The sequence below is a fragment of the Bradyrhizobium sp. SZCCT0148 genome (assembly GCF_018129985.1).
GTDB classification, from domain to species: Bacteria; Pseudomonadota; Alphaproteobacteria; order Rhizobiales; family Xanthobacteraceae; genus Bradyrhizobium; species Bradyrhizobium japonicum_H.
The window spans coordinates 1,569,965-1,735,246 of the sequence record NZ_JAFCKT010000001.1 but is presented as its reverse complement, the minus strand read 5'-3'; the positions used below and the strand labels follow the sequence as shown (position 1 = coordinate 1,735,246).

Annotated in this window: 147 protein-coding genes, 1 tRNA gene and 8 pseudogenes (1 of these 156 running past the window's edge); 99 read left to right on the top strand and 57 right to left on the bottom strand. The window is 64.3% G+C overall.

Features of this window, described 5'->3' with window-relative positions:
* Window positions 1–330: 330 nt before the first annotated feature.
* Window positions 331–621, top strand: a complete 291-nt coding sequence (locus tag JQ580_RS08405; protein ID WP_212279158.1) for a hypothetical protein — start codon at window positions 331–333, stop codon at window positions 619–621.
* A gap of 708 nt (window positions 622–1,329) precedes the next feature.
* Here JQ580_RS08405 and JQ580_RS08400 read toward each other — a convergent pair.
* Together JQ580_RS08400 and JQ580_RS08395 are read right to left on the bottom strand one after the other, a co-directional pair.
* The gene (locus JQ580_RS08400) at window positions 1,330–1,926 is read right to left on the bottom strand and encodes a redoxin domain-containing protein (protein WP_212279157.1); all 597 of its coding nucleotides are present in this window, start codon (window positions 1,924–1,926) and stop codon (window positions 1,330–1,332) included.
* 31 nt (window positions 1,927–1,957) lie between these two features.
* Window positions 1,958–3,703, bottom strand: coding sequence for an MOSC and FAD-binding oxidoreductase domain-containing protein (locus JQ580_RS08395; protein ID WP_212279156.1), 1,746 nt, complete (start codon window positions 3,701–3,703; stop codon window positions 1,958–1,960).
* Window positions 3,704–4,145: 442 nt separating this feature from the next.
* On the opposite strand from JQ580_RS08395, the gene JQ580_RS08390 reads away from it, so the two are divergent.
* From JQ580_RS08390 to JQ580_RS08375, 4 genes are read left to right on the top strand one after another with little or no spacing between them, the layout of a single operon-like run.
* On the top strand, window positions 4,146–4,619 hold the full coding sequence (locus tag JQ580_RS08390; protein WP_212279155.1) for a tellurite resistance TerB family protein: 474 nt from the start codon (window positions 4,146–4,148) through the stop codon (window positions 4,617–4,619).
* A 2-nt stretch (window positions 4,620–4,621) separates the two neighbouring features.
* Entirely contained in the window at window positions 4,622–4,975 is a 354-nt protein-coding gene (locus JQ580_RS08385) for a hypothetical protein (RefSeq protein WP_212279154.1), read from the top strand.
* A 6-nt stretch (window positions 4,976–4,981) separates the two neighbouring features.
* Window positions 4,982–5,620: a TerC family protein gene (locus JQ580_RS08380; protein WP_212279153.1), complete on the top strand. Its 639-nt coding sequence runs from the start codon at window positions 4,982–4,984 to the stop codon at window positions 5,618–5,620.
* Between the two features lie 29 nt (window positions 5,621–5,649).
* On the top strand, window positions 5,650–6,231 hold the full coding sequence (locus JQ580_RS08375) for a TIGR00645 family protein (RefSeq protein WP_106950412.1): 582 nt from the start codon (window positions 5,650–5,652) through the stop codon (window positions 6,229–6,231).
* An 82-nt stretch (window positions 6,232–6,313) separates the two neighbouring features.
* Here the strand turns inward: JQ580_RS08375 and JQ580_RS08370 are convergent, their stop codons facing one another.
* The gene (locus JQ580_RS08370) at window positions 6,314–7,690 is read right to left on the bottom strand and encodes an HD-GYP domain-containing protein (RefSeq protein WP_212279152.1); all 1,377 of its coding nucleotides are present in this window, start codon (window positions 7,688–7,690) and stop codon (window positions 6,314–6,316) included.
* Window positions 7,691–8,042: 352 nt separating this feature from the next.
* Between JQ580_RS08370 and JQ580_RS08365 the strand changes: the two genes are divergently transcribed.
* Window positions 8,043–8,306 (top strand): hypothetical protein, encoded by a 264-nt coding sequence (locus tag JQ580_RS08365; protein ID WP_212279151.1) that lies wholly within the window; start codon window positions 8,043–8,045, stop codon window positions 8,304–8,306.
* A gap of 39 nt (window positions 8,307–8,345) precedes the next feature.
* On the opposite strand, the gene JQ580_RS08360 is transcribed toward JQ580_RS08365, so the two are convergent.
* On the bottom strand, window positions 8,346–8,927 hold the full coding sequence (locus tag JQ580_RS08360) for a DUF1349 domain-containing protein (protein ID WP_409363198.1): 582 nt from the start codon (window positions 8,925–8,927) through the stop codon (window positions 8,346–8,348).
* Window positions 8,928–9,169: 242 nt separating this feature from the next.
* Between JQ580_RS08360 and JQ580_RS08355 the strand changes: the two genes are divergently transcribed.
* Window positions 9,170–9,595 (top strand): alpha/beta fold hydrolase, encoded by a 426-nt coding sequence (locus JQ580_RS08355; RefSeq protein ID WP_249133968.1) that lies wholly within the window; start codon window positions 9,170–9,172, stop codon window positions 9,593–9,595.
* Between the two features lie 824 nt (window positions 9,596–10,419).
* Here JQ580_RS08355 and JQ580_RS08350 read toward each other — a convergent pair.
* A pseudogene (locus JQ580_RS08350) lies at window positions 10,420–11,315 on the bottom strand (alpha/beta hydrolase family protein).
* A 179-nt stretch (window positions 11,316–11,494) separates the two neighbouring features.
* Between JQ580_RS08350 and JQ580_RS08345 the strand changes: the two are divergent.
* Genes JQ580_RS08345 through JQ580_RS08335 form a run of 3 tightly spaced genes read left to right on the top strand, consistent with a single transcriptional unit; the run spans window position 11,495 to window position 15,015 of the window.
* Window positions 11,495–12,883, top strand: a complete 1,389-nt coding sequence (locus JQ580_RS08345; RefSeq protein ID WP_212279150.1) for a class II 3-deoxy-7-phosphoheptulonate synthase — start codon at window positions 11,495–11,497, stop codon at window positions 12,881–12,883.
* A 4-nt stretch (window positions 12,884–12,887) separates the two neighbouring features.
* Entirely contained in the window at window positions 12,888–13,241 is a 354-nt protein-coding gene (locus tag JQ580_RS08340; RefSeq protein ID WP_094974787.1) for a diacylglycerol kinase, read from the top strand.
* Between the two features lie 16 nt (window positions 13,242–13,257).
* Window positions 13,258–15,015, top strand: coding sequence for an NAD+ synthase (locus tag JQ580_RS08335; RefSeq protein ID WP_212279149.1), 1,758 nt, complete (start codon window positions 13,258–13,260; stop codon window positions 15,013–15,015).
* Between the two features lie 179 nt (window positions 15,016–15,194).
* On the opposite strand, the gene JQ580_RS08330 is transcribed toward JQ580_RS08335, so the two are convergent.
* Both JQ580_RS08330 and JQ580_RS08325 read right to left on the bottom strand, forming a co-directional pair.
* A complete protein-coding gene (locus tag JQ580_RS08330; RefSeq protein WP_212279148.1) occupies window positions 15,195–16,373 on the bottom strand; it encodes a DUF2865 domain-containing protein in 1,179 nt (392 codons plus the stop codon).
* A gap of 141 nt (window positions 16,374–16,514) precedes the next feature.
* Window positions 16,515–16,808, bottom strand: coding sequence for a hypothetical protein (locus tag JQ580_RS08325; RefSeq protein ID WP_212279147.1), 294 nt, complete (start codon window positions 16,806–16,808; stop codon window positions 16,515–16,517).
* A 289-nt stretch (window positions 16,809–17,097) separates the two neighbouring features.
* Between JQ580_RS08325 and cysS the strand changes: the two genes are divergently transcribed.
* The 4 genes from cysS (at window position 17,098) to JQ580_RS08305 (ending at window position 21,091) form a co-directional block, all read left to right on the top strand.
* Window positions 17,098–18,480, top strand: coding sequence for a cysteine--tRNA ligase (cysS, locus tag JQ580_RS08320; RefSeq protein WP_212279146.1), 1,383 nt, complete (start codon window positions 17,098–17,100; stop codon window positions 18,478–18,480).
* Between the two features lie 115 nt (window positions 18,481–18,595).
* Window positions 18,596–19,087, top strand: a complete 492-nt coding sequence (locus JQ580_RS08315; RefSeq protein WP_212279145.1) for a GNAT family N-acetyltransferase — start codon at window positions 18,596–18,598, stop codon at window positions 19,085–19,087.
* Window positions 19,084–20,682, top strand: coding sequence for a citramalate synthase (gene cimA, locus JQ580_RS08310; protein WP_212279144.1), 1,599 nt, complete (start codon window positions 19,084–19,086; stop codon window positions 20,680–20,682). The genes JQ580_RS08315 and cimA overlap by 4 nt, the downstream gene beginning before the upstream one ends.
* A 31-nt stretch (window positions 20,683–20,713) precedes the next feature.
* Window positions 20,714–21,091 carry a VOC family protein gene (locus JQ580_RS08305; protein WP_212279143.1) on the top strand — a complete coding sequence of 126 codons (378 nt, stop codon included), beginning with the start codon at window positions 20,714–20,716 and terminating at the stop codon, window positions 21,089–21,091.
* A gap of 4 nt (window positions 21,092–21,095) precedes the next feature.
* Here the strand turns inward: JQ580_RS08305 and JQ580_RS08300 are convergent, their stop codons facing one another.
* Entirely contained in the window at window positions 21,096–21,701 is a 606-nt protein-coding gene (locus tag JQ580_RS08300; RefSeq protein WP_212279142.1) for an LOG family protein, read from the bottom strand.
* Window positions 21,702–21,903: 202 nt separating this feature from the next.
* Between JQ580_RS08300 and JQ580_RS08295 the strand changes: the two genes are divergently transcribed.
* The 4 genes from JQ580_RS08295 (at window position 21,904) to JQ580_RS08280 (ending at window position 26,444) form a co-directional block, all read left to right on the top strand.
* The gene (locus tag JQ580_RS08295) at window positions 21,904–23,859 is read left to right on the top strand and encodes an ABCB family ABC transporter ATP-binding protein/permease (RefSeq protein WP_212279141.1); all 1,956 of its coding nucleotides are present in this window, start codon (window positions 21,904–21,906) and stop codon (window positions 23,857–23,859) included.
* 54 nt (window positions 23,860–23,913) lie between these two features.
* Window positions 23,914–24,636, top strand: a complete 723-nt coding sequence (locus JQ580_RS08290; protein ID WP_311982302.1) for a phosphatidylserine decarboxylase — start codon at window positions 23,914–23,916, stop codon at window positions 24,634–24,636.
* Window positions 24,637–24,716: 80 nt separating this feature from the next.
* The gene (gene pssA, locus JQ580_RS08285; protein WP_212279139.1) at window positions 24,717–25,601 is read left to right on the top strand and encodes a CDP-diacylglycerol--serine O-phosphatidyltransferase; all 885 of its coding nucleotides are present in this window, start codon (window positions 24,717–24,719) and stop codon (window positions 25,599–25,601) included.
* 123 nt (window positions 25,602–25,724) lie between these two features.
* Window positions 25,725–26,444 (top strand): RraA family protein, encoded by a 720-nt coding sequence (locus JQ580_RS08280; RefSeq protein ID WP_212279138.1) that lies wholly within the window; start codon window positions 25,725–25,727, stop codon window positions 26,442–26,444.
* 2 nt (window positions 26,445–26,446) lie between these two features.
* Here the strand turns inward: JQ580_RS08280 and JQ580_RS08275 are convergent, their stop codons facing one another.
* On the bottom strand, window positions 26,447–26,740 hold the full coding sequence (locus tag JQ580_RS08275; protein ID WP_212279137.1) for a hypothetical protein: 294 nt from the start codon (window positions 26,738–26,740) through the stop codon (window positions 26,447–26,449).
* A 340-nt stretch (window positions 26,741–27,080) separates the two neighbouring features.
* Between JQ580_RS08275 and JQ580_RS08270 the strand changes: the two genes are divergently transcribed.
* The 7 genes from JQ580_RS08270 (at window position 27,081) to JQ580_RS08240 (ending at window position 35,714) form a co-directional block, all read left to right on the top strand.
* Window positions 27,081–27,854, top strand: coding sequence for a motility protein A (locus JQ580_RS08270; protein ID WP_212279136.1), 774 nt, complete (start codon window positions 27,081–27,083; stop codon window positions 27,852–27,854).
* Window positions 27,855–27,877: 23 nt separating this feature from the next.
* On the top strand, window positions 27,878–28,705 hold the full coding sequence (locus tag JQ580_RS08265) for an OmpA/MotB family protein (RefSeq protein WP_212279135.1): 828 nt from the start codon (window positions 27,878–27,880) through the stop codon (window positions 28,703–28,705).
* A 250-nt stretch (window positions 28,706–28,955) separates the two neighbouring features.
* Window positions 28,956–30,854, top strand: a complete 1,899-nt coding sequence (locus JQ580_RS08260) for a potassium transporter Kup (protein WP_212279134.1) — start codon at window positions 28,956–28,958, stop codon at window positions 30,852–30,854.
* A gap of 140 nt (window positions 30,855–30,994) precedes the next feature.
* Complete coding sequence (locus JQ580_RS08255) at window positions 30,995–32,923, top strand: potassium transporter Kup (RefSeq protein ID WP_212279133.1); 1,929 nt, start codon at window positions 30,995–30,997, stop codon at window positions 32,921–32,923.
* Between the two features lie 157 nt (window positions 32,924–33,080).
* Entirely contained in the window at window positions 33,081–33,407 is a 327-nt protein-coding gene (locus tag JQ580_RS08250; RefSeq protein WP_026202463.1) for a rhodanese-like domain-containing protein, read from the top strand.
* A gap of 7 nt (window positions 33,408–33,414) precedes the next feature.
* Window positions 33,415–34,596 carry an aminotransferase gene (locus tag JQ580_RS08245; RefSeq protein WP_212279132.1) on the top strand — a complete coding sequence of 394 codons (1,182 nt, stop codon included), beginning with the start codon at window positions 33,415–33,417 and terminating at the stop codon, window positions 34,594–34,596.
* Window positions 34,597–34,601: 5 nt separating this feature from the next.
* Window positions 34,602–35,714 carry a polyamine ABC transporter substrate-binding protein gene (locus JQ580_RS08240; RefSeq protein WP_212279131.1) on the top strand — a complete coding sequence of 371 codons (1,113 nt, stop codon included), beginning with the start codon at window positions 34,602–34,604 and terminating at the stop codon, window positions 35,712–35,714.
* Between the two features lie 100 nt (window positions 35,715–35,814).
* On the opposite strand, the gene JQ580_RS08235 is transcribed toward JQ580_RS08240, so the two are convergent.
* The 6 genes from JQ580_RS08235 to JQ580_RS08210 form a co-directional block, all read right to left on the bottom strand.
* Window positions 35,815–36,747, bottom strand: a complete 933-nt coding sequence (locus JQ580_RS08235; protein WP_212279130.1) for a lipid A biosynthesis lauroyl acyltransferase — start codon at window positions 36,745–36,747, stop codon at window positions 35,815–35,817.
* A gap of 11 nt (window positions 36,748–36,758) precedes the next feature.
* Complete coding sequence (locus JQ580_RS08230; protein WP_212279129.1) at window positions 36,759–38,036, bottom strand: beta-ketoacyl-ACP synthase; 1,278 nt, start codon at window positions 38,034–38,036, stop codon at window positions 36,759–36,761.
* A gap of 18 nt (window positions 38,037–38,054) precedes the next feature.
* Window positions 38,055–39,260, bottom strand: coding sequence for a beta-ketoacyl-ACP synthase (locus JQ580_RS08225; protein WP_212279128.1), 1,206 nt, complete (start codon window positions 39,258–39,260; stop codon window positions 38,055–38,057).
* Window positions 39,257–39,727, bottom strand: coding sequence for a 3-hydroxyacyl-ACP dehydratase FabZ family protein (locus JQ580_RS08220; protein ID WP_212279127.1), 471 nt, complete (start codon window positions 39,725–39,727; stop codon window positions 39,257–39,259). Before JQ580_RS08220 ends, JQ580_RS08225 begins: the two co-directional genes overlap by 4 nt.
* Window positions 39,728–39,737: 10 nt before the next feature.
* Complete coding sequence (locus JQ580_RS08215; RefSeq protein ID WP_007592476.1) at window positions 39,738–40,025, bottom strand: acyl carrier protein; 288 nt, start codon at window positions 40,023–40,025, stop codon at window positions 39,738–39,740.
* Window positions 40,026–40,249: 224 nt separating this feature from the next.
* Complete coding sequence (locus JQ580_RS08210) at window positions 40,250–40,591, bottom strand: hypothetical protein (RefSeq protein WP_212279126.1); 342 nt, start codon at window positions 40,589–40,591, stop codon at window positions 40,250–40,252.
* Window positions 40,592–40,904: 313 nt separating this feature from the next.
* On the opposite strand from JQ580_RS08210, the gene JQ580_RS08205 reads away from it, so the two are divergent.
* Window positions 40,905–41,534, top strand: a complete 630-nt coding sequence (locus tag JQ580_RS08205) for a ParB-like protein (RefSeq protein WP_212279125.1) — start codon at window positions 40,905–40,907, stop codon at window positions 41,532–41,534.
* 30 nt (window positions 41,535–41,564) lie between these two features.
* On the opposite strand, the gene JQ580_RS08200 is transcribed toward JQ580_RS08205, so the two are convergent.
* Entirely contained in the window at window positions 41,565–41,720 is a 156-nt protein-coding gene (locus JQ580_RS08200) for a hypothetical protein (RefSeq protein WP_212279124.1), read from the bottom strand.
* Window positions 41,721–41,989: 269 nt separating this feature from the next.
* Here JQ580_RS08200 and JQ580_RS08195 point away from each other — a divergent pair, with 269 nt between their 5' ends.
* From JQ580_RS08195 to JQ580_RS08185, 3 genes and pseudogenes are all read left to right on the top strand, one after another.
* Window positions 41,990–42,133 (top strand): hypothetical protein, encoded by a 144-nt coding sequence (locus JQ580_RS08195; RefSeq protein WP_212279123.1) that lies wholly within the window; start codon window positions 41,990–41,992, stop codon window positions 42,131–42,133.
* A 217-nt stretch (window positions 42,134–42,350) separates the two neighbouring features.
* On the top strand, window positions 42,351–42,518 hold the full coding sequence (locus JQ580_RS08190) for a hypothetical protein (protein ID WP_212279122.1): 168 nt from the start codon (window positions 42,351–42,353) through the stop codon (window positions 42,516–42,518).
* Window positions 42,515–45,090: pseudogene (locus JQ580_RS08185) on the top strand (HAD-IC family P-type ATPase). The gene JQ580_RS08190 and the pseudogene JQ580_RS08185 overlap by 4 nt, the downstream one beginning before the upstream one ends.
* Here JQ580_RS08185 and JQ580_RS08180 read toward each other — a convergent pair.
* The 3 genes from JQ580_RS08180 to JQ580_RS08170 form a co-directional block, all read right to left on the bottom strand.
* A complete protein-coding gene (locus tag JQ580_RS08180; RefSeq protein ID WP_212279121.1) occupies window positions 45,087–45,590 on the bottom strand; it encodes an MgtC/SapB family protein in 504 nt (167 codons plus the stop codon). The pseudogene JQ580_RS08185 and the gene JQ580_RS08180 sit on opposite strands and share 4 nt — an antisense overlap.
* A 10-nt stretch (window positions 45,591–45,600) precedes the next feature.
* Window positions 45,601–46,179, bottom strand: coding sequence for a peroxidase-related enzyme (locus tag JQ580_RS08175; protein ID WP_212279120.1), 579 nt, complete (start codon window positions 46,177–46,179; stop codon window positions 45,601–45,603).
* A gap of 215 nt (window positions 46,180–46,394) precedes the next feature.
* Window positions 46,395–48,152, bottom strand: coding sequence for an ATP-binding protein (locus JQ580_RS08170; protein WP_212279119.1), 1,758 nt, complete (start codon window positions 48,150–48,152; stop codon window positions 46,395–46,397).
* Window positions 48,153–48,573: 421 nt separating this feature from the next.
* Here JQ580_RS08170 and JQ580_RS08165 point away from each other — a divergent pair, with 421 nt between their 5' ends.
* Window positions 48,574–49,542 carry a catechol 2,3-dioxygenase gene (locus JQ580_RS08165; RefSeq protein WP_212279118.1) on the top strand — a complete coding sequence of 323 codons (969 nt, stop codon included), beginning with the start codon at window positions 48,574–48,576 and terminating at the stop codon, window positions 49,540–49,542.
* A gap of 118 nt (window positions 49,543–49,660) precedes the next feature.
* Here the strand turns inward: JQ580_RS08165 and JQ580_RS08160 are convergent, their stop codons facing one another.
* Together JQ580_RS08160 and JQ580_RS08155 are read right to left on the bottom strand one after the other, a co-directional pair.
* Window positions 49,661–53,179, bottom strand: coding sequence for a molybdopterin cofactor-binding domain-containing protein (locus JQ580_RS08160; RefSeq protein WP_212279117.1), 3,519 nt, complete (start codon window positions 53,177–53,179; stop codon window positions 49,661–49,663).
* Entirely contained in the window at window positions 53,179–53,661 is a 483-nt protein-coding gene (locus JQ580_RS08155) for a (2Fe-2S)-binding protein (RefSeq protein WP_212279116.1), read from the bottom strand. Before JQ580_RS08155 ends, JQ580_RS08160 begins: the two co-directional genes overlap by 1 nt.
* Before the next feature lie 255 nt (window positions 53,662–53,916).
* On the opposite strand from JQ580_RS08155, the gene JQ580_RS08150 reads away from it, so the two are divergent.
* From JQ580_RS08150 to JQ580_RS08115, 8 genes are all read left to right on the top strand, one after another.
* Window positions 53,917–55,371 carry a 6-hydroxynicotinate reductase gene (locus tag JQ580_RS08150; protein WP_212279115.1) on the top strand — a complete coding sequence of 485 codons (1,455 nt, stop codon included), beginning with the start codon at window positions 53,917–53,919 and terminating at the stop codon, window positions 55,369–55,371.
* Window positions 55,368–56,264: a UPF0280 family protein gene (locus JQ580_RS08145; RefSeq protein WP_212279267.1), complete on the top strand. Its 897-nt coding sequence runs from the start codon at window positions 55,368–55,370 to the stop codon at window positions 56,262–56,264. Before JQ580_RS08150 ends, JQ580_RS08145 begins: the two co-directional genes overlap by 4 nt.
* A 15-nt stretch (window positions 56,265–56,279) precedes the next feature.
* Window positions 56,280–56,864 (top strand): amino acid synthesis family protein, encoded by a 585-nt coding sequence (locus JQ580_RS08140; RefSeq protein WP_212279114.1) that lies wholly within the window; start codon window positions 56,280–56,282, stop codon window positions 56,862–56,864.
* A gap of 80 nt (window positions 56,865–56,944) precedes the next feature.
* The gene (locus JQ580_RS08135; RefSeq protein ID WP_212279113.1) at window positions 56,945–58,147 is read left to right on the top strand and encodes an ABC transporter substrate-binding protein; all 1,203 of its coding nucleotides are present in this window, start codon (window positions 56,945–56,947) and stop codon (window positions 58,145–58,147) included.
* Between the two features lie 151 nt (window positions 58,148–58,298).
* Window positions 58,299–60,188, top strand: a complete 1,890-nt coding sequence (locus JQ580_RS08130; RefSeq protein WP_212279112.1) for an ABC transporter permease — start codon at window positions 58,299–58,301, stop codon at window positions 60,186–60,188.
* Window positions 60,185–60,976, top strand: coding sequence for an ABC transporter ATP-binding protein (locus JQ580_RS08125; protein ID WP_212279111.1), 792 nt, complete (start codon window positions 60,185–60,187; stop codon window positions 60,974–60,976). Before JQ580_RS08130 ends, JQ580_RS08125 begins: the two co-directional genes overlap by 4 nt.
* Complete coding sequence (locus JQ580_RS08120; RefSeq protein WP_094896470.1) at window positions 60,973–61,677, top strand: ABC transporter ATP-binding protein; 705 nt, start codon at window positions 60,973–60,975, stop codon at window positions 61,675–61,677. Before JQ580_RS08125 ends, JQ580_RS08120 begins: the two co-directional genes overlap by 4 nt.
* Before the next feature lie 23 nt (window positions 61,678–61,700).
* Window positions 61,701–62,156, top strand: a complete 456-nt coding sequence (locus JQ580_RS08115) for a MarR family winged helix-turn-helix transcriptional regulator (RefSeq protein ID WP_212279110.1) — start codon at window positions 61,701–61,703, stop codon at window positions 62,154–62,156.
* 93 nt (window positions 62,157–62,249) lie between these two features.
* On the opposite strand, the gene JQ580_RS08110 is transcribed toward JQ580_RS08115, so the two are convergent.
* Entirely contained in the window at window positions 62,250–62,939 is a 690-nt protein-coding gene (locus JQ580_RS08110) for a hypothetical protein (RefSeq protein WP_212279109.1), read from the bottom strand.
* Between the two features lie 124 nt (window positions 62,940–63,063).
* Window positions 63,064–64,260 (bottom strand): amidohydrolase family protein, encoded by a 1,197-nt coding sequence (locus tag JQ580_RS08105; RefSeq protein WP_212279108.1) that lies wholly within the window; start codon window positions 64,258–64,260, stop codon window positions 63,064–63,066.
* Between the two features lie 158 nt (window positions 64,261–64,418).
* Between JQ580_RS08105 and JQ580_RS08100 the strand changes: the two genes are divergently transcribed.
* Together JQ580_RS08100 and JQ580_RS08095 are read left to right on the top strand one after the other, a co-directional pair.
* The gene (locus JQ580_RS08100) at window positions 64,419–65,192 is read left to right on the top strand and encodes a ferredoxin--NADP reductase (protein ID WP_212279107.1); all 774 of its coding nucleotides are present in this window, start codon (window positions 64,419–64,421) and stop codon (window positions 65,190–65,192) included.
* A 104-nt stretch (window positions 65,193–65,296) separates the two neighbouring features.
* Entirely contained in the window at window positions 65,297–65,614 is a 318-nt protein-coding gene (locus JQ580_RS08095) for a hypothetical protein (RefSeq protein WP_212279106.1), read from the top strand.
* 47 nt (window positions 65,615–65,661) lie between these two features.
* On the opposite strand, the gene JQ580_RS08090 is transcribed toward JQ580_RS08095, so the two are convergent.
* The gene (locus tag JQ580_RS08090; protein WP_212279105.1) at window positions 65,662–66,912 is read right to left on the bottom strand and encodes a DUF763 domain-containing protein; all 1,251 of its coding nucleotides are present in this window, start codon (window positions 66,910–66,912) and stop codon (window positions 65,662–65,664) included.
* Between the two features lie 127 nt (window positions 66,913–67,039).
* Here JQ580_RS08090 and JQ580_RS08085 point away from each other — a divergent pair, with 127 nt between their 5' ends.
* Window positions 67,040–68,182, top strand: coding sequence for a mechanosensitive ion channel family protein (locus JQ580_RS08085; protein ID WP_212279104.1), 1,143 nt, complete (start codon window positions 67,040–67,042; stop codon window positions 68,180–68,182).
* Between the two features lie 8 nt (window positions 68,183–68,190).
* Here JQ580_RS08085 and JQ580_RS08080 read toward each other — a convergent pair.
* Together JQ580_RS08080 and JQ580_RS08075 are read right to left on the bottom strand one after the other, a co-directional pair.
* Window positions 68,191–69,110: pseudogene (locus JQ580_RS08080) on the bottom strand (PepSY domain-containing protein).
* Between the two features lie 333 nt (window positions 69,111–69,443).
* Window positions 69,444–70,424, bottom strand: coding sequence for a tripartite tricarboxylate transporter substrate binding protein (locus JQ580_RS08075; RefSeq protein ID WP_249133966.1), 981 nt, complete (start codon window positions 70,422–70,424; stop codon window positions 69,444–69,446).
* 111 nt (window positions 70,425–70,535) lie between these two features.
* On the opposite strand from JQ580_RS08075, the gene JQ580_RS08070 reads away from it, so the two are divergent.
* Genes JQ580_RS08070 through JQ580_RS08045 form a run of 6 tightly spaced genes read left to right on the top strand, consistent with a single transcriptional unit; the run spans window position 70,536 to window position 75,404 of the window.
* The gene (locus JQ580_RS08070; RefSeq protein ID WP_212279103.1) at window positions 70,536–71,246 is read left to right on the top strand and encodes a TetR/AcrR family transcriptional regulator; all 711 of its coding nucleotides are present in this window, start codon (window positions 70,536–70,538) and stop codon (window positions 71,244–71,246) included.
* A 26-nt stretch (window positions 71,247–71,272) separates the two neighbouring features.
* Window positions 71,273–72,211 carry an amidohydrolase family protein gene (locus tag JQ580_RS08065; protein ID WP_212279102.1) on the top strand — a complete coding sequence of 313 codons (939 nt, stop codon included), beginning with the start codon at window positions 71,273–71,275 and terminating at the stop codon, window positions 72,209–72,211.
* Window positions 72,208–72,921 carry a PIG-L deacetylase family protein gene (locus JQ580_RS08060; RefSeq protein ID WP_106952091.1) on the top strand — a complete coding sequence of 238 codons (714 nt, stop codon included), beginning with the start codon at window positions 72,208–72,210 and terminating at the stop codon, window positions 72,919–72,921. The genes JQ580_RS08065 and JQ580_RS08060 overlap by 4 nt, the downstream gene beginning before the upstream one ends.
* Window positions 72,918–73,601: a 4-carboxy-4-hydroxy-2-oxoadipate aldolase/oxaloacetate decarboxylase gene (locus tag JQ580_RS08055; protein ID WP_212279101.1), complete on the top strand. Its 684-nt coding sequence runs from the start codon at window positions 72,918–72,920 to the stop codon at window positions 73,599–73,601. Before JQ580_RS08060 ends, JQ580_RS08055 begins: the two co-directional genes overlap by 4 nt.
* A 19-nt stretch (window positions 73,602–73,620) precedes the next feature.
* Window positions 73,621–74,490, top strand: coding sequence for a substrate-binding domain-containing protein (locus tag JQ580_RS08050; RefSeq protein WP_212279100.1), 870 nt, complete (start codon window positions 73,621–73,623; stop codon window positions 74,488–74,490).
* Window positions 74,487–75,404: a DUF1932 domain-containing protein gene (locus JQ580_RS08045; protein WP_212279099.1), complete on the top strand. Its 918-nt coding sequence runs from the start codon at window positions 74,487–74,489 to the stop codon at window positions 75,402–75,404. The genes JQ580_RS08050 and JQ580_RS08045 overlap by 4 nt, the downstream gene beginning before the upstream one ends.
* A 16-nt stretch (window positions 75,405–75,420) precedes the next feature.
* Here JQ580_RS08045 and JQ580_RS08040 read toward each other — a convergent pair whose 3' ends face one another.
* Window positions 75,421–75,741, bottom strand: a complete 321-nt coding sequence (locus JQ580_RS08040) for a hypothetical protein (RefSeq protein WP_212279098.1) — start codon at window positions 75,739–75,741, stop codon at window positions 75,421–75,423.
* Between the two features lie 166 nt (window positions 75,742–75,907).
* On the bottom strand, window positions 75,908–77,179 hold the full coding sequence (locus tag JQ580_RS08035; protein WP_212279097.1) for an amidohydrolase family protein: 1,272 nt from the start codon (window positions 77,177–77,179) through the stop codon (window positions 75,908–75,910).
* A 145-nt stretch (window positions 77,180–77,324) separates the two neighbouring features.
* Between JQ580_RS08035 and JQ580_RS08030 the strand changes: the two genes are divergently transcribed.
* Window positions 77,325–77,741, top strand: a complete 417-nt coding sequence (locus tag JQ580_RS08030; RefSeq protein WP_212279096.1) for a nuclear transport factor 2-like protein — start codon at window positions 77,325–77,327, stop codon at window positions 77,739–77,741.
* Window positions 77,742–77,824: 83 nt separating this feature from the next.
* Here the strand turns inward: JQ580_RS08030 and JQ580_RS08025 are convergent, their stop codons facing one another.
* Entirely contained in the window at window positions 77,825–78,580 is a 756-nt protein-coding gene (locus JQ580_RS08025) for a GntR family transcriptional regulator (protein ID WP_212279095.1), read from the bottom strand.
* 199 nt (window positions 78,581–78,779) lie between these two features.
* Between JQ580_RS08025 and JQ580_RS08020 the strand changes: the two genes are divergently transcribed.
* From JQ580_RS08020 to JQ580_RS08000, 5 genes are all read left to right on the top strand, one after another.
* A complete protein-coding gene (locus JQ580_RS08020; RefSeq protein ID WP_249133965.1) occupies window positions 78,780–79,637 on the top strand; it encodes an ABC transporter ATP-binding protein in 858 nt (285 codons plus the stop codon).
* Window positions 79,637–80,413 (top strand): ABC transporter permease, encoded by a 777-nt coding sequence (locus tag JQ580_RS08015; protein WP_212279093.1) that lies wholly within the window; start codon window positions 79,637–79,639, stop codon window positions 80,411–80,413. The genes JQ580_RS08020 and JQ580_RS08015 overlap by 1 nt, the downstream gene beginning before the upstream one ends.
* 40 nt (window positions 80,414–80,453) lie before the next feature.
* Window positions 80,454–81,479, top strand: a complete 1,026-nt coding sequence (locus tag JQ580_RS08010) for an ABC transporter substrate-binding protein (RefSeq protein WP_212279092.1) — start codon at window positions 80,454–80,456, stop codon at window positions 81,477–81,479.
* 16 nt (window positions 81,480–81,495) lie between these two features.
* Window positions 81,496–82,935, top strand: coding sequence for an amidohydrolase family protein (locus tag JQ580_RS08005; RefSeq protein ID WP_212279091.1), 1,440 nt, complete (start codon window positions 81,496–81,498; stop codon window positions 82,933–82,935).
* 146 nt (window positions 82,936–83,081) lie between these two features.
* Entirely contained in the window at window positions 83,082–83,990 is a 909-nt protein-coding gene (locus JQ580_RS08000) for an amino acid ABC transporter substrate-binding protein (protein ID WP_212279090.1), read from the top strand.
* A gap of 90 nt (window positions 83,991–84,080) precedes the next feature.
* Here JQ580_RS08000 and JQ580_RS07995 read toward each other — a convergent pair whose 3' ends face one another.
* Entirely contained in the window at window positions 84,081–85,292 is a 1,212-nt protein-coding gene (locus JQ580_RS07995; RefSeq protein ID WP_212279089.1) for an acyl-CoA dehydrogenase family protein, read from the bottom strand.
* 54 nt (window positions 85,293–85,346) lie between these two features.
* Window positions 85,347–86,972, bottom strand: a complete 1,626-nt coding sequence (locus JQ580_RS07990; protein WP_212279088.1) for a long-chain fatty acid--CoA ligase — start codon at window positions 86,970–86,972, stop codon at window positions 85,347–85,349.
* Window positions 86,973–87,149: 177 nt separating this feature from the next.
* Here JQ580_RS07990 and JQ580_RS07985 point away from each other — a divergent pair, with 177 nt between their 5' ends.
* From JQ580_RS07985 to JQ580_RS07915, 14 genes are all read left to right on the top strand, one after another.
* Window positions 87,150–89,003: a flavin-containing monooxygenase gene (locus JQ580_RS07985; RefSeq protein ID WP_212279087.1), complete on the top strand. Its 1,854-nt coding sequence runs from the start codon at window positions 87,150–87,152 to the stop codon at window positions 89,001–89,003.
* A 58-nt stretch (window positions 89,004–89,061) separates the two neighbouring features.
* Window positions 89,062–89,877, top strand: a complete 816-nt coding sequence (locus JQ580_RS07980) for a lytic murein transglycosylase (protein WP_212279086.1) — start codon at window positions 89,062–89,064, stop codon at window positions 89,875–89,877.
* A gap of 141 nt (window positions 89,878–90,018) precedes the next feature.
* Entirely contained in the window at window positions 90,019–90,240 is a 222-nt protein-coding gene (locus JQ580_RS07975) for a hypothetical protein (protein WP_094974689.1), read from the top strand.
* A 12-nt stretch (window positions 90,241–90,252) separates the two neighbouring features.
* The gene (locus JQ580_RS07970) at window positions 90,253–90,675 is read left to right on the top strand and encodes a hypothetical protein (RefSeq protein WP_212279085.1); all 423 of its coding nucleotides are present in this window, start codon (window positions 90,253–90,255) and stop codon (window positions 90,673–90,675) included.
* Between the two features lie 394 nt (window positions 90,676–91,069).
* Window positions 91,070–91,516, top strand: a complete 447-nt coding sequence (locus JQ580_RS07965) for a MaoC family dehydratase (RefSeq protein ID WP_212279084.1) — start codon at window positions 91,070–91,072, stop codon at window positions 91,514–91,516.
* A 111-nt stretch (window positions 91,517–91,627) separates the two neighbouring features.
* Window positions 91,628–92,125 (top strand): hypothetical protein, encoded by a 498-nt coding sequence (locus tag JQ580_RS07960; RefSeq protein WP_212279083.1) that lies wholly within the window; start codon window positions 91,628–91,630, stop codon window positions 92,123–92,125.
* Between the two features lie 304 nt (window positions 92,126–92,429).
* A complete protein-coding gene (locus JQ580_RS07955; protein WP_212279082.1) occupies window positions 92,430–93,581 on the top strand; it encodes a helix-turn-helix transcriptional regulator in 1,152 nt (383 codons plus the stop codon).
* A 235-nt stretch (window positions 93,582–93,816) separates the two neighbouring features.
* Window positions 93,817–94,782, top strand: coding sequence for a helix-turn-helix transcriptional regulator (locus tag JQ580_RS07950; protein ID WP_212279081.1), 966 nt, complete (start codon window positions 93,817–93,819; stop codon window positions 94,780–94,782).
* Window positions 94,783–94,904: 122 nt separating this feature from the next.
* Complete coding sequence (locus tag JQ580_RS07945; protein WP_212279080.1) at window positions 94,905–95,153, top strand: DUF6894 family protein; 249 nt, start codon at window positions 94,905–94,907, stop codon at window positions 95,151–95,153.
* A gap of 357 nt (window positions 95,154–95,510) precedes the next feature.
* Window positions 95,511–97,883 (top strand): autotransporter family protein, encoded by a 2,373-nt coding sequence (locus JQ580_RS34210; RefSeq protein WP_212279079.1) that lies wholly within the window; start codon window positions 95,511–95,513, stop codon window positions 97,881–97,883.
* Between the two features lie 146 nt (window positions 97,884–98,029).
* Complete coding sequence (locus JQ580_RS07935) at window positions 98,030–99,148, top strand: helix-turn-helix transcriptional regulator (protein ID WP_212279078.1); 1,119 nt, start codon at window positions 98,030–98,032, stop codon at window positions 99,146–99,148.
* A gap of 106 nt (window positions 99,149–99,254) precedes the next feature.
* Window positions 99,255–100,373, top strand: coding sequence for a helix-turn-helix transcriptional regulator (locus JQ580_RS07930; protein WP_212279077.1), 1,119 nt, complete (start codon window positions 99,255–99,257; stop codon window positions 100,371–100,373).
* A 252-nt stretch (window positions 100,374–100,625) separates the two neighbouring features.
* Window positions 100,626–101,027, top strand: coding sequence for a hypothetical protein (locus tag JQ580_RS33765; protein WP_249133964.1), 402 nt, complete (start codon window positions 100,626–100,628; stop codon window positions 101,025–101,027).
* Between the two features lie 35 nt (window positions 101,028–101,062).
* The gene (locus JQ580_RS07915) at window positions 101,063–101,770 is read left to right on the top strand and encodes a sulfite exporter TauE/SafE family protein (RefSeq protein WP_249134058.1); all 708 of its coding nucleotides are present in this window, start codon (window positions 101,063–101,065) and stop codon (window positions 101,768–101,770) included.
* On the opposite strand, the gene JQ580_RS07910 is transcribed toward JQ580_RS07915, so the two are convergent.
* Entirely contained in the window at window positions 101,767–104,967 is a 3,201-nt protein-coding gene (locus JQ580_RS07910) for an efflux RND transporter permease subunit (protein WP_212279074.1), read from the bottom strand. The two genes, JQ580_RS07915 and JQ580_RS07910, sit on opposite strands and share 4 nt — an antisense overlap.
* A 143-nt stretch (window positions 104,968–105,110) precedes the next feature.
* Entirely contained in the window at window positions 105,111–106,355 is a 1,245-nt protein-coding gene (locus JQ580_RS07905; RefSeq protein WP_212279073.1) for an efflux RND transporter periplasmic adaptor subunit, read from the bottom strand.
* Between the two features lie 199 nt (window positions 106,356–106,554).
* On the opposite strand from JQ580_RS07905, the gene JQ580_RS07900 reads away from it, so the two are divergent.
* Window positions 106,555–107,160 (top strand): TetR/AcrR family transcriptional regulator, encoded by a 606-nt coding sequence (locus JQ580_RS07900; RefSeq protein WP_212279072.1) that lies wholly within the window; start codon window positions 106,555–106,557, stop codon window positions 107,158–107,160.
* Window positions 107,161–107,185: 25 nt separating this feature from the next.
* On the opposite strand, the gene JQ580_RS07895 is transcribed toward JQ580_RS07900, so the two are convergent.
* The 3 genes and pseudogenes from JQ580_RS07895 to JQ580_RS07885 all read right to left on the bottom strand — a co-directional run bounded on the left by JQ580_RS07895 (window position 107,186) and on the right by JQ580_RS07885 (window position 109,637).
* Window positions 107,186–108,673, bottom strand: a complete 1,488-nt coding sequence (locus JQ580_RS07895; protein WP_212279071.1) for an amidase — start codon at window positions 108,671–108,673, stop codon at window positions 107,186–107,188.
* Between the two features lie 223 nt (window positions 108,674–108,896).
* A pseudogene (locus JQ580_RS07890) lies at window positions 108,897–109,107 on the bottom strand (MFS transporter); the annotation flags it as partial.
* A 182-nt stretch (window positions 109,108–109,289) separates the two neighbouring features.
* A complete protein-coding gene (locus tag JQ580_RS07885) occupies window positions 109,290–109,637 on the bottom strand; it encodes a MerR family transcriptional regulator (protein ID WP_212279070.1) in 348 nt (115 codons plus the stop codon).
* An 83-nt stretch (window positions 109,638–109,720) separates the two neighbouring features.
* Here JQ580_RS07885 and JQ580_RS07880 point away from each other — a divergent pair, with 83 nt between their 5' ends.
* A complete protein-coding gene (locus JQ580_RS07880; RefSeq protein ID WP_212279069.1) occupies window positions 109,721–110,731 on the top strand; it encodes a zinc-dependent alcohol dehydrogenase family protein in 1,011 nt (336 codons plus the stop codon).
* A 54-nt stretch (window positions 110,732–110,785) separates the two neighbouring features.
* Window positions 110,786–111,688 (top strand): ribonuclease Z, encoded by a 903-nt coding sequence (gene rnz, locus JQ580_RS07875; protein WP_212279068.1) that lies wholly within the window; start codon window positions 110,786–110,788, stop codon window positions 111,686–111,688.
* A gap of 41 nt (window positions 111,689–111,729) precedes the next feature.
* On the opposite strand, the gene JQ580_RS07870 is transcribed toward rnz, so the two are convergent.
* Window positions 111,730–112,461 (bottom strand): DUF3750 domain-containing protein, encoded by a 732-nt coding sequence (locus JQ580_RS07870; protein WP_212279067.1) that lies wholly within the window; start codon window positions 112,459–112,461, stop codon window positions 111,730–111,732.
* 82 nt (window positions 112,462–112,543) lie between these two features.
* On the opposite strand from JQ580_RS07870, the gene JQ580_RS07865 reads away from it, so the two are divergent.
* The 3 genes from JQ580_RS07865 (at window position 112,544) to JQ580_RS07855 (ending at window position 113,605) form a co-directional block, all read left to right on the top strand.
* Window positions 112,544–112,756, top strand: coding sequence for a hypothetical protein (locus JQ580_RS07865; protein ID WP_212279066.1), 213 nt, complete (start codon window positions 112,544–112,546; stop codon window positions 112,754–112,756).
* A 248-nt stretch (window positions 112,757–113,004) separates the two neighbouring features.
* Window positions 113,005–113,078: transfer RNA gene (locus tag JQ580_RS07860), tRNA-Gln, on the top strand.
* Between the two features lie 164 nt (window positions 113,079–113,242).
* Window positions 113,243–113,605, top strand: a complete 363-nt coding sequence (locus tag JQ580_RS07855; RefSeq protein ID WP_212279065.1) for a DUF1428 domain-containing protein — start codon at window positions 113,243–113,245, stop codon at window positions 113,603–113,605.
* 17 nt (window positions 113,606–113,622) lie between these two features.
* Here JQ580_RS07855 and JQ580_RS07850 read toward each other — a convergent pair whose 3' ends face one another.
* Window positions 113,623–114,285: a TetR/AcrR family transcriptional regulator gene (locus JQ580_RS07850; RefSeq protein ID WP_212279064.1), complete on the bottom strand. Its 663-nt coding sequence runs from the start codon at window positions 114,283–114,285 to the stop codon at window positions 113,623–113,625.
* A gap of 122 nt (window positions 114,286–114,407) precedes the next feature.
* Here JQ580_RS07850 and JQ580_RS07845 point away from each other — a divergent pair.
* Window positions 114,408–116,746, top strand: a pseudogene (locus JQ580_RS07845) (arylsulfatase).
* Window positions 116,747–116,888: 142 nt separating this feature from the next.
* Here the strand turns inward: JQ580_RS07845 and JQ580_RS07840 are convergent.
* The 3 genes from JQ580_RS07840 to JQ580_RS07830 form a co-directional block, all read right to left on the bottom strand.
* Complete coding sequence (locus tag JQ580_RS07840) at window positions 116,889–117,449, bottom strand: invasion associated locus B family protein (RefSeq protein ID WP_212279063.1); 561 nt, start codon at window positions 117,447–117,449, stop codon at window positions 116,889–116,891.
* Window positions 117,450–117,514: 65 nt separating this feature from the next.
* Entirely contained in the window at window positions 117,515–120,661 is a 3,147-nt protein-coding gene (locus JQ580_RS07835; protein ID WP_212279062.1) for a multidrug efflux RND transporter permease subunit, read from the bottom strand.
* Window positions 120,658–121,833, bottom strand: a complete 1,176-nt coding sequence (locus JQ580_RS07830; RefSeq protein ID WP_212279061.1) for an efflux RND transporter periplasmic adaptor subunit — start codon at window positions 121,831–121,833, stop codon at window positions 120,658–120,660. Before JQ580_RS07830 ends, JQ580_RS07835 begins: the two co-directional genes overlap by 4 nt.
* 378 nt (window positions 121,834–122,211) lie before the next feature.
* On the opposite strand from JQ580_RS07830, the gene JQ580_RS07825 reads away from it, so the two are divergent.
* The 6 genes from JQ580_RS07825 (at window position 122,212) to JQ580_RS07800 (ending at window position 127,989) form a co-directional block, all read left to right on the top strand.
* On the top strand, window positions 122,212–122,451 hold the full coding sequence (locus tag JQ580_RS07825) for a hypothetical protein (RefSeq protein ID WP_018319817.1): 240 nt from the start codon (window positions 122,212–122,214) through the stop codon (window positions 122,449–122,451).
* 224 nt (window positions 122,452–122,675) lie between these two features.
* Window positions 122,676–125,078, top strand: a complete 2,403-nt coding sequence (locus tag JQ580_RS07820) for a TonB-dependent receptor (RefSeq protein ID WP_212279264.1) — start codon at window positions 122,676–122,678, stop codon at window positions 125,076–125,078.
* 2 nt (window positions 125,079–125,080) lie between these two features.
* Window positions 125,081–125,770, top strand: a complete 690-nt coding sequence (locus tag JQ580_RS07815) for a Fe2+-dependent dioxygenase (protein ID WP_212279060.1) — start codon at window positions 125,081–125,083, stop codon at window positions 125,768–125,770.
* Window positions 125,767–126,705: a tonB-system energizer ExbB gene (gene exbB / locus JQ580_RS07810; protein ID WP_212279059.1), complete on the top strand. Its 939-nt coding sequence runs from the start codon at window positions 125,767–125,769 to the stop codon at window positions 126,703–126,705. The genes JQ580_RS07815 and exbB overlap by 4 nt, the downstream gene beginning before the upstream one ends.
* A 3-nt stretch (window positions 126,706–126,708) precedes the next feature.
* A complete protein-coding gene (gene exbD / locus JQ580_RS07805; protein WP_212279058.1) occupies window positions 126,709–127,167 on the top strand; it encodes a TonB system transport protein ExbD in 459 nt (152 codons plus the stop codon).
* A gap of 9 nt (window positions 127,168–127,176) precedes the next feature.
* Window positions 127,177–127,989 (top strand): energy transducer TonB, encoded by an 813-nt coding sequence (locus JQ580_RS07800; RefSeq protein WP_212279057.1) that lies wholly within the window; start codon window positions 127,177–127,179, stop codon window positions 127,987–127,989.
* Here JQ580_RS07800 and JQ580_RS07795 read toward each other — a convergent pair.
* From JQ580_RS07795 to JQ580_RS07785, 3 genes are all read right to left on the bottom strand, one after another.
* Window positions 127,977–128,399: a hypothetical protein gene (locus JQ580_RS07795; RefSeq protein WP_212279262.1), complete on the bottom strand. Its 423-nt coding sequence runs from the start codon at window positions 128,397–128,399 to the stop codon at window positions 127,977–127,979. The genes JQ580_RS07800 and JQ580_RS07795 overlap by 13 nt on opposite strands.
* A gap of 65 nt (window positions 128,400–128,464) precedes the next feature.
* Window positions 128,465–129,145 carry a site-2 protease family protein gene (locus JQ580_RS07790; protein ID WP_212279056.1) on the bottom strand — a complete coding sequence of 227 codons (681 nt, stop codon included), beginning with the start codon at window positions 129,143–129,145 and terminating at the stop codon, window positions 128,465–128,467.
* Between the two features lie 73 nt (window positions 129,146–129,218).
* A complete protein-coding gene (locus tag JQ580_RS07785) occupies window positions 129,219–130,085 on the bottom strand; it encodes a LysR family transcriptional regulator (protein WP_212279055.1) in 867 nt (288 codons plus the stop codon).
* 92 nt (window positions 130,086–130,177) lie between these two features.
* Here JQ580_RS07785 and JQ580_RS07780 point away from each other — a divergent pair, with 92 nt between their 5' ends.
* The gene (locus JQ580_RS07780) at window positions 130,178–131,089 is read left to right on the top strand and encodes a DMT family transporter (protein ID WP_212279054.1); all 912 of its coding nucleotides are present in this window, start codon (window positions 130,178–130,180) and stop codon (window positions 131,087–131,089) included.
* Window positions 131,090–131,091: 2 nt separating this feature from the next.
* Here the strand turns inward: JQ580_RS07780 and JQ580_RS07775 are convergent, their stop codons facing one another.
* From JQ580_RS07775 to gntR, 5 genes are all read right to left on the bottom strand, one after another.
* Window positions 131,092–131,484, bottom strand: a complete 393-nt coding sequence (locus tag JQ580_RS07775) for a GFA family protein (RefSeq protein WP_212279053.1) — start codon at window positions 131,482–131,484, stop codon at window positions 131,092–131,094.
* Window positions 131,485–131,491: 7 nt separating this feature from the next.
* Window positions 131,492–132,238 carry an SDR family NAD(P)-dependent oxidoreductase gene (locus JQ580_RS07770; protein ID WP_212279052.1) on the bottom strand — a complete coding sequence of 249 codons (747 nt, stop codon included), beginning with the start codon at window positions 132,236–132,238 and terminating at the stop codon, window positions 131,492–131,494.
* A 19-nt stretch (window positions 132,239–132,257) separates the two neighbouring features.
* On the bottom strand, window positions 132,258–132,989 hold the full coding sequence (locus JQ580_RS07765; RefSeq protein WP_212279051.1) for an SDR family oxidoreductase: 732 nt from the start codon (window positions 132,987–132,989) through the stop codon (window positions 132,258–132,260).
* A gap of 158 nt (window positions 132,990–133,147) precedes the next feature.
* The gene (locus JQ580_RS07760; RefSeq protein WP_212279050.1) at window positions 133,148–134,977 is read right to left on the bottom strand and encodes an IlvD/Edd family dehydratase; all 1,830 of its coding nucleotides are present in this window, start codon (window positions 134,975–134,977) and stop codon (window positions 133,148–133,150) included.
* A 138-nt stretch (window positions 134,978–135,115) separates the two neighbouring features.
* Entirely contained in the window at window positions 135,116–136,216 is a 1,101-nt protein-coding gene (gntR, locus tag JQ580_RS07755) for an HTH-type transcriptional regulator GntR (protein ID WP_212279049.1), read from the bottom strand.
* Window positions 136,217–136,417: 201 nt separating this feature from the next.
* On the opposite strand from gntR, the gene JQ580_RS07750 reads away from it, so the two are divergent.
* The 14 genes and pseudogenes from JQ580_RS07750 to JQ580_RS07685 all read left to right on the top strand — a co-directional run bounded on the left by JQ580_RS07750 (window position 136,418) and on the right by JQ580_RS07685 (window position 149,411).
* Complete coding sequence (locus JQ580_RS07750; RefSeq protein ID WP_212279048.1) at window positions 136,418–137,485, top strand: ABC transporter ATP-binding protein; 1,068 nt, start codon at window positions 136,418–136,420, stop codon at window positions 137,483–137,485.
* A gap of 47 nt (window positions 137,486–137,532) precedes the next feature.
* Window positions 137,533–138,852, top strand: coding sequence for an ABC transporter substrate-binding protein (locus JQ580_RS07745; RefSeq protein WP_212279047.1), 1,320 nt, complete (start codon window positions 137,533–137,535; stop codon window positions 138,850–138,852).
* Between the two features lie 64 nt (window positions 138,853–138,916).
* Complete coding sequence (locus JQ580_RS07740; protein WP_249133959.1) at window positions 138,917–139,870, top strand: carbohydrate ABC transporter permease; 954 nt, start codon at window positions 138,917–138,919, stop codon at window positions 139,868–139,870.
* Entirely contained in the window at window positions 139,863–140,798 is a 936-nt protein-coding gene (locus tag JQ580_RS07735; protein WP_212279046.1) for a carbohydrate ABC transporter permease, read from the top strand. The genes JQ580_RS07740 and JQ580_RS07735 overlap by 8 nt, the downstream gene beginning before the upstream one ends.
* An 80-nt stretch (window positions 140,799–140,878) precedes the next feature.
* Window positions 140,879–141,865, top strand: coding sequence for a D-erythronate dehydrogenase (gene denD / locus JQ580_RS07730; protein WP_212279045.1), 987 nt, complete (start codon window positions 140,879–140,881; stop codon window positions 141,863–141,865).
* 24 nt (window positions 141,866–141,889) lie between these two features.
* The gene (locus JQ580_RS07725; protein ID WP_212279044.1) at window positions 141,890–142,858 is read left to right on the top strand and encodes a sugar kinase; all 969 of its coding nucleotides are present in this window, start codon (window positions 141,890–141,892) and stop codon (window positions 142,856–142,858) included.
* Between the two features lie 12 nt (window positions 142,859–142,870).
* Window positions 142,871–143,521: a bifunctional 4-hydroxy-2-oxoglutarate aldolase/2-dehydro-3-deoxy-phosphogluconate aldolase gene (gene eda, locus JQ580_RS07720; protein WP_212279043.1), complete on the top strand. Its 651-nt coding sequence runs from the start codon at window positions 142,871–142,873 to the stop codon at window positions 143,519–143,521.
* Between the two features lie 60 nt (window positions 143,522–143,581).
* The gene (locus tag JQ580_RS07715; RefSeq protein WP_212279042.1) at window positions 143,582–144,751 is read left to right on the top strand and encodes an acetyl-CoA acetyltransferase; all 1,170 of its coding nucleotides are present in this window, start codon (window positions 143,582–143,584) and stop codon (window positions 144,749–144,751) included.
* A 123-nt stretch (window positions 144,752–144,874) separates the two neighbouring features.
* Window positions 144,875–145,081, top strand: coding sequence for a hypothetical protein (locus tag JQ580_RS07710; RefSeq protein ID WP_035674530.1), 207 nt, complete (start codon window positions 144,875–144,877; stop codon window positions 145,079–145,081).
* A gap of 129 nt (window positions 145,082–145,210) precedes the next feature.
* On the top strand, window positions 145,211–146,410 hold the full coding sequence (locus tag JQ580_RS07705) for a CaiB/BaiF CoA transferase family protein (protein WP_212279041.1): 1,200 nt from the start codon (window positions 145,211–145,213) through the stop codon (window positions 146,408–146,410).
* Between the two features lie 146 nt (window positions 146,411–146,556).
* The gene (locus JQ580_RS07700; protein ID WP_212279040.1) at window positions 146,557–147,693 is read left to right on the top strand and encodes a thiolase family protein; all 1,137 of its coding nucleotides are present in this window, start codon (window positions 146,557–146,559) and stop codon (window positions 147,691–147,693) included.
* Window positions 147,690–148,049, top strand: a complete 360-nt coding sequence (locus tag JQ580_RS07695; protein WP_212279039.1) for a Zn-ribbon domain-containing OB-fold protein — start codon at window positions 147,690–147,692, stop codon at window positions 148,047–148,049. Before JQ580_RS07700 ends, JQ580_RS07695 begins: the two co-directional genes overlap by 4 nt.
* Window positions 148,050–148,554: 505 nt before the next feature.
* Window positions 148,555–149,082, top strand: coding sequence for a carboxymuconolactone decarboxylase family protein (locus JQ580_RS07690; protein ID WP_212279038.1), 528 nt, complete (start codon window positions 148,555–148,557; stop codon window positions 149,080–149,082).
* Window positions 149,083–149,108: 26 nt separating this feature from the next.
* Window positions 149,109–149,411, top strand: a pseudogene (locus tag JQ580_RS07685) (nucleoside triphosphate pyrophosphohydrolase family protein).
* A 151-nt stretch (window positions 149,412–149,562) separates the two neighbouring features.
* On the opposite strand, the gene glsA reads toward JQ580_RS07685, so the two are convergent.
* From glsA to JQ580_RS33755, 4 genes and pseudogenes are all read right to left on the bottom strand, one after another.
* A complete protein-coding gene (glsA, locus tag JQ580_RS07680) occupies window positions 149,563–151,410 on the bottom strand; it encodes a glutaminase A (RefSeq protein ID WP_212279037.1) in 1,848 nt (615 codons plus the stop codon).
* Between the two features lie 21 nt (window positions 151,411–151,431).
* Window positions 151,432–153,507 carry a TRAP transporter permease gene (locus tag JQ580_RS07675; RefSeq protein ID WP_212279258.1) on the bottom strand — a complete coding sequence of 692 codons (2,076 nt, stop codon included), beginning with the start codon at window positions 153,505–153,507 and terminating at the stop codon, window positions 151,432–151,434.
* A 36-nt stretch (window positions 153,508–153,543) separates the two neighbouring features.
* Window positions 153,544–154,710: a TAXI family TRAP transporter solute-binding subunit gene (locus JQ580_RS07670; RefSeq protein WP_212279036.1), complete on the bottom strand. Its 1,167-nt coding sequence runs from the start codon at window positions 154,708–154,710 to the stop codon at window positions 153,544–153,546.
* A gap of 170 nt (window positions 154,711–154,880) precedes the next feature.
* Window positions 154,881–155,101 (bottom strand): annotated as a pseudogene (locus tag JQ580_RS33755) (acetyl-CoA carboxylase biotin carboxyl carrier protein subunit); the annotation flags it as partial.
* A 94-nt stretch (window positions 155,102–155,195) separates the two neighbouring features.
* Here JQ580_RS33755 and JQ580_RS07665 point away from each other — a divergent pair.
* The 4 genes and pseudogenes from JQ580_RS07665 to JQ580_RS07650 all read left to right on the top strand — a co-directional run bounded on the left by JQ580_RS07665 (window position 155,196) and on the right by JQ580_RS07650 (window position 160,135).
* A complete protein-coding gene (locus tag JQ580_RS07665) occupies window positions 155,196–156,170 on the top strand; it encodes an IclR family transcriptional regulator (RefSeq protein WP_212279035.1) in 975 nt (324 codons plus the stop codon).
* Window positions 156,100–157,659: an acyl-CoA carboxylase subunit beta gene (locus tag JQ580_RS07660; protein ID WP_212279034.1), complete on the top strand. Its 1,560-nt coding sequence runs from the start codon at window positions 156,100–156,102 to the stop codon at window positions 157,657–157,659. Before JQ580_RS07665 ends, JQ580_RS07660 begins: the two co-directional genes overlap by 71 nt.
* 81 nt (window positions 157,660–157,740) lie before the next feature.
* Window positions 157,741–159,443 (top strand): annotated as a pseudogene (locus JQ580_RS07655) (GMC family oxidoreductase).
* Window positions 159,444–159,598: 155 nt separating this feature from the next.
* Window positions 159,599–160,135 (top strand): hypothetical protein, encoded by a 537-nt coding sequence (locus tag JQ580_RS07650; protein WP_212279033.1) that lies wholly within the window; start codon window positions 159,599–159,601, stop codon window positions 160,133–160,135.
* A gap of 27 nt (window positions 160,136–160,162) precedes the next feature.
* Here the strand turns inward: JQ580_RS07650 and JQ580_RS07645 are convergent, their stop codons facing one another.
* The 4 genes from JQ580_RS07645 to JQ580_RS07630 form a co-directional block, all read right to left on the bottom strand.
* Window positions 160,163–161,638, bottom strand: a complete 1,476-nt coding sequence (locus JQ580_RS07645; RefSeq protein WP_212279032.1) for an FAD-binding oxidoreductase — start codon at window positions 161,636–161,638, stop codon at window positions 160,163–160,165.
* A gap of 852 nt (window positions 161,639–162,490) precedes the next feature.
* Window positions 162,491–163,786 (bottom strand): MFS transporter, encoded by a 1,296-nt coding sequence (locus JQ580_RS07640; RefSeq protein ID WP_212279031.1) that lies wholly within the window; start codon window positions 163,784–163,786, stop codon window positions 162,491–162,493.
* Window positions 163,787–163,897: 111 nt separating this feature from the next.
* Window positions 163,898–165,094, bottom strand: a complete 1,197-nt coding sequence (locus JQ580_RS07635) for an acetyl-CoA C-acyltransferase (RefSeq protein WP_212279030.1) — start codon at window positions 165,092–165,094, stop codon at window positions 163,898–163,900.
* 133 nt (window positions 165,095–165,227) lie between these two features.
* On the bottom strand, window positions 165,228–165,282 hold the 3' portion of the coding sequence (locus JQ580_RS07630; protein ID WP_212279029.1) for an enoyl-CoA hydratase. It continues 716 nt past the right edge of the window; only the last 55 of its 771 coding nucleotides appear in the window; the start codon falls outside the window, past its right edge — the gene reads right to left on this strand; its stop codon occupies window positions 165,228–165,230.

Sequence of the window (165,282 nt, the reverse complement as noted above, 5' to 3'; positions counted from 1 at the left end):
ACGACAAGACCGCTCGCAATTTCCTGGCCGCCGTATTGTTAGCCGCAACCCGCCTATGGGTGCGGTTTGAGTCCACGTCCTAGGCGGGCGACTGAAAGGGCTACAGAACTTGCGTCAACCGGACTCTTGCGCTCGCCCTTTTATTGGTTGTCGAACGCGCTGGTGCTCGTTCTGTTGGCACTTGTGATGTACATAGCCCACATCCACCATCAATCACCGGTGCCGCTCTTCGTGTGGTTCACTGTTGGTGCAGTCATCGTGGCCTTGCTTGTCCTGCGGCGCGCTCTGAAGTGGCGTTATCCTGTCTAAATTGCGCGCGGAGACTCTCTTATGGGCACGTTCTTTACCGACGAGCAGATGCAGGAAGCGATTGTGGCGTTGGAGGACCACACCGCCGGTATCTGGGAGAGAATGAAGAAGATGGCTCTCACCCCGGACGATCCTAACGATGAGGGACAATCATTGGAGCAAGGCGCTATTTTGCGGGTGCTTACCATTGTTCTGCCGAAGGTGCCGTTCGTCGCGCAGGCTCAAGATCCATCGGAGGCAAGGGCACGCCTGAGTATAGATTTGGGGAACGCTGTGCGCCGTGAAATTGCATCGACGAAGGGCGGCTCCTAGATCAAGGCGACGTGCGCCTTGGGTCAAACGCCTAGGCGACTTTGTGTTACCATGGTGAGCATGTTTGGCATCAAAATCCCACCCACCGTTCTGCTCTTCCTTATCGTCGGGGGCGCGTCCTACATTTTCGTGTTTTACGGCCTCTATCTACTGATCGCGCTGATTGCTTTGAACCTGGTCTGCCTCCTGTTGGCCCCCATCGCGAGGCGGCGCGGATGGGGCGCTGAAGGGCGACTCACGAGACATCTCAGTCGCCCCCGGATAGAAGACGAAAGCCGCAGGGCCATTAGGCGAGAAAGCGTACGTACCCTGCAGGAAGAGCGATGACTGCTTCAAAGGAAGTCCGAATTTGGCGGCTTCGAGTGCGCGGCTTTACGGTTGCTGGAGTTGCATGTCTCGCCTTGATTTTCTTGCTGAAGATTCTCGATCCAATCGAGCTTGTGAAAAGCTTCCTTACCGCCCTTGTTCTGTTTTTCGCCTTCCTTTGGCTGTGCGGGCTATATTGCACCTACCGGTATTGGAGAGGTTTCAGAGAGGATGAAATACGGCGCGGCGGATCAGCGGACACCGCTCGCGCAAAATGGCATGAACTGCACCCGCCCCCTGATTAGACGGTGGTGGGCCGCTTTGGGTCACAATCCGCCGAACACGTTCAGGGTCGGAGACTTCCGCTTTACGTTGCTGAGCTGAACTTTGCGAGTACACTCCCTAGTCCCGGCCACTGAGCGTGTCGCGATAAGCCTTGCCGTAGGGATAAAAATGCTCCTTGCGGCCCTGGTCCCAGAGCGCCTTGAAGCCGGGCGCTGTGATGTCCCAATCCGGGCGGCACTTCATGCTGACGGCCCTGAGGTCCTGGCGCAGCTCCTCCATGGTCGGTCGCCCGAAGAACCAGTAGCCGTTGTAGATCTTGTGAATGACGAGGCGGGGCTCGAGCACGACGACATGCGGGATCATCGGATTGTGGAGGGGATCGGTGTATTCGGCGATGTCGAGGTCCTTCTGGACGATCCGCCTGGGGTCCGAGAGGAAGGTCCAGTGCGCGCCGGCGCCGCTGCGATATTCGTTGGTCTCGGTGATGGTGTCGGTGGTGATCGTGACCAGCCGGCAATAGCCGACCTCCATCTCGCGATGGAGCTGAACCAGCCCTTCGGTCTGGCGACGATCCTTCGGGCAGAATCCGCCGCGGCCGAGCACGACGATCATGGGATCGTCGCCCTGCAGCTCGGAGAGCTTGCGGTGCTTTGCGGAGTGGTCGCTGAGTTCGTAATCCGGGAAGGCCACTCCCGGCATGATGTCGGTTCGCATCGGACACCCCATGTCTATTGCTGGTTCATCTCTAGAGATCGATCACGACGTCGCCTTCTGGTCGTGCGCAGCAGATCAGCAGGTTTCCCTGCGCCGGCGGGTCGAGCGGATCCGGCGCGTAGCGGACCTCTCCGGCCACGAGCCCGCTCTCGCAGTTGTGGCACACCCCCGTCCGGCACGACCAGCGCACCGGGACATCGCATGCCTCGGCGAGTTCGAGCAGGCTGGCGTAGGAGGGTCCCCAGCAGACATTGAGGCCGCTGCGGGTGAACGACACCATCGGACCCGGGCCGCGCGCTCCGGCCGGCTGATGTGGAGGCGTCTTCGGCGCGGCCGCGATACCCGGTGTCAGCGAGGGCCTGCTGCCGAACAGCTCGGTGTGAATGCGATCGGGCGCGATGCCCAGCGCGGCGAGGCCGGTGGTGAGATCGCTCATGAAGGCCGCCGGTCCGCAGAGATAGAAATCGCCGTCCCTGGGAATGTCCAGCATCTGGAGCCGCTGCCGATCCAGACGACCTGCACTGTCGTAGTCGGCTCCGGGACGGTCGGCCGGATCGGGTGCGCTGAAGCAGACATGGCTGTGATGATGGGCCAACCCTGCAAGAAGTCCGCGCGCTTCGGCTGCGAACGGATGCTCGCGGCCGTTGCGCGTGCCATGCAGCCACCAGACGTCGCGCGTCGTGTGTTCCGCGGCCAGCGCCTGCAGCATGGCGAGCACCGGCGTCACGCCGATGCCCGCGCTCAGCAGCACCACGGGCCGCGCACCGGATTTGAGCGTGAAGCTGCCGCGCGGCGCACCGAGCGGCACGATATCGCCGGCCTGGATCGTGTCGGCGACGTAGAAGCTGGCCGCGCCGTGCGCCTCCCGCTTGATGCTGATGCGATAGGATGTGGCGTCGGCGCGGCTCGACAGCGAATAGCTGCGCGTCATCGCGGATGGCCCCAGCCGCACGACCACGAATTGACCGGGCAGGGCGGCCGCCAACGGCTGTCCATCCGCGGGCTCGAGGATCAGCGAGGTCACGCTGGCGCTTTCGGCGACCTTGCGCGTCACCCGGAACGGGCGGAAGCCGCGCCAGGCCGGCGCCGTGCCGGCGGTTGGGCCGAGCCCGGTGTTGCCCGCGGCGGTGCTGCCTGACTGCGCGAGCAGCGCCGCAAAGGAGTGATTCCAGCCGGGGCTCAGCGCCGGAATTTTCAGCGCGCGCGCGAGCCGGTCGCGCGGATGAGGCGGCAGGTAAAGCAGCGCATCGATCTCGGCGACGCTCATGCCTTCCGGACCGCGTTCGACCTGCACGATCTCGTCGCCGGCCTCGACGTCGCCTTCCTCGATGACACGGAAGTAGAAGCCCGGCCGGCCGTGCTTGACGAGCAGCGCGGGCATATCGGGCTCGTCCATGCGAATGCCGAGCCGGTAGCAGGTGACGCGCGGCTGCGTGACCTCGAACAGGGCCGATCCGATCCTGTAGCGATCACCGATGCAGACCTCGGTGTCGGCCAGGCCTTCGACGGTGAAATTCTCGCCGAATTGACCATGAACGAGGTCGGAACGGCCGAGATGTTTCTGCCAGTATCGATACGACTCGTCCTGGTAGACGAAGACGGCGCGCTGCTCGCCGCCGTGACCCGCCGTATCGCCCTGGCCGTCGCCGTCGATGTTGAGCCGGCGTGCCCGGCGCGGGCCCGCGACGGGAGTCTTCCAGATTCCGGTATGGACGGTCCTGCCTTTCCAGGCGACATCGCGCGGCAGGCCGACATTGAGGGAGAGCAGACGAGCCATCGGTTTCCTCGATCGCGGATGCGTATTCCCCGACCCGGCGGGGCGCCTGCACGGTAATCTGCACCCTAATCGGATCGTTGGCCCGTTAGTGATTGTTAGACGTTGCGAGCCGACCGTCGGCAAAGTCGGTGGTCCTGAGCGGGCAATGCAGAGGGGCAAACACGTGGCTGGATCCGTCAGGCTGCCCGCTATGGAACCGATGCGGCGGCTGGTCGCAGCCGCGCCGCCTTGATTCCGCCAGACCCACCTCTATCTCTGGTACGAACAAGAATCCGGGCCCCTCTGGCGAGGACGCCGACCAAGTCGGCAAACCTCGCGATGTCGGATGACCTGTCCCGCGCGAATGCGATGGATTGGCCGATTGTCGGGCCTCGTACGTTCTCTCCGACCATTTGTCCCCATCGCAGCTCCGCGCGGTCATTTCGCGAATTGAGGAGCAACGATGACTGACGCCAAGAGTTTAAATCCCCTCGAACTTGAGATCACGGAACCGTCCAGCCTGAACGAGCAGGCTGCCGCCGCGCTGGTGATCGTGGGCGCGCTGGTCGCGGTTGCCGACCGGCGCGTTTCGCCGGTCGAGCGCGACGAGGTGATCCGTTTCGTCCGGGACCGCAAGCTGGCGCCGCACATTCCGGAGGAACGGCTCTATGCCATGTTCGACGAACTCGCCGAGCGGCTCGAAGAGCCGGATTTCGCCAATGTCGTGATCGACACGCTGCGGCCGGTTTCGAACCTGCCGCTGTCGGCCCATCTGATCGAACTGTCGGAGCGCGTTGCTGCGGCGGACGAGGACGTCCATCCCCATGAAGTGCAGGCGATCAAATTGTTGCGCCTGTTGACGCTGGTGCTGCCTCGCGCAAAGCCGGTCAACCCGCCTAAGGAGCGCCTCGAACAGCCCCTGGCGACAGAGGAATAAGCATGAGCGCAGCATCCGACGAGCGTCGCAACGAGGCCGCAGGTTCCGCCGGCGAACTGGCCGGCGGTGACCCGCGCCTCGACAAGCTCGTCGATCGGCTGCCGCCACGCATGGGTGACACCGTCACCTACCTGCTCAAGCCATCGAACCGTTGGGTCAGAATTCCCTCGGGTGCGCTGCTCATTGCCGGCGGCGTGCTTTCCTTCCTGCCGATTCTCGGCGTCTGGATGCTGCCGCTCGGCCTCGCGCTGCTCGCCGAGGACGTGCCTGCGCTGCGTTCGTCGCGTTCGAAAGTCCTGGATTGGGTCGAGCGAAAGAAGCCGCATTGGCTCGATCCGACCGCGCCCAAAAAATGATCGAACATGTTTGAATTCATCACACCCGAAGCGCTCACCGCACTGCTTCAAGTCGTCCTGATCGACCTCGTACTCGCCGGCGACAATGCCGTCGTCATCGGCCTTGCCGCGGCGGGATTGCCGGCCGAGCAGCGCCGCCGCGCCATCATCGTCGGCATCGCCGCCGCCACCGTGCTGCGCATCGTCTTCGCGGGCGTGGCGACCCAGCTCCTGCAGGTCATCGGCCTGTTGCTCGCCGGCGGCGTGCTGCTGCTCTGGGTGTGCTGGAAGATGTGGCGCGAGCTGCGCGAGCAGGCCGCGCATTCGAAAGAACTCGCATTCAGCCATGGCGGCGGCGCGGGGGCTGCGCCGGCGCAGCGCAAGACCTTCGGCCAGGCTGCGGTGCAGATCATCGCGGCCGACGTCTCGATGTCGCTCGACAACGTCCTTGCGGTCGCCGGCGCCGCGCGCGAACATCCCTACATTCTCGCCTTCGGCCTGTTGCTGTCGGTCGCCTTGATGGGCGTCGCCGCCGACCTGCTCGGCCGCGTGTTGCAGAAGCAGCGCTGGATCGCCTATGTCGGCCTCGCCATCATCATTTACGTCGCCTTCGAGATGATTTATCGGGGCTCGCTCGAGCTCGCACCCGTCATCGCGAGTCTCTGAGGCGATACTTTTACAATCCGGAGTAGTCCATGACGTCCGACCCCAAAGCACCTTCGGCGCAGCCCGTGCCGCCGCGCCTCGGCGTATTTGCCCAGCTCATCTTCGGCTCGCGCTGGCTGCAGTTTCCGCTCTACATCGGCCTGATCGTCGCGCAGGCCGTCTACGTGCTGCTGTTCCTGAAGGAGCTCTGGCACCTCGTCGCGCACTCCTTCGACGCGAGCGAGCAGCAGATCATGCTGGTCGTGCTCGGGCTGATCGACGTCGTCATGATCTCCAACCTCCTGATCATGGTGATCGTCGGCGGTTACGAGACCTTCGTGTCCCGGCTGAACCTGACCGGCCACCCCGACGAGCCGGAATGGCTCAGCCACGTCAATGCCAGCGTGCTCAAGATCAAGCTCGCGATGGCGATCATCGGCATCTCATCGATTTCGCTGCTCAGGACCTTCATCGAGGCCGGCAATCTCGGCACCACGCGCAGCAATTTCACCGAGACCGGCGTGATGTGGCAGGTGCTGATCCATCTCACCTTCATCATCTCGGCGGTGGGCATCGCCTGGGTCGACCGCCTCAGCGAGAGCGGTCATCGCAAGGAAGCCGGCCACGGCTGAACTCGCGCGGAAAACCTTTCAGACGTGATGATGGACAGACAGGTGACGATGCGGCCGGATGAGGGAAGGGCCCTTCCGGCCGTCACGCCGCCAGGGTTCCGTGGATCCGCCCCAGCGCGCGCTGAAGCGCTGCAAAACAGCTTGCATCGATCTGGGTGCCGACCATTCCGGACATGATCCCCAGAGCTTTCGTGATGGACATGGCGGCACGATAGGGGCGGTCGGCCGTCAGCGCGTCGAATATGTCAGCGGTCGTGATCAGGCGGGTTTCCAGGCTGATCTGGTCTGCTTGGAGGCCGCGCGGATATCCCTTGCCGTCCAGCCGCTCATGATGCGCGGCCGCGATCGGAGCGAGGTCGCGGAAAGCGCCGACGCGTGACAGGATGGCCTCGGAATACGCCGAATGCATCCTCATGATCTCCCATTCGGCGTCGTCCAGCTTGCCCGGCTTGTCCAGGATGGCGTTGCTCACGCCGAGCTTGCCGATGTCGTGCAGCAGCGCGGCACGCTTGAGCTTGCGCCGCTGCTCGGCGCTGAACATCAGCTCCTCGGCGATCATGTCCGTGAACAGCGTCACGCGCTCGCTGTGACCGCTGGTGTAAGGGCTCTTGGAATCCACCACCTGGGCGAAGGCGGCTGCAATGTCGTCGAGATAGTCCTCGTCGATCGGCAGGCTCGCTTGGGCCGGCGCGTGGGAATTCGCGCACTCCCGACCGCCATCGGTGCCGCGCATGTCCAGCAAAGCGGGGCTTGCCGCCACGCGCTCGAAAGCCGCAACCAGATCGGGATCGAACCATATCCCCGACCGGTTCTTCGCTTCGCGAAGCGCGGCCTCGGGTCCGTTCGCGACGTGGAAGACATCGACGACCTGCGCCAGCAGGGCGATCCGCGAATAGATCGGAATGGCAGCGCCGGACAAGCCAAGGGGTTTGCCGCTTCCATCCCAGTGCTCATCCAGATTCTTGATGCCTTCGGCGACCGGCTCGGAGAAACGCATCTTGCGGGCGATGTCCGCGCCGCGGTGGCAGCGGGTCTCGATCAGCTCGCGCGCGATCTCGCCGCCGTTCTGAAAGATGTTGACGATGGCGCGGAACCGTTCGGCCAATCCGGCCTTCAGGCCGGTATGGCTGAGCACGAAGCGCAGCGCCTGAGACAGGCTGCCGTCGATCAGCTTGAAGTCCTGCTTGAAGGTGAGATCGTCGGTCAGATACAGCTCGCAGATGCGCGCGGCATTGCTGCTGCAGCCGAGATCCTTTAGCAGCAGCACGTAATACAGCTCTGTGATCTCGTGCTCGCCAAGACCGATGTGCCTGCCGATTTCGACGCCGATGCGGCTGCAACGCACACAATGTCCCGCCGGCTGTCCCTCGGTCAGGTCGAGCGCGTAGCTCAGGGCGCTCAGGAGTTCGGAGAGCGTGACATTGTCGTGCTGGCCGCGGTCGGAAGGCCGTGATTGCATGGTCGAGGCTCCGGGGTGGCTCGCGCGGCCGGGTCCGGGCCGATCCTGATGTCCGATACCGCACCTGATCACGAGAGAATTAACAGGCGGTATTTTCGAGAGGAGAGCACGGCACCGCTGGAAATCCGGAGCAAGCGAGCCGATCCAGCGGTGCGGACGAACCCGGCCGTCTGTTGACCGATCTCAAGATCCCGGCCCGCCCTGACCCGGTCAGGCAGGATCGATTCGAGATCGCTAAAATTGTCAGCAATCCGATCAGCCGCCGCAAACCCCGCAATTAACAACCGCGCGGCCTTAAACCTCGGCTTTGGAACCGGCGTGCATTCATCCCGCAAAAGGGTGGGGCATCAACATGTCAGTTCTCAAGGAGGTCGTCGCTGCGCTCGCGGGAGTCTACGCGCTCCTGTTCGTCTGCGACGCATTGTTCGGGGTCGGCGAGGCACGCTTCGACGACACCTATTTCCGCGCCAGTTTCTACGCGCCGCGACCGCAGGAATTCCGCTTCGCAGCAAGCACCACGCCGGCCGCCCGCGTCAGCGATGCCTTCGCGCAGTTCTCGGCGGGCGAGGTCAAGCCGAACAGGCGTTACTCGTCGCTGACGACGATCATCCGGTAGGGCCGCGACTCATTAATCGGCTGTCGGCCTGACTTGCGCCTATTGCAGATCGTGAAGATCCTTGCCGAGTGGCGGCGTCAGCCGAAAATCTGAAAATGCGACCGCGAGCCCGGACCGCTCCGGCGTGCAAGCCATAGGTCCAACGAGATAGGAAGAGCTCTCTGCGAATGGCGCAAGCCGCATGAGAGGCCATGTCTTGCCATCGTTCGAAGACTGCAAACGAAGGACGCCGCGCGCAACCGTAATACGCAAGCGGAAGTCACCGGCATCGTGCTGATAGGGCGCCGTCGCCCAGTCCGATCGCCCGTCGGTCAGCACGCTCGATAACATCGCGTGCCCATCCGCAAACTCGATCCCGGCCTTGAGCCAGCAGCGTTCGTCCACACGCACCATGAGGCCTGCTTGATCGTAGAGCGTTTCGAAAACACCTCGGACGCGGAGTTCGGCCGTGAACGCAGCGCCGGCCGGAAAACCAAGAAAATGCCCGCTGTCGCGGATGAAGCCGTAATGAGTTTCGCGCCAAAAGTCAGTGGCATGGTCCGTGACCATTTCGAGGACGTTGTCCTTTTCAGACCATTGCTTCGGCTCGTTCAACCAAATGCCGTCAGACCTGCCAAGCATCCTATGTTCCATCTGAAAGGTGACGCACGCGGTCCAACGGCCCACTGCGCGGAAAGTTTTTGTGCCGAGCACAAAAAGGCAGGTTCTGGGCAGGATGCGACCCCGCGCACGTCTGATCGGCGTCGGCAAAATCGTGTGGTCCTGGTCGTGCATGACACAGCACGACCAAGAGGATAATGCAACGAGGCGCCCTGACTTAAGATGAGGGGGCAGGCGTCCTCCGGCGCGACGATCCCGGCGCGGTGAACAAGCCGTCCCCTAATGCGAGCGTAACGCGCAAGGGTGGACGCTTCGGCGCTGCCCACCGCGCTCCGCCGACCAAGCCCGACCCGGCCTTATGGCCGCAGGCAGACTTCGATGTTCTCGTGCGCACGTTCTCAGCACATGGTTTTCGCGCACCCTGCGCGTGGTATCTCAACGATGAAGCCAATATCGCTTACGCGCGCCGGGCACCGGATGGTGGAAGGCTGACGTCGCCGGTGCTGTTCGTCAACGGCGAATACGATGCGATCAATACCATCAATGGCAACGCGATGGGCGATCCGATGCGCGCTGCCTGTCCGGACCTGACCATCATCAATCTGGCCGGAGCGCATTGGCTTCCGGTCGAACGCAAAACCGAGCTGGTTGCAGGGATCCGGGGCTGGCTTCAGACGAAGCAGCTTTGAAGCAGCTTTAAAGGGAGCAGAATTAGGAACTCGTCGCGATATCTACAATCCCTTGTGCTGCCCGGCAGGCAAAACACGCGAGCCCTGGGTCAACGCGCGCCGCCGAAAATATTCCACTTTACCGAAATTCGGATATAACGTAGTGTTGCTGCATCCCGGCCCAACGAAGAGGGGCGTATCGCGATCGTCACGAAACGCGGGCCGGGTGGCGGTGGACGTCAGTCACATCGGCGCCAAGGATTTCGCAGGGCGGGCAACCGTGAGCGAAGCACCTGGCGCACACGACCGGTGTGATCGGCGTACGGCAAAATCGTGTGGTCCTGGCGCCCGGGGTCTGTGCGCCAAGCCTTGTGGTGATGTGTCTTGCTCAACCGGGCAAGCGCATCAGCCATCCGCAAGGCGACGGGGGCAATAGTGCAACGCTCCCCGGGGAGATCACGACATAAGCCGTAAAACCACTGCGCAGGGAAGGCCGGATGTTCGGCTCCACCTGTATGCCGCTGTGCAGCTTTTTGTGACGCAGGATTCGCACAGTGGACCGTGGGTGTCCGGCCGGCACCCGGTCTTCCCTGCGCCCTCTCCATTCAGGAGGGTGAAGAGATCAGGCAAAGCTCGGGCGAAATCCGCCGCGAGGCTACAAATCTGTGTCTGCGGAGCGAGATGCGGATTGAAGGAGCGTGCCCATCAACAGCACGTGCTGTGGGTTGCTGGGTCTTGGCTCAGCGCAGCAGCGTAAGGACGCTGCAGCGCGTCCGGGACACGAGAGAGGCGCACTCGCCATGCTCCGCTCAGCGAGAGCACTTGCACAAGCAACCCAGTCTGTCTCACTCGCCCTGAACCCATTCCGCCACCCCGCGCCACAGCGTGTCGCGATGTTCGGGGCGGAAGAAGCCGAAATGGCCGATCGCCCTGGCGCCGACGTCGGAGGGCTTGACGTCGAGCACCTCCGGCTTGATCGCGGTGAACCCGCTCACGAGCAGTTCGACCGCCGGCCGCGTCGCCCAGGGGTCGTCTGAGAAGCACAGCGCCCGTAGCTCGCCCTTGAACTTTGCAAAATTTGCCAGCGCCGGCAGTTTTGAATCGAAGAGATAGCGCGGGCTTGAGACCCACTCGGCCCATTGCAGGAAGACGCCCTTGGGCAGATCCTCGCCGACGCCGGCCCAGCCCGGGGCGTAGCCGAGCGTGTGAACCAGCGGACGCCGATCAGGTTCATGAAGGCGAAGACGCGGTATTTCTCCGGCGAGGTCATCAGCCGCCAGGTCGCGGCCTGCGAGGCCACGAAGGCGGCGCGCGAGATTTCGCTGTTGTTGGCGATCAGCCCCAGCGCCTGGCCGCCGAAGGAATGGCCGACATAGGCCAGCGGCAGCGTGTTGTACCGCTCGCGCATCCAGCTGACCGCGGCGGTGACGTCGAGTGCTGCCCAATCCGACATCGACGCCTTGAAGCCGACCAGCGATTTCGGCTGGTTATAGCCGACCATCGCCGGACGCCGGGAATCGCCGATGCCGCGATAGTCGTAGGTGAGCACCGCGCAGCCGCGATGGGCGAGATAGGAGGCAAAGCCGCGATAGATTTTTCGTTGGACGGCGGTCGCGGAATTGATCAGGACGGCATGGCGTTTGGTGCCGCGCGGCAGGAACAGGGTGCCGGTCAGGGCATACCCGTCGGTCGCCGGGAAATTGATCTCGTCGATGAAAACGTCGTCCGGTGCCGCGTTCATGGGCGCAAGGTATCCTGCCAGTTGCCTCGCCCGCCCAGCAAATGCGAATTTGGCTTTCCCCGCAAGGGTTTGCCGTTCGCGGTGGATTTACGTCTGGCGATGTCGTGCCAGCCTGTGTATAAGGCGGCCCTCGCAACCCCTAGATCAGGTTGTGCTTTTTGCTTCACGGAGAGATTGCGATGTCCGAGCGGTGGACGCCCGAGTCCTGGCGCAGCAAGCCGGTGCTACAGGTGCCCGATTATCCCGACGCCAAGGCCCTGGCCGACGTCGAGGCGCAGCTTGCGACCTTTCCGCCGCTGGTGTTTGCGGGCGAGGCACGCAACCTGAAGAAGGCGCTGGGGCGCGTTGCGGCCGGCGAGGCGTTCCTGCTGCAGGGCGGCGACTGCGCCGAGAGCTTCGCCGAGCACGGCGCCAACAACATCCGCGATTTCTTCCGCGTGCTGCTGCAGATGGCGGTGGTGCTGACCTATGCCGGCGCCGTGCCGGTGGTGAAGGTCGGGCGCGTCGCCGGCCAGTTCGCCAAGCCGCGGTCCTCGCCGACCGAGAAGCTCAACGGCATCGAGCTTCCGAGCTATCGCGGCGACATCGTCAACGACATTGCCTTCACCAAGGAAGCGCGCATCCCCGATCCGCAGCGCCAGCTGATGGCCTATCGCCAGTCGGCCGCGACGCTGAACCTGCTGCGCGCCTTCGCCACCGGCGGCTACGCCAATCTCGGCAGCGTGCATCAGTGGATGCTCGGCTTCCTCAAGGATAGTCCGCAGTCCCGGCGCTACAAGGAACTGGCCGACCGAATTTCCGACGCACTGAATTTCATGCGCGCCTGCGGTCTCGATCTCGAGGCTCACCCCGAGCTGCGCGCCACCGATTTCTACACCAGTCACGAGGCGCTGCTGCTCGGCTACGAGCAGGCCCTGACCCGCGTCGATTCCACCACCGGCGACTGGTACGCGACCTCGGGCCACATGATCTGGATCGGTGACCGCACCCGCCAGCTCGATCACGGCCATATCGAATATTTCCGCGGCATCAAGAACCCGATCGGGCTGAAATGCGGCCCGTCGCTCAAGCCTGACGAGCTCCTGAAGCTGATCGACGTGCTCAACCCCGACAACGAGCCGGGCCGGCTGACGCTGATCGGCCGCTTCGGCTCCGACAAGGTCGGCGAGCATCTGCCGAACATGATCCGCGCCGTGAAGCGCGAGGGCAAGGTGGTGGTCTGGTCCTGCGACCCCATGCACGGCAACACCATCACCTCGACCTCGGGCTACAAGACGCGGCCGTTCGACCGCATCCTGTCGGAGGTGAAGTCGTTCTTCACGATCCATGCCGCCGAAGGCACCCATGCCGGCGGCGTGCATCTGGAGATGACCGGGCAGGACGTCACCGAGTGCATCGGCGGCGCCCGCGCGATCACGGACGAGCACCTCAACGACCGCTATCACACGGTCTGCGATCCCCGGCTCAATGCCGAGCAGTCCATCGACATGGCTTTCCTGATTGCCGAGCTGCTCAAGCAGGAACGCGCGGGCAAGGCCACGCCGATGCCGGCCGCAGCGGGGCTCTAGGGTCTTGCTGCGGATCTGGAAGGCCACGATCAATTCCCGTAACGGTCTGGCCTTTGCGTTCCGATCGGAGCAGGCCGTCCGCGAGGAGATCTTTGCGCTCCTGCTGTCGCTGCCGCTGGCCTGGCTGGTCGGCGCGACCGCGATGCGTGCGGTCGAGCTGGTCTGCTCGGTCGCTTTCGTGCTGACCGTCGAGCTGCTCAACACCGCGATCGAGAAGCTCGCCGACCGGCTGACCATGGACCACGACAAGCAGATCGGCCGAGTCAAGGACATGGGTTCGGCAGCGGTCGGCGTCGCGCTGCTGATGGCCGGCGCGTTCTGGATCATCGCCATCATCGAGCGGCTGGGATTTATCTGATCGGAGCGCGGCGGCCATGACCGAACGTCTCAAAGCATTCGCGGTCACGCTCGCCCAGCTCAATCCGACCATGGGCGACATCGAGGGCAACGCCGCGAAGGCGCGTGATGCTCGCGCGCGCGCCATCGCCGACGGCGCCGATCTCGTGCTGTTTCCGGAATTGTTCATCGCCGGCTATCCGCCGGAAGACCTCGTGCAAAAGCCGGCCTTCCAGGCGGCCTGCCGCGCCGCGATCGAGGCACTGGCGCGCGAGACCGACGATGGCGGGCCGGCCATGCTGATCGGCACGCCCTGGGTCGAGGATGGCAAGCTCTACAATGCCTGCGCGCTGCTCGACGGCGGGCGCATCGCGGCCCTTCGCTTCAAATGCAATCTGCCGAATTACGGCGTGTTCGACGAAAAGCGGTTGTTTGCGCGCGGCCCTGCGGCGGGCCCCTTGACCGTGCGCGGCGTGCGCATCGGCGTCCCCATCTGCGAGGATATCTGGCTCGAAGAATCCGAGGATTACGAGAACGTGGTCGAGACGCTGGCCGAGACCGGCGCCGAGATCATCCTGGTGCCGAACGGGTCGCCTTACTCCCGCGACAAGAATGATGTGCGCCTGTCGGTCGCGGTCGCGCGCGTCACCGAGAGCGGGCTGCCGCTGGTCTATCTGAACCAGGTCGGCGGCCAGGACGAGTTGGTATTCGACGGCGCGTCGTTCGCGCTCAACGGCGATCTCTCACTCGCAGCACAGTTGACGTCCTTCGAGGAGAGCGTCGTCACGCTGCGCTTCACGCGTAACGGCGACGACTGGCGTTGCGCTGGACCGATCGCCGAACAACCCGAAGGCGACAAGGCCGACTACGCCGCCTGCGTGCTGGGTCTGCGCGACTACGTCGTCAAGAACGGTTTTCCCGGCGTGCTGCTCGGCATTTCCGGCGGCATCGATTCAGCGCTGTGTGCGGCGATCGCGGTCGATGCGCTCGGCGCCGACCAGGTCCATGGCGTGATGCTGCCGTATCGCTACACCGCGGCACATTCGATCGCCGATGCGGGCGAACTCGCCGGCCATCTCGGCATTCGCTACGAGGTGCTGCCGATCGCGGAGGCCGTGACCGGCTTCGAGACCATCCTCTCGGGCCTTTTCAAGAACCTGCCGCCGGACATCACCGAGGAAAATCTTCAGGCCCGCAGCCGCGGCACGCTCTTGATGGCGATCTCCAACAAGACCGGATTGATGGTGGTGACAACCGGCAACAAGTCGGAAATGTCGGTGGGCTACGCCACGCTCTATGGCGACATGAACGGCGGCTTCAACCCGATAAAGGACATCTACAAGTCACAGGTGTTTCGGCTGGCGGCCCTGCGCAACGGCTGGAAGCCCGACGGCGCACTCGGGCCGGCCGGGGAGGTGATCCCGCCCGACATCATCACGCGGCCGCCGTCCGCGGAATTGCGCGAGAACCAGCGTGATGAGGACTCGCTGCCGCCTTACGACGTGCTCGACGCGATCCTGAAGCGTCTGATCGAACGCGAAGAGCCGCTCGATCAGATCATCGCCGCCGGTTTCGATCGCGAGACCGTCACCCGGATCGACCATCTGCTCAACGTCGCCGAATACAAGCGCCGCCAGGCCGCGCCCGGCGTGAAGGTGACACCGAGAAATTTCGGCCGCGACCGGCGTTATCCGATCACCAACCGCTTTCGCGACAAGGGCGAGAAGCTGCCCGCGCCGGACGAGACGCTAGTCTCGCGCGGCAGCAAGGCGTCGATTGACGCGTTCGAGGGGTGAGGGCGCGGGTGCTTGCTGGCGCGGTGCTTGGACGGACGCCGTCATCGCGCATTCCGCCGTCATCATCCGCGCAGGCGGATGATCCAGTACTCCGCGGCGGATATTGTTGGATACGACATCTGCCTCCCCGCCTTCGCGTGGCATGAAACTGAGTGTGAGGCGGCAGCCAGCCGCTTCGACTATTTCTGCTGCTGCGGCAGGAAGGTCGGGCCGACCGATCGGATCGGCTTGTTGTCTGAACCCGACGCAGCCGCGCCGGTATCCGGCGTCGCAGCCGGTGCAGCCGCCGTGGTCGGCGCGGGAGCTGCGCCCTTTTTGGCGTTCGCTGGCGTGCCCTTGTTGAGCCGCTGCTGCTGCATTTTCTTGGCGCTCTCCTCGGTGACGATGATGTCGCCCTGCTGCTCGGCAGTCGCCTTGTCGTCAGCGGATTTCAATGCGTCCGCCCAGGTCTGGCCGGCGGCCTTGCAGGAGCAGGACGGGTTGAACTCGCTGCGGAATTTGAAGGCGGTCGGCAGCGCCGTGTAGGACTGGCCGCTGATCGAGACCGCCGAATTCATGTCCTCGCCGGGATTGCGATGGGTGTAGAGCACGGCTTCCGCGGCCGGGCACAACGCCTTGCAGGTCTTCTCGTCGTCGGGGAAGCGCGCCGGCACGGTGGCAAACGAGACCGGGAAATAGGCGCCGTCGCAGGTGCGTACGCACACGGTGCGATAGGTGCCGGATTGCGGCCCGAGATCGGAGGGCGGCACACCTTGCGGATTGCCGGCGTTGTTGCCGCCGAACAGATTGTTGAGGAAGTTGCCGCCGCCTTGGCCTTGCGCGGCGTTGGCGTATTGCGGGCCGCAATTGTTCTGCGCCAGCGCCACGAGCACCGAGCGGCGCTGGCTGTCGCGTTCCGGGCTGTAGCCGCCGCCACCGCCGCGCAGGCGTTCAAGATTGCCGGTGATCTGGTCCAGATTGGCGCGCATCTGCTGGATCTGGGTGTTGACCGGGCCGCATTGGGCCGACTGGCCGTTGAACAGCGAGAAGAAGCCGGAGGAGTCGCAGCCCATGCGCTTGGCCTGCATGGTGACGCGGTCGAGTTCGGCCTGCTGCCTGGCCTGGGAATCCTGGTAACGGCGGATCTGCTCCTCACGAGCGGGGTCGCCGCCGCCGCGGTCGAGTGCCGCGAGCTGGCCCTCGAGCCGCACGCACATCGGATTGGGCCCAAGTCCGTTTTGCCCGGGCTGAGGCGGCGGTCCGGGCGGGCCGGCCTGCGCGAAAGCGCCGGTGACGAGCACGGCCGTGCTCAGGAGCACGGTGCAGGCAAGGACGAAGCGGGCACGGGAGAGGGACAGGAATTCAGGCATATCCGCCATTCTAGCGAGGTCACGGCCCCATGCGACGTTCCACATGACTTGGGAGGGCCGAAGCGCGCCCTCCCATAGCCGCTTCCTGCGGCATCGTCACGTCGTTTCGGGAGCCAAAGGACCGCCTAAGCTGCGCCAGCTCCGCGTAAATTAGCGCTGGCAGGTGATTGCGACATATTCGTCGCAATGCCCTTGGGAGCAATTTGTGCCGGATTTGGGGACAGAGCCGGTAATTTCGTCGGGATCGACCCGGCGGTAGCTTGATGCCTGGGCAAAATCTCGTGACTGGCAATAGGTCCGGGCAACGGAGGCGCCGCATTTGTCACCCTTGGCCAGGCACTGGTCGGCGTAGCCGTTGGCGATGATGAAGACGCGGGTCTCGGCGCGGGCGCCGGATGCGGCGAGGATCGATGCGCTGAAAATGAGCGCGAGCAGGGGGCGCATGAAAATACCGAGAGGCAAAAAGGTGGAACAATCAGGTTCCAGAATGGACTCAAATGGTTAAGGATATGAACTATCTGGACGAGCCTTGCCGCGTATCGCGGGCCAAAGGGCGTTTCTCGGCTCCCTTGACGCAGGGGCGCCTGATAGCCCATATGTTCCGCATGAACGGTCTCCTCGCCATTTGCACCATTTGCGAGATTACGAGCTAGCGATTCGCTGGCTGGAGCCGTCTTTTCTCAAAATGCATTGAGAGACCTGGACGCCCGGCCAACAGCCGACGGGTATCCATATGGAATTGCGCCTCTACGATACGCTGAGCCGGGAAAAGCGCGCCTTCGTGCCGCTCGATCCCAGGAACGTCCGCATGTATGTCTGCGGACCGACCGTCTACGACTTTGCCCATATCGGCAATGCGCGGCCGGTCATCGTGTTCGACGTGCTGTTTCGGCTGCTGCGCCACCTCTACGGCGAGGCGCACGTCAAATATGTCCGCAACATCACCGACGTCGACGACAAGATCAACGACCGCGCCGCGCGCGATTTTCCCGGCCTGCCGCTGAACGAGGCCATTCGCAAAGTCACCGAACAGACGGGCAAGCAGTTTCATGCCGACGTCGATGCGCTTGGTGCGTTGCGGCCGAGCGTGGAGCCGCGCGCGACCGAGCACATCGGCGAGATGCGTGAGATCATCGAGCGGCTGGTCAAGGGCGGCTTTGCCTATGTCGCCGAGGATCACGTGCTGTTCTCGCCGCAGGCGATGAACGCGGCCAATTCGACGCTGCCGCGCTATGGCGCACTGTCGAAGCGTTCGCTCGACGAGATGATCGCCGGCGCCCGTGTCGATGTCGCGCCCTACAAGCGCGATGCTACCGACTTCGTGCTGTGGAAGCCGTCCAAGCCGGGCGAGCCGTCATGGCCGTCGCCCTCCGGCATCAAGGCTGAGGGGCGCCCGGGCTGGCACGTCGAGTGCTCGGCCATGGCCTGGAAGCACCTCGGCGAGCATTTCGACATCCATGGCGGCGGCATCGATCTGGTGTTTCCGCATCACGAGAACGAGGTGGCGCAGACCTGCTGCGCCTTCCACCGGGAGCGCATGGCGAATTACTGGATGCACAACGGCTTCCTGCAGGTCGAGAGTGAGAAGATGTCGAAGAGCCTCGGCAACTTCATCACCATCCATGAGCTGCTCGCGGACTGGCCGGGCGAGGTGCTGCGCCTGAACATGCTCAAGACGCACTACCGCTCGCCGATCGACTGGACCATGAAATCGCTGGAGGAGAGCGCCAAGACGCTCGACGACTGGTATCGTGTCGCGGCCGACGTTGCGCCCGGCAAGCCGGCTGCGTCGGTGGTCGATCCGTTGCTCGACGACCTCAACACGCCGCTGGCGATCGCGGCGCTGCACGGTCTGCGCAGCAGCGACGTACCCGCCCTGGCGGGGTCATTGCGGCTGCTCGGCTTCCTGTCCGAGAGTGCCGCGCAGTGGGAAGGTCGCAAGCAACAGGCCAGTGGCGTCGACGCCAAGGAGGTCGAGGGCCTGATCGCGGAACGGACGGCGGCCCGTAGCCGCAAGGACTTCAAGGAATCCGACCGCATCCGCGATCTGCTCGCTGCGATGGGCGTCGCGATCAAGGACTCCAAGGACGGCACCACTTGGGAGTTTTCGCGATGAAGCGTCCCGACACGCCGTTTCCGCGGCATTGGTTCTATTACATCGCGCTGAAGATCCTGCTGCTCGCGGGCGCCGTGGCGTTGGTGCTCAAGCTCTATGGGATGTGGTGAGGACGATGGGACAGAGTTTGCCAAAGCCCGCACTTCGGCCGTTCCTGCCGGACGACGTTCCGATGCTCGCCGCGATCTTCGCCGCCAACATCGAGGAGCTGACCGGTGACGACTACAACGAGGCGCAGCAGCAGGCCTGGATGGAGGCGGCGGACAGCGAGGAGTTCGGCAAGCACCTCGCGTCCGATTTGACGCTGATCGCGACGCTGGAGGGTTCGCCGGTCGGTTTTGCATCGCTGCGCGGCACCGATCACATCCGCATGCTCTATGTGCATCCGGCCGTCAGCGGGCAGGGCGTCGCAACGCTGCTGATCGATGCGCTGGAGAAGCTTGCCGGCGGGCGCGGCGCGCAAAATCTCTCGGTCGATGCCAGCGACACCGCGCAGGGATTTTTCGCCAAGCGCGGCTACGTCGCCATGCAGCGCAACACCATCACCGTCGGAGACGAGTGGCTCGCCAACACCACCATGAAGAAGACGCTCGGAGCGCCACAATGAGCAAGGAGCGCCTTTATCTGTTCGACACCACGCTGCGCGACGGTGCGCAGACCAACGGTGTCGATTTCACGCTGACCGACAAGCAGGTCATCGCCGCGATGATCGATGACCTCGGCATCGACTATGTCGAGGGCGGCTATCCCGGCGCCAACCCGACCGATACCGAGTTTTTCGGCAGCAAGCCCAAGTTCGCCCACGCGCGCTTCACGGCGTTCGGCATGACGCGCCGGGCCGGGCGCTCGGTCTCGAACGATCCCGGCGTGGCCGGGCTGTTGGAAGCGAAGGCCGACGCGATCTGCTTCGTGGCGAAGGCCTCCGCCTATCAGGTGCGCGTCGCGCTGGAGACGACCAAGGAGGAAAATCTCGCCTCGATCCGCGACAGCGTCGCGGCCGCGAAGGCCGCCGGCCGCGAGGTCATGCTCGACTGCGAGCATTTCTTCGACGGCTACAAGGAGGATGCGAGCTTTGCGCTCGCTTGCGCGAAGGCCGCCTACGAGGCCGGCGCCCGCTGGGTGGTGCTATGCGACACCAATGGCGGCACCATGCCGAACGAAATCGAGGCCATCGTCACCGAGGTGACGAAGCACATCCCCGGCGATCACGTCGGCATCCACGCCCATAACGATACCGAGCAGGCGGTGGCGAATTCGCTCGCTGCTGTGCGCGCCGGCGCACGGCAGATCCAGGGCACGCTGAACGGTCTTGGCGAGCGCTGCGGCAACGCCAATCTCTGCTCGCTGATTCCGACGTTGAAGTTGAAGCAGGCGTATTCAGACGCCTTCGAGATCGGCGTCTCCGCCGAGAAGCTGACGACCCTGGTCAAGGTCTCGCGCACGCTCGACGACATGCTCAACCGCGTGCCGAACCGGCACGCTCCCTATGTCGGCGAGAGCGCCTTCGTCACCAAGACCGGCATCCATGCGTCCGCCGTGCTGAAGGATCCGCAGACTTACGAGCATGTGCTGCCCGAGGCCGTCGGCAACCACCGCAAGGTCCTCGTCTCGGACCAGGCCGGACGGTCCAACGTCATCGCCGAGCTCGACCGCGCCGGCATCCCTTACGAGAGAAGCGATCCGAAGCTGACGCGCCTCGTCGAGGAGTTGAAGGAGCGCGAGGCTGCCGGCTACGCCTATGAATCCGCCAACGCCTCGTTCGAGCTGCTGGCGCGCCGCACGCTCGGCAAGGTACCGCATTATTTCGAGGTCGAGCAGTTCGACGTCAATGTCGAACAGCGCTACAATTCGCATGGCGAACGTGTCACCGTCGCTTTGGCCGTGGTGAAGGTCGACGTCGCCGGCGAGCACCTGATCTCGGCCGCCGAAGGCAACGGTCCCGTCAACGCGCTCGACGTCGCCATGCGCAAGGATCTCGGCAAGTACCAGAAATACATCGAGGGCTTGACGCTGATCGACTACCGGGTGCGGATCCTCAACGGCGGCACCGGCGCGGTGACCCGCGTCCTGATCGAGAGCGAGGACGAGAACGGCGACAGCTGGACCACGGTCGGCGTTTCCCCGAACATCATCGACGCCTCGTTCCAGGCGCTGATGGATTCGGTGATCTACAAGCTGGTGAAGTCGGGGGCGCCGGCGTAGGAGAGCCTACGGGCAATGGGGAGCGCAGTCGATGATCGACCACATCTCCGTCGGTGTCAGCGATCTCGAACGCTCTGCGAAATTCTACGAGGCGACGCTCGCCGCCCTCGGCCTTTCGCGCCTCGTCACGCGACCGCGCATGGTTGGTTTCGGCAAGGCCTATCCGGAATTCTGGATCAATCTGCGCGAAGCCATGCCGCCCGTAGCCCCCGAAAGCGGCGTTCATATCTGCCTGCGAGCGAAGACGACAAGCGAGGTCGATGCGTTTCACGCTGCAGCGCTGTCCGCCGGCGGCGCTTCGGACGGTGCGCCGGGCATCCGTCCGCACGATCGCGTGCGCTACTACGCGGCGTTCGTCACCGACCCCGACGGCAACCGGATCGAGGCGGTGACGTTTCCGGCAGAGTAGGGCGCTACAGCTTGCGCGCCACTTCCGGCGCGAGATCGCGCTGGCTGTCGGGGATCTGCGCAGCCGCGGCGCGGAGCCGCGGGACGATCTCCTCGACCTTGTCCGCCTTCAGGATATCGACGGAAAGACCGGCGCGGATGAACTGGGTTTGCCGCATGTGGGACACCAGAGAGAACAGGGGCTCCCAGAAGCCGTCGACATTGGCGAGCAGCACCGGCTTGGCGTGACGGCCGAGTTGCTGCCAGGTCAGCTGCTCGACCAGCTCTTCGAGCGTGCCGAGCCCGCCGGGCAAGGCCACGAAGGCGTCGGAGCGTTCGAACATCAGCCGCTTGCGCTCGTGCATGTCCGGCGTGACGACCATCTCCTGCACGCGCGTCAGCGCGTTCTCGCGCATCCGCAGGAAGTCGGGGATGATGCCGGTGACGGTGCCGCCGTGATCCAGAACCGAGGTCGCGACCGCCCCCATCATGCCGAGTGAGCCGCCGCCATAGACGAGGCGGATCTTGTTGTCCGCCAGCGCTTTGCCGAGCGCCTTCGCCGCTTCGATGAAGTTGGGATTGGTTCCGGGGCCGGAGCCGCAATAGACGCAAACGGTTTTGATCGTGCTCATTGGGACCATGATGCATTGCAGCGAAGAGGCGTCAAGCCCAATCGGTGATTCGATACTCCTGGGAATTTACCGGTAAATGGCGACAAACAATCGAAGATTCGCCATCTGGCGGGGTGCTTTGACATCGGGAAGGCTCTATATGACGGGCGAAAATCGTTAATCGTAGCGACGCCCGCATCCGGCGGGCTTTCAGGCATATTTGATGGACCAACCTCAATCGTTCGACGGCGCCGACGTTCCCAATCCTGCCGGCGGCCAGCCGGAGCGGGCGACGCTGATGGGTACGCTGGCCCATCTGTGGCCCTATATCTGGCCGGGCGACCGTTTCGACCTGAAGATGCGCGTGGTGTGGTCGCTCGTGCTGCTGATCGCCGCCAAGCTGATCACGCTGACGGTGCCGTTCAGCTTCAAATGGGCGACCGACGCGCTGACCGGCGCCAACACGGCGCCGGTGCAGGCGGACAATTGGCACCTCTGGGTGATCGCCTCGCCACTGTTGCTGACCGCGAGCTATGGAGTGATGCGCGTTCTGATGGCGCTGCTCACGCAATGGCGCGACGGCATCTTCGCGCGCGTCGCCATGCATGCGGTGCGCAAGCTCGCCACCATCACCTTCATCCACATGCACGAGCTGTCACTGCGCTTTCATCTCGAGCGCAAGACCGGCGGCCTGACGCGCGTGCTTGAGCGCGGCCGCGCGGGCATCGAGGTCATCGAGCGCATGGTGATCCTGCAGCTGATCCCGACCATCGTCGAGGTTACGCTGTTGATGGCCGTGCTGCTCTGGCAATTCGACTGGCGCTACGTGGTCGCGACCCTTATCACGGTCGCACTCTACATGTACTATACCTACATCGCGACCGAGTGGCGGATCGGCATCCGCCGCAAGATGAACGATTCCGACACCGAGGCAAACACCAAGGCGATCGACTCGCTGCTCAACTACGAGACCGTGAAGTATTTCAGCGCCGAGGCGCGCGAAGCGGAGCGCTATGACAAGTCTGTCGCGCGCTACGAGGAGTCGAGCGTCCACTCCTATACGTCGCTCGCCGTGCTCAACACCGGCCAGGCTGTGATCTTCACGCTCGGGCTGACCGCGACCATGCTGATGTGCGCGATCGGCGTACGCAACGGCACAAACACGGTCGGCGATTTCGTGCTGGTCAACGCCATGATGATCCAGCTCTACCAGCCCCTGAACTTCATGGGCATGGTCTATCGCGAGATCAAGCAGGCCATCATCGACATCGAGAAGATGTTCAATGTGCTGGGCCGCGAGGCCGAGATCAAGGACGCACCTGACGCCAAGCCGCTGGTCATCTCCGCCGGCACCGTTCGTTTCGAGGATGTGCGCTTCGCCTATGAGCCGACCCGCCCGATCCTCAAGGGCATCAGCTTCGAGGTGCCCGCCGGCAAGACCGTCGCCATCGTCGGCCCTTCTGGTGCAGGCAAGTCGACCATCTCGCGCCTTCTGTTCCGCCTTTACGACATCTCCGGCGGCAAGATTTTGATCGACGGCCAGGACATCCGCGCGGTGACCCAGAATTCTCTTCGCGCCTCGATCGGCATGGTGCCCCAGGATACCGTGCTGTTCAACGACACCATCCGCTACAACATCCGCTACGGTCGCTGGGACGCCAGCGACGCCGAAGTCGAAGAGGCGGCGCAACTGGCGCAAATCGATCACTTCATCCGCTTGGCACCGAAGGGCTACGAGACCCAGGTAGGCGAGCGCGGGCTGAAGCTGTCCGGCGGCGAGAAGCAGCGCGTTGCGATCGCGCGCACCGTCTTGAAGGCGCCGCCGATCCTGGTGCTGGACGAGGCGACTTCGGCGCTCGATACCCATACCGAGCACGAAATCCAGGGCGCGCTCGACCGCGTGGCGAAGAACCGCACCTCGCTGGTGATCGCGCACCGGCTTTCGACCATCGTCGGCGCCGACGAGATCATCGTGCTGGACCAGGGCCGCATTGCCGAGCGGGGGACCCACGCCCAGCTGCTCGCGCATGGCGGTCTCTATGCCAGCATGTGGAACAGGCAGCGTGAGGCGGAGGCGGCCCGCGAGAAACTGGCCAAGATAGCCGATACCGGCGAAGCGCCCAACCGGGAGCCGCCGCCGGTCGACGACGCCCTGACGGCGCCTGCGGCAGCGGTGTGACCTTGTCTCCGGTCCCAACTCTGGCCTAAACAGGCCCGCGCGACGACCCGCGCCATTAACCCCGAGCGGCAGATAGCGATGTCCATTCTCGATTCGATCCAGCGTCAGATCCCGCCGATCCACAAGGAGGGCTATCCCTTCATCGGCGGCTTTGCGCTGGCAAGCCTCGTCCTGTTCTGGCTGTGGTCGCCGCTGGGGTGGATCGGCACGATCCTGACCGTCTGGTGCGCGCTGTTCTTCCGCGATCCCGTCCGTGTGACGCCGGTGCGCGAGGGGCTGGTGGTGTCGCCCGCCGACGGCCGCGTCTCGATGATCACCATGGCGCTGCCGCCGGCCGAGCTCGGCCTCGGTGACCGGCCGCTGCCGCGCATTTCGGTGTTCATGAGCGTGTTCAACTGCCACGTGAACCGCGCTCCGGTCGCGGGCAGGGTGGACCGCATCGCCTACCGGCCCGGCCTCTTCATAAATGCCGAGCTCGACAAGGCCAGCGAGGACAATGAGCGCAACTCGCTGGTGATCTCGACGCCGACGGCGCGGATCGGCGTGGTGCAGATCGCAGGACTCGTCGCCAAGCGCATCGTCTGCTTCGTCAGGGAGGGCCAGGCGATCGGCGCCGGCGAGCGCTTCGGCCTGATCCGCTTCGGCTCCCGGCTCGATGTCTATCTGCCTGTGGGGACCAAGGCGCTGGTCTCGGAAGGGCAGACCGCGATCGCCGGCGAGACGATCTTGGCCGACCTTGCCGGCGACGACCCCGGCCGCGCATTCCGCGCCAATTAACCAGGCCTGTGGGGGCCTTCCGCCCCGATGGCGGAGGGGGACGCGGCTTGCTATATCTCGCCTTGAGGTGAGGACCCGCGATGACGCCCTATGACTTCAAAGATCCCGACACGCGCCGCCGGCGGTTCCGCCCGATTCCGGTGCGGATGCTGGTGCCCAACGTCATCACGCTGCTGGCGATCTGCGCCGGCCTGACCTCGATCCGCCTGTCGATCGAGGGGCGGATGTCGCTCGCCGTCTACGCCATCGTGTTCGCGGCCGCGCTCGACGGCATCGACGGCCGCGTCGCGCGCATGATCAAGGGCCAGTCCAAGTTCGGCGCCGAGCTCGATAGCCTCGCCGATTTCGTCAATTTCGGCGTCGCGCCGGCCCTGATGCTGTATTTCTGGCAGCTGCACGAACTCGGCAACGCCGGCTGGATCGCCGCCATGGTGTTCGCGATCTCCGGCGGCCTGCGCCTGGCGCGCTTCAACGCCACCATGGACGATCCCAACAAGCCGGCCTTCGCCGCCAATTTCTTCACCGGCGTGCCGGCGCCCGCCGGCGCGATCACCGTACTGCTGCCGATCTATGTCGCGTTCCTCGATCTCGGTCGCTGGCCCGCCGCGATGACGGCAGCCTTTACGCTGCTGATCGCCTTCCTGATGGTGTCGCGCCTGCCGGTGTTCTCCGGCAAGACCAAGCGCATGCGCGTGCCGCCCGAACTGGTGCTGCCGGCATTCGTCGCGGTCATCGTCTTCATCGCGCTGCTGATCGCCTATCCCTGGCACGTGCTGTCGATCGGCACGGTACTGTATCTCCTCGCCTTGCCGCTCGGCTACAAATCCTATCGCGACCAGGCGCGCGCGCTGGAGGCGACCGGGACCTCGGGAGACGAGATCACTTCGCCACCTTCGGCACCGACGCTGGCGAATTTGTCGGAGCCGCCGAACGAGGACGACGACCGGCCCGGGCGCCTGCACTGAGCGGCCCCACGCGGATATCTGCCATGAGGCCGGCCCGAGTTGGGTTGAGACCTGATCTCGGCTATATCGCCCTGTGCAGGCGGCATCGCGCCAACAGCGACCGCCAATCTGGGAGAGAACGCCGTGACTGACAAAGCGACCGGGCCGCTGCCCGCTTCCGTCCTCGAAGCGCTGGGCCGCTACGACACGCCGACGATCTGCAACGCCATGGAGATCGTGGCGCCCGAGCGCCGGTTGATCGGCTACACCACCAAGCCACTGGTCTGCCCGTTCCCCGACCTGCCGCCGATCGTCGGCTATGCCCGTACGGTCGCGATCCGCTCGGTGCTGAAATCCTCGCTGCCCGCCGAGGAGCAGTCGAAGCGCCGCATTGAATATTACGAATATGTCGGCACCGGCCATGGTCCGCGTATCTCGGTGATCCAGGATATCGACGGCCCCGATGTTGGCTACGGCGCGTTCTGGGGCGAGGTGCAGAGCAACGTGCACAAGGCGCTCGGTTGTCTCGGCGTCATCACCGACGGCTCGATCCGCGACATCCCGCAATGGGCCCCTGGCTTCCAGGCGCTCGCGGGCTCGATCGGCCCGTCGCATGCCTGGGTGCATGCGGAGAGCTTCGGCGGCGAGGTGCGCGTCGCCGGCATGACCGTGAGGTCAGACGATCTGATCCACGCCGACCAGCATGGCGCCATCGTGATCCCGCTCGACATCGCCGCCAAGCTGCCGGAGGCCGCCGAACTCTGCGGCCGCCGCGAGACGCCGATCCTGGAAATCGCCCGCAGCCCCGACTTCTCGCTGGAGAAGCTGAAGGCCGCACTGAAGCGCTCGGCGGAGATTCACTGAGCTTACGGCGATGATGCCTGCCGAGGGCCGCCCTGTTCGGTCAGAAACAGTGCGGCCTGATCGGGCTCACCGAGCACCGCAGCGGCGCATCCGATCAAGGTGAAGCCACCTGCGAGATCCCACAGCGTGATGTCGTCTGCACTGTGGGTGCTGTGAATCAATCGGGCTGCAACCACTGCGAACGCGGCTTCGACGAAGAGCAAAACGCTGAATGCCGGCAGGACGAGTTCCGGCTCGAGCAGGTGAAGCGCCAGCACCGCCGGCACCGCGGTGAGAAAACCGAACAGCGTCACCATTTCAAATCGCTCCCACGATCGAGCACCCGCCGGAACGAACGATAGCCGCTCATCCAGGTCGTCGCCCGTGGCGCAGGGCCGCACCCATGATGAGGTCGTGCCACCGGCTTCGAAGGGATTGATCGTACTTCCGCCGCCTTATGGTTAGCAAACCATTGAGATTTCCGTCATGTTCCGGCAAATCCAGCCTTGTTCCGATGCGACGTGCCGACCTCGTGCGCGAGCTCAACTTAACCTTTACGCGGCTTTAAGGGCGGCGCTCTAGGGTTCCTGCTGCGGTTCGGGTTGGGCCGCGCCAGCGGCCAGGATGGCCGTTGTTGAGTACGCGTTGGAGTCGATAATGGATATCGCAACACTTGTCGGCCTTGTCGCGGGCGCCGTTGTTGTGTCGACGCTGATCCTGATGGGCGGCAGCTTCGGGATGTTCTACGACATCCACGCGGTGATCGTGATTTTCGGCGGTTCGTTCGCGGCAACGATGATCCGCTTTCCATTGTCGGCGATGATCCACGGCGTGCCGTTGGGCGCAAAGTTTGCCTTTACCCTGAGCCAGCTCTCGGCTCATGACCTCGTCGACGAACTCGCGCGCATTGCCGAAATCGCGCGCAAGCAGGGGCCGGTCGGGCTGGAAAAAGTCGAGACCGACGAGCCGTTCCTCGCCAAGGGCATCCGCTACGTCGCCGACGGTTACGATCTCGATTTCATCCGGGACAACATGGAGCGCGATCGCGATAATTTCCTGCTGCATCTGAACGAAGGCAGCAAGATCTATCGCGCCGTCGGCGACTGCGCGCCTGCGTTCGGCATGATCGGCACGCTGCTCGGCATGGTGCAGATGTTCTCCAACATGTCGGACCCTTCCAAGCTCGGTCCGTTCATGGCCACCGCGCTTCTGGCGACGCTGTACGGCGCCGTCGTCGCCAACCTGGTCTGCTTGCCGATAGCCGACAAGCTCCATGGCAAGCTGGTGGATGAAGAGACCAACCGAACGCTGATCATCGACGGCATTCTGATGATCCGAGACTCCAAGAGCCCGACCTTGGTGCGCGAAATGCTGTTGGCCTACCTCCCCGAAAAGCACCGTCACGCCGAGGCCGAGCCGGTTCCGGCGTAACAGTCGACGCCGGGATCTGAACAATGGCCAAGAAAAAGCGCGAAGAGGCACACGGCGGTCACGGCTGGTTCGTGACCTTCGCCGACCTGATGGCGTTGCTGCTGGCGTTCTTCGTGATGCTGGTTGCGTTCTCGACGCAGGACGCAAACAAGTTGAAGATCGTCGCGGGCTCGATGCGCGAGGCGTTCGGCGTGCAGAGCGAGGCGCGCTACTCCGGCATTGTCGAGTCCGACGGCCTGCCGACCCGCCCGCGGCTGAAGAACGTCGACCATATCCAGCCCGAGGATTCCTCGAATACGCCGACCCCCGACCAGGAAGACCGCGAGAAGACGTCCGGGGCGAAGATCAAGGTCGATCGCAATTTCGCGCTTGCCGCAGCCTCGCTGCGTCAGGCTTTGCAGGACATGCCGGAACTGACCGAGATTTCCAAGCACATCATGTTCGAGGAGACCAAGCAGGGTCTCAACCTGGAGATCGTCGACCAGGACGGCCGCTCGATGTTCGCCGACGGCTCCAAGGTGCCCTATGACCGCACCCGCCGGCTGGTCGAGAAGCTCGCGATCCCGCTCAAGGCCACGCCGCTGCGCGTCTCCATCGCCGGCCACACCGCAGCCGGCTTCGTGCCGAACCGCAGCGATTACGGCGCCTTCGATCTATCGGCCGACCGCGCCAATGCGGTGCGTCAGATCCTCGAACGCGAGGGCCTGCCGCCGTCGCACATCTTCGCCGTCTCCGGCAAGGCGGACACCCAGCCGCTGTTTCCCGACGATCCCTCGCTCGCGGCGAACCGGCGGGTGACCATCACCCTGATGCGCGAAGATCCGCCGCTGCCGCCGAATCTGAAGCCCTAAAGCATGATCCGGACCTGGAAGTTAGCGTCGGCAGAGTCGGCGCGGGTTTTCCGACGAGATCGTATCCGCCAAATAGGGCCCCTTGCGCTACCATCTTACCTGAGGCATCTCGTCGCCTGAACGCTGAGCGTTGCTGCCTTGTCACAGCATCCGGCTCGGCGCCTGCTATGGTGGTGCGCCGATTGACAGGCGCGCCGGAAGCGTCGAAAGGCGCCGGATCAATTCCAGGGAAGAAGCGTTTTCCACCTCCATGACGGCGAGCATCACACAGACTGAGACCCAGGACGGGCCGGTCACCTCGGGCTTTTGGTCCCTTACGCTCGGGAGCATCGGCGTCGTCTTCGGCGATATCGGCACCTCGCCGCTTTACGCATTCCATGAGGCCGTCAGGGGTGCAGCCCACGGCGAGCCGGTCTCCCGGGTCATCGTGCTCGGCGTGCTCTCGCTGATTCTGTGGGCGCTCTTCATCGTCGTCACCGCCAAATACGTTCTGCTGCTGCTGCGCGCCGACAACAACGGGGAGGGCGGCACGCTCTCGCTAATGGCGCTTGGTCAGCGCGCGCTCGGGCGGCGAAGCTGGTTCCTGCTCGCGCTCGGCGTGGTCGGCGCCTCGATGTTCATCGGCGATTCCATGATCACGCCGGCAATCTCGGTCCTGTCGGCGGTCGAAGGTCTCAAGCTCGCCACGCCGGCGTTCGAACATTATGTCGTGCCGCTCACCGTGTTCATTTTGGTGCTGCTGTTCGCGGTCCAGAGCAAGGGGACGGCGCTGGTGGCCTCGGCGTTCGGGCCTGTGATGGTGATCTGGTTCACCTGCCTGGCGGTGATGGGCGCCGTCCATATTGCCGACGATCCGTCGGTGCTGGCTGCGATCAATCCCTATTACGCGCTGGAATTCCTGCTGTCGCACGGCACGATCGGCCTCGTCACGCTCGGCGCCGTGTTTCTGGCGGTCACCGGCGGCGAGGCGCTCTACGCCGATCTCGGCCATTTCGGCCGCAAGCCGATCCAGTCGGCCTGGATGTTCTTCGTGCTGCCCGCGCTCTTGATCAACTATTTCGGGCAGGGCGCGCTGGTGCTGTCCGATCCCAGTGCGATCGAGCATTCCTTCTACCGCATGGTGCCTGAGTATCTGGTCTTGCCGCTGGTCGGGCTTGCGACCGCGGCGACCGTGATCGCGAGCCAGGCGGTGATCACCGGCGCCTATTCGCTGGTCTACCAGGCGGTGCAACTCGGCCTCCTGCCGCGCTTCGAGGTCCGCTACACCTCCGAAACCCATGCCGGCCAGATCTATTTGCCGCGGGTGAACCGGTTGCTGCTGATTGGCGTGATGCTGCTGGTGCTGTTGTTCCACACCTCCAGCAATCTGGCGTCCGCCTACGGCATCGCGGTCTCTACCACCATGGTCGCCGACGGCATCATGGGCTTCGTCGTGATCTGGAAATTGTGGAACTGGCGCGCCGCGACGGCTGCGGCCGTGATCGTGCCCTTCGTCATCGTCGATCTGAGCTTCTTCGCCGCCAATCTCCTGAAGTTGCTCGAGGGCGCCTGGGTGCCGCTGTTGTTCGGCGTGGCCATGGCGGGAACGATCTGGACCTGGCGGAAGGGCTCCGGGATCCTGATCCAGAAGACGCGCCGGATCGAGGTGCCGCTCGACGACCTGATCCGAAGCCTGGAGAAGCGGCCGCCGCACATCGTCAAGGGCACCGCGGTGTTCCTCACCAGCGATCCCTCGTTCGTGCCGACTGCGCTCCTGCACAATCTCAAGCACAACAAGGTGCTACACGAACACAACGTGGTCCTGACCATCGAGACTGCGCAGACGCCGCGGGTCGACCTGGCGGAGCGGTTCCGCATGGAGAAGGTCAGCGACAAGTTCTCGAAAGTCCGTCTGCGCTTCGGCTTCATGGAGCAGCCGAACGTGCCCAAGGCGCTCGCGATCGCGCGCAAGCAGGGCTGGCAGTTCGACATCATGTCCACGTCGTTCTTCGTGTCACGGAGGTCGTTGAAGGCGTCGGCGCAGTCGGGCATGCCGCTGTGGCAGGACCATCTGTTCATCGCGCTCAGCCGGTCGGCCAACGATGCCACCGACTATTTCCAAATTCCCACCGGGCGCGTGGTTGAAGTCGGAACCCAGGTCACTATCTGAACGAAACTGGCGCATCCATGCGGAATTCGCATGGCAAGGGCCCAAAATCGGGCTAGGCTATGCCAGCAGCGCAGGACTATAAGCCGCGCGCTCTTCAGCCGTTGTGCAGTGAAGCATTTTAGAGGCCATCGGGCTCTCCCATGACAAGTGACGTAGCGATTTCCGCCCCGGAAACGGCGGCGGCCAATGGGCATGGCGACGCCCACACGACCGCCGGCTTCGGGGCGCTGACGCTCGGCAGCATCGGGGTCGTCTATGGCGATATCGGCACAAGCCCGCTCTACGCGTTCCGCGAAGCGGTGATGGCCGCCTCGGGCGCGGAGGGGGTGCCGACGCCGGCTGCCGTGCTCGGCGTACTCTCCCTGATCCTGTGGGCGTTGATCGTGGTGGTCACGCTCAAATACGTCGTGATCCTGCTCCGCGCCGACAACAATGGCGAGGGCGGCACCCTGGCGCTGATGGCCCTGGCTCAGCGCGCAGTCGGAACCGGCGGGACGACCATCGTCCTGCTCGGTATCATCTCCGGCGCGCTGTTCTACGGCGATGCCGTGATCACGCCGGCACTCTCGGTGCTGTCGGCGATCGAGGGCATGAAGGACGTCACGCTTCGGTTCGAGCCCTACATCGTGCCGCTGACCGTGATCATCCTGGTTGGCCTGTTCGCCGTTCAGTCGCGCGGAACCGCCCGAGTCGCCGCCTTCTTCGGTCCGATCATGTGCGTCTGGTTTGCGGTCCTTGCTGTGGCGGCGATCCATCCGATCATCCAGCAGCCGCAGGTCCTGTACGCGCTGAACCCGCTTTATGCGGTCTCGTTCATGCTCCACCACGGCATCATCGGCTTCGTCACGCTGGGTGCGGTGTTCCTGGCGGTCACCGGCGCCGAGGCGCTCTATGCCGACCTCGGCCATTTCGGCAAGCGGCCGATCCAGACCGCTTGGCTGTTCATCGTGCTGCCGTCGCTGGCGTTGAACTATCTGGGGCAGGGCGCGCTCGTGCTCGGCGATCCCGGCGCCATCGTCAGCCCGTTCTTCCAGCTCTTCCCGCAAGGCTTCGTCCGCGGCTGCATGGTCGTGCTCGCCACCATGGCGACCGTCATCGCCAGCCAGGCGGTGATCACCGGCGCGTATTCGCTGACGCGCCAGGCGATCCAGCTCGGCCTGCTGCCGCGCTTCGAAATTCGCCATACATCGGAAGCCCATTCCGGCCAGATCTTCATCCCGCGCATCAACCAGCTTCTGCTGGTCGCGGTGGTGCTGCTTGTGCTGCTGTTCCGCTCGTCCAGCGCGCTGGCGTCCGCCTACGGCATCTCCGTCACCGGGACCATGGTGGTCACCGCGATGATGGGCTTCGTGGTGATCTGGAAGGTCTGGCGCTGGTCGCCGCTCGCGGCGGGAACGCTGATTGCGCCGTTCCTGTTCCTCGACCTCACATTCCTCGCTGCCAACCTGCTCAAGGTGTTCGAGGGCGGCTGGGTGCCGCTGGCGCTCGGCGCCCTCATGATCATCCTGATGTACACGTGGCGGCGCGGCAGCCGGCTCCTGTTCGAGAAGTCGCGCAAGCTCGAGTTCCCGCTCGCCGACCTCGTGGCAATGCTGGAGAAGCGGCCGCCGCAACGGGTGCCCGGCACCGCCGTATTCCTGACTTCGGATCCGCTCAGCGCGCCGACCGCGCTGATGCACAGCCTGAAGCACTACAAGGTGCTTCACGAGAAGAACGTCATTCTCACCATCGAGACCGCGCAGACCCCGCGGATCGATCCGGCCGAGCGCGTGAAGCTGGAGCAGATCAGCCCGACCTTCTCCAAGGTGACGCTGAAGTTCGGCTTCATGGAATCGCCGAACGTGCCGAAAGCGCTGGCGATCGCCCGCAAGCTCGGCTGGCAGTTCGACATCATGTCGACGTCGTTCTTCCTGTCGCGCAGGGCGCTCAAGCCCGCCGCTCATTCCGGCATGCCGCGCTGGCAGGACCGGCTGTTCATCTCGCTCAGCCGCTCCGCCAATGACGCCACCGACTATTTCCAGATCCCAAGCGGCCGCGTGGTCGAGGTCGGCACTCAGGTGACGATCTAGCCGGCCAGCCAACGCCGCACTTCAAGTCGCTGCGATTTAGCTTTAACTTGCGCCGCGCGGCTCAAGCCTTTGTAGCGCTTGATTTTCGTGAGCCGAGAGGCGAGGTTGCCGCCGGCCGGGACACGTCCGGCGGGTACGCGCGATGTTGGAGGAAGATGTGGCGAACCAGGTGCAGGATCTGACCCCGGACGAGGTGTCCAAGGGTGTCGCGGAAGGCCGCTATCTCCTCGTCGACGTGCGCGAGCCGAACGAGGTCGAAGCCGAGGCTTATCCCTACGGCGTCGTGGTGCCGCTCTCGACCTTCGATCCCAAGGCGATCCCGGATCCCCAGGGCAAGGACGTCGTGTTCGCCTGCCGTTCCGGAAAACGCTCGGTGACGGCCTCGCTCGCGGCGCAGGCGGCGGGCCTGCCTTACGACAAGCATCTGGCCGGCGGCATGCTGGGCTGGAAGGCCGCAGGGCTTCCCAGCAAGGTCGGTGGCTGACCCCGCGATGCCGACAAAGAGCTCCTCGCTAAACAAGGTCTTCGCCGACCTTCCCGTCACCATCTTCGAGGCGATGTCGCAGGCGGCGCGCGACAACGCCGCAATCAATCTCGGCCAGGGCTTTCCCGACGATCCCGGCCCGGAGGACATCCGTCGCGCCGCGGCCGAGGCCTCGCTGAACGGCTACAACCAGTACCCCTCGATGATGGGCCTGCCGGAGCTGCGCCAGGCGATCGCCACCCATTACGGCCATTGGCACGGGCTCAAGCTCGATCCGATGAGCGAGGTGATGGTGACCTCCGGCGGTACCGAGGCGCTGACCTCGGCGATCCTCGCTGTGGTCCAGCCCGGCGACGAAGTGGTGTGCTTCCAGCCGGTCTATGATTCCTATCTGCCGATCATCCGCCAGGCCGGTGGCATTCCGCGCCTCGTGCGGCTGGAGCCGCCGCACTGGCGGTTGAATGAGGACATGCTGAAAAGCGTCTTCAATTCAAAGACCAAGGCGGTGCTGTTCAACAACCCCTTGAATCCCAGCGCGGTGGTCTATCCGCGCGAGGATCTCGAGCTGCTGGCGCGTTACTGCCAGGAGTTCGACGTCATCGCGATCACTGACGAAGTCTGGGAGCACGTCACCTTCGACGAGCACAAGCACATCCCGCTGATCACCATTCCCGGCATGCGCGAGCGCACCATCAAGGTCGGCTCGGCCGGCAAGATCTTCTCGCTGACGGGCTGGAAGATTGGCTTCGTCTGCGCCGCGCCGCCGCTCCTGCGCGTCGCCGCCAAGGTGCACCAGTTCCTGACCTTCACCACCGCGCCGAACCTGCAGGCTGCCGTCGCCTATGGGCTCGGCAAGCCGGACGAGTATTTCCTGTCGATGCGCAAGGATTTGACGCGGAGCAGGGACCGCCTGACCAAGGGCCTGGAGAGCCTCGGCTTCCCCGTGCTGAAGTCGCAGGGCACCTATTTCCTTACCGTCGACCTGTCGCCGCTCGGGCTGAACGAGAGCGATACCGAGTTCTGCTGGCGGATCGTGAAGGACTACAAGGTCGCCGCGATCCCGGTCTCGGCCTTCTACGAGCAGGACCCGGTGACCTCGGTGGTCCGCTTCTGCTTCGCCAAGAAGGACGAGACCCTCGACACCGCGCTGGAGCGGCTGTCGGACGCGGTGCGCGGTCGCAAGAGGTAGAAAAGATGACGAACGTCAGCCGCTGCGGATTTGGCTTTGGCCTCGCGATCGCCGCCGTGCTGACGCTGCTTCCTGTCCCCACCAGGGCCGAGGAGCGCGTCGTCAATTTCTACAACTGGTCCAACTACATGGCGCCAGATGTCCTGGAGGCCTTCACCAAGGAGACCGGCATCAAGGTGGTCTACGACACCTTCGATGCCAACGAGACGCTGGAGACGCGCCTGATGGCCGGCAAGTCCGGCTATGACGTGGTGGTGCCCACGGCCTATTTCCTGCAGCGGCAGATCAAGGCCAACATCTTCCAGAAGCTCGACAAGACGAAGCTGCCGAACCTCGCCAATGCTTGGCCGATGGTCACCAAGCATCTTGCGACATATGATCTCGGCAACGACTACGCTGCCAACTACATGTGGGGCACGACAGGCATCGGTTACAACGTGGCCAAGGTGAAGGCGATCCTTGGACCCGATGCCAGGATCGACAGCTGGGACATCGTCTTCAAGCCGGAGAACCTCGCCAAGTTCAAGGATTGCGGCGTCCACATGCTCGACTCCGCCGACGACATCTTTCCGGCGGCCTTGAACTATCTCGGGCTCGATCCGAATTCGACCAAGCAGGCGGACCTCGAGAAGGCCGCCGATGTCGTCGCAAAAGTCCGCCCGTCGGTACGCAAATTCCACTCATCCGAATATCTCAGCGCGCTCGCCACCGGCGAAATCTGCTTCGTCGTCGGCTGGTCCGGCGACATCATGCAGGCGCGTGCGCGCGCCGCGGAAGCCAAGAGCGGCATCGAGATCGGCTATGCCATTCCGAAGGAGGGCGCGCAGATGTTCTTCGACAATCTCGCGATCCCCGCGGACGCCAAGAATGTCAGGGAAGCCTACGAGCTGATCAACTATCTCTACCGCCCCGACGTTGCCGCCAAGAACTCGGACTTCCTGTCCTACGCCAACGGCAACCTCGCCAGCCAGAAGCTGGTCGATCCGAAGATCCTCGGCGACAAAAATATCTATCCGGACGACGCGACGCTCGCGAAGTTATTCGTCATCACCGCGCGCGATCCGGCAACCCAGCGGATCATCAACCGGCTGTGGACCAAGGTGAAGACCGGGCGCTGAGAGTACCCGGCATTGCGAGGAGCGAGGCTACGACGCGATCCAGACCGTTTCCGCGGAAAGACTCTGGATTGCTTCGCTTCGCTCGCGATGACGGAGAAAATCACCGCCACCGGCGATGCAGCCACAACCACTGCTCGGGATGTTCGAGCACCCAGCTTTCCACGACGTCGGTGACGGCCTGCGTGGTGCCCTGGATGTCGATCTTGCCCTCGGCATCACGCACCGGCGGAATCTCTTCGGTCAATTCGGCGGCGAAGCGCCCCCCCGGTTTGCGGATGACGCGCACGCCGTGAATGGGGCATTCGACCTGACGCAGCAGGCGCGCCAGCATGGGATTGGCGCGGGTCTTGCGGCCGAAGAAGGTGACCTCGACGCCGCCGGTCAGATACTGGTCGATCAGCATGGCGACGTGCTTGCCGTCCTTCAGCGCCTGCGCGAGGCGCAGCGGCGCATCGCGCCCGGCCGGGATCAGCGTGCCCATGTTGACCTGGCGCATCTCCTGGATGATGCGGTCGGCTGAGGCGATGTTCGGCCGACGGTAGAGGATCGCCGTGTCGAGACCGTGCGCGACAGCGGCGAGAGCTGGCAACTCCCAATTGGCGAGATGGGCCGAGAAGATCAGCGCCGGCTTGCCGTCGTCGCGAATGCGATCGAAGCGCTCGATGCTGCTTTCCGGCAATTCAATGCGACTTCGCTCCGGATGCTCGCGGTCATAGTCCCAGACTTGATCCATATGGGCGAACTCGGCGCCGACGCGGCCGAGATTGTCCCACACGCCCATCAGGATCTGTTCGATCTCTTCGGGCGACTTCTCGGGAAAGGCGGCCTTGAGGTTGGCGCGGCCGATGCGGTGCTCGCGCAGGCGCGGGCCGATCAGCTTGGTCGCACGTGCGAAGAAGTCCGAGGTCTTGACCGGGTCGAAATAGCGCGTGGCGCGCAACATGCCGACCGTGGCAGCACCGATCAGGCTGCCGCCGAGCGATTTGGCTGCATTCCGCGCGCGAATCTTCGTGCCGATGGAAATCAGCGCCATTCTGCAGTCGGTCAGACCGGTTCGCGGGTCAGGATCAGCGAGGCGTTCTGGCCGCCGAAGCCGAACGAGTTCGACATCACCGCTGTGACGCGGGCGTCGCGGGCCGTGTTGCCGACGACGTTGAACAGGATCGTCGGATCCGGCGTCTCGTAGTTGATCGTCGGCGGGATGCGCTGATGCTCGAGCGTGAGCAGAGAGAAGATCGCTTCCACGGCGCCCGCGGCCGAGATGGTGTGGCCGACCATCGACTTGTTGGACGTCACCGGGATCTTCTGCGCGAGCTCGCCGAACACGGCCGATGTCGTGTTGAACTCCATCTTGTCGTTCTCGGGCGTCGCGGTGCCGTGCGCGTTGATGTGGTCGATCTGGTCCGGGGTCATACCGGCATCGGCCAGTGTCTTGTTCATGCAGCCGATGATCGGCTTCCCATCAGGAGACGAGCGGGTGCGATGGAAGGAATCGGTGAGTTCGCCGCAGCCGGCGATCACGCCGAGGATCTTTGCGCCGCGCGCGGTGGCGGCCTCGTAGCTTTCCAGCACGAGCGCGCCGGCGCCTTCGGCCATGACGAAGCCGTCGCGGTTCTTGGAGAAGGGGCGGGAGGCCGCCTGCGGCGGATCGTTCTGGGTCGACAGCGCCGAGAGCAGCGAGAAGCGCACGAGCGCTTCCGGATTCACGGTGCCGTCGGTCGCCACGCACAGCGCAGCGTCGGTCTCGCCGCGGCGGATCGCCTCGACGCCGAGCTGGATGGAGGTCGCGCCCGAGGCGCACGCGGTCGACAGCGAGATCGGAGAGCCCTTGGTGCCGAAGGTCTCGGCGAGATGCGCGGCGACCGAGCCGAACATGAAGCGGTGATGATAGGAACTGTACTTGCCGCCGCCGGAGATGCGCAGGAGATCGTCATAGGTAAAATCGGGCGCGCCGACGGCGCGGCCGAGTTCGCGGCGCTGGGGCCATTCGACCTCGACCGGCGCAACCGCGAGGAAGAGGGGGCCTGGGAAATCGGCCTTCGCGCCGATACCGGCCTGTTCGAGCGCTTCCTCCGTCACGAGCTCGGCCATCCGCTCGGACAGTCCGGTGGAGGAGAACGGATCGACGCTGACGAAATCGACCGTGCCTGCCATCGTGGTCTTCAGGCCGTCGACCGGAAAACGCGTGATGGTGCGGATGCCGGATTCACCGGCGAGGAGCTTGGCCCAATTGTCGGCCTTGCCGGCACCAAGCGAGGTCATGATGCCCATGCCGGTGACGACGACGACGGGGCGCCCGAGTTTGTCGCGTGGTGCAGTCATGTCGATCCCCCGGGTGAGCTAGCCAACTGCCTCGACCAGCGCCATGCCTTCGCCGCGCCAGTGTCCGGCTCCGACCACCACAATCTGGCTGGGCGCTCCCTGCATTTCAATCTCGGTGCCGGTCGAATCGTTCGGCGGGAATAGCGCACCGCGTGAGATCGACAGCGCGGCGAGCGCGATGCCGAGCGGGAATTGCGTCTCCATGGTGTGGCCGAACATCGTGCCGGTCGAGCGCACCGGGAAGTCGGCATGGCCCTTCAGGAAGCTATGCTCTTCGCTCGTCGCGGGTTCAGCGCCGGTCGCGCCCGAGATGATCGCGCCCTTGCCTTCGCGCCGGGGCAGTTTGGCCCACAGCTGCTCCAGCGTCGCGGCCATGTCGCCGGGCTGCTTGCGCCGGGCGAGGTCGGCGACGACGCTGGTCAATCTGGCGAACGGCTTGGCGCCACGCGCTTGCGCATGCGCCTTCGACTCCAGCACCAGGAAGGCGCCGGCAGATCCCAGCGCGAAGCCGGCGTGATCCTTGCGCGCCCACACGGGAGCGAATTTGTCCTTGAGGTTGAAATCGCCGAATTCGTAGAGGACGAGCAGGTCCTTGCGCTCGCCATTGTGCGAGCCGCCGACCAACGCGATGTCGCTCTCGCCCGACGCGATGCGCGCCAGCGCAATGCGGGCGGCGTCGGCGCCGGCGACCTCTTCGCCCATGAAGGTGCGCGATGTGCCGCCGAGCCCGTGCACGATGGCAATGTTGCCGGCGAGCAGGTTGGAGAGCTGCGCCAAAAACAAAGTGGGGCGCAGATCGCTCATGAGGCGCTCGTTGAGGAAGCCGGGCGCGTTCGCGCCCTTGGCCTCGGCCGTCAAGACGCCGGTGTCGACGTTGAGATCGCGCTCGCCACCGCCGGCGGCTACCACCATGTCGATCTTTGAGAGGATGTCCTTGTTGCCCTTGATCCCGGCGGAATCGAGCGCAAGGCCGGCGGCGTAGGTACCGATGCGCTGCCAGGCTTCCATCTGGCGCTGATCGCCCTTCTTCGGGATCTGGCTGTCGAAGCTGACGGGCATCAGGGGATGCACGATGTAGGGCGCAAAGCGCTTCTCGTCGACATTGATGCGTTTCTCGGAAAGCGCGGCCCAGTTGGCGTCTAGGCCCTCGCCGAGCGAGGTCGCGAGTCCAATGCCGGTGATCCAGACTTCGGTCTGGCCAGGCTTCGAAGCAGTGTCAGTCATGGCGATACGGCCTGTTGCGGAAAGCCGACGCGCTCGGCGACTTTCGCCATGTAGCCGCGCATATCCGCATTGGGGAAGGGGATCAGCGTGAAGGTGAGCGCGGAATTGGCGCGCAGCTTGCCACCGACCCTGATCTTGGCTTCGGTCATGGCGTAGCCCGAGCCCTCATGGGCCACGCTCGCCTCGAGCGTCATCAGCTCGCCCGGAAAAACCGAGCCGCGGACCTTGGCTTCCTTGACGGCCGCGAGAATCGGCATGCGCTCGAATTTCAGAACGCCGAGCAGGAGAAAGCCCGAGGCCTGCGCCATCGATTCGATCAGGAGCACGCCCGGCATCAAGGGGTAACCCGGGAAGTGCCCCTCGAAGACAGTGCTCTCCATGGGGACCTGGGCTTCGACGACGATCGTCTTCTCGTCGACCTTGAGGTCGACGATCCGGTCGATCATGTGGAAGTATTCGAGTTGCATGACCGCGCCCTTAGGCGCTCGCGCCCTTGGCCGCAACCAGTTCGTCGATGCGGGCGCACAGATTCTTCAGCACGAAATACTGCTCGGTCGTCGCCTTGCCGTCGTTGACCTCCTGGGTCCACTTTTCAAGCGGCAGCTTGATGCCGAATTGCTTGTCGATCGCAAACGCGATGTCCAGGAAATCAAGGCTGTCGATGCCGAGATCGTCGATGGCATGACTGTCCGGCGTGATCGTGTCGCGCGGGATGTCGCAGGTTTCAGCGATGATCGTGGCGACCTGATCGAATGTGGAAGACATCACTAAGCCTTTGATATATTGCGGATATTTATCAGATTGTCCAGAGTGGCACGGTGGGTGGGCATCGCGCCCCTGATGACGCCCTCAAACCCCCCTCTGGCCGGGTCGAAAGCCCGTATATCGGAGCGACGCCCTGAGTTCAATGGAGCCGGGCGAGCGCCGAGACAGGGCTGGGGATGCCCCGCTGGTGTCCCTTACCCGCCGGGGCCGGCGGTCAGGCGGGCCTAGATATGTGGCGTCGTAATCTTGGCGCAGTCGCGACGGCCCATCAGCACGCAATCCTGGGTCCGGCGCAGGTCGGCGATGCTGACCGCGAGCCAAATTCCGATTGCAGTCAGCGCGATGGTAAAAGCCAGCGCCGCGATGTTGGCGAGCATGCGATGGCGGAAATCGTCCGGCTCGGCGCGGGGGTGCTCGTAGCGCGACAGGTCGAGCGGTTCGGGATCGACGCGCAACGGCTGCACGGTACCGCTACCGCGGTGGGCCGCCGGGGAAGGCGAGGTGCGCGGCCTGAACTGGAGCACCCGGTGCTCGTCGTCAGAGCTTATGGGCCGCTGGGTTGTCATGGGGCGGGGATCACTCCAAAGCAGCGATTTTAGATAGCATACGTGACGAACGCGTTGCAGGAAATCTTCTCGATACTCGCGTGCATTCGTGCGCTTGCACTATTGGTGCAAGGACCGGTGCGGAGCGATTGCGGAACCGGCTGCATGCCGAGACCGGGGCAGGAGGGTTGCGTTGCAACAACAACCAAGATTGCACCGCCCACATCGGCTTGTGATCCCGGTGTCCTCGCGAACACGTTTTGCCGTCGCAGGGCCCATGTCATAATTGGGGAACCTGAACCGTCAGTTGCATCCGTTCGAAGGGCCTTCGACCATGACTACGACCAACGCGCGCGAGCCGAGAGTGCATCCGGTCCCGATCCTGTCGCTCCGGCCGACGCAGATGACTGTCGGCATGCGCGAGGTCAAGGAGAAGCGCAAGCGCTGGCGCGAGCACGACAAGAAGAAGCAGGCCGATCTGCTCGGCAAGCACATGATTCCCGTCGTCTACGGTCCCGACGCGCGGTACTACGTGATCGACCATCATCATCTCGGCCGCGCGCTGCACGACGAAGGCGTCAAGGAGGTATTGGTGACCGTCGTCGGCGACCTCCGCATGGTCGAGCGCGAGGCGTTCTGGGGCGTGATGGACAACAAGCGCTGGGTCTATCCCTACGACGCCAAGGGCGAACGGCGACAGTTCCGCGACCTGCCGAAATCGGTCGCCGATCTCAAGGACGATCCGTTCCGCAGCCTTGCCGGCGAATTGCGCCGGATGGGCGGCTTCGCCAAGGACACCACGCCGTTCTCGGAATTCCTGTGGGCCGACTTCCTGCGCCGAAAGGTCTCGCGCAAGGTCGTGGAGGCCGATTTCGACAAGGCGCTGGAGAAGGCGATGTCCGCGGCGAAGAGCAAGGATGCGATCTATCTGCCCGGCTGGTGCGGTCCGGAGGAGGACGATTAGGACGGAGGGAATCGCGAGCCGCGATGGCCGTCAGTCGCGCTGGAAGATCCTGGCGCCGGGATAGGCGCGGCGAGCGTAGGTGACCACCAACGCACGGTCCTCGGTGTCCAGGAAGGGCGTTCGGATCTGGTGCGACCCGACGATGAGGTGCCACAGGCCATTGAGCTTCTGGATCACGATCTTCATTTGAATAATCCTCGATGACTCCATATTGCAGCGGATACTGCTCGTCGTCGCATTGCTCGGGATCGCAGACTTGCGTGTAGAATTCCGCTCGCTGCTTGCATTCCACAGCGAAACACGCCGATTCTTATTAGTTGGTTATGGCGTGTGCCCTGATAAGCCGACTCCCATCACAGTCGCTTGAGTGAAATCAATTTCTGCGCCCATGAAACCGTCCTGAAACAGAGCCGTCCCATCTCTATGGGGTAGTCGAGCTCACACAGGAGGCGAACATGCGCCGTCTGGTTTTCGTAATTGCCTTGCTCGCGGTCGCTTCGGCTGGAATTTCGGCATCGTTTGCCGCGGTTCATCACGCCAAGTCGTTGACGTTCGCGGAGCGCTTTGCTCCAGCGCTCGATTTGATGGCGAAGCGCTAGCGGCCTGGCGCGCTGCCGCCATGGAGCGATGCAGAGGTTGACCGCTGCGACGTGGACATCACGTCGCACCCATCGACCGGCCGGATCAGGCTTGACCTGCCGCAAGTCCACGTCGTTGCGGTCGGCTAAAGTTCGACTGCATGATTGCCGAAGCAGCGTTGCGCCCCGACGGCGAGGGCGAGGTCGGCTCCAGGTCATGCTGGCTGGAGTCACGACCATGAGCCTCATCTTTCGCATCGTCTTTATCGCCGCCGGCGCGCTCACCGCGTTGTTCGTCGCGCGTGATGCCCTGAACTTCACGATCATCCAGACCTTCGTCGCCGTCTTGCTCGTGACAGTCGTCGTGGGCGCTGGAAGTCTCTGGAGCTTGCGGCGGAAGACGTGAGCAACGCAGAACGGGGCAGTCCGGCCGGGCTCAGTGAAACCGAGGCCCGGCTGCGGCTGCAACAGGACGGTTACAATGAACTGCCGCGGCCCGAACGGCGCACGCCGTTGCGGATCGTGCTCGAGGTGTTGCGCGAGCCGATGCTCGCGCTCCTTCTATGCGGCGGGCTGGTCTACCTGCTGCTCGGCGACCTCCGCGAGGCCTTGCTGCTCATGGCCTTCGGCGCCATCTCCGTCGTGATCACGATCGTGCAGGAAACCCGCACCGAGCGCGTGCTGGAGGCATTGCGGGAGTTGACCAGTCCGCGAGCGCTCGTGGTCAGGGACGGCGAGCGCCGGCGGATCGCGGGCCGGGACGTCGTCCGTGGCGATCTTCTCATGCTGGCTGAGGGCGATCGGGTCCCGGCAGATGCACTCCTCGTCAGCGCACATGATCTGGCGGTCGACGAGTCCCTGCTGACCGGAGAATCGGTTCCGGTTCGCAAGCAGGCCATCAAGACACTGGCCGCCAAAGGGTCCTCGACTGAAAGGGCCACCTTGGCTGAACATCGCCCGGGCGGCGATGACCTGCCGTTCGTGTATTCGGGCTCGCTGGTCGTGCGAGGCGAGGGCCTCGCCGAGGTCGAGGCGACCGGCCCCCGCAGCGAGATCGGGAAGATCGGATTATCGCTTCACGGCCTGCAGCAGGAGCCGCCGCGGCTGCAGCAGCAGACCGCACGGCTGGTGCGGCTTTGCTTTCTCGGCGGCGCCACGATCAGCCTCGCTGCCGTCCTGCTCTACGGAACGCTGCGCGGGGATTGGCTGCAGGCGTTGCTCGGAGGCATCGCGATCGGCATGTCCATGCTGCCTGAGGAGTTTGCCGTCGTCCTCACGGTCTTCATGGCCATGGGTGCGTGGCGGATCTCGAAGGCGCGGGTGCTGACGCGGCGCGCGGCCGCGATCGAGGTGCTGGGCTCCGCGACCGTGCTGTGCACCGACAAGACCGGCACGCTGACGCAGAACCGGATGTCGGTCGCGGAGCTGAGGCTGCCCGACGGGGCGCGCGTGCGCCTGGCGTCGTCACAGCCGGGATACGTGGGTGCAGAGTTCTTCGAGCTGGCGCGTTGCAGTGCTCTGGCGAGTTCGTCCGAACCGTTCGATCCGATGGAGAAGGCCCTGCACGCGTTCGCGCAGGCGAGCCTGCCGGAGGATGACGAAATCCCGGGTGCCCGGACCTTGATCCGCAGCTACGGCCTGCGCCCCGAACTGCTGGCGATGACCCAGGTTTGGCAATCGTCCCAGCCGTGTTCGCCTCGGCCAAAGGCGCGCCCGAAGCGATTGCGCGCCTCTGCAAGCTGGATGCGGCGGGCCAGGACGCGATGCGGGATGCGGTCGCGGAGATGGCAAAGGATGGTCTTCGCGTGCTGGGCGTCGCCGCTGCGGCCTGCGACGGCGACGCCCTGCCGAGTTCGCAGGAAGACTTTTCGTTTCGCTTCCTCGGTCTGGTCGGGTTGGCCGATCCGCTGCGTCCGCACGTTCCCGAGGCGGTCGCCGAATGCCGTTCGGCGGGCATCCGCGTCGTCATGATCACGGGCGATTATCCGGCGACCGCCTTGGCAATCGCCGGGCAGGCCGGACTCGACGTCAACGAGGTCGCGACCGGCGAGCAAATCAAGCGCGCCGACGAGCGCAAGCTGGAAACACTCGTCAGGAACGTGAACGTGTTCGCGCGGGTGCTGCCGGAGCAGAAGCTGCGGATCGTGCAGGCGATGAAGCGCGGCGGCGAGATCGTCGCAATGACCGGCGACGGTGTCAACGATGCGCCGTCCCTGAAGGCGGCCCATATTGGGATCGCGATGGGCGGCCGCGGCACCGACGTCGCCCGCGAGGCCTCCTCGATCGTCCTGCTCGACGACGATTTCGGCTCCATCGTTGCATCCATCCGCCTGGGGCGCCGGATCTACGACAATCTGCGCAAGGCCATGGCCTTCATCTTCGCCGTCCACGTTCCGATCGCGGGGCTTGCCCTGCTGCCGCTGGTTTTCGGGCTGCCTCTGGTTCTCGGCCCCGTTCACATCGCGTTTCTGGAGCTGATCATCGACCCCGTCTGCTCGCTCGTGTTTGAAGCCGAGCGGGAGGAGCGCGATGTCATGAGCCGCCCGCCGCGGCGTGCCGATGCAGAGCTGTTCTCGTGGGCCTTGGTCGGCTGGAGCGTCCTGCAGGGCGTTGTTGCATTTTTGTTGATCGCCGCGATCTTCGTCGTCGCGCTTCGTTGGGACGTTCCGCCCGAAGAGGCGCGCACTCTGGCCTTCATCGCGCTCGTCGTCTGCATCGTCGCGCTGGTGCTGGCCAACCGGTCCTTCAGCACGTCCTTCCTGTCTGCCTTCTTCCGTCCAAATCCGGCCTTGCTTTGGATTTTCCTGTCAATCGCTCTCGTTCTCGCCGCGGCCCTGTTCTGGCCTCCTGCGTCCAGCCTCTTCCGGTTCGGCCCCCTGCACCTGGACGATCTGATGGTCACCCTCGGCGCGGGATTGCTGGTGCTCACGGTGCTCGAACTGCTGAAGCCGATATGGGCACGGCGATTGCGATTCTAGACGCCGTCCCGGGAGCCGGTCTTCGGCGCAGCCTCCGCAGGGTGGGGATCTTCCTTGCCGCCGAGGGCGTGATGCAGCCGGCGTTCGACGCGGCGGCCGATCGTGAGCAGCACGAACGTGAAGGCCAGCGCGACCAGCACGATCTTCCATTCCCCGGCGCCGCAGGCAATGCCCAGGCAGGCGGCGAGAAAGGTGCAGGCCGCGCTGGTCAGGCCGCGCACCCGAAAACGGTCGCTCTCGTGGACGATGACGCCGGCTCCGAGGAAGCCGATGCCGGTCAGGATGCCTTGGATCACGCGGCTCGCCGCATCGGTGATCTTGCCAGGCTCGGCGAGCTGCACCGCGAGCAGCACGACGGTTGCGGTGGAGAGCCCGACGATGCCGAGCGTCTTCAGTCCGATCGGCTTGCCGTGGAGGTCGCGGTTGAGGCCGATCGCGCTGCCGGCGAATGTCGCGGTGCCGAGGCGCAGCAGGATTTCGGGCCAATCCATCCCGGTCATGTCTTGGTGGTCACTTCTTCGGCAAACGTCCCATCAGGTAGAATTCGTCATTCGGGCGCATGCCCGTGAAATTCGCCAGCCGGTTCGACAGCGCGAAAAAGGCGGAGATCGCGGCGATGTCCCAGATGTCGTCGTTGCTGAAGCCGTGCGGCGCGAGCGCGGCGAAATCGTCCTCGGAAATCCGCTGCGCGTCGGCCGAGACCTTCATCGCGAAATCGAGCATCGCCTTCTGCCGCGGCGTGATGTCGGCCTTGCGGTAGTTCACCGCGATCTGGTCGGCGATGAGCGGGTTCTTGGCGCGGATGCGCAGGATCGCGCCGTGGGCGATCACGCAATACTGACACTGGTTGGCGGCCGAGGTCGCGACCACGATCATCTCGCGGTCGGCCTTGCTGAGGCCGCCGTCCTTTTCCATCAGCGCGTCGTGATAGGCGAAGAAGGCGCGGAACTCGTCGGGACGGTAGGCCAGCGTCAGGAACACGTTGGGCACGAACCCGCTCTTCTCCTGCACGGCGAGAAGGCGCGTGCGGATGTCGTCGGGCAGCGTATCGAGCGCGGGAGCGGGGAAGCGTTGTGCGGGCTGTGTCATGGCATGGATTCCGGCTTTGGGCCGGAGACCATAGTCGATGCGGGCGCCATGCTCAACGTGAGGCCCTCGTGCCCCGGACGCAACGCAGCGCCTCTTCGGCGGTGCGCTGCAGAGCCGGGGCCCATGTTTCGAGCGTGCAGCGTGTGTTCGGCGTGGGTCCCGGCTCTGCGCGGCAACGCAAGAGCGTTGCGGCGCGTCCGGGACACGAGATCAGTTTACCGCAGCGGCTTCTTCAGCAGCGAGAAGCGGTCCGGATCGAGCCCCAACGAGGGCTGCAGCATCGGGGCGTCGACGTTGGAGAGCGTCTTGGCGGGTGGAGCCGAGAACACCGGATCGTTTGGCACGTCGCGCTGCGAGGTCGCGCCGCGCCAGCGTTCGAGCACGGCGCTGACGAAATGCATGTCGTGGCCGGAGGTGACCGAAGGCACGCTGCTGATGGTGGCCTCACCGCGCGGCAATTGGTGCGGCGGCACCTCCTTGAAGCGCAACCGGGTCGGCAGCGCGACGCCTTCGCCGAAAGCCAGCACTTCACGCGTGCCGAGCGAAGGGACGAAGGAGAGCAGGTTCGCGGCAGCGTCCGACACGGCGGCGCGCAGCAGCGCCTGGTCGCGCTCGTTGGCAAGACGCATTGTGAACAGCGTATTGCACTGGGAGATGATGGTGGCATCGAGCTCGGCCGGACGCTGGGTGATGAGACCGAGATAGACGCCGTATTTGCGGCCTTCCTTGGCGATGCGTGACACCGCCTTGCGGGTCGGCCCGAATCCGACGTTGCGGTCCGCGGAGGCGTAGCGATGCGCTTCCTCGCAAACGAACAGCAGCGGCGAGACGCCGTCGCTCCACAGGCCGAAATCGAAAGCCATGCGGCAGAGCACCGAGACGACGGAATCGATGACCTCGGCTGGGAAGCCGGCGAGCTGCATCACCGTCATCGGCTTGCCGTTGGCGGGGAGACGGAACAGCAGGCTGATGACCTCGGCCATGGTGTCGCCGCCGACATTGGCGTTGTCGAACATGAAGGCGTAGCGCGGGTCGTTGCGCACGGCCTCGATGCGCGAGATCAGCTTGTGATAGATGATGCGCGAGGAGCGGTTCTCGAGCTTGCCCATGCGCTCGTCGATCAGCGACATCAGGTCGACCAGGCGGTACGGCACCGGGGTGTCGACGGTGTAGCCGACCTGCTTGGGATCGATGCGCTTGAGGCCGATGCGGTCGGCGTTCTGGTATTGGGTGTAGACACCCTTGGCGAGCGGGATCACCTCGGCCAGGATGTCGAGCTCCTCGGGTACGCCGGCGCGGCCGCCGAACAGCACGTCGACGATTTCCTCGAAATTGAACAGCCAGAACGGCAGCTTCAGGTTCCGCGGGTTGAGCACCAGCGCGCGGTCGCCGAAGCAGCGGCCATATTCGTTGTGCACGTCGAGCAGGAAGATGCGCAGGTTCGGACGCGCCTTCAGGATCTCGTTGAGCAGCAGCGACACGCCGGTGGATTTGCCGACGCCGGTCGATCCCAGTACCGCAAAATGCTTGGACAGCATTTCCTCGACATCGACGTAGGCAACGACCGAGCGGTCCTGCTGGAGGAAACCGACATTGATTTGGTCCGATCCGGTCGGCGCGTAGATCGTGCGCAACTCCTGGCTGGTAATCAGGTCGACGGCATCGCCGATGGTCGGATAGTTGGTGACGCCGCGCTGGAATTTCGGCTTGTCGCTGGCGTTGAGGATCTCGCCGAGCAGGTCGACCGATGCGACCGCGATGTAATTGTCGCTGCTCGACAGGTTCTCGCACGACACCTCGGTGATCATGGCGACGATGACCGAACTGGAACTGCGAATACTGACGAAGCGGCCGACGGTCGCCCGAACTTCCGAGATCGGCATCTGGCTTTCAGCCAGCAGCCCGACCCGGGCGAGCGATCCGCGTACCGAAATCACACGTCCAAAGGATGTCACGATAAATGAACCTGGCATGAGCGAGGAATTTGACCCTGACTATGCGAGCGGGGGGCTGGACAAACGGTTAAGCAGCAGGTGCAGGCGTTTTCTTAAATCTGCGACAATTCGGTCGATAGGCTTGTTCCAAATGCATACGTGGCGGCGGAATTGGCCGAAAATTGCTGCTTTTCCAGGCCTTCGAGCAGAAATTCAGTTAAGGAAGATTTTACCATCCGGGCACTCGGTGCGCCGTTCGGAGGAGGATGGTCATGGCGGTACACCGGGCTGCATCGCACGGCATGCGCTGCCTTTTTGTTGACGGGACCTAATCATTTGTACATTAGTACAAATGAACCCTCGGCCGTGGGTGACGCCCGGAGGCACGAGCCACTTATGAGCTCGGCATTTGGATGCGAGATCCGGTCCGGCGGATCCCAGCCATGTCCTGGAGGAGACCATGCAGCCCGAACCGATCCTTGATCTCGCCCATCTCGGCCACATGGAATTGCTGACGCCCAAGCCCGATGAGAGCCTGAAATTCTTCGTCGACGTCATGGGGATGACCGTCAGCGGCCGGAAGGGCGAGTCGGTCTACTTACGCGGCTGGGACGATTACGAGCGCTATTCGCTGAAGCTGACGGCTTCGAAGACGTCAGGCATGGAGCACATGGCGCTGCGTGCGCGCAGCCAGCAGGCGCTTGAGCGCCGCGTCGCCGCGCTGAAGGGCTCCGGCTTCGACATCGGCTGGATCGACGGCGACATGGGGCAGGGGCCGACCTTCCGCTGTCGCGATCCCGACGGCCACATCGTCGAGCTCTATTACGAGACCGAATGGTACCAGGCGCCGCCCGAGCTGAAGCCGGCGCTGAAGAACCAGGCGCAGCGCTTTCCCGCGCGCGGGGTCAATGTCCGGCGTCTCGACCATCTCAACTGCCTCGCCGTCGACATCAAGGCGAACCGCGAGTTCTTCGAGAACTATCTCGGCTGCCGCCTCACCGAGCAGATCGTGCTCAACGACGGACGGGAAGCGGCGATGTGGCTAACGATGTCGAACAAAAGCTACGATTTTGCCTATTCACTCGACCATTCGGGTGTGCCCGGGCGCTTCCACCACGTCACCTATGCGCTCGACAGCCGCGAGGAGATATTGCGCGCTGCAGACATCTTCCTGGAAAACGGCATCCACATCGAGACCGGCCCGCACAAGCACGCAATTCAGCAGACCTTCTTCCTCTACGTTTACGAGCCCGGCGGCAACCGCGTCGAGGTCGCCAATGCCGGCGCCCGCCTGATTCTCGCGCCGGACTGGAAGCCGATCGTGTGGACAGAGGAGGAGCGCAAGAAGGGCCAGGCGTGGGGGCTGAAGACGATCGAGTCCTTTCACACCCACGGCACGCCGCCGGTGGAGGTGAAGAAGCACGGCTAGTGTTTCGAATCATTCCGGGGCGACGCGACGCCGTGAGCCCGGAATCAATAACCCCGGTTGGTGATTATGGATTCCGGGCTTCCTCGCTACGCGCGGGCCCCGGAATGACGGATGAACGCTAGTGCGTCGACGTCCGGACGCGTGCGATCGTCTCCCGCACCCCGGTCCATGCCGGCTTGTCCGGCGCGAACTGCTTGCGCAGGAAGGTGACGAGTTCCTCGATTTGCGCGTCGCTCATGCTGTTTCTGAACGCGGGCATGTAGCCGAGGTCGCTCGACACGGGTGCGGCGATGCCGTGCAGGATGACCTGTATGAGATTGTCCGACGTCGCGCTGTGCAGATTGCTGTTCAGCGCGAGGGAGGGCCGCGACCCGAACAGCGGCAGGCCGCCGACCTCATGGCAAACGGCGCAGGCGCCCTGATAAAGTCGCGCGCCAGTGGAAGAGCCCGTTGTGACCTGGGTTGCGCTCTCGAGCTTTGCGGCAAGCGCAACCGCATCGGTAGCGGCATCGTTGAACGAATTGAGATAGACCGCCATCGCGCGGATGTCCTGGTCCGGTAGCGCCTTGAGGTCCCGGACCACAGGCGCCATCGGGCCGGCGGCGACGCCGTGATAGCGCGAATGGCCCGTGCGCAAATAGGCGAACAGTTCGTCCTCGCTCCATGGGATCGGCGCATGCGAGAGTGAGGTCAGCGGCGGCGCCTCCCAGCCCTCGGCAAAGCCGCCGGCGAGGTAGGCGTTGCCTTGTTCGGCGCCCAACGCATTGCGAGGCGAATGACATCCGCTGCAATGGCCGAGGCTCTCGACTAGATAGGCGCCGCGATTCCAGGCTTCGGACTTGGCGGGGTCGGGCTTGAATTCCTTTGTCTGGTGGAAGAGCGCATTCCAACCCGCGAGCAGCTGGCGAAGGTTGAACGGGAAGGCGAGCGTATTCGCCGGCGCCGTCGCGTGCACTGCAGGCTGAGTCATCAGGTAAGCGTAGAGCGCCTGCATGTCGGCGTCGTTGGTCTTCGAAAAATGCGTGTACGGGAAGGCGGGATAGAGTTGCCGTCCGTCGCGGTGCAGCCCGTCGCGCATCGCGCGCTCGAAGGCCGGGTAGGACCAGGCCCCGATTCCAGTTTCCACATCGGGCGTGATGTTGGTCGCGTAGATCGTGCCGAACGGCGTCTCCAATGCGCGGCCGCCGGCGTAGAGCGCGCCGTTGCGTGTAGTGTGGCACTCCGCGCAATTGCCGAATGCCGCGAGTTGCTGTCCGCGCGCGATTGTCGCGGCGGAGTAGACCGATGCATCCGGTCGCGCGATCGGCGCGATCGCGCGTCCCGGCAGCAGCGCCGCGCCGATGCCGATTGCAGCGGTGCAAACCGCCGCAATCGTCGCGACAATGCCGGCGCGCTTGGCGAAGGGATTCTCCCAGATGTGCGAAGACGGCTTGGCGCGCGCGGGCAGGGCCTGCGGCGTCGCCGGTGCAGCGCCGTGCAGTCCCCTCAGGATACGTTCCGGCGTGAACGGCGGCTCACGAAAGCGCACACCGGTGGCATCGAAAATCGCGTTCGCTATCGCCGCGGCGCTCGGCACCGAGGCGGATTCGCCGACGCCGAGCGGCGGCTGATCCGCCCTCGGCAGCATCAGCACGTCGATCTTGGGCACGTCCGGGAAGGGAATGATCGGATAGGCGCCCCATTCGCGTGCCGCGACCGCGCCGCGCTCGAACGAGACTTCCTCCCTCAGCGCACGGCTGGTGGACTGGATGACGTTGCCGTGGATCTGGTGGCGCACGCCGTCCGGATTGATCATCAATCCGGAATCCTGTCCGGCGACGACGCGCGTCACGCTGACATCGCCGGTCGTCTTGTTCACCGCGACGTCGGCGACCCAGGCCGACCACGCCGCGCCATAGCCGGGAAACTTGCTATGGACGTAAAGCGCATAGGCGAAACCGCGCCCGTGCACGATGTCGCCATACTTCTCCTCGCGCACCGGCCGCGGCGTCCAGCCCGCGCGTTCGGCCACCGCATTGACGAGATCAACGGCGCGCTGATCCCTGAGGTAGCGCAGGCGGTATTGGATCGGGTCGACGCCGGCTTCGGTGGCGGCTTCGTCGATATAGGATTCATGCGCAAAGGTGTTTGGCAGCGCGGAGACCCCGCGGAACCAGGAGGCGCGCACGATCGGCGGCATGTCGTGGGCGACGACGCGCATGTGATCGTAATCGTAGGGCGGGATTGCGGTGCGGTCGCCCATCTGCAGCACGGCGGGCTCGGATGCAATGCGCCCGGTGAGGAGCAGCGCCAGCGTCGGCGCAGCGTTCGAGGGATAACGGGTGGCGAGATCGTAAGCGGCAATGCCGCCGTTGGCATCGAGCCCGCCATTGACGTCGATGAGCTGCGCGGTGCCCTTGGGCTCCCAGGCGTGCTCCTGCTCGCGCGTGAGCTGCACGCGCACGGGGTGCCCGACCGCGCGCGACAGGAGCAGGGCGTCGGCGGTGACATCGTCTGCGCAGTTGCGGCCGTAGCAGCCGGCGGCCTCCAGCCGGATCACCTCGATCTCGCTTTCGGGGCGCTCGATCAGAAGCGCGAGGTCGCTGCGCAGCACGTGCGGATTTTGCGTGCCCGACCAGACCCGGATATTGCCGTCGGCGAAATCGGCAACCGCACAGGACGGGCCGATCGAGGCGTGCATCTGATACGGCCACACGTAAGTGCGCTGCATCGGCTTGGCCGCGCCTGATATCGCCGCATCGACGTCGCCTTTGTCGATCAGCGTGCGCGGCGTCGATGGATTGGCGCGCAGCGCGGTCTCGACGTCGGAGAGGTCGTTCAACGCCGGCGTCGGCTTCCAGCTCACCTTGAGCTGTTCAGCCGCGCGAATTGCATTCTCCTCGCGCTCGGCGACGATGCCGACGAAGTCGCCGATGCGCACCACGGCCACGAGCCCGGGAATGTCGCGCACCGATGATTCATCGACCGCGAGCAGGCTGGTGCCGACGAATGGGCCGGCATCGACGCCGGCATAGGGCGGCCGCACCACGCGGCCGTGCAGCATGCCGGGGACGCGGATATCGTGCACGAAGGTCAGCTCGCCCGTAGCTTTGGCGGGCAGATCGACACGCGGGACGGATTGACCGACGATGGCATAATCGCCGACCGGTTTGACTGCGACATCGTCGGCAAGCTCGAGCCGGATCTCTTCGCCGCCAATCAACTCGCCATAGCTGACGCTGCGGTTGTCGTGTCCTCGCACGAGGCCGTCTTCGATCCTGAGATCGACCTCCGGCAGCTCCAGTCGCTCCGCCGCGCGCGCGATGAGGAACTGCCGCGCCTGGGCCGCTGCCTTGCGCAAGGGAACGGCGGTGATCTGGATGGTTTCGCTGGCAATCGTCGCGCCCTGGTTCGGCACCAGCGCGGTGTCGCCGAGCACGATCACGACGCGCGCAAAGGACACGTCAAGCTCTTCGGCGACGATCTGACCCAGCGCGGTGCGGATGCCGGTACCGAGATCGACATGGCCATTATAGGCCGTGACCGAACCGTCCGCGGTGATGCGGACGAAGGTCTCCGATGTGACTTCGTCCACCGAGCGGACGACGACGAGCGAACCGGATTGGCGCTCGGCTCCGTTCGATACAGGGGAGGCCATCAGTCAGCCGCCTCGGTGAGCTGGCCTGACGCGCGCATCACGGCGCGCAGGATTTCGACATGCGTGCCGCAGCGGCAGAGATTGTAGCGCAGTGCCGCGAGCGCCTCCTGCTCGGTCGGCCGCGGGTTGATCGCGAGCAGCGCCTTGGTGGTCATGATCATGCCGTTGAGGCAATAGCCGCATTGCGCGGCCTGCTCGTCGATGAAGGCCTGCTGCACCACGTCGGGCTTGTCGCGCGTGCCGAGTCCTTCGAGCGTCACGATGTCACGGCCGGCGCAGCCACTCACCGGAATTACGCAGGAGCGGGCCGGGGCCCCGTCGATCAGGACGGTGCAGGTGCCGCACTCGCCGAGGCCGCAACCATATTTCGGGCCGTTGAGCGCGAGGTCGTTGCGCAGCACGTAGAGCAGCGGCGTCTCCGCTGCTGCGGCGACCTCGTGAATCGCCCCGTTCACGGTGAGGCGGATCGGTGTCTGCGTCATCCTCGTTTCCAAGCGCTCGGCTAAGTCGTGGCAAAATCTACGTCGCGACGATACCGTTTGTACACAAACGTGCAAGCCATGCATGCCGCACTGCAGCGCGGCTGCCTTCTTTGTGGACAGAGCGGATAGGCAAATGAGGTTTTAAGCAGCAGCCGCATCTTTTGCGCTGCACCGCCGCTTGACAGTCATCCGGGGCGCGCGCACCATCGTTCGTATACGAATGATAACCGCGGTCTCGCTGGCTCTGACATGGTGATGATGGAAACGACGAGCGCTGCCGTCGACAAGATCCGCTGCGATGCTTGTCCGGTGATGTGCTACATCAAGCCGGGCGCTGCGGGCGCCTGCGATCGCTATGCCAACCACGACGGCAAGCTCGTCCGAGTCGATCCGCACGTGATCCTGGAACGCACGGTCTCGCATGGCGGCAAGCTGGTCCCGTTCAGCCGCACCGAAGATTGGGACGGCAAGATCGTCCACGAACCCTCCACCTTCGTCACCGCGATCGGTGCGGGCACGACCTATCCCGACTACAAGCCGGCGCCGTTCATCGTCTCTGCGGAGGTCGACGGCGTCGACATGGTGACCGTGGTCACCGAGGGCATCTTCTCCTATTGCGGCGTCAAGGTGAAGATCGACACCGATCGCTATCTGGGGCCTGAGACCGCCACCGTCCGTGCGCAGGGCGAGGCGGTCGGTCACGTCACCACCAGCGAGTACGGTTCGCAGATGCTGTCGCTCGGCGGCGTTCATCACCTGACGGGCGGTTCCAAGAAGGAGGGCCGCGTCACCTGCGACACGCTGATGGATCTCGCCAATTGCAAGGCGGTCGAGCTGACCATCGACGGCGGCGCAACAGTGGTGGTGCAGGCAGGCCAGCCGCCGATCGTCAACGGCATGAAAGAAGAGCGCATGCGGGTCGGCTGCGGCTCGGCGACGATCGGCATGTTCGCCAAGCAATGGCACGGCAAGGTCGACGAGGTCGTCGTGGTCGACGACCACATCACCGGCGTGCTCAGCGAGCACCAGGCCGGCAAGCTGCTCGACATCGCCGACACCGGCATCAAGATGAAGGGCCGCCGCTCGACGCCCGGCCGCTATTTCCAGGTCGCCGATCCCGGCACGGGGTGGGGTGGGACCAACATCTCCGATCCGCTCGCAATCCTCGGGCCGTTCGATGCCAAGGAGGCAAAGCCGGGTCTCTCGATGCTGATGGTCTCCACGACCGGCGAGCATTCGTCCTATTACGTGCTCGACGAGGCCCTCAAGCCGGTCGAAACCGAGATGCCGGCCGATCTGAAGTTCTCGGTCGAGCGCATTCAGGAGAATTGCGAACCGGCGCTGTGCACGGTGCTGTTCATGGCTGGAGCCGGCGGTTCGCTGCGCGCAGGCGTCACCGACAATCCGGTGCGGCTGACACGGTCGGTGAAAGATGCGCTGACGCGCGTCACCAGCGGCGGCGCGCCGGTCTATGTCTGGCCGGGCGGCGGCATCACCTACATGGTCGACGTGACGCAGATGCCGGCGGGCGCGTTCGGCTATGTGCCTACGCCGGCACTGGTTGCGCCGATCGAATTCACGATGAAGCTGTCCGACTACGCCGCGCTCGGCGGTCACATGGATTACGTGAAGCCGCTGGCCGAAGTGCAGGCTGGTGACGATGTGCGTCAGCTGCCGTGGCAGAACCCGATCCCGGCGCCGAGGTCGTGACGAGGCTTCCGCAAATCGCATGGCTGTCTGATGGCCGGCGGCTGCATTTGCAGGATGGTCCGATTGATCTGGTCATTGAGGCGAAGGGACGCGCGGACGGTGTGCATGCGGCTCACGAGGCTGCGGCGCAACGGTTCACCGGGCTGCTCGGCGAACTCTGCGCCGAATTGCCGGAGCTGCGGAGCGCCGCCGTGACACCCACTTCGCTGAAGGGCGTGGTTGCGCGTCGAATGCACGCCGCTGTCGCGCCATTTGCGGCCGATTGCTTCATCACGCCGATGGCCGCCGTGGCCGGGAGCGTGGCGGAGGAGATCCTGGGCGCCATGCTCGGCGCTGCGACGCTGGACCGCGTCTATGTGAACAATGGTGGCGACATTGCGCTTCATCTCGGTCACGCCGAACATTTCTCAGTCGGCCTGATGGACCGCCCCGATCGCGACGGCGTGATGCGGACGATGCGGGTGGATGCCGATGATCCCGTGCGCGGTATCGCGACGAGCGGACGGCACGGCCGCAGTTTTTCGCTCGGGATCGCCGATGCCGTGACGGTGCTGGCAGCGACGGCGTCGCAAGCCGATGCCGCTGCGACGGTGATCGCCAACGCTGTCGATCTGCCCGGGCATCCCGCCATCATCCGGATGCCGGCAAACGAGCTTCAGCCCGACAGCGACCTCGGCGCGCGACCTGTGACCCGCAACGTCGGTGTATTGTCGCAGGATGAGATCGCGATAGCGCTTGAATCTGGCGCGGAATGTGCACGTCAATTGTTCGATCGCGGATTGATCGAGGGTGCCGTCCTGCAGCTTCGTGGTGATATGCTTGTCATCGGACCGAAAAATATTGAACGGCAACGAAGGCGGCCGCTTTTGCTGGAGAACGCGGTCTGTGCCTGAACGGGGAAGCGAAGCATGAGCGCGATCATTCGCAAGATCGTCACCGTCGTCGAAGAGACTCAGATGGAGATGGGCCGCCGGGTCTCGCCGCCGACCCGGCGTGCGGCGGCGATCGCCGTCATCGAAAACCCCTTCGCCGGACAATATGTCGAAGATCTCTCGCCGCTGATCGCGATCGGCGAGGAACTGGGCGAGCTCTTGTCGAAGCGAGCGGTGGCTGCGCTCGGCATCGATGGCGCGAAGGCGCAAAGCTACGGCAAGGCCGCCGCCGTCGGCGAAAACGGTGAGCTGGAGCATGCCGCCGCGATCCTCCATCCCAAGATGGGCGCCCCGGTGCGCAAAGTGCTGAGCAAGGGTGCGGCGCTGATCCCGTCGTCCAAGAAGCGGAGCGGGCCGGGCACGACGCTCGACATCCCGCTCGGGCACAAGGATGCCGCGTTCGTGCGCAGCCATTTCGACGGCATGGAGGTGCAGATCAACGACGCGCCGCGCGCCAACGAGATCATGGTCGCGGTCGCCGTGACCGACAGCGGCCGTCCGCTGCCGCGCGTCGGCGGGCTGACGGTTGCGGAAGTGAAGGGCGAGGACGGCTTGAGATAGAACTCGGAGCGGGAGGCGGGCACAGCCTCTCCGATGAGATCACGCAGAAGACGTAAGAGAGTTCAAAACTGGAGGTTGGGATGCGAGCAAGAAATTACTTCGTCGGCGCGGCCTTTGCGCTTCTGGCGGGCGGCATGGCTCATTCGGCCCTGGCGCAGGACATCAAGATCGGCGAGATCAACAGTTATTCGCTGCTGCCGGCGTTCACCGAGCCCTATCGCAAGGGCTGGCAGCTCGCCGTCGAAGAAATCAACGCGGCCGGGGGCATCAACGGCAAGAAGCTCGTCGTCATCTCCAAGGACGACGGCGGCAAGCCGGCGGACGCGCAGACCGCGGCGAATGAGCTGGTGTCAAGCGAGGGCGTTGCGATGCTGACGGGTACGTTCCTGTCGAACATCGGCCTCGCCGTCAGCGACTTTGCCAACCAGAAGAAGGTGTTCTTTCTGGCGGCCGAGCCGCTGACGGACGCCGTCACATGGTCCAAGGGCAACAAGTACACCTTCCGCTTGCGTCCTTCCAACTACATGCAGGCGGCGATGCTGGTAGAGGCGGCTGCGAAGCTGCCCGCTAAACGCTGGGCGACCATCGCGCCGAACTATGAGTACGGCCAATCCGCAGTCGCCGTGTTCAAGAAGCTGATGTCGGAGAAGCGTCCCGATATTCAGTGGGTCGACGAGCAGTGGCCGCCGCAGGGCAAGATCGACGCGGGTCCGGTGGTGCAGGCCGTTGCCGCCGCCAATCCCGAGGCGATCCTCAACGTCACGTTCGGCGCCGATCTCGTCAAGCTCGTGCGCGAGGGCAACACCCGCGGTCTGTTCAAAGGACGCGAGGTCGTATCGTTCCTGACCGGCGAGCCCGAGTATCTCGATCCGCTCAAGGACGAGACCCCCGAGGGCTGGATCGTCACAGGTTACCCCTGGTACTCGATCAAGACTCCCGAGCATGACGCGTTCCTGAAGGCCTACCAGACCAAGTACAACGACTATCCGCGCCTCGGCTCGATCGTCGGCTACCAGACCATCAAGGCGGCCGCCGCCATTCTGGCGAAGGCGGGCTCGAGCGAGCCGGAGAAGCTGATCGCCGCGGCGGAGGGGCTCTCGATGCCGTCGCCGTTCGGTGAGATCACCTTCCGCAAGATCGACCACCAGTCGACGCTCGGTGCCTATGTCGGCAAGACCGCGCTGAAGGACGGCAAGGGCGTGATGGTGGATTCGGTCTACAAGAAGGGCTCCGACTATCTGCCCAGCGATGCCGAAGTCGAGAAGATGCGTCCGAAGGATTGATCCGACGAGAGACCGGGGCCTTCATGGTTCGAGACGCGCGGCGTCGCCGCGCTCCTCACCATGAGAGTCCCGGACCTCATCCTGAGGGGGCGCGTAGCGCCGTCTCGAAGGATGAAGCCCAGTACTGAGACTTCCTGAACCCGGACCGCCGATGGCCTTTTATGTCGTACAGTTTCTGACCGGTCTCGCCAGCGCGGCGTCGCTGTTCCTGGTGGCCTCGGGCCTGTCGATCATCTTCGGCGTGACGCGGATCGTCAATTTCGCGCATGGCGCCTTCTACATGATCGGCGCCTACATTGCCTTCACCTTGACGGAGCGTCTGTCGGGTGCGTTCGGCTTCTGGGGCAGCATGGTGCTAGCCGCGATTGCCGTGGCGCTGATCGGCGTGCTTGTCGAGATGGTGCTGCTTCGCCGCATCTATCACGCGCCCGAACTGTTCCAGCTGCTCGCGACCTTCGGCCTGACCCTGATGGTCGAGGATCTCGTGGTGCTGATCTGGGGGCCCGATGATCTCGTCGGACGCCGCGCGCCGGGTTTTCGAGGCGCGATCGATTTCTTCGGCCAAAACATCCCGAGCTATGATCTGTTCCTGATCGTGCTCGGCCCCGTCGTGCTCGGCATTCTCTGGCTGCTGTTCCAGCGCACGCGCTGGGGCGTGCTGGTGCGCGCGGCGACGCAGGACCGCGACATGGTGGCAGCGCTCGGCGTCAATCAGAAATGGCTGTTCACGTCCGTGTTCGCGGTCGGCGTCTTCCTGGCCGCGCTCGGGGGCGCGCTACAGATCCCGCGCGATGCCGTGCACCACGCCATGGATTTGCGCATCATCGTCGAGGTCTTCGTGGTCGTCGTGATCGGCGGCCTGGGCAGCATCGTCGGCGCCTTCGTCGCGGCGGTGCTGGTCTCCGAGCTCAATGCCTTCGGCATCCTGATCTTTCCGAAGATCTCCATCATCCTGGTCTTCCTGGTGATGGCGGTTGTGCTGATCGTGCGGCCCTGGGGGCTGTTCGGCAAGCCGGAGGCGCCCGCGCGCAAGACACCCGGTCTCACCGTCAATCCATGGCGACCGCTGACGTCGAACGAGCGGCTGCTGGCGCTTGCGGCGCTGGTGATCGCGGCAACGCTGCCGCTGTTCGCCGGAAATTACGCGCTGACCGTCGGCTCCGAGATCGCGATCTTCGTGATCTTCGCCGTCAGCCTGCATTTCCTGATGTCGGTCGGCGGGCTCGCGTCGTTTGGCCATGCCGCCTATTTCGGCCTCGGTGCCTACGGCGTTGCCTTCCTCGCCAAGATGGCGGGGCTGCCGATGATTCTTTGCCTGCTGCTCGGGCCGCTAATGGGCTGCATGGGGGCCGCCGTGTTCGGCTTCTTCGCCGTGCAGCTCTCCGGTGTCTACTTCGCGATGCTGACGCTCGCCTTCGCACAGATCGTCTGGTCGATCGCGTTCCAGTGGGTGAGCGTCACCGGCGGCGACAACGGCATTTTGGGCGTCTGGCCGGAAAAATGGGCGGGCAGCCCGTCGCACTTCTATTGGCTGGCGCTCGGCATTGCAGCGCTGGTGACCATCGCGCTGCGGGCCATGGTGTTCTCGCCGTTCGGCTACGCGCTTCGGGCCACGCGCGACTCGCTGCTGCGTACCGAAGCGATCGGCATCAATGCCAAGCGCATCCAGTGGACGGCGTTCGTGATCGCGGGCACGACCGCCGGCATCGGCGGTGCGCTGTTCGCCTATCTGAAGGGGAGCGTCTTCCCGGACAATCTCGGTATCTCGCTGTCGGTCGATGCGCTCGTCATGGTGCTGCTCGGCGGCGTCGAAACGGTATCGGGCGCGGTGATCGGCGCCATCGTCTACAAGGCCTTGAGCATCTGGCTGATAAGCCAGACCGACCTGTCGAAGCTTGTGCTCGGCGGCTTCATTATGCTGATCGTCGTCGTCTTTCCCAAGGGCATCGTCGGCATGCTGGAAATGCTGGCGCAACGGCGCAGGAAGTCCTCGCCGCCGGGATCATCTCTGCTTGCCAAGCCGATCGAGTCCGCCGAATGAGCGTTGCAACCCCACTTCTCGCGGTCGAAGGCCTGAGCAAATCCTATGGCGGCATCCATGCCGTGCGCGGCGTTTCGTTCTCGCTGCGCGCCGGCGAGATTCTGGCGCTGATCGGGCCTAACGGCGCCGGAAAGAGCACCTGCTTCGACATGCTCAACGGCCAGAACCAGCCAGATACCGGGCAGGTCCGCCTGCTCGGCGAAGAGATCACCGGGAAGAAGCCGCGCGAGATCTGGCGTATGGGCGTCGGACGCACCTTCCAGATCACCGCGACCTTCGCCACCATGACGGTGCGCGAAAACGTGCAGGTCGCGCTGATCTCGCACGGCAAGCAGCTGTTCAACCTGTTCGGCTCGGCGCCGAGGTTCGAACGCGGCGAGGCCGGCCGGCTGCTTGAGCTGGTCGGCATGGGCGGCTACGCGGATCGTCCCTGCGGTGAGCTGGCCTATGGCGACCTCAAGCGGCTCGAACTTGCGGTGGCACTCGCCAACCAGCCGAAGCTGCTGCTGATGGACGAGCCGACCGCCGGCATGGCGCCGCGCGAACGCGTCGACCTGATGCGGCTCACGGCTCAAATTGCACGCGAAAAATCGATCGGCGTGCTCTTCACCGAGCACGACATGGACGTGGTCTTCGAGCACGCCGACCGCATTATCGTGCTGAATCGGGGGACGCTGATCGCCGAGGGAACTCCGGCCGAGGTGCGCGGCAATCCGCAGGTGCAGGCCGTCTACCTCGGAGAGGGCCTCGTCTACGACGCCCGCCATCGCGAGGGAGCATCAACATGAAGCTCACCGTCGAAGGACTCAACAGCCATTATGGCCCGGCGCATATCCTGTTCGACATCGGCTTCGAGGTTGGCGAGGGCGAGGTCGTTGCGCTGCTTGGTCGCAACGGCGCCGGCAAGTCGACCACATTCCGCTCGATCGTCGGGCTCGTGGCGCAACGCTCCGGCCGCATCATGTTCGAGGGCAAGGATGTCTCGCTGCGTCCGACGCACGAAATCGTGCGTGAGGGGCTCGGCTATGTGCCGGAGGAGCGGCGCATCTTCACCGACCTGACGGTGGAAGAGAATCTCGAAGTCGGCAAGCAGCCCAGGCGTCCGAACGCGCCATACTGGACCCGCGAAAAGCTGTTCGCGCTGTTTCCCAATCTCGGGGAGATGAAGAACCGCCCGGGCGGCCGCATGAGCGGCGGTGAACAGCAGATGCTCACGATTGCGCGCACGCTGATGGGAAATCCGTCGCTGGTGCTGCTCGACGAGCCCTCGGAGGGCCTGTCGCCGAAGATCGTGGAGCAGATGGTCGACGCCATCCTGACCATGAAGAAGGAGGGCGTCAGCATCGTCGTCTCCGAGCAGAATCTGCACTTCGCGCGGTTGATCTCCGATCGCGCCTACATCATCGAGCGCGGCCGCATCTGCTTCGGCGGCACCATGGCCGAGCTCGACGCGCGTCCCGATATCCGCGACGCGCATCTGTCGTTGTGACGGCAAAGAAAAGGCTGCAAACGATGGCGAGAAGCGTCACGGCGAAGAAGAGCGTCAAGCCGGGAAAGCCGCCTTACGTGCTCGATGAGCAGGTCGGCTTCATCCTGCGCCAGGTCTGGCAGCGTCACAGCTCGATCTTCTCCCGCGATATCGGCACCAATCTGACGCCGACGCAGTGGGCGGCATTGTCGAAACTCGCCGAGACCGGGCCGTGCTCGCAGAACCAGCTTGGCCGGCTGACGGCAATGGACGTCGCGACCATCAAGGGCGTGATCGACCGCTTGACCGCGCGCGGGTTGACCGAGACCAGCCAGGATCCCGAGGACGGTCGGCGGCTCCTTGTCAGCCTCACGCGCGCCGGTCAGCAGCTTTCGGAGAAGGTCGCGCCGAACGCGCTCGCCATCACGCGCGAGACGCTGGCACCGCTCGACGCCAAGGAGCGCGAGACGCTGATGGCGCTGTTGAACAAGCTGCGGTAACGACGGTGCCGTAGGGCGGGCAAAGCGGCTCGTGCGTCGTAGCTCGCAGAGCGAAGGCGGAAGCATGCCCACCAACTCTCTCAATCAGGTCTCTTACGTCTGTCCCGGCCATTTGGCGCGGTAACGGATTTCGCTGCCATCGCCGAACCGCCGCCATGTTCCGAACTCCGGCGTATGCGGCGCCCGGGCGCTCAAATCGATCGGATAGATCCGGCTCGGTTGGCCCTGGATGTCCACGGCGAGCTGCCGGTGCGAGGTTCGAAACGCGAGCTCGACCTCGCCTGCGATGACGGGCTGGTCGCCGTCACGATGGAAGGCGGCCGGGGTCACTTCGCCCGGCATCCTATTGAGGTCGGTCTGCAATTCGATGGTGATGCCCTGGGTCGATGTCGGCACCGTGGACCCGGCCGGAAAGCGGATCTCGAATACGAGCAGGGGATTGGCACCGTTGCGGTTGAGCCAGGGCGTTGCCGTCGCATAGGCGTAGGCAATGTAAATCCCGATCCCGGCGACGCAGAGCAGGACGACAACGCCGAGCGACTTCAGGCTGTTGCCCGCGACGCTGCCATTGCTGGTGTCCTTACCCGAACGCGTCACCAGCCAGTTGGCAAGCACCGCGCCGGCGATGGCGCCGATGGGCGCGTAAACGAAAAGTCCCACAAGCCCAGCTGTGATGGGATCCGCCCGGTTGCCGAAATCGACCAGAGAAAGCAGCACGAAGGTCGCGACATAGCCTGCCACCGCGCCGGCAACGCCGAGGGCTATCCGTGATGAGTTCTTCATGTCTCCTCGATGGTCCAGCAATGAACTGCCGCCACCGAGGGCTGCCTGCGTTAGACGCAGCAGGCCGCGGACTTGTTCAACGCCATCGAGGGGCGATGCGGAGCGGTGCGCCGCACCGGCTGCGTCACTTCGCCACGATTTCCGGCACCTTGCCGGCGGGCGGCGTATTGCGGCTGCGCTGGGTGCGCACGATGCCGTCGATGATGGTCATGCCGATGCCGGGGAGGTCGCCGAGCTGGACGCTCTCCAGGATGTTCTTGCCGGGCGAGTGCTGCGCCTTGTCCATGATGACGAAGTCGGCGGACCGCCCCACTTCAATGAGGCCGCAATCGAGTTCGCGCATCCGCGCGGTGTTGCCGGTGGCGAGACAGAATGCGATCTCGGCCGGCAGCTCGCCGAGCGAGGACAGCATCGAGACCATGCGCAAAATGCCGAGCGGCTGCACGCCGGAGCCGGCCGGCGCGTCGGTGCCGAGGATGACGCGATGCAGATCCCCCATCTCGCGCGCCGTGCGTAGGGTGAACAGGGCCGAGCGTTCATTGCCGTTATGCACGAGTTCGAGCCCGCTCTTGCAGCCCTCGCAAATACAGCGGATCTGGTCGTCAGGCAGCGCGGTGTGGCCGCCGTTGATGTGGCCGACGACATCGGTGTCGGCTTCCAGCACCACGTCCTTGTCGATCAGGCCGGAGCCGGGGATCGAGGGGCCGCCGGTGTGGATCGTGCTCTGAATGCCGTATTTGCGCGCCCAGCCGACCATCCTGCGCGCGGTCGGGCCGTCCTTGACGCCGCCGAGGCCGACCTCGCCGAGCAGCTTCACGCCGGCCGCGGCCAGCTCCTTGAAGTCCTCCTCGACCATCTCGCATTCGATCACGGGCGCACCGGCATGAACCTTCACACCACCCGGCCGCAGATTCCAGAATGCGCGCTGGGCAAAAATGGCCATGGCTTTCAGGCCGACGACGTCGCGGGGGCGGCCGGGCATGTGAACCTCGCCGGCCGAGATCATGGTGGTGACACCGCCATGCAAATAGCTGTCGATCCAGCCGATCTGGTTCTGGCGCGGCGTCCAGTCGCCGGCGACGGGGTGGACGTGGCTGTCGATCAGGCCCGGCGCCACCGTGGTGCCCTGGGCGTCGACGATGGTGGTCGCGCCGTCGATGTCGAGGTCCTTGAAACGGCCGATCGCGGTGATCTTGCCGTTCTCGGCGACGATTGTGTCGCCATCCAGGATCGGCTTTTCCAGCGCGCCGGAGAGGATCAGGCCGATGTTCCGGATCACGAGTTTCGACGGTCCGGTGGCCTGGGGTGCGTCATGCGCCATGGAAGGGGTCCTTGTCCTGAACTGCAACGCTCCCGATCTTGGGCAGCCTTGACCCCAGGAGCAAGCGGGATTATTCATTAGTATACGAATGATCGTATACAAACGACGCATAGCTGCCCCGCCTCGACAACCGCATTGACGCGACACGGATAGGTGAGATGAGCAATTTCAATCAGGAAAGCGTTTTGAGCGTCCACCACTGGACCGACACGCTGTTCTCCTTCAAGACCACCCGCAGCCCGACCTTCCGCTTCCGCAACGGCGAATTCACCATGATCGGGCTCAAGGTCGGCGAGAAGCCGCTGCTGCGGGCCTATAGCGTCGCCAGCGCCAATTACGAGGACACGCTGGAATTTTTCTCGATCAAGGTGCCGGACGGTCCGCTGACCTCTCGGCTCCAGCACCTAAAGGAAGGCGACAAGATCATCGTCAGCCGCAAGGCCACCGGCACGCTGGTGATCGACAATCTGGAGGAGGGGCGCAACCTCTATTTGATCGGCACCGGCACCGGCCTTGCGCCGTTCCTGAGCGTGATCAAGGACCCCGAGACCTACGAGCGGTTCGAGAAGGTCGTGCTGCTCCACGGTTGCCGCCACGTCAAGGAACTCGCCTATGGCGAAATGATCACGGAGACGCTGCCGAAGGACGAACTGATCGGCGAATACATCCAGAACCAGCTGATCTATTACCCGACCGTGACCCGCGATCCATTCCGCAACCGCGGCCGCATCACCGATCTCATCACGTCCGGCAAGCTGTTCGCCGATATCGGCCTGCCGGCACTGGAGGCCGCCCACGACCGCGTCATGATTTGCGGCAGCCCGGCCCTTGTCGCGGATACCCGCGTGCTTCTGGGCGAACGCGGCTTGATCGAGGGCAACCACGGCGAGCCGGCCCAATTCGTGGTCGAAAAGGCCTTTGCCGAGCGCTAACCCCCAATCTTGCCCGATAAGACCGTAGTTTCGCCGTCTGGCGGGCGTTGCGGCGCCGATTCGGCGCGCGATACACTGTGGGAGCGAATCAGCGGAGTTCCCACATGGTTGCGGACAGCGACAGCAACATCGCCTGGCACCGGGTCCAGTTGAAGAAGAACCGTGCCGAGTTGAAGGCGCTCGAGACCGCGCGCTTCACAATGGGCGAAATCGCCTCCTCGAAGCGGAACGGCCAGACCCAGACGACGGTCGCGGAACTCAAGCGCAAGATCGCGCAGTCCGAGCGCGTCATCGCCGATCATGACAAGCGCACGCGCCGTCCGCTCGGCACCGACCTGCAGAGCCTCAGCAATGGCAGTTGGAGCCATTGGGACGCATACACGCAGCAGCGCAAGTCGGGGCAGCGTTCGCCGGAGCGCTAGAGAGTTCTGAGAGCGGAATTCCTCGCGCTGAACTTGTGGACCGGTGTTCAGCCTGTCCGCTTTTGTGTCGGCGCGAGATCGCGCTCCCAGCCGAACACGGAGCGGCCGTCGAGATCGGGTGAGGCGGCGCGCTCGCCGGCGATGATGGTCTCGACCGACGGGCCGCTTGCCGTACGCTCCAGCCGTCGCGCTTGGTCGTCGAGCCGCTTGATCGCCTGCATCTCTTCCTCGCGGCCGAGCTTGGCATTCTGGATCGCGCCCTTCAGAACGCGAATGGTCTCGTCATAGACCTTGATCGGGACAGGATAAGGATGCCGGTCCTTGCCGCCATGGGCGAGCGAGAAGCGCGCGGGATCCTTGAAGCGATAAGGAGCGCCATGCACGACCTCGGCAACCATTGCCAGTGAGCGCACGGTGCGCGCGCCGACGCCCGGCGTCAGCAGCAATTCCGGGAAATCGACCGGACCGCGTTCGGCGGCTGCGGCGAGGGTGCCTTGCAGGCGCCGTGCGAACACATCCTTGGGTCGGACATCGTGATGCGCGGGCATGATAAGATGCGGCAACATGGCCTGCGCAGGCTCGGGCGCGGTCCGGGTCAGCTGTTCGAACTCGGTGAGGATACGATCCGGGCCGAGACCGGAGAGCAGTTCGAGCTGCGCGCTGCGCGAGCCATCGGCGCGGTGGTCGGTGAGGTTGACGATCTCGCCCTGTTGCGGACCGTCGATCGCGCTGTGCGGCGCATCGACGAAGCTCTTCAGCGCCTCCGAGTGCCAGTGATAGCGACGGGCCTGCCGCTTGTCGCCATTCATGCCCTGCTGCACCACCGTCCATTTGCCGTCGGCGGTGACGAAGAAGCCGTGGAGATAGAGGTCGAAGCCGTCCTGCACGGCGGCGCTGTCGACCTTCGCAACGAGGCGGCTGGCGCGGGTCAGCTTTGCGCCGTCGAAGCCGACGCGGTCGCCGAGCTGCATCAACTCGTCCGGCGTCTTGCGCGAGTGTTGGCCTCTCCCGCCGCAGACGTAAATCCCGAGCTCGTCCTGAAGCGGGCCAAGCCCACGCTTCAACGCGCCGATCACGGACGTCGTGATACCGGAGGAGTGCCAGTCCATCCCCATCACGGCGCCGAATGACTGGAACCAGAACGGATGCGACAGCCGCTGGAGAAACGCGTCGCGGCCGTAATAATGCACGATCGCCTGCGTGACGATCGATCCGAGCGAAGCCATGCGGCTCGCGAGCCATGGCGGAACTCGTCCACTGTGCAAGGGGAGATCGGCGCTGCCGGTACGTCGAGTCATGATGCCTCAAATTAGCGCAGTTCGGACACGGTTGCATCTGCGGAATGCTGCATTGCACGAGGCGGGGGAGCGAAGCTGGCCGGGAAGCGTTGAGCGGGCTACGCGAATGCAATGACGGAACCAGCCAATGGATTTGCAGGCCTTGATGGCCCATATCGACAAGATCTTCGGCTGGATACCGACATGGTTCATCGGCATCAGCCTGATTGCCGGGGCGATCCTGCTGGCCCTGTTCGTTTACCGGATCGCGACATGGCTGCTCAACCGGGCCTTCGGAACGCGCCTTCCGCTGCTGAGCGTATTCATCGAGCGGACGGCGGGTCCCGCTCAGTTGGCGCTTTGTCTGGCGGCCGTCGCACTGGTGCTGCCGCTCGCGCCACTCGACGACACGATCCGCACGCCGATGATGCGCTTGTTTGTCGTGGCCTTCATCGCCCTGATCGGCTGGATTTCGATCCGGATCGTCGACATGAGCGCGGCGCGCTATCTGCAGAATTTCCGCGATGTCACCGAGAATTTCGTCGCGCGCAAGCACGTCACGCAAGTGCGCGTGTTCAAGCGCGTCACCGACACCATCATCGTCGTCATCACGGTATCCACCGCATTGATGACATTCGATTCGGTGAGGCAATATGGCGTCAGCCTGTTCGCCTCCGCCGGTGCGGCCGGTATCATCGTCGGTCTTGCCGCGCGGCCGCTTCTCAGCAATTTGATCGCGGGTTTGCAGATCGCGATCACCCAGCCGATCCGAATCGAGGACGCCGTGATCATCGAGAACGAGTGGGGCTGGGTCGAGGATATCGCCTCGACTTACGTCGTGATCCGGCTCTGGGACTGGCGCCGTATGGTGGTGCCGCTGTCCTATTTCATCGAAAAGCCGTTCCAGAACTGGACGCGTGACACCGCCTCCCTGATCGGGGTCATCGCGCTCCATGTCGATTATCGCGCGGACGTCCCGCGCCTCCGGCGCTGGCTGGAGGAGGCTGTGAAGCAATCCAAGCTCTGGGATGGGGCGGTGGTCAATCTCCAGGTGATCGACGCGGACTCGCGCACCATCGAGCTGCGCGCGCTGGTCAGCGCGCGAAACGCGCCGCAATCCTGGGATCTGCGCTGCGAGATGCGAGAGAAGCTGATTGCCTTCATCCGCGACGAGATGCCGGAGGCGCTGCCGCGCGAGCGGGCGATCCTGATCCCCTCGGCAGACGATCGTGACGATTTTCTGCGGCCCGCCGCGCGCCCGGAGAAGACGCGGGCGAGCGCGCGCAATTGATGGCGCGATCAGGCGGCGCCGACCATGGCCGCGCCGGATTGCCGGTCGGAATGCGGACGCCGCTTGCGCAGTTTGCGTCGGGCCCAGATCAGCAGGCCGGTGGACAGCAGCGCCAACAGTGCGATCGACGTCACGACGTTGAGCGGCGAGGCGATCAAGGCCGACCAGTTTCCTTCATGGATCAGCCGGGGCCAGTTGCGCGGCAGCGGCGTGACCTCCGACGGATTGATGGCGTAGGCGCGCAGCTCTCCATCCTCATAGAGACGCGCCATGACGCGGCCTCCGCGCGTGCCGATGGAGATCACGTGCGCGAGGTCGTGGGAGGCCGCGACCATGCGTATCGCGTCGGGCAAGGCCACGGGACGGCCGCCCGCCGGGGCCGCTCCGCCCTGAAACGTCAGGCCGAACGCCATGCACAGGCCGGTCAGCGGGCTCAACAGGACCAGCGGCAACGCAAACCAGGCGATGCCCTTGTGCCATCCCGACACGTGTTGCGCAGCCGCGGCAGCCCCATGAGGATGCCGAGCATCATCAGAGTCACCATGGCAATGGTCGAGCTCGTCACCAGCCACGCCTGGCCGAGCAGCCGCTCATGCGTGCCGCGCGCCCACCGCAAGAGATCGCTGAGGCCGGAGCCGGCGGCGGCAGGCGTGCCGGTCACGAGGTCGATCGCCGGCGTGCCGGACCCTTGCAGCGTCATCCGGTGTCCCGCCGCATCGATCGAAAGCCCGCGCGCCTTGTTGTCCGGATCGTATTGCTTCACCAGCTCGACGACGCGTGCGGGATCGATTGCCGGCCCGCCCATCCCGCTGAGTTGCAGCATGGGCTCGAACGACAGGATCAGGCCGGTGGCGATGATCGCAAACAGGGGAAGCGCAAAGATCAGCGTGATCCAGCGATGGAGCATCAACAACAGGGGTTTGTTCATCTTCGGTCTCCGGCGATCTTGGCCACGCATCGCCTGGTGCAGCCCCGAAGACAAATGACGCTTTGTCCACGTTGCCGCGTTGATGTGCAGCAAATGGAGTCAGGTCATCGACGATGCTGCGATCGCTAAGCGTTCGCAGGTACGAGCGCCGTCGACATTTGTGGAGCGGGCCGTAGAGCCCGCTGCTTGCGCCGCGCAAGCCCTGCCGGCGGGATCGCGTCGAACGCGCCTGACCACTGCTTTTTCATTGAGAGACGGTTGAGCGGGGCAGCGCGTTCTTGCCGGCAGGGTGCGCTCGGAGATCGAGCCCTTGGTGACGCGGATCAAAGCGCCTTACTGCGCGCGGATGTCGGCAGCCTTTAGCACCGGCTGCCATTTGGCCGCCTCGGCGTGCATGTAGGCGTCAAACTCCTTGGGCGACGAGCCGACCGGCGCAGCGCCGATCTTGCCGAGCGTCGACAGCAGGTTCGGATCCTGCAGTGCCGCCTTGAGATCGGTCTCGAGCTTCGCCACGATCTCCGGCGGCATTTTGGCCGGACCAAGCACACCCCACCAGACCGAGACGTCGTAACCGGCGACGCCGGACTCCGCGACGGTCGGAACGTTGGGCAGGGCCTTGGAGCGCTCGGCCGAGGTCACGGCAAGCGCGCGCACCGGGCCGCCTTCGAGCTGGCCGATCGCTTCCGCGAGCGGATTGATGCTGAGCGGGATCTCGTCTGCTATCACGGCGGTCAACGCCGGCGCGCCGCCTTTGTAGGGGATTGCGACGATCTTGGTGCCGGACATGTATTTGAGCAGCTCACCGGCGAGATGCGCCGAGGTGCCGTTGCCGGACATGCCGTAAGACAGCTTGTCGGGTTCCTTCTTTGCCGCAGCCAGAAGATCGCCGAGCGTCTTGTAAGGGCTGTCCTTGGCCACGACGATCGCGAGCGGCGAGGAGGCGATCTCGGTGATCGCGGTGAAGTCCTTGAACGTGTCGTAGGGTACGCTCGGATAGATGAACTGATTGAGCGGATGGCCGCTGGCGACGAGGATCAGCGTGTAGCCGTCGGGTGCCGCCTGTGTCAGTGCCTGCGAGGCAACGATGCCGCCGGCGCCGGGACGATTGTCGACCACCGGCTGCTGCCCCCAGGTCTCGGCCAGCGCCTGACTCAGCGTGCGCGCGAGCACGTCGACCGCACCGCCGGCCGCGTAGGGCACGAGGATGTGAACAGGCTTACTCGGATAATTGTCGGCGGCCTGCGTCGCGCTGCCCGCGAACAGCAAACTGGCGCCCAGCATCACCCCGCCGAACATCTTCTTCAAACTCGTCATTTTCCCAGCACTCCTCGAGGGCACGCATCCATTAATCGGTCTTTATCCGTCCGGATGCCGCCATGGTTTTTGTTGACGAGACCTGATTTCTTGTACGATAGTACAAATCACATGGTACGCAAGCCCACCAGCAAGGAAACAGCCCGCAAGCCGAACATGCGCGAGGCGATCCTCGCCGCGGCCGAGGAGCTGTTTGCCACCAACGGCTTCAATGCCGTCTCGGTGCGCGATATCGCGCAGGCCGCCGGAGCCAATCCCGGCAGCGTCACCTATCATTTCAAGACCAAGGACGGCCTGCTACTGGAGATCTACCGGCGCCATTGCGGTCCGATGAATCTGCGCCGCTTCGAGCTTCTTGCCGCCGCAAAACGCGTCCGCGATCTCCAGGATCGGCTCGAGGCGATCGTTCGCGCCTATGTGGTGCCGGCCTTCACCTCGGGCAGCGATCTCGCCGGCGGTGGGGCGCGCTTCACGCGGCTGCGGGCCGTGATGTCGGCGGAAGGCAACGAGGTCGCGCGAAAGATCATCGCGCAGACGTTCGACGACACCAGCCACGCCTTCGTCGATGCGATCCACGAGAGCCTGCCGCACATTCCGCGCACCGACATCGTCTGGCGCAGTCACTTCCTGCTCGGCGCACTCTATTATTCGCTGGTGACGCCGGACCGCGTCTCGCGCCTGTCACGCGGCGAGGCCGACGGCGGCGATGCCGCCAGCGCCATCGAGCAGCTGGTGCAGGCCACGGTCGCCGCGTTCCAGGCGCCGCCGCTCGATCATGTCGCGCCGGCGCGGCGGCGGCCGGTCGTCGGCAGCAAGATTTGAAAGACGCGGTTCCCGGCGGTCGAGTGATGACGATGACGTACACGCCCACCATTCCTCCGCCCGATCCAAACACGCGCACGCCGAAGTTCAAGCTGCCAAAACTATCCTGCGACGCGCATTGCCACATCTTCGGGCCCGGTGCGAGATACCCTTATGCGCCGGATCGATCCTACACGCCGCCGGATGCGCCGCTCGAAGATTTCAGGGTGCTGCATGCCAGGCTCGGCGTCGGGCGCGCCGTCATCGTCAATGCCAGCGTGCACGGCACCGACAACAGTGTGGCGCTCGATGCGATCGCGCAGAGTGACGGGGCCTACCGTGCGGTCGCCAATATCGACGACACCATCACCGAACGCGGGTTGCGCGCGCTGCATGAAGGCGGTTTTCGCGGCTGCCGCTTCAATTTCGTCCGCCATCTCGGCGGCGTCCCCGACAAGGGCGTATTCGACCGCGTCATCGCGATGGTCGCGCCGCTCGGCTGGCACATCGACCTGCATTTCGACGCGATCGACCTGCCTGATTATGCCGACATGCTGGCAAGACTGCCGCTGAGCTACACCATCGACCATATGGGACGAGTGAAGGCCTCCGAAGGCCTCGACCAGCTCTCGTTCAGGAGTCTGATCGAGCTGATGCAGCGCGACGAGAAATGCTGGGTCAAGATCTGCGGTTCCGAGCGGGTGTCTTCCGCTGGTCCGCCCTTCACCGACGCGGTGCCGTTCGCGCGAAAGATCGTCGAGACCGCGCCGGATCGCGTCATCTGGGGAACCGACTGGCCGCACCCGAACGTCAAGGTAATGCCGAATGATGGCGACCTCGTCGATCTGATTCCTCTGTTCGCGCCGGAGCCGGAGTTGCAGCAGAAGATCCTGGTCGACAATCCCGCGCGCTTGTTCGGGTTCGACGATGACGGCGGACGCGCTCGATCCAAGCCTACGAATGAAAGAGGGGAGTTCGTCCCATGAAGACAGGTCTCGTCGTTACTGCTCATCCCGGCGATTTCGTCTGGCGCGCCGGGGGAGCCATCGCGCTGCATGCGAAGAAGGGCTATCGCATGAAGATCGTCTGCATGTCCTTTGGCGAGCGCGGCGAGAGCCAGTTCGCCTGGAAGGAGAAGGGCGCGACGCTGGAATCGGTCAAGGCCGGCCGCAAGGACGAGGCGGAGCGGGCGGCAAAGCTGCTTGGCGCCGAGATCGAGTTCTTCGATTGCGGGGATTATCCGCTCAAGCTCACCGAGGCGCATTTCGATCGGATGGTCGATATCTACCGCGAGCTCAATCCGAGCTTCGTGCTGACCCACGCTCTGGAAGACCCCTATAATTTCGACCATCCGAACGCGGCGCATTTCGCGCAGGAGACCCGAATCGTCGCGCAGGCGATGGGGCACAAGCCCGGCGCGCAGTACAAATATTCCGCGCCGCCGGTGTTCCTGTTCGAGCCGCACCAGCCCGAGCAGTGCAATTACAAGCCCGATCTGCTCCTCAAGATCGACGAGGTCTGGAAGGAGAAGTACGAAGCGTTCCAGATCCTCGCCGCGCAAAAGCATCTCTGGGGCTATTACGAGCGCGTGGCGCTCAACCGCGGCATCCAGGGCAGCCGCAACACCGGCGTGCCTATGACCTATGGCGAGGCCTATCAGCGCCTTTTCCCGACGGTCGCCGAGGAGCTGGCATGAGGCCGGTCGTCGTTCGCAACATTGAGCGAGCCGATCCCGCCGGCATGGCGGACTACGGCGTCTCGACCGTGCACGAAGCTTACGGCCGCATGGGCTTGATGAAGCCTTATGTGCGGCCGGTCTGGGCTGGTGCTTCGGTTGCGGGGCCCGCCGTCACCGTGCTGGCACAGCCCGGTGACAATTGGATGATCCATGTCGCAGTCGAGCAGTGCAGGAAGGGCGACATCCTCGTCGTCGGCTGCACCACCGACAATACCGACGGCATGTTCGGCGAACTGCTGGCGACCTCGCTGCAGGCGCGCGGCGTGCAGGGCCTGATCATCGACGCCGGCTGCCGGGACGTCAAAGCGCTGCACGCGATGAAGTTTCCGGTGTGGTCGCGGGCAGTATCGGCCAAGGGTACGGTCAAGGCGACGCTCGGCTCGGTCAATGTTCCCGTGGTGTGCGCGGGCGTTAGCGTCGATCCCGGCGACATCGTCGTCGCCGATGACGACGGCGTCGTTGTGGTGCCGAAGCGTTACGCCGCCGAAATAGCCGAGAAGGCGAAGAAGCGCACCTCGGATGAAGGCGGCAAGCGCACGCGGCTTGCCTCGGGCGAACTCGGTCTCGACATGTACAGCATGCGCGAGGCGTTGGCGAAGGCCGGACTCGTCTATGTCGACAATCCCGGGGATGTCTGAAGAGAAGCGGAGCGGGTGGATGGATCGCCTCAAGCTGAAGACCGTGCTCGGCAATCACCCCCACGTCCAGGCAGTGAAGAGCGGCGCGCTGCGCTCCGACCTGTTCGATCTCGATTTCGTGGAGTACACGCCGACCAACTCGGCGTTCAAGCCGATGGTGCGTGAGCAGGCGTTTGACGTCTGCGAGATGGCGATCGTCACCTATCTGATGGCGAAGGCACACGGCAAGCCGCTGGTGCTGTTGCCGGCGACCATGCTCGGCCGCTTCCAGCATTCCTACGCGCTCTACAATCCTGCGCGGGGAACGCTCGGGCCGTCGGATATCGAAGGCAAACGCGTCGGCATCCGTTCGTTCACGACGACGACCGGCGCCTGGATCAGGGGTATCCTCGCCAACGATTACGGCGTGGATCTCGACAGGATCCGCTGGGTCACCTTCGAGGATCCGCATGTCGCCGAATATGTCGGCACCACCGAGCGCGCCCCAAAGGACAAGAAAATCCTGCAGATGCTGCTCGACGGCGAGCTCGACGCCGTGCTTGGCGAAATCTCCGATCATCCCGAGCTGAAGCCTTTGTTTCCCGATCCTGCTGCAGAAGCTGCCAGATGGTTTGCCCGGCGCGGCGTCGTGCCGGTCAATCATTTCGTCGTCGCGACCGAACAACTCGCGAAATCGCGCCCTGATGTGGTTGCTGGCGTCTATGATCTGCTCAAGCGCAACAAAGAGCAGGTGGGGCCCGCGGCCTCGCCGGATCTCGTCCCGTTCGGGGTCGAGGCCAACCGGAAGCCGCTGGAGCTGATCGTCGACTACGCATTCCAGCAGGCGCTGATCCCGCGCCGCTATGCGGTCGAGGAACTGTTCGACACGACGACACGAGGAATGAATTGATGGCGGATCCGAAGCGATGGCAGATCGGGCTGGTCGGCTACGGCGAGGTCGGCCGTATCCTGGCCGAGGATTTGCGCCAACAAGACATCAACGTCGCCGCCTACGACATCAAGCTCGGGGGCGAGCAGGCCGCGCCGCTCAAGGAGCATGCGGCGGAATTCGGTGTGACGCTGGCGGTATCTCATGCCGAGCTGACGGCGAAATCCGACTGCATCATTTCCGCCGTCACCGCGAGCCAGGCGGTGCCTGTCGCAAAGGCTTGCGCCGCTGCGATCAACCAGCGCACATGGTTCCTTGATTTCAACTCGGCCTCGCCCGGAGCCAAGCAGCATGCCGCTGCGCTGATCGATGGCGCTGCGGGGCGCTATGTCGAGGGCGCGGTGATGACCTCGGTGCCGCCGTATCGCATCAAGGTGCCGCTGCTGCTCGGCGGCCCCGGCGCGAGAGAATTGGAGCCGCTTCTGAACGCCATCGGCTTTGCCGCCAAGGTTGCGAGCGACAAGCTCGGCGTGTCCTCGGCGATGAAGATGTGTCGCAGCATCATGATCAAGGGCCTGGAGGCCATGGTCATCGAGAGTTTTACGACCGCGCGCGCCTATGGCGTCGAGGACGCCGTGCTGGCCTCGCTTTCGGAAACCTTTCCCGCGATCGACTGGGAGAAGCAGGGCGCCTATTGCTTCCAGCGCGTGATCGAGCACGGTCGCCGCCGTGCCGAGGAGGTGCGTGAGGTCGCCGAGACCGTGCGCGAGGTGGGGCTGACGCCGTGGTCGGCGCAGGGCACAGCCGAGCGTCAGGCCTGGGTGGCTGATTTGGCCGATGAAGGGCTGTTCGGAATGAAAGGCACGCAAGAGTTCGCCCGCAGTGCCGACTGGCGTACCGAGGCAGACCGGATCCTGGCCAAGATCAAGCGCTGAGGCCGAACGCGCAGGTTCAGCTCAGCACAATGCCGCGGTCGCGATAGTTTGAGATTTCATCACGGGCAAGCTCGATCAGGTCGGCCAGGCGCGTGGCCTCGCGGACGACCTGCTCCTTGGCCGGGGCTGTGCGGAACTCGCTGAGGATCATGCGGATGCACTTGTCGGCGGTGTCGAGTGTCCAGAGCGCGCGGGTCATGTCGTCCTGCGTGTGGCTCGTCGAGATGTCGAGGCTGGACAGGACTTCGCCGATACCATTCAGTCGCTTGACGGCCGTTTCCGCCGGCGTGCTGGCCCGAATGGAACGATAATCCATGCTACTGAATGCGCTGAACATATACATACTCCACTGAACATCGATCCTTCAGTGCGTCCACTTAGTATGATCTGGGTGGCACGTTGTGCAATGCGCGCAGCTACGGTCCGGGATTCTACCGGACTCGGATTGGAGCCGCGAAACCGGTCCGGAACGGTCCAATGATAGACGGTTTGTTCCGACGATTTTACCGTTGGAACCCTGACTGGACAGGCGTTGAGCTCCCTCGCCGGAACAGGACCGGCCGCTGCCGTACAAAGGTCTGCCGGCCATCCTTGAAGCCCATCATGACGTCGGGCAGCTCGGCGATCGCAAACCGGCTGTCCTGCGTGTCGAGCACGATGAGATCGGCGGGATTGCCGACTTTGACGCCGTAATCGTCGAGATTCATCAGCCGCGCCGGCAGCTCGGTGACGAGATCGAGGCAGGTGTCGAAGTCGCTAACCGAGGCGTGCGCGACATTGGCGTAGAAATTTGCCATCCGCAGCAGCGAGGCGTCGCCGAATGGCGTGAACGGATTGAGCACGTTGTTGGTGGCGACCGAACACAGCACGCCATCGTCCGCGAGCTTGTGGGCAAGCGTCAGCCCGCGCGGCGCGTTGTGGGTGGCCTCGCGGCCCATCAGATAGAGATCGGTCGCCGGCAGCACGGTGACGGCGACGCCGGCTTTCGCCAATTGCGTGGTCGCGGCCTTCATCCGCTCCGGCGGCAGTGCCGAGAGCTTGGTGGCGTGGCCGATCGCAACGCGTCCACCGTAGTTGCGTCGTTCGGTCTGGCGGCAGACTTCGTCGAGATGCCACCACGAGGGATCGAGATCGAAGTCGAGATGGAGATCGACGTCGACATCGAATTCCTCCGCGAGATCAAAGATGCGCGCCAGATGGGCGTTCGGATCCGTGTCCATGTAGGGACAGCCGCCGATGGCTTCGCCGCCATCGCGCAGCGCCTGTACCAGCAATTCGTCGCTGCCGGGGTCGTTGGTCAGGCCTTCCTGCGGAAAGACGCAGAGCGACAGGTCGATCGCCCAGGCATAGTCGCGCTTGAGCGACTTGACCGCCTCGAAGCCGCGCAGGCCGATGCGCGGATCGATCTCGACATGGGTGCGCATCCGCGTCGTACCGTTCACGATGGCGCGCTCGAGCACGCGGGCGCCGCGGGCGTACACGTCTTCGACGGTAAAGTCCTTCTTCATTCCGGCGACGGCGCGGATGGCTTCCGAGACGCTGCCGTGATTGTGCGCGCAGCGGCCGAGCAGGCAGGCCTTGTCGAGATGGATGTGGGTGTCGACGAAGCCCGGCAGGGCCAAATTCCCGCCGAGATCGATCTCGACCGCCTCGCAGGTGAGCCTTGGCGCAATCGCGGCGATCCTTCCGCCCTTCACGCCGATATCGACGGTTGCGGCGGATGAGCGCAACAGCGCGTGGCGGAAGATCAGGTCGAAGGCGGTCTGCGTGGTCATGGCATCGATTCAGCTGCGGTAATCTAGCGGAAGGTCCCAGGGCGGGCAGCTCCAGATTGTGTGCAGTTGCTCCGCCAACTTGTCCAAAAAATGTGCATGCACTTTCGGGCGTGGATTGTAGGATGCCGCACCCCGGAGAACCAGCATGTCAGCCCCTGACACAGCCGAACGCCCGATGACCGACGCCGAGATTGTGGAGGCCTATCTGACGGCCTCGATGATACCTGATCCCGACGCCGCCGCGGTCTTCATGAAGCCCGGCACGGTGATCACCTTTACCGGCGGGCGGGGGTTTGATCATCCGCGCGGGCCGACCGGGTTCAACGCCAAGCGTTATCGATGGGTGAAGAAGAAGATGGACCGGTTCGACGTCTGTCCCGGCGCAGATGAAACCGTCGTCTACAGCGTCGGCACGCTCTATGGGGAGTGGATCGACGGCACGCCGTTCGAAGGCAATCGCTATGTCGATCGCTTCGTCGTCAAGGGCGGGCAGATCGTGAAGATGGACGTCTGGAACGACAGCGCCGAGCGGATTCTGGTCCAACGCGGGATCGAGGCCTGACGCGCACAACCGGAAAAGAGTGCAGCGGTTTTCCGATCAGATCATGCGCAAACAAGACAGGCCAAAGCGCAATTCATTGTGCTTTAGCGTCGCGCGACCTTTGGCAGCTTGACCACTCGGTTGCCGGCGATGTCGTCGGCATAGGGCGCGAGAATGTCGAGCAGATCACGACCACGCTGCGGAGTGGGGGCGACCAGCGCGCGATTGGCCACCGAATCCAGGTGATGATGCATGAGGTCCATCACCTTGGCCTCATCGCCTTTGGCCAGCGCGGAAATAATGGCGCGGTGTTCGTTGATCGCGCATTCCGTCGAATGCGGACGGCTGTACAGCGACAGCGTCAAGCAGCAGCGATAGGCGACTTCGCTGACATAGCGCACCAATATCGGGCTGTTCGTCATCTGCGCGAGCAGGATGTGGAATTCAGTGGCCAGGCGGATCGAGACCGCGTCCGTGCCGCCGCGTGCGCCGTCCTCGGCGTCGACATGGGCATTCAGCTCCGCGATCTGCGCCTTGGTCAGCTTGCCCGCGAGTTGGCGGACGACGAGGCGTTCAAGCTCGATACGGATATCGAAGGCATCGCGCGCTTCCTGCCAGCTCGGCGTCGCCACCACCGCGATGCGGTTGCGACGCAGTTCCACAAGGCCCTCGGCCGCGAGTTGCCCCAGCGCATAACGCGCAATGGTGCGGCTGACGCCGAAGCGCTCACCGAGCGAATCCTCGGGCAGCTTTGCGCCGGGCTCGAGTGCCTGCTCGATAATCGCGCGGCGTAGCGCGCGGCAGATCACGCTGACCTTGTCGGATGATTCAGACGTCTTGCTGGTGGGGCGCGCCGCCATCGGGCGAATCCTTGAGAATGCGGTCGAAAGCCGTTTTTAGCACGGCCGTGGCGCAATCCAGCGCTGCAATTGCATGCAGTTTGATGCCCGAATTGCCCAAAACACATCCGGTCGTTCATGGCGCAATTTTGCCAAGCCATTGATTTTTCGGGGAGCGGGGGCTGGCATCCAGCTTGCATGCACTTTGGTTGTGATGCGCATGCACCCCCAAACCCAGTTTGACGGCCGGCCTGTTCCCGAAGGAGCCGCGGTCACCGCCATCGAGCTATCCGAGGCCGCCGTGACCTTCGGGCGCGGCGACCGGGCCGTGCCCGCTCTGTCGAAGACGACGCTCAAGATCGCCGACGGTGAGTTTGTCGCACTGGTCGGCCCGTCCGGATGCGGCAAATCGACCATTTTGCGTCTGGTCAGCGGCTTGGTGCAGCCGACCAGCGGCGTCGTCATCGTCGGTGGCCGGGAGGTCGCAGCACGCGCGTTGCGGGTCGGCATGGCGTTTCAGAATCCGACCATGCTGCCGTGGATGACGATCGAGCGGAACATCATGCTGCCGCTGAAGATCGTCGAGCCGTTCCGCTCCAGCTTCCGCAGGCTGCGCAAGACCGAATTCCGCGACAAGGCCAACGCGCTGCTGGAGCAGGTCGGCCTCAAAGGCTTCGGCAACCGGTACCCCTGGCAGCTCTCCGGCGGCATGCTCCAACGCGCCAATCTCTGCCGGGCGCTGATCCACGAGCCCCGCATGCTGCTGCTCGACGAGCCGTTTGGCGCGCTGGACCAATTCACCCGCGAGGAACTATGGGCGATCTTGCAGAACCTCTGGATGACGCACAGGCCGACGGTGCTGCTGGTCACGCACGATCTGCGCGAGGCTGGCTTCCTCGCCAGCCGCATCTGCGTGATGAGCGCGCGCCCCGGCCGCATCCTCGACGACAGCCGCGTCGAGTTCGCCCGCCCGCGCACTGTCGCCATGACCTTCGAACCGCAATTCGTCGCGCTAAATCAGAAGCTGCGCGCCTTCATCGAGGATGCGCGCAGCGCGGCTCAGCAGGGGACAGGCTGATGTTCGGGATCGATATCAGGCAGAAGGCGTGGTCGGCCGGATTGATCGTGCTGTTCTTCGTCGCCTGGGAATTGTTCTGCGTGATCACGGGCATGTCGGACCTCGTGCTGCCGCGGCCGTCGCAAGTGTTCGTGACGCTGGTCCAGCGCTTCCCGGTGCTGTGGCCGCATATCCTGCAGACGCTCGGGACGACGATGTTCGGCTTCGTCCTTGGCGTCGCGCTCGGTGTCGCGCTCGGCGCGATCATCGGTGTATCGAAGACCGCCTACGACACCTGCTATCCGCTGCTGATCGGCTTCTCCTCGATCCCCAAGGTCGCGGTGGTGCCGATCTTCGTGCTGTGGTTCGGATCAGGCACAGTGCCCGCGGTCCTGACGGCGCTGTCGATCTGCTTCTTCCCGATCGTCGTGAATATCGCGACGGGCCTTGCGACCACGGAGCCGGAACTCGAGGACGTGCTGAAGGCGCTCGGCGCCAGCAAGTTCGACATCCTCTGGAATGTCGGTCTGCCCCGGACGATGCCGTTCTTCTTCGCTTCGCTGAAGGTCGCGATCTCCTACGCCTTCGTCGGCGCGGTGCTGTCGGAGACCGTCGCCTCCAACCGCGGCATCGGCAACGTCATGATGACCGCGTCCTCCAATTTCAACGTGCCGCTGGTGTTCGCTGGCCTGTTCGTGCTCGCCGGCCTCGGTGTCGCGCTCTACGCCGTGTTTTCGCTGATCGAGGGCCGCGTCACCGGTTGGGCGACGCGCAAGAACGACGTGATTGCCACCTGAATTTCTGAACCGTTACGCAATGAAGCTTGAGGAGGTCTCGATGTTGAGAAACGTAATTATCGCGCTGCTGGGATTGGCCCTGTCCACGGGGGCCGCGTCGGCCCAGGAGACCACGATCAAGTTCACCCTGGGCTGGAAGACCCAAGGCAGCGATGCGGCCTTCTTCTACGCCAAGGACAACGGCCTTTTCAAAGAAGAGGGCCTGAACGTCGTCATCGACCAGGGCGAGGGCTCCGGTGCCACCGTGACGCGCATCATGTCCGGCGCCTATGACGCCGGCTTTGGCGACGTCAACGCCATCATCCAGAACGCTTCGACCAAGCCGCAGGAGGCGCCCGTCATGGTCTACATGATGTGGAACCAGCCGCCGTTCGCGATCGTCGCCAAGAAGACCAGCGGCATCAACACCATCAAGGATTTTGAAGGCCGCACCCTCGGCGGCGCGCAGGGCACGCCAACGACCCGCCTGCTGCCGGTGTTCACGCGCAAGAACGGCCTCGATGGCGAGAAGATCAAGATCTCCAACATGGCGCCGAATCTCCAGGAGCCGATGCTGATCAAGGGCGATATCGACGGCGCGCTCGTTTTCAACATCACCAGTTATTTCAACCTGGTGCTGAACCGCCAGGACCCCGACAAGGACTTCAAATGGTTCTCGTTCGGTGACTACGGTCTCGACCTCTATTCCAACGGCGTCATGGTCTCCAAGAAATTGATCGCGTCGAACCCGAAAGCGGTCGCGGGTCTCGTGCGTGCCATCAACAAGGCCGCGATCGCGGTGGCCAAGGACCAGAATGCCGGCATGAAGGCCGCGCTGAATTACGACAATCTCATCGACGTCGCGGTCGAGAAGCGCCGGCTGCAATATTCGTTTGACAAGCTGATCGTCTCGCCGGAGATGAAGGAGATCGGCGTGGGCGACATCAAGGACGAGCGCATGACGCGCGCCATCGGCATCATCGTCGAAGGCTATCAGCTCGCCCGCGCGCCTGCTACGGCCGAAGTGTTCTCGCGCGAGTTCCTGCCGCCGCGGGCCGAGAGGGAGTTGGTGTATACCGCTAACTGAGCCCGGAGAGACCGCCATGGCCACGGAAATTTCGGCGAGCAGCCTGTTCCGTGGCCCCGACCTCGGTATCAGCGACGACGTCGTGCTCAGGCACGACGGCGGCGTGATCACCGACATCTCGACACGGGCGGGGGCCGCTGGCGGCGCACGCTCCTTCGTTGTTCCCGCGTTCGTGAACGCCCACGACCACGCCCGCGCCACGGCATCATCCTTTGGCGCGGTCGGCATGCCCCTGGAAAGCTGGATCCTGCGAACCGCGCTCGGCACGCCGGTCGATCCTTACCTGACCGCAGCCGCTGCGCTCGCCTGTTCCGCAAAGGCCGGCTGCGCGGCCATGATGGTGCACTACACCCGGCCGAGCGGGACGATGCCATTGCTCGACGAGGCCATGGCGATCGCAAGGGCGGCATCCGACGTCGGCATCCGCATGGCCTTTGCGCTTGCGGTGCGTGACCAGAATCCGATCGTTTATGGCGATGCAGAGCCGGCGCTCTCGGGACTTCCGGCCGAAGATCGCAAGGCCATCGAAGACCTCTTCATCCGCGCGCCGATGTCGCCGAAGGTCTATATCGAGCTGACTGACGCCATCGCGGCCGCCATCGCCGGTCCGATGATCGATGTGCAGCTCGGGCCCGCCGGCGTGCAATGGTGCTCGAAGCCGCTGCTGGAGGCGATTGCCGAGAATTCGGCGCGGACAGGCCGGCGCATCCACATGCATCTGCTGGAGACCGTGTATCAGCGCGCCTGGGCCGACCAGAACTTTCCGGACATGGTGCGCTGGCTTCGCGACATAGGTTTCCTTTCGGAGCGACTGACGCTGGCGCACTGCATCCACGCCCGCTCGGACGAGCTTGAGATGATCGCTGCGTCGGGTGCGCGCATCGTCACCAATTTCAGCTCGAACATGCATCTGAGGTCGGGCCTCGCCCCGATCGCGGCCGCACACAAATGCGGTTGCGCCATCGCGGTCGGCGTCGACGGGCTGGCGCTGGATGAGGACGACGACATCCTGCGCGAGATGCGGCTTGTGCAGATGGTCCATGGTGGCCTCGGCTTCAAGGCGACTTGGACACCGGCCGAGCTGTTCTCCCTCGCCATCCGCAATGGGCGCCGTGCGACCGGTGCGCCCGGGAGTGGGGAGCTCGTCGTCGGCAACCCCGCCGACTATGTCGTGATCGACCTCGATCGGCTCGACCGCGACCGCATCATGCCTGTCGATCCCATGACGCTGCTGTTCGCGCGCGGCAACGCCTCGCTTGTCAGGGAGGTCGTCGTTTCGGGCAAAACGATCGTCGGCGATGGTGTGTGTGCCGGCGTTGACCTGCCGGCCATCGAGCAGGAATTGCGGGCAATGTATCGCGTCAATGTCGGCAAGCTCGGCGGTTTCGAGCGCATGTGGCCGCAACTGTCGGGGCGGGTCGCCGGCTGGTTCGAGCAACAGCTCACCTGCGACTAGGCCGGGCGTGACGTCGGCCTTGGTCCGGCCGATCAAAAACCGCGATAGCTGCTAAGCGGAACCTCGTCTGGCGATCGATGCCGGCCTGCGCTATCACAGCTGCGGCGGCGCGCCAGCACTGCCGAGACCTCTTCAAGGAGCCCCCGATGCGTCTTCCCACCCTGTTTCTGGCCGTCACATGCCTCGCGAGCGCAGCTTCCGCAGAAGACCTCACGGGCACGCTCCAGAAGATCAAGGAGACCAAGAAGATCACGCTCGGCTATCAGGAGGCGTCGGTCCCGTTCAGCTATCTGGACGGCAACCAGAAGCCGGTCGGCTTTGCCATGGACATCTGCCTTGCGATCGTCGATGCGGTGAAAAAGCAACTCAACATGCCCGACATCACCGTCGACACGCTCGCTGTCACCTCGTCGAACCGGATTCCCTTGATGGTCAACGGCACGCTCGACCTGCATTGCTCGGCGACCACCAACAACGCAGATCGACAGAAACAGGTCGCCTTCACCAACACGCACTTCCTCAGTGCGACACGCTTTGCAGCCAAAAAGGCCTCGAAGATCAACACCATCGACGATCTCAAGGGCAAGGCGGTCACGGCGGTGGCCGGCTCGGTCAACCTGACCCAGCTCGCCAAGGTCAATACGGAGCGCAATCTCGGCATCAGCGTGATGCCGGCGAAGGACCAGGCCGAGGCCTTCCTGCTGCTGGAAACCGACCGCGCACAGGCCTACGCACTCGATGACGTGCAACTCGCGGTCGCGATCGCGCGCTCGAAGGAGCCGCAAGCCTTCATGATCAGCGAGGAGGCGTTCTCCAAGCCGGAGCCCTACGGCATCATGCTGCGGCGTGAGGACGCGCCGTTCAAGGCGCTCGCCGACCGCGCGACTGCAGAGCTCTATGCAAGCCCGGAGATCGAGGTGCTCTACAAGAAATGGCTGCAGTCGCCGACGCCGCCGAACGGCCTCAACTACAACGTCTCGATGTCGCCGGCCTTGCGCAACGCCTTCAAGAAGCCGAGCTCGAGCGCGGATCCTGACGTGTATGTGGTGAACTGAGGCTTGGACGTCGCGCATCCGCGTGCCCTCTCCCCATGTGGAAGAGGGCATCTCTGAGACAGGGTCGCCTGGTGAGCCAGCCGTCGTCTTTCAAGCGTTCGAATATTTCTTCAGCTCGAAGCGCGCGATCTGGTTCCGATGGACCTCGTCCGGTCCGTCCGCAAGCCGCAGCAGGCGCGCGGTGGCATAGGCCTGGGTCAAGCCGAAATCATTCGAGGTGCCGCCGCCGCCGTGGGCCTGGATCGCCCAGTCGATGACCTGGCAGGCCATGTTGGGGACAGCGACCTTGATCATCGCGATTTCGGCTTTCGCCACCTTGTTGCCGACGGTGTCCATGGCATAGGCCGCGTTCAGCGTCAGCAGCCGGGCCTGTTCGATCATGATGCGGGCTTCCGCGATGCGCTCCTGCGTGACCGTCTGCTCGGAGACCGGCTTGCCGAAGGCGACGCGGCTGCGCACCCGGCGGCACATCTTCTCCAGGGTGCGTTCGGCAAGGCCGATCAGCCGCATGCAGTGGTGGATGCGGCCAGGCCCGAGGCGGCCCTGCGCGATCTCGAAGCCGCGGCCCTCGCCGAGCAGCATGTTCTCCCTGGGCACCCGCACATTGGTGAAGACGACCTCCGATGCGCGGTCGGGCACGCCGTAGAAGCCGAACACGGGCAGGGGACGTTTCACTTCGATGCCTGGCGTGTCCATCGGCACAAGGATCATCGATTGCTGCTTGTGACGGTCGGGATTGTCAGGATCGGTCTTGCCCATGAAGATGCAGATCTTGCAGCGCGGATCCGTCGCGTTGGTCGTGTACCATTTGCGGCCGTTGATGACGTAGTGCTCGCCATCGCGCACGATCGAGCTTTCGATGTTGGTCGCGTCGGAGGAGGCGACCGCAGGCTCCGTCATGGCGAAGCAGGAGCGGATCTCGCCGGCGAGCAGCGGCTTTAGCCAGCGTTCCTTATCCTGCTCCGAACCATAACGCTCCAGCACCTCCATGTTGCCGGTGTCGGGCGCCGAGCAATTGAACACTTCAGGCGCAAGATGCGACCGGCCCATCACTTCGCAGAGCGGGGCGTATTCGAGATTGGTCAGGCCGGCGCCATGACCGGATTCCGGCAGGAACAGGTTCCAGAGGCCTTCCGCACGCGCCAGCGGCTTCAGCTCTTCGACGAGCGGATAGACCTTCCAGGGCCCCAGCTCCTCCGCCTCGCGATAGAAGCGCTCCTCGTTCGGGTAGATGTGCCGGTCCATGAAGCTCTCGAGCTTGCGCTTGAGCTCGACGACCTTCGGCGACATTGGGTAGAGCATCTCTGATTCCTTGATCGGTGAATGGTGCAGGCTCCAGTGCGAGCGCGCGACGCTTCATGCGACGCGATAGTCCCTGAATTTCTCGCGCAGCGTCGATTTGAGCACCTTGCCGGTGCCGGTCATCGGCAATTCGTCGAGGAATTCGACGGCGTCCGGCATCCACCAGCTCGCGATTTTCGGGCGCATATGGTCGAGCAGCGTCTTGCCGTCGACGGTCGCGCCCTTCTTGCGGACGACCAGGAGCAGGGGGCGCTCCTGCCATTTCTCATGGTTGATCGCGACCACCGCGGCCTGAAGCACATCGGGGTGGGACAATGCGACGTCCTCGAGCTGGATCGAGGAGATCCATTCGCCGCCGGACTTGATCACGTCCTTGGAGCGGTCGGTGAGCGTGACGTGGCCTTGGCTGTCGATCACGGCCATGTCGCCGGTGATCAGCCAGCCATCGCGGTCGAGACCTTCGTCCAGCTTCATGTAGCCGGAGGCGACCCACGGGCCACGGGCGCGGAGATGACCGACGGTCTTGCCGTCGCGCGGTAGCTCGTTTCCGGCGTCATCGACGATACGCAAGGCTGTACCGAAACAGGCGCGGCCGGACACCTGACGTCGGTCGAACTTCTCCTTTTCGCTGAGGTGCTCCGAGCCGGGCCGTAAGCCCGGCATCGAGCAGCCCAGCGCCTCGGTCATGCCCCAGGCCTGGATGTAGTCGATGCCGTAGTCGCGCTTGAGCTTCTCGACCATGGCGCGCGGCGGCGCCGAGCCCGACGACAGTGTCGCGCGCAGCGTGGAGAATTTGTTGCCGGTGCGGCTAAGCCAGTCGTGCAGGATCAGCCAGAAGCTCGGCACGCCCGCCGATAGCGTGACCTTTTCGCCTTCGAGCAATTCGTAGAGCTTGTCGGGCTCGTAATTGCGGCCGGGCAGCACCAGCTTCGAGCCGGTGTAGGGTGCGGTGAACGGCATGTTCCAGCCATTGCCGTGGAACAGCGGCGCCATCGGCATCATCACCTCGCGCACGCCTTCGGCATGTCCTGGCAGAAAGTCGAAACTGCTGCAGGTCATGGTCTGCAGGATCGCGGCGCGGTGCGAATAGATCACGCCCTTGGGATTGCCGGTCGTGCCCGAGGTGTAGCAGATGGTGGAGGCGGATTTCTCGTCGAACTCCGGCCAGATGAAGCCGGCGTCGCTCTCCTTGTCCAGCAGCTCCTCGTAGCAATGGACGTTGGCAAGCTTCGTCTCGGGCATGCGCTCGCGCGAGGACATCACGACGTAAGCCTCGATCGTCTTCAACTGCGGCGCGATCGCCTCGACGATCGGCAGCGTGGCGCGGTCGATGAACAGCAGGCGGTCTTCGGCATGGTTGATGATGTAGACGAGCTGTTCGGGAAATAGCCGCGGGTTGACGGTGTGCAGCACATAACCCATGCCCGGCGCGGCGTAGAACATCTCGAAATGACGGTGCGTGTTCCAGGCCAGCGTGCCGACGCGGTCGCCGGGCTTCATGCCGAGCCGTTTCAACGCCAGCGCCATGCGCTTGATGCGCGGATGCGCCTCGGCATAGGTGGTGCGATGAATGTCGCCCTCGATCTCGCGCGCGACGATCTCCGCTTCGCCGTGATAGTCGGCGGCGTACTGGATCAGGCCGCTGATCAGCAGCGGCATATCCATCATCAATCCCTGCATGGTCTCCTCCGGAAGCCACGTCGTTGCGTGGCGGACGCTCGTGATTTGTGCGCGAGGTTAGCGGAACGTCGCGCAGCGTTCACGCAAAAAGCATGGGACGCGATTGCGTGCATCACTTTTTCGGGGCTAACGTGAGGTGAGCTGCCGGCGAAGCAGCGTTCGCCGTGGAGGAAATGAATGTCAGCGGAAAGACACAAGACCGGTGTAGCCGGCGATCCTACGGTCGACATTGACGCACTCCGCGCGCGCTACCGTGACGAGCGCGACCGCCGCCTGCGCGCCGAGGGCAAGGCGCAATATGTCGAGGTATCTGGCGATTTCGGCCGCTACGTCGACGATCCCTGGGCCGATCCCGAATTTACGCGCGCACCAACCAGTGAAGAAACTGAAGTACTCGTCGTCGGCGGCGGCTTTGGCGGACTGCTTTGCGGCGCGCGCTTGCGCGAAGCCGGCATTGATGATTTCCGCATCGTGGAAAAGGCTGCGGACTTCGGCGGCACCTGGTACTGGAATCGCTATCCCGGTGCGGCCTGCGATACCGAGAGCTACATCTATCTGCCGCTGCTGGAAGAGACCGGCTACATGCCGGTGCGCAAATACGCCCGGGCGCCCGAGATCTACGAGCATTCCCGCCGTATCGGCCGGCACTTCGGCCTCTACGATCGCGCGCTGTTTCAGACCGTCATCTCGCGCATGGCGTGGCAGGAGCAGGAGGCGCGCTGGCTGGTCGAGACCAGCAGGGGTGACCGAATTCACGCGCGCTTCGTCATCCTCGCCGGGGGTCCGCTCAGCCGGCCGAAGCTGCCGGGCATTCCCGGCATCGAGACTTTTAAAGGCCACAGCTTTCACTCCAGCCGTTGGGATTACGGCTACACCGGCGGCGATGCGGATGGTGGTCTGAGCGGACTTGCCGACAAGCGCGTCGGCATCATCGGCACCGGCGCCACCGCCGTGCAATGCGTGCCGCATTTGGGCCGCTCGGCAAAGCAGCTCTACGTCTTCCAGCGCACGCCGTCGGCGATCGGCGTGCGCGACGACCGCGCGACGGATCCGGCCTGGGCGCAGAGTCTCAAGCCCGGCTGGCAGCGCGAGCGCATGGACAATTTCACCGCGGTGATCTCAGGCGAGCCGTTCGAGAAGGATCTTGTGCAGGACGGCTGGACCGGCCTGCTCGGCGAGATCCTGCTGGCGCCGCGTCGCCAGAAGCAGCCGGTGACCTCCATGGAGGAGGCGCTGAAGCTCATCGAGCAGGCCGACTACCGCAAGATGGAGGAGATCCGCGCCCGGGTCGATGCGATCGTCAAGGACACGGCCACCGCCGACGCGCTCAAGCCCTGGTACAAGGCATTCTGCAAGCGGCCATGCTTCCACGACGAATTTCTCGACACCTTCAACCGCCCGAACGTTCATCTGGTCGACACCAAAGGGCAGGGCGTCGAGCGGATCACCGCGAACGCCGTCGTGGCCGGCGGTAAGGCCTACGAGCTCGACTGTCTGATCTATGCCAGCGGTTTCGAGGTCGGCACCGACTACGCCCGCCGTATGGGCTTCGAGGTTTACGGCCGCGACGGCATGAGCCTGTCTGAGCGCTGGCAGGGCGGCGTCAAGACGATGCATGGCTTCTATAGCCGCGGCTTCCCGAACTGCTTCCTGATCGTCACGGTGCAGGCCGGCCAGAGCGCCAACTTCCCGCACATCATCGACGAGCAGTCGCAGCACATCGCCTATGTGATCGCCGAAGCGCGCAAGCGCAAAGCCCGAACGCTGGAGCCGACGCTCGCGGCCGAGAACGCCTGGGTCGACGAGGTCGTCAAGGCTGCGATCGGCCGGCAGACCTATCTCGCCGAATGCACGCCCGGCTACTACAACAACGAAGGCGTCTTCGACCCGATCGCGGCACGAAACAGCCAATATTGGCGCGGGCCGATGGCGTTCCTGCGGCTTCTCGACAAATGGCGGAAGGAAGGCAACCTGGAAGGGCTGGAACTATCGTATGATCCTGCCTTGGAGTCGGCGCCTTCGTCCGGGTAAGGTCGGCATCCCGTGGCCGCCGAGGTCCACGGTCGGCAGACAGAGAGGATACGCGAATATGACCAGGGGCAGGACTGTAGCCGGGGCGGTTTTTGGGGCGATGGCACTGCTCGGTTGCCTGGCGCCCGCCGCCAAGGCCGCGACTTGCGGCAACGGTCCCGGCGGCTTCGAAGCCTGGAAGCGCGAGTTCAGTGCGGAGGCGCAAGGCAAGGGCATCGGCCAGACCGCGCTCGCGGCGCTGATGCAGACCAACTACGCCAGCGCCACCATCGCGGCCGACCGCGGCCAGCGCAGCTTCCAGCTGACGCTCGACCAGTTCCTCGCCAAGCGCGGCGCCACCACCATCGTCGCCAAGGGGCGCCAGCTCAAGCAGTCGCAGGCGGCCTTGTTCGCCTCCATTCAGCAGCGCTACGGCGTTCCGCCCGGGCCGCTGCTCGCGATCTGGGGCATGGAGACCGGTTTCGGCAGCCAGCGCGGCAACCAGAACATGCTGTCGTCGATCGCAACCCTTGCCTATGACTGCCGCCGCCCCGAATTCTTCACCGACCAGCTCTACGCCGCCCTGAAGCTGGTCGACCGTGGCACGCTGTCCGGGGCGACCCGCGGCTCGATGCACGGCGAGGTCGGCCAGACCCAGTTCATGCCCAAGAATATCCTGGCCTATGGCACCGGCAATCTCGAAGTTGCCGCCAATGCCCTGAACTCGACGGCGAATTTCCTCAAGGCCCATGGCTGGCGCGCGGGAGCCGGATACCAGCCGGGCGAGCCGAACTTCGCTGCCATCGAGGCCTGGAATGCCGCGGGTGTCTATCAGAAGGCGATCGCGCTGATGGGCCGGCAGATCGACGAGGGCGGGACAGCGGCTTCGCGCTGACGAACCCCTCGATCGCTGCGTTCGAAACGCTCCTGCTCAGCAAGGCGTGATGCGCCGGCACGAGAAAGTTGTTGCCATCTGGAACAGACGGCACGAGGTTTGCTTTGATCAGATTCAGGGCTGGGCATGAGGAGACTCAACATGGCAACCCAGATCGTGATGGACCAGACTGGCGATACGCGCCACGAGTTTGATCCTGGCAATGCCGAAGCGCTGGCGCGAGCCGAACGGCGCTTTCGGGAGCTCACCGGAGCCGGCTTCACCGCCGCCCTCCGCAACGGACCCGGCGAAGTCACTCGCGTCAAATCGTTCGACCCGACCGCGCAGGAAACGCTGTTCTATCCCCGCCTCGTCGGCGGTTGATCTGAGCTGCTCATGATGACGGCGGTTTGGCTCCGCGCGCCGGCGCGTGCGCGATTGCACGCGCTGCGTGAGCTCTATCGGCGCTTCTTTGGCGAGAACACGCCGGATTCGCGTGGCCGGCGACTGCTCTTCGAATGGCTCTCGCCTGCACAGCGTGCACAATTCGAAGAGCATCGGTATTTCGACGTTACCGGCAGCGACACCGGCAAGACCTATCGCATTCATTACGGCACGGCCGCCAACGTTCACGAGATCGACAGCAACGGCCGGGCGACGATGGGATGGTGCTTCGTGCCATCAGGCTTCCTGGTGCCGGGCGACGTCATGCTGGCCCAGAAGATCGCGCTCGAAACGGACGAGAAAGGCGCGCTCGCGCTCGCTAACCGGTTCCCGCCGGCGTCGCATTCTGAGCATTTCTACCGGCGCCCTTTTTAGCGGCACAGCGACAGATCGCGCGGTGCTCAATGAGTGGTGCGGTAGGCATCCAGCGCATGCGCCGCGAAGACAGCGATGCTGCAGAGGGCAAGCAGGCCCGAGATCAGCTCGATCATGACTCGTCCTCCCGCAGCGAATGGGCGACGAGGTTGCGGCAGCAGGAATAGTCATAGATCAGGTCGAGGAGGAATTGCATGGTGGCCGTCCCTGTATTGATTTTGACAACTACTTAGACGGCCGTCTGTTTCAGGCGTGTTTCGTCGCACCGGGAAAGGGGTTTCGCGTGGAACCCCGGGCTGGTTTGTGCGCTGCAGAGAAGCTACATCCCATTCTTGGTTAATGACGTCGGCCGCGTCTTTCAGCGGGTTGAACAATCGCGTTGCGAGGCAAAATCATGGCTCACGTGGAATGGTTCGACGATCTCAGCGTTGGGATGCGGTTCAAATCTCCCGAGATGACGGTGACCGAAGCCGACATCAAGCGCTTCGCGGCCGAGTTCGATCCGCAGCCGATGCATCTTGATCACGAGGCGGCCAAGGCGACCCTGTTCAGGGGCCTTGCAGCCTCGGGATGGCACACCGCTGCGATTGCCATGAACCTCGCGATCCAGACCCGCCCGTTCGGCCCGCATCCGTTGATCGGCGCCGGCGTCGACGGCCTGCGCTGGACGATGCCAGTGCGGCCCAACGACCGCCTGCATCTGGTCGGCGAGGTCATGAGCCTGACGCCCTCGAAGTCGAAGCCGCAGGGTATCGCGCTGGTGAAATGGACCATGTTCAACCAGAGCGGCGAGGAGGTTTACACCTTCACCCCCATCGCGATCGTGCCGCGGCGGCAATAGGCACAGGCGCCGGTTTGCCCGGGCAAGACTGCCGGTAAGGCTGCCAGGTAGGGCCTTGCGGCACTCCCGCGGAGGTGGTCATCTCGGCCCGGGAACGCGCTGGAGGCTGACATGAAACGATACCTTCTCGCCGCTTTGCTGACCGCAGGCGCCTTGGGCGCCGGGCCAGCGCTCGCGCAGCAATCCAAAGTCGGTGACTGGACCATCGAAAAGCGTACGCAGGATACGCATTGCAATGCGAGCCGTGGCTACAAGGACAAGGATGACGAGAACCGCGACTACGTCATCGTGATCACCTATTCGGACAAGGCGATCGTGATCGTGATGATCTACGACGGCTGGGAGTGGGACAAAGTCGGCGAGATCCTCCGCGCCGATGTCGGCACCGACGACGCCGACATCATGAAGAAGGCGAAGTGGGAGGTCATGGACAAGACCACGGTGCGCGGTATCTTCGAGTACGACCAGTCGGTGATGGACCGCCTGTCGAAGGCAAAACGCCTCACGCTCGATTTCGAGGACGATGACGAGGACAGTATCGAGATGCAGATCCCCCGTGCCGGCGAAGCGCTGGCGGCGTTGAAGTTCTGCGAGGAGAACCGGAAATAGTTCGCCGCTGCCGGTTGTGAAGCCGACAGTATGTCGGCGATGAAGCGGCTAGCTGCGAGCCCGCGCGTGACTCATCGCACAGAGCCAACACGCTGTTCGCATTTATCCTAGTCTTTGGCGAAACCGTCCAAGCCGCACCCTGCGGTTGACGTTACGCAAGGACGATGTTCGAGATTCAAGCATCCGGCTACGACGTTTTTTTCTCGCCGAAGGCGGCAATTGATCGGTCCGTCGTCTCCGTCAGCTGCCGCATTGCGAGCACACCGTCTCGGACCGGCCGCCGGCAAATGGCGTCGTCCGTCCGATGACGATCCATCAGGCAAATCGCTTCTCGTCTCTCATCGGCGAGATCTACGACGCTGCGATTGACCCGGCGTTGCGCAGCGGCGCGTTGGAACAGATTTCGCAGTTCGTCGGTGGTTGCGCCGCGATGATCCTGTCCAGGGATTCGGCGCGGCTTTCGATCGAGATTCACCAGCATTTTGGAATCGACGCCCGCTTCCGTCAGCTTTATCGCGACCGGTATGTGGAGCTCGATCCTCTGCTCGACCGTCATCTCACCCTCGCCCCCGAATGGACGATCGGCGTGACCGACATCATGCCCTATGCGGATTTTATTGAGACGAGCTTTTATCGCGAGTGGGTGGAGCCGCAAGGGGCAATAGACATTGCGACGGTGGAGCTCGAGAAGACGACCGCCCGCACCACGATCCTGCAGGTGCTGCGTCATCGCTCCCGCGGAACCGTCGACGAGACCACGCGCGAACGCATGCGGCTGCTCGCGCCGCACATCCAGCGGTCGCAGCTCATGGGCCGGCAGATCAGGGCACGATCCCATACAGTCGACGACCTCGCGGACGTCCTCGACGGATTGAACATGGCGATCTGCCTGCTCGACGCCGACGGCCGGGTCGTCCATGCCAACGCGGCATGCCGCCGGCTGTTCGCCGACGCGAATTTGCTTGCGATGGTCGGCGACCGGATCGTGGCCCGCAACACCCAGGCCGACAAAATATTCCGCGGCCTGTGCGAATTCGATCACGGCACACATTCCGCTGCTCGTCGACAGATCCAACTTGCGACGTCGGGCGATGGGCGGCATTATCTGCTCCATGCCTTTCCGCTGAAGCGGGATCGCAGCCTGCCGCGTGACATCGCAGCCACGGTGCTCTTCGTTCAAAGAGCTACGATGCCGCCTTTGCTCGCAGCCGATGCGATTGCAGCAGCCTTCAGACTAACGCCGTCCGAATTGCGCGTGCTCATGGCAATCGTCGAGATCGGCGGTGTTCCCGGCATCGCCGCAAAACTCGGCATCGCCGAGACGACGGTGAAGACGCATCTCGGCCGCCTGTTCGAGAAGACGGGCGCCGGCAGGCAAGCCGATCTCGTGAAGATCGCCGCCGGCTTTGCCGTGCCGTTCGCCCGGCGGACAGATGGCGATGACGGCGCCTCGTGATTCTCTCGCCATGCTCGATGTCACCGGCCGCGCTTTCAATCCATTGTGATGGGGCGAGCCCGCTGGTCCTCCGAACGCAGGACGCGAGCCATTCGAGTCTTTCGTATATCGCGCCTCTGAAAAGAAGAGCAGCGCCCGCCGCACGAACATGCCGCGATGGCATCGAACGCGCGTGTGAGGAAACGACAGCGTATGGCCGGCCTGCTCGTCGGTTGGAGGCATTGCAGTGAGCAGCATGGTTGATTTTTCCGTTCTCAACGTTTCGACCAATGAAATTCCTGAAGGCGACCGCATCTCGATGCTTCGCGATTTCTATTGTCGCGGAGTGCTGAAGGCAGAGGTCGAGGCCAGGGACGGCAAGCCAGCCGCGGCGAGCTTCACGTCCCACCTCCTGCCGGAAGCCCAGTTGCTGATCGGGGGATTGTGCGGAGCGCGGGTCATTCGAACCAGGCAGCTGGTGGCCGACGGCGACGACAGTCTTGCTTTGATCGTGAACAGGTCCGGCGTTCTCGGGATATCCGAGCGAGGGTACGATCTGAAGCTCAATGCGGGAGAGGCGGTCCTGACGAGCGCGGAGGACGTTACGACGTTCGAGCGGTTGTCGCTGGGCAGTTGCTTCTCGTTGCGTGTGCCGAGGCGCGTACTGGCCCCGATGATCGTGGACGTCGATGATGCCGTGATGCGCGTCCTGCCGGAAAAGTCCATCGGACTGAGGCTGCTGGTCGACTACGCGGTGACGCTGGTGCGAGAGCAGGCGTTCGCAACGCCCGAACTCCGGCAGGTCGGAGTCAGCCATTTGCACGATCTGCTGGCGCTCGTTCTCGGCGCGACCGGTGAAACGCGGGAGCTGGCCGGCCGGCGCGGTGTGAAAGCGGCCCGGCTCCAGAAGGCGAAAGTCTCCATCGCCAACAATTGCTGGCGGCAGGACCTGTCGGTGGCGTCGGTCGCGCAGGAACTCGGCGTGACGCCCCGCTATCTCCAGCGCCTGTTCGAGGCGGACGGCAAGACGTTCTCCTCCTTTCTGATCGAGCAGCGCGTCAAGCGCGCGCATCGCATGCTGCGCGAACCCGGACACGCCGGGCGAACGGTGAGCTCGATCGCATACGACGTCGGCTTCGGCGATCTCTCTTATTTCAACCGCTGCTTCAGGCGGACTTATAACGCGACGCCGAGCGACGTCAGGAGCGGCGGGATGCCATGACCGCGCGCGACTGAAATTCTGCCAACTGCCGATATCAACCAGCAGACGGGGATCCGACAAGAGTCCCGATTGCGAAGCCTTGCCCCCAGCGTTGCGTGCGGCATCCACAGCCGGAGTATTGAATGCACCGTTTCTTCTTCGACCTTCTGGTCGGCAACATCGTGAAGATCGATCCCGGCGGCATGGTGTTCGAATCTACGGAAGCCACAGTCGTGGTGGCCAACGAGATGGCAAACCATCTTTTCGTCTGGCGTGACGATCTGCGCGACCGCAACGCCTGGATCCGCGTCAGGGACAACAGCGGCCGTGAAATCTATCGCGCGCCGGTCTGGGCCGAGAGCGGGGAAAGAATCGGCTGGGACCAACCGTAGTACTTTCGGAGGTGTCGCGCCTTTGCATCATCGCTTCGCCAAAACCGCGTCTGTTCGTTCCAGGCCGGGCCCCGGTCGCATCCGTCCAAGTCGACGGCATTGCTCCTTTCTACGTTGGGTTCTGCGAATTCAGAGTCGCGGGAACCGTTCTGCTTCGATCGCAGGAGGTGAGCGACGAAATAGCTTCGAGGGACTGGGAATGATTGTGTCGGATCCGGGCGGCGTCGCGCGATGGCCTTTGGCTTTGCGATCGCTGTGGCTATTAATACCGGCCGCGGTGGTCGCTGCGGTGTCTACCAGCGAGCCCGCGATGGCCGCCTGTACCCCGACGGCGCCAGTCAGCAACGCGACGGTGGTGTGTGTGCAAGTGACACGGACACCCAGCAGGGCAGCGGCACGGGCTACGGAACGAGCGGGGATGACAATAACGCCTATGACATCCGCGCGGGTGTGACCGTCAGGGGCAACGACTTTGGCTTCAAGGTCGGCGACAACAGCGTTTTCACCAACGCGGGTACGATTAGTGGAACGAATGCGGCGGGCATTACCGGCGGCAACATGACGATCACCAACGTGGAAGGGGCAACGATTGCCGGCTTCAACGCCATTACGCCCGCGACCATCGTTCTCAGCAATGCCGGTACGATCAGTGGCGAGGACAGGGCCATCGACACCAGCGGCAATGCAACCATCACCAATCTCGGCACGGGCCTGATCACGCAGACCCGAACTTCCGGCGCCACGATCTTCTCCGACCGCCTGGCGAAAGTAAGTAACGCCGGCACGATTTCCGGCCACGAAGCCGGGATAATGGCGAAAAACATCGATCTGACGAACCTCGCGGGCGGCGTCGTAATTGGCGACAAGAATGCGGCTTTCGCCGCTACTTCCGCCGTCATCGACAATGCCGGGACGATCAGTGCCGCAGGGAGCATGGGCGTTGCCGTCGTTGTGGACACCGGAGACGTCTTCGTCCGAAACAGCGGCACGATCAGCGGAACCCAGTCCGGCATTAACGCCGGGAACGGCGCGGCCAACGTCCTGAACAGCGGCACGATCACCAGCGGCTCGACCGTCATCTTCGCCACCACCGTCAACGTGACCAACACGGGACGGATTGCGACGACGCTCGGTTTCGGCCTGGGCGGCGTCACGGTGAACCTCGACAATTCCGGAACCGTCACGGCAGACCGCGGCGTCAACGCGATCTTCGGCAACGTGAGGAATTCCGGATCGATCATCGGGCAGAGCGCCGCCGTCAACGCCAACATCGCGAATGTGACGAATACAGGCCTGCTTCAGGGCTCGACCGTCAATGGTCATGGAATTCTGACGACCCAGGCGAACATCGCCAATTACGGCATGATCATCGGCCGGATCGGCATCGAATCAACCGACGGATCGAACATCACGAATTCCGGTACCATCACTGGCGGCGGCGGGGTCGCGATCAGGCTTTCCGCCAAAGCGGACACGCTGACGCTGCTGCCGGGTTCGAAGATCAATGGCGTGGTCGACTTCGGCTTTGGAAATGATGTCGTCAACGTCAATTTCGTTCCGCTAAGCAGCCGGGTATCGTCGCTAACGACCATTCAGCTCCCGACCTTCGTCAACTTCGAGGGCGTCATCAACACCAACACCGGAGGCGGCGGCTTCGTTGGCCCGAAGGTGTTTGCCGGCGACACGCTCGCGACGCTCGATCCGACCGCGCTGGCGCAAACCGACCGCACGCTGATGGACTTCACCGGCGGCGCCTCTTCGCTGGTGCAGGGCCGTCTCAACGGCGGCGCGGGTCCCGCCGGCGGCAACATGATGGCGATGGCCTATGCGCCGGAGACGGCGCCGGCCGGTCCTTTCGCCAAGTCGCCGCGCAGCCTATGGACTGATCCAGCGCCGATCACTGTCTGGGCCAACAGCTTTGGCGGCCAGCGCATCCAGGACGAGACCGCGGCGACGCTGCGCGCGACCTCGACGGCGTGGGGTGGGGCGATCGGCATTGATCGCAAGGTGCGACCGAACTGGCTCGTCGGCGCCTTCCTTGGTGGCGGGCAGGGTGGCCTCTCGGTCGATCTCAATTCTCAATCGGTCGACACCAATTACGTGTTCGCCGGCGCCTACGGCCGCTTCGAATGGGCCTCGCAATTCTTCGACTTCACCGTCCAGGGCGGCAATGCCGACAACAGATCGCGCCGCCTGGTGCTGAACAACGCAGCCGCCGGCGGCATGGAGACGGCGACGGCGAATTACGGCGGCTGGTACGTCAGCTCGGAGGTCGCTTACGGCTACAGGCTCAACATCGGCAACGGCTACGTGCTGACGCCGACGGCGCGGTTGCGCTATGTCGCCGGCCGGTTCGACGGCTATAGCGAGGCGGGTTCGGCGCAGTCGCTCTCGGTCGGCGGCCGCACGCTGCAGAATTTCGAGGAGCGGGGCGAGGTCGATCTCTCGCGGGTGACGAGCTTGGCCGGCGGCGAGTTCAAGGCCAACGTCCATGGCGGCGTCATCGCGCTCCAGCGCGTCGGCGACACCACCATCAACACGGTGCTGATCGGCCAGAACCTGGCCTTCGTGACGCCCGGCAGCCGCAGCACGGTCGGCGCGGTGGCCGGCCTCGGCTTCGACTATCGCACCAGCCGCAACGTGTCGGTGTTCGGCGCCGTGGAGGGCATGATGATGTCCGACCAGAGCCGGACCGGCGCGGCCAAGGGCGGCGTTCGCGTCGCGTTCTGAGCCGGCATCAGCCCTGGCGGCTCGAACGCGATGCCGCCGGCCGGGCTCCATCCGCCCGGCCGGCGCCTCCTCCTCCGATCGGAGGATGTCGCATGTCGCGGTTGTGTTATGCTCCCGGCATTGATCATTCAGTGCCATTTTGAGCCATGCACGGATCGCACAAGCTGTCAGCTCTCGTCGAGTCCATCTACGATGCCGGTCTCGATCCTTCGCTGTGGAACGATGTGGTGGCAGGCATCCGGGACTTCGTCGGCGGCCAGGCCTGCGGGCTGTTCTCGAAGGACGCGATCAGCAAATCCGGTGTCACGCACTACTATTGCGGAGCCGACCCGCACTACATCGAGCTCTATTCCGAGACCCATGCGAAGTTCGATCCGCTCACTGTCCTGCCGCCATACGGCCGGATTGTCAGCATTCCGGATCTCGTCAATTTCGATGAGTACCGGCGCGGGCGCTTCTACCAGGAATGGATGCAGCCGCAGGGATGCAGCGATGCGGCCAATGTCGTACTGGAGATGTCGAACGCGAGCTGCCCGGTGATGATGACCGTGCTGTCGGGCCGCCGCATGGTCGATCGGGGCATGAAGCAGCGCCTCTCTCTGCTGGTGCCGCATGCCAGCCGCGCGCTGCTGGTCAACCGCGCCATGACTGCGCAACTGACGCTGGCGTCGGCCCTGGCGGATGTGCTGGACAATCTGGCGGTCGGGATCTTCCTGCTCGACAGCTTCTGCCGCCTGGTGCATGCGAACTCGGCCGGTCAGATCCTGCTCGCGGCCGACGACGTGGTGCGGTCCGTCGCCGGGCAACTCGTGACCAGCAGCACCGAAGCCAATCAGACCCTGCGCAAGGCGCTCGCGGGCTGCCGTGACGGCGCATCGCTTGCCGAAGGCGGTCATGCGATTCCGCTGTTGACTGCAACCGGCGAGCGCTACGTCGCTCACATGCTGCCGCTGTCGTCCCTGCTGCGCCATGGCAGCGAACGCGTGGCCGATGCCGCCGGTGCGCTGCTTGTGCGCAAGGTGTCGCTCGGTGGACGATCCTGTGGCGAACTGATCGCGCGAACGTTCGAGCTGACGCCGGCGGAGCTTCGCGTGTTCCTGTCGATCGTGGAGGTCGGCGGCGTCCCGGAAACGGCGGCTGCGCTCGGTATTGCCGAGACGACCGTGAAAACGCATCTGCATCGCGTCTTCGCCAAGACCGGCGTGTCCCGGCAGGCCGATCTCGTCAAGCTCGCAGCGGGATTTGCCAATCCGCTCGTCCACTGACAGATCGCGTCGGCGTTGAACCTTTTGCTCTCACTACAGACTCACAGGAGCCGCAAGGCACGAACACCATTCCGCAAATCTCCGCATGTGACCATTGGCTCTTCCGATGCCCCGACCTCAAGGACATTCCGAGCTGATCGACAGCATCTATGATGCAGGACTCCACCCTGAGTTGTGGGGCGACGTCGTCGTCAAGCTCAATGCGTTCATCGGCAGCCAGGCCTGTGGCCTGATTTCAAAGGACACGGTCAGCAAATCCGGTGCGACGCATTATTATTGCGGCGTCGATCCCCACTATATCCAGCTCTATTCCGACACCTATTCGCGGTATGATCCGCTCGCCCGGCTTCCCCGATACGGCCAGGTGCGCAACATACCTGACCTCGTGAATTACGACGACTACCGGCGCGGGCGCTTCTATCAGGAATGGCTGCGCCCGCAGGGCTGCACCGACGTCGCCAACGTGGTGCTGGAGCAGTCGAACTCGTCCTGTCCGATGCTACTGACCGTCATCCCGGGCAGCGAGATGCTCGACGCCGAGCAGCGCGCGCGCATGCAGTTCCTGGTCCCGCATGCGAGCCGGGCGCTGATGATCAACCGCGCGATCGACCGGAAGCAGCAACGCGCGAGCGCGCTGGCCGACGTCGTGGACCGTCTGAATGCCGGCGTGATCCTGCTCGATGCAGCCTGCCAGATCGTCCACGCCAACGCGGCGGCCGAGACGATCCTGGCGGCGGACGACGTCCTGCGCTCGATCTCCGGTCGGCTGGTGACGAGGTCCTCAGAGGCCAATCTGGCCCTGCGCAACATCTTTCGTGAAGCTGGCGAAGTGGCAATGGCCGCGGCCGACGGTCGAAAGATCTCCCTGACGTCACATGACGGTTCGCACTACGTCGCGCATGTGATTGCGCTGCCCTCACTGCTGCGCGATGGGGCGACCGAGCGCAGCTCGGCCATCGGAGCCTTGCTGGTCTGGAAAGCCGAGCTCAACAGTCGCTCCAGTGCCGGCCTGATCGACCGCACCTTCGAACTGACGCCGGCGGAATTGAGGGTTCTGCAGTCGATCGTCGAGGTCGGCGGTGTGCCGGAGACCGCGGCCGCGCTGGGGATCGCCGAGACGACGGTGAAGACGCATCTGCACCGCGTCTTCGCCAAGACCGGTGTGTCCCGTCAGGCCGATCTCGTCAAGCTCGCGGCGGGATTCTCCAATCCGCTGCTGCACTGACGCGCACGCGCGCCGCGAGCCCTTCGCGGCAGCTCGTGAACGGGTTCAAACAGAGACATCATTTGAAAGTTATCGCGCGTCATTCAATCGAATGACGCGCGTTTTTGCGTTCTCTTCTACAGACGCGTCACACGATTTCTTGTTCGGCATATCAGACTTCTTTGTGAAGCAACTCACAGCAGGCCGCGGTGAATCTAATCAGTCTCCCGTAAGGGGTGAGAGGAGATCGTCATGCGAAGGACGTCACTTGCGATGGCCGACAAGTTTCGCGACATCGTCGCCCGCGTCGGCGCTGTGTTCCGCGAGCAACGCAAGATAGACGCGCAGCGCGCATTGCAGCGCTATCACCATTTGCTGGCCCGGCCCGGCGAAACATTGCCTTTGAACGAAATCATTTGCTCAGGAAGCAAGATGACATTCCGGGACATGCCAACGGATCTCATGCGCGCGAGCGCGCCGTCGGCGCGCCGGCCTGCGCGTAGTTTCAACATCGTTGCGATCGCGCTGACGATGGTGCTCGTCGCGCTCCAATTGCTCGGGCTGGCGCTCCTGGAACGATCCCACGCTCATGCGATGCAAATGTCGTTTCAAGGCGAGCCGGCCGCCTGCACCGACAGCCCGGATGCTGCCGTTCCGCAAATCCCCTACGATTGACCGGAGGGCGGTCCGTGCCTGATGTTTCGACTCTGATGCTGCTCAGCGTTGCCGTGTTCGCCGGCGCCTTTGTTTCCGGGCTCTCGGGCTTCGCGTTTTCGGCTGTCGCGGGCGCGATCCTGCTGCGGGTGTTTCAGCCGCTCGAAGCCGTGCCGTTGATGATGGCGTGCAGCATCGGCGTGCAGGCGACCAATCTGTGGGCGCTCCGGCGCAGCATCCGCTGGGAGGGCAGCCTGCTGCTGATCGTCGGCGGACTGATCGGCGTTCCCATTGCGGTCTCGCTGCTGCAGAGCGCGGATACCCATCTGCTCAGGCGCGGCTTCGGCATCGTCGTCGCGCTCTATGCGGCCTACATGCTGCTGCGCCCGACGCTGATCACCGCCGGTGACGCGGTCGGGCGGCACTGGGTCGCGTTGATCGGCTTCGGCGGCGGGCTCGTCGGCGGGCTGACGGCGATGCCGGGCGCAATCCCGACGATCTGGTGCGACATGCGCGGCATGCCCAAGAGCGAGCAGCGCGGTCTGGTGCAGCCTTTCATCGCCGCAATGCAGGTCTTTGCGATCGCCCTGCTGGTCGGACATCAGGATCTGTCGTCGAAGGTCTTCATCGATCTCGCGGTCAGCCTGCCGGCGCTGTTCGCCGGTTCGGCGCTCGGCGTGATCGCCTTCCACCGCGTCAACGAGACGGTCTTTCGCAAGACCGTGCTCGTCCTGTTGCTGCTCTCCGGAGTCTCCCTGGTCTAGTGGCCAGGGCTGGCAATTGAACCTTGGACCGGTGCCGCGCTGATGTCGCTCCCGTGATGCACCAGCGGCTTGTTACCGGTCACCGTCCGCAGCAGCACGTAGAACACCGGCGTCAGGAACAGACCGAACACGGTGACGCCGATCATGCCGGAGAACACGGCAACGCCCATGGCGCGCCGCATCTCCGAGCCCGCGCCGGTCGAGAGCACCAGCGGCAGCACGCCCATGATGAACGCCATCGACGTCATCAGGATCGGGCGAAGCCTCAAGCGGCTTGCCTCGATCGCGGCCCGGATCGGCGTGCGCCCGGCGAATTCGAGCTCGCGCGCGAATTCGACGATCAGGATCGCGTTCTTGGCCGAGAGCCCCACGAGAACGATCAGGCCGATCTGGGTGAAGACGTTGTTGTCGCCCTTGGAAATCCAGACGCCGAACATGGCGGCGAGCAGGCCCATCGGCACGATCATGATGATCGAGAGCGGCAGGGTCAGGCTCTCGTAGAGCGCGGCCAGCACCAGGAACACCAGCAGGATCGCCAGCGGGAACACCCAGAGGCCGGAATTGCCGGCGATGAACTCCTGATAGGTCAGGTCGGTCCATTCGAAGGCAAAGCCCGGCGGCAATGTCTCCGCCGCGATCCGGGTTGCGGCCTCCTGCGCCTGGCCCGATGAGAAGCCGGGCGCGGCGGCGGCGTTGATGTCGGACGACAGGAATCCATTGTAGCGGATCGCGCGCTCTGGCCCCGCGCTCTGGCGGATGTTGAGCAGCGCCGACAACGGCACCATGTCGCCCGAGGACGAGCGCACCTTCAACTGCCTGATGTCGTCGGCCCGCGCGCGGAACGGCGCATCGGCCTGGACGCGGACCGAATAGGTGCGGCCAAACTTGTTGAAGTCGTTGACGTAGTAGGAGCCCAGATAAATCTGGAGCGTGTTGAAGACTTCCGTGACGGGCACGCCGAGCTGCAGCGCCTTGGTGCGGTCGATGTCGGCGAACAGCTGGGGCACGTTGACCTGGAAGCTCGAGAACACGCCGGCAATCTCCGGCGCCTTCTGCATCGCCGCCACGAATGTATTGGTCGCCTCATTCAGAGCCTCATAGCCGAGGCCGGCGCGGTCCTCGATCTGCAGCTTGAAGCCACCGATGGTGCCGAGGCCGTTGACCGGCGGCGGCGGGAACATGGCGATGAAGGCTTCCTGGATGCCGGCGTATTTCTTGTTCAGGTCGGCTGCGATCGCGTTCCCGCTCAACTCCGCGCCCTTGCGCTCGTCGAACGGTTTCAGCGTCGAGAACACGATGCCGGCGTTGGACGAGTTGGTGAAGCCGGAGATCGACAGGCCGGGAAAGGCGACGGAGCTCTCGACACCGGGCTGGGTCAGCGCGATGTCGCTCATCTTGCGGATCACCTCTTCGCTCCGGTCGAGCGTGGCGCCGTCCGGCAGACGGGCGAAGCCGACCAGATATTGCTTGTCCTGGCCCGGCACGAATCCACCAGGCACCTGCTGGAACAGGAAGGCGGTGAGGCCGACCAGCACGATATAGAGGCCCATCACGGCGGCCTTGCCTGAGATCACCTTGGTGACGCTGCCGCTGTAATTCTCCGAGGAACGCGTGAAGGCCTTGTTGAAGCCGCGGAAGAACCAGCCAAGACCCTTTTCCATGATCAGCGTCAGCCGGTCCTTCGGCTCGTTGTGGCCCTTGAGCAGCAGCGCCGACAGCGCCGGCGACAGGGTCAGCGAGTTGACGGCGGAAATCACGGTCGAGATTGCGATCGTCAGTGCGAACTGCTTGTAGAATTGCCCGGTGAGGCCGGAGATGAAGGCGAGCGGCACGAACACTGCGATCAGCACCATGGCGATGGCGATGATCGGGCCCGAGACCTCGCGCATCGCCTGATAGGTGGCGTCGCGCGGCGACAATCCGGACTCGATGTTGCGCTCGACGTTCTCGACCACGACGATGGCGTCGTCCACGACGATGCCGATCGCGAGCACGAGGCCGAACAGGCTCAGCGCATTGATGGAGAAGCCGAACACGTGCATCACGGCGAACGTGCCGACGATCGAGACCGGCACCGCCAGCAGCGGGATGATAGAGGCCCGCCAGGTCTGCAGGAACAGGATCACGACCAGCACCACCAGCGCGATCGCTTCCAAGAGCGTGTGAATCACGGCTTCGATCGAGGAACGGACGAACTGGGTGGGATCGTAGACGATCTGGTAGGACACGCCTTCCGGCATGTTCTTCTTGATCTCGGCCATGGTGGCACGAACGTTGTCGGAAATCTGCAGCGCGTTGGAGCCGGGCGCCTGGAAGATCGGTATCGCCACCGCCTGCTTGTTGTCGAGCAGCGAACGCAGCCCGTATTCGGAGGCGCCGAGCTCGATGCGCGCGACGTCGCGCAGGCGAACGACTTCGCCGCGCGTTCCGGTCTTCACCACGATGTCGCCGAACTGGTCCTCGGTCGCGAGCCGGCCCTCCGCGTTGACCGACAATTGCAGGTCGATGCCGCTGACGTTGGGGGAGGAGCCGACGACGCCGGCGGCGGCCTCGACGTTCTGTGCCTGGATCGCCTTGACGATATCGCTCGCGGTCAGGCCATGCTCGGCGGCCTTTTGCGGATCGACCCAGACCCGCATCGAATAGTCGCCGGCGCCATAGAGCTGGACGTCGCCGACGCCGTCGATCCGCGCGAGGCGATCCTTGACGTTGAGCACCGCATAGTTGCGCAAATACGTCATGTCGTAGCGGCCGTTCGGCGACAACAGATGCACGACCATGGTGAGGTCGGGCGACGACTTCTTGGTGATGATGCCGAGCTGCCGCACCACGGCCGGCAGGCGCGGCTCGGCCTGCTGCACGCGGTTCTGCACCAGCTGCGTCGCCTTGTCGGGGTCGGTGCCGAGCCGGAAAGTCACCGTCAGCGTCATCGCGCCATCGGTGGTCGCCTGGCTCGACATGTACAGCATGTTCTCAACGCCGTTGATCTGCTCCTCGATCGGGGTCGCGACCGTCTCCGCGATCACCTTGGGATTGGCGCCGGGATATGTCGCGCGCACCACGACGGAGGGCGGCACCACGTCCGGATATTCCGAGATCGGCATCGCGAAAAGCGAGATCAGGCCGGCAAGGAAAATCAGGACCGACAGCACGCCGGCAAAAATCGGACGATCGATGAAGAATTTCGAGAGATTCATGGCCTTGCCCCTGCGCCGGAGACAGCTCTCCCGTCACTCCGTCGCGGGAGCGCCCGCGAGTTTGGAATCGAGATGGGATGTCCTGGCCGTTCTGTGATTCCGAGTTCCGGGGCGGGCTGCCCGCGCGCCCCGGAACGAGGTGACTAGCGTTGCACCACGTCCTGGTTGCTGTGGTTGGAGGCTGCTTGCTGCCCGCGCGCGCCCATCGTGGCGACCTCCGTCTTGAGGAGGGCGCCCGGACGCACGCGCTGCAGGCCGTTGACGACGATGCGATCGCCGGACTTCAGGCCCGAGGTGACGACACGAAGCCCGTCGACGGCGCCGCCGAGCGTGATCGGCCGGTACACCGCGCGGCTGTCGTCGCCGACCGCCATCACGAACTTCTTGTCCTGGTCAGTGCCGATTGCGCGTTCGTCGATCATCACCAGCGTCTGCTGCTTCGGCTGGCCCATGCGGACGCGGGCGAACTGGCCGGGGATCAGGCGCCCGTCCTCGTTCTGGAACAGCGCGCGCACCCGGATGGTGCCGCTCTGGCCGTTGACCTGGTTGTCGATGAGCTGGATGTGGCCTTTCGCCGAGAAGCCGCCGGAGGTCGCCATCTCCACGGGGATCTGGTCGAGCTTGCCGCGCTGGCCGGAGGGATCGGCGATCGAGTTCAGCGCACGCAGCACGACCTCTTCATCGGCGTCGAAGGACGCATAGATCGGATTGACCGAGACCAGCGAGGTCAGCACCGGGGAGGCCGTGCCGGCAGCGACGAGATTGCCGACGGTGATTTCGATCTTGCCGACGCGGCCGTCCACCGGCGCGCGCACCTCGGTGTAGTCGAGATTGAGCTTTGCGGTCTGCAGCGTCGCCTCGGCCGCCTTCACGTTGGCGATCGCTTCGCGGTTGGCGTTCTCGCGCTGGTCGAAATCGCGGCGTGTCACGACGGCGTTGCCGACCAACTGCGCGCCGCGTTCGACCTCGCTGTTGGTGAACACCACGCGCGCCTTTGCCGCCTCGAGCTGGGCGTTGGCCTTGTCGACCTCGGCCGCGTAAGGTGCCGGATCGATCTTGAAGAGGACGTCGCCGGCCTTCACCAGCGCGCCTTCGGTGAATTTCGTCGCAAAGATCGCACCGGCAACCCGCGGCCGGAGTTCGACTCGGTTGATGGCTTCCAATCGGCCGGAGAAGTCGTCCCACAGCGCAGTCTGCCGCGGCTCGATCATGGCGACGGTGACGGGCACTGCCTGTTCAGCCGCGGCCGCCGTCGCGGTTGCCTGGGCGGGATGAAGGTAGTGACCGGTCGCAATCGCGCCGGCCACGGCAAGGGCGCCGACGACGGCAACGCCGCCCAGAAGGCGGCGGAAACGGCCGGTGCGGGAGGTATTTTGGGAGGGGTGCATTTGCGCGCTCCAGATATGTAGTGTTCACTACAGATGTGGAGCTGGATGTCGCAGTGCAAGATACTTATGTACCATTCACTAAGAAAATTGTAGCCGCTTACCGCGACGATGGGAAGACACAAGAAAAATAAAGCTAGAACAATCAGATAGGGACCGGCGTTAGGCTGCTACTGACCGCCGCTTCCGAGGAGACAGGCACATGCGCATGGGACGCCCGCGCGAATTCGACGCCGAAACGGCGTTGGATCAGGCGATGGAAGTGTTTTGGCGACACGGCTACGAGGGCGCCACCATCGCGCAGCTGACCGAGGCCATGGGCATCAATCCCCCGAGTCTCTACGCGTGTTTCGGCAACAAGGAAGGCCTGCTGAAGGCCGCACTCGAACGCTACACCAAACTGCGCAACGTCTGGATGAACGAGGTGGTGGCCGCACCGACCGCCCGCGAGGTGGCCGAACGGATGCTGATGGGCATCGCCGACAAGCAGACCGATCCCGCCAATCCGCCCGGATGTCTGCTGGTGCAGGGTGGCATCGCCTGCGGTACCGGCTCCGAGAACGTACCCTTCGAACTCGCCGCCCACCGCGCCCGGAATGAAGACCAGCTCCGCGACCGTTTCATCCGCGCCAAGGCCGAAGGCGATCTCAAGGAAGGTGCCGACCCCGCCGCGCTCGCGCGCTACGTCTCGGCCGTATCGGTCGGTATGGGCGTGATGGCATCCTCGGGCGCGAATCGTGAAGCGCTGCGGCAGGTGGCGAGCGTGGCGGTGCAGGCGGTCGAGGCGCAGTCGACCGACCGAAGTTGATCGCCGCAAGCGCGATCGGCCTGTGTCACCTCGCCGATTGCATGGCAGAGAGCGACGGCGGCGGGACGAAGCCGCCGAACTCGCGTTCGATGAGCCCAGCCAGCGCGATCGTCGTGCGGTCCTCGAGATAAGGCCCGATGATCTGGACGCCGATCGGCAGACCCGATGGTGTCCGCTCGATCGGAACAGCGGTCGCCGGCAGTCCGTAGGTCGATGCAGGATCTGCCCAGATGAAGCACGCGTCGGAGTAGTTGGCGGGCTGTCCGTCGATGTCGAGCAGTCGCGCGTCGAACGGCTCGGAATGATCATGTGGAAACGCCGGCACGGCAGCGGCCGGGTAGACCACGGCGTCGAACTGGCGGAAGAATCGCTGCCACTTCTGTTGCAGCTGCAGGCGTGTCGCATCGGTCGCCAGCCAGTCGCGATGGCTCATGCCCCAGCCGCGCGCACGCTCGGCCTGCAGGCTGCGGTCGTCGGGCAAGAGTGCCGCAGCGAGTCCTTGCGCCTCTGCGAGGGCAGCCGGTGTCAGGCGCGGACTGCGCGCTGCGTTCAACAGCTTCATGTAAAGCCGTGCGGATTCGGCGAGGTCGGGCAGCGCCGTGCTTGAACGTGCGACCCGTGCGCCCGATCGTTCGAGCCGTTCTGCCAGCCGTCCGATGGCGGAACGCACAGCGTCTCCCGTCGGCATCAAGGGATGCGTCTCGATCACGAGGATGCTGAAATCCCGGAGCTTTTCGTGTCGCGGGGCGGGCAGTGCAAGCCGATAGCCGATCCCGTCCCGCGTCTCGTCCGGGCCGGCAATCACGTCGAGCGACAGCGCAAGGTCCGATGCGGTGCGTGCCATCGGTCCGACGACGGCGAGATCGCCCTGGCCAGGTGCCGGCGGCAGGCCGTATCCACGCAGCGGGACCAGGCCGAAGCTCGGCTTGTGTCCGAACACACCGCAGAAATGGGCTGGGACGCGGATCGAGCCGCCGATATCCGAGCCGATCGAGAGCGGACCGAAGCCCGCGGCCAGCGCCGCCCCCGATCCGCCCGAGGAGCCGCCGGGCGACCGGCCAAGATCCCACGGGTTGCTGGTCGTCCCGTGGATGTCGTTGTAGCTCTGGAAATCCCGCAGTCCGATCGGGATATTGGTCTTGCCGATGATGATGGCGCCCGCCGCCTTCAGCCGCGAGACGACCAGGGCGTCTTCCGTCGGCTGGAAGTCTTTGAACTGCGGAAAGCCCCATGTCGTCGGCAGGCCGGCGACGTTGAACGGTTCTTTCAATGTCACGGGGATGCCGAGCAAGGCCCGGCGCTCGCCGCGGCCGAGCGCGGCATCGGCCGCGCGTGCGGCGTCCTTGGCGCGCTCGAAGTCGCGCACGATGATCGCGTTGATCGGTCCGTCCAGCGCCTCGATGCGCGCGATCGTGTGTTCGAGCAGCTCCGCTGCGGAGAGCTTACGCGCGTGCAGGGCGCTCAGCAGGGCGCCGATCGAGCCATAATTCAGGTCAGCAGCATCTGCGGTCATCACGACCTCCAATGCCTCAATGTATCTCATCGCTGGGTCGACGCTACCCGCCGTGCCGATCGCTCGGGGCACCGAACATGCGATTTTGAAATGGGGATGAGGAGGCCGCGCAACGGGAGCCGGATCTGCCCGCGGTCAGGGCGGGGGGCTGGACCGTAGCCTGTAGCCATTCTTCGAGACGCCTGCCAAAGCGGGCGTCTCGAACATGCAGGCCGAGCTTGCCTCAGGAAGCTTCCTTCAGCACCGGCGCCGCCGATTCCTCGGCCTTGAGCTCTTCGAGACTGCGATGCCGGCGCTCGATGCCGAGGGCGAAGACCGCAATGATCTGCACCACCAGCAGCCCGATCATCAGTGACGCCGGCCACGCCGTGCGTCTCGAACAAGGAGACGACCAGGAACGGCGTGATGATGGTGGCGCCGCGTCCAAGCGTGTTGAAGGTGATCAGGCAGACGGCACCGACGATCATCCGCGACAGCAGCGGCGCGAAGCGGGGATCGTGCCGCGCCAGATCGCGGGCTACGCACTTCTGCCGCGCTCTACGCCGCCTCGACGGCTCTGTACGCGCTGCTGCTCTCGTGGCATTGGGGGCGGTGAAGTCGAGCGGGCGGTTGACGCTCAGTTCACGCTCGACAGGAAGCCCGCCAGAATCCGCCGGCTTTGGCTAAGAGTCTCGATGCGTTCGTCGATGAGGCTGACCTGCTGCGCGAGTATTCTGCGCAGATTGTTGCACGGCGTGAATTCCGGATCGTTGCTCCGCACGCACGGCAGCAATTGCTGGATCGTTTCCAGCGTCATCCCGGCCGCGCCAAGCATTTTGATCCGCCGAACGGTCTCCTCTTCCGTCGAACCGTAATCGCGATAGCCGGAGTCTGTCCGCTGCGGCGCAAGCAGTCCTTCGGCTTCGTAGTAGCGCAGCATCCTAACACTGACTCCCGTCCGGCGGGAAAGCTCACCTATCTTCACTGGAAAATCCTCTTGACCCTGACAGTGCTGTCAGACCTTACAGGTCGTGCTCGTCCATGTGAACACCATCGCGGAGGAGCAAGATGAAAGCTTACCATTTGAACGGCGATGCCGGTGCCGGTGGCCTTGTGCTGGCCGATGTCAGTCGACCTGAACCCGCCAAAGGCGAGGTCCGTATCCGGGTCGAAGCCGCAAGCCTGAATTATCGCGACCTGATGATCCTCGACCGCGTCGGCCAAGGTGGACTGAATGGTCGCGTCCCGCTGTCGGACGGCGCGGGTGTCGTGGATGCCATCGGTTCGGGCGTCACGCAATGGCAGCCCGGAGACCGCGTCGCCGCGTCGTTCTTTCGCGATTGGATCGCGGGGCCATTCAAGTCCAGCTATGTTTCGTCTGCCCTCGGCGGCAACACCATGGACGGTATGCTTGCGGAGTATGTCGTGCTGCCGGCAACCGCGCTTGTCTCCGCGCCGGCGCACTTGTCCGCGGTCGAAGCGGCGACCCTGCCCTGTGCGGGCGTTACGGCCTGGCACGGCCTCATCGCTCGCGGCGGGATGGGCAAAGGCGACACGCTGCTGGTCCAGGGGACAGGCGGCGTCGCGCTGTTCGGCCTTCAGTTCGCCGCGGCGCTGGGCGCGCGCGCGATCGTGATTTCTTCCTCGGATGAGAAGCTCGCCCGCGCCAAGGCGCTGGGCGGTTCACTCCTCATCAACTACCGCGACACGCCTGACTGGGATGCCGCGCTGATGAAGGCGACGGACGGCGAAGGCGCCAGTCATATCCTCGAACTCGGCGGACCCGGCACTTATGACCGATCGCTGAGATCGGTCGCTGCGGGAGGCAAGATCGTCCAGATCGGTGTCTTGACAGGGTTTGGCCCGAAGCCGGACCTCGCGCGTCTTCAGTGGGAGAACGCCGACATCATTGGCGTCACCGTCGGATCGCGCGAGCATTTCACCGCCATGAATCGCTTCTTGACCGACAAGGCAATCCACCCGATCGTCGATCGGGTGTACGGTTTCGACGAGGTCCCTCACGCGTTCGCCCATCTCCGGACCGGCTCCCACTTCGGCAAGGTCGTTGTGAAGCTGTAAGGTCTTAGAGACGTCAGGGCGGAAGGACGCTTCATCTCTGGACAAACGACAAGCATGTTCGCCCTGACATTTCTCGGGACCTCTGCGAGCGTTCCGTCCGCCGAACGCAACCATCCGGCCCTGCTGATCGAGGCGGCCGGCCAGCGCATGCTGGTCGATTGCGGCGAGGGCACGCAGCGCCAGTTGCTGCGCAGCGGCGCCGGCTTTCGGCGGCTCGACCGCGTGCTGCTGACGCACGCGCATCTCGATCATGTGCTCGGCATCCCCGGTCTGTTTTCAACATTGGGATTGCGGCGGAGTGCCGACGCGATGACCATTCATGGCGGGCCTGGCACGCTCGACATCGTCGTCCGGATGTTCGCGGGCCTTTGGGGTCCGGGCAGGGCGCCGATCCCTGTCGCATTCGCGGCCCTGAGCGAAGGACAGGTGATCGACGCCGGCGACTTCACCATCGCCTGCTTTCCGGTTCGGCACCGTGACACCGACAGTTTCGGTTTCGTGTTCCAAAGTCCCGCGCGCCGTCATCTCTTGCCGGAACGCCTTTCGGCTCTGGGTGTGCCGGATGGCCCAATGCGTGGAGAATTGGCTGCGGGACGAGCCATCGTGATAGCCGATCGCACGATCGATCCGGAAGACGTCCTGGGTCCGCCGAGCGGCGGCAAGAAGCTCGTCGTCATCGGCGACACCGAAACCACCGAGGGGCTGGCGCAACACATCGCTGATGCCGATCTGCTGGTGATCGAGGCAACGTTTCTCGATCGTGACGCGTCGACCGCGCGGGACTATGGGCATCTCACCGCGGCAGAAGCGGCGTCGTTTGCGGCAGCGAGCAGTGTGAAGCAGCTCGTGCTGACCCACATGTCGGGACGCTATGAAGACGAAGAGGTTCTCGCCGAGGCGGCAAGGATCTTTCCGAACAGCCGGATCGCCGCCGACTTCGATCACATCGTGATCTGACCGTCGTGACGAAATATCGTCAATCGCCGTCCCGTCCGGCGCTATAGACCGGCGGCAACACCGAGGCGGCCGATGCCCGGCAGCTTGATGGCGGGCCGCCGGATGTCGAGGCCGAGCACGGCACCGAAGAAGTTGATCTCGAGGCCTTCGACCCAGCCCAGCGTCAGGCCGAGATAGCCGGAGAGCGAGGCATAGAAGCCGGTGCGCGAGGCGGTCAGCCCGATCCATTCTCCGGAATAGGGATAATCCTTGCCGATCGCGGTCGGCGGCAGAACTGCGCGAAGTTCCGGCACGGCATCAAGCGCGGCTTGAACGAAGGTATTTGAATTCGGTCCCGGCCAGGCGCTGTAGTCGCCGTAAGCTCGAAACTTGTAGGTTTCGATCACGCTCCGGATCCTGGGAATGAGGGGCTCGGCCTGTGGGCCATCTAAGGCGACAACGGTTTCCGGCGGGGCGCCGAACCACCTTCCATCGGGAGCGAAGCCGTTGCTCCGGATCGGTTCGCCCCAGGCGGTGTAGTCGTATCGGCTGTAGTGGGTCGCATCCTTTTCCTTGACGACGATCCACGTATGGACGGCGAAGATGCTTCGCCACCGGACCGTTCGCGCCGCATAGACCCGGATCAGGGCATCGGGATGGGAAGAAGCGGGCGGCAGCAAGCCCGCGCTGGAACGGTCGGCCGTCTGCCAATTGCCGCGGCCATCTCCAAGCCAATAGTACCGCGCGGCCGACAGGCCAATCGGTACAAACAGAAGCAAGAAGAAAATGAGCACGGTTCTTCGCAAGGAAAGATGGGGTTTCGGAAGGAAGCCTTGCGGATATAGGTCGTCGAAGCTCTTTCACAATGATATTCGAATGCAGATCGTCGGCTGTAAGGTCGCGGGACACGGCGTCTGTCTCTCGCATTTACTCGTCGTCCGGATCGCCACCATTCAGCAGCCGTTGGAAGCGGTCACGCTCACCACTCCGTATATTGCGAGCCGTCAGCGAATTCCGTTTCAGACCTTGGGCATCCTGCTCGCATCTACGATGGCCGCGCTCGCCTTCGGGTTCTCGGCGCAGAAATAGATCGACATGCGGGTCGATCGCTGTTCCGCAGCCTCAAAGGGCCGCAGGATTCCTCCGCAGGGTTGAGACCTTACGTCCTGTCGGTGCGAACGCAGGGAGAACAAGAACAAGCGGACGATGTTCACAGAGGGGCTGGACCGCGAAGGTCAGCGCGGCTATATGAGCGGCCTGCGAGCCGCTGATTTGCAAAGCAATTAGCTTGCCTTGCAGAACTTCCGAAGAAAGCTTAGTGATTTCAAGCGCTTCGGTGGGGAATGGTGTAACGGTAGCACAACAGACTCTGACTCTGTTTGTCTTGGTTCGAATCCAGGTTCCCCAGCCAGCTCAGGCCTTCCAAGGTCCGGCTCTCCAGCCCCTCAGCGACAGTGATTGGTCCGCTGGCCGCGTCGGCGATGGCGACCGTTTGCCTCATCCAAAATTGCGTTTCCCCGGTCGGATCGTTGCGCGCTCCATCGTCCTTGGATCACACAACGCGAGGAGATCCTGATGCCCTATGTCGATGGGTTCGTTCTGGCCGTGCCGAAGGATAATATCGAGGCCTACAAGACGCTGGCGACGAGCGCCTGCGCGATCTGGATGGAGCACGGTGCGCTCGAGTACGTCGAATGCATCGCCGATGACGTTCCCTATGGCGAGCTGACCTCCTTTCCACGCGCAGTGATGGCGAAGGAAGACGAGGTCGTGGTGTTCTCCTGGATCGTCTACCGCGACCGCGAGACCCGCGACGCCGTGAACAAGAAGGTGATGGCGGATCCGCGGCTGAAGATGGAGGGCATGCCGTTCGACGGCAAGCGCATGATCTATGGCGGCTTCACGACGCTGTTGCGGGCGGGCGACCTTACCAGCTGACAGCGGGAGCAATAGGCCTATCGGTCGACCTCGGCCTGAAGCAGCAGCAGCAGGCAATCGGCGAGCCGCGTCTCCATCTCTTTCGACGAAAGCTGTAGCGGACCGGGATCGTTGAGGATCACGTTCACAAGCGTGCCGAGCACGATCTGGAAGCCGAAGGCGATGGTGCGTGTCTTTGCCGCCTTGCGGCCCCTGCCCATGGCCGGCAGCAGGAGAGGGATGGCGCGCGCGGTCGTCGCCTGCGCGAGCGCCTTGAACGGTGTCCATTTGTCCGGGCGGGTGTCGTCGTGCTGGAGCGCGGCGCGCAGCACGCCCTCGTGGCTGCGCATCCAGGCGATGATGCCGCCGACGATGATGGGGCAGAGCTGGTCGAGGCTTGCCTCCGGTGACGGTCGCCGGATCTTGCCCAGCCGCTGCTCGCCGTCGCGCATGGCCAGCGCCATTAGCGCGTTGAAATAGGTCTCCTTGCTCTCGAAGCGGCTGTAGAAGGCCCCGACGGTGGCGCCGACTTCGGTGCAGAGCGACTCGATCGAGAGCTCCACAAGGCTGCGCGTCCTCAGCATTTCGGCGCCGGCGCGCAGCAGCGCCAGCGTGGTTTCCCGGCTGCGCTTCTGCCGCGACGGCGCGACACCCGGCAGGTCGAAATCGCGAAGCTCCGGCTGATCTGACCGTGGGCGCATCCGTGCTTGCATCCGCTAAAAACTATAATCATAATTCTGATTATAATTTAGGGCGTGGCGGGCTGCAGGTCAATCGCGGGCGCTACGACAATGAAAACACCGGGTCCGGCAGGGAGGATCAGATGAGCGCAGGCAGCGGCACGCCGTTCGGCGGGAAAGTCGGCAAGACGGTTGCGGAGTCAACACCCTGGTGGCCGGATGCACCAAGGCCGCCCGCGGGGGCGCCGAATATCCTTGTGGTGCTGTTTGACGACGTCGGCTTCTCCAATTTCGGCTGCTACGGCTCGGCGATCAGGACGCCGACCATCGACAGGCTTGCTGAGGAGGGCCTGCGGTACAGCGGTTTCCATACCACCGCGATGTGCTCGACGACGCGCGCCGCGCTGCTCACCGGGCGCAACCATCACTCGGTCGGAGTCGGGTGCCTCGCCAATTTCGATTCCGGCTATCCCGGCTATCGCGGCAAGATCGCGCGAGAGGCGGGCACGCTGGCCGAGATGCTTCGCGTGCATGGCTATCGCAACTACATGGTCGGCAAGTGGCACGTCACGCCGCTGACCGAGAGCGGCGCCACCGGTCCGTTCGACGGCTGGCCACTCGGCCGCGGCTTCGATCGCTTCTACGGCTTTCTCGACGCCGAAACCGACCAGTATGCGCCGGAACTCGTCTCCGACAACACGCATATCGATCCGCCGGGGACCTATGCGGACGGCTATCATCTGACCGAGGATCTGATCGATCAATCGATCCGCTTCATCGGCGATCACGTCGCTGATCGTCCTGATGTGCCCTGGCTGACCTGGGTCGCGCTCGGGGCCTGCCACGCGCCGCATCAGGCGCCGGTCGAGATCATCAGAAGCTATGACACCGCCTTCGCCCATGGCTGGGACGTCGAGCGGGAGCAGCGTCTCGCGCGCCAGAAGGCGATGGGCCTGGTGCCCGGAGATACGCGGATGCCCGCGCGCAACGACGGCGTGAAGGCCTGGGAGGAGCACTCGGCCGACGAGCGCCGCGTCTTCGCCCGCCTGCAGGCGGCCTTTGCCGGCATGCTCGACCACTCCGACCGCCATCTGGCGCGTCTCGTCGCATTTCTCGACACGGCCGGCATCCGCGACAACACGGTGATCATCGTGATGTCCGACAATGGCGCGAGCCAGGAAGGCGGGCCGCTCGGCTTCGTCAATGCGATGGGACCGTTCAACTTCAAGCCGGAGCCGATCGCCGAGAAGCTTGCACGCATCGACGACATCGGCGGGCCCGACACCCACAGCAATTTTCCGCATGGCTGGGCGATGGCGTCCAACACGCCGCTGCGGCGCTACAAGCAGAACACCCATGGCGGCGGCATCCGCGATCCCTTCGTCATCAACTGGCCGAACAGGATCGCGGCCAAAGGCGAACTGCGGCACCAGTTCGTTCACGCCTGCGACCTCACGCCGACGCTCTTGGAGCTCATCGGCATCGAGGCGCCCATCGATCTCGCGGGCTGCCGGCAGATGCCGCTGGAAGGCGAGAGCTTTGCGCGTTCGATCATCGATGCCTCGGCACCGTCGAAGAGTTCGCCGCAATATTTCGAGATGTTCGGCCATCGCGGTCTCTGGCACGACGGATGGAAGGCGGTTGCCTTCCATCCGTCGGGCACGCCGTTCGAGAACGACAAATGGGAGCTGTTCCATCTGGACGCGGATTTCTCCGAGACCGACGATCTCGCGACAAGGGAGCCGGAGCGTCTCGCAGCGATGATCGCGACATGGTGGAAGGAGGCCGAGAAGCACAAGGTGCTGCCGCTCGACGACCGCTTCGGGCCGCGCTTTGCCGAAAATGCCGCGCGTTTCCACGGCGCGCGTCACCATTTCGTCTTCCACGCCGGTATGGGGCACGTGCCGACCGACGTCGCGCCGGACGTGCGCAGCCGCAGCTACACGATCGAGGCGCGACCGACGTCGCGCCGGACGTGCGCAGCCGCAGCTACACGATCGAGGCGCATGTCGAGATCGGCGAAGCGGGCGCCGACGGCGTGCTGATCGCGCACGGCGATGCGACGTCGGGCTACAGCCTCTATGTCAGCGATGGCCATCTCGTGCACGATCTCAACATCGGCGGCAGCCACCAGATCGTGCGTTCGGACCGCAAGGTGCCGACAGGCGCGCGCCGGCTCGGCGTGCACGTCGAACGTCTGGTGCGCAAGGAGGCGCCGGCCAAGGGCTCGCGCACTGGTGTCACCGAATACACGCTGCTGATCGACGGCGAGCCCGCGGGTTCGCTCCAGACCCGGCTGGGCTTTCACACGCTGATCTCGTGGTCCGGACTCGACATCGGCCGCGACCGCGGCAGCCCGGTGTCACATTACGAGGCGCCGTTCGAATTCAGGGGAAACCTGCTGCGCGTGACTGTCACCATGAACAGCGATCAGAAGCTCGACGGCGAGGCCGTCGGCAACGCGCAGATGGCGCGGCAGTAGCGGAAACCGGTGCCGTGCCCCGCGAAGGCGGGGCATCCAGCACGCCGCGGCCTCTCGGTCCGATCACCGCCGTCTCTGGAATACTGGATTGCTCGCCGCAGTGGCGCAATTGCGCGCAAGGCGGGCGATGACAGCGTGCCTGTTACTTGATCTTGTCGTAGGCCGCCGCGAAGTCGCCCAGCGGCATCGGGATCGCGATCGTCTCCTTGGCCATGTTCTGAAAGGAGACCTTGAGCTGCTTGCCCGACCGCAACGCGGCAAGCAGGTCCGGCGCGATCGGCGACGAGGCGTAGCAGCCGCGGTTCTCGCAAGTCTGGATCTGCAGGTCGACCGTCTTGCCCTCGTCGACCTGAAGCTTGGCGCCGATGGGAAGGTTGAGGCCGAGCGGCAATTGCAGCAGCGCCACCGGCGTGCGGGTATCGGGCGCGATGCGGATATTGATCAGGACGATGGTCTGGCCGGTCTTGGTCAGTACCGCGTTCTGCTCCATCGCGCATTCGAGCGGCGCGTCACGGCTGGCACTGGTACAGCGTACGATCCAGCCGGGCTGTTGCGCAGGCGAGCCGTCGGCCTGTGGCTGCGTCGGAGCCGGCTGTGCCGCCGGAGCGGGGGCGTTCTTCTTGGCGGCCTGCTGGGCAGAAGCGGCGCCGGTCGACAGCAGGACAGCAGCGGCGAGGGCGACAAGTCTGGATTGCATGAGCATGGCGAACCGCGTTGGCGTGAACCGGGAGCCTCGCTGTAGCGTCGCCGGAAGAGCCGTGCAAGCCGCTACTCGGCAGCTTCCTTAACGGTGCGGTGCTCGACCCTCTCGCCGCCTTCGCCGTCACCCGAACGGCCCCAGCCCGAGAACCAGTTGTTGAGCTCGTCGAGATAGAGATAGACCACCGGCGTCGTGAACAGCGTCAGCGCCTGGCTGACGATCAGGCCGCCGACCATGGCATAGCCGAGCGGCTGACGGATTTCGGCGCCTGTGCCGTGACCGAGCATCAGCGGCACGCCGCCGAGCAGTGCGGCCATCGTCGTCATCATGATCGGGCGGAAGCGGAGCAGCGCGGCCTGGCGGATGGACTCTTCCGGTGTCTTGTGCTCGTCGCGTTCGGCCGCGATGGCGAAGTCGACCATCATGATGCCGTTCTTCTTCACGATGCCGATCAGGAGAATGATTCCGATCAAGGCAATGAGGCTGAAGTCGAAGCCCGCCACCATCAGGATCAGAAGTGCGCCAACGCCGGCCGAGGGCAGGGTCGACAGGATCGTGATCGGATGGATGTAGCTCTCGTAGAGGATGCCGAGGATCAAATAGACTACGACGAGCGCGGCGAGGATCAGGAGCGGCACGGTGCCGAGCGATTGCTGGAACGCCTGCGCGGTGCCCTGGAAGCTTGAGTTCAGCGTCGGCGGCGCGCCGAGATCGGCCATCGCCTTCTGCACGGCTTCCGTCGCCTGGCCGAGCGCGACGCCCTGGCCAAGGTTGAAGCTGATGGTGATCGCCGGGAACTGGCCCTGATGGCTGATAGAGAGCGGGCGGACCGGATCGGTGGTCCAGGTCGCGAAGGTCGACAGCGGCACCTGATCGCCCGTCAGCGGTGACTTCAGATAGAGCTTGTTGAGACTGTCGAGATTGCCCTGCATCTCCGGCAGGATCTCCAGGATCACTTTGTAGGTGTTGAGCTGGGTGAAATACTGCGTTACCTGCCGCTGGCCGAAAGCGTCATACAACGTGTCGTCGATCAGCTGCGGCTGGATGCCATAGCGCGCGGCGGTGTCGCGGTTGATCTTGAGTTGGACCGTGGTGCCCTGGGTCTGCTGGTCGGTCGCAACGTCGCGCAGCTCCGGCAGGGTCTGCATCTTGGCGAGGATCTTGGGCGCCCATTCGTTGAGTTCGTCCAGATTGGCGTCCTGCAGCGTGAATTCAAACTGCGTGCGCGTCGGCCGGCCGCCGAGTCGCACGTCCTGGGCTGCCTGCATGTAGAGGCGGGCGCCCTGGACCTTGTCGAACTGGGGACGCAGTCGCGCGATGATCTGCTGAGCCGAGGCCTCACGCTTGTCGCGCGGCTTCAGCGTGATGAATAAGTTGCCGTTGTTGCCGGCGCGGCCGCTGCCTCCGATCGACATCGCGACGCTGGCAACGTCGGGATCGGCCAGGATGATCTTGCCGAGCTGTTCCTGCCGCCGCGTCATCTCCTTGAACGAGATGTCCTGCGAGGCTTCCGATGTCGCCGTGATCAGGCCGACGTCCTGCTGCGGAAAGAAGCCCTTCGGGATCAGGACGAACAAGTAGATCGACAGACCGAGCGTGGCGAAGAAGATCGCCAGCGTGGTGCGCCGCCAGGCCAGGGCGTGGTCGAGCACATACTCGTAGCCGCGCAGCATTCCGTCAAAGGCGCGCTCGCTCCATTGATAGAATTTGCCATGGGTTACCTCGCCATGGGCGCGAAGGAAGCGTGACGCCATCATCGGCGTCAGTGTCAGCGACACGAACATCGAGACGAAGATGGTCATGGCCAGCACGACGGCGAATTCACGGAACAGACGCCCGATGATGCCGCCCATCAGGAGCAGCGGAATCAGCACCGCGACCAGCGATATGCTGATCGATACGATGGTGAAGCCGATCTCCTTGGAGCCCTTGAAGGCGGCCTCCATCGGCGATTCCCCGTCCTCGATGTAACGCGTGATGTTCTCCAGCATCACGATGGCGTCGTCGACGACGAATCCGACCGCGATGGTAAGCGCCATCAGCGACAGATTGTCGAGTGAGTACCCGACGACCCACATCAGGGCGCACGCGCCGAGCAGCGCCAGCGGAACCGTGATGGTGGGAATGACCGTGGCCCAGAAGCTGCGCAGGAAGATGAAAATGACCATGACCACGAGGGCGATGGTCAGCAGCAGCGTGAACTGGACGTCCTCGACCGCCGCGCGGATGGTCGTGGTGCGGTCGCTGATGAGCTCGATCTTGATCGCGGGCGGGATCGCCGCCACGAGGCGGGGCAGCGTCGCCTTGATCCTGTCGACGGTCTCGATCACGTTGGCGCCCGGCTGCTTGAAGATCACCAGGAACACGCCGCGCTTGCCGTTGGCCCAGGCCGCCTGCTTGGCGTCTTCAGCTGCGCTCACCGCCTGGCCGACATCGCGGATCCGCAACGGAGCGCCGTTGCGATAGGCGATGATGACGTCGTTCCAGTCCTTCGCGTGCGTGAGCTGGTCGTTGGCGTAGATCGTGTAGGCGCGTTTCTCGCCGTCGATGTTGCCTTTCGGGCTGTCGACCGTGGTGATCGCGATCTGGCTGCGCACGTCCTCCATCGACAGGCCCTTGGCGACCAGTTTCGCCGGGTCGATCTGGATGCGGATGGCGGGCTTCTGCTGACCGCCGATGAAGACCTGGGCGACGCCCGAGAGCTGGCTGATCTGCTGGGCAAGCTGGGCGTCGACAGAGTCGCTGACGCTGGTCAGAGGCAGCGTGTCCGATGTTGCCGACAGCAGCAGGATCGGCGCGTCGGCCGGGTTGACCTTGCGATAGGTCGGCGGCGACGGCAGGTTCTTCGGCAACTGGCCGGATGCCGCGTTGATGGCGCCTTGCACATCGTTCGCGGCGCCGTCGATGCTGCGGTTGAGATCGAACTGGATGGTGATCGACGCCGTGCCGAGATAGCTCGTCGAGGTCATCTGGGCGATGCCGGGAATCTGGGCGAACTGGCGCTCCAGCGGCTGCGCCACGGACGAGGCCATCGTCTCCGGGCTGCCGCCCGGCAGGTTGGCGGTGATCTGGATGGTCGGGAAGTCGACCTGCGGCAACGGTGCAACTGGTAGCAGGGGGTAGGCGACGAGGCCGACAAAGAGAATGCCGGCCATCAACAGCGAGGTGCCGATCGGGTACCGGATGAAAGGTGCCGAAATCCCGCCCCCGATCATTCCTGACGTACCTTGTTCTGGGCCGGGGCCGGGTTCGAACTTGCCACCGCGGTCGAGACGAGGCTGCCGGGCTGCACCTTGAACTGGCCGCCGGTGATCACCTGCTGCCCCGGGCTCAGCCCTTCCTCGATGACCGAATGTCCATCGATGGCGTAGCTGACCTTGATCTTGTGCATTTCGGCCTTGTTGTCCTGGTTGACGGTATAGGCATAAAGGCCGTTGGTGGAATGCTGGACCGCGTCATCCGGAACCACGGTCGCATCCTTCAGCGTCCGGACCAGAAGCCGCGTCGAGACCGACTGGCCCGGCCACAGCGCGTGGTCCTTGTTGTCGAACACCGCCTTGAGCCGGACCGTCCCGCTGGCGGTGTCGACCTGGTTGTTGATGACCGCAAGCTTGCCCTCGGCCAGCGTCTTCTTGCCGTCGGTCGTGAAGGCGATCACCTTGAGCGCGCCGGTCTTCTGGCCTTCGCTGATATAGGGTAGCTGGTCTTCCGGTGCGGTGAAGATCACGGCGATCGGCTCGACCTGCGAAATCGTGACGATGCCCGTCTGCGTCGAGGCGTTGACGATGTTGCCGACGTCGACTTGGCGCAGGCCGGCGACGCCGGTGATCGGCGCCTTAACCTGGGTGTAGTCGAGCTGGGTCTGGGCGTTGGAGATCGCGGCATCGTCGGCGGCGATCTGGGCGGTGAGCTGGGCGACGGTCGAGCGCTGGGTATCGACCCGCTGTGCGGTCGCGAATTCGCCGAGCTTCATGGCGCGCTGAAGTTCGAGATTGGCGTTGGCAAGACTAGCCTCGTCCTGCGCCTTCTTGGCCTTGGCCTGGTCGAGCGTGGCTTGATAGGGACGGGGATCGATCGAGACCAGAAGCTCCCCCTGCTGGACGATCTGTCCTTCCTTGAAGGCGAGCTTGTTGATCTGGCCATCGACGCGGGTGCGGACCTGCACGGTGTTGAACCCCTGAACCGTGCCGAGGCCGGTCAGATAGACCGGGAAGTCGACCTTTTGCGCCGGGGCGACGCTGACGGGGACGGCGGACGGGCGGGACGGCCCCTTCTCGGCGGTCTGGGTCTTGCCGGCGCTATGTCCGTATTTCTGCCAACCATAGTAGCCCGCGGAGGCCACGGCCGCGATGATCAGAATCCAGAGGATCGGCCGGGACTTTTTCATGTCGTCTCGTGTCGGCTCGTATGCCCCCAAGCTACGAATTCCAGGGCAATCGCAGGGTTCCAGCGGGCTTGTATAATACACGCCAAGTTCGAGTGTAAACAGCACTATCCGTCGAGAATCCTAAACAATTGGAAAGCTTTGCACCGTCCAGGCAGAGCCGTGGCGCGGCGGCGTGCAGTGTTGCATTTGCCCGGCCGGCCGAACTGCAAGCAAGTCCTGTACGGCACTCGCAGACGGTGCGCTCGACCCGAACGACGCCGCGCAGAGTCCGCAGTTCGATGGCGAGGACAAGAACGGTTCTAAATCGCGCGACCGCCGTTTCGGTTGTCAGGGATATCGCCATCATCCATATCGGCGCCGCCACACATGGAGCGCAACATGGACGAACTGAACGGCAAGCTGATCGCGTGTCAGATTCTGATCACGGGATTGATCGCGCGTGTCGCCAACGAACAGCGAGATCCCTTGCGCTTCCTCACCGACTTCCGAGACGAGATCAAAGCTGTGGTGAACGGCGTCAACATCGCCGGCATGGACTCGACCGATCGCGTGCGCGCTGTCGCGCTGAAAACCGTCGATGAATTGTTTTCGTTGATGAAGCCGCCGAGCAGCGATTGATGCTGTAAACGAAGCGGCGATGTGCAGCTCGCGGCGTTGTTTTTTTAGAACGAGTCCAATCTCGATTTAGAACGATTTCAAAGTGAAGTTTAGAATCGTTTTGATCTGGATTGATTCAACGGTTCTTGCGACCTGCTCGCATTGACCCGCTATTTTGCGGCCGATACCAACAACTCATCGTTCGTCGAAGTGAACGAGCGAACAGGAAGATGGGGCGTTTGGTAATGGGGCAGGTGGTCGCACCGAAGTCGTTGCGTTCGGTCGTAGCATTCGATTTTGCAGATGAAAAATTCACGGGCGTTTCCGGCAAGAAGGCCTCAGCAGTTGCGAGCTTGATCGCAGTGGCTTCGGTGTCGAGCGGCGCGCAGGCGCAGCAGTCTAACCTGCCGCCGGTGACGGTCGATGCGCCCGTCGAGCGTCCGCGTCCGACGGCATCGAAGCCTTCGCCGGAGCAGGTTCGTGCCCGCAACGCGATTCGTCGCGCCGCGCAGCGCGAGCAGGCTGCCCAGCAGGCCGCGCCGACCACGCCCTCCGGCGCTCCCGACGGCAATCCCTATGCCGATCCGGCCGCGCCCTACAAGGTCGATCACGTCCAGGCGTCCGGCAAGTTCCCGGAGAAGATGCTGAACACGCCCAAGACGATCACGGTGCTCAGCAAGGAAGTACTCGAGGACAAGAACGCGACGACGCTGAAGGAGATCGGGCGCTCGACCGCGGGCGTGACGCTGGGCTCGGGCGAGGGCGGCAACGCATTCGGCGACCGCTTCTTCATCCGAGGCTTCGATGCGCGCAACGACGTCTTCATCGACGGCATCCGCGATCCCGCGGTGTCCATCCGCGAGAACTTCTTCACCGAGCAGATCGAGATCCTGCGCGGCCCCGCATCGTCCTATGCCGGCCGCGGCACCGCCGGCGGCGCCATCAACATCGTCACCAAGCAGGCTGGCGACGTCAACTTCAAGCGCATGGATTCCGAGTTCGGTACCGACATGACCAAGCGCGTCACGCTTGACGTCAACCAGGTCATCGACCCCACCTTCTCGGTGCGCACGGGCGGCCTGTTCCAGGACGCGAACGTCGCCGGCCGCGACTACGTGACCGACAATCGCTGGGGCACTTTCATCTCGACCAAGTACACCCCGACCACCGACATCAAGATCACCACGAACTACGTCCACACCGACCTCAGCGGCTACCCGGATTTCGGCGTGCCCTATTACAAGCAGGGCAACGTACCGGTGACCTCGGCCGGGATTCCGCGCGGCAATTGGTACGGCTTCCTCAACCGCGACTTCCAGACGGCGCGGCAGGATTTCGGCACCGGCACGATCGAGTACAAGGTCAACGAGGCCATTACGCTGACCAGCAAGGTGCGCGGCGAGCATTCGCTTCTCAACTACATCGGCACGCTGCCGCAGAATCCGATCACGACCAACCCCAATCCGCTGCTCTGGACCACGACGGCGAGCGCGCAGAGCCGCTACCAGAACGTGGACGTGTGGGCCAACCAGAACGAGGCCACGTTCAAGCTCGACACCGGCGGCGTCAAGCACACCGCGGTGTTCGGCGTCGAATATTCGAACGAGAACATCTCGATCGACCGTTACGCCGGCCTCGCGTCGGAGCTGGCCGGCAGCCCCTTCACGAGCACCGGCGCCGTGACGGGGGTCAATCTCTACTCCCCGCAATACACCAACATTCCGTTCGGCACGCCGTCGCTGGTTGGAAATCCGACGCGCTATGGTGTCAACACCAGCAGCGTGTATGTGATGGATACCGCGAATTGGCAGGACACGGTCATCGTCAACGGCGGCGTGCGCTACGATGGCTATAGTCAGAGCTCATCCACCAATTCGGCCTATCTCAAGCAAAGCTCCGATCTCGTCAATTACAACGTCGGCGTGGTCTACAAGCCGATGTCGATCGGCAGTGTCTATGCCGCTTATGCGACCTCCGCCAATCCGTTCGGTTCCGAGCTCGACGCGACCGGCACCGATTACGGCGGTGTTCCCGCCAACTCGACGATCCTGCTCGGGCCCGAGCGCAACAAGGCGGCGGAGATCGGTACCAAATGGGAGCTGGCCGACCGTCACCTGCTGGTCAGCGCCGCGCTGTTCCAGACCACCAAGGACAACGCGCGCGAGACCGTCAATAACTTGCTCACCTCGGGCGCGGCCTATCGCATCCAGGGCATCGACATCGAGGCCGAGGGCAAGATCACGGATCGCTGGAGCATCTTCGGCGGCCTGGTGCTGATGCAGTCGAAGGTCACGCAAAGCGGCATCGCCTCCAACATCGGCCTGCAGCTCGCCAACGTCGCCCACCAGTCGTTCAGCATGCTGACCAAGTACAAGTTCGACGACGGCTGGGAGCTGGGCGGCCAGGCGGTGTACCGCTCGAAGGTCTATGGCGGCACGTTCGCGGCCAATACCGGCAACGAACTTCCGAGCTATTGGCGTTTCGACGCGTTCGTCGAGAAGAAGATCGACAAGAACTGGACCATGAAGTTCTACGCGCAGAACCTGACCAACAAGCTGTATTACGATACGCTCTATCGTAGCGCGGTGCCGTTCGTGGCGGTCGCGCCGGGCCGTGCCTTCTACCTGATCACGACGGCGAAGTTCTGATCATGCTGACGTGCCTGCCTGGCATTCTGAGCAAGGACGATGTGGCGGATTTCCGCCGCATCATGAACGCCAGCGCATGGGAGGACGGCCGGTCGACTGCCGGTGCGCAGTCGGCCATGGTCAAGCGAAACGAGCAATTGCCGCCGGACGGCGAGGTCGCGCGCAAGCTCGGCAACCGCATCATCTCGGCGTTGACGTCCAACCCGCGATTCATCGCGGCTGCAATACCGCTCCAGATCTTCCCGCCGCTGTTCAACCGCTATGCGGCGGACAGCGGGCACCATTTCGGCCTGCATGTCGACAATGCGATCCGCGGCGACCGTCTGACCGGCCTTCGCATCCGCACAGACCTTTCGGTCACGCTGTTCCTCGCCGAGCCCGAAGAGTACGACGGTGGCGAACTTGTGATCGAGGACACCTACGGCTCGCACGAAGTCAAGTTGCCAGCCGGCGATTGCGTGCTCTATCCCTCGACCAGCCTGCACCTCGTCACGCCGGTAACCAGGGGAACGCGGGTTGCGTCTTTCTTCTGGCTCCAGAGCATGATACGGGACGATCAAGCCCGAAGCATGATCTTCGACCTCGACACCGCGATTCAGGCGCTGGTGGACAGGCTCGGGCGTGACGATCCCGAAACGGTCAAATTGACGGGTATCTATCACAACCTCATTCGCTACTGGGCCGAAGTATGAAGATCATGTCCTCGAAAGCCAGCCTTGCCGCCGCCGCGTTGCTGGCGGCTGCTTGGCTCGCATCCCCCGTTTTGGCCCAGACACAGACCCCGTCGACACCGGCGCAGTCGGCGGCCCAGCCGGCCCCTGTCGGTCCGGCCCCGGCAGTCACCGCGCCTGCTGTCCCGGCACCTACGGCGGCCACCGTTTCGACTACCGCAAAGCCCGATTCCAAGCCCGATGCGGCGGCCGGCGTCGCGCCGGCGATGAAGGAGCTGTCACCCTGGGTGATGTTCATGTCGGCGGACGTCATCGTGAAGGCGGTGATGATCGGGCTCGCCTTCGCATCGCTGGTGACCTGGACCGTCCTGATCGCCAAGTCGATCGAACTGTCGGTCGCTTCCACCAAGCTCCGTTCGGCCCTGAAGAAGATTGCGGAGTCGCGCTCGCTCGCGGAAGCGCAGATGGCACTCGGAGCCAAGGAAGGCATCCTGCCGTCGTTCCTGGCGGCGGCCCTGCGCGAGGCGCGGATGTCGGCCGGCCTGTCGAGCGATTCCGGCATCAAGGAGCGCGCGGCCTCCAGCTTTTCCGAGATCGTGCGCGCCGAGGCGCGGCGGATCCGCATCGGCATGGGCGTGCTCGCGACCATCGGCTCGACCTCGCCCTTCGTCGGCCTGTTCGGCACGGTCTGGGGCATCATGAACAGCTTCATCGGCATCTCAAAGTCGCAGACCACGAACCTCGCCGTCGTCGCGCCCGGCATCGCCGAAGCGCTGCTCGCCACCGCGATCGGCCTCGTCGCCGCGATCCCGGCCGTCATCATCTACAACCACTTCTCGCGCGTGACGAAGAGCTATCTCGAGCTCGTCAGCCGCGCCTCGGGTGCCGCAGGCCGGCTGCTCTCGCGTGATCTCGATCGCAGCCACGGCAGCGTGCATTCGCGCGCAGCGGAGTGAGCCATGGGCGTTTCGCTCGCAGACAATGACGGCGACGACGACGATTTCTCCGAAACGCATGACATCAACGTCACGCCGTTCATCGACGTCATCCTGGTGCTGCTGATCATCTTCATGGTCGCAGCGCCGCTTTCCACGGTCGACCTGCCGATCGATCTGCCGACGTCCAGCGCGACGCCGCAGAAGAAGCCGGACAAGCCGACCTATCTCAGCATCAAGCCCGATCTGACGCTTGCCCTCGGGGAGAACCCGGTCCACCGTGCCGAGTTGATCGGGACGCTCGACGGACTGTCCGACATGAGCAAGGACAAGTACGTATTCCTGCGTGCCGACAAGTCGGTACCGTATGGGGAGTTGATGGGCGTCATGGAGCTCCTTCGCTCAGGCGGCTATACGCGGGTGAAGCTGGTGGCGCTGGAAGGCGCGCCGGGAGCGCCTGCGGCAGGCGCCGCTCAGCCTTAGAGGCCCGCTATGTCGGACGAACTCAAACCATCCCGGAAGCTGTGGATCCTGGCGGCGGTGGCCGCGCTTGTGCTCCATCTGGGTGGTGCTGCGCTCGCGCTGGCGCATTTGCGTGCCGACGACGACGGCGACGGCCTCGGTGCGAACGGCGCGGAATTCGCAGTTGAGATGGCCTCGCCCAAGGCGCCCGAAACCGATCTGCCGCCCGGGCCTGACAGCGAAGCGATGCAGGAACAGCAGGCGCTTCCTGAGCAGAAGGCCGAGACCAAGGAGACTGAGCTCCCGAAGGACCAGTCGCAGGAGGTCGTGGATCCCGACCGCGTCGTGACCGAGAACAACGCGAAGAAGCCGACGGAAGACGATCCGAAGATTCAGGCGGTCGAAACGCCGGCCGCCGAGGCTTCGCCGAAATCGGTCGCGACGGCGCGGCAGACCCTCGAGGAGGACGCGCGCGAGGCCGAGAAGGCGGTGGCGCCCGTCATCGGCATCGGCAAGGACGTCCTGAAGCTGACAGCCGACTGGAACCGCAAGATCAGCGCGCATTTGTCGCTGCACAAGATCAATCCGGAAGGCAAACAGCCCAATAACCAGAAGGTCAAGGTCAGCTTCGCGATCAACCGGAAGGGCAACGTGCTGTCGGTGGATGTCGTGCAGTCATCAGGGGACGCAGCCTATGACGCGGCTGCGGTCTCGATCGTCCGCAAGTCGGATCCGATCCCGCAGCCGCCCGCCGGGTTGACCGAGGACCGGTTCGAGCGGACCGTGGACATCATTTTCACGCCGGCTGACGCGAAAAAGAAGAAGACGGCTCAGCGCCAATAGAGCCTGATTGCGACATAGACGACGACAAGGCAGGCGAAGATCAGCGCCACCGGAAGGGGCCGTTTCTGGGTTCCAGCTGCCGCGCCAGCCCCGAAAAAGCTGGTCGTCTTCGGTTTCGGTGCCGGGCGCCGGAACGCGGTAACATTGTCCGCTGCCGGCTCGGCCGGGCGAGGGCGGACGTCGGGCGGGTTTCCCCCGCCGCCCATCTCGGCATAATAAGCCTTGTAGATCGCGCCGATGGTCGCCTCGGTGGCCTCGCCCTCGCTCATCTGAGCCAGCAGGTTCTGGTAGCTCGCGAGGAATTCCTGGGCGCCCGAAGGCAACGCGGACGCCCCATTGAGCTTGGCCATCATCTTCCAGGTGGCGAAATCGGCGCGGGCGCGGGTGTCGGCGCGTCGCGCGATCAGCATATCGGCAGCTTTGACCAAGTCGGCCTCTGGCCCTTCGGCTTAAAAGTTCGGGTGCGGTTGTTCAACTACGCATTGCCGGTCAGGAAGAGAACAGCCTGAATCACATGACCGGTCAACGTTCGCAGTATTGCTGAAATAACATCAAGATTTAGACCGAACTGGGAACCTGCAAGAGGCAGCAGGATCAGCAGGCCTATCAGGATCAGCATCCCGAATGGCTCAAGCCGGGCCAGCGGCATCGCGAGGACGCGCGGCAGCAATCCAACCGCGACGCGGCCGCCATCGAGCGGCGGGATCGGCAACATGTTGAACACCGCGAGGATGGCGTTGATGATGAGCGCATTCTTGAGGTTGTCGGCGACCCATTTCGCCGAGCTGGCAGGGACAAGCGGCAGGGTGTGGAAGGCGAGGGCCGCTGCAAGCGCCAGCAGGATGTTGGTGGCAGGTCCGGCCAGTGCCACCCAGACCATGTCAAGCCTGGGGTTGTTCAGCTTGCGGAAGTTGACCGGCACCGGCTTGGCATAGCCGAACAGGAAGGGCGAATGCGTAAACAGCAGCATCGCCGGCAGGATCACGGTACCGAACGGGTCGATATGCCTAATTGGGTTGAAGCTGACGCGGCCGAGCTGCGCGGCCGTATTGTCTCCGAGCCGGTCGGCGACGAAGGCGTGCGCGGCCTCGTGGAAGGTGATGGCGAGCACCAGCGGAAGCACCCATACCGACAGGTCATAAAAGGAGATGTTCACGGCTCGTTGATCCCGGTTCGCTCGCGGCCTTGCAGCCGTTCCAGCCAAACCGGCGGTGCAGCAACGCTTCAGCTCAAGATAGGGTGGCCGGTTCCGAAATGCCACGCTGCAAATGATCCGCCAGCAGTGTCGCCGGGCGCGACAGGTTGCGCGCGCGGTGGAGGCGGATGTCGGCCGCGGGCAGCGGCGGCAGGCCGTCGCACGTCGGCAGGATGCGCAGGCGGGAAGACAGGGTGCCGGCCTTCACGACGGTCACCGCGAGGCCCTGCACTGCGATCGCCTCTACCGCTGCAAGTGTGCGGCTGACAAAGGCGAGGCGCCAGGGCCGGCCGGCGGCATCAAGGGCATCCGCCGCCCATTGCCGGAACAGACAGCCCGGCGGGTAGAGTGCGACGGGCAGCGTGTCGTGCGGCTTGGTTGAATATGACGCGGCAGCGGCCCAGACGGCCTGATCGCGCCGCAACAGCTCGCCGTTGCCGCATCCTTCCGGATGCATGGCGATGACGAGGTCATAGGCGTCGCCGAGCCGCGCCGGCATCGTTGCGGTCAGCCCGGTCTCGACATCGACCCGGACCTGCGGATTGTTTTGGGCGAAGCGCGCCAGCAGGGGCGGAATGACAAGGGTGCCGTAGTCGTCCATCACGCCGAGGCGGATCACGGCTTCGGCCTTGCGCGCGCGAAGCGCACCGACGGCCTCCGCATTGAGGTCGAGGATGCGGCTCGCATAGCCGAGCAGCTCCTTGCCTGCGGCAGTCGGCGTCACGCCGGCCCGGGTGCGATGAAACAATCTTGTATCGAGCCGCTCTTCCAGACGCCTGATCTGAACGCTTACGGCCGATTGCGTCCGGTGAAGCGTCTCGGCAGCGCGCGTGAATGAGCGATGCCTGGCAACCGCGAGAAAGGCCTTGAGTAGATCGGGATCGAGATCGGGCGCGCTCATGACAAGAACTTATCGCACCATGACGGAAATTCCATTCCCTGTTTCGGCGCGCCTCGTATGCTGCGCGCCGAACCGCGGAAAAGGGAGGAAGTGTGGGCGAGATATCCGGCGTTCTGGCTGCCGTGCTGTCCAGTGGTCTTGGCGGCACCTCGATTGGCGCAACACGCTATCTCGTCGGCAGCCTCGATCCGCTCGCGATCGGCTCGTTCCGGTTCGGCATCGGCTTTCTCCTGCTGTTGCCGCTGACGCTGCTGCGTGGCGACCGCTGGCCGGGGCGAGGGGACTGGTCGGCCGCCGTCGGTCTCGGCTTTCTGTTCTTCGCCATGTTTCCGATCCTGTTCAATGCGTCGCTGATCTTCACGACCGCGGCGCGCGGCGCCCTCGCGCTGTCGACGCTTCCCCTGCTGTCGCTCCTGATCGGCTCTGCGCTCGGCGCCGAAGCCCTGACCTGGCGCAAATCGATCGGTGTGGTGATTGCGACTCTCGGTGTTGCAGTCGCGCTCCTCACCGACCTGACCTCCGCGCCGGCGGGCGCATGGCGCGGCGATCTCCTGATGATGGCTGCCGCGCTGTGCATGGCGCTCTATGGCATCTGGTCGAAGCCGCTGATCCGGCGCTCCGGCCCGCTGGGCTTCACGACCATGAGCATGGCAGCAGGGGCAGCCTGCCTCATCCTGCTCTCGTACGTCCGCGGCAGCTTCGCGCCAGTCGCGGGTTTCGGCACGCCGCAATGGCTCGCAGCCTCCTATCTCGGGGCGTTCGGCGCCGCGCTGACCTTCTATCTCTGGGCCTTTGCGCTGGAGCGGACGACGCCGACGCGCGTCGCGATCTCGGTGACGGTCAATCCGATCACGGCGTCGCTGGTCGGCGCGTGGTTACTGAACGAACCGCTGCGCTGGAATCTCGCGGCCGGCATCGTCGCGGTGTTTGCCGGGATCTGGATCGCAACGACAACGGGCCGGCGTGGCCAGACGGTGAGCACGTCTGCGCCAGGCACATCCTGACGTCACGTCGGGATCGTCCCCTGATATTGCGTCAGACCGTCGTCGAGCTTCACCCAGGCGACCTTTTCCGAGACCCAGATATGCTCGGTCGGGGCAAAAGCGTTGCGGTCGTCGAAGGTGGTGAGCGAAACGCCCGCCAGCGTGCCGTTGCGCCGCCAGGAGAACAGGCGCGTGCCGCAGCGCTTGCAGAACACGCGATCGATGTGCTCGGACGACGCATAGTGTTCGGTGTGGCCTTCAACCGTCAGCGCGCGCTGGTCGAATTGCGCGCGGGCGAAGAAGGGCGAGCCCATCGCTTTCTGACAGAGACGGCAATGGCAGACACGGACATTGAGCGGCTCGCCCTCTGCCTTGAACCGCACCGCGCCACAGAGGCAACCGCCTTCCCGGATCATGCCGTCCTCAATAGGTTGCGCGACCGCCCGAGATGTCGAACACCGCGCCTGTCGAGAAGGCACAATCTTCGGACGCGAGCCAGGCCACCATAGCGGCGAGCTCTTCGACCAGGACGAAGCGCGCCTTTGGAATCTTCGACAGCATGAAATCGATATGCTGTTGCGTCATCTGATCGAAGATTGCGGTCTTCGCCGCGGCCGGCGTCACCGCATTGACCAGAATGTCGTGTGCGGCAAGCTCCTTGCCGAGCGATTTCGTCAGCGCGATCAGGCCGGCCTTCGACGCGGAATAATGCGCGGCATTCGGATTGCCTTCCTTGCCGGCGATGGAGGCGATGTTCACGATGCGCCCGTATTTCTGCTTGAGCATAACCGGCACGATCGCCTTGCAGACGATGAAGGGACCGTCGAGGTTGATGCGCAGCACCTTGCGCCATTCCTCCAGATCGGTTTCCCAGACCGGCTTGTTGACGCCGGCGATGCCGGCGTTGTTGACCAGGATGTCGATCTTGCCGAACGCGGCCAGCGTCGCATCGCGCGCCTGCTCGACGGCTGCCGTATCGGTGACGTCGACCTTGAAGACCTTGGTCTCGCCGCCGATCTCCTTCGCCGTCTTCTCGGCCAGCGCGACGTCGAAATCCCAAATCGCGACCTTGGCGCCGGAGGCGGTGAAGCGCTGGGTGATGGCGCGGCCAAAGCCCTGCGCGCCGCCGGTGACGACAGCGACGCGGCCGTCGAGGTCGATCTTGTTCATGAGACTGATCCTCTTGCCGTCAGAGCATGTAGCCGCCGTCGACGACGAGGTCGACGCCGGTGGTGAAGGCGCTCTCGTCGCTGCCGAGATAGACCGCCATCGACGCGATCTCGTCGGCGGTGCCGAGCCGCCCCATCTTCTGGCGGGAGATGAACATCTCCTTGCCCTGCGGACCCTGTGCGGCGGCGCGGTCGAGCATCGAGGGCGTCTCGACGGTGCCGGGGCAGATCGAGTTGCAGCGGATGCCCTTGGTGATGAAGTCGAGCGCGACCGCGCGGGTCAGCAGGGAAACTGCCGCTTTCGAGGCGCTGTAGACGTAGCGGTTCGCCGGCGGCCTCAGGGCAGCGCAGGAGGAGATGTTGACGATGCTGCCGCCGCCGGCCGCGAGCATTTCTGGTAGGAACGCCTTGATGGTTCGGTGCATCGACTTGACGTTGAGGTCGAACGAGAAATCGAAGTCCTCTTCCGAGCATTCCAGGATGGTGCCGTGATGGACGAAGCCCGCCGCGTTGAGCAGGATGTCGACCTTGCCGATACGTTTGGCGAAGGCGTTGACGTCGGCGGTGTTGCGGACGTCGAGTCTGGCGACCTCGGCGATGCCTTCCTTGGTCAGATCGGCGATGCCGGCTTCGTTGATATCGGTCGCGATCACGGTTGCGCCTTCACGCGCGAATGCGAGAGCGCAGGCGCGCCCGATGCCGGCGGCCGCAGCCGTGACGACGGCGCGCTTGCCCTTGAGGCGGTTGGCCATGTTGTTTCTCCTTTGAATTTTCTTCTGTGATTCCGGGGGCGCGCCTCTCGGCGCAAACTACGGTGCGCAATTGCGCACCTGAGAATCCATCGGGTCACAGCGTGGGTTGTTCAGTGGATCCCGGGCTCGCGACTCGGTCGCGCCCCGGAATGACAGGTCTAGTGGTTATCCCGCGCCACGCCGAACGTGCCGGCGACGTTCTGGTACCTTGTGGCGAGCTCCATGCAGGCGCCGGTCGATTGCTGGCCGACGGTGTTGCGGTAGATCTCCTGCCACGGCGTCTGGTTCGGTGGGTGCTTGAAGCCGCCATTGGCCTTGAGCTCGGCGTGACGCTTCTTGAGCTCCTCGTCCGAGATCAGGATGTTGGCGCTGCCCTTGTTGAGATCGACGCGGACCTTGTCGCCGGTCTTGAGGACCGCAAGCCCGCCATTGGCGGCGGCTTCCGGCGAGGCGTTCAGGATCGAGGGCGAGCCCGAGGTGCCGGACTGGCGGCCGTCGCCGATGCAAGGCAGGGACAGGATGCCGCGTTTGATCAGCGCTGCCGGCGGCTGCATGTTCACGACCTCGGCGCCACCGGGGTAGCCGATCGGGCCGGTGCCGCGGATGAACAGCACGCAGCGCTCGTCGATGTCGAGCGAGGCATCGTCGATCCGCGCATGATAGTCCTCCGGACCCTCGAACACGATGGCGCGGCCCTCGAAGGCGTTGGGATCTTTCGGATTGCTGAGATAGCGATCGCGGAATTCCTTGGAGATGACCGAGGTCTTCATGATCGCGGAATCGAACAGATTGCCCTTCAGCACCAGAAAGCCGGCATCCTTCACCAGCGGCTTGTCGTAGGCCCAGATCACGTCGTTGTCGGGCTTCGGCGCATCCTTGCAGTTCTCGCCGATGCCGCGGCCGTTGACGGTGACGGCGTCCTCATGGATGCGCTTGTGCTTCATCAATTCGCGCACCACGGCGGGCACGCCGCCGGCGCGGTGGAATTCCTCGCCAAGATAAAAGCCGGCCGGCTGCATGTTGACGAGCAGCGGCACGTCGTGGCCGACCTTCTGCCAGTCTTCGATGGTGAGCTCGACGCCGATGTGGCGGGCCAGCGCGTTGATGTGGATCGGCGCGTTGGTCGAGCCGCCGATCGCCGAATTGATCACGATGCAGTTCTCGAACGCCTTGCGGGTCAGGATGTCCGAGGGCTTGAGGTCTTCCCACACCATCTCGACGGCGCGCTTGCCGGTCTCGTAGGCGATCTGGCCGCGCTCGCGGTAGGGCGCGGGGATCGCAGCGCATCCCGGCAACGAGAAGCCGAGCGCTTCGGCAAGACCGTTCATGGTCGAGGCCGTACCCATGGTGTTGCAATGGCCGACCGATGGCGCGGAGGAGGCCACGATCTCCATGAACTCTTCATAGTCGATCTCGCCCGCCGCGAGCCGCTCACGCGACTTCCAGACGATGGTGCCGGAGCCGGTGCGCTCGCCGGCGTGCCAGCCGTTCAGCATCGGGCCGCCCGACAGCACGATCGCGGGGAGGTTCACGGTCGCAGCCGCCATCATGCAGGCCGGCGTGGTCTTGTCGCAGCCGGTGGTGAGTACGACGCCGTCCAGCGGATAACCGTAGAGAATCTCGACCAGGCCGAGATAGGCGAGGTTGCGGTCGAGCGCGGCGGTCGGGCGCTTGCCGGTCTCCTGGATCGGATGGGTCGGGAATTCCATCGCAATGCCGCCGGCCTCGCGGATGCCCTCGCGGACGCGATGGGCCAGCTCGATATGGTGGCGGTTGCAGGGAGAGAGGTCGTTGCCGGTCTGGGCAATGCCGATGATCGGCTTGCCGGACTGCAGCTCGGCGCGGGTAAGGCCGTAATTGAGGTAGCGCTCCATGTAGAGCGCGGTCATGCCCGGATTATGCGGGTTGTTGAACCATTCCTGCGAGCGAAGGTGGCGGCGGGAGCCGTTGCCGGCGGGGGCATGCCCATTGGTTGGCTTTTTTGTCATTGGTTTCTCCTGCAATGCAAACGCACTGGCGTCCGTCCACTTACGTCAGTCCTGGGGGCGTCGGCTTGCGCGATGCCCAACGGTGCGACATGACGGATCGCTGGCCCGCTGGCGGGTCGTTTCCTCACAAACGCAATACTAGTCATGGCTACTTGGTAACGCTACCATTTTGTTCGTTGCGCCCGCGCCTGAAACGGCTGGCCTGCTGTCCGAATGGCGCGGCAACGAGCTTTGCCGCTCGACCACCTTGAAGCCGAGATCGAGCACCGGCTGCTCCGGGCGCTGTCCGTCGATCGCCTCGATCAGCATGGTGGCGGCCGTCCTGCCCATCTCGTACCGGTTGGTGCGCACGCTGGTGAGGGTGGGGACGGCGGAGGCCATGAATTCCAGGTCGTTGAAGCCGACGATCGCGATCTGGTCGGGGACGGCAATCTCCCTTCGCCGGCATTCGAACAGCACGCCGAGCGCGAGGTCGTCATTGGCGCAGAACACCGCATCGAGATTGGGCTCGCGCGCCAGCAGATCGGCGAACAGGGCGCCGCCCAGCGTCACCGAGGTCGGTGTCGCCGTGGTGACGACGAGCCGCTGCTCGAACGACCCGGCGTCCTTCATGGCCGAGACGTATCCGTCCAGCCGCCGCTGCACCCTGGGATCCATGCGCGCGCCGACGAAGCCGATCTTGCGGCGGCCCTGTTCGAAGAGGTGCGCAACCGCTGCGCGGGCTGCATCATAGTGCGAAAAGCCTATCATCATGTCGACCGGGTCGGGGCCGATCTCCATTATCTGCACGATCGGGCAATCGGCGGCCTCGAGCATGGCGCGCGATTCCGGGGTCTGGTCGATCCCGGTGACGATCAGCCCGGCCGGCTTCTGCGCGAGAAACAGCCGCAGCAGCTTTTCCTCCTGCAGAATGCTGTAGCGCGTGTTGGACAACTGGATCGAGTAGCGGCTGCCTTCGGACGCGTCGTAGATGCCGCGCAGCACGTCCGAGAAGACATTGTTGGTGAGAGAGGGAATCAGGACGCCGATGACCTCGGTCCGTTGCGAGGCGAGTGCGCGGGCCGCGAGGTTCGGCACATAGCCGAGCTCCTTGGCGGCGCTCTCGACCCGTGTCCGTTTGCCGATCGACAGGGCCTCCGGATTGCGGAAAAAACGGGACGCCGTGATCGGGCTGACGCCGGCAAGCTCGGCGACTTCCGCCAGCCGGATCTTGCCTGACTTGGTGCGTTTTCGACCCATTTGCTGCTCTTAACACAGTCATTCCCGCAAACAAAGGAACGTTGACAGCGCTACCAGCAACGACTAACCAAAGACAAATTGCCAAAACCGCACAAACTGCCGACAATGTTGCTCGCTAAGATCGGGCCGAGTTCGGTAAAGTCTGAAAAACAAGACGGTCGCGGCGCTCGAGGCGTCGTTGACTTTCGAGGAGGGAGCTAGATGTCGTCTGTGCAAATCCGCGACGTGCGGAAATCGTTCGGCAATTTTGAAGTCCTGCACGGCGTGACTGTACCGATCGAGGACGGCCAGTTCGTCGTTCTGGTCGGCCCCTCCGGCTGCGGCAAGTCGACGCTTCTGCGCATGCTCGCCGGTCTCGAGAACATCACCTCCGGCACGATCTCGATCGGTGACCGCGTCGTCAACAATGTCCAGCCCAAGGAGCGGGACATTGCGATGGTCTTCCAGAACTACGCGCTCTATCCGCACATGACGGTCGCCGACAATATGGGCTTCTCGCTGAAGCTGCGGAACGCGGGCGCCGACGAGATCAACAAGCGCGTCAAGCGCGCCGCCGAGATCCTCGCGCTGGGGCCGCTGCTTGATCGCTATCCGCGCCAGCTCTCCGGCGGTCAGCGCCAGCGCGTCGCGATGGGCCGTGCCATCGTGCGTGATCCGCAAGTCTTTCTGTTCGACGAGCCGTTGTCCAACCTCGACGCCAAGCTGCGCGTCGCCATGCGCACCGAGATCAAGGAGCTGCACCAGCGGCTGAAGACGACGACCGTCTACGTCACCCACGACCAGATCGAAGCCATGACCATGGCCGACAAGATCGTCGTCATGCATGACGGCATCGTCGAGCAGATGGGCACGCCGCTCGAGCTCTACGACAAGCCCGACAACCAGTTCGTCGCCGGCTTCATCGGCTCGCCCGCGATGAACTTCCTGAAGGGGCATGTGCGGGTCAACGGCGTGGCGACCTTCGAGGGGCCGAACGGCGTCAAGCTGCCGCTCAAGACCGCGCCCGCGGCGTCCGACGGCCGTCCCGCGGTCTACGGCGTGCGGCCCGAGCATTTCACCATCGCCGACGACGGCGCCGAAGCCGAGATCGTGGTGGTGGAGCCGACCGGCTCGGAGACGCAGGTGTTCGCCAAGATCGGCGGCGAGCAGGTCGTCGCGGTGTTCCGCGAACGCCATCAGTTCAACCCGGGCGACAAGATCCGGCTGAAGCCCGAGCCGTCACTGGTGCATCTGTTCGACGAGACGACGGGAAAACGCCTGAACTCGTAGCGTAAGACCAAGCCAAGACAATAAAAAAGCATCACAGGGAGGACACCATGCAAGACTTTACCCGCCGGACTCTGCTTCAGGGCGGAACGGCATTGGCTGCGACCGGCATGCTCACCGGGCCGGCACTGTTCGATTTCGCCAAGGCCTGGGCGCAGAGCTCGCCCTGGAAGGCGGAGCCCGGCGCCAAGCTGACCGTGATGCGCTGGAAGCGCTTCGTGCCGGCCGAGGACGATGCGTTCAACGCCATGGTCGCCGCGTTCAAGGCCGCCACCGGCACCGAGATGAACGTGTTCAGCGAGTCCTTCGAGGACGTGCAGCCGAAGGCTTCGGTTGCGGCCAACACCGGCTCCGGACTCGATCTCGCATGGGGCCTGCACACGCTGCCGCAGCTGTTCCCCACCAAAGTTCTGAAGATGAATGACGTCGCCGATTATCTCGGCAAGAAATACGGCGGCTGGACCGATGCGGCGGCCAAGACATGCATGCAGGGCAATGACTGGCTCGGCATTCCCGTTGCGACCAACGGCGGTTACATGACCTACCGCAAGTCGGCGATCGAGAAGGCGGGCTTCAAGGAATTCCCGAAGGACTTCCCCGGCTTCCTCGAGATGTGCAAGGCGCTGAAGGCGAACAACACGCCGGCCGGCTTCGCGCTCGGACATGCCTCGGGTGACGGCAATTCGTGGCTGCACTGGGTCCTGTGGGGCCACGGCGCCTACACCGTCGACCAGAACGACAAGATCATCATCAACTCGCCGGAGACGGCGAAGGCGCTGGAATATTGCAAGGCGCTGTACGACGCCTTCATTCCGGGCACGGCGTCCTGGAACGATTCCTCCAACAACAAGGCGTTCCTCGCCGGCGAGCTTTACTGCACGGCGAACGGCATCTCGATCTACGTCGCCGCCAAGACCGATGCGAGCAAGAAGGAACTCGCCGAGGACACCTATCACGCGCTCTGGCCGGTTGGACCGGTCGGCAAGCCGACCGAGCTGCAGCTTGCGCTGCCGATCCTCGCCTTCAACTTCACCAAATATCCGAATGCGTCAAAGGCCTTCATCGCCTTCATGCTGGAGAAGGAGAACTACGAGAAGTGGCTGGACGGCGCGCAGGGCTACCTGACGCAGACCCTCAACGCCTATGAATCGGCGCCGATCTGGAAGGCTGATCCCAAGAACGAGGTCTTCTCTCAGGCCTCGAAGCGCACTCTTCCGGCGGCCGGTATCGGCACCGTCGGCGAAAAGGCGGCAACTGCCATCGCCGACTTCATCGTCGTCGACATGTTCGCCAACTACTGCACCGGCACCAAGGATGCGAAGGGCTCGATGGCGGAAGCCGAGCGCCAACTGAAGCGCATCTATCGCTGAGCGTCACGGAGCGGGCGGCCATCCGGCCGCCCGCTCGTCAACATTTCGATCAGGGATATCGGGCATGGCTGATGTCGCAATTCCCCGGGCCAAGCCTCAGATGAGCGAGGACACCGCCTGGACCCGGCTCAAACACAATCGCAATTGGCTCGGCTTCTGGTTCATGGTGCCGGCCATGGCGTTCCTGATCTTTTTCCTGGCCTATCCACTCGGGCTCGGCATCTGGCTGTCTTTCACCGACACCCGCATCGGCAGGGTCGGGCACTTCGTCGGCACCGAGAACTACGAGTGGCTGTGGGACGACTCGATATTCTGGCTGTCGGTGTTCAACACGCTGCTCTACACTACGGTCGCAAGCGCCATCAAATTCGCGGTCGGGCTCTATCTCGCGCTGCTGCTGAACGAGAACATGCCGTTCAAGGCGATGCTGCGCGCGATGGTGCTGATCCCCTTCATCGTGCCGACGGTGCTCTCGGCGCTGGCGTTCTGGTGGATCTTCGATTCGCAATTCTCCATCATCTCGTGGTCGCTGAAGCATCTCGGCCTGATCAACCAGAACATTAATTTCCTCGGCGACACGACATGGGCGCGCATTTGCGTGATCTTCGCCAATATCTGGCGCGGCGTGCCGTTCGTGGCGATCACGCTGCTGGCGGGCCTGCAGACGGTGTCGCCGTCGCTCTATGAAGCCGCGACGCTCGACGGCGCCACGCGCTGGCAGAATTTCCGCTTCATCACCTATCCGCTGCTGACGCCGATCATCGCCGTCGTGATGACCTTCTCGGTGCTGTTCACCTTCACCGACTTCCAGCTGATCTGGGCGATGACGCGCGGCGGCCCGGTAAACGCCACCCATCTGATGGCGACGCTGTCCTACCAGCGCGCGATCATCGCCGGGCAGCTCGGCGAGGGCGCGGCGATATCCAGTGCCATGATTCCGTTCCTGCTCGCTGCGATCATGGTGTCCTGGTTCGGCCTGCAGCGCAGGAAATGGCAGCAGGGAGAGAGCAATGACTGATCTGCCGACCAGATCGATTGATCTCAAGGCCGTGCTATCGGGGTCCTCTCCGACGGTGGCGAAGGACGATCACAGCGAGGGCATGAGCTATCTGCAGTCGGTGCCGCGCCGGCTCGTGACGCTGTACCTGCCGCTCACAATCATCGTCGTTGTCCTCCTGTTTCCGTTCTACTGGATGGCGCTGACCTCGGTGAAGCCGGACGACCAGCTGCTCGATCTCGACAAGTTCAACCCGTTCTGGACCTGGAATCCGACCTTCAAGCATTTCCACAAGCTGCTGTTCGAGAGCTACTATCCGCACTGGCTCTGGAACACGATGTACGTGGCGATCTGCGCCACCATGCTCTCAATCATCGCGTCGGTGCTGGCTGCCTATGCCATCGTGCGCTTGCGCTACAAGGGCGCCAATCTCGTCGGCGGGCTGATCTTCCTCGCTTACCTGGTGCCGCCGTCGATCCTGTTCATCCCGCTCGCGACCGTCGTGTTCCAGTACGGCCTGTTCGATTCGCCGCTGGCGCTGATCCTGACCTATCCGACCATCCTGATCCCGTTCTCGACCTGGCTCTTGATGGGCTATTTCAAGACCATCCCGTTCGAGCTCGAGGAATGCGCGCTGATCGACGGGGCGAGCCGCTGGCAGATCCTGACCAAGATCGTGCTGCCGCTCGCGATTCCCGGGCTGATCTCGGCCTTCATTTTCTGCTTCACGCTGTGCTGGAACGAGTTCATCTACGCGTTGACCTTCCTGCAGTCGACCAGCAACAAGACGGTGCCGGTCGCGATCGTCAACGAGTTCGTGGACGGTGACATCTACCGCTGGGGCTCGCTGATGGCCGGAGCCCTGGCCGGCTCGCTGCCGCTCGTCATCCTTTACGCCTTCTTCGTGGAGCATTATGTGTCCGCGATGACCGGCGCCGTGAAGGAATAGTCGCGCGGTCTGCCACGGGCGCGCGCCCGGGACAACTGCCAACGGCTGCGCGTTCCGGCCAATAAGAAGGAGTTGAGCTCTTGCACATTCTGGTTCTGGGCGCCGCCGGCATGGTCGGCCGCAAACTCTGTGAACGGCTTTTGCGCGACGGCCGGCTCGGCAAGAGCGACATCACCAAGCTGACCCTGCATGACGTGGTCGAGCCCAAGCAGCCCGAAAAGGCCGGTTTCCCCGTCGAGACCGTGTCGGGCGATTTCGCCGTGCCCGGCGCGGCCGAAAAGCTGATCGCCGGCCGCCCGGACGTGATCTTTCATCTCGCCGCGATCGTCTCGGGCGAGGCCGAACTCGATTTCGACAAGGGCTACCGCATCAATCTCGACGGCACGCGGATGCTGCTCGACGCCGTCAGGCTCGTCGGCGGCGGCTACAAGCCGCGCGTGGTGTTCACGTCCTCGATCGCGGTGTTCGGCGCACCGTTCCCGGATGCGATCGGCGACGAGTTCTTCCACACCCCGCTGCTCAGCTATGGCACCCAGAAGGCGATCGGCGAACTCCTGCTGGCCGACTATTCGCGCCGCGGCTTCCTCGACGGCATCGGCATCCGCCTGCCGACGATCTGCATCCGGCCCGGTCTGCCCAACAAGGCGGCATCGGGCTTCTTCTCCAACATCCTGCGCGAGCCGCTGGCCGGCAAGGAAGCGATCCTCCCGGTGTCCGAGAACGTCCGTCACTGGCATGCCACGCCGCGCTCCGCGGTCGGCTTCCTGCTGCACGCCGGCACCATGGACCTCGAAAAGGTCGGCCCGCGCCGCAACCTGACCATGCCCGGCCTGTCCGCGACCGTCGGCGAGCAGATCGCCGCCTTGAAGCGGGTGGCGGGCGACAAGGTCGCCGCGCGCATCAAGCGCGAGCCTGATCCGTTCATCGTCGGCATCGTCGGCGGCTGGCCGCGCAATTTCAATGCGAAGCGGTCGCTCGAGCTCGGCTTCACCACCGCCGAGAAGACCTTCGACGACATCATCCGCATTCACATCGAGGATGAACTCGGCGGCAATTTCGTCGCCTGATCTCCGGCAGAGCGGGTACCCGAGATGGCGAGCGTTGCTTGCATCGGCGAATGCATGGTCGAGCTCAGGCAGGCGCAAAGTGGCGCGTCTGCCGGGCAGGGCGGTGGGCTGTACTCGCGCGGCTTCGGCGGTGACACCCTCAACACCGCCGTCTATCTGGCGCGGCTCGAGGTCAAGGTCGATTATCTCACCGCGCTCGGCGACGACGCCCTGAGCGACGAGATGATCGCGGCCTGGGCCGCGGAGAACGTCGGCACGCGCCGCGTCGTCCGGCTGGCGGGCAAGCTGCCCGGCCTCTACATGATCCAGACGGATGCGAACGGCGAGCGCCAGTTCTTCCACTGGCGCGACAGCGCGGCGGCGCGGCAGCTGATGAGCCTGCCGGAGACCGGCGAACTGCTCAACTCTTTGATGAGCTACGACATCATCTATCTCTCCGCGATCACGCTCTCGATCTATGATCAGGCCGGGCGCGAGCGCCTGTTCGCGGCGATCAAGCGCGCGCGCCTGCTCGGCACCCGCTTCGTGTTCGACACCAATTTTCGCGCGCGTGGCTGGCCGGACCGCGACGTCGCCCGCGCGGTGTTCGAGGCGGCCTTCGCGGCCGCCGACATCGTGCTGACCTCGACCGAGGACCTGCTCGCGCTTTATCCCGGTGAGAGCAACGATCAGCTGATGGCGCGCATTCCGACGTCCGAGCTGGTGTTCCGGCTCGCGGAGCCGGCGAGTCTGCTGCGCTTCCCCGGGGCGACCCACGAAGTCCGCGCCGAACCGATGACCAACCCTGTCGTCGACACCACGGCGGCCGGCGACAGCTTCGCCGCGGCCTATATCGCGGCCCGGCTCGCCGGTTCCGATCCGGTCGAGGCCGCACTATCAGGGCATCGCCTCGCCAGCGTCGTGATCTGCTATGCCGGCGCCATCATTCCGGGCTATGCCATGCCGCCGAAGAAGCGGCACCGGCCGGCGACCTCCCGCCAGGCGACCAAATAAAGATCGAGACCCATGACCACCAGCGCCCAACAGAACCACCTTGCCGCGCTGTTCAAGGCGGCGACCGTGATCCCCGTGCTCACCATCGAGCGCATCCAGGATGCCGTGCCGCTGGCGCGCGCGCTGGTGGCCGGCGGCGTCCGCACGCTGGAGGTGACCATGCGCACCGCCGTTGCGATCGAAGCGGCGCGGGCGATGATGGCCGAAGTGCCCGAGGCGGTCGTCGGCATCGGCACGATCCTCAATCCCGCCGACTTCACCCGTGTCGAGAAGCTCGGCGTCGCCTTCGCCATCAGCCCGGGCCTGACCCCGGATCTCCTCAAGGCCGCAGCCCACAGCTCCCTGCCGTTCGCGCCGGGTATCGCCACCGCGTCCGAGCTGATGATGGCGCTGTCGCACGGCTTCGACGTCGCAAAGTTCTTCCCGGCCGAGCAGGCCGGGGGCATCAAGGGCCTCCGCTCGCTTGGCGGACCGTTCCCGAACGTGCGGTTCTGCCCGACCGGCGGCATCGGCGAGGCCAATGCGGCCAACTGGCTCGCCGAGCCCAACGTGCTCTGCGTCGGCGGGTCTTGGCTGTGCCCGTCCGCCGAGATCAAGGCCGGGAACTGGGCCGGCATAACTGCCATCTGCCAGCGCACCCTCAAGGCCCTGAAACCCGCGTGAAGTCTTGCTCTCTCTGGGCTAAGACTTAGCTCAGGAAGAGACCCCCAGGGAGAGATGACCATGACCGCCAGCATCGTCGGATGGGCGCATACGCCGTTCGGCAAGTTCGACACCGAAACAGTCGAAAGCCTCGTCACCCGCGTGGCCAATGAAGCGATGGCCGATGCCGGCATTTCGGCCGGCGATGTCGACGAGATCGTGCTTGGCCATTTCAACGCCGGCTTCTCGGCGCAGGATTTTACCGCCTCGCTCGTGCTCCAGGCCGACCCCAAGCTGCGCTTCAAGCCGGCGACCCGGGTCGAGAACGCCTGCGCCACCGGCTCGGCCGCCGTGCATCAGGGCCTGCGCGCGATCGCCGCGGGGGCCGCCAAGATCGTCCTGGTGGTCGGCGTCGAGCAGATGACCCGCACTCCGGGCCCCGAGATCGGCAAGAACCTGCTCAAGGCGTCCTACCTGCCCGAGGACGGCGACACCGTCGGCGGCTTCGCCGGCGTGTTCGGCAAGATCGCCAGCTCCTATTTCCAGAAATACGGCGACCAGTCCGATGCGCTGGCGCTGATCGCGGCCAAGAACCACAAGAACGGCGTTGCCAATCCCTTCGCCCAGATGCGCAAGGATTTCGGCTTCGACTTCTGCCGGGCCGAGAGCGAGAAGAACCCTTACGTTGCCGGTCCCCTGAAGCGGACCGACTGCTCGCTGGTCTCCGACGGCGCCGCGGCGCTGGTCCTGGCCGATGCCGAGACCGCCAAGACGATGACCAAGTCGATCGGCTTCCGCGCCACCGCGCATGCCCAGGACTTCCTGCCGATGTCCAAGCGCGACATCCTCCAGTTCGAAGGCTGCACGGTCGCCTGGCAGCGCGCGCTGGAGCAAGCCGGTGTCACGCTCAACGATCTCTCCTTCGTCGAGACCCATGACTGCTTCACGGTCGCCGAGCTGATCGAATACGAAGCGATGGGCCTGACGCCGAGGGGGCAGGGCGCCCGCGCCATCAAGGAAGGCTGGACGCTCAAGGACGGCAAGCTGCCGGTCAATCCGTCCGGTGGCCTCAAGGCCAAGGGCCATCCGATCGGCGCCACCGGCGTTTCCATGCATGTGATGACCGCGATGCAGCTCGCCGGCCAGGCGCCCGAGGGCATGCAGCTCAAGAACGCCAAGCTCGGCGGCATCTTCAACATGGGCGGCGCCGCGGTCGCCAACTACGTCTCCGTGCTGGAGCCACTGAAGTAGGCGCCCATAGGGTGGGCAAAGAGGCGAAGGCGCCTTGCCCACCATCTTCCTTGCGTTAGATCATGGTGAGCCGGCTTCGCTGGGCCCATCCTAACGCTCCTGACTGATTGGCGGAAAAGCATCATGAGCACTGACTACGAAGACTCGCTGTCGATGGACGCACTCAATGATCGTATCGCGATCCTCGAGGACAACATAAGGCAGCTCATCGAGCAGGCCGCTGCCGCTTCGGGCGAACAAAACGAGTCGCGCATCGCCGACCGGATCAGCCAGCAGAACGAAGAGCTCGACCGGCTCCTCAAGATCCGCGAATCCCGCCAGAAGAAATAGCGGCCGATATCACCGCGCGACGCATGCGGCCATACGCAGGCCGCCCTTGCGCGCGCGGCACCGCTGCCCTTAGCTGGACCGAAATCGCGGGGCCGCGCTTGAGCCCCCTGCGCGATCGGGAGTGAACGAATGGGGCCGCTGAAGGGCATCAAGGTCGTCGACATGACCACCGTGCTGATGGGGCCTTATGCGACCCAGATGCTCGGAGACTATGGTGCCGACGTCATCAAGGTGGAATCGCTCGATGGGGACGTCACCCGGCTGATCGGCCCGACGCGCCATGCCGGCATGGGCCCGGTGTTCCTCAACACCAACCGCAGCAAGCGCTCGATCTGCCTCGACCTCAAGAAGCCCGCCGGTCGCGACGCCGTGTTGCGGCTGCTGAAGGATGCCGACGTATTGGTCTACAACGTCCGTCCGCAGGCGATGGCGCGGCTTCAGCTCGGTTACGACGTCGTCTCGAAAATCAATCCGCGCCTGGTCTATGCCGGCGTGTTCGGCTTCGGTCAGGACGGACCTTACGCCGCCAAGCCCGCCTATGATGACCTGATCCAGGGCGCCACCGCGCTGCCGGCCTTGATGGCGCAGACCGGCGACGGCGTGCCGCGCTATGTACCCAATGCGCTTGTCGACCGCATCGTCGGCCTCACCGCCGTCGGCGCGATCTGTGCCAGCCTCGTCCATCGCGACCGCACCGGCCGCGGCCAGCGGGTCGACATTCCGATGTTCGAGACCATGGCCGGCTTCGTCATGGGCGACCACATGGGCGGGCTGACCTATGAGCCGCCGCTCGACAAGGGCGGCTATGCCCGCCACCTCTCGCGCGACCGCAGGCCCTACAAGACCTCGGACGGCTATCTCAGCGTCATCGTCTACAACGACAAGCAGTGGGAGAATTTCTTCAAGGCGACGGCGCGCGATGATCTGCGCGCCGATCCCAAATTCGCGACCTTCGCCGGCCGCGCCGCGAACATCGATGTCGTCTATGCCGAGCTCGCGCGCATCTTCGAGACGCGCAGCACGGCCGAGTGGATCGACCTGCTGACCAAGGCCGATGTGCCCGTGATGCCGATGCATGATTTGCAGGGTGTGCTCCACGACGAGCATCTGGAGGCGACGAACTTCTTCCCGGTCGTCAACCATCCGACCGAAGGCCCGATCCGCAGCATGAAGGTGACGGCGACGTGGTCGGAGACGGAGGCCGGGCCGGTGCGGCTGGCCCCGCGTCTCAATGAGCACGGCGCGGAGATTTTGCGCGAGATCGGATACTCCACAGACGAGATCGCCGCCATGGTCCGCGACGGCGTCACTCGATCAGCGCCGGAGTAGGGGATGACCTTCGCTCTCTCATCCGTCATTCCGGGGCGCGCCCGCTTGGGCGCTAGCCCGGCCTCCATTCATCCTCCGCACATGCCGCTCGATGGATTCCGGGCTCGGCCATTCGGGCCGCCACGGAACGACGAGGAGGAGAGAACATGAGCTTCATCACCGGCGTCGGCCTCACGCCGTTCGGCAAGCACGAGGGTTCATCGTCGCTCGACCTGATGAGCAAGGCCGCGCAACTTGCGCTCGACGACGCAGGCCTGAAGCGCTCCGACATCGACGGCATCCTGTGCGGCTATTCCACGGTCTCGCCCCACATCATGCTGGCAACCGTGTTCGCCGAGCACTTCGGCATTCGCCCGTCTTATGCGCATGCCGTGCAGGTCGGTGGCGCCACGGGGCTGGCGATGACGATGCTGGCACATCACCTCGTCACATCAGGCGTCGCACGCAACGTGCTCGTGGTCGCCGGCGAGAATCGCCTCACCGGGCAGAGCCGCGACGCCTCGATCCAGGCGCTGGCGCAGGTCGGCCATCCCGATTACGAGGTGCCGCTCGGCCCGACCATCCCCGCCTATTACGGCCTCGTCGCGACGCGCTACATGCACGAATACGGCGTGACCGAACAGGATCTCGCCGAGTTTGCGGTGCTGATGCGCGCCCACGCCTGCACCCATCCCGGCGCGCAATTCCACGAGCCCATCAATGTCGCCGACGTCATGGCCTCGAAGCCGGTGGCGATGCCGCTGAAGCTGCTCGATTGCTGTCCGGTGTCCGACGGCGGCGCGGCTTTCATCATTAGTCGCGAACGGACCGGCGAGGCGGGCGTGCGCATCCGCGGCTGCGCCCAGGCCCACACGCATCAGCATGTCACGGCGGCGCCGGCACTCAGCGAACTCGGTGCGGAAATCTCGATCGCGCGCGCCAAGGAGGCTTCCGGCCTTGCGATCTCCGACGTGCGCTACGCCGCGATCTACGACAGTTTTACCATCACGCTCGCGATGCTGCTGGAAGACCTCTGCCTTGCCGGCCGCGGCGAGGCTGCGGCCCGCGTCCGATCAGGCCATTTCAGCCGCGACGGCGCGATGCCGCTGAACACCCATGGCGGCCTGCTCAGCTACGGCCATTGCGGCGTCGGCGGCGCGATGGCGCATCTGGTCGAGGCGCATTTGCAGATGACGGGGCGGGCGGCTTCCCGCCAGGTGCGCGACGCCTCGATCGCGCTCCTGCACGGCGACGGCGGCGTGCTGTCGTCCCATGTCAGCATGTTCCTGGAGCGGGTGCGATGAGCGAGCGTCTGGCGGACTGGACCAAGGGCGAAGCGGCCGTCACATTTCAGACCTGCGGCGCCTGCGGCCATGTGCAGTACTTCCACCGCGCCTTCTGCGCGGCGTGTGGCGAATCGGATCCGGGCGAGCAGCGCGCCAGCGGCAAGGGCACGGTGTACGCGACCTCGCTGGTCTGCCGCGCCGCGACGCCTGAGACCCGCGCTCACGTGCCCTACAACATCTTGCTGGTCGATTGCGCCGAGGGCTTTCGCATGATGGCTCACGGTGAGAACGATCTTGCCATCGGCGATACGGTCACCGCGAGCTTCAAGCCGTTTGCCGGAAAGCTTGTGCCGTTCTTCACGAAGGAAACGTAGAGGGATTCGTCATTCGGGGGCGGTCAGACGACCGAGCCTGGAACGGGTATTCTGGGCCTGGCTTGCCAGGGCCGCGTTTTGCGCGGTCCCGGGAGAGCCACCCCGGAATGACGAAAACTCTGAAACGCGAACTAACGCCCGTAGAACAAGATGCTGGCGATGACGAGCATCGCTGTCACCGCCAGCATATGCGCGAGCGCTCCCGAGGCCGCCCCCTTGGTGGCTTCCTTCATGCCTTTTCTCCCTAGACTTGGGCGTGACTCATCGTCGTGCGGCTCGCGCACCCCGACGGCCAATTGTTTTACTCGGAACACCCCATTTGCGAGTACTCACCGCGATGTGTCCCCACGCAGCGAATATCGACTGTCTCAAGGTCGATCAGCAATGCGGCGGCATTTTGACTCGATGTTGTTGCTCCGAAGGACGCGCAAGAATACAGTTTCGCGAAACTTTCGCCGCTGGCGACAAAAAGCATCAAAAACTCAGGGAAAACTTCAGGAAAATCATGGCCCGCATCGATTACAGCGACCCGTCCAAGGCATCCGACCGTACCCGCGAAATTCTCGACAAGAATCGCAATGCCAACATCTTCCGCATGATGGCGCACTCGCCGAGCTACTTCGAGCAGTACTGCCGCCTGGGCGGCGCCATCCGCCACAAGGGCGAGCTCGATCCGGTCGTGCGCGAACTCGCGATCACCCGCACCGGCATCTTGTGCGAGGCCCCGTACGAGATCGTCGCGCACAAGCGGATCGGCAAGAATGTCGGCGTCACCGATGCGCAGAACGAGGCGCTCGAAAACTGGCAGGCCGCAACCTGCTTCGACGAGGTCCAGCGCGCCGCGCTCGCCTTCACCGACGAGATCGTGAAGCTGAAGAAGCCGACAGATGCGACCTTCAAGGCGATCGCAGCGAAACTGACGCCGGCCGCGCTGGTCGAGCTGCAGCTCTCGGTCGGCTTCTACATCATGACCTCGAAATTCCTGGAAACGTTCGAGATCGATCTTCAACCCGTCACCGAAGTGGTGGGCTGATCGAAGGACCGCGATGAGGGATGCCGATGACGATCGATGAATATGCGGCCTGGGCCGCAAGCATTGCGAAAGTCGATCAGCATCCTTCCAACGAGCGGCTGTCCTATCTCGGGCTGGGCCTGGCCGGTGAGGCCGGCGAGGTCGCCGAGCACATCAAGAAGCTGCTGCGCGACGACTGGCTCGACAAGGCGGGGCTCGTCGATGAACTCGGCGATGTCATCTACTACTAGGCCTGCCTGTGTGCCGCGACCGGCCAGCAGCCATCCGATCTGCTCGAAAGAAGCGCGGCGAAGATCAGGCGGCGGCTGAGCGAGGCGGCGAGCCGCTAAAGAACGGCGCCAATTGGAGACAAGACAGCTTCCACAGCGTCATGCCCGGACTCGTCTCGGGCATCCACGTCTTGCCAAGCGGTAATAAGAACGTGGATGCCCGAGACGAGCCCGGGCAAGACGACTTCTTGCGGCGCAAGGTCGACAGACATCACGTCGACGTCAGGATATCCACCTTGGCGTTGGCGACGATCAGGCGGTCGGCCAGGAGTTTCGCCAGGTTGCGCATGATGCGTTCGCTGGCGCGCGGATGCTGCTTACGGAAGCGCTCGAAATCCTTCAGCGGCACTTCGTACGCCGTCGCGGCCATGTCGGCGAACACGTCGGCCGAGCGCGTCGGCTCCAGCAGCGCCATCTCGCCGAAGGCCATACCGGCGGTGAGGGTTGCCAGTCGGACGCCGTCGGGCAAGGTGACGTGCACCGCGCCGCTGCGCAGAAAGAACAGCGAATTGGCGGGATCACCCGTGGTGAGGATCTTCGCCCCCGACGGATATGTGCGGACAATGCCGATCGAGGCGAGGTCTGTCAGCTCTTCCTCGCTGAGCCCTTCGAGCAGCGGCTGCTCGGCGAGTTCGGTGGTCTCGTGGAAATCGATCGAGCCGCCATAGCGGTAGACGATCTGGTCTTCAGCCCATTCGATCGCGGTGTCGAGCAGATAGAAGTCGCGGACGTTCTTCAGCTCGGCCGTCCATTCCCGCAACGTATCCCATTCCTTGGATGCGCGCCTGACGCCCGACAGCACCACCGTGACGTTGAGTGCGGCGAGCTCTTCGAACGCCTCGGCGACGAGCCGCGCCCCGGCGCGGGTGGTGGAGGTGACGCGATGCAGATCGAAGATCACGAATTGGGGACGGGGCCGGGCGGCGAGCCGCCGGGAGACGTAGTCGACCGCCGACAGCGACAGCGTGCCGACCAGTTCGATGATCCGCACCTCCTGCTCGTGGGCGGCGAGAATCTCGCGCTCCTGCGGCCGGCGTACGCGGCGTGACGGACTCTTGCCGATGTCGTAGTCGGCGATGACGGCGTTGCGGGCGTCGTCGCTGCGGTTGAGCATGTGCAGGTCGTAATGCGCCGACAGCGCCTCGCAGACCTTGATGCCGCGCACGCTGTTGCCGTGCTTGTCGAGCTTCGGCGAATAGCTGCCGAGCCCGAGGCGGGCGGGGAGAGCGGCGAGGATGCCGCCGCCGACGCCGCTCTTGGCAGGGATGCCAATCCGGTAGATCCATTCGCCGGCATAGTCGTACATGCCCGACGAGGTCATCACCGACAGCGTGCGGGAGATCGCGTAGGCGCTCAGCACCTGCTCGCCCGTGACCGGATTGACGCCGCGATTGGCGAGCGTTGCCGCCATCACCGCGATGTCGCGCGCGGTGACCAACACCGCGCATTGCCGGAAATAGACGTCGAGGACGCCGGCGACATTGTCCGAGATCACCGCATTGGTCTTCAGGAGGTAGCCGATGGCGCGGTTGCGGTCGCCGGTCTGGCTCTCCGAGCCGTAGACGGCTTCGTCCACGGCGAGATCGCGGCCTGCGAAGCGGCTCAGCGCGAGGCGGATCTGTTCGAAGGCCTCGGGCCCCTTGCGGTCGTAGATCAACCCGGTGCAGGCGATCGCGCCGGCATTGACCATCGGATTGAACGGATGGTTGTCGGCATTGAGCCGGATCGAGTTGAAGGGATCTCCCGACGGCTCGACGCCGATCGCGCTCTCGACCCGGCTCGCGCCGAGCAGGTCCAGCGCCAGCGCGAACACGAACGGCTTTGACATGGACTGGATGGTGAAGGGCACCCTGGTGTCGCCGACTTCGTAGACATGGCCGTCCAGTGTCGCGAGGCTGATGCCAAAACAGGCAGGATCAGCCTTGCTCAGTTCGGGAATGTAATCGGCGACGCTGCCTGAAGTTTCGGCAGAGAATTCGTTCAGGCAATTGTCCAGAAACCGCAGCAAGGGCGGCTTCGAGCGGGTCCAGGCAGCGGCGAGAGGCGAGAGGCGGGTCATCGCCTCTCTTGTGCAACGCAATCAGGGTACGCGCAACCCGTTCGGGACCATGCTCTGGCGTCGGACCAGCAGCAGGGCGAGCAGAATCGTGGGCAGGAGGATGCCAAGGCCGAGCAGCGTCACCTGCATCTGCGACAGCGGCATGATCCCGCCGCCCGGCGTTGCCACCACGAAGCCGCCGATCACCAGCAGCACGCGGATCGGCCATTCGAGGCTGCCTGCGCCGCGCAGATCCCCGACGAAGGGCTGGTAGCCCTGGATGCCGCCGCAGATGAACAGCGTGCCGAACGCAGCGAGTCCCATCAGGCCGAGGCCGGCCAGATACGGGCTCGGCCCTTGCAGCACCAGCGCCGGATTGAGCACGAAGAAGAACGGGATGAAATAGATGATGCTGCCGACCCACATCGATTCCCAGCCCGTCTTCATCGCCGGCGAGCCGGCAATGCCGGCCGCGGCGAAGGAGGCGATCGCGACCGGCGGCGTGATCGACGACAGCATGCCCCAATAGAAGATGAACATGTGCACGGCCATCTTGTTCAGTCCGAGCTTTTCCAGCGCGGGCGCGACCAGGATGGCGAGGAAGATATAGCAGGCGGTCGTCGTCAGCCCGAGGCCGAGGATGAGGCTGGTGAGCGCGCACATGCCGAGCAGCAGGAACGGGTTGTCGCCGGCAATGTGCAGGAGGTCGTTGGCAAGGCTCGACACCACGCCGGTCATCGAGAACGCGCCGATCAGGAGGCCGCATCCGGCGAGAATGCCGACCAGCTCGACGAAGGTGCGGCCGTTGACCTCGAGGAATTTGCCGATGGTCGCAAAGGTCCAGCGCGTGTCCTTGGAGAAGAGCTGGTTGAGCACCAGCAGCAGCGCGGTCGCGTAGAACGGCGCATGGCTCTCGCGCTTGAAGTAGAGCAGCATCACGATCAGCAGGGCGATGACGAAGACGTAGTACCAGCCGTCCTTGATCGTATCCATGATCCGCGGCAGCTCGGCGCGTGGAATGCCCTTCAGCCCATGGCGCGCGGCGTAGGAATCGACCTGCATGAACAGCCCGATATAATAGAGCACGGCCGGAATGATCGCGGCGACCGCGACCTCGGCGTAGCTGATGTTGAGGAATTGCGCGATCACGAAGGCGGTGGCGCCCATCACCGGCGGCGCCAGCACCGCGCCGGTCGAGGCGCAGGCCTCGATCGCGGCGGCATAGGAGGCGCGGAAGCCGCTCTTCTTCATCACGGGGATGGTCATGGTGCCGGCGGTCAGCACGTTGGAGATGATCGAGCCCGACATCATGCCGAGCAGGCCACTGGCAAAGATGCAGACCTTCGCCGCGCCGCCGCGGAACGTGCCGCACAGCGCGAAGGCGAGGTTGATGAAGAACTTGCCGGCGCCGGTCATCATCAGCGCGGTGCCGAACACCAGGAAGCCGATCACGGTGTCGGCGAAGGCCTGAATAGGGATGCCGAGCAGGCTTTCGCCGGATAGCACGTGATAGGCAGTTGCCTGCTCCAGAGTCGATTGCGTGCCGCGGAACGGCCCGAGCCAGCCGGATTCGGCGAACAGCGGGTAGAGCGTGAAAGGGAGCACGCTCAACAGCAGGCTCCAGCCGCCGGTGCGGCGCAGCGCTTCCATCAGTATCGCCCACATCACGAGGCCCGCCGCGATCACGTTGGTCGGCGCTCCGCCGAATTCCCAGCCGGCTTCCGCAGCCTTGCGCACGCTCGACATCAGGAGCAGCGCCGCGGCGAAAGTCGCCACGAACAGGACGAGATCGTACCAGGGGATCCGGTCGAGCGGCGCACGATTCGTGCCCGGAAAGATCAGGAAGGTGAACGGCAGCATCAACGCGATCAGGAGATAGAAATACTCCGTGTTGAGCTGGGTGTAGCCGATGAAGAAGCGCAGCGAGAATTGCTGGTTGATGCAGAGCAGGATCGTCGCCGCGGTCGCCGCCACCAGCGCCCAGCGCCAGACGCCGCGCAAGGTGCGCACGCGCGTCACCTCCGCCTCCTGCATGTTGGCGGCGGCGCCGTGCGGATCGTCGAACACGACCCGCTTGGGCTCGTCTTGCGGGGCGATGGAGGTGGAAACAGAAGACATCATCGACCCCGTGCGTGGGCAGTTGAACGCTAGAGATTAATCCTCGAACCCGTTCGGCATGTCGGCTTTCGCAAGCGCCGCCGCGCGGGCCTTCATCCAGCCGTCGAGGAATGCCTTGTCGTCCGAGGGGGGATTGGACTTGCCGTAATCGGTCCACGCGGCCGCCAGCACCTCTTGCCGCTTGATCAGTCTGTTGTTGTGCGTCTCCTGCGCATCGCTCCATTGCCCGGCTTCCTTCAGCGCCTTCACCGAGCCGGGATGCACCGGCACCACCCAGTTCTTGGTCTGACGGTCGGCCGCGAGCCCGCCGGCGCCGGGCGCTGAATCCTTGTAGGCATCGTAATTCGTGATCATCGCCTTGGTGATCGCATAGACCTGGTCGGCCGGCTGCGAGGCGTAGGCGACGAAGATCGGGTAGGGATAGTTGCCGAGTTCGACCGGCTTCTCCGGCGAGATGCCGGCACCGCAGGTCGCGGTTTGCGGGAAGAAGAACGAGCCGACCTTCTGCATCCGCGCCCAGCCTTCCTTGTCCTTGGCAGGCAACGGCGGCCAGATCAGGCCGCGCGGCGAGGTCTCGGCTTCCTTGGCGGGACCGGTGATGGTGGTGCCGAAAGCGGCATCGACGTCGTTGTTGATCAGCCCTTTCCACATCGCGCCGTAGCTTGCGAACTCGACGACCTTGACGTCCTTCTGGGTGAGCCCCGCGAAGGCGAGCACGGCGAGCGAGTTCTGGTTCAGCGCGGGCGAGCCGACCACGAAGCCGACGCGCTTGCCCTTGAGGTCCTTCAGCTCCTTCACGCCGGTGTCGGCGGCGACGCCGAGCGAGCCGCAATTGCAGTCGACGGTCGAAAGCAGGATCTGGAGCGGCTGCGGGCCCCACTCCTTCGCGCCGAATTCGAACACGCCTTCCTGTGCGAAATAGGTGCCGGATCCCATCGCCGAGGATGCGGCGCGCTTGGCGCGTAGCGGCGCGAGGCGGGCGACGTCGTTTCCCGCGGGCAGCACGCGCACGTCGGTGCCGTATTTGTCCTTCATCATCTTGCCGACGCCGACCGCGATGTTGAAGCCGGCCGTTCCGGTGTCATAGGCGGTGAACGTCAGCGTCGCCGGCAGCTTGATGTCTTCGGCGAACGAATAGCGTGTAGACGCAAAAGAAATGCCGGCCACCAGGGCAGGCGCGAGCAATAGCAGCCCACGAAGCATGTTTCCCTCCAATGAACTTCGCGTTCGCCGCGAAGATTTTCGTTCTTTGTTTGAAACAGAGTTTTGTTTGAGACGGATCATGTCATCCGTATCAGGCGATGGCAACGCTGTACCGCGCATGTGGGAATGAGACTGACAGATTGCCGCGGAAACAATGGAGAACGCAGCCGACTCGCGACGATCGCGGCCGCGTTGTGTCTCCCCGACGACGTCATCGAGCTTCATCGGAGGCGACGTGATCATGCCGCTGGCCGGCGAGGATGCCGGCATCTCCATCTCCACGGCTTCGCCGATTACAATTTCATCGCCATCCGCAACGGTTCCTCCAACTTGAACGGGAGTTGCGCAGACGCGCCGCGCGATGCCCGTGACGCATCTTAATTTCTGGCATGCCATCGCCTTTTTGTTGTCGTTGCAAAATGAGTGAGGTAGCGTCGTCTCCAAGTGGAATTTAATTCCGCACAGCGGAACAAGTGGTAGGGAACATGGGAAGACGATCCGAGCGGTTGAGTAGGCAAGGCGTGCTCGCTGGCGATGCCGGCGAGGGTGATGTCATCCAGGTGGTGTCGCGCGCGTTCGACGTGTTGCGATGCTTCGAGGGCCACGAGGCCAGGCTCGGCAATCTCGAAATTTCAAACCGCTGCGGCCTGCCGCGCTCGACGGTGTCGCGGCTCACGCACACGCTGACGCGGATGGGCCAGCTGGTCTATCTGCCGCGGGATCAGAAGTATCGCATCGGCCCGAGCGCGGTGGCGATGAGCGCTTCGATGATGAAGGGCGCGCAGCTGCGCAGCATGATCCGGCAACGGCTGCAGGAAGTCGCTGAGCAACTGCCGGGCACCGTCGGCTTCGTCGTGCCCGATCGTTTCCATCTGGTCTATCTCCAGTTCGCCCGCTCGGCCTCGGCGCTGGGCCTGCACGAGGGCACCGGCAGCCGCATCTCGATGGCTTCGACCGCGGCGGGCGCAGCCTACACCGCGGCACTGGCGCCGGAGATCGGCGACGCCTTCATCGCGGACATCGAGCGCGAAGCGCCCGAGGCCGCGAAGATCCTCAAGCCCCGCATCGAAGCCAACCGGCAGATGTTGCGCGAGCGCGGCTATGTCGTGGCCTGCGGCCTGTGGAGCCCGCACATCAACGGGCTCGCGGTGCCGATCTGGTCGCCGCAGTACCAGACCTATGTCGTCATCACGATCGGCCTTCTGTCCACGATGTATGACGAGCAGAGGCTGCATGCCGAAGTCGCACCGCTGATGCTCGAACTCGGCCGTTCGCTCGCCAGCCTGATGGAGGGCACGGAGGGTGACGCCTTCAACAACCGCATCTCGCGTAAACCGGTCGCAATGGCCGTGCACAACAATAACAAGCCGATCAATTCGGAGGGAGTGAATGAACTGGAAGCCGGAACTCGACGAGCTCGCCCGGCGCGAAGCCTTCGCGCGGGAGATGGGCGGCGTTGACAAGGTCAAGCGACAGCATGACCAGGGCCGGCTGACTGTTCGGGAGCGTATCGACAAGCTGATCGATCGCGGCAGCTTCCACGAGATCGGTGCCGTCTCCGGCATCGGTGAGTACGATTCCAGCGGCGAGCTGCAGAAACTGACGCCGGCGAACTGCGTGTTCGGCCGCGCGCGGGTCGATGGCCGCACCGTGGTCGTGGTCGGCGACGATTTCACGGTCCGTGGTGGTTCGGCGGATGCGTCGATCTCCGCAAAGCCTTTGATGGCGGAGGAGATGGCGCATGATTTCCGTCTGCCCATCGTCCGCATCGTCGAAGGCTCCGGCGGCGGCGGTTCGGTCAAGACCATCGAGACCAAGGGCGCGGCGAACCTGCCGGGCGGCATCGGCGGCACGCGCTGGTATCGCTTCACGACAGAGAACCTGTCGCGCGTGCCGGTGGTCGCTCTCGGTCTCGGCTCGGTTGCAGGCTTGGGCGCCGCGCGGCTTGCCGCCAGTCACTATTCGATCATGACGCGCAAATCGGCGATGTTCGTCGCTGGGCCGCCGGTGGTGAAGGCGCTGGGGCAGGACCTCTCCAAGGAGGAGCTCGGCGGTGCCGATATCCAGACCCGCGCCGGCGCGGTCGATCATGCCGTCGACACCGAGGAGGAAGCCTTCGCCTGCGCGCGGCGCTTCCTGTCTTACCTGCCGTCCTCGGTCTACGAGCTGCCGCCGACCTTGCGCTGCACCGACAATCCGGAGCGCAGTGACGAGGCGCTGATGAACGCGGTGCCGCGCAATCGCAAGCAGGTCTACAAGATGCGGCCGATCATCGAGTCGGTCGTCGACAGGGGCTCGTTCTTCGAGGTGGCTAAGAATTTCGGCAAGCCCATCATCGTCGGCCTCGCCCGGCTCGAGGGCAGGGCGGTGTTGGTGCTCGCCAGTGACAGCTTTCACTATGGCGGCTCGTGGACGGCGGATGCGTGCCAGAAGGTGGTGCGCTGGGTCGACTTCGCCGAGACCTTCCATCTGCCGGTCGTCTATCTCATGGATTGCCCGGGCTTCATGATCGGTCTCGACGCCGAAAAGGCGGCGACCATCCGTCACGGCGTCCGCGCCATGGCCGCGGTGAACCAGACCACCGTACCCTGGTGCACCGTGATCCTGCGCAACGCGTTCGGTGTTGCCGGTGTTGTGCACCAGCCGGCCGACCGCTTCTCGATCCGCTACGCCTGGCCCTCGGCCTATTGGGGCTCGCTGCCGCTCGAAGGCGGCATCGAGGCGGCCTACCGTGCCGACATCGACGCGGCCGAGGACAAGGCGGCCAAGCTGGAGGAAATCCAGGAGCGTCTCAATAAGCTGCGCTCGCCGTTCCGCTCGGCCGAGAAATTCTGGGTCGAGGAAATCATCGATCCCCGCAAGACTCGGTCGCTGTTGTGCGAATTCGCGCGGCTGGCAGAGCCCTTGCGCAAGCCGGGACCGGCGGAGAATTTCTCGATCAGGCCGTAGCAGTGCGGCTGTTGTTGCGAAGCAATCGAGTAACTCAATAAACGCGCGACAGCCCGGAAAGAACAACAGGAAGCGCCAATCGTGTATGACTTCATTATCGTGGGCGGCGGCTCGGCGGGGTCCGTGCTGGCCCACCGTCTTTCGGCGAAGAGTGCCAACAAGGTCCTGCTGTGCGAAGCCGGTCAGGACACGCCGCCCGGCAACGAGCCGGCCGAGATCAGGGACAGCTATCCGGGCACGGCCTATTTCGATCCGCGCTTCCACTGGACGGAGCTCAAGGTCACGACCCAGGTGGTCAGCCACAACAATCCGAACGAAGCCCGTCCTCCGTTGCGCAAATACGAGCAGGCGCGCGTGCTCGGCGGCGGCTCGTCGATCAACGGCCAGATGGCCAACCGTGGCGCTCCGACCGATTACGACGAATGGGACGCGCGCGGCGCCGAGGGCTGGCGCTGGAACGATGTGCTGCCGTTCTTCAAGAAGGTCGAACGCGACCTCGATTTCGACGGTCCCTACCACGGCAAGGACGGCAGGATCCCGGTACGCCGCATCCCGCGCGAGCACTGGACGAAGCATTCGCAGGCCTTCGCCGATGCCTTCCAGCAGGCCGGCCATCGATTCCTGCCCGATCAGAACGGCGAGTTCGTCGACGGCTTCTTCCCGGTGACGCATTCCAACCAGGCCGAGCAGCGCGTCTCGGCCGCGATGGGCTATCTCGACCGCGACACCCGCCAGCGCGCCAATCTCACCATCTCCACCAACACGCAAGTCCGCGAGCTGCTGTTCGAAGGCACCCAATGCGTCGGCGTGAAGGCCGTGGTGAACGGACGCGAGCAGGAATTCCGAGGCCGCGAGATCATCCTCTCCAGCGGCGCGATCCATTCTCCCGCGCATCTGCTGCGCGCCGGCATCGGTCCCGTCGGCCACCTCAAGGATATGGGCATTCCGGTGCTGATGGGGCTGCCCGGCGTCGGCCAACGCCTGATGGATCATCCCTCGATCTCGCTATCGTCCTTCGTACGCCGCGGCGCGCGCATGAACGAGCACACCAGGCGCCACATGCAGCTCGGCCTGCGCTATTCCTCCGGTCTCGAAGGCGTACCGAAGGGCGACATGTTCGTCGTGCTGCTCTCCAAATCGGCATGGCATGCGGTCGGCGAACAGATCGGCTCGCTCTTGACCTTCGTCAACAAGACCTATTCCGAGACCGGTCAGGTCAAGCTCGCCTCGCGCGATCCTTCGGCCGAGCCGATCGTCGAGTTCAATCTGTTGTCCGACCGGCGCGATCTCGATCGCCTGATGAGCGGCTTCCGGAAGATGGCGGCCATTCAGATGAGCGACATCGTGAAGAAGGTGACGGACAAGCCGTTTCCAGCCGCCTAACCGACAAGGTCCGCAAGATCGGCGTGGTCAATAACAAGAACAGGCTCCTGACCAAGATCGCCGCGACCCTGATGGACGGACCGGCGGCGCTGCGCCACTACATGATCGACAATTTCGTGGTCGAGGGGTTCACCTTCGATCAGGTGATCAACGACGACGACGCATTGGAAGCTTTCGTGCGCAAGGCGACCATCGGGGTCTGGCACGCCTCCTGCTCATGCCGCATGGGCCGTGTCGATGATCCGATGGCCGTGGTCGACAATCAGGGACGCGTCAAGGGCATCCAGGGCCTGCGCGTCGTCGACGCCTCGATCTTTCCGGTGGTGCCGTGCGCCAACACCAACTTCCCCGTGCTGATGTCGGCGGAGAAGATTGCGGATGCGATGATGCAGTCCGGTTGAGTCCTCGCGCGTTCGCGGCTTTGGCGCGACCTGGACATAACCTAAGTTAAGGGCGGAAGCAGAAGCCTCTTTCTGCCGCGCTTTCGGCCCATTTCGGTCAAACCAATATTGGTTTCTCCGAAGTGGGGCAGGACCCTCCAGCTCAGAGTCCTGCAATGATCAAGCAAGTTGTTTCCGCGTGTTTCCTCTTTATCGCCGCCTCCGCCGCTTCCGAAGCGCGGCACTATCGCAATCTTCAAGCGCCCGAATGCAACGTCACCATGCCCTGCGATTTCTCGTATTCGCAAACGCGTCGCGCGCCGGCTCCCCGCCAACAGCTACAGGCCTATCGCTCCACGCGAATGACGGTGGGCGATGCAGGCAGCGCCACCACGATTATCGGCACGTCGGGCGATCGCGTCGTCGGCGGCCGGCCGGCCGGTTGTCCCTCATCCTTCTGCGGCTGCGGTGCCTCGCTGCGCGTGTTCGGCCGCGTCGTGCCGGAATTGAATCTGGCGTCCAACTGGCTGCGCTTTCCGCGCACGGCGCCGGCGCCGGGCATGGTCGCGGCGCGCCGCGGCCATGTCTTCGTTCTGGAGCAGCATCTCGCAGGCGACACCTGGATGGCGTATGACGCCAATTCCGGCGGTCACGCCACGCGTATCCACGCGCGTTCGCTGCGGGGCTACACGGTCGTCAATCCGCGCGGCTGAGACCGTGGCGCAGGTGCCCGGCGTTCATCACAGCCGGAGCACCTTGCCGGGATTCATGATGTTCTCGGGATCGAGCGCGCGCTTGATGGTCCGCATGATGTCGAGCTCGGTCTTCGAGCGGTAATGGCTGAGCTCGTCGAGCTTGTCGATGCCGATGCCGTGTTCCGCCGAGATCGAGCCGCCCATCGAGGTAACGAGATCGTTCACGGCCCGCGTGATGGCGCCCTTGTATTGGGTCAGCGTCTGCTGATCCATGCCCGATGGCCCCATGAACGAAAAATGCAGATTGCCATCGCCGATGTGCCCGAGCGGGTAGGGCCGGATGGTCGGGAGAATATCGCGCACGTCCTTGGTGCCCTTGTCGATGAACTCCGGAATCCGCGAGATGGCCACCGACACATCGAAGCTCAGTCCCGGACCTTCGGCCCGGGAGGCCTCGGCGACAGTTTCGCGGATGCGCCACATGTTACGCGATTGACCGACCGTTTGGGCGATCACCGCATCGAGTACGCGGCCGGCCTCGAGTTGATGGCCGAGAAACTGCTCCATCTTCTCGGACATGCCCTCCGCGCCGTCCTGGCGCGCCCGCGAGGACGACCATTCCAGCAGCAGGTACCATGGCGTGTTCGCCTTGAGAGGATCCTGGGTGCCGGGAATATGGCGCAGCACCATGTCGATGGCGGCGCGGCTCATCAACTCGCACGAGCCGACATTGTCTCCGGATGCCGCATGCGCCTCCGACAGGATCTCCAGCGCCGCGCGCGGATCGCGGATCGCCAGCCATGATGTCGAGATGTCCTTCGGCGCCGGCCACAGCTTGAGGACGGCCTTGGTGATGATGCCGAGCGTACCCTCGGCGCCCATGAAGAGGTGCTTGAGGTCATAGCCGGTGTTGTCCTTCTTCAGCGCGCGCAATCCGTCCCAGACATCGCCGCTTGGCAGCACCACCTCCAGCCCCAGCACGAGATTGCGGGCATTGCCGTAGCGCAGCACCTGCACGCCGCCGGCATTGGTCGACAGGTTGCCGCCGATCATGCACGAGCCCTGGGCGCCGAGGCTGAGCGGCAGGAACCTGTCGTGCCGGCTCGCCGTCTCCTGAAGGGTCTGCAGCACGCAGCCGGCCTCGACCGTCATGGCATAGCCGACGGGATCGACGTCCAGCACGCGGTTCATGCGGCCGAGCGACAACACGATGCCGGTGTGTGCAGGCCAGGGCGTGGCCCCACCCATCAGGCCGGTGTTGCCACCCTGCGGCACGATGGCGACGCCGTGCTGATGGCAAAGCCGGACCACTTTCGCGACTTCCTCTGTGCTGCCGGGCCGGACGACGGCGCCGGCACTGCCAGCCAGCAATCCCCGCCAATCCGTCACGAACGGCTGCTTGCCGTGCTCGTCCTCGATGAGGCCCTTCTCGCCTACGATCGCGCGCAACGCATCGCGCATCTCGCTGGTCAAGGGAGTGGTCGGAATGATGGGTTCGGACGACGGGAAGGCAGTCGGCATTTTCGTTTCCCCTTGGCGCATCTTGCTGTGCACTGCGCACGTAACGTGCCCCGCTATTGTTCACGATTGGCGCGGGGAGTCTAACGGCAAGATGTCCCGAACTGGGGCCGATGGGCGAGCGAGCCGCGACCCCGCTAAATCATTGATCACGAATGATCCGGCTACAGTGCATGGGGTTGTTTTGGCATTTTCGGCCGGCCGGACGCCTGCCGTCAGCTCAAGAATTCGCTTTACAAGAATTCGGATATACCGTAGGTTTGCGCATCCCGCCCGCCGAAAGGGGCGTTTCGCGATCGTCACGAGACGCGGGTCGGGAGGCGGTGGCCGCGACGGCGTCGGCGCGCTGGGCAGACTGCAGGGCGGGAATCCCCGTGAGCAGCCGCACGCGCGATACGACACGGCGCTGACAGCGTCCTCGTTCAGTCCCGGTGGCGAGCGCACGCCAGCCATCGGAGACAGGGGCGGGGATGTGCGCGGCGGCAAAATCGTGTGGTCCTGACGCCCGGGGTCTGTGCGTCAAGTGTTGCGGTGATGTCGCGGCCCAACCGGGTTCGCTCATCAGTCATCCGCAAGGCGACGGGGGCAATAGTGCATCGCTCCCCGAGGAGAGCGCGACATAAGCCGTAAAACCATCCGTGCAGGGAAGGCCGGGCGACCGGCAACACCTGTGGTCCACCCCGTGCGCGTCTCTTTTCGCACACGGGACTGCGGGTGCCAGCCGGCGCCCGGCCTTCCCTGCGCCCTTTTCTCGAACGAGAGGGCGCAAAAGAGAGCAAAGCTCGGGCGAACTGAGTCGCGAGAAGGCGGACGTGCGTCCGCATCCCGGCGGAGGCGAGACTCTCGCAAAGCCTGCTAGGTCGAGGCCGCCGCTGGCTGCAGCTTCGGTTGCCGCGAGAGTGCCAGCACGATCAGCGCGGCGAACACGCAGAGCGCACCGGCGATGAAGAATGCGGGCAGGTAGCTCTGGAGAAGCGTGCGCGACAGGCCCGCACCGAACGCCGCGGTTCCGGCGCCGAGCTGATGGCCGGCAAAGATCCAGCCGAACACCAGATTGGCGCGCTCGGGCCCGAATTTCTGCGCGGTGAGGCGCACCGTCGGCGGCACCGTCGCGATCCAGTCGAGACCGTAGAACATCGCGAAGATCGACAGGCCGTAGAACGAGAAATCGCTGAACGGCAGGAAGATCAGCGAGAGCCCGCGCAGGCCGTAGTACCAGAACAGCAGATGGCGGTTGTCGTAGCGGTCTGACAGCCAGCCCGACATGATGGTGCCGAAGAAGTCGAAGATGCCCATCGCCGCGAGCAGGCTCGCCGCCTGCACCTGCGGGATACCGAAATCGAGGCACATCGGAATCAGATGGACCTGGACGAGACCGTTGGTGGAAGCGCCGCAGACGAAGAAGGTCGCGAACAGGATCCAGAACGCGCGCGACTTCGACGCATCGCGCAGCGTGCCGAGCGCCACGCCTGTGATCGAGCCGTGGCTCACGGGCGGAGCGGGCAGGGGCTCGGTGCCCTCGTCGCCGAACGGGCGCAGGCCGACATCGCTCGGACGGTCGCGCATGACCAGCAGGACACCCAGTGCCGAAACGCCAAGCGCGATGCAGACGAAGCCGAGTGCCAGCCGCCAGCCGTAGCGCTCGGTCAGGCTTGCGAGCAGCGGAAGGAATACGAGCTGGCCGGTGGCGACGCTCGCGGTCAAAATGCCGACGACGAGACCGCGCCGTGCCGCAAACCAACGCGTGGCAATCGTGGCGCCCAGCACCAGCGCGGTCATGCCGGTGCCGATGCCGATCACGACGCCCCAGAGCGCGACGAGCTGCCAGACCTGGGTCATGCCGAGCGAGACGAGCAGCGCCGAGACGACGATAAGCTGGGCCAACAGCGTGACGTTGCGCAGGCCGTAGCGGTTGAGCAGGGCGGCGGCGAAGGGCGCCATCAGCCCGAACAGGATGAACCGGATCGACAGCGCAGAGGAGATCTCCGCCGTGCTCCAGCCGAACTCCTTCTGCAAGGGAATGATGAACACGCCGGGCGCGCCAACCGTGCCCGCGCTGATGAGCGCGGTGAGGAAGGTGACGCCGACCATCACCCAGCCATAATGGATATTGCGGCGGGACAATGCTGCCGCGAGCCAGTTCGAGATCATAGTGCCTCAGTGTGGGTTGGCGAGGCCCGAGGGACCCGCGTCATCGTTGCAGTCTGGCACGAACAAGGGAAGTCTGAAATGACAGACTTCCCTCTATTTCGGACAAAGCGGTCAGCGCCCGGGCCGCTCCACCGCGATCGCCGTGGCTTCGCCGCCGCCGATGCAGAGCGCGGCGATACCACGCTTGAGGTTGTTCGCCTCGAGCGCATGCAGCAGCGTCACGATCAGTCGCGCGCCGGTGGCGCCGATGGGATGGCCGAGCGCGCAGGCGCCGCCATTGATGTTCAGCTTGTCGCGGGGAATGCCGAGGTCGCGCTGCGCCGCCATCGCCACCACGGCAAAGGCCTCGTTGATTTCGAACAGATCGACGTCGGAGGCGGCCCAGCCGACCTTGTCGAGCAGCTTGCGGATCGCCGGGATCGGCGCCGTGGTGAACCATTGCGGCTCCTGGCTGTGGGTGGCGTGGCCCCTGATCTCAGCGAGAACGGGCAAGCCGTCCCGATCGGCAAGCGAACGCTTCGTCAGAACGAGCGCTGCCGCGCCGTCGGCATTGGCGGAGGAGGCGGCCGGCGTGATGGTGCCGTTGGCGCGGAATGCCGGCTTGAGGCCGGGGATCTTGGCCGGATCGACCTTCAGCGGATGCTCGTCATTGGCGACGATGCGGGGACCCGCCTTTTCCGCGAGCGTGATCGGCGCGATCTCGGCCTTGAACGCGCCGCCCTCGACCGCCTTGCGGGCGCGGCCGAGTGTCTCCATCGCAAAGGCGTCCTTGTCCTTGCGGGTGAACTGATAGGCCTCCGCGGTGGCCTCGCCGAAATCGCCCATGGAACGGCCGGTCTCGTAGGCGTCCTCGAGGCCGTCCATCATCATGTGGTCGATGATGCGGTCATGACCGACGCGATAGCCGCCGCGCGCCTTCGCAAGCAAATAAGGCGCGTTGCTCATGCTCTCCATGCCACCGGAGACGACGATGTCGGCCGAGCCCGCACGGATGATGTCGTGCGCCAGCATGGTCGCTTTCATGCCGGAACCGCAGACCTTGTTGACGGTGGTCGCGCCGGTGGCGTCGGGCAGCCCGGCCGCGCGCGCCGCCTGCCGCGCCGGCGCTTGGCCTTGTCCTGCCGGCAGCACGCAGCCCATGAAGACCTCGTCGACCTTCTCCGGCGCCAGCCTCGCGCGCTCCAGCGCTGCGCCGATCACATGCGATCCAAGCTTGTGCGCGGGGAGCGGCGACAGCTCGCCCATGAAGCGGCCGAGCGGGGTGCGGGCGGCGGAAACGATGACGACGGGATCGGCGGCTTCGGCCATGATGGAGCTCCCTTGGCGATGACGTATAAGATTATGATCATCATATGATGCGCCGCAAAAAATGCAACCGCGCCAGGGATGAGAAATTGTCGTGGGTGGGATGAGATTTGCTCGTCGATCGGAGGAAGCGGCTCTATCGCTTCCGGTTCACGAACGCGCCCATCAGCCGGGTTGGCTCGTCCGTCAGG

What these genes read in the sequence shown, in the direction of transcription:
- JQ580_RS08085 (WP_212279104.1), top strand. Translation starts at nt 67,040, where the DNA reads ATGGATTTGCAGGCCTTGATGGCCCATATCGACAAGATCTTCGGCTGG.
- JQ580_RS08010 (WP_212279092.1), top strand. Translation starts at nt 80,454, where the DNA reads ATGTTGAGAAACGTAATTATCGCGCTGCTGGGATTGGCCCTGTCCACG.
- JQ580_RS08110 (WP_212279109.1), bottom strand. Translation starts at nt 62,939, where the DNA reads ATGAAGAACTCATCACGGATAGCCCTCGGCGTTGCCGGCGCGGTGGCA.
- JQ580_RS07840 (WP_212279063.1), bottom strand. Translation starts at nt 117,449, where the DNA reads ATGCTCATGCAATCCAGACTTGTCGCCCTCGCCGCTGCTGTCCTGCTG.
- JQ580_RS08395 (WP_212279156.1), bottom strand. Translation starts at nt 3,703, where the DNA reads ATGGCTCGTCTGCTCTCCCTCAATGTCGGCCTGCCGCGCGATGTCGCC.
- JQ580_RS07670 (WP_212279036.1), bottom strand. Translation starts at nt 154,710, where the DNA reads ATGCTTCGTGGGCTGCTATTGCTCGCGCCTGCCCTGGTGGCCGGCATT.
- JQ580_RS07850 (WP_212279064.1), bottom strand. Translation starts at nt 114,285, where the DNA reads ATGCGCCCACGGTCAGATCAGCCGGAGCTTCGCGATTTCGACCTGCCG.
- JQ580_RS08000 (WP_212279090.1), top strand. Translation starts at nt 83,082, where the DNA reads ATGCGTCTTCCCACCCTGTTTCTGGCCGTCACATGCCTCGCGAGCGCA.
- JQ580_RS08060 (WP_106952091.1), top strand. Translation starts at nt 72,208, where the DNA reads ATGAAGACAGGTCTCGTCGTTACTGCTCATCCCGGCGATTTCGTCTGG.
- exbD (WP_212279058.1), top strand. Translation starts at nt 126,709, where the DNA reads ATGGGCGTTTCGCTCGCAGACAATGACGGCGACGACGACGATTTCTCC.
- JQ580_RS08370 (WP_212279152.1), bottom strand. Translation starts at nt 7,690, where the DNA reads ATGCAATCACGGCCTTCCGACCGCGGCCAGCACGACAATGTCACGCTC.
- JQ580_RS08015 (WP_212279093.1), top strand. Translation starts at nt 79,637, where the DNA reads ATGTTCGGGATCGATATCAGGCAGAAGGCGTGGTCGGCCGGATTGATC.
- JQ580_RS07965 (WP_212279084.1), top strand. Translation starts at nt 91,070, where the DNA reads ATGGCTCACGTGGAATGGTTCGACGATCTCAGCGTTGGGATGCGGTTC.
- JQ580_RS08375 (WP_106950412.1), top strand. Translation starts at nt 5,650, where the DNA reads ATGACGTCCGACCCCAAAGCACCTTCGGCGCAGCCCGTGCCGCCGCGC.
- cimA (WP_212279144.1), top strand. Translation starts at nt 19,084, where the DNA reads ATGAGCAAGGAGCGCCTTTATCTGTTCGACACCACGCTGCGCGACGGT.
- JQ580_RS07675 (WP_212279258.1), bottom strand. Translation starts at nt 153,507, where the DNA reads ATGTCTTCTGTTTCCACCTCCATCGCCCCGCAAGACGAGCCCAAGCGG.
- JQ580_RS08140 (WP_212279114.1), top strand. Translation starts at nt 56,280, where the DNA reads ATGAGCGCGATCATTCGCAAGATCGTCACCGTCGTCGAAGAGACTCAG.
- JQ580_RS08105 (WP_212279108.1), bottom strand. Translation starts at nt 64,260, where the DNA reads ATGGCGCATGACGCACCCCAGGCCACCGGACCGTCGAAACTCGTGATC.
- JQ580_RS07970 (WP_212279085.1), top strand. Translation starts at nt 90,253, where the DNA reads ATGATGACGGCGGTTTGGCTCCGCGCGCCGGCGCGTGCGCGATTGCAC.
- JQ580_RS07960 (WP_212279083.1), top strand. Translation starts at nt 91,628, where the DNA reads ATGAAACGATACCTTCTCGCCGCTTTGCTGACCGCAGGCGCCTTGGGC.
- JQ580_RS08400 (WP_212279157.1), bottom strand. Translation starts at nt 1,926, where the DNA reads ATGCGAACCGACATCATGCCGGGAGTGGCCTTCCCGGATTACGAACTC.
- gntR (WP_212279049.1), bottom strand. Translation starts at nt 136,216, where the DNA reads ATGGGTCGAAAACGCACCAAGTCAGGCAAGATCCGGCTGGCGGAAGTC.
- JQ580_RS07735 (WP_212279046.1), top strand. Translation starts at nt 139,863, where the DNA reads ATGACTGATCTGCCGACCAGATCGATTGATCTCAAGGCCGTGCTATCG.
- rnz (WP_212279068.1), top strand. Translation starts at nt 110,786, where the DNA reads ATGTTCGCCCTGACATTTCTCGGGACCTCTGCGAGCGTTCCGTCCGCC.
- JQ580_RS08100 (WP_212279107.1), top strand. Translation starts at nt 64,419, where the DNA reads ATGAGCAATTTCAATCAGGAAAGCGTTTTGAGCGTCCACCACTGGACC.
- JQ580_RS08225 (WP_212279128.1), bottom strand. Translation starts at nt 39,260, where the DNA reads ATGACTGACACTGCTTCGAAGCCTGGCCAGACCGAAGTCTGGATCACC.
- JQ580_RS07665 (WP_212279035.1), top strand. Translation starts at nt 155,196, where the DNA reads ATGGGAAGACGATCCGAGCGGTTGAGTAGGCAAGGCGTGCTCGCTGGC.
- JQ580_RS07955 (WP_212279082.1), top strand. Translation starts at nt 92,430, where the DNA reads ATGACGATCCATCAGGCAAATCGCTTCTCGTCTCTCATCGGCGAGATC.
- JQ580_RS08335 (WP_212279149.1), top strand. Translation starts at nt 13,258, where the DNA reads ATGACCGAACGTCTCAAAGCATTCGCGGTCACGCTCGCCCAGCTCAAT.
- JQ580_RS08385 (WP_212279154.1), top strand. Translation starts at nt 4,622, where the DNA reads ATGAGCGCAGCATCCGACGAGCGTCGCAACGAGGCCGCAGGTTCCGCC.
- JQ580_RS08155 (WP_212279116.1), bottom strand. Translation starts at nt 53,661, where the DNA reads ATGACGCAGACACCGATCCGCCTCACCGTGAACGGGGCGATTCACGAG.
- JQ580_RS08330 (WP_212279148.1), bottom strand. Translation starts at nt 16,373, where the DNA reads ATGGCGGATATGCCTGAATTCCTGTCCCTCTCCCGTGCCCGCTTCGTC.
- JQ580_RS08020 (WP_249133965.1), top strand. Translation starts at nt 78,780, where the DNA reads ATGCACCCCCAAACCCAGTTTGACGGCCGGCCTGTTCCCGAAGGAGCC.
- JQ580_RS07640 (WP_212279031.1), bottom strand. Translation starts at nt 163,786, where the DNA reads ATGATCTCGAACTGGCTCGCGGCAGCATTGTCCCGCCGCAATATCCAT.
- JQ580_RS07690 (WP_212279038.1), top strand. Translation starts at nt 148,555, where the DNA reads ATGGCCCGCATCGATTACAGCGACCCGTCCAAGGCATCCGACCGTACC.
- JQ580_RS08230 (WP_212279129.1), bottom strand. Translation starts at nt 38,036, where the DNA reads ATGACTGCACCACGCGACAAACTCGGGCGCCCCGTCGTCGTCGTCACC.
- JQ580_RS07715 (WP_212279042.1), top strand. Translation starts at nt 143,582, where the DNA reads ATGACCGCCAGCATCGTCGGATGGGCGCATACGCCGTTCGGCAAGTTC.
- JQ580_RS08135 (WP_212279113.1), top strand. Translation starts at nt 56,945, where the DNA reads ATGCGAGCAAGAAATTACTTCGTCGGCGCGGCCTTTGCGCTTCTGGCG.
- JQ580_RS08030 (WP_212279096.1), top strand. Translation starts at nt 77,325, where the DNA reads ATGTCAGCCCCTGACACAGCCGAACGCCCGATGACCGACGCCGAGATT.
- JQ580_RS08275 (WP_212279137.1), bottom strand. Translation starts at nt 26,740, where the DNA reads ATGGTGACGCTGTTCGGTTTTCTCACCGCGGTGCCGGCGGTGCTGGCG.
- pssA (WP_212279139.1), top strand. Translation starts at nt 24,717, where the DNA reads ATGACGCCCTATGACTTCAAAGATCCCGACACGCGCCGCCGGCGGTTC.
- JQ580_RS33765 (WP_249133964.1), top strand. Translation starts at nt 100,626, where the DNA reads ATGGCCGACAAGTTTCGCGACATCGTCGCCCGCGTCGGCGCTGTGTTC.
- JQ580_RS07910 (WP_212279074.1), bottom strand. Translation starts at nt 104,967, where the DNA reads ATGAATCTCTCGAAATTCTTCATCGATCGTCCGATTTTTGCCGGCGTG.
- JQ580_RS08090 (WP_212279105.1), bottom strand. Translation starts at nt 66,912, where the DNA reads ATGACTCGACGTACCGGCAGCGCCGATCTCCCCTTGCACAGTGGACGA.
- JQ580_RS08300 (WP_212279142.1), bottom strand. Translation starts at nt 21,701, where the DNA reads ATGAGCACGATCAAAACCGTTTGCGTCTATTGCGGCTCCGGCCCCGGA.
- JQ580_RS07985 (WP_212279087.1), top strand. Translation starts at nt 87,150, where the DNA reads ATGTCAGCGGAAAGACACAAGACCGGTGTAGCCGGCGATCCTACGGTC.
- JQ580_RS08390 (WP_212279155.1), top strand. Translation starts at nt 4,146, where the DNA reads ATGACTGACGCCAAGAGTTTAAATCCCCTCGAACTTGAGATCACGGAA.
- JQ580_RS08220 (WP_212279127.1), bottom strand. Translation starts at nt 39,727, where the DNA reads ATGCAACTCGAATACTTCCACATGATCGACCGGATCGTCGACCTCAAG.
- JQ580_RS07865 (WP_212279066.1), top strand. Translation starts at nt 112,544, where the DNA reads ATGCAGATCGTCGGCTGTAAGGTCGCGGGACACGGCGTCTGTCTCTCG.
- JQ580_RS07650 (WP_212279033.1), top strand. Translation starts at nt 159,599, where the DNA reads ATGATCAAGCAAGTTGTTTCCGCGTGTTTCCTCTTTATCGCCGCCTCC.
- JQ580_RS08055 (WP_212279101.1), top strand. Translation starts at nt 72,918, where the DNA reads ATGAGGCCGGTCGTCGTTCGCAACATTGAGCGAGCCGATCCCGCCGGC.
- JQ580_RS07760 (WP_212279050.1), bottom strand. Translation starts at nt 134,977, where the DNA reads ATGACAAAAAAGCCAACCAATGGGCATGCCCCCGCCGGCAACGGCTCC.
- JQ580_RS08315 (WP_212279145.1), top strand. Translation starts at nt 18,596, where the DNA reads ATGGGACAGAGTTTGCCAAAGCCCGCACTTCGGCCGTTCCTGCCGGAC.
- JQ580_RS07990 (WP_212279088.1), bottom strand. Translation starts at nt 86,972, where the DNA reads ATGCAGGGATTGATGATGGATATGCCGCTGCTGATCAGCGGCCTGATC.
- JQ580_RS07950 (WP_212279081.1), top strand. Translation starts at nt 93,817, where the DNA reads ATGGTTGATTTTTCCGTTCTCAACGTTTCGACCAATGAAATTCCTGAA.
- JQ580_RS07980 (WP_212279086.1), top strand. Translation starts at nt 89,062, where the DNA reads ATGACCAGGGGCAGGACTGTAGCCGGGGCGGTTTTTGGGGCGATGGCA.
- JQ580_RS08130 (WP_212279112.1), top strand. Translation starts at nt 58,299, where the DNA reads ATGGCCTTTTATGTCGTACAGTTTCTGACCGGTCTCGCCAGCGCGGCG.
- JQ580_RS07880 (WP_212279069.1), top strand. Translation starts at nt 109,721, where the DNA reads ATGAAAGCTTACCATTTGAACGGCGATGCCGGTGCCGGTGGCCTTGTG.
- JQ580_RS08365 (WP_212279151.1), top strand. Translation starts at nt 8,043, where the DNA reads ATGTCAGTTCTCAAGGAGGTCGTCGCTGCGCTCGCGGGAGTCTACGCG.
- JQ580_RS08360 (WP_409363198.1), bottom strand. Translation starts at nt 8,927, where the DNA reads ATGCTTGGCAGGTCTGACGGCATTTGGTTGAACGAGCCGAAGCAATGG.
- JQ580_RS07895 (WP_212279071.1), bottom strand. Translation starts at nt 108,673, where the DNA reads ATGACCGCAGATGCTGCTGACCTGAATTATGGCTCGATCGGCGCCCTG.
- JQ580_RS07635 (WP_212279030.1), bottom strand. Translation starts at nt 165,094, where the DNA reads ATGGCCGAAGCCGCCGATCCCGTCGTCATCGTTTCCGCCGCCCGCACC.
- JQ580_RS08160 (WP_212279117.1), bottom strand. Translation starts at nt 53,179, where the DNA reads ATGGCCTCCCCTGTATCGAACGGAGCCGAGCGCCAATCCGGTTCGCTC.
- JQ580_RS08025 (WP_212279095.1), bottom strand. Translation starts at nt 78,580, where the DNA reads ATGGCGGCGCGCCCCACCAGCAAGACGTCTGAATCATCCGACAAGGTC.
- glsA (WP_212279037.1), bottom strand. Translation starts at nt 151,410, where the DNA reads ATGACCCGCCTCTCGCCTCTCGCCGCTGCCTGGACCCGCTCGAAGCCG.
- JQ580_RS07645 (WP_212279032.1), bottom strand. Translation starts at nt 161,638, where the DNA reads ATGCCGACTGCCTTCCCGTCGTCCGAACCCATCATTCCGACCACTCCC.
- JQ580_RS08150 (WP_212279115.1), top strand. Translation starts at nt 53,917, where the DNA reads ATGATGGAAACGACGAGCGCTGCCGTCGACAAGATCCGCTGCGATGCT.
- JQ580_RS08190 (WP_212279122.1), top strand. Translation starts at nt 42,351, where the DNA reads ATGAGCCTCATCTTTCGCATCGTCTTTATCGCCGCCGGCGCGCTCACC.
- JQ580_RS08215 (WP_007592476.1), bottom strand. Translation starts at nt 40,025, where the DNA reads ATGTCTTCCACATTCGATCAGGTCGCCACGATCATCGCTGAAACCTGC.
- JQ580_RS08040 (WP_212279098.1), bottom strand. Translation starts at nt 75,741, where the DNA reads ATGTTCAGCGCATTCAGTAGCATGGATTATCGTTCCATTCGGGCCAGC.
- JQ580_RS08235 (WP_212279130.1), bottom strand. Translation starts at nt 36,747, where the DNA reads ATGGCGCTGATTTCCATCGGCACGAAGATTCGCGCGCGGAATGCAGCC.
- JQ580_RS07770 (WP_212279052.1), bottom strand. Translation starts at nt 132,238, where the DNA reads ATGAACAAGATCGACCTCGACGGCCGCGTCGCTGTCGTCACCGGCGGC.
- JQ580_RS08255 (WP_212279133.1), top strand. Translation starts at nt 30,995, where the DNA reads ATGACAAGTGACGTAGCGATTTCCGCCCCGGAAACGGCGGCGGCCAAT.
- JQ580_RS07905 (WP_212279073.1), bottom strand. Translation starts at nt 106,355, where the DNA reads ATGCACCCCTCCCAAAATACCTCCCGCACCGGCCGTTTCCGCCGCCTT.
- JQ580_RS08345 (WP_212279150.1), top strand. Translation starts at nt 11,495, where the DNA reads ATGTCCGAGCGGTGGACGCCCGAGTCCTGGCGCAGCAAGCCGGTGCTA.
- JQ580_RS08305 (WP_212279143.1), top strand. Translation starts at nt 20,714, where the DNA reads ATGATCGACCACATCTCCGTCGGTGTCAGCGATCTCGAACGCTCTGCG.
- JQ580_RS08265 (WP_212279135.1), top strand. Translation starts at nt 27,878, where the DNA reads ATGGCCAAGAAAAAGCGCGAAGAGGCACACGGCGGTCACGGCTGGTTC.
- JQ580_RS07750 (WP_212279048.1), top strand. Translation starts at nt 136,418, where the DNA reads ATGTCGTCTGTGCAAATCCGCGACGTGCGGAAATCGTTCGGCAATTTT.
- JQ580_RS08405 (WP_212279158.1), top strand. Translation starts at nt 331, where the DNA reads ATGGGCACGTTCTTTACCGACGAGCAGATGCAGGAAGCGATTGTGGCG.
- JQ580_RS08260 (WP_212279134.1), top strand. Translation starts at nt 28,956, where the DNA reads ATGACGGCGAGCATCACACAGACTGAGACCCAGGACGGGCCGGTCACC.
- JQ580_RS08325 (WP_212279147.1), bottom strand. Translation starts at nt 16,808, where the DNA reads ATGCGCCCCCTGCTCGCGCTCATTTTCAGCGCATCGATCCTCGCCGCA.
- JQ580_RS08165 (WP_212279118.1), top strand. Translation starts at nt 48,574, where the DNA reads ATGCAGCCCGAACCGATCCTTGATCTCGCCCATCTCGGCCACATGGAA.
- JQ580_RS07945 (WP_212279080.1), top strand. Translation starts at nt 94,905, where the DNA reads ATGCACCGTTTCTTCTTCGACCTTCTGGTCGGCAACATCGTGAAGATC.
- JQ580_RS07700 (WP_212279040.1), top strand. Translation starts at nt 146,557, where the DNA reads ATGAGCTTCATCACCGGCGTCGGCCTCACGCCGTTCGGCAAGCACGAG.
- JQ580_RS07725 (WP_212279044.1), top strand. Translation starts at nt 141,890, where the DNA reads ATGGCGAGCGTTGCTTGCATCGGCGAATGCATGGTCGAGCTCAGGCAG.
- eda (WP_212279043.1), top strand. Translation starts at nt 142,871, where the DNA reads ATGACCACCAGCGCCCAACAGAACCACCTTGCCGCGCTGTTCAAGGCG.
- JQ580_RS07660 (WP_212279034.1), top strand. Translation starts at nt 156,100, where the DNA reads ATGAACTGGAAGCCGGAACTCGACGAGCTCGCCCGGCGCGAAGCCTTC.
- JQ580_RS08115 (WP_212279110.1), top strand. Translation starts at nt 61,701, where the DNA reads ATGGCGAGAAGCGTCACGGCGAAGAAGAGCGTCAAGCCGGGAAAGCCG.
- JQ580_RS08210 (WP_212279126.1), bottom strand. Translation starts at nt 40,591, where the DNA reads ATGACAACCCAGCGGCCCATAAGCTCTGACGACGAGCACCGGGTGCTC.
- JQ580_RS08095 (WP_212279106.1), top strand. Translation starts at nt 65,297, where the DNA reads ATGGTTGCGGACAGCGACAGCAACATCGCCTGGCACCGGGTCCAGTTG.
- JQ580_RS07695 (WP_212279039.1), top strand. Translation starts at nt 147,690, where the DNA reads ATGAGCGAGCGTCTGGCGGACTGGACCAAGGGCGAAGCGGCCGTCACA.
- JQ580_RS07800 (WP_212279057.1), top strand. Translation starts at nt 127,177, where the DNA reads ATGTCGGACGAACTCAAACCATCCCGGAAGCTGTGGATCCTGGCGGCG.
- JQ580_RS07915 (WP_249134058.1), top strand. Translation starts at nt 101,063, where the DNA reads ATGCTGCTCAGCGTTGCCGTGTTCGCCGGCGCCTTTGTTTCCGGGCTC.
- JQ580_RS08240 (WP_212279131.1), top strand. Translation starts at nt 34,602, where the DNA reads ATGACGAACGTCAGCCGCTGCGGATTTGGCTTTGGCCTCGCGATCGCC.
- JQ580_RS08120 (WP_094896470.1), top strand. Translation starts at nt 60,973, where the DNA reads ATGAAGCTCACCGTCGAAGGACTCAACAGCCATTATGGCCCGGCGCAT.
- cysS (WP_212279146.1), top strand. Translation starts at nt 17,098, where the DNA reads ATGGAATTGCGCCTCTACGATACGCTGAGCCGGGAAAAGCGCGCCTTC.
- JQ580_RS07930 (WP_212279077.1), top strand. Translation starts at nt 99,255, where the DNA reads ATGCCCCGACCTCAAGGACATTCCGAGCTGATCGACAGCATCTATGAT.
- JQ580_RS08070 (WP_212279103.1), top strand. Translation starts at nt 70,536, where the DNA reads ATGGTACGCAAGCCCACCAGCAAGGAAACAGCCCGCAAGCCGAACATG.
- JQ580_RS08295 (WP_212279141.1), top strand. Translation starts at nt 21,904, where the DNA reads ATGGACCAACCTCAATCGTTCGACGGCGCCGACGTTCCCAATCCTGCC.
- JQ580_RS07775 (WP_212279053.1), bottom strand. Translation starts at nt 131,484, where the DNA reads ATGATCCGGGAAGGCGGTTGCCTCTGTGGCGCGGTGCGGTTCAAGGCA.
- JQ580_RS08005 (WP_212279091.1), top strand. Translation starts at nt 81,496, where the DNA reads ATGGCCACGGAAATTTCGGCGAGCAGCCTGTTCCGTGGCCCCGACCTC.
- JQ580_RS07855 (WP_212279065.1), top strand. Translation starts at nt 113,243, where the DNA reads ATGCCCTATGTCGATGGGTTCGTTCTGGCCGTGCCGAAGGATAATATC.
- JQ580_RS08050 (WP_212279100.1), top strand. Translation starts at nt 73,621, where the DNA reads ATGGATCGCCTCAAGCTGAAGACCGTGCTCGGCAATCACCCCCACGTC.
- JQ580_RS07900 (WP_212279072.1), top strand. Translation starts at nt 106,555, where the DNA reads ATGCGCATGGGACGCCCGCGCGAATTCGACGCCGAAACGGCGTTGGAT.
- JQ580_RS08245 (WP_212279132.1), top strand. Translation starts at nt 33,415, where the DNA reads ATGCCGACAAAGAGCTCCTCGCTAAACAAGGTCTTCGCCGACCTTCCC.
- JQ580_RS07710 (WP_035674530.1), top strand. Translation starts at nt 144,875, where the DNA reads ATGAGCACTGACTACGAAGACTCGCTGTCGATGGACGCACTCAATGAT.
- JQ580_RS08125 (WP_212279111.1), top strand. Translation starts at nt 60,185, where the DNA reads ATGAGCGTTGCAACCCCACTTCTCGCGGTCGAAGGCCTGAGCAAATCC.
- JQ580_RS07765 (WP_212279051.1), bottom strand. Translation starts at nt 132,989, where the DNA reads ATGGCCAACCGCCTCAAGGGCAAGCGCGCCGTCGTCACGGCTGCGGCC.
- JQ580_RS08180 (WP_212279121.1), bottom strand. Translation starts at nt 45,590, where the DNA reads ATGACCGGGATGGATTGGCCCGAAATCCTGCTGCGCCTCGGCACCGCG.
- JQ580_RS07745 (WP_212279047.1), top strand. Translation starts at nt 137,533, where the DNA reads ATGCAAGACTTTACCCGCCGGACTCTGCTTCAGGGCGGAACGGCATTG.
- JQ580_RS08170 (WP_212279119.1), bottom strand. Translation starts at nt 48,152, where the DNA reads ATGCCAGGTTCATTTATCGTGACATCCTTTGGACGTGTGATTTCGGTA.
- JQ580_RS08270 (WP_212279136.1), top strand. Translation starts at nt 27,081, where the DNA reads ATGGATATCGCAACACTTGTCGGCCTTGTCGCGGGCGCCGTTGTTGTG.
- JQ580_RS07705 (WP_212279041.1), top strand. Translation starts at nt 145,211, where the DNA reads ATGGGGCCGCTGAAGGGCATCAAGGTCGTCGACATGACCACCGTGCTG.
- JQ580_RS07935 (WP_212279078.1), top strand. Translation starts at nt 98,030, where the DNA reads ATGCACGGATCGCACAAGCTGTCAGCTCTCGTCGAGTCCATCTACGAT.
- JQ580_RS07815 (WP_212279060.1), top strand. Translation starts at nt 125,081, where the DNA reads ATGCTGACGTGCCTGCCTGGCATTCTGAGCAAGGACGATGTGGCGGAT.
- exbB (WP_212279059.1), top strand. Translation starts at nt 125,767, where the DNA reads ATGAAGATCATGTCCTCGAAAGCCAGCCTTGCCGCCGCCGCGTTGCTG.
- JQ580_RS07795 (WP_212279262.1), bottom strand. Translation starts at nt 128,399, where the DNA reads ATGCTGATCGCGCGACGCGCCGACACCCGCGCCCGCGCCGATTTCGCC.
- JQ580_RS08175 (WP_212279120.1), bottom strand. Translation starts at nt 46,179, where the DNA reads ATGACACAGCCCGCACAACGCTTCCCCGCTCCCGCGCTCGATACGCTG.
- JQ580_RS08065 (WP_212279102.1), top strand. Translation starts at nt 71,273, where the DNA reads ATGACGATGACGTACACGCCCACCATTCCTCCGCCCGATCCAAACACG.
- JQ580_RS07740 (WP_249133959.1), top strand. Translation starts at nt 138,917, where the DNA reads ATGGCTGATGTCGCAATTCCCCGGGCCAAGCCTCAGATGAGCGAGGAC.
- JQ580_RS07975 (WP_094974689.1), top strand. Translation starts at nt 90,019, where the DNA reads ATGGCAACCCAGATCGTGATGGACCAGACTGGCGATACGCGCCACGAG.
- JQ580_RS07785 (WP_212279055.1), bottom strand. Translation starts at nt 130,085, where the DNA reads ATGAGCGCGCCCGATCTCGATCCCGATCTACTCAAGGCCTTTCTCGCG.
- JQ580_RS08380 (WP_212279153.1), top strand. Translation starts at nt 4,982, where the DNA reads ATGTTTGAATTCATCACACCCGAAGCGCTCACCGCACTGCTTCAAGTC.
- JQ580_RS08200 (WP_212279124.1), bottom strand. Translation starts at nt 41,720, where the DNA reads ATGAAGATCGTGATCCAGAAGCTCAATGGCCTGTGGCACCTCATCGTC.
- JQ580_RS07825 (WP_018319817.1), top strand. Translation starts at nt 122,212, where the DNA reads ATGGACGAACTGAACGGCAAGCTGATCGCGTGTCAGATTCTGATCACG.
- JQ580_RS07835 (WP_212279062.1), bottom strand. Translation starts at nt 120,661, where the DNA reads ATGATCGGGGGCGGGATTTCGGCACCTTTCATCCGGTACCCGATCGGC.
- JQ580_RS08205 (WP_212279125.1), top strand. Translation starts at nt 40,905, where the DNA reads ATGACTACGACCAACGCGCGCGAGCCGAGAGTGCATCCGGTCCCGATC.
- JQ580_RS08035 (WP_212279097.1), bottom strand. Translation starts at nt 77,179, where the DNA reads ATGACCACGCAGACCGCCTTCGACCTGATCTTCCGCCACGCGCTGTTG.
- JQ580_RS08075 (WP_249133966.1), bottom strand. Translation starts at nt 70,424, where the DNA reads ATGACGAGTTTGAAGAAGATGTTCGGCGGGGTGATGCTGGGCGCCAGT.
- JQ580_RS08195 (WP_212279123.1), top strand. Translation starts at nt 41,990, where the DNA reads ATGCGCCGTCTGGTTTTCGTAATTGCCTTGCTCGCGGTCGCTTCGGCT.
- JQ580_RS07830 (WP_212279061.1), bottom strand. Translation starts at nt 121,833, where the DNA reads ATGAAAAAGTCCCGGCCGATCCTCTGGATTCTGATCATCGCGGCCGTG.
- JQ580_RS07820 (WP_212279264.1), top strand. Translation starts at nt 122,676, where the DNA reads ATGGGGCAGGTGGTCGCACCGAAGTCGTTGCGTTCGGTCGTAGCATTC.
- JQ580_RS07995 (WP_212279089.1), bottom strand. Translation starts at nt 85,292, where the DNA reads ATGCTCTACCCAATGTCGCCGAAGGTCGTCGAGCTCAAGCGCAAGCTC.